Origin of the sequence: Xanthomonas cannabis (genome assembly GCF_040616535.1) — a bacterium.
GTDB lineage: Bacteria > Pseudomonadota > Gammaproteobacteria > Xanthomonadales > Xanthomonadaceae > Xanthomonas > Xanthomonas cannabis.
The window spans coordinates 3,624,414-3,855,099 of sequence record NZ_CP136580.1; the positions used below are offsets into that span (position 1 = coordinate 3,624,414).

Consider the following 230,686-nt stretch of genomic DNA (forward strand, 5'->3'; position numbering starts at 1 on the left):
CCAGCGCGTCGGTGGCCCCCTTGGGCAGCTTGAGCGCGCCGCCGTACAGCGGGTCGCCGACGATCGGCGATTTCAGGTGGGCCATGTGCACACGGATCTGATGGGTGCGCCCGGTTTCCAGACGGCATTCCAGCGCGGTATGCGCCCGGAAGCGCTCCCGCAGGCGGTAATGGGTGACCGCATCGCGGCCGTCGTCGCGCACGGCCATCTTCAGGCGATCACGCGGATGGCGGTCGATCGGCGCATTGGCGGTGCCGCCGGACACCAGCGCACCGACCACCACCGCCAGATACTGGCGATGCACATCGCGCGCAGACAGCTGCTCCACCAGCGCGGTCTGCGCCTGCACGGTGCGCGCCACCACCATCACGCCGCTGGTATCCTTGTCCAGGCGGTGCACCACACCGGCGCGCGGCACCGCCGACAGCGCCGGGTCGCGGAACAGCAGCGCATTGACCAGGGTGCCGTCCGGGTTGCCCGCGCCCGGATGCACCACCAGGCCGGCCGGCTTGTCGATCACCAGCACCTGGTCGTCCTCGTACAACACGTTCAGCGGGATGTCCTGCGGCACGGCGTGGGTCTGGGTTTCCAGCACCACCTGCAGCTGCACGCTCTCGCCGCCGCGCAGGCTGTCGCGCGGACGCGCGATTTCGCCATCCAGCAACGCGTCGCCGGACTTGATCCACTCCGCCAGCCGCGAGCGCGAGAATTCGGGAAACAGCTCGGCCAGCACCGCATCGAAACGGCGCCCTGCGGCGCTGTCGGGCACGGTGGCCTGACGGATGGACGGGTCGGTGAAGTCGGCAGAGGGGTCGGACATGGACACGGGCACTCAGGCAAAAACGGGAATTTGGGGGTCCGGACGGCAGGAGTCAGTCGCCGGACAGGCCACTAGGCTATCATCGCGCTTTCGTTTTCCTGATGCGTCCTGCCCAGACCCATGATCCGACGGTCCACGTTTTCCGCGCCTGCGCGCCTGATTGCCCTCATGCTGGTCATGGCGTTCGTCGTCACCGGCTGCCACCGCGGCGCCAAGGACAAGAATCCCGACGAGGGCATGCCGGTCGAGCAGCTCTATGGCAAGGGCCATGGTCTGATGGAGAAAGGCAACTGGGCCGGCGCCGAAGCCAGCTACAAGCGGCTGATCGCCCAGTACCCGTATGGGCCCTACACCGAGCAGGCGATGATCGAAACCGCCTACGCGCAGTACAAGGCCGGCAAGCACGACGACACCGTTTCCAGCGTCGACCGCTTCATCCGGACCTACCCGACCCATCGCAACATCTCGTATCTGTACTACCTGCGCGGGCTGGCCAACAGCAACCGCGACACGGTGTTCCTGCGCCGGGTGTGGTCGCTGGACCCGAGCCGCCGCGACCTGTCCTCGCCGCAGCAGGCCTACAACGATTTCAACACCGTCACCGACCGCTACCCGAACAGCCGTTACGCCGCCGATGCGCGCAAGCGCATGATCGAGCTGCGCGACATCTTCGCCCAGCATGAGCTGGACAACGCGCTGTATTACCTGCGCCGCAACGCGTGGGTGTCGGCGGCCGGCCGTGCCAACTACCTGCTGGAAACCTACCCGCAGAGCGCCTATCAATACGATGCGGTCGCCGTGCTGGCCGAGGCCTACACGCACCTGGGCAACAAGACCCTGGCCGCCGACGCACGCCGCGTGCTCGAGCTCAACAGCCCGCAGCACCCGTGGCTGACCGGCAACTGGCCGAAGTACCCCTGGGCCATCCGCAAGCTCAACCCGTTCGCCGGCGAGAAGTCCGCCGCCACCGGGCAGCGCAACGCACAGATGAATCGCGACTGAGATCTTCGACCGTCGCGTGAAGGACAACAAGGGGCCGCAAGGCCCCTTTGTTTATTGGGCAGGTCCTGCCGGCGTGAGGGAAGCCGCCCGCCACGCGCGCGCCGGCAACCAGTTCTACGACATTGCCGCAACGGGGCCTTGGGAGCGTTACTGCCCGCTATAGCCGTTGGTGATCGGGTAGCGCCGCTCGCGCCCGAACGCACGCCGCGATACCTTCGGCCCCGGCGCAGCCTGGTGACGCTTCCACTCGTTCAGCCGCACCAGGCGTAGCACGTGCTCCACCGTGTCGGCCGCGTATCCGGCGGCGACGATGTCATCGCGCGACTGTTCCTGATCGACATAGCGATACAGGATGCCGTCCAGCACGTCGTACGGCGGCAATGAATCCTGGTCGGTCTGATTGTCGCGCAGCTCGGCCGAGGGCGGGCGCGCGATCACCGCCGGCGGAATCACCGGCGCGCCGCCCACGGTATTGCGCCATTTGGCCAGGCCAAACACTTCGGTCTTGTACAGGTCCTTGAGCGGGGCATAGCCACCGCACATGTCGCCGTAGATGGTGGCGTAGCCCACCGCGTATTCGCTCTTGTTGCCGGTGGTCAGCAACAGCCCGCCGAACTTGTTGGACAACGCCATCAGGATCACGCCGCGGCTGCGCGACTGCAGGTTTTCTTCGGTGATGTCCGGCTGGGTGCCTTCGAACATCGGCCCCAGCGCGGCGAGCAGCCCCTCGAACGCCGGCGCGATCGCGATGGTTTCCAGCTTGACGCCCAGCGCGCGACATTGCTCGTCGGCAAGATCGTTGGACAGGTTGGCGGTATACCGCGACGGCAGCCGCACCGCGGTCACGTTCTCCCCGCCCAGCGCATCCACCGCCATCGCCAGCACCAGCGCCGAATCGATGCCGCCGGACAGGCCCAGCCACACCTTGCTGAAGCCGTTCTTGCGGCAATAGTCCTGCAGCCCGCGCACCACCGCACGCCACGCCAGCGCGTCCATGCTTTCGTCGCCGTCGTCCACCCACACCACCGGGGTGAAGCTGCGCTCGCCGGCCGCGTAGTCCACCACCAGCCATTGATCCACAAACGCGGCAGCGGCCGGGTGCACGGTACCGTTGCCATCGGCCACCACCGACGCGCCGTCGAACACCAGCGCATCCTGTCCGCCGACCACGTTGAGGTAGGCAATCGCCGCCCCGCTCTCGCGGGTGCGCTCGGCCAGCAGCGCATCGCGCTGGGCATGCTTGCCGCGCTCGTACGGCGAGGCGTTGGGCACCAGCACCAGCTCGGCACCGGCCTGCACCGTCTTGGCCAGCGGCTCGGCGAACCACAGGTCCTCGCAGATCACCACGCCCACCTGCACGCCCTTGACCGTGACCACGCAGCTGTCGCCATCCGGATCCACGTCGAAGTAGCGACGCTCGTCGAAGACCGCATAGTTGGGCAATTCGCGCTTGCGGTAGGTCGCCTCGATGCGCCCGTCGCGCAACACGCTGGCGGCGTTGTAGACCACGCTGCCGGCACTCTGCGGCCAGCCGACCACCGCCACAACCCCGCGCGTGCTGGCGGCGATGCGCGCCAGCGCTTCCTCGCAATGGGCCAGAAAACCGGGCCGCAGCAGCAGATCTTCCGGCGGGTAACCGCTGATCGCCAGCTCGGGAAACAGCACGATGTCCGCATCGAACTCGTCGCGTGCGGCTGCGATGAAGTCGATGATGCGATCGGTGTTCTGGGCCACCGCGCCGACCGGGAAGTCGAACTGGGCCATGGCGATGCGGAGCGTCTGGGACATGTCAACGGCCTTGTGCGTGTGTTTTCCGAAGCACGGAAGCGGGAAGGAAGGAGCGAGCCGCAAGCAGACCCCGCGCGATCATCTCGCAGACGTCGTCGCCGCTGGCCAGAACTGCATTATTCCAGAAGCGCAGCACCTGGAAGCCCTCGCAGCGCAGGAAGGCATCGCGCGCGGCGTCCGCGCCGGGCAGCAGGTGCTGGCTACCGTCTATTTCGACGATCAATGCCCGGGCGAGGCAGACGAAATCGACGATATAGGGCCCTACCGGAAACTGACGCCGGAACTTGAAGCCGAGCAGGCGTCGATCTCGCAACCGATACCAAAGCGCGCGCTCGGCGGCGGTCATTTCACGACGCAGGTGCTTGGCGAATCCGGTCTTGGCGGCGTGGCGCATGGACATTTCCGGCAGGAGGATGGCCAAGGTGGCTTGCACCGCCCGGGTGGCGCTATCGGTGTTGATGGCGCTTTGGCGTGGGAGATCGCCGCGTGGGAGGCGCCCTCACCCCTACCCCTCTCCCGCAAGCGGGAGAGGGGATGTCGCAGCCGGCGGGGGGTTGAGCTGCGAAAGTTGCGTGGCCGTGACGTGCTCTGTCTATCAAGCAGGCAACGATCGGCCCGGCATTTCTTGGACCATGATCCCAGCAGCATCTCCTAATTCTTGCTCTTGCTCTTGCTCTTGCTCTTGCTGTTGCTCTTGCTGTTGCTCTTGCTGTTGCTCTTGCTGTTGCTCTTGCTCTTGCTGTTGCTCTTGCTGTTGCTCTTGCTGTTGCTCTTGCTGTTGCTCTTGCTGTTGCTCTTGCTGTTGCTCTTGCTGTTGCTCTTGCTCTTGCTGTTGCTCTTGCTGTTGCTCTTGCTGTTGCTCTTGCTGTTGCTCTTGCTGTTGCTCTTGCTGTTGCTGTTGCTGTTGCTGTTGCTCTTGCTCTTGCTGTTGCTCTTGCTCTTGCTCTTGCTCTTGCTCTTGCTCTTGCTGTTGCTCTTGCTGTTGCTCTTGCTGTTGCTCTTGCTCTTGCTGTTGCTGTTGCTGTTGCTCTTGCTCTTGCTCCCTTCTCCCGCATGCGGGAGAAGGTGCCCGAAGGGCGGATGAGGGAACGCTTCCAAACACCCACAAAAAAGGCCGCCCGAAGGCGGCCTCTCTAACGCTCACACGCGTACGCGCGCGGGACGTGCTTACTTCACCAGCGCAGCGATCGCCGCACCCAGATCGCCCGGCGAACGGACGGTCTTGACGCCGGCGGCTTCCATCGCCGCGAACTTGCCTTCGGCAGTGCCCTTGCCGCCCGATGCGATCGCACCGGCGTGGCCCATGCGCTTGCCGGCCGGCGCCGAGGCACCGGCGATGAAGCCGACGACCGGCTTCTTGACGTGGTTCTTGATGTACTCGGCACCGGCTTCCTCGGCGTCGCCACCGATTTCGCCGACCATGATGATGCCTTCGGTCTGCGGGTCTTCGTTGAACAGCTTGAGGCAGTCGACGAAGTTCAGGCCGTTGATCGGATCGCCACCGATGCCGATGCAGGTGCTCTGGCCCAGGCCCACTTCGGTGGTCTGCTTGACCGCTTCATAGGTCAGCGTGCCCGAACGCGACACGATGCCGATCTTGCCCGGCTTGTGGATGTGGCCCGGCATGATGCCGATCTTGCATTCGCCCGGGGTGATCACGCCGGGGCAGTTCGGCCCGATCAGCACGGTGTCCGGATGCGAGCGGGTCAACACGTTCTTGACGCGCAGCATGTCCAGCACCGGGATGCCTTCGGTGATGCACACGATGACCTTGATACCGGCCGCCGCCGCTTCCAGGATCGCATCGGCCGCATACGGCGGTGGCACGTAGATCACCGATGCATCGGCGCCGGTGGCCTCGACCGCATCGGCAACGGTGTTGAACACCGGCAGATTGATATGGGTGGTGCCGCCCTTGCCGGGCGTCACGCCGCCGACGACCTGGGTGCCGTACTCGACCATCTGAGTGGCGTGGAAGGTACCCTGCTGGCCGGTGAAGCCCTGCACGATCACCTTGGTGTTCTTGTTAATCAAAACGGACATGGATAGTTCCTTCGGTGTCGTGAATCAGGCGGCGTTCTTGACAGCTTCGACGACCTTCTTGGCACCGTCGTTGATGTTGTCGGCCGGGATGATGGCCATGCCGCTGTCGCGCAGCAGCTGCTTGCCTTCTTCCACGTTGGTGCCTTCCAGGCGCACCACGACCGGAACCTTGACGCCCACTTCCTTGACCGCGGCGATGATGCCTTCGGCAATCATGTCGCAGCGGACGATGCCGCCGAAGATGTTGACGAAGATGCCTTCGACCTTGTCCGAGGACAGGATCAGCTTGAACGCTTCGATGACGCGCTGCTTGTTCGCACCGCCGCCCACGTCCAGGAAGTTCGCCGGCTCTCCGCCATTGAGCTTGATGACGTCCATGGTGGCCATGGCCAGGCCTGCGCCGTTGACCATGCAACCGATGTTGCCGTCCATGGTGACGTAGTTGATGTCCAGCTCCGAAGCGGTCACTTCGGTCTCGTCTTCCTGCGTCTTGTCGCGCATGGCGACCAGCTGCTTCTGACGGAACGCGGCGTTGTCGTCGCTGTCGAACTTGCCGTCCAGCGCGTACAGGTTGCCGTCGTCCAGGATCGCCAGCGGGTTGATTTCAACCAGCGCCAGGTCCTTTTCGTTGAACAGGCGGTACAGGTTCACCATGATGCTGGCGAACTGGCCGGCCTGCTTGGCGTTCAAGCCGAGCTTGAAGCCAAAATCGCGGCCGTGGTAGCCCTGCACGCCTTCGACGAAATCGACGTTGAGCGAGTGGATCAGCTCCGGCGTTTCGGCCGCGACCTGCTCGATCTCCACACCACCCTCGGACGAGGCGATATAGGTGATGGTCTTGGTGCCGCGGTCGACCAGGATCGACAGGTACAGCTCCTTGACGATCTCGCCGGCGGTGGTCACCAGCACCAGGTTGATCGGCAGCTCGACGCCGGCGGTCTGATAGGTCGACATCTTGGTGCCGAGCATCTTGGCCGCTGCGGCCTTCACATCGTCGGTGGTCTTGCAGAACTTGACGCCGCCAGCCTTACCGCGGCCGCCCGCGTGGATCTGCGCTTTCACCATCCAGGGGCCCTGGCCCAGGGAATTGGCGACTTCAACCGCTTCGTCCGGGGTCGCCGCGACCTTGCCGGCCGGAACGGGGATGCCGTACTCGGCAAGCAGCTGTTTTGACTGGTATTCGTGGAAATTCATGCGTCACCGTGGGAAAAGGAAACGACCGCTGCGTGCAACGCAGTCCGCCTAGGCGGCACGTCATGGGACGCGAACGGGCCGCCTATTGTGGCCGACCACGCCGTGCGGCGCAAAATTCGCCGGAATTGGCCGTGCAATCGCACAGCTTGCGCGCCGCCCGGCAATGTGCGCACACGCTATGCAGACCGCCGCACCTGCCTATACTCGCGGCTTGTTACGGCGGGGAATCGGCTTGGCATCCAGCGCATCGCTCATCGACCGGATCCAGTCCGCGCCGCAGCGCGAGCTGTACTTCTTCTCGCTATACCGGGTGCTGGTGGCCGGCCTGATCGCCGCGCTGGTGTTCAGCCCCCTGTCCGACGCCATCCCGGAGCCGCGCTACCCCCGGCTGGGCGCGGCGGTGGCGATCGGCTACCTGTGCCTGGCCATCCCGCTCCTGTTCTGGGGCCGCAACGAACGCCGGCTGACCGCCACCGTCCTGTGTGCGGTGATCGCCGATATCCTGGCCGCGACCCTGGCCACGCATGCCCTGCCTGGTGCCAGTGCGGGCATCGCGATGATGCTGCTGTTCAACGTGGCGGCCGCCTCGATCCTGCTGCGGCTGCGTTACGGCATGGGCATCGCGGTGCTCGCCAGCAGCGGCATGGTGCTCGAATACCTGTGGACGTTGCTCGAAGGCGGCGGCGCCACCCGGCCGCTGGCCGAGCTGGCCATGTTCGCCACCAGCTATGTGGCGGTGGCCTTCATCTGCGAGCAGATCGCCTCGCGCGCGCGCAGCAACCAGGTGCTGGCCGAAGAACGCGGCGCGCAGGTCGCCAACCTGTACGAGATCAACGAACTGATCATCCGGCGCATGCGTACCGGAGTGCTGGTGGTGGATGCGCACAATCACATCAGCCTGGCCAACGAAGCGGCGCTGGCGCTGCTGGGCGATGGCGACCAGCGCAAGGCACCGACCGACCTGTCGCTGGCCGCGCTCACCCCGGAACTGGCGCGCCGGCTGCAACGCTGGCGCAGCGGCTGGCGGCAGGAGGAAGCGCCACTGCAGCTCGGCGCCGATCGCCCCGAGGTGCAGCCACGTTTCGTCCGCCTGCTGGCCGACAGCGACCTGGTGCTGGTGTTCCTGGACGATGCCACGGTGGTCTCGCGCCGCGCCGAATCACTGACCCTGTCGGCGATGGGCCGCTTCTCTGCCAGCCTGGCGCACGAAATCCGCAACCCGCTGGCGGCAATCAGCTACGCCTCCCAGCTGCTGGAAGAATCGCCGGACATCGGCGACGCCGACCGCCGGCTGCTGCAGATCATCCACCAGCAGTGCCAACGCACCAACGGCATCGTCGAAAGCGTGCTCGGCCTGGCCCGGCGCGAACGCGCCAGCCCGGAGAATCTGGACCTGGCCGCGTTCGTGCGTCGCTTCGTGGTCGAGTACCGGCAGACGCTATCGATGGAAACCGACATCCTGGAAGCCAGCATCCAGGGCAGCTCGGTGCATGCCCTGGTGGACCCCAAGCATCTGCACCAGATCCTCACCGCCCTGGTCCACAACGCCCTCAAATACGGGCGGGTGCTGGACGAACCGGCGCGGGTCAAGCTGCGCGTCGAACGCCTGGAGCGCACCGCAGTGATCGACGTGATCGACCGCGGCCCGGGCATTCCGGAAACCGTTGCCGCACAACTGTTCCGCCCGTTCTATACCACCTCCGAACATGGCACGGGGCTAGGCCTGTACATCGCCCAGGAGCTGTGCCGCGCCAACCAGGCACAACTGGACTATGTCTCGGTGCCGGGTGGCGGCGCCTGTTTCCGGATCGTCCTGCAGGCACCCAACGGCTTGCTCGGGAAATAAGCAGGACGGTAAGGAGCGACATGCGAACGTTCGGCTGGCGGGATTGGCTGGTTCGCAGTGCCGGGCATCGTCAGTGCCGCAGGCGTCGATGGCCGCAAACGATGACTACACCTTGCCGCGTTGGGCACTTGAGCTGCAGCGATGGCCGCACCTCTCGCTGCGCCAGACTATGGCCGAAGGGCTGCCGCCCGAGCGCAGTTCGCGACAGTTGCAGCGCGTGTTGCGCACCCGGTTCCGGCGCATCCGCAAAGCGGTGATCGAGCCAGCGAGCAGAATCAGCCGCTCACCGCGGCATCGCGCGACACAGGTCCGGCCCGAATGGTGAAGCCTGAAATGACTCGCGCCCGCACGTCCCTTGCGGAGGTGGACTGACCCAGCGTTGGAAAGCACCGGCTCTTCCGCAGCGTGGGCTCTGCACACACTGCCCACGCCGCCGCCGAGTCTCACAGCGATGAAGCGCAGTCGAGCCGCGTGCACCAAGTGAATCGTTGACCCCAAGTGCGCGGCAATTGTCGATTGTTATCGCGCTGGGCTATCGTGCGCAGGATGAACGAACCCAAAAGCGCCCTGGTTGTCGATGACGAGCGAGATATCCGCGAGTTGCTTGTTCTCACCCTGGGCCGCATGGGCCTGCGCATCAGCACCGCCGCCAACCTGGCCGAAGCGCGCGAGTTACTGGCCAACAACCCGTACGACCTGTGCCTGACCGACATGCGGTTGCCCGACGGCAACGGCATCGAACTGGTCACCGAAATCGCAAGGCACTACCCGCAGACCCCGGTGGCGATGATCACCGCCTTCGGCAGCATGGACCTGGCCGTGGAAGCGCTGAAGGCCGGCGCCTTCGACTTCGTGAGCAAGCCGGTGGACATCGGCGTGTTGCGTGGCCTGGTCAAGCACGCGCTGGAATTGAACAACCGCGACCGCCCCACCCCGCCACCGCCGCCACCGGAACAGGCCAGCCGCTTGCTGGGCGATTCGACCGCGATGGAAAGCCTGCGCGCCACCATCGGCAAGGTGGCGCGCAGCCAGGCGCCGGTCTATATCGTCGGCGAATCGGGCGTGGGCAAGGAGCTGGTGGCGCGCACCATCCACGAGCAGGGCGCGCGCGCGGCCGGCCCCTTCGTGCCGGTCAACTGCGGCGCCATCCCGGCCGAATTGATGGAAAGCGAGTTCTTCGGCCACAAGAAAGGCAGCTTCACCGGCGCGCATGCCGACAAGCCGGGCCTGTTCCAGGCCGCACACGGCGGCACGCTGTTCCTGGACGAAGTGGCCGAGCTGCCGCTGCAGATGCAGGTCAAGCTGTTGCGCGCGATCCAGGAAAAGTCGGTGCGCCCGGTCGGCGCCTCGGGCGAAACCCTGGTGGACGTCCGCATCCTGTCGGCTACCCACAAGGACCTGGGCGACCTGGTCTCCGACGGCCGCTTCCGTCACGACCTGTACTACCGCATCAACGTGATCGAACTGCGCGTCCCACCACTGCGCGAACGCGGTGGCGACCTGCCGCAACTGGCCGCCGCCATCATCGCCCGGCTGGCGCATAGCCATGGCCGCCCTATCCCGCTGCTGACGCCCTCGGCGCTCGACGCGCTGGACCAGTACGGCTTCCCCGGCAACGTGCGCGAGCTGGAAAACATCCTCGAACGCGCCCTAGCCCTGGCCGAGGACGACCAGATCAGCGCCAGCGACCTGCGCCTGCCCGCCCACGGCGGCCACCGCCTCGCCGCCGCCCCCGGCAGCGCCGCCGTGGAACCGCGCGAAGCCGTCCACGACATCGACCCGGCGTCCGCCGCACTGCCTTCCTACATCGAGCAACTGGAGCGCGCCGCGATCCAGAAAGCGCTGGAAGAAAACCGCTGGAACAAGACCAAGACCGCCGCGCAGCTGGGTATCACGTTTCGGGCGTTGCGGTACAAGTTGAAGAAGCTTGGGATGGAGTAGGCGAGGCGGGAGTGGGGAGTGGGGAGTGGGGAATCGGGAATCGGGAGTGGGGAATCGGGAATCGTAAAAGCGCAGGCGCAGGCCGCAGTGGTTCCCGCGGGAGACTCCGCCATGGATCGGCTCATGCATGCATCACATCGCCGATAGCCCGCTGCAATGGTTGACGCTTATTTCAAGCAAAAAAACCTAGGACGTAAAAATCCCAGGCTTTTCCCGTTCCCCATTCCCTTCCCCGTGCCCCATTCCCATTCCCGTTACCTTCCGATTCCAATTCCCGGCCTTTAGCACTTGATCACGCGATCGATCTTGGCCACGCGGGTTACCCCGTGCGCAACCTTCATCAAAACCGACTGCCGCAGATCGCAGATCGCGGATACCGATCTTCTGCACCGCCTCGACGATTGCATAGCATTACACCCCCTCCTTCTCCCGCCTGCGGGAGAAGGTGCCCGAAGGGCGGATGAGGGCACTCAGTCCTTGGTCACCCGATTGATCTCAGCCAAGCTGGTCACCCCGTGCGCAGCCTTCATCAACGCCGACTGCCGCAGATCGCAGATACCGATCTCCCGCGACGCCTAAACACTCTGCATCGCATGCCGCCCGCTCCCTTCTCCCGCCTGCGGGAGAAGGTGCCCGAAGGGCGGATGAGGGCGCTCAGTCCTTGGTCACCCGATTGATCTCAGCCAGGCTGGTCACCCCGTGCGCAGCCTTCATCAACGCCGACTGCCGCAGATCGCGGATACCAATCTTCTGCGCGGCCTCGGCGATCTGCATCGCATTGCCGCCTTCCAGCACAATGGCGCCAATCTCATCGGTCATCGGCATCACCTGGTAGATACCGGTGCGCCCCTTGTAGCCTTCGGTGCATTCGTCGCAGCCCACCGCCTCATACAGTTCGATCCCCGCAGCGATCTGCTCCGGCGTAAAACCCTCGGCCAGCAACGCATTTTCAGGCAGCGACGACTTGCGCTTGCAGTGGTTGCACAACCGCCGCGCCAGGCGCTGCGCAATGACCAGCGTCACCGACGAGGTGATGTTGTACGGCGCAATCCCCATGTTCATCAAACGCGCGATGGTCTGCGGCGCATCGTTGGTGTGCAACGTCGACAGCACCATGTGACCAGTCTGCGCCGCCTTGATCGCAATTTCGGCCGTTTCCAGGTCGCGGATTTCGCCGACCATGATGATGTCCGGATCCTGACGCAGGAACGAGCGCAGCGCCGCAGCAAACGTCATCCCACGTTTGACGTTCTGCTGCACCTGGTTGACGCCAGGCAGGCGAATTTCGACCGGATCCTCAGCCGTGGAAATATTACGGGTCTCATCGTTGAGGATGCCCAGCGCCGTATACAGCGACACCGTCTTGCCCGAACCGGTCGGCCCGGTCACCAGCACCATGCCGTAAGGCTTGTGGATCGCTTCCAGGAACAGCTTTTGCTGATCCGCCTCGTAGCCCAGCTTCTCGATACCCAACTTGGCCGCACTGGCATCCAGGATACGAAGCACCACCTTCTCACCAAACAAGGTCGGCAAGGTACTCACACGGAAGTCGATCTGCTTGGTCTTGGACAGATTGAGCTTGATGCGCCCGTCCTGCGGCACCCGCTTCTCCGCGATATCCAGCTGCGACATCACCTTCAGACGTGCCGCGATGCGCTGATTCAGCTTCACCGGCGCTTTCGCCACGTTCTTCAGCAGTCCGTCGATGCGCAAGCGCACCCGATAGTCGTCTTCATAAGGTTCGAAATGGATGTCGGACGCTCCCCGCCTGATCGCATCCACCAGCACCTTGTTGACGAACTTCACCACCGGCGTGTCGTCGCCCTTGGCATCGACCCCGGCATCCCCGCCGGCGCCCATGTCCTCGTCCCCAGCCGATACGTCCAGGTCGCCCATGCCATCGTCATCGTCCCCGAGCGACGCGCCTAGCGAGGCGTTACTGGCCTGCCATTGCTCCAGGGTGCGACGGATCTGGTCCTCATCGACCAGGATCGGCTCGACCACCAGGTTCGTATGGAACTTGATATCGTCCAGCGCCCGAGTCTGGGTCGGGTTGCTCACCCCCACAAACAACCGGTTGCCGCGCTTGAACAACGGCAGTACCTGGTGCTTCTGGAGCAACTCCTCGCTGACCAGCTTGACGGCGTTTTGGCTGGCGTCAAATACTGACACGTCCATCAAGGGCATTCCGAACTCGATAGCGTTCGCCGCCGCGAGCTGAGAAGCGGACACAAGTTTTTTATCGGCAAACCACTGCGGCAAGGGAACTTTGGCTAAGGATGCCTGCTCCATCGCAGCTCTCGCTGCAGGTTCATCCAGAGCACCGTCCTGAACTAGTCGGCGGGCGATCCCGGTAATGCCTACAAGATTGACACCCAGTGCTGCACTCATGACATCGTCCCATCCAAATACTGACAAGGCGCAGGTTCATCTCAACCGCGCGGACACGCTTTCGGCGCCAAATGAGCTGGGGCGTTCGTAACGCAGCTCCAAGCACCAGTGGCAGGAGTATAGGTAACGGTCACTCGGGTCCCGGCAATCTGCGCGCTCACGCCATCAGACGGAATTCGAGCAACCAACACACATGGCGTAGCTGGAGTGGCTGTAACGCTCTCAACGTATTTACCGACTGTCACAGAGCTTGCAGGAATTGAACAAGAAGATGCGGAGTTGTCATTTGCAAACTGCTCGGCAATCGGCGTTTTCAACCCACCGATCAACACAATAGCTTCCGACAATTGCGAACGCGCTGTGTAATTACTGTACTGCGGAATAGCGATAGCAGCCAATATAGCAACAATGGAGATCGCCATCATGAGCTCAATGAGCGTGAAGCCCATCATTCTCTTCATGCCCCACCTCCTACCAGAAAGGGCCCCGTCAGGGCCCTTTCTGGATAGCAATTTATCAGAGGCAAGCCTTCGGCTTGACTTCCGTAGGAGCGTCAGTGCTGCAAGTAAAAGCACCGGTGGACTTGTTGTAGGCGAGGGCAACCTTTTTTCCGCTAACCTTATTATTCACACCTGCCGTATTCAAAGTTGCAGTGATGGTGCAGCCAGTGCCACTCGCAGCAACTTCAAGGCTTGCGACGTACTTCCCTGTACTGATAGCACCGGTCGGCTTGACGCAAGAATTAGCATCGGTATTGTCCTGAGAATACGCCTCTGCAATTGGCGTCTTCAAACCGCTGGCCAGCGTGAACCCCTCAGCCAGCTGAGCACGTGCCGTGTAGTCGTTGTACTGCGGGATGGCGATAGCTGCCAGAATCGCGATAATCGCGATGACAATCATCAATTCGATGAGGGTAAAGCCCTGCTGCTTCTTCATGGTAAATCCCCTAGAGACATGAGAAAAATGGATCACGTTGAGACTCTCAACGCTTGCGCGGCGGTTGCCGCGTAGTGGGTGTACAAGCAGGATGCGTGCCAAGTCTTCTGGCGCGCATCCACACTCCCCGCCAACATCATGTCGCATCGCAGGCAGAAAGAAAGCGCGAACATGCAAATTTGCGATGAAATGTCAGTCCCGCCAAACCGGGTCAGAAAGTGACAAGGACTGTCACCAGCGCACTGCCCGAGTACTGCCGCCTCACCTGGCCCCATTGCCCCCCCCACCAGTTGGCGCGACCCCATAGATGTCCGGCGCCCGCTAAAGGGCTACAATACGTCGAGTCCACCTGGGGATGGCTGGACGGGGAGCGATCAAGATGTCCACAAGTCGAAGTGCGATTCGAAAGGGCCCGGCGGCCCGCAATATCGGTCAACCTGTTGCGTTTGTCTGGGAGGGGACGGACAAGCGCGGCGTCAAAATGAAGGGCGAGCAGCCCGCCAAGAATGCGAACCTGCTTCGAGCTGAATTGCGACGCCAGGGTATCACCCCATCCATGGTGAAAGTGAAGCCCAAGCCGCTTTTCGGAGCGGCAGGTAGCAAGATCACACCAAAGGACATCGCGTTCTTTAGTCGCCAGATGGCAACTATGATGAAGTCCGGCGTACCCATTGTTGGGGCACTGGAAATCATTGGCAGCGGACACAAGAACCCACGTATGCGGAAGATGGTCGAACAAATCCGCAACGATATCGAGGGCGGTTCTTCGCTGTACGAGTCGATCAGTAAGCATCCAGTGCAGTTCGACGAGCTCTACCGCAACTTGGTCAAGGCAGGCGAAGGTGCCGGTGTTCTTGAGACGGTTCTCGAAACAGTGGCGACCTACAAAGAAAACATAGAAGCCTTGAAAGGCAAGATCAAAAAGGCACTTTTCTATCCGGCAATGGTAATGGCTGTAGCCATTCTTGTCAGCGGGATTCTGCTGGTCTGGGTTGTTCCACAATTTGAAGATGTGTTTAAGAGTTTTGGTGCCGAATTACCCGCATTCACTCAATTGATAGTTAATGCGTCGCGCTTCATGGTGGCGTGGTGGTGGTTGATGTTGCTGGCCGGGATTGGCACTGTCGTGGGATTCGTTTTCAGTTACAAGCGATCTCCTTCGATGCAACATGCCATGGACCGGCTGATTTTGAAGGTCCCAGTCATTGGCCAAATCATGCATAACAGCTCGATCGCGCGCTTTTCGCGCACGTTGGCGGTGACTTTCCGTGCTGGCGTGCCGCTCGTCGAAGCACTTGACATCGTGGCAGGCGCAACAGGCAATACGGTCTACGAGAAATCAGTGATTCGGATGCGCGATGACGTATCAGTCGGCTACCCCGTCAACATAGCGATGAAGCAGACTAGTTTATTTCCGCATATGGTCATCCAGATGACCGCAATAGGCGAGGAGGCAGGCGCTTTGGATGCCATGCTGTTCAAGGTTGCCGAGTATTTCGAGCAAGAAGTCAACAATGCCGTAGACGCGCTCAGCAGCTTGCTGGAGCCAATGATCATGGTCTTCATTGGTACCATTGTCGGCGGCATGGTCATCGGCATGTATCTTCCGATCTTCAAACTTGGCTCAGTGGTTGGATAAGACGTAATGGCATTTCTCGACCAGCATCCCGGTCTCGGCTTTCCTGCCGCGGCCGGACTGGGACTGCTGATCGGCAGCTTCCTGAACGTGGTGATCCTGCGCTTGCCCAAGCGCATGGAGTGGCAGTGGCGGCGCGATGCGCGCGAGATCCTGGAGCTGCCGGACATCTACGAGCCGCCGCCGCCAGGGATCGTGGTAGAGCCCTCGCACGACCCGGTCACCGGCGACAAGCTCAAATGGTGGGAGAACATCCCGCTCTTCAGCTGGCTGATGCTGCGCGGCAAGTCGCGCTACAGCGGCAAGCCGATCTCCATCCAGTACCCACTGGTGGAGTTGCTGACCTCGATCCTGTGCGTGGCCAGCGTTTGGCGATTCGGCTTCGGCTGGCAGGGCTTCGGCGCGATCGTGCTGAGCTGCTTCCTGGTGGCGATGTCGGGCATCGACCTGCGCCACAAGCTGCTACCAGACCAGCTGACCTTGCCACTGATGTGGCTGGGCCTGGTCGGCTCGATGGACAACCTCTATATGCCTGCCAAGCCCGCCCTGTTGGGCGCGGCGGTTGGCTATGTCTCGCTATGGACGGTGTGGTGGCTGTTCAAGCAGCTCACCGGCAAGGAAGGCATGGGCCACGGCGACTTCAAGCTGCTGGCCGCGCTTGGTGCGTGGTGCGGGTTGAAAGGCATCTTGCCGATCATCCTGATCTCCTCGCTGGTCGGCGCCATCCTGGGCTCGGCCTGGCTGGTGGCCAAGGGCCGCGACCGCGCCACCCCGATCCCGTTCGGCCCGTACCTCGCCATCGCCGGCTGGGTGGTGTTCTTCTGGGGCAACGATCTAGTGGACGGCTACCTGCACTTCGCAGGCCTGCGTTGACCAGGGCACGACGATGAGCGACTTCATCGTCGGCCTCACTGGCGGCATTGCCTCCGGCAAGAGCGCCCTCGCCTCCGAGTTCGAGAAGCTGGGCGCGCCAGTGATCGACGCCGATACTGTTGCACGGCAGGTTGTCGCGCCGGGCCTCATCCTTGATGCAATCACGGCCCGTTTTGGTCGCGGCATCTTGTTGCCGGATGGCACGCTGGACAGGCAGACCTTACGCGAAATCGTCTTCGGCGATGCAGCCCAACGCAGAGAACTAGAGGCGATCACTCATCCTGCCATCCGCTCAGAGCTGCAACGGGCCGCACAGGAAGCTGTGGGCCCTTACGCCATCGTCGCTATCCCCTTGCTGACCGAAGCGGGTGGCCGAGCAACTTACTCCTGGCTGGACCGCATTCTTGTCGTCGACGTGCCGGTGGAACTTCAACACGCTCGCCTGATGCAGCGCGATGGTGGTACATCGGCACTGGCCGATCAGATGATTGCCTCCCAAGCCTCTCGCGAACAGCGGTTGGCCATCGCCGATGACATCGTCAGCAACGAGGGCGATGCGGAACTGTTAGCGCAAAGCGCTCAACGATTGGATGCTGTTTACAGGACCGCGCTTCAAGCACGTCGAAGCCAGCTCTGAGCGCCTGAAAACTCTGTATTCGAAATTCCGCTGCGGTGAATCTGCAGTCATTGCCGCATCGCACAGCGTGCACGCCTACGCGGTGCACGGCAGGTAGGGGTTCTACGAAGTAAACCCCGGCCGGTCGCACAGCCAGCGGATTCCCAGCGTGCGCCTGCGCGGGCTGTGGCTGGAGCAGCTGGGGTTTGCGGTTGGCTGCAAGCTGCAGATCACTGCACGTGAGGGCGAACTGGTGGTGACGGTGATCGAGCGCTGAGGAGTGTTTTGGGTGCGGTTGTTGGCTGAAGCCGCTGCCTTGGGCGCTATGGGTAAGGCTTTCGCGCCCGGGTGCGCTCCTACGGGAGTGCGGGTGGTTGGTCAGCGATGGAAGGCCAGTGTGGCGATGACGCCGCGCTCCTGGCCTGGGCGCACGCTGACGCGCCAGCCGTACAGGTCGCACAGGCGGCTGACGATCGACAGGCCGATGCCGCCGCCTTGCGAATGACCGGCGTGGGTGCCGCGGTAGCCGCGCTGGAACAGCTTGGCGGCGTCTTCTTCGCTCAGGCCGGGGCCGGAGTCGATCACCTCGACGGCATCGGCCAATACGCGCACGCGCACCTGGCCATCCTGGGTGTACTTGACCGCGTTGCCGATCAGGTTGCCCAGCGCCACCGACAGGGCAGATTCGGGGGCGTCGATGACCAGGTCGCGTTCGCCTTCCAGCAGCAACTCCAATGGTTTGCCGCCGAGCTGGGCGCGGTGCGCGTCGATCAGTTGTTCGGCTACCTTGGCCACGTTGCTGCTGCCCTGCCCGCGTTCGTTGCGCGAGAGCAACAGGAGCGAGCCGATCAGGTCACTACATTGCTGTTCGGCGCGCTGGATGCGCTGCAACCGCTGCAGCACCTTTTCGTCGAGATTGGGCTTGGTGAGCAGCAGTTCTGTGGCGCCGCGGATCACTGCCAGCGGGGTACGCAGTTCATGGCTGACATCGGCATTGAACTCGCGATCGCGTTGTACCACCTCGGTGAGGCGCGCGGAGTAATCGTCCAGCGCTTCGGCGAGCTGGCCCACTTCGTCATCGGGGAAATGCGCGGCCAGCGGCTTGGGCTCGCTGGTGCCGCCGCGGTAGGCGCGCAGGCGTGCGGCCAGGTCCGACACCGGGCGCATCACCTTGGACGCCGACCACCAGCCGATCAATAGCGAAAACCCGCTGAACACCAGCACCGAGAGCATCAAGGTGCGCTTGAGCTGGATTTCGCCCTTGAGCGTCTGGGTCATGTCATAGGCAAGGAAGAACCACTCGCTGGGCGTCTTGCGCACCGCCAGTTTGTACGAGTACGCATTGCCGTTTTCGTCCACGCCGGAAATGGTGTGGATGCCATCGGGAAACTGGTACCACTCCGGCTGCTCGAGGCGCAGCGCTTCGAACTTGTCGCTCTTGACCACGCGCCCGCGCATCTGCTGCACCGGCAGATCCGGATTGTGCAGCGGGTCGGAATAGAACCGCTGCGCGAATGCGTCGATGTTGCGGTTCATCACGTCTTCGACCAACTGATTTTCCACGCGCGCGCGTGCCCAGTTGGTGGCGAAGGCGAACAGTGTGGTCAGGCAGAAGCCCAACAACACGAACGACAGGATGATGCGGCTACGCAGGCGCCGCCGGTAGCGGCCACGCCTGCGCGCCGGGCGCGCGCTTGTGCGTTCAGGCATCAGGCGACGCGATGCGGTAGCCGATGCCGTGACGGGTCTGGATCATCGGCACGTCGAAAGGCTTGTCGACCACCGCACGCAGGCCATGGATATGCACGCGCAACGAATCCGAATCCGGCAGCTCTTCACCCCAGACGCGGGTTTCCAGCTCCTGGCGGGTGACCACGGCCGGCGAAGCTTCCATCAACGCCTGCAGGATCTTCAGCGCGGTCGGGTTGAGCTGCAGCAGCTTGCCGCGGCGGCGCACTTCCAGCGTGTCCAGGTTGTATTCCAGGTCGCCGGTTTCCAGCACGCGGGTGTGCACGCCCTTGCCACGACGCGACAGTGCGTTGAGGCGCACTTCCACTTCCTGCAGCGCGAACGGCTTGATCAGGTAGTCGTCCGCACCGGAGTCGAAGCCGGCCAGCTTGTTGTCCAGCGAGTCGCGCGCGGTAAGCATCAGCACGGGGGTCTGCTTGCGTGCTTCGTTGCGCAGCTTGCGGCAGACTTCGATGCCGTCCATGCCGGGCAGGTTGAGATCCAGCACAATGGCGTCGAACTCGTGCACCACGGCCAGGTGCAGGCCGGTCACGCCATCGGCGGCGAAGTCCACGGTGTGCCCACGGTCTTCGAGATAATCGCCCAGGTTGGCGGCGATATCGCTGTTGTCTTCAATCACTAGAATTCGCACTGGAACCTCATTCGTTAAGCTGTTTTAGCGCTGGCGCCGAGAAATATCGTGTCATTCACAGTGGTCAGACTGCACGCCAGGCGAGCGTCATGCACTGCTTCGTACTCATCTGCACACCAGGTGCTCGCTCGCGCCAGCGTTCTGCCGGCCATCTTCGCTTGCCCTGGACAAAATTCGGGTGACGAGCTTCGGAGGGTTGCAGGTGGCTATTGGCTGGTTTGGCTGCAGCTCCTGTCGCTCCGGCTGCGCCACCAATACCGCTCCAACTCCGACCGGGCACCCCGCTACCTTAGCGCGCTGTTCCTGACTGACATCGGAGCCATTACTTGCTCGCCCCCTGTCGCTATGCCTGTGCCTTACCCGCAGCCGGCAGCGTGCCTGCGCGGTCGGCAACACCGACGTGATGCGCGCTGATCGCGCGCACGGCAGTAACACGTTCAATTGCCTCGCCATACGACCCTTCCCTGCGTCTGACCGGATTTAACAATTGGGGAATGTAGACGCGAACCTCCGGAGCAGCAAGCCATCCACAAAAAGGCCCAAGTGCGACACCGCACTTGGGCCAAAAGTTCATCCCGATCACCGTCACTGCCGAGAGCGGAGCTACGGTTGGCAGAGGCTAGCGAGCGAAGGATTAGATTTTAGTTAAATTTTCGGTAAGGCCATCGAGGCGCAGGTCAATGGACCGACTGCTCCAAGTGCTGAATGATCGCCGCCGCCACATCGACGCCACAGACCCCTTCCACCCCCTCCAGCCCGGGGGTGGAATTGACCTCGAGCACCAGCGGACCGCGTTTGGAGCGAATGAGGTCGACCCCGGCCACCGCCAGGCCCAGCGCGCGCGCCGAGCGTACCGCGACCTCCTGCTCCTGCTCGGTGGCCTGCGCCACCGCGGCGGTCCCGCCCAGGTGCAGGTTGGAGCGGAAGTCGCCCTCGGCCGCCTGCCGGCGCATGGCCGCAACGACCCGGTCGCCGACCACGAAGCAGCGCAGGTCCGCACCGTCGGCTTCGCCGATGAACTCCTGCACGATGAAGTTGGCATAGAGCCCACGCAGTGCCTCGACCACGCCGCGCGATGCGCTGGCCTTTTCGGTAAGGATCACTCCGGCACCCTGGGCGCCTTCGTTCAACTTCACCACATGCGGCGGCGGGCCGAGCATGGACAACAGGTCCTGGGTATCGTCGGGGTTGTCGCCGAACACAGTGACCGGCATGTCGATGCCCTGCGCGGCCAGCAGCTGGTGTGCACGCAACTTGTCGCGCGAACGCAGGATGGCGTCGGAGGGATTGGGCGTGTAGGTGCCCATGAATTCGAGTTGGCGCAGCACCGCGGTGGCGTAGCGCGTCACCGAAGCACCGATGCGTGGGATCACCGCATCGAACCCGGTGATCGGCTTGCCCTTGTAGTGCAGGCTGAAACCGTCGGCAGCGATGCGCATGTAGCAGCGCAGCGGGTCGAGGATGCGCACGGTGTGGCCACGCTTGCGTGCGGCTTCGATGAGCCGCCGGGTCGAGTACAACTTGCTGTTGCGCGAAAGAATGGCGATTTTCATCGCAGCAGGGACACGGCGCGGCCTGGACATGGTCGGAGTCTGATGACGAGGTGACCCAAGTCCACGCATATGCCGGTCGCGCGCGCGCAGGACGCCTATGCCCTGCTCGCGCCGCGTGACCCGGTATGCGACGGCCCCGAGGATGGAAACGCGCAAGCGTTTCGGCGATGTTGCAGCAACGCAAACGCTGCGCAGCCTCAACCGGATCGATGCTAGCAGGGCGCGCGCGCAGCGCTCAAGCAGCACGCACCCTTCGACTCGGTCGACGGCCCGCAGCCGGCGCATTGCCGGTCGCAGCGCGTCGTGCGTCACTGCTCGCTTGCGGCTGCCATTGGTAACGCACAAGCGAGCGCCACCGCCCCACGGCGCAACAATGTCTTTTGACGACGCACGGGCTCAACGCCCGCCCTCACGCCGCACCCGTATTGCCGTAACGCGTTTTGCACAGTTGAAACCGCAATGCTTGAGCCTCCTCAATGCCGGCATGCCGGCGCACCCGAGACTCTCCATGCGACGTCCAGCAAGCGCGGCTTATGCCAACCCCTCCCGCATCCGTCAGGGGCGCCCGTTCCCCCGCGGTGCCGTCTTCGATGGCAAGGGCACCAACTTTGCGCTTTTCTCCGCGCATGCCACACGTGTGGAACTTTGCCTGTTCGACGAACACGGCAACGAAACCCGCGTCGACCTTCCCGAATACACCAACGAAATCTGGCATGGCTACCTGCCCGATGCCAAACCCGGTCAGCGCTACGGCTACCGCGTGCATGGCCCCTACGAGCCGACCGAAGGCCATCGCTTCAACCACAACAAGCTGCTGCTCGACCCGTATGCGCGTGAACTGGAAGGTGACCTGATCTGGGCCGACGAGCTCTATGGCTACACCGTCGGCCACCCGGACGGCGACCTGAGCTTCGATGAGCGTGACAGCGCTCCGTTCATGCCCAAATGCGTGGTGGTCGAAGACACCTACGATTGGGGCGACGATGCACGCCTGCTCAAGCCGTGGAACGAGACGGTCATCTACGAAACCCACGTGCGCGGCTACACCATGCGCAACACGCAGGTGCCCGAAGCGGTGCGTGGCACGTTCGCCGGCCTGGCGCAGCCGCAGGTGTTGCAGTACATCAAGGACCTGGGTATCACCGCGGTCGAGCTGCTGCCGGTGCATGCCTACCTGGACGACCAGCATCTGCTGGACAAGGGCCTGCGTAACTACTGGGGCTACAACACCATCGGCTTCTTCGCACTGAAGTCGCGCTACCTCTCCAGCGGCCATCGCGATGAATTCCGCGACATGGTCAAGGCCATGCATAAGCAAGGCCTGGAAGTGATCCTGGACGTGGTCTACAACCACACCGCGGAAGGCAGCGAGCTGGGCCCGACACTCTCGTTCAAGGGTATCGACAACGCCAGCTACTACCGCCTTGCCGAAGACAAGCGCTACTACATCAACGACACCGGCACCGGCAATACGCTGAATCTGAGCAATTCGCGGGTGATCCAGTTCGTCAACGATTCGCTGCGCTACTGGGCCGGCGAGATGCATGTGGACGGCTTTCGTTTCGACCTGGCCACCATCCTCGGGCGCGAGCCGAGCGGCTTCGACCAGCGCGGCGGCTTCCTGGATGCCTGCAACCAGGACCCGCTGCTGTCGGAGGTCAAGCTGATTGCCGAGCCGTGGGACTGTGGCCCGGGCGGGTACCAGGTAGGCCACTTCCCGCCGGGCTGGTCGGAATGGAACGACAAGTTCCGCGACAACGCACGCGAATTCTGGAAAGGCGAAGACGGCAAGCTGGCCGAATTTGCCACCCGCTTTACCGGCTCGGCCGACCTGTTCGACCGCCGGGGTCGCCGCCCGTGGGCGTCGGTGAACTTCATCACCGCGCATGACGGCTTCACCTTGCGCGACTTGGTCAGCTACAACGAGAAGCACAACATCGACAACGGCGAAGACAATCGCGACGGCTCGTCCAACGATGGCTCGTGCAACTACGGCGAAGAAGGCGAGACCGACAACGCCGACATCCTGCAGATCCGCGAGCGGCAGATGAAGAATCTGCTGGCCACGCTGCTGTTGTCGCAGGGCACGCCGATGATGCTGGCCGGCGACGAGCGTGCGCAGTCGCAAGGCGGCAACAACAACACGTATTGCCAGGACAATGAAATCACCTGGCTGGACTGGGAAAACGACCCGAGCGACGGCCGTCTTACCGACTTCGTCAAGGCATTGACCCGGCTGCGCAAGCGCTACCCGATCCTGTCGCGTGGCCGTTTCCTCAACGGGCAATACAACGAAGAAGCCGGCCTGCGCGACCTCACCTGGCTCAATCCGGGCGGCACCGAGATGGAGGATGCGCACTGGACCGACGCAGGCGCGCGTTCGGTCGGTTTGCTCCTGGAAGGCAAGGCGCAGACCTCCGGCGTCAAGGAGTTGGCCAACGACGACACTTTGTTGATCGTGATCAATGCCTACCACGAGGGCGTGACCTTCACCCTGCCCTCCACCGACGAGCCGGTGCACTGGAAGCTGGTGCTGTCGACCGACGAAGCGCTGGAGGTGGACATGATGCCCGCAGGCGCCAGCGAATTCCTGGCGCCGCCGCGCAGCGTGTCGGTGTTCGAGTGCAAGAGCGACCAGTAAAGCGCGCTTGCTGATGCGGCTCGCTGTCTGCCGGGAGGTGGGCAGCGAGCTTTTTATGCGCAGGGAACGGTCATACGGCTTTGAAGTTGGTCGGGTAACTGCTCACGCACGATCCAACGTTGGTCATCCGGCTTTCGAACCTGGCCAAAGCAGCATTGCCAGGCCGCGCATCATCGATGCGCGCATGGTGTGCGCCCCAATCCATGCGCTGATGCAATCGCCAAGCCACTTCCCCAGCGCCGATGGGGCACCCAGGCGTATTGCGTAACGAGATCCGCCGGGCCTGCATACGCAACGGTGAAGGCCACAGCAAGTCAGAACGTGTTCGACGAATCCGCTATCCGGTTGACTGAAGACTCAACCCGGGTACAGCGGAAAACGCTTGTCCGGATGCTTGGACTTCCATTCCTTGTAGGAACTGGTGCCTTCCCACGCCTTGAACGCCCGCGGGGTGCGGCCACGCCCGGACCAGGTCTCGCCCGAGTGCGGAAGCCAGTATTTGGCGGCCACTTCACCGGTGGAGGTCAGCGGCCCCTTGGACTTGCCGGTCATGGCCAGCGAGGCGATCTGGGATTTCTGCTTTGCATTGAACCGGCTGCCGAACTGGGTCAGCACCTCGACCACCTGGTCGAAGGCTTCCAGGGTCTGGGCATACTTGAGCTGAGCTTCTTCCTGCTCAAGCTTGCGCAACTCTTCCAGCAATTGGGCTTTGGCGGCAGCTGAGGATGAAGCGGGCGGAACCTGGCGCATTGACAAAACTGAGGTTGGGCGGGTCAACGAGTATTGCCGCTATGCCGTCCAGCGTAAAGCGCCCGGCCCTTTCCGGGTCGACTTGCGCTCAGCCATGCCGCAGCAAGGCGTGTTCGCGGGCCATGGTCAGCACCGGCCCGATGCGTCCGGCGCGAATCAGCTCGCTGCAATGCTTGCCGACAAACTCCACCCGAGGGGCGGTGAACCATTGCACCACCCGGTCCAGCTGACCGGCGTTGATCGACCACGCATGGCAGACCGTTTCGCCCAATTCTTCCACCCCGATCAGTCCCATGTGGCGAATCTGTTCGGGGTCGAGCTTGAACATTTCGAGCACCTTGCCGGCAGTGTCAGGCGTGCCCGGGATGCTGGCCTTCGCCGGCAGCCCCGGGCGATGGGCGATCGAGGCCGCCTGCGCGGATTCGGCGCGACGCATGCCCTTGATCAGCGCACCAACCAGCTGTGAATGAGTCGTTGTCATGGTGACCGCCAAATGATGGGGACACTATGGCTGCCAGCCCGCGCTTGCTCAATCAGGAGCTTCCTGACTGCCAGGAAGGAAATGACGAAGCTGCAGTGCCATTTTTACCGGGAAAACCGCCTGCAATCGTCGTCATTGCAACTCGTTCGACGAGACGTGTGATGCACGCATCATGCCCGGATGGCACAACGCCGGGCCACAACGCAGCGACCCGCTCGCAAGGGAAAACGCACCAGCACGATCCGCGCGCAGGGACAGGCCACGGGCGCCCGAACCTCGAAGGACCAAAGGTGCCGCCAATCTGCCCCCGACGTGACCGCAGCGCACAGCGTCGCTGCGCCCGACCTCAGCCCTGCAGGACCTTTTCGATCTCCTTCAAGGTGCGCTCGTAGGAGGCGCGCTCGGCTGCGCTCAGAAAACCCTGCTGACGGACAAGCTTGGGAACCTCCACCGCCATCTTCGATAGTCGCGCGTTCATGGTTTTTGCCTGACGCCCGGTAATCGCGTTGCTCTTGCGCGCATCTGTAATCGCGCTCTGCAAGGTCTCGACACGCTCGGCAAAATACAGCTGTTGCGCGCGATTGACGCGCCAGTGATCGCTGGCATGGTCCGCCTCCAGACCGCTCCCGCGAACCGATTGGATGAATGCCTGATCGGCGGTGAAGGTTCCACTCAAAGCCTGTACGCGCTTGTCCTGCAGCAGCGACGGATCCACCTCCACCGCGCATCCCGTCTGGTGGGCCAGATCCTGCAATCGTTCGTCCAGCCGCTGCGCCAACAGCGCAAGCGTGAACGGCCCAGGCTGACAGGCAGCCATGACCGGCCCGGCACACATAACAGCACCCACTGCAATGACGATTGAGGACAAGCGACGGCGAACAGCAGACATGACAGCACCCGAAACACACGAACATCCGTGCGAGGCCAACGCTAGACGCTCGACTCCTAACGGAACCGGAATCAACCGCGCCCCACCGCCATGGTGCGGAGATCGCCGATGACCTGGTTGGCCTGCGCCGACGCGCTGCTCAGGCCGGGAAGCCCGACCACCCAGCGTCCGGACGCACACTGGCTCAAGCCACTCGCCAGATGCCCCGATCCATGCCGGACGAAATCCTGTGCTCCTGGAACTCTGCGATTACACCAGGCGGCAAGGGCGGCCTGGCCCGCGAGAACGCCGGACGACAGCGCCGATACGTTTCGACGACTCCCTTGCAAGAGTCTTGGTGACGTCAGCCACAGCTCGACCATGCAGCGTGCAGCACACACCTGCGTCGGTGGCAACCAAAGATCTTCAAGGGAATGTCGATGACCCGACCATACGCCATTGCGGCAGTGGAGCGGGCGATGGGAATCGAACCCACGTCAGTAGCTTGGGAAGCTACAGCTCTACCATTGAGCTACGCCCGCACGGCGTTGGGAGAGTTTAGGCGGGTGTAGGCACCGGGCGCAATGCGCAGACGTGACGAGGGCCGGTTGCCCGGCCCTCGTGTCTTGCAAGGTGCTGCCTGCAGCGGTTCGGCGTGGCTCAGAAATTGCCGCTGAAGTTCACGAACAGCGTTGCATCGCGGGCACTGCGCTGGGCGGTGGTGGTGCTCAGGCCGATGTTGCTCTGCAGGCCCCACAGGCCGGTGCGGGCGCCCAGCACCACGGTGGCGTAGTTGCGGTCGAAGTTCTGGCCCGGGACGGTGTACATGCCCACTTCCGGCATCGACTGCAGCCAGGCGCTGGCTTCGCCACCGTCCTTGAACTCGTGGTCGTAGGTCGCCTGCAGGTACGGCTTGATCGCGGCGCCGTCCAGGCGCACCTGGAAGCCGACGCGGCCGACCAGAGAGTCGATATCCTGGTCGGCATAGCCCAGCGCGGTGGCACTGGCGTCGCTTTCGGTATAGCCGTCGAGCTTGATCTTCTGCCAGGTCAGGCCGGCCACCGGGCCGTACTTGACGTTGCCTTCGCCCAGCGAATAGCCGGCGTTGAGCGCGGCGGTGAGATTGCTGCCGTCCGGCGAGCCGCTGTGCACGCGGGTCGCTGGCCCCAGCTGCACTTCACGGTCCACGTCGTAGCTCAGCCAGCTGTAGCTGACCTGGGCGTTGACCCACACCGGGCCGGTGTACCAGCCGAAGAAGCCACCCAGGGTGGTGTCGTCCTGCTTGAAGCTGCCGTTGCGGTTGCCGAAGTCCGCGTCCATGCGGCCGAAGCCGGCAAAGCCGCCGAACACCAGGTCGCCGGCCGTCCAATCCACGCCGAACAGGCCGGCCGGGGCCATGCCGTCGTACAGGTCGGCGTGGTCGTAGCGCTGCATGTCGCCGCGCACGCTGCCCCACCAGCGCAGCCCGTCGGCGTCCGGCTTGCCGTCCAGATGCCAGGCCACCTGATCGGCACGGGCGCGGCCACCGGCCTGCGCCGAGTGCGTCAGCACCTGCTGCAGGCGCGGCGCTTCCAGCAGCGAAATCGCGTACTCGCCCAGGATCTGGTGCACCGCCGTGGTCGGGTGGATGCCGTCGGCGAAGACGTAGGTGGTCGGTGCGTTGGCGGCGACCAGGCTGGTCGGGTTGCAGGCCGGCAGTGGCAGTGCCGGGTTGCAGGCGGTGTTGGTGACGTTGGTGAAGCCGAAGGTGCCCGGCGCGGCGACGATTTCCTGCAGCATGTGGAAGGTGTCGAGCGGGATCACGCGCAGGCCGGCCGATTGCAGGCCGTTGAACAGCGCGGTGTTGTAGGTGGTGGCCGCTGCGGTGCCCTGGGCCATGGCGGCTGCGCCGCCGGCGCGGAAGCGCGGGGTGATGCCGATATCGGGAATGGTCGGCACCATCACGTAGCGCGCGCCGGCAGTCTGCAGCGTGGCCACGGCGCCCACCTGGGCGGTAACCGCGCTGCCAATGATGGCCTGTGCCTGCGCCGGCACGGTGGCCGCGGCCAACAGGTCGTTGGCGCCACCCCACACGCTGTACAGCGCGTTCGGGTTGGCGCGGCCGCCATTGGCGGTGAGATAGGTGTTGATCTGGCTGGTCACCGACGGCGCGGCGCCGAGTGCGCTGACCGAGCTGGCCTGGATGCGCGCGCCGCCGGCAGCGTAGTTGTCGCCGGTCTGGCCATTGCCGTTGGGCGCAGCGTTGGTGCCGAAGTGGTCGCCGACATATTCGGCCCACACCCAACCCGGGTTGGTGGTGAACTTGCCGGTGACCGGGCGCGAAGCAGCCGGCAGCAACGGAGTGTAGTAGCCGCTGTCGGTGAGGCTGTCACCGAAGAACACGGTCTGGTCGAAGGCCTGCTCGGCCATGGCCGGGGTGGCCGCGATAGCGATGGCGACCGCCATCAGGGAGCGGATCGGGCGAAGTGTTGAAGCCATGGGAGTGCCTGCTTGAAAGTGGATGGGACCGGACCGGCCTGCATACGTACGCCGGCGAATGGCAATGGTTTCACCCTCGCCGCCCGCGCTCACGCTGCATCGCCGCATAACGCAAAAACGCGCGCCCTGACGGCGCGCGATGCAACAATGATGACATGAACATTCAACTCAACGGCGCCCCGCGCTCGCTCCCCGACCACCTGCCGCTGGCCGCCCTGCTGGAACAGGAAGGCCTGACCCAGCGACGCGTGGCAGTGGAGGTCAATGGCGAAATCGTGTCGCGCGGGCGGCACGCCGAGCATGTGTTGCGCGAGGGCGATGTGGTGGAGATCGTGCACGCGTTGGGCGGCGGTTGATGCCCCGCGCGGCCGGCGCATCCGCGCCCGATCGGTGATAATTGCCGCATGACGAATCCCGCCCCCTCTGATGCGCTGGTCATCGCCGGCAAACGCTATCGCTCGCGCCTGCTGACCGGCACCGGCAAGTTCAAGGATCTGGACGAGACCCGCCTGGCCACCGAGGCCGCCGCGGCCGAGATCGTGACGGTGGCCATCCGCCGGGTGAACATCGGCCAGGACCCCAACGCGCCCAGCCTGCTCGACGTGCTGCCGCCGGAGCGCTACACCCTGCTGCCCAACACCGCCGGCTGCTACACCGCCGACGACGCGGCGCGCACCTGCCGGCTTGCGCGCGAGCTGCTGGACGGCCATAACCTCACCAAGCTGGAGGTGCTGGGCGACGAGCGCACGCTGTATCCAGATGTGGTGCAGACGCTCAAGGCCGCTGAGCAGCTGGTGGCCGATGGCTTCGAGGTGATGGTCTATACCTCCGACGACCCGATCCTGGCCAAGCGCTTGGAAGAAATCGGCTGCGTAGCGGTAATGCCGCTGGCCGCGCCGATCGGCTCCGGCCTGGGTATTCAGAACAAGTACAACCTGCTGGAAATCATCGAGAACGCCAAGGTGCCGATCATTGTCGACGCAGGCGTAGGCACCGCCTCGGACGCGGCGATCGCGATGGAGCTGGGCTGCGACGGCGTGTTGATGAACACCGCCATTGCCGGCGCGCGCGACCCGATCCTGATGGCCAGCGCGATGCGCAAGGCGATCGAGGCCGGGCGCGAAGCATTTCTGGCCGGGCGGATTCCGCGCAAGCGCTATGCATCGGCATCGAGCCCGGTGGATGGTGTGATTGGATGAGTCGGTGGTCTGCGTTGACATTGCGGCCGAGGCGCAATGATTGGCAGTGCGGAGTGCCGGATATGACCGCTGCCAGATCGCGCGTTGCTGAGAGCGCCCCCCTCACGCCGTACCCTCACACCAACCCCCGCGCCCCGGCCCGCGCCTGCGTCGCGGGCACTCCCAGGCACGCGCGTCCATGGCGCGCAAACTGTGCCTCCTCGCCCCGGTGGGAGAGGGGCTCTCGTTTCGCCGATGACTTAATTCATGACTGACCCTTTCACCAGCGACGGCGCCAAGATGCCGCCCAAACCTTTCACCATCGAAGAAGGCCGCCGACAGGTGCGCAGCTTCGTGCTGCGCCAGGGCCGCTTCACGCCTGCGCAGCAGCGTGCGTTCGATGAGTTGTGGCCGCGTTTCGGGCTGGACTACACCGGTGCCCCGCGCGATCTGGCTGCCACGTTCGGACGCGACGCGCCCAAGGTGCTGGAGATCGGCTTCGGCAATGGTGCGGCGTTACGCTTCGCCGCGCAGCAGGACCCCAGCCGCGATTACATCGGCATCGAGGTGCATGCGCCCGGCGTGGGCCGTCTGCTCAACGCGCTTGACGAGGATGGCAGCACGCATGTGCGCCTGTATCACCACGATGCGGTGGAAGTGCTCGAACACGAGATCGCCGATGGCGCGCTGGACGAGGTGCGCATCTATTTCCCCGACCCGTGGCACAAGAAGCGCCACAACAAGCGTCGCCTGATCCAGCCGGCGTTCGTGCAGCTGGTGGTGCGCAAGCTGCGCGAGGGTGGCCGCCTGCACGCGGCCACCGACTGGGCCGATTACGCCGAGCAGATGTGGGACGTGCTCGACGCCACACCGGGCCTGGTCAACCGCGCCGGCCCGCGCGGCCACGTCGAACGCCCCGCCTGGCGCCCGCAGACCCACTTCGAAACCCGCGGCCAGAAGCTTGGGCACGGCGTGTGGGATCTGGTTTATGACAGGGATTCGGGAATCGGGATTGGGGATTCGTAACGGCGCCTTCCCGCACACTCGACGCCGCAGTAGCTCAACGAATCCCCAGTCCCGAATCACGAATCCCGGCCCCCAATGGACACCGCGCTGACGCTGACCAACGATATGAAGCTCGTCCTCGGGCTGGTCGGTTTCACGATGGCGATGTTCCTGTTCGAGCGCATCCGCGCCGACGTGGTGGCCTTGATCGTGCTGGTGGTGCTCGGGGTCACCGGGTTGGTGGCGCCGGAAGAACTGTTCGGTGGTTTTTCCGGTAATGCGGTGATGAGCATCATCGCCACCACCATTCTCGGCGCGGGGCTGGAGCGCACCGGTGCATTGAACCGGTTGGCCACCTGGCTGCTGCGGCGTTCGCACGGCAGCGAGCAGCGCCTGATGATGATGACGCTGGCCATCTCCGGCTTGAATTCGTCGTTCATGCAGAACCCGTCGGTGATGGCCCTGTATCTGCCGGTCGCCTCGCGGCTGGCCGCGCGTACCGGGCTCACCCTGCAGCGCATGTTGTTGCCGATCGCCGCGGCGATCGTGATGGGCGGCGCGCTCACCATGGTGGGTAATTCGCCGCTGATCCTGCTCAACGACCTGCTGGTCTCGGCCAACAACAACCTGCCCTCGGGCATGGCCAGCATCGAACCGTTGACCATGTTTGCGCCATTGCCGATCGGTGTGGCGCTGCTGATCGCCGCACTGCTGTACTTCCGCTTCTACGGCGACCGCAAGCTGATCGAAGAAGAACGCCTGATCAACGAAGGCGTCACGCCCTCGCGCACCGAAAGCTATTTCGCCAAGACCTACGGCATCGACGGCGACGTGTTCGAACTCACCGTGACCGCCGAAAGCCCCTTGGTCGGCATGACTCTTGGCGAGGCCGAGGCCATCCATGACGCGCCGTTGCTACTGGCCCTGAAGACCGGCAACGACACTCGCCTGGCCCCACCGGCGGACATGCGCATCTGGGTGGGCAGCGTGCTCGGCGCCATGGGGCCGCGCCAGGAGGTGAACGACTTTGCGCAGAACCACTTCCTGCGCATGTCCTCGCGGCTGCGCAACCTGGGCGACCTGTTCAACCCCAGTCTTGCAGGCATTTCCGAGGCGCTGATCCCGCCCAACTCGCGGTTGATCGGCAAGAGTGCTGGCGAGCTTCGGCTGCGCAAGCAGGCCGGCATCAGCCTGCTGGCGATCAACCGCGACAAGCAGGTCATCCGCGAGGACGTACGCAACGTGCCGCTGCGCGCCGGCGACATGCTGGTGTTCCACAGCATCTGGCAGGACCTGGCGCAGGCGGCGGAAAGCCGCGATTTCGTGCCGGTCACCGACTTCCCGAAAGGCGAGCAGCGCCCGCACAAGTTCAAGATCGCGATGGCGATCTTTGCCTTCACCATCTTGATCGCACTGACCTCGCGCCTGCCGGTGGCGCTGACGCTGATGACCGGCGTGGCCTGCATGCTGGTCAGCGGCGTGCTGCGCATGGACGAGGCCTACGCCTCGATCAACTGGAAGACCATCTTCATGATGGCCGGGCTGATCCCGCTCGGTTGGGCCATGGACAGCAGCGGCACTGCGGCCTGGGTGGCCGGCCACACCATCGACCGGCTGCCGGAAGGCATTCCGGTCTGGGCGCTGGAAATCAGCCTGGCCTTGCTGACCACCGCGTTCTCCCTGGTGATCAGCCATGTGGGTGCGACCATCGTGATGGTGCCGATTGCGGTGAATCTGGCGCTGGCCGCCAATGGCAACCCGACGGCGTTTGCGCTGATCGTGGCGTTGTCGGCATCTAACAATCTGATGACCGCCTCCAACCCGGTGATCTCGATGGTGGCCGGCCCGGCCAACTATCAACCGCGCGAACTGTGGCGCGTGGGCGCACCGTTGTCGCTGATCTACATCGTGGTGATGGTGTCGATGATCAACCTGATGTTCTGGTGGGCGGCGCGTTAGAGCCGGGCCCAAGGCCATGATGCTGGCGCTCGGCTTCGATCGCACCGGGCGTATCGCAGGCAAGCCCGCAGTAGCGCCCACTGCGCGGCACCGTCGCGTTGAACAGCATTGCAATGCAGCGGTGCATCCCTGCGTGCGCCAGTTGTCGGCGCTCACGCACCTGGTGCAGCGCTACCCCAGTACCACCTGCTCGCCCTCGACACGCACCGGCACCGCTACCAGCGACTGCCCGCGACAGGGCCCGCTGATGCATTCGCCGGCATCAAGCTCGAACGCGGCGCCATGGGCTGCGCAGACCAGGTGGCCATCCTTGGTCGTGAGGAACTGTCCCGGCGCCCAGTCCAGCCGGCGGCCGGCGTGCGGGCAGATGTTCAACCACGCGCGCACCTGCAGGCCCTGGCGATACACCACCAGCGACTCGGTGCCCTCGCCCAACGCTGCTTCGACTTCCAGCAATCCGGCATCGGGAATCTGCGTCAACGCGATGCGTGTGGTCGAGGAAGACGAGGACATAGACCTTGAAAGAGTGAAGAGTGGCCGCCGATTGTGGCATGCGACTGCGCGCGCGTCGGCGCGCTGCGTGCCGGGCGTGAGTGACCGCAGGACTGGGCGATAACCCGTACACCTTGGCTACGGCAGACCTCGGTCGGCGCGCCGCATGTGATGCGTTTAACAAAACTGGCGTTGGATTAACGAAGTTTTCACTCAATGACATGAAACCGCAACGATACTTCGCGCTTGTTTCCTGCCCGGCAGCCCACCGCCATGCCTGCACGCTTGTTCCAATACGGCAACCTTCATTCCCTGTTTGCGCCCCGCAAGCCGCGTCACCCGTTGGTGCGCGTTGCTGCCGGCCTGGCAGGCCTGGCGATTCTTGCGGTGCTGATCTTCTTCAGCGTGTTTGTCGGCGCGGCCATGATACTGGGCGGTATTGCCTGGAAGGTCCTGAGCAAGTCGCACCGTAGCCCCCCGCAGCAGGCGCGCGTGGTCGATGCCGAGTACCGCGTGGTACGCAAGCCCGCGTTGCCGATGTCGCACTGAGCGTCCACACGCCTGCGCTCTACATCCCGCAGCGTCTCGCCGCGGGAATGAAACCCCGCTACCTGCATCGGCATGTGCTCGCACATGCCGATTTGCATTGCGGGCCTGAACATGTTGGTCCTCGCCGTGCCGGCGGTCGTCCACGCGCGTTTCAGCAGTGAAGGTTCCGTCGTACACAGCCAAGCGGCTAGACTCACGCGTCCCCCGTTCGAGGATGCGCGCATGACCCACGATGTGATTCCCGCCGCCGATGTTCCGCGCATTCCGGTGGTGGGTGGCGGCAGTTTTCCGGTGCACCGCATCTATTGTGTGGGGCGTAACTTCGCCGACCACGCGCGCGAGATGGGCGCCAGTGCGCCGGCGTCCAAGGCCGAGCGCGGTCAGCCGACCTTTTTCATGAAGCCTGCCGATGCCATCGTGGTCGGTCACGGCGACCAGATCCCCTACCCGCCCGGCACCAGGGAGCTGCATCACGAGGTGGAGCTGGTGGTGGCGCTGGGCAGCGATGCACCTGAGGGCGAATTGCCGGTGGAGCAGGCCGAGCGCCTGATCTACGGTTATGGCGTGGGCCTGGATCTGACCCGCCGCGATCTGCAGGCCGCTGCCAAGGCCAAGGGCCTGCCGTGGGATATCGCCAAAGGCTTCGACCATTCCGCACCGGTCAGCGAGTTGGTGCATGCCGGCGAAGTCGGCGCGCTGGAGGCGCTGAATCTGTCGCTGGAGGTCAACGGACAGGTGCGCCAGCAATCGTTGCTGGACCAGATGATCTGGAACGTGCCGGAGATTTTGCACGAGCTGTCCAAGCTGTATGCACTGCGCGCGGGCGATCTGATCTTCATGGGCACGCCGGCCGGCGTCGGCCCGCTGCTGCCGGGCGACCAGTTCAGTGCTCGCCTGGAAAACGTCGCCGAACGCCACGGCATCATCGCGGGCTGACATCGGCCGGGCTACGATCGGGCCGCGGCAGTTGGTCCGCGACCGCATCAGGAGTGCGATATGGGAATGGTCAGCGAATTCAAGCAATTCGCGATGCGCGGCAATGTCATCGACCTGGCTGTCGGTGTGGTCATCGGTGCGGCGTTCGGCAAGATCGTCACCGCGCTGGTGGAAAAGATCATCATGCCGCCGATCGGTTGGGCCATCGGCAATGTGGATTTCTCGCGCCTGGCGTGGGTGCTCAAGCCTGCGGAAGTGGATGCCACCGGCAAGGAGATTCCGGCGGTGGTGGTCGGCTACGGTGATTTCATCAACACCGTGGTGCAGTTCGTGATCATCGCGTTTGCGATCTTCCTGGTGGTCAAGCTGATCAACCGCCTGAGCCATCGCAAGCCCGACGCGCCCAAGGGCCCGAGCGAAGAAGTGCTGCTGCTGCGCGAGATTCGCGACTCGCTCAAGACCGACACGCTCAAGACGCCGGGCGCGCTGTAAGCGGGCGCAACCAACGCGTGCTTCGCGCGCAGGGATGACTTTTCGCACGCCGACCGGGGACCTTGCGCTGATAAGCTCAGGGTCCCCTCGTCGTTGGAGCGTCCTGCATGCGTCGCCTCGCTGTTGCCATCTCTGCCCTACTTGCCTGCTCCTGCGCGCTCGCCGCACAGACCAGCATTCCCGACAGCGCATTGCGCACTGCGGCGCAGTTGCGCGAGCAGGCCCTGGCCGATGACACCGGCTTTGCGGTGGTGCAATCACTCACCACCGAAGTAGGCCCGCGCATTGCCGGCGGCGAAGCAGATCCGCGTGCGGTGGCCTGGGCCAAGGCCAAGTTCCAGTCGCTGGGCTTCGACAAGGTGTGGACCGAGCCGGTGAGCTTTCCCAAGTGGGAACGCCGCAGCGAACATGCGGCGGTCGTCGGCGCGCACGCGCAGCCACTGACCGTCACCGCGCTGGGCGGCAGCCCCGGCGGCACGGTCGAAGGCGAGGTGGTGCGGTTTGAAAACCTGGCCGCACTGCAGGCCGCGCCGGCCGGATCGCTGGCCGGCAAGATCGCATTCGTCGACTACCAGATGGTCAAGGCGCGCGACGGCAAGGATTACGGCAATGGCGGTGCCGTGCGCAGCAAAGGGCCGTCGGAAGCGATTCGCAAGGGCGCAATTGGATTTGTGATGCGCTCGGCCGGCACCGACTCGCACCGGGTGCCGCATACCGGCATCACCCGTTTCGATGACGGCCTGACGCCGGTGCCGGCCGCGGCGCTGTCGGTACCCGATGCCAACCAACTGGCTCGCCTCGCTGCGCTGGGCACGACGCGCCTGCGGCTGGCGCTGGACTGCGGCTGGGACGGCACGGCCACCTCGTACAACGTCATCGGCGAGATCACCGGGCGCAGCAAGCCCAAGGAAGTGGTGGTGATCGGCGGGCATCTGGATTCGTGGGATCTGGGCACCGGTGCGATCGACGACGGTGCCGGCGTGGCGATCACCATGGCTGCCGGCCACCTGATCGGCCAGCTCAAGCAGGCACCCAAGCGTACGATTCGTGTCGTGGCCTTTGCCAACGAAGAGCAAGGCCTGTACGGCGGCAAGGCGTATGCCGCCGCGCACGGCAGGGATGCCAAGGACCTGGCGCTGCATCAGATTGGCGCAGAGAGCGACTTCGGCGCCGGGCGCATCTATGCGTTCAACACCGGCTCTGCCGCCCCGGACGACTCGCGTGCCGCGACCAAGCAGATTGCCGAGGTGCTGGCACCACTGGGCATCGCGTATACGCCGGACAAGGGCGGCCCCGGTCCGGATGTGGGGCCGATTTCCGCCAAGGGCGGCGCCTGGGCGTGGCTGGCGCAGGACGGTACCGATTACTTCGACCTGCACCACACCGCCGACGACACGCTGGACAAGATCGACCCAAAGGCGCTCGCGCAGAACGTGGCCGCCTACACCGTGTTCGCCTATCTGGCAGCCGAGGCAGATGGCGATTTCGGCAGCCGCGCAAAGTCTGTGCAACCGCCGAACGAGTAATCTGGGAACGCAGCACGGCGTTGGCGTTTCTACTCCAGGACGAGCACACACGATGGTGGCCAAGCGGCAACGCAGTGCAAACAACGCGGCGACGTTGCTGGACGTCGCCAAACATGCAGGCGTGTCACCGATGACCGCATCGCGCGTGATCAACCGGCATCCGCATGTCGGCCAGGACATGCGCACGCGTGTGGAAGCGTCGGTGCAGGCGCTGGGCTACCGCCCCAATCTTGCAGGCCGCTCGCTGCGTACCAGCGGCCTGTTGCGCATCGGCGTGCTGTACAGCAATCCCAGTGCGGCCTACCTCAATCAATTCATGCTCGGGCTGCTGGAGCAGAGCAGCCTCAACGGCAGCCAAGTGCTGGTGGAAAAATGCGGCGCCATCCGCAGCCAGCGCGCAGCGACCGAACGCCTGCTCGCCGCCGGCGTGGATGGGGTGATCCTGCCGCCGCCACTGTGCGATTCGCGCCAGACCATTGCCGAACTGGATGCGCGCGGCATCCCGGTGGTGGCCGTGGCCAGCGGCGCGCCGATGGCGCAAATCAGCTCGGTGCGCATCGACGACTATCAGGCCGCACGCGCCATCGTCGCGCACCTGATCGAGCTCGGGCATCGCCGTATCGCGCTGATCAAGGGCGACCCGAAACACACCCCAAGCGCGCTGCGCGCCAACGGATACCTGGACAGCCTGCAGGCCGCCGGCCTGCCGATCACCGACGCGTTGATCGCCGAGGGGCTGTTTACCTACCACTCCGGTCTGCTCGCAGCGCGTAGCCTGCTGGCGCAGCCGCACCCACCCACTGCGATCTTTTGCAGCAACGACGACATGGCTGCCGCAGCGGTGGCGGTGGCGCATGGTCTGGGCCTGCGCGTGCCCGAAGACGTGTCGGTGGCCGGCTTCGACGACACACCGGTCGCCACCACCATCTGGCCGGAACTCACCACCGTGCATCAACCGGTCACCGCGATGGGCCGTGCAGCGGTGTCGTTGCTTGCCGACGCCATTCGGCAACGGCGCAAGGGCGATGCCGCCCACGGGGTGCATCAGGTGATGAAATACACCCTGGTCAAACGCGGTTCGACGGCTGCCCCGCCAAAGGGGTAGCCACCGCACCGGCAGTGCCGCGCGCGCCGCAGCGACGCAATGTCATCAAAGAAGATACTGCTGCCCGGAATCATCGCACTGGCCCTCGTGGCGACACATGCCAATGAATTTACGAGCAAGGCGTCATTGGTGCGATACGGGTGGTTCATAGAGACAGAATCGGTATGGTGTTGGATCCGTATCGCCTCTTGCTCGGTCTATGCGCAGACAGACCAACGATCGAGCGAAGTAACGGGCCAACCGCACCTGCGGTATCCCCGGCAGCCGAGTGGCTGCCGGGGACATTTACACAACATCAGCGACACAGCGGTAGCACCCTTGCAGTGGACGCCATCGCAGACCTCAGGATCGGCGATGCGGGCACGCTGGGTGCGCCTGCCGCGTCACCTGTTCGGCTTGGCTCGCACGACAGCTGACGGGGCGCTCGCTCCTGCCGCGCTGTTTGCAGTCACCACATAGTCGTAGTCGGCGCCATTGCTGACCGACTGATCGACATACGATGCCGCTGCGACATTGGCACCCACCGTAGTGAATGCACCGGCTCCACCGGCACGCCGCTGCACCGTGTAGCTGGTCGCGCCGGCCACTGGCGACCAGCTCAGCCTGACCCGGCTGTCGCCGACGGCGGCGGTGAGGCCGCGCGTTGCGCTCGGCGCGGCGACCGGTGCCGCGGTGGCCACCGCGGTGCTGGCAGTTGCGATGACCGGGTACGCGTTGTTCACCAGTTCGATGAACTGGTTATGGAACCACGCACCGGAGATCGGCGCACCGGCAAGTGCGCCGGTCAACACGCCATCGGCCGTGGTGTACGTGGGGTCGCACATGCGGTCGAAGCCCTTGCCCTCGTTGTTCGGAATCAGGGTGCTGGACCCGTCGGACTCGCCCGGCGGCTTGACCCAGGCATACGCGTCCAGATGCGGGCCCGGCGCGGCGGTCGGAAGCGCGCCGATGCCCGCGCCACTTTGATTGCACCAGTTGCCGCGATGCAGGCGGCGATCGATGCGGCCGGTATTGACGTACGAATTGATGTCGCTACCGAAGGCGCTGGTGGGGCGATTCGGACCACCCCAGCCGTTACGGCCGGTATCGATGATGAAGCCGATCGTGCCGGGCCAACCCGCGCTGACAAATCCGTTGTACAGGGCCTGGGTGAAATCGGTCTCGTCGAAATACGGATTCCATTCGTAGAATTTCGCCGACTTGATCGGCTGACCATTCACGCTCAACTCGGGATTGGGCAGATTCGGCTCATTCAGCGGTGTGGTGTTGGCGGTATTGGTGACAAAGCCATCCACGCTTGCCAGACCCGCACTCGTCCCCTGCACCACCCGGGTATACAGCGAGATGGACGGACCGCGGTTGCTGTCCCAGCCCAGCCAGCCGGAGTGGCCGATATCCAGATAATTGTAGGTATTGGGTATCGCGTGCAGTTTATTGAGCGCGTATTTGATGCCTTCTTCGTAGATCCCGGTCGAATTGGCAAGCGCGCAGCGCATGTCATTCAAATTGGTGACCAGATTGGGCAGGCTGTCGGGCTCGATGACATTGACGATGCGGATATCTTTGTATTTTGGATCGGCGAAGATGGCCGCAATCACATCGATATATTCTTTCTTGTAACGCTCCAGCGCAGCGGGCGTGAGCGGCAATTCACCATTGGACGCCAGCGCATGGCAATCGCGCCCGGGTAGATCGTAAATGACGAAGCTGGCAGTAATCGGCGTATTGGCCTTTTTCTGCGCCAGCGCCGCATCCAGATGCCCCCTCAGACCGAGCCGCCCGGCATTTTGCGAACCACCGGCGATTGCCGCGATACGATCGAGCCACACTGCGGTCGGCAGGGTTTTGACCACGCCCATCTTGGCCTTCAACGGAACGCCCTTTATCTTCGCGATCGATGCATCGACTTTCTTGGCGTAATCCGGATTGACGTAACCGGTGGCACCAACGAATGGATTATCGACGTGGGCCTGCGCGCAGACCGTCGCCACGACCATCGGGTTCAATGCCAACAGCGATAACGCCATGGCGCGCTTGACGTGACGATGGATGCCCTTGCTGGAATTCATGATATTCACCTGGTTTTATTGGATGGTGTTTATGCCGATTCACTGCAGCACTGCCTGTCTTTGGCTTGCGTTCTTCCTTTGTCGGGGCACCCATCGGAGATAGCTGGAGCCACTCAAACACGCTCCGTCGGCGTCCCGCCGAAGAGCATTTGCATGGCATTACGTTGATGATGCCCAGGCAGAAACGCAGGCCAATGGCCTGTTTGTCTCTGAGGACAGCACCCAAGACCTCGGATTTGGCGGCTAGCGCGCTCGCAACGCGATCATCCTTGCGATGCTGGCCACCGTGATGTGCGGAGTATCTCCAGGGAGCGAATGAGCGATCAGCATGGAACGCTGTGCCTGCGAACCGGGAGGGGTCGGGTTCGCCATGCGGAAACTACGCTGCATAACAAGCATAAGCAATCGTCAAACATTGCGGTTGCACACAGATCCAGCCACTGCCCGCGACCGAGTTTCAACAGCAGGCAGTACTACACAAATGGATGTGCCATTACGCACAAAAAAACGGCCACATCGCTTCCCGACGATGCGGCCGAATGGGAGGGTACCCAACGTTGCCGTCGGGCGTACTGCAACACCGGTAAACCGGTGACGGGAAGAAAGCGCAATGACCGCTTGGAGAGGGAGAAACAGAAAACCATGTGCGACACGGCGCAGGGGTGCGCCGTGTCGCACATTGGTACATCGCATCAAACCGTCACATCAGAAGCGCAGACGCAGGCCGGCGTAGTAACGACGCTCGAAGATGTTCTGGTCGTAATAGTGGTTGGTCCACTGCGCGTAACGCCGCTCACTTTCGCCAGTGAGGTTGGTGGCTTGCGCGTAGAGCGTCAGGTGATCGTTGACGTCGTAACTGAAGGAGGCGTCCAGGTAGCCGACGTCGTCGTTCCAGATGGCCAGCTCATCGCCCCACGCACCGCTGTTGACCTGACTGAAGCGCTTGCTGCGCCAGTTATAGGCCACACGCGCCTGCAACTTGTCCTTCTGGTACCACAACACCGCGTTGGCCTGATGCTTGGAGTTGTCGCCGATGGGCAACGTATTGCCTTCGATATCGGTGTTGTCGGTGTCGGCGTCGGAGAAGGTGTAGTTGATGTTGGTGCCGAACCCGCTCAACCAGCCCGGCAGGAAGTCGAACGCCTGTTGGTAGCCGATTTCGAAACCCTTGATCTTGCCGCCACCGCCGTTGACGATGCGCTCCACCGGGCCGCCCAGCCGCACCACGCCATCGGCGTCGGGCTGGGGCTCGATGTTGGTCACCGTGGTCGGGAACGACTTCACATCGATCAGGAAGGCTCCCACGCTGATCAACGACGCGTCGGAGAAATACCATTCCCACGAGGCGTTGTAGTTGGTGGCGCGGTACGGATCCAGATCCGGGTTACCCGAGCGTCCGTTGAGGAACAGCACCGCATCGGAGGGCAGCGCCGGGTTGCGCGGCGGGGTGCCGTTGACGGCATAGAAGCTGACCAGGCCGCGACCCAGATCGGGCAGGTCCTGACGCGCGACAGCCTTGTTGTAGGCAAAGCGCAGCTTCTGCGCGTCGGTGATGTCCAGCGACAGGTTGGCGGTGGGCAGCACGTCGGTGTACTGACGGTTCAAACGATTGGTCCCGATCGCCGGGCTGACGCCATTCCATTCCACGTTGCCGATAAACACATTGCCGCTGCTCAGGTACTGATCGATCGCCAGCTTGGTCTGCACGATGCGCGCACCGATATTGGCCGTCCACGGCACTGCAGTGCCGGTGCCACCTTCCAGGTTCGCAAGAAAGTACGCTGCAGTGCTCTTCTCGGTGACCTTGTACGAGTCGGCAGCCTGCTGGTACGCCACGTTGCCCGGATACAGGCTGTTGAGATACGCCACCGGGTCCTTCATGACCTGCGGGTTGATTGCCGGCAAGCCCTGGCTGCCCAGGCCGGTGACCTTGAGTGGATCGAAATCGTTGAAGTACGCCCAGTAGCCGGGAATCGAATTGAACGGCAGCAGGCGCGCTTCCGAGACACCGCTGCAGGTGTCCACGATCAGCGGGTCCTTGAAGTAATACAGCGAACGGTTGGGATCGGCGCAGCTGGTGGACACCGGCGACAGGTACCGATAGGTGTCCAGCTTGACCTCGCGCTCGCCATAGCGAATGCCGAACTGGAAGCCGCGCACCACGCCTTCATCGAACTCGAAGGTGCCGTCGGCGCGGAAGGCGTCCATCGTCGCTTCGATCTTGTTGCCCTGCGCCCAGGTGGACATCAGCTGCCAGTTGTCCGGGTTGGACACGTCGGTGCCGAGGTTGACCGCCGGGTAGGTGCCACGGAAATCCACCGACGCATCCACCGTGGGCAGGCCGTTGGCATTGGCCCATTGGGTGACACCACCGGCACGCGTGATCTGGTCGCCACGCGTCACCACTGCATCGGCACGCGCTTCGTCGTAGGTGCGCTGCGCATCGCCGTGCACCCAGCGGAACGATGCACGGAACGGGCCGCCATCGTCGAAACGCAGTTCCAGGTTGGTATTGAGCGAATCCGAATCGGCAACGCCGGCCATCGAGTGCGCCTGGAACCGGTTGTAGCGGAACTGGCCGTATTCGAGCACACCGTTGGAATCGACCACCGACCCCGGTTGCAACTGGTTGGTCGCCCAGCCGGTGTGCAGCTGCGCGGCCACCGAGGTGTCCTGGTCTTCGAGCTTGGTGTAGGCCGCATCGGCCAGCACCGTCCACGAGTCGTTGATGTTGAACTGGAACGAGCCGTTGACGCCGGTACGCTGGCGATCGGTGCTGCGGTTGTCCAGTTCCGTCGCCACCCAGTTGTAGAAGTAATCGCGCGGCAGGTTGGACGGATCGGTATTGCTGCCGATACGGCCATCGCCATTGAAGTCGAAGCCCACGTTCTGCTCGGTGGATTTCTGCGCGCCGTTGGAATACACGCTGGGGTGCTTGTTCTCCAGCGTGGCATCGGAATACGACACCGCCAGCAAGGCGCCCCAGCGCTCGGTGCGGAAGCTGGCCAGGCCCGAGTACAGTTCGTTGAGTTCCTGCACGCGATCGCCGTAGGAGCCCTCGGCCTGGCCGCTGAAGGTCCAGCCTTCGGGCAGATCGAACGGGCGCCGCGTCTTCAGCGAGACGGTGCCGCTGATGCCGCCATCCAGGTCGGCGGCGGTGGGCGACTTGATCACATCCACGCCACTGAACAACGTCGGCGGAATATCGACGAAGTCCGGCTGCGCGCGACCGATGTTGGGCTGGCCGAACTGGTCGCCGCCACCGGCGCTCAGATATAGCTCACCGTTCATGGTGGTCTGCACCTGCGGCATACCGCGGATATTGAGCTGCGAGCCCTCGCCGGCCGAGCGCCGGATCTGGACGCCGGGCACGCGCTGCAGCGAGTCGGTGATGGTGACGTCGGGCAGCTTGCCGATGTCTTCGGCCGAGATCGAATCGATGATCTGCGCAGCGGTGCGCTTGTTCTCGATGGCCTCGGCCTGCGCGCCACGCACGCCCTTGACCATGACCTTGTCCAACTCGGTGACGCCAGGGGTACTACCGGCGTCCTGCGCGGCGGCCTGTGCAGCCGCCAGGGTGAGTGCAACCGCGAGCGCGGCGGCCAGCGGGGTGTGGCGGGTACTGCGATGCAGCTTGTTCATGGTCCCCTCCCAGGGATGACGACAATCCACGACCGTTTCGAATGGCAATGCCGGGGGGCACTGCGGTGTTGGCTGGCACGCCGGGTGGCGCGCCAGTGCAAACGCCGTGCACGGCGCACGGCGTGGCAAGGTATCGGCGCGGCTACGGAAGCCCGCTCGCAGCGCCGGTTGAGGGTTCGACATTCCAGCCGCGCACCTGCAGCGTGGCGTTACGCAAGGCGGCGGCCGATGGCCCGCGGATCTCCACCTCGCGCTGCTCGCCCGGTACCAGGCTCAGGTAGTTGTCGCTGTAGTACGCCGGCAGGATGCGTTGGCCTTGCGCATCCACCAGGGTCAACTTGGTGTTGAGCGCCACCTGCTGCGAGGGGTTGCGCACGGTGGCACGCAACACCGGCTCTGCGCCGTCTTCCAGCCGCGTGGTGAGCTGCACCGGTACCGCGGCCAGCGCATCCAGGCCGCGCATGGCAGCCGCATCGCGCGCTACCCAATAGAAGTTGCGCGAACGCACCACCGCATCATGATCAAGCAACTGCAAGCGCACAAAGCCCAGCCCGTGGGTGTCCTTGAGCAACGGCGCCAGCTGCATCACCGGTGCCGAGACCGCAACAGCGGCGGCATCGACCGCTTGTTCGCGTTGCTGCAGCAGCGCACCGTTGGTGCCATAGATCTCCGCCCGTACCCGCAAGCCGCGCACCGGGTCGGTGGCGTTGTTGACCACCACCACCTCGTGACCCGGCAGGTTCATCTGCACATGCAGCATCTCAGCCGCGTTGCGCACACCGTAGTAGGCGGCATGGGTGTCGTAATCGTGGCTGTAGATCTGCCACATGTTGCTGGGCCAGGCGGGATGGCTCATCCACAGCAGGCGCCCGCTGTTCTTGGTCCACAGCTGCGCGTTGAAGCCTTCGAAGATGGCACGATGGGTGTCGTAGTTGAGCAGCTGCGCCTTGCGCTCGAAGTCCTCCAGGCTGGTGGGCGCACCAAGCTTTTCGGTGAGCGAGCGCATGAAGCTGGCGGTGTCGCCATTCCCGGACTGGTGCCAGTCGTGGTACGCCCAGGCATCGCTGATCGGCCACTGATCGCCCACTGCCGGGACCGAGGCCTTGAACGACTCCAGGGTGGAAAACGACGGCGTGCCCACCTCTACCGAAAAGCCCTGCGCCAAGGCGTTGAAGTAGCCCACCGGCTCGCGGTAGTTGTACGGACCGCTGCCCTGCAGATTGACCTGATTGGAACTGCCGGTATACCAGCGCGTGCCGTCAAGTTCGGCCACGAGCTTGTCCAGGCCTTCGTTGAGGATGGGGGCAGGCACGCCTTCGTTGCGGCCGAACCACAGCACGATGGAAGGGTGATTGCGGAAGCGCTTGATCACCTCGGCCGCGTTGTCCAGGAACAGCGCCGCGTCGGCCGGCTCCATGTTGTAGTTCTGGGTGGACTGCCAGAAGTCATTGAGCACCAGCATGCCGTACTCGTCGGCCAGATCGAAGAAGCTGCTCTGGGTGTTCTGCCCCACCCAGTTGCGCACCACATTGAAATGCGCATCGCGCTGCAGCCGGAAGTACGGCTCCAGCCGCTCGCGCGATACGCGCTTGCGCCAATCGTCCATGCCCCAGTTGCCGCCCTTGACGGCGATGCGCACGCCATTGATGCGCAGGGCCAGGTACGGCGCCAGCGCATCGTCCTTCAGTGGTGTGACCGCCGGCGACACGGCGGCACCGGGATAGAACGATTGCGCATCGCCACCGGGCACGGGACGGATTGCACTGTGGCGCGCATCCACAATGCGCTCGCCACGCAGGCGCGCCTTGTTGAAATCCACCAGCACCCGCCGCAGCGCGCCATCCTCATCGAACAGCGACAACTCGTAGGTGACCTCGCGAATGCCGAAGCGCAACTGCTGCGTGTCCGAACGCGCACCGGCAACCTCCACCCCCACCTGCAGGGTGTACAGCGCCGGCTCGCCATAGCCGTTGGGCCACCACAGGCGTGGGTTGGCGATGATCAATTGCGGGGTGTCGGCGGCGTTGAGCTTGAGCGTGGTGCCGCCTGCCGGCACGTTGACCTCGCGCTGGATGCGCACATCGCCAATGGCCAGCTGCACGGTGCCCTGCACGGGCGCAGCACTGTCGTTGCGCAGCGGCACGCTGACTTCGAGCTCGGCGCGGCGATGATCCGCTGCCAGGCGCGCGGTGACCACCTGGGTATCGCCGATGGTGACCGGCCCGGTGGCATGCAGCTGCACGTCCTGCCACAGACCGGCGTTACGGTCGCGCACGGACGGAATCCAGTCCCAGCCCTCGCTTGCGATGAAGGTGGGCCCGTCCAGCACCTGCACGCCGCCGTTTTCGCCGACGCCTGCGGTCATGGACTGCTCATGCGCAATGCCCGGATGCGGCGGTGGCGATACGCGCACTGCGACGACATTGCGGCCGGGCCTGAGCTGCTTGCTGACATCGAAGCGACCGCGTGCAAATGCACCGCGCGTGCGCCCGACCTGCGTGCCGTTGACCCAGATTTCGCCGGCATAGTTGATGCCGTTGAACAGCAGCTCCAGCCGCTTGCCTTGCGCGTCGGCGGGCAGGTCGAAACTGCTGCGGTACCACCAGTCCTGCCGGCTCAGCGATTCGGGAATGACCATGTTGTTGAGGCCGATATCCGGATCCGGATACACGCCGCGATCGACCAGCGTGGTGAGCACCGTGCCCGGTACCGTGGCGACACGCCAGGCGCCGCCAACGGCCGTGTCGCCACGCGACAACGTGGCGCCGGTGGCGGGCCCGAGATCGGGCGCGGCAGCCAGTTGCCACGCGCCTACCCGCCAGACAGCGGCATCCAGCGGCTGCAATGCCGGCGTGTTCGGCACCGGCTTGGCCACCGGCGCAGAAAACGCCGCTGCACTGCGCGGCAACGTTGCGGGCGCCTGTGGCGCCACCTGCCCGGCCATCTGCTTGACCTGTACCTGCCACGCTGGCGATGCATCCTCGAAGCGCTGCAGCGCCGGGTCCGGCGTCTGTGCGGCCAGCTGCGCGACGGCGGCCGCTTCCAGTGCCTGCGCCTGCGCGGTGAAGCCGGCGATCTCGCCACCGAAATGCTGCGTGTAAGCGGCCGGTTGCTCGCGCGGGCCGAACATCAGCACCGGCGCCACTGCACGTTGCCGGGCGGCACCGCTGGCAACCTGGCGGCCGTTGGCGTACAGCGTCAGACGCCCGCTACGGGCGACGGCGGCCACCTGCGTCCACTCGCCTGCGCGTAGCGCCTGCTTGCTGCGCAGCACGCTATCGGCACCCTGCACGAAGCCGAGCTTGCCGGCATCGATCGCGAAGTAGCGGCCTGCATCCTTGGGATCGCCGACACCGGCAATCAGGGCCGGCCCGGTGCTCGCACGCGACGGGCGCACCCACGCCGACAGGCTCCAGTCCGCGTTGGCGGCCAGCAGCGGTGCGTCGGCGGCGAGCTTCTTTGCCAGCCCCATCCCGCCCGCGAGCACGCGGACATCGTAAGGCCCCGGCGGATTCGCATCGGCGGGCGCAGCCTCCACTGCAGTCCAGCTCATGCAACCACACAACAACCACAGCGCTCCACGGCGGAACGCCTTGCGAACCATCAGCATTAGAGGCCTCTCCCAAGCTCTACTGCCACGCAACGGTGCACACCACGTCCGTGCAAGCGACCAGCGTCCATCCGGACAGTGCGTCGCTCGCGCTTGGTGATGCAGCCCGTGGCTGCCGCCCCTGTTTCAGCGGCCATGGTGCGAGGTAACGTTACCCCAAGGTGATATCGACGACAACCTTTCTGCGTTAGGGTTGGCGCTCCCAGGAGGAGGGACTCATGCGAAACCTGATCCAGTCCGCACTACCGGCGGCATGCGCATTGCTGTGGTTGATCGCAACGCCCGCAACCGTGCAGCGCCTGCGCGTGCAATCGCCCGACGCACGCACCGAAGTGGAATTCACCCTGCGCGAGGGCGGCGTGCCCAGCTATCGCGTGCTGTACCGCAACACGTTGGTACTCGACGACGCACCGCTCGGGCTGGATCTGGGCAACGCCGGCAAACTCGGCAGCGACATGCGCGTGCAAGACAGCACCACCGAAACGCATGACAGCCGGTTTGCCTTGCAGGTCGGCAAGACGCAGCAGGTCCGCGATCACTACCGCGCGCTGCGCGTGCACTTGTCCGATCGACAGCAACGCCGGCTCACCATCGAACTACGCGCATACGACGACGGTGTGGCACTGCGTTACGTATTGCCGGAAGCTGGCGAGGTGCGCATTCGCGACGAACTCACCAGCTTTGCGTTTCCACGCGACTACCCCTGCTGGAGCTTGAATCTGGGCCGGTTCGGAACCAGCCACGAGGGCGAGTACGACGCCATCGCTGCGTCCAGATTGCGCCCGCACAACCTGCTCGAGTTGCCGCTGGTCTGCCAGACCGATGCCAAAGGCACCACGCTGGCGATTGCCGAAGCGAACCTGCGCGATTACGCCGGGCTCTACCTCACTGGACGCGCCGATGGCAGCCTGGGCGTCTCGGCCAGGTTGTCGCCACAGTTGGACAACCCCAGGCTGGCGGTCAGCATCGACGCCAAGGGGCGCGATTTCGCAACGCCGTGGCGGGTGATCATGCTGGGCGACACGCCTGCCAGCCTGATCGAATCCAACCTGATTTCCGCATTGAATCCACCGCCGGCGTTCGATGCGCGCTGGGTGCGCGCGGGCAAGTCGGCATGGGACTGGTGGTCGGGCAATCTGGCCAGCGGGGTGGCCAACCCGGGCATGAATACCGCCACGATCCAGCGCTATATCGACCACGCACAGCAGTTGAAGCTGCAATACATGCTGATCGATGACGGCTGGTATTACGGCAGCACCGGCGATGGCCAATACAACGCAGACGCCGATATCCGCCGGCCGGTGGAGCAACTGGATCTGCCGGGTCTGGTCGGCTATGCGCGCAAGCGCGATGTCGGCCTGTGGCTGTGGGCACACTGGCGTGCGCTCGATGCACACATGGACGACGCACTGGCGTGGTACCAGCAACTCGGCATCAAGGGCATCAAGGTCGACTTCATGGACCGCGACGATCAGCAGATGGTGGACTTCTACCATCGCCTGCTGAGCAAGGCTGCCGAGCACAAGCTGCTGGTGGATCTGCACGGTGCGTATCACCCGACCGGCCTGACCCGCACCTATCCCAACTATCTGACCCAGGAAGGCGTGCTGGGTGCGGAATACAACAAGTGGACCACCCGCATCACCGCCACGCATAACCTCACGCTTCCGTTTACGCGCATGTTGCTCGGGCCGATGGACTACACCCCGGGCGGCTTCCGCAATGTGCGCCCGGCCGAATTCAAGATGCAGCACATCGCACCGCAGGTCATGACCACGCGTGCGCAGCAGCTGGCGATGTATGTGGTGTACGAAAGCCCGTTCGCGGTGGTGGCCGACAGCCCGGAGCAATACGAAAACGTGCCGGCCGCGCAATTCCTGCGCGATGTCCCGGCAAGCTGGGACGAAACCCGCGCCCTGGACGGTGCGATCGGCGAGCACATCGCATTGGCGCGACGCAGCGGCAAGGACTGGTACCTGGGCGCGATGACCAACGAGCAGGCACGCACGCTGACCCTGCCGCTGTCGTTCCTGGGCAAAGGCAGCTGGACGGCGACGATCTATGCCGACGGCCAGGCCCCGACCGACGTGCGGATCGACACCCGCACACTCACCCGCGACGACACCCTGGAATTGGCGCTGGCCGCCAGCGGCGGCGCAGCGGTACGGCTGCACAAGCAGTAGCCGGCGCGTTGCGCTCAACGCGCAGTGGTCCGCGCTGCGTCCCCTGCCCGCAGATCAAGACACGTGATCACCTGGAACATGCACACAACCAACCCCTCTCCCGCCGCGAGAGGGGTTGGCGCGCCGCTCGTGGCAGGCAGCGTTGCACTGCCTCCGGCGATCTGCATCCGCTTAGCGCATTACGCTTGGCGCGTGCCTGGTGTCACGCAATGGAGACGCCCGGAGACTTTTGAAAAATAGATAACCTAGTATGCGCGGGCCTTCACCGCAGGCCTGCGCCAACGACCGTCTTGCGGTCTGTCCCTGCGATGGTGATGGCACGGTGGGCATGGTTCGCCGCATGCACGCTGTCTCGCTCCGGCCCCAGGAAAGACACTGATGACCTTCCGTTCCAAGCGACCGATGTCGATCGGCCGCGCCGTTGCTGCGCTTGTCATTTGCACGAGCGCTCAGGCCAGCCCCGCAGGCACGCTCCTGGCGCCCTCCACCTCAGTGGCCGATGACCAACGCATCGACGCGGTGATGCCGCCACTCCTGAACACCCCTGCCACCGCACGCACTGCCGCCGCGCCGCATCTCGCTGCACAACGCGCCGCTGCCGCGGCATCGCGTGCGTTTCCGCTGGTGACACCGGAGTTCAAGCAATTTCTGGATGCGCAGGCGCAGCTCAGCTACGCCAACCGCGCGCCTGCGGCAAAGGTCAAGGACCCTGTCGCCTTCGCACAGATGCAACGCTATCTGTTCAATCGCTACAACGGGCTGACCGTCTTGCGCAGTGTGCGTCAGGGCAAGGCGGTGTTCGATTGCATCCCGCGTGCGCAGCAACCTGCCTTGCGCGATGGCAGCACGCCCGCCTTGCCGCCGACCATCGCTGCCGGTGTCAGCAGCGGCGCTGCGCTGGATGCGGCGCCGCGCTGCGATGCCGGCAGTGTGCCGCTGGCACGCATCGGCCTGGCCGACATCAGCAAGCATGCGACGCTGCAGGACTTCCTGCGCGGCACCACACCGCGCATCACCGAGCCTACCCGCGCACTCGTCGCACCAGCCGAGCAGCAGGCCGCGTCGGTGGTGCATTACTACTCCACCATCTATCTGGATACCGCCGGCTCGCCGGTCACCGGTGCCGGCGCCGATCTCAACACCTGGGTCCCGGCCGTGCGTGCCAACGATGCGCAGTCGATCAGTCAGATCTGGTTGGGGGGTTATACCCGGCAGGGGCAGATCCAGACATTGGAGGCCGGCTGGCAGACCCAGCCAGGCGCAGGCTGGGGCAACACGCCGATCCTGTTCATCTATTCCACCCAGGATGGCTACCTCACCACCGGTTGCCACAACCTGGACTGCGCGGACTTCGTGCAGGTCAGCAGCGCAAACGTGCTCGGTGCGGCACCGGCCGGCGGCTTCAGCAGCGCAGGCGGCAAACAGGCCATGTTGCACGTGGAATTCCAGCGCAATGCCGATGGGTACTGGTGGTTCGGCTTGAATGGCGAATGGATCGGTTACTACAAGGCCGACCTCTACGCGGGCGACATTGCCGAAGGCAGCGCCAACATCTTCATTTCCGCGGGTGGCGAGATTTCGACCTGGGACGGCCGCCCGAGCGCACCGATGGGCAGTGGCCGGTTCGCGTCTGCCGGTTACCGCCAGGCAGCCTTTCAGGCCAACCACTTCTACCGCGATGCCGGCATGGCCACCCGGCCGGCACAGCGCCTGTCATCGCTCAACGTCGAGCAGCCTGCCTGCTACACGCTGGCACTGGCCGGGTACAGCTATCCGTACGCATTGGGCAGCGGTGTGTCGCGCACCAGCCTGTCGCCGGAGATGCAGAACGGCGGCTTCTATTTCGGTGGCCCGGGCTGCGCACGCTGAGGTGAAGCGGTCGCGCGCACTGCAGCAGTGCGCGCGATCGGCTACGGCAAATCCACCCCTGCACACACGGCCGGGCGCGCATCCTTGATGGGCTGCACGCCACGTGCATCGAACTGCAATGCCGCATGCTTGGGTGCAAACGCCGGCCAGGCAGGCAGGCCCTTGGCATTCGGGTTACCGCGCTGCACGAACGCAGCCCAGTAGCGCTGCAGCGACACCGGCGGCTGGCCGACCGGCAGATTCTTGAACAGGAACGGCAACTCGGCGCTGTGCGTGACCTGCGCGCCGGGTGCAGCCGTGTCGAACACGTAATGCCACACCGGTACCCCGAGAGCGGCCTGGTGCTGGGCCACCGTTACTGCCGGGCAACGGAAGGTGAGATCGGTGGACAGCTGCATCGCCGCATTGCCCTGCCGCGCAGCACGCTGCGCCGCGTGCGCGCGCTGCGCCTGCAGCACCGCATCGGCACGATCGGGATAGTCGCGGCGCAGACGCGCCTGCGCGCCCTGCTCGCCACCGTAGGTGAGCTCCTGCACCACATAGCCGATCAGCAGCGGCACCTTGGCCTGTGCGCCACTTGCCAGCAGCTCGGCCGGTGCACGCGGCAGCACGCGGCCATCGACAACCGCCTGCAGCCAGATGTAGCCGTCGTCGTCCAGCGCCGGCACGTCCACGCCCTGCCCGGCCTTGAGCAATTGCTCCACCGGCAGCGCGCGCAGTTGATCCAGGCGCGTTGCCGGATCCTCGATGCCTGCGCGTTTGGCGATGGCAACGCCCACCGCGCGATTGTCCTCCAGGCTGCGTGCCGGCAAGCCGAACCCGGCGGTGCCGCTCTGTTCGATCGAACCAGAAAACAGGCCGCGTGCCAGCGGGCTGAGCATCAGCAGGCCCACGTCCTGGCCACCGGCCGATTGCCCGGCGATGGTCACCCGCTCCGGGTCGCCGCCAAACTGCGCGATGTTGTCGCGCACCCAGCGCAGCGCGGCGATCTGATCGAGCAGGGCGTAATTGCCGGCGGCGTCGTTGTCGCCATCGCGCAATTCCGGCAGCGACAGGAAGCCCAGCGCGCCCAGCCGGTATTGCAGCGTCACCACCAGCATGTCTTGCGCGACGAGGTTGGTGGGCAAATGCCCATCGGCGCCGCCAGCCACGTTGGCGCCGCCGTGGATCCACACGAACACCGGCAAGGGCTTGGCCGGATGCAACGCAGGGGTCTGCACTTCCACGTACAGGCAGTCTTCGCTGCCGCGCCTGGCCATCGCGTCGTTCCAGCCGAGCGCCGGCTGCATGCACGGCGTGGCCGCCTGGGTGGCGTCGCGTACCTGTGTCCAGGCGGCCGCCGGTTGCGGCGGCCGCCAGCGCAATGCGCCCAGCGGCGGTGCGGCGAACGGGATCTTGCGGAACACCGCGCTGCCGTCGTCCTGCCACTGGCCGCGCACCACACCGTGATCGGTGCGCACGTCCGGTGGTGCGGCAGGCGTAGGCGCCGTGGCAGCAGCAGCGCTGCCGGTGATAACGCAGGTAGCAGCCAGTAGCCAGGCAGACACACGCATCAGAGATCTCCGGTGATCACACGGGCACGCCAGGCGGCCTGGAAGACGGCGGTGGCAGAGGCCACGTTGAGACTTTCGACCTTGCCGCTGCCGCCGATGGACAGCTGCAGATCGCAGTCGCGCGCGAACTGGCGGTCCATGCCCTCGCTTTCCGCTCCCATCACGTACACCAGGCGCTGCGGCAGGCTGGCAGCGAACACGTCCTGGCCGCCATCAACAAGTGTGGCGGCCACCGCAAACCCGGCGTGCCGCAACTGGGTCAGCGCCTGCGCGGTGTCGGGCAACTGCACCAGCGGCACCGCTTCGGCACCGCCTTCGGCCACGCGTGCCGCAGCGCCGGACAGCCCCAGCGTGGAACCGGCCGGCAGCAGCAAGCCGCCGACACCGAAATGCGCGGACGAGCGCAGGATCGCGCCGAAGTTGTGCGGGTTGCCCACGCCATCCAGCCACAGCGCCAGCACCGGGCCCTGCGGCAACGCGGCCAGCCACTCCTGCAGCGGTTGCGGCGCCACGCGCAGCACCTCGGCCACCACGCCTTCATGGTGCGCACTGGCGGCCAGCTTGCTGAGGTCGGCGTCTTCCACCACGCGATAGCCGATACGCTCGGCCACGCACCAGGCCAGCAAGGCCTTGAACTGCGGAATCCGCGCCTCGCTCAGATAGAGCTTGCGGATGGCTTGCGGGCGCGCCTTGAACACGGCCTGCACGGCGTTGATGCCGTATAGCCGCACCTCGCGCGCGTTGCCGCTTGCCGCAGCGGCAGGTAGCGCGGTGGCGGGCGTGTGCTGGGCCGGCGCGCGGGGTGCGGGACTGCGCGGTGCAGGCGTGCGCGGCGCGGCGCGGCCCCACGGGTTGTGCGAGGCGCCGGAGCCGCCATCGCGTGGCGGCCGTGGGCCGCGTCCATCGTGCTGTGTCATCGTCGTATCCAGAAGTTGGTGTTGCTTGCAGCGCGAAAAAGGTTTTTCGGCCCCTTCCGCAGTGTGGTGTTGGTCGTGCTGCAGCACCGGCAGGGCCGCAACCGCAGGAAGAGTGACGACGATGGTAAGCCACCGACGCGATGGGGCGTATACGGTGGCCGGGCTGAGCCACTGCGAACGTCTTGCCGTCCTGTAGAGGAACGCTGCCGAGGAGACGAAACGCACGCAGCTTCTGCGTGCCCCTGGTGGAGCGGCTAATACACCTGGCGAGCAGTCGTCAGGTGGTGTGGACGGCGCGCAGCAACCGCAATCTACGCAGTGCGACATGCCGCACCAGCACCAGCCGCGCCCGCCTGGTGGCGAGCGCGGTCGCTTTTGGCAGCTGTACCGTATATGCCTGCTGCAGACCGCAATCACGCGCGTGCAACGATGCCCGGCAAGACAACACGAACAGGTATTCAGGCAAAAGCGGGCGGATTCACCCGTGCGAACACACGTAAGTCGTGTAGCCCGTCCGGCTTCATCAGCGCACAGCGGCTGACACCCTCTTCGACGAAGCCGTTACGCAACAACACCGTAGCCGATGCGGGATTGGTGTCGAGAACGGTGGCCTGCACGCGGTAGAGCGGCAGGGTCTGCATCGCCCAGGCGACATAGGTGCCCACGATGCGTGTCATCCAGCCGCGGCCCCAGTGCGTGCGACCGATCCAATAGCCCAACTCGGCCGAGAAGCGGCGCTCGCCCTGCCCTGGACGTACCCCAATCGTGCCGCAGGCCTGACCGTCGATCTCGATGGCCAGCACCGGATGTTGCAGGTTGACTACCCGCCCAGCTAGAAAGGCTTCCCCATCGGCACGCGTATACGGGTGAGGGAATCGTTCGCTCAATCCGCGCGGTACCAGCGGGTCGTTGGCATGCCGCAGCAAGGCAGCCAGGTCGTCCTGACGCCAGCGGCGGAGCACGAAGCCTTCTCCCTGCAGCGTCAGCAATTCATGCATCGGGTGGGTCCTGGCGGGCGCAGTATCGACACCGCCGATACTGCGCACACCAGACCCGCGCCGCAACTCAGCGCTTGGCGGCCTGCGCCTGCTGGAGCGCGGCGCAGAGGCGGATGGTTTCGCCGGTCTGGGCCAGGCCGCGGTCGGCGCCGCTGAGGGTGGCCAGCCGCGGCTTGAAGAAGGCCTCCAGGCGGCCGGCTTCCTCGCTGCTGCAGCCGCCGCTGGCAGCCAGTGCCGGCAAGCCGCCGCCGTCGAACGAACCGCTGCGCTGCACGATACGGTCGAAGTTGGCGGTGAACCAGGGCCACATCGACGCATGCGAGGCCTGCTCGGCGTGGCCACGCCGCAGCAGGCTCTTCATCTCGCCTACCTTGATCGCATCGGTGAGCGCGAAATCCCGTACCTGCTTGAGCAGCGCCGGGTCCTGCACCGCGCCCAGCCCATCGATCATCGCGTTGCGCTGCGCCGGGTCGGCATGCGTGCGCAACGCGGCGATCAAGGCATTCACCGCGGCCGCGCCACGTTCCTGCACAGTCACCGACAGTGCGCTGCCGAGCAGGTCGGGATTGGCCGCGGAGAACTCCAGCGCCCCGTTGCCGCCGGCCAGCACGGCGTCGCCCTGGGCGAGCAAGGCCTTGCGCACCTCCGGCGTCTGCAGGCGCAACCCGAACAGGCTGGTCAACGCGCTCCGCAACGCGACGTCGTCGACCGACTCGCCACTGCGCCGCGTGTAACCCAATTGACGCAGGCGCGGCAGGTAGGCCTGCTCGGCCACCTTGCGCAAGGCGCTGCGCTGCGCCTCGGTGCTGGCCTGGTACTGCCAGATCCACACCAAGCGGTCCACCAGCGCGGTGGACACATCGGCCGATGCGGACGGCGCCAGCTGCTTGATCGCTGCCAGCACTGCATCGCTGTCGGCATCGCCATGGCGGTACGCCGCGTCGATCGCATCGGCATAGGCAAGCTGCTCGCTGTCGTCGAGCTGGCCGATCTGCTTGCCCAGTGCGGCCAGCTGCTTCTTCGGCAGACTGAAACGGTAATAGCCGGCGCCACGCGCGTTCGGGAAGACCCAGGTGTTCTTGCTGGCGCCTTCCAGCACGATGCTGCCGCTGGCGCTGTCCAGCAGCTGGCAGGCAGTGCCGACCTGGTTCTTCTCCTTGCCGTACTTCACGCACACCGGCACGCCCCACTGCTGCGCGGTGGAGCCGGCCGAGCCAAGCGGCAGGTAGCGCTGCTGCTGCAGCTTCACCACGGTCTTGCCGCCTTCGCGGGTCACCTGGGTCTGCAGGTACGGCACGCCCGGCTGATTGAGGAAGCTGCGGAAGGCGGCCTTGAAATCGGCGCCCTTGCCGGCTGCTTCGGCGATCGCATCGACCAGGTCGTCGGCGGTGGCATTGGCAAACTTGTGCTTGGCGATATAGGCGCGCATGCCCTCGCGGAACACATCCTCGCCGACGAAGGCTTCGAACATGGCCAACACTGCCGCACCCTTCTGGTAGGTGATGCCGTCGAAGGCGGTTTCGATATCGCCATTGCCGGTGATCGGCTGGCGGATCTTGCGCGCGCTGACCAGGCTGTCGTTGTTCATCGCATATTGCGCACCGCCGATCCGGTCCAGGTTGGCGTGGTATTCCGGATGCAGCTGCATGGTGATCTTCTGCTGCATCCAGGTGGCGAAGGCCTCGTTGAGCCACAGGTCGTCCCACCATGCCATGGTCACGGCATCGCCGGTCCATTGATGCGCCAGCTCATGTGCGTTGGTGTTGAAGGAACGCTGCACGTTCACCGCCGGCGAGTCCTTGTCCAACAGCAACAGCCAATCGCGGAAGGTGACAAACCCCGGGTTCTCCATCGCGCCGGCACTGAAATCCGGGGCGGCGACCAGATCGAGCTTGTCGAACGGATACCCAAACGCGTAATAGTCCTCCAGCGCAGCGATGATGGCCGGGGTCTGGTCCAGTGCGGGCGTGATGCGCGGGCCCTGCCCCTTGGCGGCGATACCGCGCAACGGCGTGGCCGTGGGGCGCTGCGGGGTGGCCGGCATGGCCGGCACATCCACCACATCCCAGGGACCGGCCGCGTAGGCCACCAGATAGGTGGGCAGCGGCACGGTGGGCGCAAAGGTCACCGTCTTCCAGCCCTTGCCGGCCGGCTTGGTCGAGGTGGCGATGGTGTTGGCCAGCGCCTGGTCGTCGCTGGGCACGGTCAGGCTCAGGTCGAACGGCGTCTTGAACGCCGGCTCGTCGAAGCCGGGGAACGCGTAGCGCGCACTGATCGGCTCCATCTGCGTCATCGCATAGGCGTTGCCCTGGTACTTCACCTGATACAGGCCCTGCAGCTGCTGATTGAGCGGCGCGCTGTAGACGATGTCGACGGTGAGCGTTTGCGGCTGCAGCGTGCGGCCGAAGTCCAGGCGCACTACGCCGGTTTGTGCATCGGCCTGCACGTAGCGCGCGGTCAGCGGCTTGCCCTTGGCGGGCTTGACCGTGGCCTTGCTGACCACCAATTCCTTGCCATGCAGCCACAGGTGATCGGACGCCTGCTTGAGCTGCACGCGAATGGTGGTGCGGCCACTGAACTGCGTCTGCTCCGGATCGATCTTGAACGACAGGCTGTAGCGCTCGGGTACCGCCCAGGTCGGCAGGCGCCCATTGGGCACTGCCTCGCCGGACGTTTGCGCCAGCGCACTACCGCAGCACAGCGCAAGAAGGGAAGGAGCGAGCAGACAGGCAAGACGACGCATGGGCAATTCCGGTCAGGGTAACCGCCGAAGTCGATCACAGCCGGGCATGCGTGTCATGTGACCTTAGTCATTGGATGGGCGGGACGGCTGCTGCGGGCGGGCAGGCGCCGGCTGCCTGCCCGCAGTGGCAACAATGGCGGTCGCATCGTGCCGTGGCGGCCGGCGGCATGTGCACCTGAAGATGCCGCTGCAACCGATGTTGGACGGCACGCAACCAACGTACCGCTGCAAGAACGGCTCGTCTGCGCGGCCTTGGCATCGTTGCGTGTCACAGCGTGATGCTGGCGCTGCGCACCAGCGCGCAGACCGGCATTCGCATGCAGGTGGCGTGACCGCCCTGCACAGCCGCACCCAACGTGCGGCCGTGCAGCGTGACCAGGCACGCTACGCGTGCCCGCCCACCGATGGGGTGTCCGCTTCCAGGCTTTCCAGCTGGCGAGCCAGTGCTTCCGGCGACTTGGTGTACGGGGCGATCAGGCTGTAGAACGCCGGCACCACATACAGCGACAGCAGCGTGGACAGCGACACCCCGAAGATCACCACCACACCGATGGTGGCGCGGCTGGCCGAGCCGGGCCCGCCGGCCACCACCAGCGGGATGGCACCCACCACGGTGGCGATGGAGGTCATCAGGATCGGGCGCAGCCGCACCGAGGCGGATTCGACAATGGCCTGGTGCACGCTGCGGCCTTCGTCGCGCAACTGGTTGGCGAATTCCACGATCAGGATGCCGTTCTTCGCGGCCAGGCCGACCAGCATCACGATGCCGATCTGACTGAACAGATTGAGCGTGCCGCCGGTGACCCACAAGCCGACCAACGCACCCAGCACCGCCAGCGGCACGGTGAGCATGATCACCAGCGGATGCGCAAAACTTTCGAACTGCGCAGCCAGCACCAGGTACACCACCAGCAAGGCCATGCCAAAGGTCAGCAACACCGCACTGCCGGATTGCTGGTACTCGCGCGATTCGCCCTTCCAGTCCAGCTGCGCGTATTCCGGCAGTTCTTCCTGTGCGGCCTGTTGCGCCCAGGCGATGGCGTCGCCCAACGGGTAACCCGGCGCCAGACCGGCGGTGATGGTGATTGCACGCAGCCGGTTGAAGCGGTTCAAGGTGCCGGCCTCGGCCACTTCGCTGAGCGTGACCAGGTTGGACAACGGAATCAGTTCGCCACGGCTGGAGCGTACGCGGATGGCGGTGAGGTCTTCCGGTGACATGCGGCCTTCGCGCCCGGCCTGCAGCATCACATCATATTCCTCGCCGTTGTCGACGAAGGTGGTGACGCGCCGCGAGCCCATCAACGCTTCCAGCGCGCCACCGATGGCCGTCACCGGCACGCCCAGATCGGCCGCACGCAGGCGGTCGATATTCACGCGCATCTGCGGGCGGGTTTCCTTGTAATCCGAATCCGGCCCGACCAGGCCGGGATTGGCCTCCATGCGCTGCAGGATGCGATCGCGCCATTGCGCGATTTCCGCGTAATCCGGGCCACCGAGCACCATCTGGAACGGTTGGCCGCGGCTGCGCACCAGCCCACCGCTGACCTGCGTGCGTGCGCGCACGCCGCTGAGCACGTTGAGCTTCTGCTGCAGCTCATCGGCCACCTCGGTGGTCGGGCGGGTGCGTTGCTCCCAGTCCTGCAGGAACACGCTGACGCGGCCGGTGTGCATTTCCTCGCTGCTGCCGAAGCCGCCGGGCACGCGCGGGTTGGCACGCACGATGGGTTTGTCCGGTCCCACATACGGCCGCAGGATGTCTTCAACCTGATGCATCTGCCCCACGGTGTAATCGAAACCGGCACCCTCGGGGCCGTCGATCATGATCTGGAAGTTGCCGCGGTCTTCGGCCGGCGCCAGTTCGGAGGGAATGCGCCCCATCAACCATGCGCTGGCGCCCAACGCCAGCAGCATCAGCAGCGCAAAGATCCAGGTGCGCTGCACGTGCCGCTCCAGCGAACGCCCGTACGCGCCGGACACCGCCTGCATGCGCCCGTCGAACCACTGATGGAAGCGATTGGGCTTGGCCACGCGATGCGAGCGCAGCAGCTTGGACGACATCATCGGCGTCAGCGTCAGCGCCACGAAGGCCGAGATCGCCACCGCCGCCGCCAGTGCCACCGCCAATTCACGGAACAGGCGCCCGGTGTTGCCTTCCAGAAAGCCGACCGGCAGGAACACCGCCACCAGCACCGCCGTGGTCGCAATCACCGCGAATGCCACCTGCCCGGTGCCGCGCTTGGCCGCCACCAGCGGCGGCTCGCCCAGGTCGATGCGGCGCTGGATGTTTTCCACCACCACGATGGCGTCGTCCACCACCAGCCCGATGCACAGCACCAGCGCCAGCAGGGTGAGCAGGTTGATCGAAAAATCGAAGGCGTACAGCGCGATGAACGCGGCGATCAGACACACCGGCACCGTCACCGCCGGAATCAATGCCGCGCGTGCGCTGCCCAGAAAGACCCAGATCACCACCAGCACCAGCACCACCGCTTCGACCAGCGTGTGATACACGCGCTCCACGGCCGCATCGATGAAGGTGGTGGTGTCGAAGGCGACAAAGATGTTGGTGCCCTGCGGCAGCGATTTCTGCACTTCCTCCGCTTGCGCGCGCGCCTCGCGGGCGACGTCCAGCGCGTTGGCGGTGGAGTTGCGCACGATGCCCAGGCCCACGTTGGGCACACCATTGCTCTGGAAATACGCGCGGCGTTCGGCCGAGGTCAGCTCGACCTTGGCCACGTCGCCCAGCCGCACCACATAGCCGCCCTCGCCCTTGCTGAGCGGCAGCTTGGCAAAGTCTTCCGGCTTGAGATAACTGCGCTCCACCCGCAGGGTGAAATCGCGCTGCGCCGATTCGATGCTGCCGGCCGGCAGCTCGACGTTTTCGTTTTCCAGCGCGGCCTCGACATCGGCCACGGTGAGCGCGCGTGCAGCCAGTTGATCGCGGTCCAGCCAGATGCGCATCGCATAGCGCTGGCGCCCGCCGATCCGCACCTGCGCCACGCCATCCAGGCTGGAGAAGCGGTCCACCACGTAGCGTTCGGCGTAGTCGGACAGCTGCAGCGTGTCCATCGTGCTGGAGCTCATGTTGAGCCACAGGATGGGGTCGGCGTCGGCTTCGACCTTGGAGATTTCCGGCGGGCGCGCCTGGTCGGGCATGCGGTCGGACACGCGGCTCACCGCATCGCGCACGTCGTTGGCAGCGGCTTCCACATCGCGCGACTGCACGAACTCGATGCTGATGTCGGAGGAGCCATTGCGGCTGCGCGCCTCGATGGTCTCGATGCCCTCGATGCCGGCCAACGCGTCTTCCAGCACCTGGGTGATGCGGCTTTCCACCACCGCCGCCGAGGCACCGGTGTATTCCACATCCACCGAGACGATGGGAGGGTCGATCGCCGGCAGCTCGCGCAAGGTGAGGCGGGTGAACGACATCACCCCCAGCACGATCAGCAGCAGGCTCATCACCACCGCCATCACCGGGCGGGTAATGGACAGGTCGGAGAGTTTCATTGTGCGGCGGCCTGCGGGCGCACCGAGGCGGGCGCGGCCTGGTCGACCACCTTCAGCCCGGGACGCAGCTTGCCGGTGCCATCCACCACGATGCGCTCGCCGGCCTTGACGCCCTCCAGGATCTCCACCTTGCCATCGCGGCGCTCGCCCAGGCGCACATCGGCGCGCTCCACGCTGCTGTCGGGCTTGACCCGGAACACATACGACTCGCGCCCCACCTGCACCACCGCAATTTCCGGAATCACCACCGCCTGCCGCGCCGGCTGGAACAGCCGCACATCCAGCAGCATGCCCGGGCGCAGGCGCCGGTCGTCATTGGGAAAATCCGCACGCACCGTCACCGAGCGGGTGGTTTCGTCGATACGCGAATCGATCGCCGCCACCTCACCGTCGAAGCGCGCGCCCGGGTACGCGGCCGCCGTGCCGTTCACCACGTTGCCGAGCTGCACCAGACCGAACTGCGATTCCGGCACCTGGAAGTCCACGTACATGCGCGCCACATCGTCCAGCGTGGCGATCACCGTGCTGGAGGTGATCAACGACCCCGGACTGATCTGGCGGATGCCAAGCACGCCCGCGAACGGCGCGCGGACCTCGCGGTCGGTGATCTCCGCACGCATCTGCTGCACGCGCGCCTGCGCCGCATCGCGCAGCGCGCGTTGCGTATCGACGGTGGACTTGGCGACCAGCTGCTGGCCAACCAGGCTCAACTGACGCCTGTACAGCTGGTCGGTTTCTTCGAAGGTGGCCTGCGCGGCGGTCAACGCCGCCTGCTGCGAATTGCCACGCAGCCGCAGCAGCAACTGCCCGGCCTTGACCTCATCGCCGCTGTCGAAATACACCTGCTCCACCACATCGCTCACTGCAGCAGTGAGCGCCACCGATTCGCGTGCACGCACGGTGGCGATCGATTGCACGGTGGAATTCCACGGCTGCACCGCCACCGGCTGCACCACCACCGGAATCGGCTTGGCCACCGCCGGCGTACTCGCCTGACGGGCGCAACCGGACAGCCACACGGCCAACAAGAGCGCGACGCAGTGGCGCACGCTGGGCAGAACAAGCATCAGAACATCCTGGCGGGGTACCTCGAAAGTTTACCGACCTGGCCGCCATGCGTTGACAGAAAGGGCGCGCTTTGCACCATGACCAACGACCCTTGCCGTCGCCGCCACGATGCGCTGGCCAGCGCCGTCATCGATGCCCCGTGCGACCCCATTGCGAGCCAGGCTGGCGCAGAACCGGGCGGCAATGTACTGCCGGTTCCTGCAAATCCCATGACGCGCCGGAGGCCGCTTGCAGCGCCCTGATGCCCGCGCTCAGCGCTCCAGCCCCAGAAACTCGAGCACGTGGCGCGCCAGCGCCTCTACATTCTCACCATCGGCGTGAAGATGGATCTCCGGCGTTTCGGGCGCCTCGTATGGCGAGTCGATCCCGGTGAAATTGGGAATCTGCCCGGCACGGGCCTTGCGGTACAGCCCCTTCACGTCGCGCGCCTCGGCAACGGCCAGCGGCACGTCCACGAACACCTCGACGAACTCACCCGCATCGAAGCGCTCGCGCGCCAGTTGCCGCTCGGCGCGGAACGGCGAGATGAAACTCACCAGCACGATCAGCCCCGCGTCGGCCATCAGCCGCGCCACCTCGGCCACCCGGCGGATGTTTTCCACGCGGTCTTCGTCGGTGAAGCCCAGATCGCGGTTGAGCCCGTGGCGCACGTTGTCGCCGTCCAGGATGAAGGTGTGATAGCCCAGGGCGTGCAGGCGCTTGTCGACCAGATTGGCAACGGTGGATTTGCCCGCACCCGACAGGCCGGTGAACCACAGCACGCGCGGCGCCTGCCCCTTGATGCGCGCACGTGCGCTGCGGTCTACATCCAGATGCTGCCAATGCACGTTGCCGGCGCGGCGCAACGCAAATTCCAGCGTGCCGGCCGCCACCGTGGCATTGCTTTGGCGGTCGATCAGGATGAAGCCACCGAGCACCCGGTTACGGGCATACGGCGAGAACGCAATGGGTTCGTCAAGCGCCAGATTGCAGTAGCCCACTTCGTTGAGCTCCAGCCGCTTGGCGGCTAGCCGCTCCTGCGTATTCACATCGACCTTGTGCTTGATCTCGCTGATGCTCACGGTGACGGTGCGGGTGCCGATCTTGAGCCAGTACGGGCGCCCGGGCAGCAGCGCAGCATCGTCCATCCACAGCAGATGCGCGGCGAACTGGTCGGCCACTTCAGGCGGGTCGTCGATGGCGGCGATGATGTCCCCACGGCTGATGTCGATCTCATCGCGCAAGGTCAACGTCACCGCCTGCCCGGCGCGTGCGCTGTCCACTTCCCCGTTGGCATCGAGCACGCTCGCCACCTGCGTGCGGCGCCCGGACGGCACCACCACCACCGCATCGCCCACACGCACCTGACCGGCAGCAATCGTGCCCGCATAGCCGCGGAACTGCGAATTGGCGCGGTTGACCCACTGCACCGGCAGCCGCAGGCCGCTGCCGGCTTCCGGCGGCTCCAGCTGCACGGTTTCAAGATGCTGCAACAGAGGCGGGCCCTGGTACCACGGCATCCGCGTCGAGGCGCTGGACAGATTTTCGCCAGCCAGCGCCGAAAGCGGAATGCACTGCACATCGGCGATGCCCAGCTGCGCGGCCAGCGCGCGATAGCCTTCGGCAATGCCGGCGAACACCTGCGCGTCGTAATCCACCAGATCCATCTTGTTGACCGCCAGCACCACGTGCCGGATGCCCAGCAACGACACGATATAGCTGTGGCGGCGCGTCTGCGCCAGCAGGCCCTTGCGCGCATCCACCAGCACCACTGCCACATCGGCGGTCGATGCGCCGGTGGCCATATTGCGCGTGTACTGCTCGTGCCCGGGGCAATCGGCCACGATGAACTTGCGCTGGTCGGTATCGAAATAGCGGTACGCCACATCGATGGTGATGCCCTGTTCGCGCTCGGCCGCCAACCCGTCCATCAGCAGCGCGTAATCGATACCCTCGCCCTGCGTGCCATGCCGCCGGCTGTCGCTTTCCAGCGCCGCCAGCTGATCGTCGAACAAACGCTTGCTGTCGTACAGCAACCGCCCGATCAGCGTGCTCTTGCCGTCGTCCACGCTGCCGCAGGTGATGAAGCGCAGCAGCGGCTTGGATTCGTGCTGCTGGAGGTAGGCACCGATGGTGCCGGGATTGGGGATTGGGGATTCGGGATTCGCAAAAGCGCCCCCTTCCACCGTCCCGCTCGCCGCAAACAGCTCTTGCGAATCCCCAATCCCGACTCCCGAATCCCGGCTCATCAAAAATACCCCTCAAGCTTTTTCTGTTCCATCGATGCGCCCGGTGCGTGGTCGATCATGCGGCCCTGGCGCTCGGAGCTGGTGCTGACCAGCATTTCGGCGATCACCGCCTCCAAGGTGTCGGCGCTGGAGTCGATCGCACCGGTGAGCGGGTAGCAGCCCAGCGTGCGAAAGCGCACCGAACGCAGCCGCGGGGTTTCGCCCGGGTGCAGCGGCAGGCGCGCGTCGTCGACCAGGATCAGCGCGCCGTCGCGCTCCACCACCGGGCGCGGCGCGGCGAAATACAGCGGCACCACCGGGATCTTTTCGCGGTAGATGTAGAGCCAGATATCCAGCTCGGTCCAGTTGGACAGCGGAAACACGCGCACACTCTCACCGGGCCTGGTGCGCGCGTTGTACAGATTCCATAGCTCGGGGCGCTGGTTCTTCGGGTCCCAGCGATGGCGCGCATTGCGGAACGAGAACACCCGCTCCTTGGCCCGCGATTTCTCCTCATCGCGCCGCGCCCCGCCGATCGCCGCATCGAAGCCGCCCTGCTCCAGCGCCTGCTTCAGGCCCTGGGTCTTCATGATGTCGGTGTGTACAGCCGCGCCATGGCTGATCGGGCCGATGTCCTGGGCGATGCCCTCGGGATTGATGTGCACGCGCAGGTCCACACCGGTTTCGGCGGCGCGACGGTCGCGGAAGGCGATCATCTCGCGGAACTTCCAGCGCGTGTCCACGTGCAGCAGCGGGATCGGCGGCGGCGACGGCGCGAACGCCTTCAGCAGCAGATGCAGCAGCACCGAGCTGTCCTTGCCGACCGAATACAGCATCACCGGGGTCCGGAACTCGGCGGCGACTTCGCGCAGGATGTGGATGCTTTCGGCTTCGAGCCGGTCGAGATGGGACAGCGGCAGCAAGGTCATCGAGATGTCGTCGGGATCGGCAGGCTCGCCAATCGATGGTAGGCCAGGGCGCCGCAGTGTGTCCCGGCCTTATGCCAGCCCGAAATAAGCGGCTGGCATAACACGATAACGGCTGCTCCTTTCTGGTCCCCGCAACGCTTCTCTAACATCGTCGGTCTCATCAAAGCCCCCGGACCCGAATGACTGCCGCCAGCTCCGCGCTACCGCCCAGCCCCTTGCCCGACGAGCGCAAGGCGCTGCTGGACCGGTTGATCGACGGCCTGGATGCTGCGGCGCTGTGGTGGTTGTCCGGCTATGCCGCCGGGCTGGCGCAGGGCCACCCGCCGCGTTCGCTGGCGGTGCTGCCGGGCGGGCCGCCACAGGCGCTGGCCCAGGACGGCCAACGCCTGACCGTGATCTACGGCAGCCAGACCGGCAACGCCCGCCGCCAGGCCGAGCAACTGGCCGCCGACGCCGAGGCCGCCGGGCTGAGCGTGCGCCTGCTGCGCGCCGACGCCTACCCCACCCGCGAGCTGGCCAACGAGCGCCTGCTGTACGTGGTGATCAGCACCCAGGGCGAAGGCGACCCGCCGGACGATGCGATCGGCCTGGTGGAGTTCGTGACCGGCCGCCGCGCGCCGAAGCTGCCCGAGCTCAAGTACGCCGTACTGGGCCTGGGTGATTCCAGCTATGCAGACTTCTGCGGCATTGCGCGGCGCATCGATGAGCGCCTGGCCGAGCTCGGCGCCAGCCGCGTGCAACCGCGTGGCGAAGCCGACCTGGACATCGACAGCATCGCCGCCCCCTGGCGCGTGCAGGCGCTCAAGCATGCACGCGAGCAGCTCAAGAGCGCCCCGCACACGGCCACGATCACCCCGCTGCGCAGCAGCCCCGCTGCCCCGGCGTGGTCGCACCAGCATCCGTTTGCCGCCGAGGTACTGGCCAACCAGATCATCAGCGGGCGCGACTTCAAGGGCCCGGGCTTTCGTGTCTATGCGCAGCCGGGCAAGCGCGTGCGGCATCTGGAGTTCTCGCTGGACGGCAGCGGCCTGAGTTACGAGCCCGGCGATGCCGTGGGCATCGTCCACCGCAATCCGCCGGCGCTGGTGGATGCGCTACTGCACAGCCTGCAGCTGGACGGTGGTGCCGCCGTCACCGTCGGCGACGAGACGCTGTCCTTGCACGAGTGGCTGACCACCCGACGCGAACTGACCAAGCTGTCGCGGCCATTCCTCACTGCCCACGCCGAGCGCGCCGCTGCAGCCGATCTGCAGGCGCTGCTGGCCCCCACCCAGACTGCCGGCCTGGCGTCGTTGCTCTCCGATCATCAAGTGATCGACGTGCTGCGGCGCTGGCCGGCGGATTGGGACCACGCCGGCCTGCTGGCCGCGTTGCGTCCACTCGCCCCGCGCCTGTATTCCATCGCATCCAGCCGCAAGCGCGTGGGCGATGAAGTGCATCTGGCCGTGGACGAACTCAACTACCAGGCCCATGGGCATGCGCATCTGGGATCGGCCAGCGGCTTTCTCGCCGCGCTCGCCGAGGGTGAGACCGCGCCGGTCTACATCGAACCCAACGAACGCTTCCGCGTGCCGGCCGACACCGATCGCGACATCCTGATGATCGGCCCGGGCACCGGCGTGGCGCCCTTCCGCGCCTTTGTGCAGGAACGCGCCGAAACCGGCGCCCGGGGCCGTAACTGGTTGTTCTTCGGCGCCCAGCATTTCAATACCGATTTCCTGTATCAGGCCGAGTGGCAGCAGGCGCTGCAACGCGGTGAGCTGCACGCCCTGGACCTGGCGTTCTCGCGCGACCAAGCCGAAAAGGTCTATGTGCAGCACCGCCTGCGCGCGCGCGGCGCCGAGGTCTATGCCTGGCTGCAGGGCGGCGCACATCTGTATGTCTGCGGCGCCATCGGCATGGGCAAGGACGTCCACGCCACGCTGCTGGACATCGTCACCACCCACGGCGCACGCAGCGCCGAGGACGCCGCCGCGTACCTCACGCAACTACAGGTGGAGGGGCGCTATGCGCGCGATGTCTATTAATGCCGCGAATCGGGATTGCGGAATCGGGATTCGGTACTGCCCGCAACTGAGCTCTCCTGGCAGACCGACCCGCTTTCTACGATTCCCCATTCCCGACTCCCGATTCCCATGACTCACTCCGTCGAAGACATCAAATCCGAAAGCCGTCGCCTGCGTGGGTCGCTGGAGCAGAGCCTGGCCGATGCGGTGACCGGGGCGTTGCGTGAGGACGATCAGACCCTGATCAAGTATCACGGCAGCTACCAGCAGGACGACCGCGATATCCGTGACGAGCGGCGGCGGCAAAAGCTCGAGCCGGCGTATCAGTTCATGATCCGCACGCGCACGCCGGGCGGGGTGATTTCGCCCACGCAGTGGCTGGCACTGGACGGCATCGCCACCCGGTATGCCAATCATTCGCTGCGCATCACCACGCGCCAGGCATTCCAGTTCCATGGCGTGATCAAGCGCGAGCTCAAGGCCACCATGCAGGCCATCAATGCCACCTTGATCGATACGCTGGCGGCTTGCGGCGATGTCAATCGCAATGTGCAGGTGGCGGCCAACCCGCTGCTCTCGAAGGCGCACGCCACGCTGTACGCCGATGCCGCGCGCGTATCCGAGCATCTGTTGCCCAATACACGGGCGTATTACGAAATCTGGCTGGACGAAGAGCGCGTGTCCGGGTCGGGCAGTGAGGACGAGCCGATCTATGGCGACCGTTACCTGCCGCGCAAATTCAAGATCGGCTTCGCCGCGCCGCCGCTCAACGATGTGGACGTGTTCGCCAACGATCTGGGCTTCATCGCCATCCTGCGCGATGGGCAGTTGCTGGGCTATAACGTGAGCATCGGCGGCGGCATGGGCGCCTCGCACGGCGACACCGAGACCTGGCCGCGCGTAGCCAACGTGATTGGCTTTGTGACCCGCGATCAATTGCTCGATATCGCCACCGCAGTGGTCACCACACAACGGGACCTCGGCAACCGCGCAGTGCGCAAGCGCGCACGCTTCAAGTACACCATCGACGATCATGGCCTGGACACCATCGTGGCCGAGATCGAACGCCGCGCCGGCTTTGCACTGCAGCCGGCGCAGCCGTTCGCGTTCGACCACAACGGCGACCGCTATGGCTGGGTCGAGGGCGAAGACGGGCTGTGGCACCTGACCCTGTCGCTGCCGGCCGGCCGCATTGCCGATACCGACACGGCAGCGCATCTGAGCGGGCTGCGTGCGATTGCGCAATTGAACGTTGGCGAGTTCCGCATGACGCCCAACCAGAACCTGGTGATCGCCGGCGTGCTGGCGAGCGAGCGCGCACGCGTCGATGCGCTGGTGGCGCAGTACGCGCTGGATGCCGGCAACCAGGCCGCCAGCGCCCTGGCGCGCGGCGCGATGGCCTGCGTGGCGCTGCCCACCTGTGGCCTGGCGATGGCCGAGGCCGAGCGCTATCTGCCCGATTTCAGCGCTGCATTGCTGCCGCTGCTGCAACAACACGGACTGACCCAGACACCGATCGTGTTGCGTCTCTCCGGTTGCCCCAACGGCTGCTCGCGCCCGTATCTGGCCGAGATCGCGCTGGTGGGCAAGGCACCCGGCCGCTACAACCTGATGCTGGGTGGCGACCGCCGTGGCCAGCGCCTCAACACCTTGTACCGCGAAAACATCACCGAAGCAGACATCCTGGCCGCCTTGGACCCGTTGCTGGCGCGCTACGCCGCCGAACGCGACCAACCCAACGATGAAGGCTTCGGCGATTTCCTGCACCGCAGCGGCCTGATCGCGCTGCCGCCCTACCCCACGCACCGTCACCTCGACCTGGAATTGCTCGCATGACTGCGCTGCCTGCCGCATCGAACACGTCTTCCGCGTTGGACGACCTGGACACGCTCAACGTGCAACTGGAAGGCCTGCATGCCGACGAGCGCGTGGCCTGGGCGCTGCAGCACGGCCCGCAGGAGGCGGCGCTGTCGTCGAGCTTTGGCGCGCAGTCGGCGGTCACGCTGCATCTGCTGACCCAGCAGCGCCCGGACATCCCGGTCATCCTGATCGATACCGGTTACCTGTTCCCGGAGACCTACCGTTTTGCCGATGCCCTGACCGAGCGGCTCAAGCTCAACCTCAAGGTGTACCGCCCGCTGGTCAGCCGCGCCTGGATGGAAGCCCGTCATGGCCGGCTGTGGGAACAGGGCATGGTCGGCATCGACCAGTACAACAATCTGCGCAAGGTCGAACCGATGCGCCGTGCCTTGGACGAACTCAACGTGGGCACCTGGTTCACCGGCCTGCGTCGCAGCCAGTCTGGCGGCCGCGCGCAGACGCCGATCGTGCAGAAGCGCGGCGAGCGCTACAAGGTCAGCCCGATCGCCGACTGGACCGACCGCGACGTGTGGCAATACCTGCAGGCGCACGACCTGCCGTATCACCCTTTGTGGGAACAGGGTTACGTGTCGATCGGCGACTTCCACACCACGCGTCGCTGGGAACCGGGCATGCGCGAGGAAGACACCCGCTTCTTCGGACTCAAGCGCGAGTGCGGCATCCACGAGGATATCTGAGCTCCGCGCAATCACGCCTCGTTCTGCAGGGTGCAGGCGCTACGCCGCCTGCACTCTTTCGGTGGACACGTCATGGAGTGCGTTTGCGCGTGAGCCAATACGCAGCACCATGACAGTGGCGCGGGACTCCTCATGGCGCCGTAAACCGTGTGTGATCGCGCTGCATCCAGTAACGGTCGAACAGCCACATCAACAGCAACGACAGCCCGACCAACGGGAAGATCAGCCCGCACACCACCAGCAGCACCATCAAGCCGCGCAGTGTTCGGGGATCGGCCGGCAACGGTGGCACGCCCAACCCGCCGCTCGGGCGACGCTTCCACCACATCACCGCCGCGCTGACGCATAACAACACGATCGCGATGCAGGCAGCCAACAGGATCAGCTGGTTGGCGGTACCGTACTGTTGCCCCAGGTGCACATTGATGCCCCATTCAAGCAGCTTGGCCAACGGCCCGTAGTCGCGATAGCGCATGTCCAGCAGTACCGCACCGCTGTACTGATCCAGGTGAATCACCCGCTGCCGCTGCAGATCGGCCGGATACACCGAGGCGGTGTACACGCCGGTGGCACCCCGCGGAGGCGCCACGCTGTAACCCGGCGCGATGCCGCGCGCGTCGAAGCGCGCCATTGCCGCGTCCAACCCGATCGCCCTGTGCCCGGGCGCAGCCACACTACCCGCGCCGCCGTGAGCTGCGTGCTCGCTGTCAGTCGAGTGCGCGTGTTGCACTCCCTTGTCCAGTCCGGCGGATCCTTGCTCGGGCAACTCCGATTCCGGCACACGCGCCTGCCGCAGCGACCACGCGGCGTCGCCACTGTCGGTGAGCCGCTGCTGCGACATCGGCTGCTGCACGCGCAGCCCGGCCGGATAGCCGAAATCATGCCCATTGGCCCAGCGATTGACCTGCGCGCCCCATAGCCACGACCACGGCATGCCGGTCAGCGCCAGAAACAACAGCACTGCGCCAACGCCCGCACCGGTCACCGCATGCAGGTCGCGCCAGAACAGCCGTTGCCTGGGCTTGCCCCGCACACTGATCACCCCACCGCGGCGCCCACGCGGCCACCACAGATACACACCGGTGAGCACCAGCACGATCGCCCAACCGGCGGCAATCTCGATCAACCCACGCGCAAACGGCCCGACCAACGCAAGGCTGTGCAACCGGCGGATCGTCCAACTCAGCGTGCCGTGCTCCGGCAAGGCGCCCAGCACGCGTGCACGATATGGATCGACATACACCACCTGCCGCACGCCGCGCGCATCCACCAAGCCGACCTCGGCACTGCCATCTGCCCGCCTGGGCGTGGTGTACACGAACAACCTGCCGCCGTAGCGGTCCTGTGCAGCAGCAACCAACTGCTGTGCAGGCATGCGCGCAGCGCCCACTGCAACCACCTTCAGATCATGGTGCACGCTGCGATCGATCGCGTCCTGATACAAAAACGCAGCGCCAGTCAGCGCCAGCCAGATGATGAAAGGCAGCACCAGCAATCCGGCATAGAAATGCCAGCGCCACACCGCGCGATAGAAGCGCCAGCGACGGTCCTTGTGCGCCTCGATCACGTCGCCACCAGCCGTGGGTGCATGCATCAGAAGCTCCAGTCCCATGACAACGACAGCACACGACCATCGCCCGGCGAATAGCCGGAGCTGCCGCTGTCGTACCACGCATACACATACGCGCGATCGGTGGCATTGCGCAGCTGCAGGCTGAGCGCATTGCGGGCATCCACGGTCCAGCGCGCGCCCAGATTGAGCAAGGCGTAGCCACCGGTGCGTCCCAGGGTGTTGCTGCGCTCCAGGTAGTAGTCGCCCTGCGCGTTGCCCCAGGCGCTCAACTGCACAGCCGCACTGACCTGCCACTCCAGCCCGGCGGTGGCCAACCAGTGCGGCACGTTCTCGATCTCCTTGCCGCGCGTGGCAGGCGCGCTCGGATCGGGCGTGGCGATGCTGGCCTTCTGCCGCGAATACGACACCCACGCGCGCCAGTGTTCGACCGGCTGCAGGTTGAGCTGGGCATCCCAACCGCGCCGCAGCGTGCGACCGACATTGGCCACATCGCCGGCACCCGCCACGCCATTCACACCCAGGATGGTCGCAACCTCACCGGAGGCGCGCTGCTCCCAATAGGCCAGGCGCCCGTCCAGGATCGCCGACGGTGCGAACTTGAAGCCGGCCTCCCAGCCGTCGTTGATCGACGGTCCCAGATTGCCGGGCTGGCGACGGTAAGCGCCATCGCCGCTGCCGATCTGGAAGGTGCGCCCCCAGTTCGCATACACACTGCTCTGCTCGCCCACGCGGTAGCTGGCACTGAACTTGGGTTGCTTGATGGTGCCGTAGTCGTAGGTGGGCGCGACGACTCCGGCAAGCACGTCGTGCAACTGGCCATCGACGCGATCGATGCGATACCCCGGCACCAGCTGCAAGCGCGCCACCGGCGTCAGCACCGCCTGCACATACGCACCATGTGTGCGCAGGTCGTAATCCCAGTTGCGCAACTGCGCGCCGCGTACGCGGGCCACGGTGCGATACCGCTGCGACTGATTGTCCTGCCACTGCGCGTCCGCCCCGGCTTCCAGTGCCGCGTTCCACACGCCTCCCTCAGGCTGCCAGTTGCCCCGCAGCAGCAGGCCGCGATGGGTTTCATCGGTATCGCGCTCCTGTTGCAGACCGGCAGCAGAAAACCGCACCCAGCGCTGGTTGCGGTAGTCGTTCTGGTAGGCCTTGGCGCTCCACTGCGCCTGCGCGCCGAGCTCACCGTCGGCGTGCAACGCGGTCTGACGAACGCGACGCTCGCTACGGTCGTCCTGCGCATAGCCCGGCGAACTGCGCGGCGCCGCACGTGCGGTGGCGGCGTCCAGGTAGCCGGCTTCCAGCGCCTGGTTGTCGTAGTAGCGCGTGGTGAGCCCGGCACGGAATGCGCCGTCCGGGTCGGTGTAGAACCACTTGCCGGCCACGCTGCGTTTGCGCGCATCGGCATGATCGCGATACCCGTCGGAGTCGCGCCAGGCCAGCACGTAGTTCTGGCTCCAGGCACCACGCTCGATGCCTTTGCCCAGCTGGACCTCGCGCGCACCGAAGCCGCCGCCGGTGATGCTCAGACGGCCATCGTTGCCACCGGTGCGGGTCAGCACGTCCACGCTGCCGGCAATCGCGTTCAACCCGTAGCGCGCGTCGTTGGTGCCGCGCACGATCTCGATGGCGCTGATGTCCTGCGGAAACACCGCATCCAGATACGGCATGCCACCGGCGTTGTCGTTGCTGGGAATGCCGTCGATCAGCAGCTTGACCGCATTGATCCGCCCTTCGCCATTGAAGCCCCGGAACGAAAACCGCCCCGCATCGGTGCCCATGCGGAACTGGGTGACCTGCACACCGGGCGCGCGCATCAGCAGCTCCCAGCTGTAATCCACGTGCTGATCGTGCAGCAGCTCACCGCCAATCACATCCACCGAACTCAGCACGCGCGCCGTACCCGGGGTGCGCTGGGCGTGTTCGCGCACCTGCACCTGGCCCAGCGTCAATGCCGCATCCTGCGCTTGCGCATCGCAGGCAGGCGCCCACACCAGCGCCAATGACGGCACATACCAGAACGTCTTCAACAATCGCAATTGCATGACCAACCCTTCGCCGTGACACCACGGCACTGCAGCCGCGCGCTGCCGCAAGGCGGCGGGAACCGGCTTCATTCAATGAGGACGCGTGCTCCGTTGGGTGCGCGTGGGCGCACAACGCTGCCTGCAAGACGCAGCACAACGAAGACCCGCAATGGGTGGGGAGCAACCCGACGACACGCCTGCGTTTGATGCTGGCTGGCGCGCGAACCGGACACGCCTCGAGCGGGCAACCCAGCATCGTTGACGCACTCGACGCGTAGACCTGACGGCGATCCGTTAGGCCGCGTCAGTTGCTCCCGGGCTCATGCGGACAGCGGCGGCCCGCGTGCCCCGAGCGCTGTCCAGCGCAATGCCGACCATGCCCACAGGCGGGTGTGCCCCGGCGTGGGCGATGGCAGAACCCGCAGCAGGCAGAGCACCAGCAGCGCCAGCCAGGGCAGCAGGCGTGCCGCCAGCACGCAGTAATCGCAGGCTTCGCCATGCAGGCCGGCATCCTGGTCTCCCACCCGATGGCTGGCTGCAGAGCCGTGCTGTGAGTGGCCGGCGTGCTGGGCCGGCAGATGGCCGGCATGCTGCGCGGCGACAGTATCGAGCGCCGGTCCGCTGCTGCACATCGGCTCGGAGGTGCGCACCTGGTTCCAGCGGCTGACCAGCGGGGCCACCAGCATCAGTGCCACCGCCAGGCAGGCAAGCAGGTGCAACAGGCGATGGCGACGGACGGTATGCAGCATGGCCGCAGTGTAAGCCGCCCTCTCTCCGGGAGCGATGGTGGCGGCCGGTGCGCGACCGGATGTCGCACCCCTTGTTGTGGCGGTGCCGCCAGGACATGCATCGCGCGATCCTGGGCCCCAGCCGCTGCACGGACCCGCAGGGGTTGGCACGTCGGCAACCAGCACGCGAATGCCGGCCCAGCCGGCGCGGCCCTCACCCAATGCTCACACGCGCCGCCTTGTCCAGGCCGGCAGTCACAGTTTTGCTGGTGCAACGCGCCGGCGATGCGTGCTGCGCACGGCCATGCCCTATGCTTGCGTGTCATCCCATTCATCCTGCGCGCGCATGAGTACCGTCCTGTCCGAACCAGCGGCTGAGCCACTCCCCTGCGCGCCCAAGCCGCCGAGCGAAGCGCTTCGGCTCCAGGCGCTACGCAGCTACGGCATTCTCGATACGCCACGCGAAGCGGCTTTCGAGGACATCACCCGGCTGGCGTCGATCATCTGCCAGACCCCGATCGCGCTGATCAGCCTGGTCGACGCCGACCGCCAGTGGTTCAAGAGCGAGCTCGGCATGGGCGAGCGCGAGACCCCCTTGTTCAAGTCGATGTGCGCGCATGCGCTGCTCGACAACGACGTGCTGGTGGTGCCCGACACGCGCCAGGACACGCGCTTTGCGCGCAACCCGCTGGTTACCGGCGACGCCCCGCTGTACTTCTATGCGGGCGCCTTGTTGAAGACGCCCGATGGCCTGCCGCTGGGCACGGTCTGCGTGCTCGACCGGCAACCGCGCGAGCTCACCGACGAACAGGTCGAAGCGCTGCGTGCGCTCGCGCGTCAGACCATGGCGCAGCTGGAACTGCGCCGTGCGCTGCTGATCGCCGAAGAATCCGACCGCTACCGCAGCCGGCTGATGGCCATTGCCGGGCACGATCTGAAAACCCCGCTGCGCACCGCCGCCTACGCCATCGACAAGATGCGCCGGCACGCCAACGTCGATTCCATCCCCACCCTGGTGACCGCGCGCGATGCGATCAGCCTGGTCGGGCGCAGCCTGGACGAACTGGCCACGCTGGCCGCCGCCAGCAAGGCGGCGATGCCGGACCTGCAAGCGTTGCAGCTGGAAGACGTGCTGCACTCGGTGCTGGGCGTGTGGCGCCAGCAGGCCAGCGACAAGTGCCTGGCGCTGCGTCACGTGCCGACCTCGCTGCGCGTGCGCAGCCACCCGACCCTGTTGACCACCCTGATCGGCAATCTGGTCGGCAATGCCATCAAGTACACCGAACGCGGACGCGTGCTGGTCGGCACCCGTCGCCGCCCCGGTTACGCGGTGGTGGAAATCATCGACAGCGGCATCGGCCTGAATCTGGCGCAGCCAGAGCAGGTGTTTCAGGCGTTCCGCCAGGCCGACCCGCGTAGCGACGGTCTGGGCATCGGGCTGTGGATCGTGCATCGCACCGCCGAGACGCTGGGCTGCGAGGTGACGGTGCGCCCGCGCTCGGAAGGCGGCACCTGTTTCTCGGTGCGCATTCCGCTGGCCTGACGCATTACGCGCCGAGTGATGCGCGTTCCGCTGGCCTGGCAAAAAAAAAAGGCGGACCCGAGCTCCCGACCCGGATCCGCCGCCAAACACGCCAGGTCTCTCCCCAGGGACCCGGGTGCGCCAGCCGCTGTGTGCGCAGCCTCGCGCAACAGTGATGCGACAGCGCTAGCAACCCATCGACGACACCGCTGAGTCGGACCGGTGAGGCGATGTCTGCATCGCCGGTCCTGCGCCGTCCACCCCTAGACGTTCGGAGGTGTCGTGACATGGTTGCTATCACTGTTTACGACAGCGCCACGCCCAACTTGATGGAGGCCGGCGACGCCGGCCAGACGGCCCTGACACGTGTAGGGAGAATCACCGACAGCGCGCGTGGCATCGCGTTGAGTTCCTCGCGTATCGCACTGATTCGATTGAATAAATTGGTCCGGGCCCACGCTGCGATGCAGCAGGCGTTCGTGTGTGGCGAGCACAACAACAACGGTGCACAACGCGTCCGCAAACGAGCGGATGCGGCACGGGCTCCATCGGTCCGGACTGCCTGGCTGCGCCTTCACACCCCGAACGGATCCACATCGTCCTGATCGGCAAACCACTGCGCCGAGTGCACTTCGTCTGCCGCCACTTCCAGCACCTGACGCAGCACCGTCAGCGGGATCTGCACGAGCCTGCCGTCAACCTGCAGCGCCACCCACAGCGATTCGTCCTGCGGGTCGGCCAGCACCGTCAACGCCGCATGCTCGCGTCCGTCGATGTTGGCCGAGACCTGCAGCGACATGCCGCCGTCCGGGTCGGGCGACCACAGTCTGCTGAGCGGGGGACGCACGGGCTCGCTCATCGCGCGCGGCTCAACTGGTGATGGTCTGGGTCAGCGATTCCCAGGTTGGCGGCAGCGGCCAGTTGGGGGCCTGGTTGCCGTCCAGCACGCGGCGCAAATCGCGCTTGTCGATCTGCGGCGCCAACACGTGCACCAGGTCCAGCGCGTAGTCGCGCAGCACCCGGTCGCGCGGCAAGACCGCCCAGGCGATGCATTCGGCGATCGGCGCAGGCGCCGGCCAGGCGCGCAGATCCTCGTCGAAGGCGTTGACTGCCATTTCCGCCACCAGGCCCACACCCAGCCCGGCGCGCACATAGGTCTTGATCAGGTCGGCATCCAGCGCAGTCAGCGCGATGCTCGGTTCCAGCCCCACCTGCGCAAACGCCCGCTGCAGCGACGAGCCCGGCCGGGTGGAAGACTCGTAACTGATCAACGGATGTTCGGACAGCGCCTGCATGTCCGGCGCAGTACGCGGGTTGTCCAGTGCATGCCCGCGCGGCACCACCACCAGCCGCCGCCAGCGGTACAGCGGCACCGCAATGCCGGCACTGGGCTCGCCGCCGGCGGTGCTGACCACCGCGATATCCGCATCGCCCTGGCTGAGCAAGTCCAGCGCCGCGCTCTCGGCGGCCTGCTGCAGATGCACGCTCACCTGCGGGTAGGCGTGCTTGATCTGCGCCACCGCCGGCGGCAGCACGAAGCGCGCCTGGGTGTGGGTGGTGGTCAAGGTCAGCTGGCCCTGGCTCTCCCGGCGCTGGTTGGCGGCATAGGTGCGGATGTTGTTGGCCTCCGACAGCACCGCGCGCGCGCGCTCGATCACTTCCACCCCGGCCGGCGTGACCGCGTCCAGGCTGCGCCCCTTGCGCACGAACAACAAAAAACCGAGCTCGTCTTCCAGCTGCTTGAGTTGCTTGGACAGACCGGGCTGGGTCGCGTGCACGCGCGCGGCGGCCAGCGTGATGTTCAGCTCGGCATCGGCAATGGCGACCAGATAGCGAAGTTGGGTCAGCGTCATGGGCTTATATCCAAAAAAGCGCGAGGCGCTACAAGGACTTCGACTGTAGAGGAGTTCCGGGGGCCAGCTTATAACCGAACGCTATTTTCAGGGTGTATGAAGTCATTTCCGACGGCTATATGCCGGCGTTACGGTCTGGCCCTCCCCTTCGATACCCCGGCCGTGACCTCTGCGTTTCCGTTCCTTGCCGACCTGCATGGCCGTGCCGTCCTGGTGGTTGGCGGCGGCGTCGATGCCGAACGTGCCACCGCCCAGCTGTTGCAGGCCGGCGCCTTGCCGTTGGTGGGCGCGCCGCAACTGACCCCGCAGTTGCAGCAGTGGACGCGCGCCGGCCGGATCCGCTGGCTGCCCGGCCCGTTCGACCCGGCGTGGCTGCTGCAGCCCGACACCGCCCCGCTGTGGCTCACCATTGCCGCCAGCGACCTGCCGGAGCTCAACGCGGCGTTGCGCGCAGCGGCCAGCAGCCACCGCCTGCTGACCCATCGCGTGGTGCCCGCCGCGTCGGCGTCCCCCCCGGCACCGTCCCCGGTGCAGCCCACCCGCCCCGCCACGCCTTCCCCCGGCAGCGTGACGCTGGTAGGTGCCGGCCCTGGCGACCCCGGCCTGCTCACCCGCAATGCCCTGCGCGCGCTCCGGCAGGCCGAGGTGGTGCTGTACGACCGTCTGGTCAGCCCGCAGATCCTGCGCCTGGCCCGTCGGGATGCGCTGCGCGTGGAGGTCGGCAAGGCCGCGCAAGGCCATAGCACCCGGCAGGAGCAGATCCATGCGCTGATGCTGGAGCACGCCCGTGCGGGGCGGCGGGTGGTCCGCCTGAAGGGCGGCGACCCTTTCGTGTTCGGCCGCGGCGGCGAAGAGCTGGAATTCCTGCGCGACCACGGCATCGGCTTCCAGGTGGTGCCCGGCATCACCGCCGCGCTCGCCTGCGCCGCCTACGCGGGCATTCCGCTCACCCACCGCGACCATGCGCAGTCGCTGCGCCTGATCACCGCCCACTGCAAGGATTCGCTGGACACCCTGGACTGGCAGGCGCTGGGCCAGGAGCGCCAGACCCTGGCTTTCTACATGGGCGTGGCCGGCCTGGAAGGCATCCAGCAGCGCCTGCTGCAGGCCGGCCGCGCACCGGGCACGCCATTTGCCCTGGTCGAGAACGGCTCGCGCCCGCAGCAGCGGGTGATCACCGGGTCGCTCGCCACCCTGGCCGCCACCGCACGGCAGTACACCGTGCAGGCTCCGGCCCTGCTGATCCTGGGCGAGGTCACCGCGCTGGCGCAGTCCCTGCACTGGTACGGCGCCGCCCCGCTGCACGCCGCGCCGCCGCACTCACCCATCGCAACGCCCGACACGCCCACACTGGCCCACGCAGCCTGATTCCGACGGAGACCCCATGGCCCTGTACGACAACATCCTCGACACCATCGGCCGCACCCCGGTGGTCAAACTCAACCGCCTCGCTCCGGACAACGTCACCCTCTACGTCAAGGTGGAATCGTTCAATCCGGGCGGCTCGGTCAAGGACCGCCTGGCACTGGCCATCATCCTGGACGCCGAGCAGCGCGGCCTGCTCAAGCCCGGCGACACGATCGTTGAAGCTACCTCCGGCAACACCGGCGTGGCGTTGGCCATGGTCGCCGCCGCACGCGGCTACAAGTTCGTCGCCACCATGGTGGAAACCTTCTCGATCGAGCGCCGCAAACTGATGCGCGCCTATGGCGCCAAGGTGATCCTGACCCCCGCCGCCGAGCGCGGCAGCGGCATGGTGCGTAAAGCGAAGGAACTGGCCGAACAGCACGGCTGGTTCCTGGCCAGCCAGTTCGCCAATCCGGCCAACCCGGCCTACCACCGCAACACCACCGCCGCCGAAATCCTGCGCGACTTCGCCGGCCACCGGCTCGACCATTTCGTCACCGGCTGGGGCACCGGCGGAACGCTGACCGGCGTGGGCGAAGTGCTGCGCGTGGCCCGCCCGGAAGTGCGCATCACCGCCACCGAGCCGGCCGGCGCGGCGCTGCTGCAGGGCCAGGACTGGAAGCCGCACAAGATCCAGGGCTGGACGCCCGACTTCGTGCCCGAGGTGCTCAACCGCGAGGTCGCCCATGAGGTGCTCAGCGTGGAAGACACCGACGCCATCACCGTGGCGCGCCGCCTGGCCGCCGAAGAAGGCATCTTCACCGGCATCTCCGGCGGCGCCACCGTCGCCACTGCACTGCGCGTGGCAGAAGGCGCGGTGCCCGGCGCGGTGATCCTGGCCATGCTGCCCGACACCGGCGAGCGCTATTTCTCCACGCCGCTGTTCGCCGACATCAACGAAGGCTCCGACGACGACTGGCTGGCTGGCCTGCCCTGATCGGTCACGAGAGGGCCGCGATGTGGAGGCCGCGGATGCGCGGCCTTCTCTTTTCGGGACCCGGGAACCGGGAACCGGGAACCGGAACCGGGGAACCGGGGGACCGGGAGACTGGGAGACTGGGAACCGGGAAAGCGTGAAGGCGTCGTGGTGTGCGATCTGTCCGTTGGATCGACTGCCTGGCTTGCGTTGGGGCAAGGTTGCCGCGCCGATGCTGAGGGTCGTATCGATTGCAGCGCGCACACTGGTGGCGGACGGGGTGCTCTGGAGCGCTACACACGGTGCGCTCGCATTTTGCAGTTCACGGCAGGCACGCGCTGCTCGCCATCTGCGTGCCGACTTTCCGGGTCACAGCCTGGCTTTCTGGGTCACAGCTTCGACTTCCCGCACTCCCGCCCATGTCAAGGAAACGTTAGGATGACGGCCGTGATGTAGGGAGAGATGCGTGAGCAACCAGCCGTATGGACACAGCGACACCCGCGTCTCGCGGGCGCCATGGCTGGTGAAGATGACCTCGCCGGTGCACTTCGCGCTCGCCCTGGGTCTGGGCGCGTGGCTGCAGGACGCGCTGGCGCTCCCCCTGCCCGCTCCCACGCCACTGGCATGGATCGAACTGGCCGGCGGCGTCATCGCCTGCCTCGGCCTGGCGCTGGCGGTGAGCTGCTTCATCCTGTTCGCACGTCGGCGCACCACCATCATGCCGAGCGGCCATCCATCGCGCCTGGTGCTGGACGGCCCATATCGATTCACCCGCAACCCGATGTACATGGCGCTGGTGCTGAGCTATGTCGGCCTGTGCCTGCAGCTTGGGCTGCTGTGGGCGGTCGCGCTAGTGCCACTGCCGTGGCTCGCGCTGCGGCTGTACGTCATTCCCTTCGAAGAGGCGCGTCTGCGCGCAGAATTCGGCCGCCATTACACCGACTATTGCGCGCGCGTCCGCCGCTGGCTCTGAACAGCGGCACGCAGGCTGGCGTGGAGCCGCGCCATCCCCTCGCCGGGCAACCGTGCAGATCCCTGACCGTCGCGCATCGGCGATAAATTGTTCCAATCGGCGGCAGCGCAAAGCCGCCTCGATCGCCCGATTTCGCGTGCGCCTGCCGTGGGGTTTGCGAGGTCCGGCGTGGTCGCAGTCGATGAGATGAATGGCCGCTAGCGTGGGGCTCCGCAACGCCTGATCCCCATCACGCGTTCATCATTCAAATCCCATAACTATCTCGCCATGAAAATCGAAGTCTGGCAAGGCGACATCACCGAACTCGACGTTGACGTCATCGTCAACGCCGCCAACGAATCACTGCTGGGCGGTGGTGGCGTGGATGGCGCCATCCATCGCGCTGCCGGCCCGGGTTTGCTGCAGGCCTGCGAAGCCCTGCCGCAGGTACGCCCGGGCGTGCGCTGCCCCACCGGCGAAATCCGCGTCACCGACGGTTTCAACCTGAAGGCGCGTCACGTGTTTCATACCGTGGGCCCGGTGTGGCGCGACGGCAAGCACAACGAACCGGAACAGCTGGCCAACTGCTACTGGCAGTCGCTCAAGCTTGCCGAGCAGATGCTGCTGCACTCGATCGCATTCCCGGCGATCAGCTGCGGCATCTACGGCTATCCGCTGCATCAGGCCGCACGCATCGCGGTCACCGAGACACGCGACTGGCAGCGCTCGCACAAGGTGCCCAAGCACATCGTTCTGGTGGCCTATAACGACGCCACCTACAAGGCCTATCAGCAGGCATTGGCAACGCAGGAGACCGCAGCGGCCTGACGCCACGAGACGCGCATTGCACTGACGGGCGCCGCAAGGCGCCCGTTGCGTTTGAGCCCATGCATCAGACTGCAAGCCCGGCCGGCGGCGGATGCTCGGCACGCCAATGCTTCGCGCCGGTCACGCCGCCGCATTTGAAGCACCGCCGCTGCGCGGCCTGCTCACCCGACCAGCCGATGCATTGCCATCGGCTCATGCATTGCCATCGACGCCCAATAAAAAACGCCGGCATCGCTGCCGGCGTCTTCATGCCTGGTTTGACCCGGCTTTGCAGCCGCGATCAGCCGATCAGCCCTTCCACTTGCCCAGTGCAGCCAGGCCGTTTTCCTTGGCGCGCTCATAAATGATCTGCTGCGCCTTGGCGAAGTTGCCGGTCATGTCCTTGGCCCACAGCTTCAGTGCCGCCTGCTGCATGGCGCGACCGTAGGAGAAGCTCAGCGGCCACGGCAGGTTGCCGAGCTGGTGCATCTCGTTGAGGTGCGCGGTGGACTGCTCGTCGGTCTGGCCGCCAGACAGGAACACGATGCCCGGCAGGATCGCCGGCACGGTCGACTTCAGGCACATCACGGTGGACTCGGCCACTTCCTCGACACTGGCCTGCTCTTCGCAGCCCTTGCCGGAGATGACCATCGAGGCCTTCAGGATGGTGCCTTCGAGCACGACGTTCTGCTCGTACAGCGCGCCAAACAGCGAGCGCAGCGTGGCTTCGGTCACTTCGTAGCAGGTCTCGATGTCGTGGTCGCCGTCCATGATCACTTCCGGCTCGACCATCGGCACCAGGCCCTGTTCCTGACACAGCGCCGCATAACGCGCCAACGCATGCGAGTTGGCCTCGATGCAGGTGCCGGAGGGGATGTCTTCGCCGATGTTGATGACCGCACGCCACTTGGCGAACCGTGCACCCAGCGTGTAGTACTCCTCAAGACGTGCGCGCAGGCCATCCAGACCTTCAGTGACCAGCTCGCCCGGCATGCCGGCCAGCGGCTGCGCGCCCTTGTCGACCTTGATGCCCGGGATGATGCCGTGCTCGGCCATGTACTTGGCGAACGGCACGCCGTCCTTGGTCTTCTGACGGATGGTCTCGTCGAACAGGATGGCGCCGGAGATGTAATCGCTCAGCTTGGGCGTGGTCAGCAGCAGTTCGCGATAGGCGCGACGGTTTTCTTCGATGTTCTCGATGCCGACGCTGGCAAAACGCTTTGCGATCGTGCTGGTCGACTCGTCGATGGCGATGATGCCCTTGCCCGGGGCGACCATGGCCTGGGCGGTTTCGGCAAGCTGTTCGATGCTCATGTAGTTCCTGTGGCAGCTGCGGGGGAGAACGAAAGTATAGCGACGAAAGTCGTACACATTCCTTCACGGAATGCCTGCAACCGATTACACCGTGCGCGCATGACGGGATGTGTGGCGCCGCTCGCATGCGGGAATCGGGAATCGGGAATCGGGAATCGGGAATCGTTGAAGCTGAGCATGTCGTGCAGCTTGTTGCTTGCTTGCTGTGATGCGTGGCACCAACAACGTGCGGCGGCGCGGCCGAATCTGCACCACGCATGCGTTGATTGCGTTATGGGTGTTGGCCTGTTGCATGGAGCTGCCTGCGGCATGGGCTACTCACGTCACGACGAAGCTCACCCTCTTCGTCACCTATCCGGTCACCCCGCGCGTCGTTCACCTTCGCTCCATTGCGTCGACGAGCGGGAAAGCGGAATCGCCTTCGTGGGCATGCATCGTCTTGTGAAACTTATGGCGCGTCATATCAACACCGTGACGCAACGCGGCGGCGATCGTGCGCTGGCCGGGCAGTCGCCGGATCCGGCCGTTGAGCAACCCGCCGACCCAGGCCAAGCACTTACCCGCGCCCGGCATCTCCACACAGCACAACGGCGGCCCTGGGGCCGCCGTTGTGTGTCGCGTCTTCCGGCTCAGGTAATGCGCCGTATACCGTCAACGGGGATTACAGCTCGCCCAGGCCAGTGGCGCGACCGTCTTCGCCCACTTCCAGCAGGCGCAGCGTGTTGGTGGCGCCGTGCATTTCCATGTGCTCGCCGCTGGTGAACACCACGCGGTCGCCAGGACCCATGCGCTCGTTCTCCACCAGCAGGCGGATCGCCGCCCGCGCGGCTTCGCGCGGGGTCAGGCCGCGGCTGTCGAAGCTGATCGGGAACACGCCGCGCATCATCGCCATCTGGCGACGCGCGCCGTCGTGACGGGTGAAGGCATAGATCGGCATGTTGGAACGGAAGCGCGACAGGAAGCGCGGCGTGCCGCCGGATTCGGTCAACGCCACCACGCCGCCCAGGCCGATGTGCTCGGACAGGAACATGGTCGCCATGGCGATGGCCTGGTCGGCGCGCTGCAGGTTGCGTTGCGCCGCTTCGAAGTCGGTATCGAACTCGAACTGATGCTCTGCACCCAGACAGATGCGCGCCATCGCTTCCACCGCGCGCACCGGATAGGCACCGGCGGCGGTTTCGGCCGAGAGCATTACCGCATCGGTGCCGTCGATGACCGCGTTGGCCACGTCCAGCACTTCGGCGCGGGTCGGGATCGGGCTTTCGACCATCGACTGCAGCATCTGGGTGGCAGTGATCACCACCTTGTTCTGCGCCAGCGACTCGCGAATGATCTTCTTCTGCAGACCCGGCAATTCGGCATCGCCGATTTCCACGCCCAGATCGCCACGCGCCACCATCACCACGTCGGAGGCTTCGACGATTTCGACCAGGTTTTCGATCGCTTCGGTGCGCTCGATCTTGGAGACCAGCTGCGCATCGCAGCCGTGCTGCTGGGCGATCTGCCGCGCGTCGTGCATGTCCTGCGCATTACGGCAGAACGACACCGCGATGAAGTCCACGCCGATCTTGGCGACGATGCCGATCAGCTCCTTGTCGCGCTCGGTCAACGCGCCCAGCGACAAGCCGCCGCCCTGCTTGTTCAGGCCCTTGCGATCGGACAGCACGCCGTCGTTGAGCACGGTGGTGACGATGCGCGTGCCCTGCACGTCGGTGACCTGCAACTGCACCAAGCCATCGTCCAGCAGCAGCACGTCGCCTGCGGTCACGTCCTGCGGCAGGCCCAGGTAGCTGACGCCCACCTGCTGCTGATCACCGGCCGGTGCATTGGCGTCGGCCACCAGGTCGAAGCGATCGCCCATGGCCAGCTTGATCTTGCCTTCGGCAAAGCGCTCGATGCGGATCTTCGGGCCCGGCAGGTCAGCCAGGATGCCGACCTCGGCACCGACGCGTGCCGCGGCGGCACGCACTTCGGCAGCACGCTTGGCCTGGCCGGACGGATCGCCATGACTGAAGTTGAGGCGCACCACGTTGACGCCCGCCTTGAACAGCTTATCCAGCACCCCGGGCGCATCCGTTGCCGGTCCGAGGGTGGCGAGGATCTTGGTGCGGCGTTGACGTTCTTTCATGATGGCCTCCCTGTAAAAGCCGCGAAACTTAACACACACGTCACGCACCAAGGATGGCATTGCGGCATAGCCACCCTCCTATTCCGGCATGTCTTACAGACAGTGCGGGACAGTACGTACGTCTACGCACACGTTGCGCCTGGCAACGTGTGCGGTCGCCACCCTAACCCGATGGCGGTGAAGAGCTGCGTGCCGGGTCGCGCCGTGCAAGGCGCCGGCAACGACCAAGCGAACGCGACGGCCGATGCACACGGATCACGCGTTAATCAACTGCCGCAGTTGCGCCGGCGTCTGCGCGATCGCGCCGGCACCTGCAGTACGCAGTTCGGCCTCGTCGCCGAAGCCCCACAACACGCCGATGCTGTGAATGCCGTGGTGGTTGGCGCCCTCGATATCCATCCGGCGGTCGCCGATCATCACGCAGCCGGTCTTGTCGATCTGCAGGCGGCGCAGCGCTTCGGCGATGAGGTCGGGCTTGAAGCGGCGCTCGCCATCCTCGCTGGCGCCGATCACGTTGTCGAAGCACGCACCGAACGGCAGATGCTCGACGATGCGCCGCGCGTAGCGTTCGTTCTTGGAGGTCACCACGGCCAGCCGATGACCGCCGCGATGCAGGCCGGTGACCACATCGCCGATGTCGTCGAACACGCTCAGTTCGGTCCAGCCCACCGCGTCGTAGCGCGCGCGGTAGAGGCCCAGCGCGCGCTGCACCAGCGCCGGGTCATCCGGAAAGCATTCGGTGAAACTGTCGCGCAGCGGTGGGCCGATCCAGGCGCGCAAGGTCTGCGCAGAGGGACGCGGCTGCCCGATCTCATCGAAGGCATGCACGATGCTGGCGACGATGCCCGGCTCCGAATCGACCAGGGTCCCGTCCAGATCGAAGAACAGCGTGGCTGCGCTCACTTGCCGCGGGCCTCGAGCGCGGCCACGGCCGGCAGGGTCTTGCCTTCGAGGAACTCCAGGAACGCGCCGCCACCGGTGGAGATGTAGGTGACGTCCCGGGCGATGTCGTATTTGTCTACAGCCGCCAGGGTGTCGCCGCCGCCGGCGATCGAGAACGCCTTGGAGCCGGCGATCGCACGTGCCAGCGTTTCGGTGCCGTGGCTGAAGGGCTCGAATTCGAACACGCCGACCGGCCCGTTCCACACCACGGTGCCGGCATTGGCGATCAGCTCGGCGTAGCGCTGCGCGGTCTGCGGGCCGATGTCCAGGATCAGATCGTCCGCATCCACCGCATCGAGCGACTTCACGCTGGCCTCGGCATCGGGCAGGAACTGCTTGGCAACGACTACATCGGTGGGCAGCGGAATCTCTGCGCCACGCGTTTTGGCATCGGCCACGATCTGGTTGGCGGTCGGGATCAGGTCCGGTTCGTTCAACGACTTGCCCACGTCATGCCCGGCGGCGGCGATGAAGGTGTTGGCGATGCCGCCGCCGACGATCAACTGGTCGACCTTGTTGACCAGGTTGGACAACAACTCCAGCTTGGTGGAGACCTTGCTGCCGGCCACGATCGCCAGCAACGGCTTGGCCGGGTTGTCCAGCGCCTTGGCCAGCGCGTCCAGTTCGGCCATCAGCAACGGGCCACCGGCGGCGACCGGCGCGAAGCGGATCACGCCATGCGTGGAGGCCTGCGCGCGATGCGCGGTGCCGAAGGCATCCATCACGAACACATCGCATAGCGCGGCGTACTTGCGCGCCAGCGTCTCGTCGTCCTTGCCCTCGCCGATGTTCATGCGGCAGTTTTCCAGCAACACCACCTGGCCCGGCGCCACCTCCACCCCATCGACCCAGTCGCGCACCAGCGGCACGTCCACGCCGAGCAGCGCGGTCAGGCGCGCGGCCACCGGCGCCAGCGAATCGTCTTCGGTCCAGCTGCCTTCCTTGGGCCGGCCCAGATGCGAGGTGACCATGACCGCGGCGCCCTTTTCCAGCGCCAGCTTGATGGTGGGCACCGAGGCGGTGATGCGCTGTTCGGAGGTGATCTGGCCGTTGTCGATCGGCACGTTGAGATCCTGGCGGATCAGCACGCGCTTGCCGGAGAGATCGAGGTCGGTCATACGGACGATGGACATGGGCTTGGCTCGCTAAGTCTGGGGGATTAGGGGATCGAGATTGCGGATTGGTACACGGCGCCGCGCGTGGGTACATGCCTTGCGCGCGGAGGAATGGCGCTACTGCGCCAGCTTGGCGTGGCGCCGTCGTTCACAACGCTGCCGCCATTGCACCTGCGGCAGACGCCGACGGCAGTGGCTCGAAGACCACGGTCAAGGCGACTGCCTTGGCGGCGGGGATCGGGCAATCAGGGCTCGGAATCGGCCCGCCGCACCGCAACCCGGCGGTGCGCTGGGCGGGCGCCACCGCAACTGAGGAGGGCGCAAACTCTGGTCGGTCGAACACGACGGGCAATGCGGCTGCCTTGGCGACGGGGGATGCCCATTGTCCGGCCTTCGCCCCGATGCGGCAAACCCGCACCCCGGACGCAGCCGGCAACCGCATCCGGCCAAAGGATCAGGCAGGCCGATCGGTGCCGGATGTGCGCAGCAGGCTCAACGCCAGACCGCCCACCAGCAATGCGCCGCCGATCAACAGCGCCCACAGCAGCCAGCGCTTCCAGTCGCGCGGGGTGGTGGCGGGCTGCAGCGCTGCGTCGCCGGCCAATGGCTGCGCCTCTGCAGCCAGGCGCACCGTGGCCGGCTGCCACTGTGCGCCGCGTTCACGTCGTAGCGCCTGCAGCATGGACGCCAGCGGTGCGTCGCCGCGTCGCACGCGTGCGCTACCGGCCACCAGCGCATACGGCGGCTGGCCCTGGGCGAGAAACATCAGCCGCTCCGGCTGGTAGCCCACCCGCAAGCTCGGAACCGCCGGGCTGCGCCCCTGTGCCGCCACCAGGCGCCATTGACGATCGCGCACCGGCGCGGACAACCGCTGCGGCGGCGAAGCACCGGTGCCAAGCCGATACGCCAGCCACGGCCCTGCCCGCCGCAGCCAGGCGGCGGCGTCGGCATCGCGGCTGTCCGCCGTCCATTCCACGGCCTCGGCCTGACCCGCGCCGACATCCAGCTGCGTGACGGGAAAGCGGCCGGGCAGGCGGTAGGTCACGCCCGTGTCCTGTGCGGTGCCCGGCAGCTCCAGCCACGACAGCGGGGTGGGTGCGGTACGCCCGTCCAGTTCTGCCTCGACATTGCGAAGTGTCGGCAATGCGCCGGACACGGGCACCAGACGCAGGTAGCGTGCGCCCTGCTCCAGCGCGATGCGGCGTTGCTGCAGCCGCTGCGCCTGGTTGTCCAGCGCCATGACGGTGGCATCGGAAGCCAGCACGCGCCAAGTGCGCAGATCGTCGCTGCCCTCCACGCGCAGATGGGCCTGCACCGGTGTCTCGCCCGCCCAGTCCAGCCAGAGCGCGCGCGGCCGGTCGCGCAGTGCGCTGGCATCGAGCAACCAACTGCCGCCACTGCCGGACGCCGCGGGCGCACCGGTGGCGAAGCGGCCCTCCAGCCGCCGCACCGCACCGCTGGCATCGCGCTCGGCGATGAGCTGCAGGTCGCCGTTGGCCGCCGCTGCACTTTCGGGCAACGCGAACAACGGCAACCCTTGCCGACGTGGCGCTGCGGCCGGCTCAGCGTCGGCGGCCAGCGGCGCAGTGGGCATTTCTTCGCCACGTGCATCGATCACTGCGACATCGCGCAGCCCGGCGTCGACGGCACTGCGATACACCGCCTCGTTCAACCTCACCTGGTACAGCCCGGCGTCAGAGCCGGCCACCTGCAACGGCCATTGCTGCCGATAGTCCTGCCGCACATCGGCCGCCTGCGCCACCAGCGGCACCAGCAACACCCATCCCCACCGTTTGGTACTCATGCCTGATCCCTTGCCGCGTCAGCGTTGTCGACGGCGCGTTCCTCGACCACCGGACGTGGTGGCGCCGGCGCCAGATACCCCACCACCGTGCACAACAGGCCATAGGCCATGAACGAGCCGATGCCGAGCAGATTGCCCAGATGCTGGCGATCGATCAGCACCAGCTTGGCCAGCACCAGCCCCATCAACAACGCACCGCCCAGCCACAACCCGCGCTGCCCGCGACGCGAGCCGATCACCCAGCCCAGCACACCCAGTACGCTCCATACGATGGTGAGGCTGGTCTGCGACACCATCGCACCCAGCAGCGCGGCATCCCACGGCACCGCGCCCCAGTGATGCACGCTGTGCAGCGTACTGCCGGTGATCAACACCCAGCCCAATACACCGAGCGCAGTGACGCGCCGTGCCTGCAGCATCGACGGCGCAGCGGCCGACCATGCCCAGCGCGCAACCAGCGCGAGCACCGCCAGCTGTGCAAGTTCGGCCGGGTTGAGCAACGGCACCCATGGCAGCGGCGCAGCGCTCACCGGATCGACCAATGCGAGCAACCAGCCGACCCCCAGCACCGCAAGGACGCAGCCCAGCAAGGCAGTGCGGGCCGCATCAAAGTGCACACCTTGTGGCCATGCCAGCCAGCGCCAGCGCAGCAGAGCGGTCGCCGCCACCGCCAGCCATGGTGCTGCCAGCAACGCGCACCGCCAGCCATTGGCGAGCGCGAAGGCATCGGCTAGCCAGGCAATCCCCAACGACGCCACCATCGGCCACAGCAACCACCAGATGAACTGCGCGAGCATCGCGCCGGCGCCCGGCTGTACGCGCAGGCACCACAACGCGCGCGTGCCGGCCAGGGCAAATCCCAACCAGGCCAGTGCACCCCAGTGCGCAAACGGCTGCGTGTGTGCATGGTCCTGCCACAGCGCCAACGGCGCGGCCAGCGCCAGGCCGGCCATGACCGTCCACACCAGCGCCGCTGCCGGACGACGGCGGTGCACCTCGGCCGCCAGCCACACGCTGAGCGCGACAAAGCCGAGCAGCAGGTCCGGCTCGCTGCGCAGGTCGCCGGCAAAGCGCAGGATCTCGTGCACGCCGCACAGCACCCACCATCCCAGGCCCCACAGATACGCCACCAGCGCACGCCGCGGATGTCCTGCATCGCGCAGGAACCAGGCACTGGCCCAGCCGGCAACCGCCAGCAGCATGGTGCTCATGCAGGTGGCGTTGGCCACCGCCATGGCGTCGTTACGCCACGCGTCCACGCCGAAGGCCACGCCAACGGCGGCCAGCAGTTGCAACGCCACGCCACTGACCTGCGAGATACGCCGCCGCTGACGCAGGCCCAGCCACAACAGCCCGGCGCCTTCCAGCGCAAACACGCTGGCGGTGACGCGCGCAGACAACGCCAACGGCACGGCCAATGTCGCAAAACCGACCGCCAGCATCGCGTGCGCCTCGCCAAGCAGGCGCGTGGATGCACGACGCAGCAGCCACGTTGCCAGACCGGCGTACATGCCGGCCACCGCCACCGCGCACAACGCCAGTGTCAGGCGCTCGCCGTCCAGCAGGCGTGCCTGCAACGCAAAGGCGACCAACGGCGTTCCGAACAACAGGCTGCCATCGATGAGCCTGCCCGCACTGCCATCGCCACGCCGCGCATGCAGCACCGGAATGGCCACGTAGATGGCAAAAAACAGCAGCAGGAACGGCTCGGTGCTGGCGAACTTTGCCGGGCTGTACTGCAGCGCGCCCCACAACGTCGCGATGCCGAAGGTGAAGGCGAATCCGAGCAGGTTGAGCACCCGCCACGGCCGCGCCCATGCAATCGCCACGATGCCGGCGTTGAGCACGGCGTAATACGAAAACAGCGCGACATGGTTGCCACTGCCGGTGGACAACCAGATCGGCGCAAGGAAGCCGGCCAGCACACCCAACACGGCCAGCGTGCGCGACTCCTGCAGCACCGCCAGCACGCACATGCCGGCAATCAGCACCACGCTGATGCCCATCGCCAGGCCTGCGCCGAGCAATCCATACAACTTGAACGCGGCGAACACGGTCAACAACAAACCGCCGATCGACCCGCCCTGCAATGCCAGTGCAAAACCCGGCCGCTGCCCGCGCTGCCTCCAGCCGAAGACCAGGCCGGCCAGGGCAAGCACGCTGATGCCGGCCAAGCGCAGTTCGATCGGCATGCGCATCCAGCCCTGATCGCTGGCGTACTTCAGCAGCGACGCCACGCCGGCCAGCAACACCAGCATGCCGACCTTGACCGGCACATTGCCCTCGGTGAACCAGCGCTTCAACGCACTGGCCGCGCGCGCGACTGCACCCGGCTCGGCCGGGATGGGGGGTGACTGCGGCGATTGCGGTTGCGCAGGTTGAGACCGGGTTGCCTGAGCGTGCTGGTCTGGCAATGCCGACGCCGCGTGCGCACCGCGTGCCGTCGCATCTGCAGGGGCCTGCGCAGGCAACGGGGGCGGCACCGCCTTGGAAGCCGCATCAATCACGCCCAGATCCGCAGGCGGATGTGCAACGGCAGGCGCGCTCCCGCCGTCGCCCTGTCGAACAGCGCCAGACCTACCGAACCCAGGTGCATCCGTGTAGGCACCAGCACTCAGAGTGGAATCGAGATCGGGCGCTGCACCAGGCTGCTCCCACGCCCTGCCCTGCGCGTCCACGGACGCATCCGTTCGCGCATCCGCGCCCTCGCCAGTTCCGGCTTGCCACTGCGCCAGCCGCTGCTCCAGCGTCGCCACCCGGCGCCGCAGCCCGGCAATCCACACTAGCGCGACCACCACACCCACCGGCACGGCAAGCAGCACCAGGGCCACCAACACGATCATCGTTTCCAACGCAGCAATCCCCGAGCCGGCATCCAGCCGAATGCGCGAACCATACAGCCTCGGGCCGCGGCTGGGCAGCAATCTGCAGATCATGCCGCTGGTTGGAGAGTGGACAAGCAGCGGCGTTACGCGTGGCTGCAGTGGCGCCTTGCATAAGAAAACGCCCGGAGAACCGGGCGCTTTGAACACTTATTCGCGGTAGCCGCTGTCGTTCTTGTTATGGATGATCCAGATCAGGTTGCCGCCGGTATCCATCGACTTGCCAGCGAAGACCAGACGCCCCTGACCCTTGTAGGCCATCTCATGGCGATAGCGGTCGCCACCATAGAAAAACGGGATAAAGGCCTTGCCGGTGACATACGAACCCTGGTCGGTTGGCTGCCCGATCAGATCGGTCACCTGCTTCATCGGCATCCCGATCTTCAACTGGGTGAACTTGCTGTCCGGTGCCGGCTTGCCGGTGATCTCGCCTTCGTAATCGTTGACGCCCTTGACCGTCTCGCCGTAGCCGGCTTCGACATCGGACGATTTGATCACCTCACCATCGGCATTCATCCAGGCCGGCGTACCGGTCTGCTTCTTGGCCGCCCAGCTGTCCAGCGGAGCTGAAACCGCAATGACCACACCGAACGCCAGTGCGCCCGCAAGAAATTTATTCATCGTCATTCTCTCGATCCATGGAGTTCCCCGATCCTTCGTACACGACACGGGAACGGCCGCCGTGCGGGTGAATTAGCGCACGTGAGTCGGTCAAAGTCCACTTCCGAGCAGCCAGGCAAGGGGCAACAATGCAGGACACACGAAAATTCGTGGCCAAAAAAAAGCCCCGGCATGCCGGGGCCCTTTTATTTCAAGCCAAAAACTTACTTGGCAACCACCCGCACCATTTCCAGGCACTTGTTGGAATAGCCCCACTCGTTGTCGTACCAGGACACCAGCTTGACGAAGGTGGAGTCCAGCGCGATGCCGGCGTCGGCGTCGAACACCGAGGTGCAGGTTTCGCCGCGGAAATCGGTCGCCACGACCTTGTCTTCGGTATACCCCAGCACGCCCTTCAGCGCGCCTTCGCTCTGCGCCTTCACTTCGGCGCAGATCTCGGCGTAGGTGGCCGGCTTTTCCAGTTCGACGGTGAGGTCGACCACCGAAACGTCGGAGGTCGGCACGCGGAAGCTCATGCCGGTGAGCTTCTTGTTGAGCTCGGGAATCACCACGCCCACGGCCTTGGCCGCGCCGGTGGAGGACGGAATGATGTTCTCCAGGATGCCGCGGCCGCCGCGCCAATCCTTGTTGGACGGGCCGTCCACGGTCTTCTGGGTTGCGGTCGCCGCATGCACGGTGGTCATCAGGCCGCGCTTGATGCCCCACTTGTCGTTGATGACCTTGGCCAACGGCGCCAGACAGTTGGTGGTGCACGAGGCGTTGGAGACGATGGCTTCGCCGTTGTAGGTCTTGTCGTTGACGCCGTAGACGAACATCGGGGTGTCGTCCTTGGACGGCGCCGACAGGATCACCTTCTTGGCGCCGGCATCGATGTGCTTCTGCGCGGTGTCCTTGGTCAGGAACAGGCCGGTGGATTCGATCACCACGTCGGCGCCGACAGCGTCCCACTTCAGGTTGGCCGGGTCGCGTTCCTGGGTCAGGCGGATCTTCTTGCCGTTGACGATGAGCGTGTTGCCATCGACCGAGACCTCGGCCTTGAAGCGGCCGTGCACCGAGTCGTACTGCAGCATGTAGGCCAGGTAGTCGGGCTCGAGCAGGTCATTGATGGCCACGATCTCGATGTCATTGGCGAAGTTCTGCACCGCAGAGCGCAGCACGTTGCGTCCGATGCGACCGAATCCGTTGATGCCAACCTTGATTGCCATGTTCACAAGCTCCTGCGGCCGCGACAGCGCGGCGGATGGAAAGGGGCTGCCATTCTAGCAGCGTCCTTCTGGTACGGCCGTGCAGCCGCGTCAGCGCTGGCAGTGCGAAGGGGGAAACGGAAGGAGAGCCGCAGAAGAGGTGGCAACGCCTGCTCTGGTTCGGTAGAGATCGGCACGGTCCGGCGCGGGATGCGGTTGGTGACGGGCCACCTGCCTGCCAAGCAGGCCTGACGATGCCCGCTTGCATGACCAACGCAAACGCAGGCGCATCACACTACGCCACGCGCCGGTCTACTTTGTTTTCCAATAACTTACCTTTCAACCAACTATGCCGAGAAGCGTATTCAGGCATATGCCGACCAGCAGCATTTCGGCACTCCGTGGATTTCGATACTGGCCCTGCCTGCTGAGGCACCCACTCACTCACACGGAGATTCCCCATGCGTCGCACCCTGTTCTCTGTCGCTTTGGCATTGGCCGCCACCCCGGCGCTGGCCGCTGGCGTGATGCATTACACCGAAAAGGCTTCGCTGCCTGCCGACGGTGAAGCGCGCGAAGTCGCTGCGCTGTTCGACACCTGGAACGCGGCCCTGGCCTCGGGCAACCCGCACAAGGTGGCCGACCTGTATGCACCCGATGGCGTATTGCTGCCGACGGTCTCCAACGAAGTCCGCGCGTCACGCTCGCAGATCGAAAAGTACTTCGAGATGTTCCTGGCCAAAAAGCCCAAGGGCGTGGTCAATTACCGCACCGTGCGCGTGCTCGATGACGACAGCGCCGTGGACGCCGGTGTCTACACCTTCACGCTCACCGACAAGGACGGCAAGAAGAGCGACGTGCAGGCGCGCTACACCTTCGTGTACGAAAAGCGCGACGGCAAGTGGCTGATCATCAACCACCACAGCTCGGCGATGCCGGAAGTGGATACACCGAAGGTCGCCAGGGCCAAGTGAATGCGGTCGCATCGCGACACGCCACCCGCTGACTGCGCCCTGGCGCGCGTCACCGTCAGCACACATCCCATGCCGACGGTGGCGCGACCGGCGGCGCACGCCGCACCCGATGCGCCGCGCGCGCTTGATCTCCTCCAGGGCGAGCGCTGCTGTCACACCTGCGACGCAGCGCAGCAGCCGGTGCCTGACCGCCGGCAACGCGCGCATCCATCGCACGCAAGCGGCCCTGGTTTGATCAGGATCAAGGCGTCGCCGGGCCAAACCCACAAGACTTCGTCCATCCCCTGCACACAACGAGAGTTTCCATGCGCATGCGCTCTACCCTCCTGCTCGCCGGTCTGGCCGCCACGTTCGCCAGCGTCCCCGCACTGGCTCAATCCAAGGGCGACTGGACCGTTGCCGTCGGCGCCCACCAGGTCGCTCCCAAATCCGATAATGGCCGCCTGGTTGGCGGCACGCTGGAAGCAGACGTAGGCAAGGACATCAAGCCGACCTTCACCGCCGAATACTTCATCGCCGACAACCTCGGCATCGAGGTCCTGGCCGCGCTGCCGTTCGAGCACGACATCGCGCTGCGTGGACTGGGCCGCGTCGGCAGCACCAAGCACCTGCCGCCGGTGGTGTCGCTGCAGTACCACTTCAACAGCCAGGGCAAGGTGTCGCCCTTCCTCGGCGCGGGCATCAACTACACCCGTTTCTTCAGCACCGACACCCGCGGCGCGCTGGCCGGCAGCGAGTTGGAGCTGGACGATTCATGGGGCCTGGCCCTGCACGCGGGCCTGGACGTCAAACTCAGCGAACGCGGGTCCCTGCGCGTGAATGTGCGCTGGATCGACATCGACAGCGAGGCCCGCCTCAATGGCACCCGGATCGGCACGGTCAACATCGATCCGCTGGTCTATGGCGCGGCGTACGTGCACCGCTTCTGAGTCACAGCGGCAAGCGCGGTGCATCTCTGGCACACTGGCGATCCAGGGACGTGCATCCACCGCCGGAGTTGCGGACAGGTCGGTCACGTCGAACGCCTGTCCGACCTACCGGGGATTCCATGAGCACGTTCATCCGCACCGCCCTCGCCATCGCACTGGCCGCTTCGGCCGCTCCCGCTCTTGCACAGTCGGCCGGCCATTGGACGACCGGCTACGGCGCCGGCTATGTCTCGCCGAAGTCAGACAGCGGCACCTTCGGCGGTGCACGCGGGGAGATCAAGGGCGCGCCTGCGCTGTCGTTCACCTACGAATACTTCCTGCGCAACAATCTGGGACTCGAAGTGCATGCGGCGGTGGCAGGCAAGCACGACATCGAGCTGGAAGGTGCCGGCAAGGTGGGCAGTTACTGGTCGGTGCCGCCCAGCGTGCTGTTGCAGTACCACATCAACGGCTATGGCACGGTGTCCCCGTTCGTGGGCATCGGCATCAACTACACCGCCTTCGTGGGCGAAGACACCGCGCAAGGCATCGGCAACGGCGAGTTGCGCTTCGGTGATTCGGTGGGCGCGACCGCGCACGTCGGTGTGGACTTCATCTTCGATGATCGCAGCGGCCTGCGCATCGACGCACGCTGGACCGACTCGCGCAGCAATGTCGATTTCAACGGCGCACGGCTGGGCAAGGCCCGGGTCGATCCACTGACATACGGCATCTCCTACCTGCTCTATTACTGATCGTGCAGGTGGTCGCCATTGCGCGGCGGCGACATGACTGCAACCGCCATCAAACCGTCCCGGGTGGTTGCGTACAATCGGGGGATGAAGACCTTCTCCCCCGCTTTCGTTGTTCTTGCCGTGGCGCTGACCACGGCGATCCAGCCCATCACCGCGTTCGCCTGGGGCCCGCAGGGGCACCGCCTGGTGGCACGCGTGGCCGAGACCGAACTGAGCCCGCAGGCACGCGCGCAGGTGGCGCAGTTGCTTGCCGGCGAGCCCGATGCGACCTTGCATGGCGTCGCGACCTGGGCCGATGAATTGCGCGAGCACGACCCGGACCTGGGCAAGCGTTCCGGGCCGTGGCATTACGTCAACCTGGGCGAACAGGACTGCAGCTATGCGCCGCCGCGCGACTGCCCGGATGGCAACTGCGTGATCGCCGCACTCGATCGGCAGACCGCCCTGCTGGCCGACCGCAGCCAGCCGCTGGAGGTGCGTCGTCAGGCATTGAAGTTCGTGGTGCATTTTGTCGGCGACATCCATCAGCCCATGCACGCCGGCTACGCGCACGACAAGGGCGGCAACGACTTCCAGCTGCAGGTCGATGGCAAGGGCAGCAACCTGCACGCGCTGTGGGACAGCGGCATGCTCAACGACCGTCACCTCAGTGACGCGGACTACCTGCAACGGCTGCTGGCCCTGCCGGCGGCCTCCGCCGTGTCGCCGGTCCTGCCGCCGCCCGCCGCCGCGTGGGCGCAGGCCTCGTGCAGGATCGCCGTGACCCCTGGCGTCTATCCGGCCACGCACGTCCTGCCGGCCAGCTACATCGCCACCTATCGACCGATGGCCGAGACACAGCTGCGCCTGGCCGGCGACCGATTGGCCGCCGTGCTCAACGCCGCACTGGCCACCCCCTGACCTGGAGACACCGATGCAGCCCGAGGTGCTTGCGTTCTTCCATGCCGAGAGCAACACCTTCACCTACGTGGTCGCCGATCCGGCGTCCGGCGCGGCCGCGGTGATCGATCCGGCACTGGACTATGCAGCCGACAGCGGCCTCATCGAAACCCGTGCCGCGCAGGCCATCGCCGATGCCATCCGGCAGCGCGGCTGGCACCTGCACTGGCTGCTGGAAACCCATGCGCACGCCGATCACCTGTCGGCAGCGCAGTGGCTGAAGCAGCACTGGCCGCAGGCGCGCATCGCGATCGGCGAAGGCATCCGCCAGGTGCAGCAGACGCTTGCACTACGCTATGCGCTGCCGCAGCACTTCCGTGCCGATGGCTCGCAGTTCGATCATCTGTTTGCCGATGACGAGCGTTTCATGCTCGGCGGCATCGCCGCACGCGTCATTGCCGTGCCCGGGCACACCAGCGACAGCATCGCGTACCTGATCGGCGATGCGTTGTTTCCTGGCGACTCGCTGTTCATGCCCGACGCGGGAACCGCACGCTGCGACTTCCCCGGCGGCGATGCACGGCAACTGTATGCATCGATCCAGCGGCTGTACGCGCTGGCGGACGACACGCGGGTGTTCGTCTGCCACGACTATGGCCCCGGTGGTCGGGCCGTGGCGCATGAAACCAGCATCGGCGTGCAGCGGCGCAGCAACATCCATGTGCGCGAGGGCGTGGACATCGAGAGTTTCGTGGCCCAGCGCCAGGCCCGCGATGCCACCCTGCCGGAGCCCAGGCTGATCCGTCCGGCCTTGCAGGCCAACCTGCAGGCCGGCCGCTGCGACGACCTGGCTCGGTAGCCTTCGCTGGCGTTCGCCACGCCGGTCACGGCGCAGCCGCTATGATCGGTGTCTGCCCCTGCTGGAGTTGCCCATGCGCACGATCGGTTTCTGGCAGCGCGCGTTGTGCGTGCTGATGCTTGCCCTGCCCGTATTGGCCGTTGCGCAAGCTGCGCCGGTGACGGTGTTTGCGGCGGCCAGTCTGAAGGAATCGATGGACGAGGCCGCGGCCGCGTTCGAGAAGGCCAACGGCACGCCGGTGCGCGTGTCGTACGCGGCGAGCTCGGCGTTGGCGCGCCAGATCGAACAGGGCGCGCCGGCGGATGTGTTTTTTTCGGCCGATCTGGAATGGATGGACTATCTGCAACAGCGCGGCCTGGTCGCGCCGGCGCAACGCCACGATCTGCTCGGCAACACGCTGGTACTGATCGCGCCGGCCGCCAGCAAGCTGCAGCTGGATCTGCGTACGCCGGGCAGCATTGCCAAGGCGTTGGGCAAGGACGGGCGCATGGCGGTCGGCCAGACCACCAGCGTGCCGGCCGGTAAATACGCGGCCGCCGCGCTGCGCACGCTCGGCCAGTGGGACGCGCTGCGCGCGCACCTGGCCGAGTCGGAGAGTGTGCGGGCAGCACTGATGCTGGTCTCGCGCGGCGAGGCGCCGCTGGGCATCGTCTATGGCTCGGACGCGCGCGCCGACCCCAAGGTGCGCGTGGTGGCCACCTTTCCCGCTGCCAGCCATGCGCCGATCGTGTATCCGGTGGCCGCGCTGAAGAACAGCCGCAACCCGCAGACGGCAGCGTTCGTGCAGTGGCTGCGCAGCGCACCTGCCCGGGCGATCTTCACCCGTCGCGGCTTCTTGCCGAAGGATTGAGGCGCACCGTTTGTCGATGTTCACCCCGGAAGAGCTGACCGCCATCGCCCTGAGTCTGAAGGTGGCCGGCGTGGCCGCGCTGGCCAGCCTGCCCGCAGGGATTGCCTGTGGCTGGCTGCTGGCACGGCGGCGTTTCCCGGGCAAGGCAGTGCTGGACGCGGTGTTGCATCTGCCGTTGGTGATGCCACCGGTGGTGACCGGGTATGCGCTGCTGGTCCTGCTGGGCACGCAGGGTCCGGTCGGCAGCTGGTTGCTGGAACACTTCGGCGTGCAGTTCGCGTTCCGCTGGACCGGTGCGGCGCTGGCCTGCGCGGTGATGGGATTTCCGTTGATGGTGCGCGCGATCCGGCTGTCGATCGAAGCCACCGATCGCCGCCTGGAAGCGGCCGCCGCCACGCTGGGTGCCGGCCCGTGGCGGGTGTTCTTCAGCATCACCTTGCCGCTGGCCTGGCCCGGCCTGGTGGCCGGCATGGTGCTGGCCTTTGCCAAGGCGCTGGGTGAGTTCGGTGCCACCATCACCTTCGTTTCCAATATTCCGGGCCAGACGCAGACGCTGTCGTCGGCCATCTACGGCTTGATGCAGGTGCCGGGCATGGAATCGGGCGTGTGGCGTCTTGCCGGCGTGGCGCTGGCGATTTCGCTGGCGGCCTTGCTGCTGTCCGAATGGCTGGTGCGGCGGCCGCACCCGCGTGAGGAGGACTGATGCTGGAGATCGATCTGCAGCTGCAGCGTGGCCAGTTCCGGCGGCACATCCTCATCCAGGATGCGGCGCGGGTGGTGGCGCTGGTGGGGCCGTCCGGCGCCGGCAAGACCACCGTGCTCAATGCGATCGCAGGCTTGGTGCGCCCGCATGCCGGGCATATCCGCATTGATGGGCGCTGCCTGTTCGACGACCGGCACGGCGTGGACCTGCCCACGCACAAGCGCCGGATCGGCTACGTGTTCCAGGATGCGCGGCTATTCCCGCACCTGGATGTGCGGCGCAACCTGCGCTATGGCCGGCATGCACGGGGGGCGGCGCCATTCGGGTTCGACGATGTGGTGGCCCTGCTCGGCATCGCGCCGCTGCTGCAGCGCCGGCCGCGCAACCTGTCCGGCGGCGAGGCGCAACGGGTGGCGATCGGGCGTGCGTTGCTGTCGCAACCGGCCATCCTGTTGTTCGACGAACCGTTGTCGGCGCTGGACCAGGCACGTCGCGAAGAGCTGATCCCTTACCTGCAGCGCGTGCGCGATGAAATCCGCCTGCCGATGCTCTACGTCAGCCACAACCCGGACGAAGTGCAGCGCATCGCCGACAGCGTGCACGTGCTGGCGTGAGCGCCCCCGGCTGGAGACCCACCCGTTGCAGGGCGGCGTAATCCATCCGCACGCCGAAGACCGACGCAACACCGGCTGACGCAGGCCTGCGAGAAGTTGCCGTCACCGCGCAACCTTGCCGGTACGCACGCTCACCTTGCCCTGCCGCACCTCGAAGGTGAACGCAAACGACAGCGTGACCGGCACCGGTTCCTGCCGCGTCGCCCCGGTGCAGTCATCCAGGGCGGACGGTTGCGCCGCGCCGGGCGCGTACATACACAGGGCCGCCGGGACGAACTGCCAGTGCTGCACCGTGCTGCGTACGGCCTGCATCAGATCCGCATTGCTCGGCAACAGCCCGGCGGCGCACTCGTCGCGATCGGACATCGGGTCCACGCGTTGCACGGCGCCGTCGGCGGACAGGATCACATGCGCACACACGGTGGTTGGCGGCAGGTTCTGGCGTGGCGAGTCCGGCGGCAGCGCCGGCGTTTCGCTGCGCAGCGCGCGTGGCATGCGAAAGCGCTGCGTTTGCGACAGCGTGTAGGAGGCGGTGGAAGCGCTCCCCGCACCCGACTGCGACGGCAACATGCGCTGATCCACCGAATCCTCGCGCTGGTGGCGCTGCGGCTCGGCCACGCGCTGGCTGGCGCATCCGCTGATCAACAGCACAACCACAATCCACCACCCACGCCGGTCGTTCATTGCAGCATCCCCTGCGGTACGCATCCGGTTGTCGCGCAGGCGGCAAGGCGCCCGGACGCTGGAGCATGCCGACCATCACCGCCGGCACCGGTGCCAGTGGCCGGCGGTTCCGGCGGGTCCGGATCGAACCGCACCGGCACGCGTATCTGCGCGGCCACTGGCTGCCCATCCAACAGCGCGGGCTGGAAGCGCCAGTGACGCGCGGCCTCCAGCACCACCTGATCGAATACGCCGGCGGGCCGGCTGTGCACGATGGCGATGTGGTCGGGCGCGCCACGCGGGCTCACCGCAATCTGCAGTTCGACAACGCCACCGAGATTGGCGGCGACCGCGTTCGCCGGGTACCGCGGCGCCTGCATCGTCCTGTAGTCGAAGGCAGCCGCCGAGTCGCGCGTGGCCTGCACAGGCGCAGGCTGGAGCAACCAGCCGCCGACGCTGACCAGAAGCGTCAGCGCCACCACGCTACGCAGGTTCCGGCGTGCACGCCGCGCATCCGGCGCCGGCGCATGCACGGCCGCCAGCCGCTGCAACAACGCAGGCCTCGCCGCCCAGTGGCAGGCCAGCGGCGAGGTGCTGCCGGCGAGCTGACATTTGAGCATCGCACCGGCATAGCGGCGGCGCTGGCCCGGATGGCCTGCCAGAACCGCTGCATCGCAGGCCAGCTCCTGATCCAGGCGAAACGCGCGCCATGCCAGATGCAATAACGGGTGGAACCAGCCAAGGCAGAGCAGCACGCTGGCCAGCAGATTGGCATGCAAATCGCCGCGGCGCAGATGCAGGCGCTCGTGCGCCAGGATCAACGCACGCTCCCCGGCGCTGTAACGCGTGGTGAAATCCCCCGGCAGCACGATCCGCGGGCGCCAGATGCCCAGCGACGCCGGAAGGCCGCCGTCGTGCGTGGCCACCCACACGGTGCTGTCCAGCGCACGCAATGGCCCGAGGCTGCGCACGAAACGCCGCTGTCCACGCCAGAGGGAAAGGCCCGTCAGCAGCGCACCGGCCAGCCACACGTTGAGCAACATGCGCTGCCAGCCGGCCCCCTGCCCGTCCGGATGCGCCGCAACCGGCACGGGCACCAGCGCCGGCATCTTCAACAGCGCGATCTCCATCGAGGGACCTGGCAGCAACGCCGCCACCAGGGCCAGCGGCACCGTGCCCCAGAGTGCATAGGCGGCCCCTGCCCCGAGCCGGCCACGCAGCGGCCGGCGCAGCAGCAGGCAGGCCAGCAGCGCTGCGGTGGTGTAGAGCGCGGCGCGCAGCCACAGCACGGGATCAAGACTCATCGTCCAACTCCTTGAGCAGCCGCCTCAATTCGGCAATGTCGGACGCGCTGAGCTTTCCACGCTCGCTGAAGTGCGCCACGAGCGGCGCTACCCGTCCACCGAACAACCGCTGCAGCAATCCTTCGCTTTGCTGCTGCACCCAGTGCTCGCGCTGCAACACCGGGGTGTAACGGTATCTGCGTCCGTCCTTCTGCGCCGCGATGGCGCCCTTGGTGAGCAGGCGGTTAAGCAGGGTCTTGATGGTCGGCTCGGCCCAGTCGGTGCTTGCCAGTGCCGCTACCACCTCCTCTGCGGTCCGAGGTGCCCGGTCCCACAGCACCTGCATCACCACTGCCTCTGCGTCGCTGATCGCCATGCAATGACACCCGTCATTTTTTTCGATTACGCGCGTAAACGAAACTCATGTCAAGCGCTGACCCAGGCCCATCGCGTGCGGTTGCCGCGCCGGTTCTGCAACACGCGCTCTCCCATCGGCTCGGCTACCCTGCACCGATGACCGAACACCTCACCAGCCTGTCCGCCGCCGTGGAGCGGATCCTGCAACGCATCGATGGCCCGCTCCGGGTGGGCGCGCCACTGGGCATCGGCAAACCGCACCGGTTGTTGAACGCGCTGTACGCGCAACTCAAGGACACCCCGTCACGGCCGCTGGCGCTATACACCGCGCTCTCGCTCAACCCGCCCAGGCCGGGCGCGGGGCTGGAAGGGCGTTTTGCCGCACCGTTCATTGCGCGTCACTTCGGCGAGGAGTTCCCGCGTCTGGCGTACGTGGACGCCATGCTGCGCGACGCCTTGCCCGCGCATGTGCAGGTGGAAGAGTTCTACATGCAGTCCGGCGGGTTGCTGCATTCCATCCAGGCCCAGGCCGACTACACCAGCCTCAATTACACCCACGCCGCCGCGGCAGTGGCACAGCGTGCGCCGAACCTGATCGTGCAGAAGGTCGCACGCGAACCCGGCGGCGCGCGGCTGTCGTTGTCGTGCAACAACGACATCACCCAGGACACCCTGGACGCGGTGCAGGCGCTGGGCCTGCCGCGTCCATTGCTGGTGGCCGAAGTGGACCCGCAGCTGCCGTGGATCGGCGGCACGGCGGCGGTGGATGTGGCGTTCTTCGACCTGGTCATCGACTTGCCCGGCCCGTCGCCGCGGCTGTTCGGACTGCCGCGGCAGCCGGTCACCAGCGTCGATTACGCCATCGGCCTGTATGCGAGCACGCTGGTACGCGATGGCGGCACGCTGCAGATCGGCATCGGCACCCTGGCCGACGCGCTGAGCCATGCGCTGGTCCTGCGGCATACCGACAACGCCACCTATCGGCGTGTGCTGCAGGCGTTGGATCCGGATCTGGAACAGCACCCTGCCGTACGCGCCAGCGGCGGCCTGGCGCCGTTTGAGGTCGGCCTGTACGGCTGCAGCGAAATGCTCAACGAAGGCTTCAAACAACTGGTGGACAGTGGCGTGATCCGCCGCAAGGTGCACGACGATCTACCGCTGATGCAGCGCATGGCCGACGGCCGCGCCGACGCTGCCGACCACGCGCGGCTGGCGCAGGAGGGTGAGTTCCTGCATGGCGCGTTCTATCTTGGCTCGCCGGACTTCTATCAATGGCTGCGCGACCTTCCGCCCGCCACGCGCGCTGCCATCGGCATGCGCCGCATCAGCCAGATCAACCAGCTCTACGGCGGCAATGAAGCGCTGGAGCGCTTGCAGCGCCACGATGCGCGCTTCTTCAATTCCTGCATGATGGCCACCGCGCTGGGCGCGGCGGTGTCCGACGGCCTGGACGATGGCCGCGTGGTCTCCGGCGTGGGCGGGCAGTACAACTTCGTGGCGATGGCGCATGCCTTGCCACAGGCACGCAGCACGTTGATGCTGCGTGCCACCCGCGAGACCGGCACACATGCGGCCAGCAATGTGCGCTGGAATTACGGCCACACCACCATCCCGCGCCACCTGCGCGACCTCTATATCACTGAGTACGGCATCGCCGATCTGCGCCACAAGACCGACCAGGACTGCGTGGTGGAAATGGCCGCCATCTGCGATGCGCGCTTCCAGGACGAGCTGCTTGCCCAGGCGAAACAGTCGCGCAAGCTGCGCACCGACCCGGTGCTGCCCGCGCGTGCGCAACGCAACACGCCACAGGCACTGGAACAGGCGCTGGCGCCATTTCGACGCGACGGCAGCCTGCCCGATTACCCGCTCGGCAGCGACTTCACCGAGATCGAGCAACGTCTGCTGCGTGCATTGAGCTGGCTCAAATGCGCAACAGCTGGCACCGGCGGAAAAGTCGCCACGGTGTGCCGCGCACTGCTCGCACGCAAAGCGTCGGATGCGAATGATGTTGCCTGCCTGCAACGCATGGCGCTGCGTGCGCCACGCAGCCTGCGCGACCACGTGCAGGCGCGGTTGCTGACCTATGCGCTGCAACAGACCGCCCCGTCATGAAAAATAGTGTCACGATGTTGCAAACGACACGAACCGATTGCAGCAAGACCTGACGCATCACGGACACACTGCGGAAAGATATGCGTCAAGCTGGGCCGCGATGATGGCGACCTCGTCGCTTTCCGGCTGTGCTGCATGCATCTTTTTGGCGCTTTTACTGCTGTCACGTCAGGCATCACCCGCAAACCGAAGCTGGTGCGCGCGAAGCGAAGAACCACCACGCGTATCGTCTTCTTCACCGCGCTGGTGCTGAGCAATATTGCCGCGCAAGCTGCGCCGCGTCTCACCGATCTGCAGTACATCGGCAGCCACAACAGCTACCACGCCGGCTTTGCACCCAGCGAAGCGGCTGTGTTGAAGCAACTTGACCCGGCACTGTTTGCTGCACTGGATTACCGCCATCCCGCATTGACGCAACAACTCGACGCTGGCGTGCGCCAACTCGAGCTGGACGTCTTCGCCGATGCACAGGGCGGGCGCTATGCGCACCCGTCCATCGTCGCGCAGATCGCCAAAGCCGGACTACCGGCCGCACCGGCAAGCGCGCCGGCCGGGGTGATGGAGACGCCGGGCTTCAAGGTCATGCATGTGCAGGATCTTGACCAGCGCAGCAATTGCCAACCGTTGATTGCCTGCCTGCAGGACATCCGCACCTGGTCGAAGCAGCACCCGGGTCATGTGCCGATCTTCATCCTGCTGGAAACCAAGCAGGCGCCGATAGCGCTGGCATTCCCCACTACGCAACCCGAACCGTTCGACACAAAAGCGATGGATGCGCTGGACGCCGAACTACGCTCGGTGTTCCAGCCCGGTGAGTACATCAGCCCCGATCAGGTGCGGGGCAGCGCGCGCACCCTCAATGCAGGCGTGCTCACGCATGGCTGGCCGTCGTTGGATCAAGCGCGCGGCAAAGTGGTGTTTCTGCTCGACCAACGCGCTGCAGGCGCCAGCTACCTGCCCGGCCATCCATCGCTGCGCGGCCGCGTGTGTTTCACCAACGCGGTACCGGGCGAGGACGATGCGGCATTTGTCGAGCGCAACGACGGCCCCGTCGATGACATCGCGCAGTTGGTCAAGGCCGGTTATCTGGTGCGTACGCGTACCGATGCCGACCTGAAAGAAGCGCAGCGCAACGACACCTCCCGGCGCGATGCCATGCTGGCCAGCGGCGCGCAATTGCTCAGTACCGATTTCCCGATCAATGAGCCGGCCGATAACGGCTACGTGGTGCGCTTCGATCATGCTGCGGTGGCGCGCTGTAATCCGCAGCGACCGCGCGTGCACTGCAGCGGCCTCGACCTGCGCCACTGAGCGCCGCGCCGCGCATACACGCGCCAGCTGCCCCACGCATCAGACCTGTCGCAATGGAAGGCGTCGGCGATCTAAGCCCGCGCCCGTTCACCGGATGCGGGCACTCCTTCCCACTTCCGCGAGCCCTCAACATGCAGTCTTTCCGTCCCTTCCATCGCCTGAGCTGTGCCATTGCCGTGGTGCTTTCCGCACCAGCGTTTGCACACGCTGCAGAGCTGACCACCACCACGTTGGATTCGGTCAACGTGCAAGCCACCCACGCCGCAGCGCCTGGATCGCTGAATGAGCAGCGCGTGGCCAACAGCGTCAACAGCGTAATGAGCAAACAGCAGATCGACGCGATTCCTTCCGGTGGCATCGCCGACGTGGTCTCGCACATGCCGGGCTTGTCGGCCTACAGCGACATGCATCTGGGCCAGGCCACCACCGGCGAAAATGCCTACGTCAGCATCCGCGGCATGGACGCCAGCTATAACGCGTACACGCTCAATGGCTTCGCCATGCCGGAAACCGACTCGTCCACGCGCGCGATCTCGTTGAACATGCTCGCGCCGTTCGGCATCCAGTCGGTGCAGGTGTCCAAATCGCCCACGCCCGATATGCCGGGCGATTCCATCGGCGGCGCCATCGACATGCGCACGCCGAATGCCTTCGATTTTCCGCAGGATGTCTATGCCAGGACCACCGCGCGCGGCCAGCTCAATGCATTGGCCTCGCATCTGGGCGGTTCCGATGGCGGCGGCACCGTGCAGCAGGAGCTGGCCTGGATGTTCGGCGACGGGCACGCGTTCGGGTTGTATGCCTCGGCGTATTACGGCAGGAACAACAACATGGCGCAGGCCCCGGCGCCCAACAGCAAATACGTTCCGGCCGACCCGGCGCTTGCCGACGCCAGCGACCTGCGCAACGTCGGCCCGTTGATCAGCACCCGCTACAAATACAGCCTCTATACCAGCCAGATCGAGCGTTACGGCGGCAGCCTCTCGCTGGACTGGCAAGGCGACACCAGCGCCCTGTATGCGCGTGCCATCTATGGCAGCTACGGCGTCACCGGCCAGCAGGATCAGTCCAGCGCGCGCCTGGAGACCATTCGCACCCAGCCCACCGCCGTGCGCGGCGGCTACTTCAACACCCACGACATCGACGAAACCCTGGCGACGCTGCAGCTGGGCGGGCAGACCACCCTGGATCGTCTGCGCTTCGATTACGGCAGCTCGTTCGGTCGCGGCACCCGCAATCGACCGGACTATGTGTCGGCCAGCCTGTATGGCTTTACTCCCGGCAGCTTCGCCTTCGACCTCAGCGACCCCACCTACCCGAGCATCGGCCCGAGCACGTCGGCCTTGAAGGACTTCTTCTACGACCTGGATTCGTCATTGCTGTGGAAGGTGCAGGGCCACGATGCCGGCAGCCACGATAACCGCGCCAATGCGCACACCGACATCACCTATCGCACCGACGGTGCGGTGCTGGACAGCGTCAAGCTGGGCCTGTCGGCCGATCGTTCGGCACGGGAGGCGTACGATCATCCGTTCTTCCACAAGGACGGCAACTTCGTCACCAACGGCCCCTATTTCGGCGGTCCCAATTACGCATTTCCCACCGCCGGCGGCCCGCCGCTGAGCGCGATCCCCGGGCGGCTGACCTACAACGCATTCGACGGCCACTATGCCGGCCCGTTCAAGCTGCTGGATCGCCGCTGGATGCGCGCCCAGGCCGTGCCGTACAAATACATCGACGATCCGAACGGCGCCGGCCGCTACACCGCCAACGACTACAACGCCAACACCACCTCCAGCACCGAGGCGATCTACGCCGGTTATGCGATGACCGCCTTGCACCTTGGTTCGGTGAGCATCCTGCCCGGCGTGCGTTACGAACTGACCCGCTACTCGGCCGATGCGTGGCAGTCCAGCGGCGATGGCGTCACCGGCCGCTTTGTCGGGACCGGCAGCACCTATGGGCAATGGCTGCCGGGTGTGAGCATCAACTATCGCCCAGACGATCTCACCGTGTATCGCGCCTCGTTCCGGCGCAGTTTCAGCCGCCCGGCATTCGGCCTGATTTCCGGGCAAACCGTGTATTCCATCGACGACACGCAACAGGTGGTCGGCATCTCCAAGCCCAATCCGGATCTGCAGCCAAGCAAGGCCGACAACGCCGATCTGTCTGCCGAGTTCTACGACCACAGCGGCGGTGTGCTCAGCGCCTCCACCTACTACAAGCGCATCTCCGGCTTCATCTATACCTCGCAATCGGCCACCAGCAACGACAACACGCTGGGCGGCCTGGTGCCGACCGGTACCACCTTCGAAAACGGCGTGCCGGTGACCATGCCGCAGAACGGCGGCACCGCAACGCTCTACGGCCTGGAGTTGGCAGCGAGCAAACGGCTGCAGCAATTGCCGGGAATCTTGAGCAACCTGGGCGTCACCGCCAACCTCACACTGCAACATAGCCAGGCAGACAGCAGACGCAGCGATCAGCCGGAAAAGACCTGGCTCCCACGTGCACCCGAACGCCTTTACAACCTGGACCTGTTCTACGACGACACGCACCTGCGCACCGACCTGAGCTACAACTACACCGGCCTGCAATTGCTGGGGCTGACCACCGACCGGCTCAACTACTACCTGCAGCCGGTGAAGTCGCTGGACTTCAATGCCACCTATCACCTGCCGCACCATGTGGATGTGGGCGTGTCGGCCAAGAACCTGCTCAACGCCGCCACCTTCTACGAGACCCAGGGCAAATCCAGGCGCTACATGGCCTACGATCCCGGCGCCGACGGTGCCTATGTGCAGACCGGGCGCGTCTACATGCTCACGCTGGGCTACACCTACTGATGCCCGCCTGCGTGCCTGATTCCCGGCAATGCATCCGCCGGCGCAATCCCCGCCTCTCCCCATTCCCCATTCCCCATTCCCCATTCCCGATTCCCGATTCCCGATTCCCGATTCCCGCCAGCCATACCCTGTCGAAGCCAAACCGCCTGCCCACCGCTCAGTTCCGGTGCAGCCATTTCACGCAGAAAACGCAGCCGGCTGCGGCAAGGTGCGCGCATGTCTCCCTTGGATCTGCACATGCCATCACGCTCCTATGCTCGTGTCTGCTTGCTTGCCCTGGCGCTGAGCGCGTCGCTGCCTGCGCTGGCGCAGGCACCGCAACCTGCGGCGGCCGCTGCGCCGGCACCGGCAGCGGCGCCTCCTGCCAAGCAGGTGGACACCGGGCCGCGATCGGATCTGCATGCGCAGGTGCTGCTGGACCGCGCGCATTTTTCCCCGGGCGAGATCGATGGCGAACGTGGCTCCAACCAGAAGCGGGCGGTGTCCGGCTTTCAGGCTGCACACAAGATCAAGGTGACCGGCGAGCTGGATGACGCCACCTGGCAGGCGCTGCAGGCCGACAGCACGCCGGCGCTGGTGCAGTACACGCTGACCGACGCCGACGTTGCCGGCCCCTTCCAGCCGATTCCCAAAGGCCCGGCCGAGCAGGCCACGTTGTCTGCGCTGGGCTACGCATCGGTGGACGAGGCGCTGGGCGAACGTTTCCATGCCGCGCCGGAACTGCTGCGCCAGCTCAACCCCGGCGTGGAGCTGGGCAAGGCCGGCAGCGTCATCCAGGTGCCGAACATCGACGGCGTCGCGCCCCTGGCCAAGCCGGCCAAGCTGGTAGTGGACAAGTCCGAATCGACGCTGCGCCTGTTCGATGCCGACGGCAAGGTGTATGCACAATTCCCGGTGTCTTCCGGCAGCAAGCACGATCCGCTGCCGATCGGCCGCTGGAAGGTGCTGGGCGTCGCGCGCGACCCGGTGTTCAAGTACAACCCCAAGTTGTTCTGGGACGCGAAGAAAGACGACAAAAAAGCCACGTTGCCGGCAGGCCCGAACAACCCGGTCGGGCGCGTGTGGATCGATCTGTCCAAGCCGCACTACGGCCTGCACGGCACGCCGGAACCGGGCCACGTGGGCAAGACCGAATCGCATGGCTGCGTGCGCCTGACCAACTGGGATGTTGTCAATCTGGCCAGCGTGGTCGGTCCGTCCATGCCGGTGGTGATGCAGGAGTAAGCATGAAACTGCTGATGATCTTGATCGCAGGCGTGGCGATCGGCGCAGGCGGCTATTGGTGGCTGGAGCGCAGCGCGCCCGAGGCGCAGGTGCCGTCGCCAGCGACCGCTGCACCGAGCGTTGCAGCGCCGTCCACGGCGACCGCGGCCGTGTCGGCAGCTGCGCCTGCACCCGCACCCACCGTCCCGGCCGCGGCAGAGCCCGTGAGCGCTGCCCCGGCACCTGCCGCCTCAGCCCCGGCGGCCGATGCGTCGGCGGCCGGCTCCGGCCTGCTGATTCCGGTGCAAGGCATCGGCCGTGAGCAGTTGCAGGACACCTTCACCGATGCGCGCAGCGAAGGCCGGGTGCATGACGCCATCGATATCCTGGCACCGACCGGCACACCTGTACTTGCGGTCGCCGACGGGACGGTGGAAAAGCTGTTCAACAGCGAACGCGGCGGTCTCACCGTGTATCAGTTCGCGCCGGGTGGCACGTACTGCTATTACTACGCCCATCTGGAACGCTATGCCGATGGGCTTGCAGAGACGCAATCCGTCAAGCGAGGCCAGGTCATCGGCTATGTAGGCAGCACCGGCAACGCAAATCCGGCCGCGCCGCATCTGCATTTCGAAATCCACCGCCTGGGGCCGGAAAAGCAGTGGTGGAAAGGCGATGTGCTCAATCCCTATCCCATCCTGCATGGCGACCAGCCACTGCAGTGATTCCCCTGACGCTGCGCGCTCATACCGGAGTGCAGCGTCATCGCGGCTGGAACTGCCGCACGCGGCGATGGCGTTCTGACCGACGACATCGCCGCACTGCGGAGACGCCTCAGATCAGCATCCCGCCGGAGACTTCGATGCGCTGTGCGTTGATCCAGCCCGTGCCCGGCGCCAGCAAGGCCGCCACCACCGGCCCGATATCGTCCGGCAGGCCCGTCCGGCCCAACGCGGTGACCGAAGCCACCATCGCATTGACCTGCGCGTTGTCGCGCACCGTGCCGCCGTTGAAATCGGTCTCGATCGCTCCCGGCGCCAACGTGTTGGCACGGATGCCGCGTGCACCCAGCTCCTTGGCGAGATAGCGGGTAAACACTTCCACCCCGCCTTTCATCATCGCGTAGGCGGAGGCACCCGGCAGCGCGAAGCGCGCCAGCCCGCTGGAGACGTTGAGGATGCGTCCACCGTCGGCGATCAGTGGCAACAACGCCTGGGTCAGGAAGTACGGCCCCTTGAGATGGGTGTCGACCAGCGCGTCGAACTGCGCCGGCGTGGTGTCGGCGATGGCGGCATGCAGGCCGGTGCCCGCGTTGTTGACCAGCGCATCGAACTGGATACGCCCCCACCCGGCCAGCACCGCCTTCAGCTGACTGGCGAATCCTGCAAAGTCATCGGCCTTGGCGACATCCAGCTGCAACGCGTGCGCGCGCCGGCCCAACGATTGAATCTGCGCCACCACCGCTGCGGCTTCGTCGGCCTGGCTGCGGTAGGTCAGCACGATGTCGTTGCCATCGGCAGCGAGCGCAAGCGCGGCATTGCGCCCCAGCCCGCGGCTGCCGCCGGTGATCACGGTGATGGGTGTGGAGGTGGTCGACATGGGCAAACTCCTGGGGTGATGACGGCGATAGGTGGCGTGGCGACGATCAGACGAGGCGATCGCGCAATGCGTTACGAACGCGCTCAGGCTAGTGCGCTTGCCGTGCCGCATAAATCAGCTCAATCTGACTTCACCGTTCAAGATCGCCGACCAATCGATGGACACCATGGAGTCGTTGCGCGCCTTCCTGCGCGTTGCCGAGCTGGGCAGTTTCACCCGTGCCGCCGACACCCTGGGCCTGCCCAAGGCCAGTGTCTCGACCGCCGTGCAACGGCTGGAAGCTTCGCTCGGGACCCAGCTCCTGCATCGCACCACGCGACGCGTGCAGCTCACCGGCGATGGCACCGCGTTCTCCCAACGCGCCCGCGACATCCTCGACGACATGGAGGAGTTGCACGGCATGTTTCAGCGCGAACGCGGCCAGCTGCGCGGTCGCCTGCGGGTGGATATGTCGTCCGGCATCGCACGCAACTTCGTGATCCCTGCGCTGCCGTCGTTTCTGGCCCGGCATCCGCAGCTGGACGTGGAGATCAGCAGCACCGACCGTCGCGTCGATGTGGTGCGCGAAGGCTTCGATTGCGTGCTGCGCGTGGGCACGCTTGAAGACACCAGCTTGGTCGCCCGCCCGCTGGGTGCGGTCCGCATCGTCAGCTGCGCCAGCGCCGACTATCTTGCCCGCCGCGGCACGCCAAGCTGCCTGGACGATCTCGCCCAGCACGACCTGGTGCATTACGTGCCAACACTGGGGCAGCGCTCGCCCGGCTTCGAATATCACGACGGGCAGCGCTATCGGCTGCTGCCGATGCAGGGCCCGGTGACGGTGAACAACGGCGATGCCTATCTTGCCGCCGCGCTCGCAGGGCTGGGCATCATCCAGGCGCCGGCCAGCCCGCTGCGCCCGTATCTGGACAGCGGCGCGCTGCGTGTCGTGCTTGCCGACCACCCCGCCGAACCAATGCCGGTGACGTTGTTGTATGCGCAGCGCCGCCATCTGCCGCAACGCGTCAGCGCCTTCATGGAATGGGTGGCGCAGGTGCTGGCACCGCAACTGGAACCGGTGGTGCGTTGAGCGATGGTCACCGCAGCGATGCGGCGCAGTGTCGTTGGAGTGCTGCAGGCATGGCGCGCTGCAGACGCCGCACTGCGGTCATGCCAACCGGGTCGTGCGCGTTCCCGTCCGCACCACGCCGTTCCAGCGCGACAGCCAAGGGCTGCCACTGACAAAGCGCTCCGCTCCACGGCAGACCCGCCATCCCCGTCACTGCGTGGACGGATATAAAAAAACACAGGCACCGTTCCGGCTGCCTGTGTTTTTGCTCGACAAGACCGGGCAGCAGGGCGCCCGGCGTGGCCGTGGATCAGAACGTGTAGTTGAAGGTCAGCATGCCGTTGCGCGATGCACCCCATGCGCCATAGCCGCCGTTGAACTGCGCGTAGTAACGCTTGTCGAGCAGGTTGTCGACGTTGAGTTGCACGGAGAACTGCGGCGACAGACGGTAGCGTGCGAATGCGCTCACCAAGGCATAGGCGCTCTGCTGGAAGGTGCCGTAGACCGGGTCCACGTAGTACGCACGGTTCTGCCAGTTGACGCCACCACCGACGGTGAGATCGCTCCACGCACCCTGCGGGGTGTAGCTGCTGAACAGCTTGATGGTGGTGCGTGGCAGGTGGGTGTTGATCGAGGTGCCGCTGTCGTCGCGTGCGGTGTAGTGCGAGGCGCCGAAGGTGGCGTTCCAGCCCTGGGTCAGGCGGCCGGAGAGCTCGAAGTCGAAGCCTTCGCTGACCACGCCGCTGGCAGCCACGAATGCGGACTCGCTGCTGCCAGGCACGAAACCGCCGGTGGCCACGCCCAGGTTGTCCTGCTCGATGCGGAACACGGCCAACGAAGCATTGAGCTGATCGTCGAACCATGCGGCCTTGACGCCGGCTTCGTAGCCCTTGCCGCTCAACGGATCCAGGTAGCCGCCATTGGCATCGCGCAGCGTCTGCGGGTTGAAGATTTCGGTGTAGCTGACGTAGGTCGACCACACATCGTCGATGTCGTATACCAGCCCGGCGTACGGGGTGACTTCGGTCTGCGTGTCGGAGAACGGTACAAGCCCCTGCACCGCATCGAAGTTGCGGCCATCGATCTGCCAGTCGGTGTAGCGCGCGCCCACCAGCAGCGTCAGCGGGTCGGCCAGCGAGAAACGTGCGGCCACGTAGGCGGCCTTCTGCGTGATGGTGCCGTCGCTCTGCACCGAGCGCGGGCTCCAGTTGGGCTCCGGATAGGCTCCGGTCCAACCGAAGTAGCTGTCCAGCGGCGCCGGGAAATCGAAGGTGCCGTTGTTGACGTACTCGCGGCGGTTGTAGCTGGCGCCGGCCACCAGGTGATGCTCACGGCCAAACAGCTGGAACGGACCTTCCGCGTACACATCGGCGCCATCGGCCTTGCGCTCGGTCTGGTAGTTGCCCGAATACGGCACCACGCCGCCGCCGGTGGCGCGGTCGAAGCCGAAGATCGTGTAGAACGGATAGAACAGGTGATTGGCCGCTTCGGTCTTCTCGTGGCTCACGTTGGCCTTCAGCAACCAGCCGCTGTCGAAGCTCTGCTGCAGGCTGGCGAAGGTGCGCTGCAGGCGCGTGTCCCAGAAGGTCCAATCGGCGGCCGGGTTGAACGAGCGGTCGTAGTTGGTGCGCGTGCCATCGCTGTAGAACAGCGGGAAGCCGCCCCAGGTGACATCGTCTGATTCCTTCTTCTGGTACTCATAACCCACGCTCAGCAGCGTGCTGTCGGTGAGGTCGGCATCGATGATGACCGAACCGATCTTCTTGCGCAGGTTGTAGCGGTCCATGTCGGACTCGCCGTCCTGATACACGCCCACCACGCGCGCACGCACGGTGCCCTCGGGGCTCAGCGGCACGGTGACATCGGCCACGCTGCGGGTCTTGTTGAAGTCGCCGCCGCCCACCGACACGGTGCCGGTGAAGTCGCGGCTCACCGCATGCTTGCGCACCAGGTTGATCGATGCCGACGGGTTGCCCGAACCGGTGAGCAGGCCGGTGGCGCCACGCACTACTTCGACGCGGTCGTACAGCGCGACGTCCAGCGCCGAGTCACCGTAGCTCCAGGCCTGCTCCATGTAGGCCGGGATGCCGTCGAACTGGTAGTTGTCGATGTAGAAGCCGCGTGCGTAGAACTCCAGCCGCTCGCTGTCGCTCTGCGCCACCGAGATGCCGGTAACGTTGTTGAGCACGTCGGTGATGCTCTGCAGGTTCTGGTCGTCCATGCGGTCGCGCGTGATCACGGTGACCGACTGCGGAATCTCGCGCAGCGCCAGGTTCATGCGCGTACCGGCAGTGGTCTTTTCCACCGTGTAGCCCTTGGCCTGCTCGCCCTGCACGTTGAGCCGGTCCAGGGTGGTGACCTCGGCTTCGCCGGCCGGCGTTTCGGCAAGTGCCTGGCCGGCGGCCAGTGTGCACAGCGCGGCAAACACCGCATGCGACAGCGCGCGCGGGCGCCCCGCGATGGGAAGAAGACGCATTACGGTAGGACGGTTCATCACAGCTCCGGCGCAGACAATCGAGGGCGGCCACCGCAGGATGTGCGGCGGCAGACAAAGGGGGAAGGACACCACGGACCCGTGGCAGCGCCGCATTTTAATGGGAATGATTCACATTTTAAACAGGCAATGCACACATCGCCTTGTGCGGCTGCGCGTCGAAGCGAACGCTTCAGCAGGATTCGGGCCGCGCAGGCCTTGCCGGGCCGTGTTTACCCCCCGGTGAGAACGCCGTCTGGCGCCGCGACCGGACTCATCAGGTTCACCCGTGCCGACGTCTCCGGCGCAGAGGCGACCGCGACAGCAAGCCCCTGCATCCCAGTTTGCCGGGGGGAGATTTCACCCAGGTCGCGACTGGCGGCACCAGCCGGTCGATGCCCGGATCTTCGATCTATGTTGCTGGCGGCTAGTGCGCCGGCAGCTCGGGCATGCGCGGCCAATGACCGGGTGTACTCCATGCACGCTGTAACACGCTGGGTGAAGGATCACCTCCACCTGCCTGACTGCCTGAGTGCGACGTAGCAGTGGTTGTCGCTTCAGCGTCCCTGCAAGCCCACGTTGCGCCCGCACCGACACCCCCGCGCGCGCGCGCGCACGCAGCGTGCATTCAAGCGCCCCGGCATGCACACGCTCGGCGTCATCGGCCCATGGCAATGCCCGCACAGGACACGCGACGCGCTGAGGTAATCAACAAAAAACGCCGGCAAACGCCGGCGTTTTTTGTTGCGACACTGCGCGGATTTACAGCGCCTTCGCTGCCTGTACCACGTGCTCGGCAGTGATCTTGAAGTACGCATACAACTGATCGGCCGGCGCCGAGGCGCCGAAGGTATCGATGCCGATCACATCGCCGTCCAGGCCCACGTACTTGCGCCAGAAGCCGGTCACACCGGCTTCCACCGCCACGCGCTTGCGCACTGCCTTCGGCAGCACGGATTCGCGGTACGCCGCATCCTGGCGGTCGAACACATCGGTGGACGGCATCGACACCACACGCGTCTTCAGACCCGCGGCGTCCAGGGTCTTCTTGGCTTCCACCGCAAGACCCACTTCCGACCCGGTACCGATCAGGATCACGTCCGGCGTGCCGCCTTCGGCATCGGCCAGCACGTAGCCACCGCGTTCGATCAGCTTGATCTGCTCGGCGCTGCGCGGCTGGTGCTGCAGGTTCTGGCGGCTGAAGATCAGGCAGCTCGGGCCGTCCTTGCGGGTGATGGCGGCCTTCCAGCTCACCGCCGACTCCACCGCATCGCCCGGGCGCCATACATCGTTGTTGGGGATGTAGCGCAGCGAGGCCAGGTGTTCCACCGGCTGATGGGTCGGGCCGTCTTCGCCCAGGCCGATCGAGTCGTGCGTGTATACGTGGATGGCATGCGCCGGGTTCAACGCGCTCATGCGCACGCCGTTGCGCGCGTAATCGCTGAACACCAGGAAGGTGGCATCGAACGGGATGAAGCCACCATGCAGCGCCAGGCCGTTGGCAATGGCGGTCATGCCGAACTCGCGCACGCCGTAATACACGTAGTTGGCGTCCGGGTCGTCGGTGGCGACCGACTTGCTGGCCTTCCACAAGGTCAGATTGGAATGCGCCAGATCGGCCGAGCCGCCGATCAACTCGGGGAGCAACGGCGCAAACGCTTCGATCGCCAGCTGCGAGGCCTTGCGCGAGGCGATGGTCTGGCCGTCTTCCTGCGCCTTGGCGATGTAGGCATCGGCCTTGGCGATGAAGTCGGCCGGCAGTTCGCCGTGCGAGCGACGGGTGAGCTCGTCGGCTTCGCTGCCGTACTGCTTGCTGTACTTGTCGAACAGCTGCTCCCACTCGGCCTGACGCAGGGTGCCGGTGCCGCCGGCGCGCCAGCCGGCGTAGATCTCTTCGGGAATTTCGAACGGGCCGTATGGCCAGTCGAGCGCCTTGCGGGCGCCTTCCAGTTCTTCCTTGCCCAGCGGCGCGCCGTGCGAGGATTCCTTGCCGGCCTTGCTGGGCGCACCGAAACCGATCTTGGTGCGGCAGCAGATCAGCGTGGGTTTGTCGCTGTTTTCCAGCGCGGCCTCGATGGCGGCCTTGATCTTGTCGGCGTCATGCCCGTCCACGTCGCGGATGACGTGCCAGCCGTAAGCCTCGAAGCGTGCCGGGGTGTTGTCGCTGAACCAGCCGGCGGTGTTGCCGTCGATGGAGATCTGGTTGTTGTCCCAGAACGCGACCAGCTTGCCCAGGCCCCAGGTACCGGCCAGCGAGGCGGCTTCGTGCGAAATGCCTTCCATCAGGCAGCCATCGCCCATGAACACCCAGGTACGGTGATCGACGATCTCCAGTTCCGGGCGGTTGTAGCGCTGCGCCAGCAACTTTTCGGCCAGCGCAAACCCGACCGCATTGGCAAAGCCCTGCCCAAGCGGACCGGTGGTGGTCTCCACGCCGGGGGTTTCGCTGCGCTCGGGGTGGCCGGCGGTCTTGCTGTGCAACTGACGGAACTGCTTGAGCTGCTCGATCGGCAGGTCGTAACCGGACAGGTGCAGCAAGGCGTACTGCAGCATCGAGCCATGCCCGTTGGACAGCACGAAACGGTCACGGTTGAACCACTGCGGGTTGTTCGGGTTGTGCCGGAAATAATCGTTCCACAGCACTTCGGCGATATCGGCCATGCCCATCGGCATGCCGGGATGACCGGACTTGGCGGCTTCGACCGCATCTGCGGCAAGAAAACGGATGGCGTTGGCCAGCTGGCGGCGGGTGGGCTGGGTCATGGGCGTCTATGGAAGCGGAGGGGAACACCGCTGGAAGCGGAGACACCTATTCTCCCATACACGGCGTTATGGGAATCGGGAGTCGGGAATGGGGAATCGGATGCAGCGTTGCGGGTTGGTCGATGGACTCCCCTCCGCACCGGGCCGGGCCGCTTCGGCGACGCGGCAAGACCACGCATCACTCCTTACCCTCGCAACAGCCCGCTTTAACGATTCCCGATTCCCGATTCCCTATTCCTCGCCCTTGGCCACCAACGTCGTCAGCGCCAGATCCCCGGTCACGTTCAATGCCGTGCGGCACATGTCCAGGAAGTGATTGACGCCCAGGATCATGCCGATGCCGACCGGGTTGACCCCGACCATGGCGCAGATCAGCGCCACCACCGGCAGCGAGCCCGACGGCACGCCTGCAGTGCCGATGCCGCCCAGGATGCAGACCAGCATCACCATGAACTGCTGGCCCAGGCTCAGGTCCACGTTGAAGAACTGCGCCAGGAAGATCACCGTCACGCCTTCGAACAGCGCGGTGCCGTTCTGGTTGGCGGTGGCACCCACGGTCAACACGAAGCGCGATACGCGCGGCGGCAGGCCCATCTCGTCGGCCACGCGCAGCGCAGTCGGCAGGGTGGCGTTACTCGACGCGGTGGAGAACGCCATCATCGTGGCCGCCTGGGTCTGCTTGAAGAAGCCCAGCGGCGAGCGCCCGGCAAACTTCACCGCCAGCCCGTAGCTCACCACCATGTGCAGGCCCAGCGCCAGCACCACCACGCCCACATAGGCGCCCAGGCGGATCAACAGATCGAAGCCGAACAACGCCGCCAGGTTGAACATGAAGCAGGCCACCGCATACGGCGCCAGGCGGATCACCAGCCCGATCAAGGTCATGGAAATTTCGAAGATGCCCTCGATGCCGCGCTTGAGCGTGGCGACCTTTTCATCGGCGGTCAGCACCATGCCCACGCCGAACATCACCGCGAAGAACATCAGCGACAGGATCGCGCCATTGCTCGACGCGGCGGCAATCACGTTGTTGGGCACGATCGACAGCAGCATGTCCATGCCCTGCGGCTGGGTGCCGGAGCTGGAGATGATTTCGCGGGTGCGGTCGGCGTTTTCCTGGATCAGCTGGTTGGCCAGCTGCGGGTCCACGCCGGCGCCGGGCTTGAGCACGTTGACCAGCACCAGGCCCAGCAACACCGCCACGCCGGACAACACCACGGTATAGCCCAGGGTGCGCCAGCCCACCCTTCCAAGAGCACGGATGTCGCCCATCTCGGAAATGCCCATGACCAGCGCCGAAAACAGCAGCGGCACGATCAGCATGAAGATCAGATTGAGGAACACCTGCGAGAACGGCGTGGTGACGTACTTGGTCACCAAACGCACCCACTCGGCGTCGCTGCCGGCCAGGTAATAGACCGCAAGACCCAACAACAGGCCGACGGCGAAGCCGATCCCCATCTTCCAATGCAGGGGCAGGCCCGGGCGGCGCGCGGCTGGGGATGCAGTCATCTGGTCGGCCTTGTTCTGGACACAAAGGCCGGAGCTTAACAAACGCCAAGGATGCGGCCACCTACCCGGGTGCTCCTGCGCGCCTGCTGCGGGTAGGTGCGCCTCTCAATCTTGGAGGATGCAAACATTGGAACTAGCGATGCACCTGACTGTTCGCCACCTCCTCGACAACGGACATCTCAAGTCGTGGCGGCGCCTCCTATGTCGTCAGATGCCTCAGGTCGAAAGCCTGGTGTATCGAGTGCGCGGTGCCCTCACCGCTCGCGGGACACGCCGTTAACCCGTCCATGGGGGCTCGGTGGCGGCATCCATGCCGCCAACGGTCCCGCAATCGGCGAGGACACCGCACCAGACAGTTGGCTGGTGGTTTATTGAAGAACAGAGGCGCCGCGCCAGACCACTACTCGCTGCGTGTTGAAAACTTTGCACGCCGACCATCTCCACTGGTCCTGCCCGCTCACCGTCGCGGGACCTTGAGCGGCATGGATGCCGCCCCAGAGCTACAAGGACGTACTTGCAGCGTGTCCTGCGATGGTGGGCGGGCAAGGGCCCTGCAGCAAACTCGCAGCGTCGAGGGCGCGGTGCCCTCACCGCACCAGATAGTTGGCTGGCGGCTTTATTGAAAAAGAACTCACCGCACCAGAAATTTTGCTGGCTGTTTGATCGAAAGCCATGCGCACCGACCAACTTCACTGGTCCTTGCCCGCCCACCGTCGCGGGACCTTGAGCGGCATGGATGCCGCGCCAGAGCCTCGAGGGACGGATTCACGGCGTGTCCTGCGATGGTGGGCGGGCAAGGGCCCTGCAGCAGACTCGCAGCAGTAACGTTTTTCTCGGCGACACGGTTTTCAAACCAGCCGCATGGAGCTCAGAGAACTACGGCGACGTAAAAGTGATAACCATCGTCGCCATCAACCGCCACCGATTCATCGCAGCCGATCAAGACACCGGCGGATACAACGGCGCCAGCACCTCGGGCTCTGCCGCGCTCGCATGCCGCCAGCGGGGACCCTTGGCAAATGCGTAGCGCAGCGCGGCGCGTGCCCCTGCCACATCCCCGTCGCCACCCCAGCGCGCACGTTGCATTCGCGCCACGGCGTCGCGCTGGGCGGGATCGGCCAAGGCGGCCAATACGCTGTCGATATCGGCCACACCGGCCATGCCACAGAGCACGTTTGCCACATCGTCCATGCCCCCGCTGTCCAGCGCGCGGCGCAGCTCGGCCACGCCATGGGTTGCACGCTTGCCGGGCATGGGCGCGTCGCCGACGGCGGCCTCGGTAGCACTGCGTGCCGTGCCGCGCCGGCGCCGCAACGCCCATACCAACGTCACCACCCACAACACCGCAAAGCCTGCGGCGGCGGCCATCCATCCCCACGGCCGTTGCGTAGCTGGCGACGGCTGCTGCTGCAACGTCAGCGCACTGGCTGCTGGCGCAGGCGCCGCGTCGTTGCTTGCCGGGCTGCCTGTGGGCGCAGGTGCCGGCGCCGGGGCCGCAAAGGCCCCGCTACCCGCTGCAACATCCAATGTCAGATCCGGCACCGCTGCAGTCTTGGCCGCGCCTGCGCCGACATCCCACCAGGCCACCTGCAGCCCCGGCACGACCAGCGGGCCGGCGCGGTTGGGCACGATCGAATAGCGGCGCGTCAGGCGCAGCTGCGGCGAGCCGTCCACAAAGCGTTCTTCGTATTGCGGCGGCTCGGCGAACACCTGCGCATCGGGCACGCTTGGCGTGGGCAGCTCGGGGAACTGCGCCTGGGTGGCGCCGCGCGCGCTGGCTTCCACCACGAACTGCGTCGCCTCCCCGGCAGTGGCGCGTTGCGGCGTGGCCGTGTAGCGCAATTGCAGGCTGCGCAGCGGCAGCCAGGGCTGCGGCGCGTTGGCCGGCTGGGCACGCACCTGCAGGGGAATGCTGGCGCTGCGCGCGCTCAGCTCACCGTTGCCGCGACCGAAATAATCGTCGAAGAATCCGCCCACCGATCGCCCGTTGAATCGCGCCGGGGGCAGCACTAGCCGGCCGCTGCGCTCGGGCACCAGCAGATAGCGCCGCTCCACCACGTTGTACTGGCGGCCGTTGACCAGCTTGACCGAACTGACGTCATCGCCGATGCGTTGCAGCGACGCGCCATCGGGCGCTTCCAGATCCAGCTCGCCCGATGCCAATTGATTGGCAAAGTACAAGCGCACCACCACCCCCACGCTCTGATGCACATAGGGCTGCGGGTCGTCCACCCGGGTCTCGACAAAAGCTTCTTCATTGCCCTGCGCCGCACTGGGCCCACCGGCAGCGCCGCTGGAACTACTGGCGGCATCGTTCGCCGCTCCAACCACCTGCAGGCGCAGCGGTTCGGTGCGCTCATTGCCCACCCGTATCGCCGGCACGATCAGTTCACCACTCTTGCGCGGCGTCAGCACCACACCGAACAAGGCACGCACCGTCACCGAACCGTTGGTCACCTGCATCTGCTGATTGGCGCTCTTGGCGCCCAGCGAAAAATCGGTGCGCAGCGGCGTGTAATCCGGATCGACGCCGCGTTGGTCGGTTTCGATGTTCAACATCACCACGTCGCCAGCATTGGCGCTGTCGCGATCAAGCCACGCGCGCGTGACCGCACCCGCTGGTGCGCCAACCAGCAGCATCATGCAGGCCAGCATGCCGATCGCCGCGCGGCGCAAGTGGTGTCTGCCGATCATCGTCCGTCCCGTTGCCTGCGTTCGTATTCCAGCCTGAATTTGGTCCGCAGCAAGCTGCCCGGATCGTCCGGTACCCGCCGCAACCACGCATCCACCGCCTGGCGTTGCTCGCGTTGCCGCGGCGTCTCGCTTGCGGCGGCGGCGGCCTGCTTGCCGCCTGCGTCCGCCTGTTTGTCGCCCGCCTGCGCCATGGCTTGTTGCATCTTGCGACGCTGCGCCTCATCGGCCTGCTGCTGCGCCTTGGCATCGGCAGACTGCGGTGGCGTGTCCTGACTGCTCTGCTCGCCTTGCCCGTTTTTGGACTGCGCATCCTGCGACTTGCCGTCCTGCGGGGTCTGCGCGTCGGAGGGCTGCTGCTTGCCGTCCCGCGGCTTCTGCCCATCCTGGCCGGACTGCGCGTCCTGCTGATTCTGGCCCGTCTGCTGTTGCCCGTTTCCATCCTGGCCGGATTGTTTCTGATCCTTGGACTGGCTCTTGCCGTCCGGACCTCTGCCGTCCTTGTTGTCCTGCTGCTGCCGCTTGCGCGCCGCGTCGACTGCCGCGCGATTGGCGATCGCATCCTGCTGGTTGGGATGTTGCTTGAGCGCGCGATCGTAGGCTGCAATTGCCTCGTCGTAGCGGCCCTGGCGCGCCAGCGCATTGCCCAGGTTGTACAAGCCCTCGTCGGTCGGCACCGCTTCGAACGCCTTCTGCGCAGCGGCAAAGTCCCCTTTGCGATACGCCTGCACCCCAGCATCCAGACGCTGTTGCTGCACCTGATCGGCACGCTGCCACAAGGTGCCGTCCGCCGCCCGTGCAGGTTGCGCCAGCGGCAACATGCACACCAGCGCCAGCACCGCCACAACCGCGCGTCGACGAAACGCCAGCAGCGCCAACAGCATCACCGGCATCACCAGCCAGTAACCCTCATCGAGCCAGGTCTTGCCGCCGCCGGCTTCGGCCGCCTCATCGGCAAGCGGCTGCTGGGCGGGATCGAGCACGCCCAGCGCCTGCAGATCCGAGTCGTCCGGGGCAATGCGCGCATAACGCCCACCCCCCTGACCGGCGAGATCGCGCAGGCTTCCCTCGTCGAGTTTCGCCTGGGCGATCTCGCCGCTACCGGTACGGTAAGCGGCACCACGCACACTGCCGACGCCCAGGGCGGAGACATGGAACCCGCGTGCGCGTGCGGTGCGGGCAGCGCTTTCTGCCGACCCATCGGCACTGTCGCTGACCACCAGGATGTCGCCCTGTTTGAAGCCGGCCTGCTGCAGCAACTGGCTTGCCGCCGTGATCGCCCGATCGGCGCGTTTGCCATCGACCGGCATCACCGACGGCGACAGCGCATCCAGAAACACGGCCACGTTGGCGGCGTCCTGCGTCAGGGGCGCGACGGTGAAACTTTCGCCGGCATAGACAAGCAACGCCACATCGCCACCGGCACGCTTGCGCAGCAACGTGGCCAGTTTCGCGCGCGCCTGGAGCAGGCGCGAGGGCGGCAGGTCGGTGGCGAGGCTGCTGGAGGACAGATCCAGCACCACCACCAACGGCATGCTGGATTGAAACACCGGGCGCTCGGTCTGCCGCCAGCTCGGTCCGCTCATCGCCACCACCGCCAGCGCATAGGTCAGCGCGGCCAGCACGAAACCCAGCCATCCGCGCCGCCCGCCGGCCACCAGCAAGGCCGGCAACAGGTGCGCGTCCACGCTGTGACGCCACACATCGGCACTGCGCCGGCGTACGTGCCACAGCAGCGCCGCCGGCACGATCGCCAGCAACGCCCACAGCCAGTCGGGGCGCAACAGATGCAACGCTGCCAACAGTTCGGTGGGCGCGCTCATCGCCATCTCCGCGGCAACACGTACGCCAGCAACGCGATCACCATGGCTGCGCCCAGCGGCCAGTAGTAGCGTTCGACCCGCGGCTGCACCGAAGGACCCAGGGCCTTCACCGGCTCCAGGCGATCGAGTTCGGCGTAGATGCCCGCGAGCTCTTCCGTATCGCGGGCACGGAAAAAACGTCCGCCAGTTTGCTCGGCGATCTTGCGCAGCCCATCCTCGTCGATGTCGTCGTTGCGGCCAGCCGGAATCGGCACGCCGAACAGCGAGTACCCGCCGCTGCCACCGAAAGCGATGGTGTGCACACGCACGCCCTCGGCCTTGGCCAGTTCGGCCGCCTTCAACGGGTTGAGCACCCCGGCGGTGTTGACGCCATCGGTGAGCAGGACCACCACCCGCTGGCCCTGCTTCTGCTCGCGCAGCCGCTTCACCGACAACGCGATCGCATCGCCGATCGCAGTCTCGCGCCCGGCCAGCCCCACCACGCTGTCGGCCAACTGGTCGCGTACGGAGGTCAGATCCGCGGTCAGCGGCGTCAGTGCATACGCGCGCTGGCCGAACACCAGCAAGCCGACGCGATCGCCGTCGCGCCGATCCAGAAAGTCCGACAGCACCGCCTTGGCGGCGGTGAGGCGATCGACCACGTTGCCACCGAGCACCATGTCCGGCTCGCTCATGCTGCCGGACAGATCCACCGCCAGCATCATCTGCCGTGCTTCGCGCGGCGGCTGGATCACCTCGCCCAGCTGCTGCGGACGCGCCAGCGCGGCGCACAACAAGAACCAGCCCAGCCACGCCAGCCAGCGCGGCATGCGCAACGACGGCGCGCGTTGCGCCTGGGCCACCGCATGCAGCTGATCGGCATACGGCACGCGCAGTGCCGCAGACTCCTGGCCGCGCTGCGGCCAGAACCACATCAGCAGCGGCAGCGGCATCAACCACCACGCCCAGGGCCAGGCGCAATGCGCCAGCGCGTCCTGCCACTGCGACCACTGCAGCCAGTTCATCGCTGGCCCCGCATCAGACCCAGAAACCGGGCACGCGCCAGTGCCTGCACCACGTCCAGGTCGGCCACCGCCGGGGCGCGCTGAAAGCCGCCGTCGAGCAGCGCGCGACCCGGCCCTTGCGAAAATGCGCGCGTCTTGCTGTTGCGGCCATCCAGAAACTGCAGCCAGGCATCGCCCTGCAACCGATCGGCCCGCGCATCGACGCTCCGCGCAGCGCGGCGCAGCAGCGCGGACAGTGCTGCCAGACGCTGCGCAGGCGTTGCGGCACGCTGCAGCTCTGCATCGAAGGCCGCCAGCCAGCGACGTTGCCGTTGGCGGCGACGCCACCACCAGAACCACACACCGGCCAGCACCAGCACGAATGCCGCGATCAGCAGCCACCAGCCCGGCGCCAGCGGCCACCACGGCGGCGACGGCGGCAGATGAACATCGCGCAGCGGCAGTGCCTGCGGGCTCATCGTCATGCGCCCCGCACGAGGGTGCTGCCGCCCAGCCACGCGTCGCTGGCATCGTCGGTGGACAGGCGATGCACGCGTACGCCACGCGATTGCAGCAGTGTGGCCAGCTGCTCCAGCGGCGCGACGAACTCGGCCTGCCAGCGCGCGCGCGCAGCCTGGCTGGCAAGATCCACCGCGATGCGCTCACCGCGCACATCGAAACTCAGGGCGCGGGCTGGCGGCGACAGCTCCAGCGGGTCGACCAGCACGATCACCACCACCTCGTGATGCAACGCCAGGCCGGACCAGCGCGTTGCGGAAATCCGGCTTGCACTGCGCGCATCGGCCAGCACGGTCAGGCGCGCGCCTGGCCGCAGGAGCCGCGCCGCATGATCCAGGGCGACCTCCAACCCGGCGTCGCCAGCAGGCGGCTGCGCATACCAGCGCGCCAGGGCATCGAGCACCGGCAGCACACCGCGCTGCCCCGACCGCGGCGCGATCGGCGCCTCGCTGGCGGTGCCGCGCAAGGCCGCGACACGGTCGCCCTGGCGCTGCGCCAGCCATGCCGCCACGGCGCCGGCACGGGCGGCCTGCACCGACTTGTAACGCACGCGGGTACCGAAGAAGAGCGCAGGCGCGGTATCGGCCACGATCAGGCTCAAGCGCTCGCGCTCGGCCTGAAACAGCTTGGTATGCGCCCGCCCGGTGCGTGCGGTGACGCGCCAATCGATATGCCGCGCATCGTCACCGGCCACGTACTCGCGCGACTCGGCATATTCCATCCCACGCCCGCGCGTGGCGGCCGGCACCGGCCCCACCAGCCCATGCCGGCCACGCCCCGGTTGTCCGCGATGCTGCGCGGTGCCGCGCAACGCGATCAACTCGGCAAGACTGGGCCGCAGGCCGTCACCGGCCACGGATGCCGGTGGGTTCGCTGGGAGGAAGGACGGAATCGAAGACATCGGGCTCGGGCGGGAGGGCGGCATACCTCGGTAGCACGCTGCCCGATCAGGGCAGCGGAATCTTGTCCAGCAACGCGGTGACCAGGCGCTCGCCATCCCACCCTTCGGCGGTGGCTTCGTAGCTGGGCAATACGCGGTGGCGCAACACGTCCGGCGCAATGGCCCGGATGTCGTCGGGGGTGACGTAGTCGCGCCCGGCCAGCCACGCGCGCGCACGCGCGCAGCGCTCCAGGGCGATCGAACCGCGCGGGCTCGCGCCCCAGGCGATGCGCCGCGCCAATGCCGGGTCGTAGCGCTGCGGATCGCGCGAGGCCAGCACGATCTCGATCAGGTACCGCTCAAGCTGCGGCGCCAGGTGCACATCCAGCACCACGCGGCGTGCGGCGAAAACGTCGTCCAACGGAATCCTGTCGGGGACGGTCTCGTGCTTTTCCAGGGTGTCGCGGGCCGCCTCGCGCGCCAGACGCAGGATTTCCGCCTCGGCATCGGCCTGCGGATAGCCAATGCGCACATGCATCAGGAAGCGGTCCAGCTGCGCTTCGGGCAGCGGGAACGTGCCCTCCTGCTCGATCGGATTCTGCGTTGCCATCACCAGAAACAGCTGCGGCAGCGCATACGTGTGCCGGCCGACCGTGACCTGCCGCTCGCCCATCGCCTCCAGCAACGCGGACTGCACCTTGGCCGGCGCGCGGTTGATCTCGTCGGCCAGCAGGATGGGATGGAAGATCGGCCCGGGCATGAACTCGAACCGGCTGTCCTGCGGCCGCCAGATCTCAGTACCGGTCAGATCGGCGGGCAACAGATCCGGGGTGAACTGCACCCGCGCAAAATCCGCTTCCAGCCGCGAGGCCAGCGCGCGGATCGCGGTGGTCTTGGCCAGGCCCGGCGCGCCCTCCACCAGCAGATGGCCATCGGCCAGCAGGGCGATCAACAGCCGTTCCACAAGCGCGGACTGGCCAACGATGCGCTGCGCCAGCGACTCGCGCAGCGAGGTGAATTGACGATACAGCCGGTCCTCGGCGGGCGCGGCGGCGGCTTCTGGCGGGAGGAGCGGCGGTGCGTTCATAGGCCCAGTGTGACCGATTCGAACGCGATTGGTTCACCGCAGGGCTTTAAGAGGTTCAGGGAGTGACGGGGGTCAAGCTCACCTCGGGCCAGCCAAGCTACTTTTGATCGGCGGGGACCATATCGCAGCCGTCTTCGATCACGCATGACGGATAGCCCATCAATCCGGCATGCATTGCGAGCTTCTGCGTTTGCGTCGGACTTTGCGCGCAAGGAGTGAAAAAGAAGGCCGCTTGCGCGGCCCTCCTGTCGGTGTCCAGCGCCGTTACCGCGCTGCGCTTGCGACCCGCAGCACTTTCGGGGTAACAAAGACCAGCAGCTCGGCCTTTTCCTTGCTGCGGCCGCGCTTCTTGAACAAGTTGCCCAGGAACGGAATATCGCCCAGGAACGGCACTTTCGAAACGCTTTCTCGATCGGTGAATTCGTAGACACCACCGATCACCACGGTCTCGCCGTCCGCTACCAGCACTGCTGTGTTGACTTCGCGCCGATTGATTTCAGGCACGGTGCCGTACTGCGGCAAGGTGATAAAGCGAGCGACTTCATCCTTCTTGACGTTCATATTGAGGAAGACGCGGTTATCGTTGGTAATCGTCGGCGTCACCTTTAGCTCAAGCAGCACTTCCTTGAACTGCACGTTTGCCTGTGAGCCGCCGCCGGCGACACCGGCACCGCTGATGGTTACATAGCCGATTTCCCGGCCCTGCTTGATTACGCCTTCACGCTGGTTGGCCGTCACGATGCGCGGATTGGAAACAACCTCACCGCGACCTTCTTCCTGCATCGCGGACAATTCGATATCCAAATTGAAGTTGGAGCCTAACAAGGTATAGGCGAGCCCAGCCGCACCGCTATTTGTGAAGCCACCGGCACCAAGATCAATATTCAAACCGGACGGAAACAGAAATTGCGGAATGGTATTACTGGTTCCGGGCGAGGTTGCAGTCGCGGTACTCGCTAGTTCGTTGGCACGCTGTGCCGACGTGTTTTGGTAATTCACATTACTTTCCAGCGAACCGCTCAGTATCCCGCGCCCGGTCGCACCCGAGACACCGAACCGTGCCCCCAAATCGCGCGCAAACGTATCGGTCGCAATCACGATGCGGCTTTCAATCAGTACCTGATCCACCGGGCGATCGATATGCGAGATCAGCTCGCGCATCTGCGCGACCTTTTTCGGAATATCGCTGATCATCAAGGTGTTGGTGCGTTCATCAGCAACCAAACGTCCTCGTGGCGACAAAAAGCCATTATCTTGCTGACCGGCACCACCTTGCCCGCCTTGCCCACCACCACCGCCACCGCCAATCCCCTTCGCCTCGGTCAGCGCCTTAAAGATCACTGCCGCATTGTGGTAATTGATCTGCACATAATCGGTGATCAGATCCTCGCGGTTCTCGATCGCGATACGGGCGTCTTCCTTGTCCTGCTCGAACTTGGCCAGCTCCGGCTGCGGGGCGACCCAGACCACGCCGCCATCGCGGCGCTTGTCCAGGCCCTTGGCGCGCAGCACGATGTCCAGCGCCTGGTCCCACGGCACGTTCATCAGGCGCAGGGTGACGTTGCCCTGCACGGTGTCGGAGGCGACGATGTTGAGGTTGGACTCTTCGGCGATCAGCTGCAGCACGGTGCGCACCGGCACGTCCTGGAAGTTGAACGTCACCGGGCGACCACTGTAGCCGCGCGCGGCAATCTGCGCGGCGGCCTGGGTGACCGACGCGGCGCTCACGCCGCCAACCGCCGGCTGACCCTTGCGCGGAGTGATTTCCACCACGTATTCGTTGCCGGTCTGGTAGGCCAGCGAATCGAATGCGCCCTTGGTCGACAGCACCAGCTGCGAGCCGGAACCGGACGGCTTGACCTCAACCCGCTGCACCGGCGTGGCGAAGTCGGTGACGTTGAGCGGGCGCTGCAGCTCGGCCGGCAGCCTGGCGTTGCTGATGTCCACCAGCACGCTGTCGCCCTGGGTGCGCAGATCGGGGCTGGCGCCCTGCCCGTCGAACTTCAGGATCAGGCGGCCCGCGCCATCGTCACCGCGTTTGAAATCGATCTTGGACACCGCCAGGCTCGCCGGAGCGGTCTTGGCAGGGTCCTGCGCGGGCTGTGTCAGCGCGGCGGCGGCAAACGCGCTGCCGCCGGCCAGCGCCAGCGCGCATCCCAACGCGCAGGCCTGGAGCATCGCGTGGCGTCGAACCGGACGCAGCCGCTGGGCATTGGAAAACGTCATCGTGCTATCCCCTATCACTTTATTGATCATCCAATGCGAGCGCGGCCGGCCGTTCAAGCCATCCACCCGCACCGTCCGGCACAAGTTCAATCAGCTCGATGCGGTCTTCGTAGACCCCGGTCACCCGGCCATCGCTCTGTCCCAGATACACACCCGGCCGCACGCGGTAGGTCACCTTGTCCGGTGCCATCACCAGCGCGATCAGACCCGAGCCGCCCCCAATGGTCCCCACCATGTCGAGAGCGTCGAGCGGAAAGGCCTCCAACGGCTCCTTGCGCCGGTTCGGATCCGGACGCGTGCCGTTGCCGCCTTCCGCACTGACCCAGGCATCGCTGAACGGGTCGCGCATCACCTGTGCGGCATATTCGAACGTCTCGAACTGCTGCATCACCGGCAACGGCTCCAGCGGCGGCGCAGGGCGCGCGCGCACTTCGGCCACCCAGGCTTCCAGATTCGGCGCATCGCCCGGGGTGCTGGTCACACCGCGCGTGCACGCCGGCAATACAGCAATTAGCGCCACGCAGGACAGGATCTTGAGCAGTTTCATGGTCATTGGCCGCCCTTCTTCGCCGCGTCGGCCGCCGCCTTCTCCTGCTCGGCCATTTCCTCATCGTCCAGATAACGATAGGTCTTGACAGTGCCGGACAGCTCCAGCGCGCCGCGCGGTGTGATGCCAGCCTTGGCATCCTTGGGCTTGAGGTTGATGTCGTGCATGGTCAGGATCACCACGCGCGGCAGCGATGCCACGCCGCTGACGAAGGCGCCAAACTGGTGGTAGCTGCCCACCATGCGCAGGGCGATCGGCTTCTCGGCGTAGAACTCCTTCGGCGATTCCGGTCCCGGCTGGAACAGCTCGTTGGACAGGCCGCTGGACAACGCGGTCTGCGAGATATCGATGATCAGATCCGGCATTTCGGTCTTGCTGGGTAGCTGACGCAGCATCTGCTGCAGCACCTGTTCCATCTGCGCGAGCTGCTGCTTGAGCGGCTCCAGATTCACCGCGCGCCCCTGCTGGGTCTCGAACTCGGCGCGCAGCTGGGATTCGGTGCCTTCCAGCCCTTCCAGCTCATCGCGCTTGCCGCTGATCAACAGGAACCAGGCCAGCACCAGGATGAACAGGCCAACCACCACGCAGAACACGATACGTGCCTGCTGTGGCCAACCACCGATGTTGTTGAAATCCAGATCGCTGAGCTTGAATGATTTCTTACTCATGACGCCGCCCCCTCCTGCGGCCGGTTGGCGGGCGCCGGTGCCGCCTGCGTTGGTGCAGGCGCCGCGGCCGGCGACGTTGCGGGCGCAGGCGCCGCTGCCGGGGCAGCAGGCGCGGCACCGGCAGGTGCCGCACCCGGTGCAGTGCTACCCGGCGCGGCCGGATCCACCACGCCCGGCGTCGTGCCGTTCTTGTCAGCTTCGTTCGGGTTGGCCAGCTTGACCTTGAGCGTGAACACGTACGGCAGCGTCTTGGTGTCCATCGACGAGGTGGCAGGCTGCCCGGCCTTGTCCTGGCTCTTGGCCTCGATGATCGACAGGTCCGGATTGGTCATCCAGCCCGAACCTTCCAGGTTGCGCATGTAGGCACTGACCCGGGCATTGGATTGCGAGCGGCCTTCCAGCGTCAGGATGTCGCCGTCCTGCTTGATGTTGGTCAGCGCCACGCCATCGGGAATGGTGCGCACCAGCGAATCGAACAGGTGCACCATCTGCGAGCGGTTGGCCTGCAGCTCCTCGATCACCTTCTTGCGCGCAAGCAGGCGGTCCTTCTTCTTGTCGAGTTCCTTGATCTCTTCGTTCTGCGCCTTGACCTTGTCGATCTCGGTGGTCAGGAACGCATTGCGCTCGGTCTGGCCGGTGATCTGCGCGTCGTAGTAGAACCAGATCAACGCCGACAACAGCACGCCGCCCAATGCGGCGAAGCCCAGCATCGAATAGAACTCGCGCTCGCGCGCCTTCCGGCGCTCGGCGCGCCAGGGCAATAGATTGATTCTTGCCATCAGTCAAAGCTCCTCAGGGCCAGGCCGGTGGCGATCATCAAGGCGGGCGCATCCAGCGCCAGCGCATGGGCCTGAACCTTCGGGCCCAGCGTCATCTGTGCGAGCGGGTTGGCGACCACGGTGGTCACGCCCAGCTGCTCTTCCACCATCTCCGGCAGGCGTGACAGCGCGGCGCACCCGCCGGCCAGCACGATGCAGTCGACGCGATTGAATTCGCTGCCCGCATAGAAGAACTGCAGCAAACGGCTGATCTGCTGCACCGTCGCTTCCTTGAACGGCTCCAGCACTTCGACCTCATAACTTTCCGGCAAACCGCCCTGGCGCTTGGCCAGGCCGGCTTCTTCGTAGGTCAGGCCATAGCGGCGCATCACTTCGTCGGTGAGCTGCTTGCCACCGAACACCTGTTCGCGGCTGTACAGGCTGCGCCCGGAGCGCAGCACGCTGAGCGTGGTCATGGTGGCGCCGATGTCGACCAGCGCCACCACCGCATCGGCGGCGACCGGCAGTTCGCTGGCGACCAGGGCGAACGCGTTTTCGACCGCGAAGGCCTCCACGTCCATCACCTTGGCGGTCAGGCCACCCAGTTCCAGCGCCGACTGGCGCAGTTCCACGTTTTCCGAGCGCGAGGCGGCCAGCAGCACCTGGACCATGTCCGGGCTGTTGGGCATCGGGCCCAGCACCTCGAAATCGAGATTCACTTCCTCGATCGGGTACGGAATGTAATTGGTGGCTTCCAGTTCGACCTGGGCCTCCATGTCGCTGTCGTCCAGATCGGCGGGCATCGGGATCAACTTGGTGATCACCGCCGAGCCAGCCACGGCAGCTGCCGCGTTCTTGGCCTTGCTGCCGGAACGGTTGATGGCGCGGCGAATGGCTTCGCCGACCGCCTCCACTTCGACGATGTTCTTTTCCACCACCGCATTGGGCGGCAACGGTTCAACCGCATAGTGCTCCACGCGGAAACGATTCCCGCTGCGCGACAGCTGCAACAGCTTGACCGCAGTGGAACTGATATCGACACCAATCAGTGGCGACTGACTCTTGGGTAGAAGCCCCACGGTAACTCCCCTGCCGACGGGCACTTGGACGCATGTCTGCGCCCTCGTATTAATAATCAAATTTTAACAGTTGACAAGCCCTTCACGCGCAAGGCAATGACCCCGCGACCGTGACCCCTTTGCTGTCTTCTGCGATCCCCAGAGTTCGGCCCCAGCCAAACCCGGCGTCATCTATACTCTGTGACCAAGAAATCTGCAATCGGAATCTCTCTTACATGCCCCGTATTCGCCGTTGGCTGGGCTGGATCCTGGCCGCGCTCGTCGTGCTCGCACTGCTTGGCGCTATTGCTGCCGGCGGCCTGTATTACGCCATTTCCTCGAAGTTGCCCGATGTGCAGTCGCTCAAGCAGGTCGAGCTGCAGGAGCCGATGTACGTGTATGCCAGCGACGGCCGCCTGATGGCCGTGTATGGCGAGACCCGGCGCTATCCGATCCAGATGAAGGAGGTGCCGTTGCGGCTGAAGCAGGCCTTCCTGGCGACCGAAGACGCGCGCTTCTACGAGCACGGGGGCGTGGACTACAAGGGCATCGGCCGTGCGGTGTGGCTGCTGGCCACCACCGACGCCAAGCGCGTGCCGGGCGGCTCGACCATCACCCAGCAGGTGGCGCGGCAGTTCTTCCTCAGTTCCGAGTACAGCTACACCCGCAAGCTCGCCGAGATCCTGCTGGCACGCAAGATCGAGAGTGAGCTGAGCAAGGACGAGATCTTCGAGCTCTATCTCAACAAGAGCTTTTTCGGCAATCGCGCCTACGGCGTGGGTGCGGCCGCCGAGTACTACTTCGGCAAGAAGATGAGTGAGCTGAGCCTGGACGAGATGGCCTCGCTGGCCGGCATTCCCAAGTTCCCGTCCAGCGGCAACCCGATCAGCAACCCGGAACGCGCCCGCGAACGGCGCGACTACTACGTGCTGCAGCGCATGGCCGACCTGGGTTTCGTCAGCCAGGCCGAAGCCGATGCCGCCAAGGCGGTGCCGATGCATGCCAAGCCGCACGAGCCACCGGTCGAGGTCTACGCGCCGTACGTGGCCGAACTGGTCCGCCAGGAGATGATCGCCAAGTACGGTGGCGATGTGCTCAACAAGGGCTACCACGTCACCACCACCATCGACGCCACGCTGCAGACGGGCGCGGACGCCGCGATCAACGACGGCCTGCGCCTGTACGACCATCGTCATGGCTGGCATGGCGTGGAGCAGCACGTCGACGTCGCCGCAGATGCCGACGCGCCGGCACTGGCCAAGCATCTGTCCGGGGTGTTCACCCAGGGCGGGCTGCGCCCGGTGATCGTGGCGCGCAGCAACCCCGATGGCGGCGTCACCGTCGTGCAGCACGACAAGACCGAGCTCACCCTGCCTGCCTCGGCCAGCCGCTGGACCGGCAGGACGCCCGCCAAACTGCTGACGCGCGGCGACCTGACCCGCATCCGGGCAGGCGAAAAGGACGGCGAGTGGATCATCGACCAGCTGCCGCGTGGCCAGGCGGCCCTGGTCTCGCTGGACGCCAACAGCGGCGCACTGCGCGCACTGGTCGGTGGGTTCAGCTTTGCCGGCAACAAGTTCAATCGCGCCACCCAGGCACGCCGCCAGCCAGGCTCGAGTTTCAAGCCCTTCGTGTATGCAGCGGCCTTCGAAAAGGGCTTCAACCCGGCCTCGATCGTGCTGGATGCGCCGGTGGTGTTCCGCGACCGTCGCGGCAAGACCTGGTCGCCCCAGAACGATGGCGGCGGATTCCGCGGCCCGATGCGCCTGCGCGAGGCGCTGGTGCAGTCACGCAACCTGGTGTCGGTGCGGCTGCTGGATGCGATCGGCGTCGATTTTGCACGCAAATACATCAGCCAGTTCGGTTTCCAGGAAGCAGAGCTGCCGCCCAACCTGTCGATGTCGCTGGGTACCGCATCGCTGACCCCGCTCTCGGTGGCACGCGGCTATGCGGTGTTCGCCAACGGCGGCTCACGCGTGGACACCTGGATCGTGGACGAGATCAAGGACCGCGATGGCAACGTCATCTTCAAAGAAGTGCCTGCCGTGGCCTGCCGCACCTGCGCACTGCAGGGCGGCAATGTCGCACCGGTCAGCCAGGTGGTGGACGGTTTCAACTTCGGCGCGCAGGCACCGGCAACACCGCCTGCACCGGTAGCCGATGCCGCACCCACGCCGGCAGGCGCCGCGCCGGCACCGATTGCCGAAACCAAGATCGCCCCGCGCGCCATCGACGAGCGCACCGCCTACCAGCTGGTGTCGATGATGCGCGACGTGGTCCAGCGCGGTACCGGCACCGCGGCCAAGGTGCTCGGCCGCGAGGACGTCGGCGGCAAGACCGGTTCCACCAACGACCACCGCGATGCCTGGTTCTCCGGGTTCGGCGGCCCCTACGCCACCACCGTGTGGGTGGGCCGCGACGACTTCCGCTCGCTGGGCTATCGCGAATACGGCGGCAAGGCTGCCCTGCCGATCTGGATCGACTACATGCGCGTGGCGCTCAAGGACAAGCCGATCGCCGCCAACGACCCGCCCGATGGCATGACCCAGGCCACCATCAATGGCGCGGTCGAATGGGTCAAGAACGAGGACCTGGATCGCCTGCAGGATTACGACTACGGCCTGCAGGAGCAGCAGGACGAGAAGGCCTTCGATATTTTCTGACGGCCGGGAATCGGGAGTCGGGATTGAGGAATGGGGAATCGGAACAGCGGGGCTGCTCCGGTTCCCCTTTTTCTTAGGCGGGTGAGGCAGGTGCAGTGACGCGAACAGGCAGCTGCCGTTGTGGCTGATTGCCTGATTGAGCGAAATCGGCAGTACGACGCGGCTCGTGCTCGACATGGCGCGACGCATTCGCCATGTCTTCATGCAGCTGTTGTAGAGTCGAACCCGGGTTCATCAGGGGAGCCGGGTCATGCAACACGCACGCGAGCACGCCGATACACGCACCCGGGAGCGTCGCCATCGTCTGGCGCATGAGGCCGCCCGCCTGATGGCCGAGGGCGGTATCCGCGATTTTCATCAGGCCAAGCTCAAGGCCGCCAGCCGGCTCGGCATTCATGACGATGCCTCGTTGCCGCGCAACCGCGAGATCGAAGATGCATTGCGCGAATACCAACGCTTGTTCGCCGGACCCGGGCATGGCGTGCGTCTACGCCAACGCCGCGAAGCCGCCGTGCGTGCACTGGAATTTCTCAGCCCGTTTCAGCCGCGACTGACCGGCCCGGTGCTGGACGGCACCGCCGATGCGAACGCGCCGGTGCAATTGCAGCTGCATAGCGACGATACGGATGCGGTGCAGCGGTTTCTGGAAGACCACCGCATTCCGGCCGAGGCGCGCACCCGCCGTCTGCGCCTGGATCGCGACCGCACTGGCGACTTCCCGGTGTGGCTGTTCAGTGCCGAGGAGCTCACCTTCGACCTGACCGTGCTGCCCTACGACGCATTGCGGCAGGCACCGCTGTCGCAGCTGGACGAAAAACCGATGCCGCGCGCCTCGGCGGCGCAGGTGCGGCAGCTGCTGGCCGATGACGAGCGCCAGGGTTACGTACAGCAACTGCCCTGAGCCGTACCGAACACGCGGCGCCACCGGGCCCAGGCGTGCAGACCCAGTCACTCATCCGGCAGACCGCAAGCCACGACGCAAAACGCCCCGCGGTGCGGGGCGTTTGCTTACGCAGACAACTTGAAACCGCTTAGCGCTTGGCGCTGTCGGTGTAGTCGCGCTTGTCGTAGCCGGTGTAGATCTGGCGCGGACGGCCGATCTTCATTTCCGGGTCGACCTGCTGCTCCAGCCAATGCGACACCCAGCCGGCGGTACGCGCAATGGCGAACATCACGGTGAACATTTCCACCGGGATATTGAGCGCCTTGTAGATCAGGCCCGAGTAGAAGTCGACGTTGGGGTACAGCTTGCGCTGCACGAAGTAGTCGTCCTTCAGAGCGGCTTCTTCCAGCTTCAATGCCACTTCCAGCAACGGGTCGTTGACGCCCAGCTCGCCCAGCACCTTGTGGGTCATCTCGCGGATGATCTTGGCGCGTGGGTCGAAGTTCTTGTAGACGCGGTGACCGAAGCCCATCAGACGGAACGAGGAGTTCTTGTCCTTGGCCTTGGCAACGGCGGACTCGACGTTATCGGCGGTGCCGATCTCTTCGAGCATCTTCAGCACCGCTTCGTTGGCGCCGCCGTGTGCCGGGCCCCACAGTGCGGTGATGCCGGCAGCCACCGACGCGTACGGGTTGGCACCGGTCGAACCGACCAGGCGCACCGTCGAAGTGGAGGCGTTCTGTTCGTGGTCGGCGTGCAGGATGAACAGCAGATCCAGCGCCTTGGCCACGACCGGGTTGATCTCCAGCGGCTCGCTCGGCACTTCGAACATCATGTGCAGGAAGCGGTCGACGTAGTTCAGGTTGTTGCGCGGGTAGCGGATCGGCCAGCCGATCGAATAGCGGTACGCGGCAGCCGCCAGGGTCGGCACCTTGGCGATCAGACGGATGGCGGCCTGACGGCGCTGCTCCGGATCGTTGAGGTCCAGGGTGTCGTGGTAGAACGCCGACAGCGAAGCGACCGAGCCGGCCAGCATGGCCATCGGGTGCGCGTCGTGACGGAAACCGCCGAGGAAGTTCTTCAGCGACTCATGCATCATCGTGTGATGCGTCACTTCGTGGTCGAACTTCTTGAATTCGTCCGCCGTCGGCAGTTCGCCGTTCATCAGCAGGTACGAAACTTCCAGGAAGCTGGACTTCTCGGCCAACTGTTCGATCGGATAGCCGCGGTACAACAGCACGCCATTGTCGCCATCGATATAGGTGATGGCCGACTTGCAGCTGGCGGTGGCGGTGAAGCCCGAGTCGTAGGTGAACAGACCGGTTTCTTTGGTCAGCTTGGAAATATCGACGCAGTCATTGCCCAGCGTGGGCTTGAGAACCGGCAGAACGACCGACTTGTCGCCGGCGTTGAGCGTGACCTGATCAAGATCGGACACTGTGTACGCTCCTTCAGTGGAAGGCGCCTGATCCCACATGGGCAGGCACGTGATGGAAGTCCAAGGCGTCGCCTCGGATCACGTTATTATCGCACAGCAGCATTTTGGCCGTCGCTTGGACAGAAGTCGTAGACGCACTGGCCGGGGGCACGCAAACGAAGCGCGGGCGATCCAAAAAACAACGGCCGCGCAATGCGCGGCCGCTGCCGGTACAGCCCGTCCTGCAAGTTCAGCGCGCGTAGCGCTTCTGGAACTTGTCGATACGGCCGCCGGTGTCGATCACCTTGTGCTTGCCGGTATAGAACGGGTGCGACGCCGAGGAAATTTCCACCTTGACCAGCGGATATTCCTGGCCGTCTTCCCACTTCACGGTCTCTTTCGAGCTCATGGTGGAACGGGTCAGAATCTTGAAATCGGACGTCACGTCGTGAAAGACGACGTCTTTGTAGTTGGGATGCACGTTATCTTTCATGGACTTGGCGCCGGGCTGCCTGGATAAGCCGGGCATTATAGCGGCCCCCACTTGCCCGGCGCAAGGCGGGCCTAACTGGCGGCCAGGGCGGCTCCGACCAGGCCGTAGAACTGCTGAAGGTCATAGGCCAGCAGCAGGTTGGCGTTGTCGGGCGCCCCACCCTGGCGGTTCCAGTCCACCAGGGTCATGCCGCGGGTATGCGTGCCGGACAGCTCGATGTGCACCGGGCGCTGCTCCAGCTTCTGCGCGCCTTCCGGATGCAGGGCGAACGCCATGGCCAGCGCATCGGCCGCATACCAGTACTCGCCGCGACTGTCTTCGGACCACAGCCGGGTCTTGCGCGAGATTTCCTCGTAGAAGCGGGCGCGGGGGGTATCGGCGGCCAGCCACTGCTCCACGTCCCGGTGAAGCAGGCCGTGCGCGATGGTGGCCTCCCAGTCGGCGACGTCGAACTGCGGGAAGCCGCGGAACACGATGTGCGCCGCCTCGGGGTCGAAGCCGATGTTGAACTCGGCCGCCGCGGTGATGTTGCCGTGCCCGGTCAGCGCTCCCCCCATCACCACCAGCCGTGCCACGCGCTGCGGCAGGGTCGGGTCCAGGGTGAGCGCCAGCGCAAGGTTGGTCAGCGGGCCAAGCGCGACCAGCAGCAGCTCGCCGGCGTGTTCGTGCGACAGGCGCAGGATGGCGAGCGCCGCATGCTCGGCCTCGGCAGTGCGCTTGGCCGGTGCCAGACCCACGTCGCCGAAGCCATCGATGCCGTGCACGTGCGCCGCATCCACCGAGGGGTGCAGCAGCGGCTGCGGGCAGCCGGCGTAGACCGGCACATCGGTGCGCCCGGCGATCTCGCAGACCTTCAAGGCGTTGCGCACGGTGTGATCCAGGCCGACGTTACCGGCGGCGATGGTCAGCCCGACCACCTCGTGGCGGGTGTCGTTGAAGGCCATCAGCAGCGCCAGCGCGTCATCCACGCCCGGGTCGGTGTCGATCAGCAGCGGTATCTTGTCAGTCATGGGATTCGGGATTGGGCATTCGGGATTCGTTACCGCATCTTCGCAAGGATCGGCCGGCCACGCGAATCAACGACGCCCAGGTCGCAGCAATCCGCTTTGACGATTCCCTAATCCCGATTCCCGATTCCCCGCCGCTCACGCGGCCGCATACCGTACCGCGCCACCGATCCAGCGCGCGACGACGCGGTCGGCGATTTCCGGCGCGTCGGCGAGCAGCCGTTCGGCCAGCACCTGCACGCGCGGTAGCAAGCCGGCGTCACGTGCGAGGTCGGCGATGCGGAAACTGGCTAGGCCGGTCTGCCGTGTGCCCAGCAGTTCGCCGGGGCCGCGCAACTCTAGGTCCTTTTCCGCGATCACGAAGCCGTCGTTGGTCTGGCGCATGGTTTCCAGACGCTGGCGCGCCATCATCGACAACGGGCCCTGGTACAGCAGCACGCAACTGGAAGCGGCCGCGCCGCGCCCGACCCGGCCGCGCAGCTGGTGCAACTGCGCCAGACCCAGGCGCTCGGCATTTTCGATGATCATCAGCGAGGCATTGGGCACGTCCACGCCGACTTCGATCACGGTGGTGGCAACCAGCAGATCGCTGCGGCCCTGCTTGAAATCGAGCATGGCCTTTTGCTTTTCGGCCGGCTTCATGCGGCCATGCACGAGTGCGACGCGCACGCCGGGCAGTTGCGCCGACAAGGCCTCGAAGGTGACCTCTGCGGCCTGCGCTTCGATGCGTGGCGGCCCGTTTGGCGCACCCTTGCCGGGGTCTTCGCTTTCTTCGATCAGTGTGCACACCCAGTACGCCTGCCGTCCTTCGGCGCAGGCGGCGCGGATGCGTTCGACCAACTCGGGGCGGCGTTCTGCGCTCAGCACGATGGTCTGCACCGGCGTGCGGCCGGGCGGTAGTTCGTCGATGGACGAGACGTCCAGATCGGCGTAGGTCGACATCGCCAGCGTGCGCGGGATCGGCGTGGCGGTCATCACTAGCTGATGCGGCACGCTGCCGGCGCCTGCACCCTTGTCGCGCAATGCCAGGCGCTGGTGCACGCCGAAGCGGTGCTGCTCATCGATGATGGCCAACGCCAGGTCATGGAAGACCACCGCCTCCTGCATCAGTGCGTGCGTGCCCACCACCACCTGCGCCTGGCCGGAGGCGACCTCGGCCATCGCCGCAGCGCGCGCCTTGCCGGTGACCTTGCCGGCCAGCCAGACGATGCGCACGCCCAACGGCTCCAGCCAGCCGCGCAGATTGGTGAGATGCTGCTCGGCCAGCAGTTCGGTGGGCGCGGCGAGTGCGACCTGTTTGCCCTGCTCCACCGCCAGCATCGCCGCCAGTGCAGCAACCACGGTCTTGCCGCTGCCGACATCGCCCTGCACCAGTCGCAGCATCGGCGATGGCTGCGCAAGGTCGTGCGCGATCTGTGCGAACACGCGTTGTTGCGCGCCGGTGAGCTGGAACGGCAACACGCTGCGCAATTGCTGCACCAACGTGCCATTGCCGGGCAACACCGGCGCATGAAACCGCTGCAGCGCGATGCGCTGGCGACGCAGGCTGAGCTGGTGTGCCAGCAGTTCTTCGATGGCCAGGCGTTGCTGGGCGGGGTGACCGCCGGCAAGCAACTGCTGCGGGTCGGTATTCACCGGCGGGCGATGCATGGTCAGCAATGCCTCGCGCAGCGATGGCAGTTGCTCGTCCTGCAGCCAGTGCGGCGGCAGCAATTCCAGCGCCGCTTCCGGCGGCAGACGCTCCAGCGCCTGGCCGATGAGCTTGCGCAACGTGGCCGGGCCGACACCTTCGAGCACCGGATAGACCGGGTCCAGGCTGTCGCCCAGGCCGGCATCCTCGCCCGGGGCGAGCACGCGATAACCGGGGTGCACGATTTCCCAGCCCTGCTGGCCGGGCTTGGGGGTGCCGAACACGCGCACGCGCGTGCCAACGGCAAACTGCGCCACCTGTGCGGCGCGGAAATGGAAGAAGCGCAGGACCACGCTGCCGTGCGAGTCGTCCGAGACCGCCACGCGCAGCACCGGGCGGAAGCGGAAGCCGCGTTCCACCGCATCGACCCGCCCTTCGATCTGCGCCGGCACGCCGCTCTGCAGCTGCGCGATCGTGGTCAGGCGGGTGCGGTCTTCATAGCGTAGCGGCAGATGCAGCCACAGGTCCTGCACGCTCAGGATGCCGCGCGCGGCAAATTTCTCGGCCACTTTCGGGCCGACCCCGGGCAGGCTGGCGAGCGAGGCCTGGCCGGCGACGGCCAGGGCCGGAGTAGCGGGACGCGCGCGCGGCACGACGGATCGAATCGGCTCAGTTGCGCACGATCACTCGAGCACCATCACCGCATCGACTTCGAAGCCGGCGCCCTTGGGCAGGCCGGACACTTCGATTGTGGAACGCGCGGGGAACGGGGCCTGGAAATAGTCCTGCATCACCGCATTGACGGCGGCGAACTGGCCGAGGTCGGTGAGGTACAGGCCCAGGCGCACGATCTTGTCGAGCGAGCCGCCGGCCGCTTCGGCCACCGCCTTGAGGTTGTCGAACGCGCGACGTGCCTGCGCACCGATATCGCCCGGCACGATCTCGCCGGTGGCCGGGTCCAGCGGAATCTGGCCGGAGAAATACACGGTGTTGCCGGCACGTACGGCCTGCGAATACGGGCCGATGGCGGCGGGCGCCTGGTCGGTATGGATGATCTGGGACATGGCGACTCCGTCAACGCTGAAAACGAACGCGCATTGTATCGGCGCATGCGGTTGACGGGCGAATGGGGGAATGAGGGATGGCTGCGCGCGGGCGGTAGCTGGCGGACTAGCGGCGCGTTGCTCGGTGGACTGGGCGTCTTGCCGTGGTATTGGTTGCGGCTGGCTTTCGCTCGCGCGCGCCACGGCTTCAGTGAGGCTGTGGGTGTGCGCTGCTGGACGCCTGTGACGTAGTGCGTGAGGCTGCGCCCGTACCCTCATCCGCCCCTTCGGGGCACCTTTTCCCCCATGAAGGGGGACAATGTCCCGATGGGAGAAGGGAGGCGCGCCTTCTCCCGTGAGAGGGCCAGGACTAGGTAATCGGCGCCGGATTGAACAGCGCCAGGTCGTTGTGCAGGCGGTGGTGCTCGGTCCAGGTGCGCTGGCCGCTGGCCACATCCAGATAGCGCTGGAACAACTCCCAGCCCAGCTGTTCCAGCGTCTTGGTGCCGGTGGCGACGCCGCCGGCATCGATGTCCATCAGGTCGGACCAGCGTTGCGCCAGTTCGCTGCGAGTGGCGACCTTGATCACCGGGACCATGCCCAGGCCGTAAGGCGTGCCGCGCCCGGTGGTGAATACATGCAGGTTCATGCCGGCCGCCACCTGCAGCGTGCCGCAGACAAAGTCGCTGGCCGGGGTGGCGCAGTACTGCAGGCCGCGCCCTTTGACGCGCTCGCCCGGCGGCACCACGCCATTGATCGGGGAGGAGCCGGACTTGGCGATCGAGCCCATCGCCTTTTCCACGATGTTGGCCAGCCCGCCTTTCTTGTTGCCCGGTGTCGTGTTGGCGCTACGGTCGGCCTGGCCGCGCGCCAGATAGCCGTCGTACCAGGCCATTTCGCGCACCAGCGCCTTGGCCACATCGGCATTGGCCGCGCGCGGCACCAGCAGGTGGATGCCGTCGCGCACTTCGGTGTTTTCGGAGAACATCACCGTGGCGCCGGCCCGCACCAGCAGGTCGGCGGCCACGCCCAGACCCGGGTTGGCGGTGACGCCGGAAAACGCATCGCTGCCGCCGCACTGCATGCCTACCACCAGCTCGCTGGCCGGCACGGTTTCGCGGCGGCGGGTATCCAGATGGCGCAGCCGTTCTTCGGCCATGGTCATGATCGAGCTAACCATGTCGGCAAAGCCCAGGCTGGCTTCCTGCAGCCGGTAGACGCCGCTGTCGTCGGCGCTGGCATCGTCCGGGAGCAGGCGTTCGGGGGCGAGCTTTTCGCAGCCAAGCCCAACGATCAGCGCCTGCCCACCGAAGTTGGGGCTGCGCGCGATATTGCGCAGCGTGCGGATGGGAATGATCGCCTCCGGTGCGGTGATCGCCACGCCGCAGCCGTAGACGTGATTGATCGCCACCACATCATCGACATTGGGATACCTGGGCAGCAGCTCGGTACGAATGCGCTCCACCGCGTGACCGAGCACGCCGACCACGCATTGCACGCTGGTCATGATGCCCAGGATGTTGCGCGTGCCCACGCTGCCGTCGCGGTTGCGGTAGCCCTGGAAGGTGTAGCCGTGAAGCGGCTCAGGCTCCGGCGCGGGGTGCAGCGCCAGATCCAGTGCGGCCAGCTCTGGGGCCTCGGGCATCGCCAGCAGCTGCTCGCTGACCCACGCGCCGCGCGCGATGTCGGCGTTGGCGGTACCGATCACCGCGCCCAGGCGGATCACCGCCGCACCTGCGGGCAGGTCCACCAGCGCGATCTTGTGGCCTTGCGGAATGTGCTCGATGGCGGTCAAGCCATCGGCGAAGGTGGCACCGGCCGGCGCGCCGTCATCGTTGACGACGATGGCGACATTGTCGCGCGCATGGGCGCGGATGCTGAGCCAACGGGTGGGTTGCGGGGTTGCGGACATCGTGGGGCTACCTTGCAAACGTGGGGTGGACTGCATTACCGGTCGGGGCTGTCGAACTGGCGCTGGTACTGCAGGATCAGGCGGTTTTCATCGACATTGCGCTGGTAATTGGAGCGGAAGGTGCCGTTGAACCAGATGACGCTCACATGCTTGAAACGCTCGCCCTGGAATTGATACGTGGTCAACACATCGCGCGCCCATTCGCGGCCTTCGCCCGCATAGGTTGCCGGGCGTGCACTGTCGCCGCTGATATAGCGCGCCATGATGCTGAGCCCGGGGATGCCGATGCTCTTGCCATCGATGCTGTAGCGCAGCTGCCAGCTGCGTTCGCCGCGTTCGAGAAAGTCGTTGATGAAGGTCCAGTTGAAGACATTGCCGTCAGTGCCGCCCGGCCACGGCATGGCGCTGGGGCCGCTCAGTTTTTGATAGCCGGCACCGATTTCGTGCCCACCCGTGCGCCAGGACAGCATGCTGCTAAACATGCGGTTGTCGATCAGGCCGGCACGTGACTGGCCGATGTCGTCGGTGCGGAAGTAGCGCAGGTCGAGACGTAGTTGGTCCTTGCCGAACGTGTGCGTCTGGATCAGGTTGTAGAGCTGCTGGCGGTAGATGTCTTCCATCACCGCGCCCTGATAGCGCAGCTGCGTTCCGGGCACCAGCGTGTAGGTCGCCGATACCAGGTTGAGCGCATCCGAATCCGGCGTGCCCAGAAAGCGCCGGTTCTTGTTGGTCAAGGTGATCGGCACGCGCGAGTCCCCATCGCGGTACCAGGCGCTGGTGAAGCGGGCAAGCAGCAGGTCGAGCTTGGGGATGTCCTTGGATTCCAGCGTCACGCCCTGAAACGTCTCCGGCATGATGCGGGTGATGCTGGCGCGTACCAGCGGCTCGTTGGGAATGAAGCTGCCCCATTTCAACTCGGTCTGCGAGGCGCGCAGCTTGAGCGTGGGTGCCACGCGCACCAACGCATGTTGCGCGGTCCCGTCGTCGTTGTTGGGCAGCAGCCCGGTGCCGCCTTCGGCACGCACGCCATCGAGCTTGAAGTCGCCGATGCCGAGCAGATCCAGCCCGGCACCGATCGGGCCGCGCGTGTAACCGCTCTTGGCATCCACCACGAAGCCCTGTGCCCATTCGGCGCGCTTGCCCTGCCCCTCGCCGCTGCGGAAATCGCGGTTGTAGTAGAAGTTGAGCGCGGTGACCTCGGCCGTTGCGCCGTTCCAGAATCCCGCGTCCGGTTCCTGCGCCCGCGCACGGCCGCCCGCACCGACCGCCAGCAGCGCCGCGCCGCTGAGTGCCATCATGCTTTTCATTGCTCGGTTCTCCACCTGCGGTGACCACGCGGTCAGGCGCTGCTGCCCAGGCGCGGGCAGCAGGCGTCGGCACGCTTCAGCGCACCAGGCACGGCCGCTTGTTGTCGAAGGTCCAGTTGGGAATCAGCGCCTGCATGGCGGCCGCGTCATCGCGCGCGCCCAGGCCCAGGCTTTGATAGGTGCGATGCGCCGCGTCCAGTGCATCCAGGTCCAGTTCCACACCCAGGCCGGGCTTGGCCGGCACCTGGATCTGGCCGCCTGCAATCTGCAACGGGTTGCGCGTCAACCGTTGGCCGTCCTGCCAGATCCAGTGCGTATCGATCGCCGTCACCTGCCCCGGCGCTGCGGCCGCCACGTGGGTGAACATCGCCAGCGAAATATCGAAATGGTTGTTGGAATGCGAGCCCCAGGTCAGGCCCCAGTCGCGGCACAGTTGCGCCACCCGCACCGAGCCCTGCAGCGTCCAGAAATGCGGATCTGCCAGCGGGATGTCCACCGACTGCAGCTGGATGGCGTGCCCCATCTGCCGCCAGTCGGTGGCGATCATGTTGGTGGCGGTGGGCAGGCCGGTGGCGCGGCGGAATTCGGCCATGACTTCGCGCCCGGAATAGCCCTGCTCGGCCCCGCACGGGTCCTCCGCATACGCCATGACCCCGTGCATGTCGCGGCACAGCGCGATGGCCTGCTGCAACGACCATGCGCCGTTGGGATCGAGCGTGATGCGCGCCTGCGGAAAGCGCGTATGCAGGGCGTGGATGGCCTCGATTTCGTCTTCCCCGCGCAGCACGCCGCCCTTGAGCTTGAAATCGCGGAAGCCGTATTTTTCATATGCGGCTTCCGCCAGCCGCACCACCGCTGCCGGGGTCAAGGCTTCCTGGTCGCGCACCGCTTCCCAGGCATCGCTTGCATCGCTGCCGTCGCGGTAATCGAGCCCGGTCTTGCGGCGGTCGCCGATGAAAAACAGGTAGCCCAATACGTCCACCGCATCACGCTGCTGGCCTTCGCCGAGCAGCGCAGCGACCGGTTGATCCAGGAATTGCCCCAGCAGATCCAGCAAGGCCGCTTCGATTGCGGTCACTGCGTGGATGGTGATGCGCAGGTCGAAGGTCTGCAGCCCACGCCCGGCACTGTCGCGGTCGGCGAAGGCGGTGCGTACCTGATTGAGGATGCGCTGATACTCGGCGATGGAGCGGCCACGCACGAGTGCGGCCGCTTCGTTCAACAACCCGGCAATGGCAGCGCCGCCAGGCACCTCGCCCACGCCGGTGCGCCCGGACGAATCGCGCAGCACCAGCACGTTGCGGGTGAAGTACGGCGCATGCGCGCCACTGAGATTGAGCAGCATGCTGTCCTGCCCGGCGACCGGCACCACGCGCACGTCGGTGATGCGCGGCGTGGTGCCGATGGCTGCAGGTGATGTGTGGATGGTCATGAGGATTCTCCGAGGATGGTCACAGCGGTGCGGGCACGGGCATGGACGGGCCGCCGGGAGGCGCCTTCAGTTCCACGCGCTTGATGTCGCCCACGATCACCAGATAGGACACCACCGCCAGCAATGCGTTGAGCCCGACGAACACCAGGGCCCACTCGAAGCTGCCGGTGGTGGAGACGATGTAGCCAATGACGATTGGCGTGGTGATGCCGGCGATGTTGCCGAAGGTGTTGAACAGGCCACCGGACAAGCCGGCGATCTCCTTGGGCGAGGTGTCGGCCACCACCGCCCAGCCCAGCGCGCCAATCCCCTTGCCGAAGAACGCCAGCGCCATCAGCCCGACCACCATCCATTCGGCCTGCACGTAGTTGCAGCCGATCATCGTCACCGACATCAGCATGCCGATCACGATCGGCGTCTTGCGCGAGACGGTGAGCGAATAGCCGCGCCGCACCATGCGGTCGGACACATAGCCGCCCAGCACGCCACCGATGAAGCCGCACACCGCCGGCAGCGAGGCCACGAAGCCCGCTTCCAGGATCGACATGCCGCGCTCCTTGACCAGGTACACCGGGAACCAGGTCAGGAAGAAATACGTCAGCGTGGTGATGCAGTACTGGCCGATATACACGCCCAGCAACATGCGGTTGCACAGCAGTTGCTTGGCGTAATGCCACTGGGTGCCTTTGGGCTGAGTGCCGGGCTTGTTGCCCTGCTCCATGTCCACCAGTGCGCCGTTGCGCTGGATGTAGTGCAGCTCCTGTGCGCTCAGGCGCGGATGTTCGCGCGGTGCGTAGATGGTCTTGCGCCATAGCGCTGCCAGCAACACACCCACGCCGCCCATCACCAGGAACACGTGCTCCCAACCCCAGGCATGCACCAGCCAGCCCATCAGCGGCGCAAATGCCACCGTGGCGAAGTACTGCGCGGAATTGAAGATGGACGCGGCCAGGCCGCGCTCGGCAGTGGGAAACCAGGCCGCCACGATGCGGCTATTGCCCGGGAACGACGGCGCTTCGGCAATGCCGACCAAAAATCGCAGCACGAACAACGTGGTGACCGCCCAGGCCACCGGCACCCAGCCGATGAAGCCCTGCAACGCCGTGAATACCGACCAGATCAGCAGCGACAGGCCATACACGCGGCGCGAGCCGAAGCGGTCGAGCAGCCAGCCACCGGGAATCTGCCCGGCCACATACGCCCAACCGAACGCAGAGAAGATGAAGCCCATCTGCAGCGCGTCGATGCCCAGCGCATCCTGGACCGCGGAACCGGCGATGGACAAGGTGGCGCGATCGGCATAGTTGATCGTGGTCACCACGAACAACATCAGCAGGATCAAATAGCGCCTGCGCGGAACTGTCGTCGAACCGACGGTCGTTGAATCGGTAGCCATCATCGTTCCTCACCTATGACGATGGAAGCGCAGTGCGCTTCGGTACTCCAAATGGCGCCTGCAGCTGGCATGCCGGACCCTCCTCCGGCACGCCTCAGGCATGGTTGCCGCCGGTGCTGTCAGTCGTGCCCCAGTGCGCCGTCGACGCGTCGCCACACGCCGAGCGGATTGCCGTGCGCCACGGCAGCAGGCAGCAATGCGGCGGGCAGGTCCTGGTAGCAGACCGGCCGCAGGAAGCGATTGATCGCCAGCGTGCCCACCGAGGTGCTACGGCTGTCGGAGGTGGCCGGGGACGGGCCACCGTGCACCATGGCGTGACAGACCTCCACGCCGGTCGGCCAATCGTTGACCAGGATGCGGCCGGCCTTGCGCTCCAGCACCGGCAGCAGCGTGGCAGCCAGCGCGGTGTCGTCGGCATCCATGTGCAAGGTGGCGGTGAGCTGGCCTTCCAGGTGCTCGCTCAGCGCGCGCAGCTGATCGATATCCCTGCAGCGGACCAGCAACGACGAGGCACCGAACACTTCGGCTTGCAGTGCCTCGTCGGCCAGAAATGCATCGGCATCGGTGCCGAACAACGCAGCCGGGCAGCGCCCGGATTCCGCCGCAGCGCCGCGCGCCAGCGTGGCGACCTGTGGATGTGCCGCCAGGCGTTGGACGCCTTGCGCAAAGGCATCGCCGATGCCTGCGGTCAGCATCGCCGCCGGCGAGACGTCCTGCAGCGCCTGTGTCGCAGACGCGATAAAGGCATCCACCGCCGGAGAATCGACGGCCAGCAGCAAGCCGGGATTGGTGCAGAACTGCCCGGCCCCCAGGGTCAGCGAACCGACGAAGGCCTTGCCCAGGGTCTGCGCGCGCGCCTGTAATGCCTGCGGCAACAGGTACACCGGGTTGATCGCACTCATTTCCGCGTACACCGGAATCGGCTCGCGGCGGGCGGCAGCGATCTTGACCAGCGCCAGGCCGCCAGCGCGCGAGCCGGTGAAGCCCACCGCCTTGATGCGTGCATCGGCCACCAGCTGCGTACCGATCTCGATGCCTGCGTCGAACAGCAGCGAGAACACACCCTCGGGCAGGTCGCATTGCGCCACGGCCGCCTGGATCGCGCGGCCCATCAGTTCGGAGGTGCCCGGATGCGCGCCATGCGCCTTGACCACCACCGGACATCCGGCCGCCAGCGCCGACACCGTATCGCCGCCAGCCACCGAAAACGCCAGCGGGAAATTGCTAGCACCGAACACTGCTACCGGCCCCAGCGCGATATGCCGCTGGCGCAGATCCGCACGCGGCAACGGCGTGCGCTGCGGCAATGCCGGGTCGATGCGCGCCTGCAACCAGCTGCCTTCGCGCACCACGGTGGCGAACAGGCGCAGCTGCCCGACCGTGCGACCGCGCTCGCCTTCGAGCCGGGCGCGCGGCAGCCCGCTTTCGCGCATGGCGCGGTCGATCAAGGCATCGCCCAGCGCCAGGATCTGCTCGGCAATAGTTTCCAGAAAGACCGCGCGTGCTTCCAGCGTGGTTTCGCGGTAAGTGTCGAAGGCCGACTGCGCCAACGCGCAAGCCTGCTCCAGCTCCTGCGCGCTCACCGAGCCAAAAGCCGGCTGCAGCGATTCGCCGCTGGCCGCATCCACGCCATGAAAGTGTGCGCCGGTGCCTTGCACGCAGCGCCGCCCGATCAGCGATTGACCTGTGATGGCATGCATCAGCGGCGCCCTCCGATCAGTTGCTTGAGCTGCGCGGATTCTTCATCGGTCAGGTCCGCCAGCGGCGTGCGCACCGGCCCGGCCGGGCGGCCGACCGCGCGCATGCCGGCCTTGACAATGGACACCGCATAGCCGGCGCGGCGATTGCGCAGCACCGTGTACGGCAACACGAAGTCGTTGAGCTCGCGGTAGATGGTGGCGTGGTCGCGCGCGCGCACGGCAGCGTAGAAGTCCAACGCCCATTCGGGGAGGAAATTGAAGATGGCCGACGAATACGTGGTGACGCCCATTTCCAGATACGGCAGCGCGAAGGTTTCGGCGGTGGGCAGGCCGCCCACGTACAGCAAGCGGTCGCCCAGGCGCGCGTAGATGCGGGTCATGCGGTCCACATCGCCGATGCCGTCCTTGTAGCCCACCAGGTTGGGGCAACGCTCGGCCACGCGCGCCAGCGTCACATCGTCGAGCCGGGCGTTGGCGCGGCCGTAGACGATCACGCCCAGCGAGGTCGCCTTGCACACGCGCTCGACATGCTCGGCCACGCCGTCGGCATCGCACTCGGTCAGGTACGGCGGAAACAGCAGGATGCCGTCGGCGTCGTTGCGTTCGGCGGCCTGCGCCATCTCGATCGCGATCGAAGTGCCGTAGCCGGCCGGCGCAATCACCGGCATGCGCCCGGCGGTCTGGGTCACGGCGGCACGCACCGCGCGGTTCACTTCGTCCAGCGTCAGCGAAAACAGCTCGCCAGTGCCGCCGGCGGCGAACAGGCCGGCAGCCGGATGCGAGGACAGCCAGTCCAGGTTGCTGCGGTAGGCCGGCTCGTCGAAGGCCAACTCGGCATCGAAATGGGTGACCGGAAACGACAGCAACCCGGCGCCAAGCGCCTGGGCCATTTCGGTCGGTGTGTATCTGCTGCTCATTGGGCAAACGCTCCTGGGCGGGGGATGCGATTGATCCTGGGACGGCAGATCGTTGCCGGTCCAAACCAAAGGACGTATTGTTTGATACATCAATTGAATCAATCGCATCACCAGCCGCTGCAATGAACCGCAAATGACTGCTTTGCAACGGTTTTCTTGAGCCTTTGTAATTACCAATGGTTGCGCCCGTCAGCCACTCCACGCCTGCCCATGCGCCCATTCATCGGCACTGGCGATGCGCAGATGTTGCGGGTGCAGCATCCAATTCCAGCACTTCGCCAGCCAAGACCTTCGCCATGTTCGATCTGCAGCAACTGCGTTGCTTTGTGGCCGTCGCCGACGAGCTGCACTTTCGGCGCGCGGCCGAGCGCCTGAACATGACCCAGCCGCCGCTGAGCCGGCAGATCCAGCTGCTGGAGCACAGCGTTGGCACCGCGCTGCTGGAGCGCAATAGCCGGCATGTGCGACTGACCCAGGCCGGGCGCAGCCTGCTGGCCGAAGCGCGCGCGATCCTGCGCATGGCCGAAAACGCCGGCCTGCGTGCACGGCGGATCGGCACCGGCGATGCCGGCAGCGTATCGGTGGGCTTTACCGCCGGCGCCAGCTACCGCTTCCTGCCCGAGGCGATTGCACGCTGGCGCAGCGAAGCGCCGGATGTGGACCTGCAGCTCAAGGAAATGGTCAGCCTGCCGCAGCTGGATGCGCTGGACGCCGGCCGGCTGGATATCGGCCTGCTGCGTCCGCCGATCCAGCGCCAGGGCCTGCACAGCCGCTGCGTGGCCCGCGAACCGCTGATCGCCGCGCTGCCGGAAGACTCGCCGCTGGCGCAACACGACAGCCTGCGCCTGCAGGATTTCGACGGCCAGCCACTGGTCAATTACGCGCCAGACGAAGCGCGCTATTTCTACGACCTGCTGGCGCAGCTGTTCGGCGCACGCGGCATCGCACCGTGCTCGGTGCAGTACGTCAGCCAGATCCATTCGGTGTTGGCGCTGGTGCGCGGCGGCATGGGCATGGCCTTGGTACCGGAAGGCGCCAGCGGCCTGCGCTACGCCGGCATCGTCTACCTGCCGCTGCGCGATGAAACGCCGGCCACGCCGGTGGAATTGCATCTGGTGTGGAAGCAGGACAACGACAACCCGGCGCTGCACCGGTTGATTGCCTGAGCACAACGAATAAAGCGCATGTTCACCGGCAGCAACGTCGAGCGGCAAACAAAACGACGGCGCTCACCGGCAGGCGAGCGCGGGCGATACCCTCCGCCACATCTGCCACGCATGCACGGCAGTTGCTGACTACCGTCCGCGATTAACTGACGACGGCCAGCTCTTACTGCCGCCCCACGCTCTGCACCACATGCAGGCGGCGCAGCCGGCGCATCACTTCGGCCAGATGGCGGCGGTCGCGCACCTGAATATTGAAACGCAGCACGGCCGCATTGAAGTCGCGGTCCAGGTAATCCACGCGTTCGATATTGGACTGGCTCTGCGCAATGGCCGCGGCCAATTGCGCCAGCACGCCGGTGCGGTTTTCCACTTCCACCACCAGCGCGGTGTCGTAGTCCCCGGTCACGCTGGAATCCCAGTCGATCGGCACCCAGCGCTCGGGCGACTTGCGCAGCTCGGCCAGGTTCGGGCAATCCAGCCGGTGCACCACGATGCCCTTGCCGGCGGTGTGGTAGCCCATGATCTCGTCGCCAGGAATCGGCTGGCAACAGTTGGCGAAGCTGATCACGCCGCGTTCGCTGCCGTCGATCAGGATCTTTTCGTGCGAATGCTTGGAGTGGCCGCCACCACGCAACTCCGCGTAAGCCATCAACGCCTGCGCGGCCTGGGTCGGCATCCAGTTGCCCAGCGCCACATCGGCCAGCAAGGCTTCCAGGCGTGGGTAGCGATGCTCGTTGAGGAAGGCGTCCAGGCGGCCCTTGGGCAGCCGCTCCAGCGAAGAGTCCATCGCCTCCAGCGCACGATCGAGCATGCGGTGGCCCAGCTGCACGGCATCTTCGTGCTCGAGCTGCTTGAGCTGGTGGCGGATGGCGGTGCGCGCCTTGCTGCTGACCACAAATTCCAGCCACTGCGGCTTGGGCGTGGCTGAGCGCGCGGTGATGATTTCCACTGCCTGCCCGCTGACCAGCTTGGTGCGCAGCGGTACCAGCTTCTTGTCCACGCGCGAAGCCACCGCGCGGTTGCCCACGTCGGTATGCACCGCGTAGGCGAAATCCAGTGCAGTGGAATTGCGCGGCAACGCCAGGATCTTGCCCTTGGGCGTGAACAGATAGACCTCGTCCGGGAACAGGTCCACCTTGACGTTGTCCAGGAACTCCAGCGACGAGCCGGCGGCGCGCTGCGAATCGATCAGCTCCACGATCCAGTCGTGCGCGCGGCTCTGCGCGCTATTGGGCGAAGCCGAGCCGACCTTGTAGGTCCAATGCGCGGCCACGCCGCGTTCGGCGATCAGGTCCATCTCTTCGGTGCGGATCTGCACTTCGATCGGCGAGCCGTAGGGGCCGAACAGCACCGTGTGCAGCGACTGGTAGCCGTTGGCCTTGGGGATCGCGATGAAATCGCGGAAGCGCCCGTCCAGCGGCTTGAAGGTGGCATGCACCGCGCCGAGGGCGTGGTAACAGTCGGCCACCGAGCGCACCACCAGACGGAAGCCGAACACGTCCATCACCTGGTCGAAGGACTTGTTCTCTTCGTGCATCTTGGAATAGATGCTCCAGGGCGTCTTGATGCGGCTGACCAGCCGATGTTCCAGCCCTTCCTTGGCCAGGCGCTGCGACAGCTGCACTTCCACCTGCGCCATCGATTCGCGCCGCACCACCGGCTGGCTGCGGATGTGCTTTTCGATGATGGCGTGGCGCCATGGGTACAACGCGCGGAAGCCCAGGTTCTGCAGCTCGGACTTGATCAGGCTCATGCCCAGGCGCTGGGCGATGGGTGCGTAGATCTCCAGCGTCTCGCGTGCGATACGGCCACGCGCTTCGGTGCTCTGCGCGCCGAGCGTGCGCATGTTGTGCAGGCGGTCGGCCAGCTTGATCATGATCACGCGCAGGTCGCGCGACATCGCCAGCAGCATCTTGCGGAAACTTTCCGCCGCCGCTTCCTGGCGGTCGCGAAACTTGAGCTTGTCCAGCTTGGTGACGCCATCGACCAGCTCGGCCACCGCTTCGCCGAATTCGGACGCCAGCTCCTCGCGGGTCAGCGGCGTGTCTTCGATGGTGTCGTGCAGGATCGCGGCGATCAGCGATTCCATGTCCAGGCCCAGCTCGGCCAGCACGCCGGCCACGGCCACCGGATGGGTGATGTAGGGCTCGCCCGATTTACGGGTCTGGCCGGCATGCGCGGTGGCGCCAACCTCCCAGGCACGGCGCAGGATCGGCAGCTGCTCCCTGGGCAGGTAGCTGGCGGCGCGTTCGAAGTGCAGGACGTAGTCGGGAATGGCCTGGTCGGAAGACGGAGACGTCACGACGGTCGCCTGGGCAGTGGGGCCTGGGTTCATGGCGGAAGACTATGCCAGCGGCGCAGTGACGGCAAACGTTTGCACACGCCGGCGTACTGCCGGAGCCCCAAACGAAAACAGCCCGCGTGGATGCGGGCTGTTCGAATCGATCACCGTGACGCGGGCAATCAATCGTCGTTCTTGGACATGTCTTCGTCGGCGACCACTTCGGCGGCGGCCCATTCCAGTGCTTCGCGCTCGGCACGCTCGCGCTCGGCTTTCTCGACTTCGTCGATCAGCGCGTTGTCGATCCGGCGTGCGGCGATCTCGCGCAGTGCCATCACGGTGGGCTTGTCGCTGGCGTCGGCGTTTTCGATCAGCGGCTGTACGCCGTTGGCGAGCTGACGGGCGCGCTTGGAGGCCATCATGACCAGCTCGAAACGGTTGTTCACGACTTCCAGGCAATCTTCTACGGTAATGCGGGCCATGCGGGCTCCCGGCGACCAGCAACGGCCGCGCATCGAATGAGGGAAAGGGGGCGGAGTGTACGCCTGTGCGGTCGAGCGGGCAACCGATGGCCGTTCAGTTTCCTTTGGAATCAGCGACTTGGACCCGTGCACCAGGCCAAGAAATCCTTGCCGGTGCGCAGACCCGGCCCCCTGCCCACCCGCTGAGTGCGTCCACTGCGCCCGAATGAGCCGCCGGCGCCTTGCCGGATGGCCGGATCAGTGCCCGCCACGCCACCCACGCTGCGGGCGACGTTCACGCATGCGCTCAGTCCAGCAAGGCCTGGATCAGCCCGGCATGCCGCTGCTGCTGCGCCTGCCGGCGCAAGCGGCTGGCGGTGAAGATGGCGCACATCTCCGACACGGCGGTGTCGAAGGTCTCGTTGATGATCACGTAGTCGAACTCTTCGAAATGCAGCATCTCCTCGCGCGCGGCAGCCAGACGCTGTGCCATCACGTCCTCACTGTCCTGCCCGCGCTTGCGCATGCGCTCGTCCAGCGCCTGGCGCGACGGCGGCAGGATGAACACGCTCACCGCATCGGGCACCTTCTGGCGCACCTGGCGCGCGCCCTGCCAGTCGATCTCCAGCAACACGTCGTGCCCGGCGGCCAGCTGCGGCTCCACCGACTGCCGCGCAGTGCCCTTCCAGTCGCCATGCACCAGCGCGTACTCGAAAAAGTCGCCCGCCTCGATCATGCCCTGGAACTCGTCGGCGGAGACGAAATGGTAGTGCTCGGCATGCCGCTCGCCCGGCCGCGGCGAGCGCGAGGTGAACGAGATCGACAGGGCGATCTTGGGATCACGCGCCAAGGTGGCGTTGACGATGCTGCTCTTGCCGGCGCCCGAGGGGGCCGCAACGATATAGAGGGTGCCGCGCATAGGATCAGGGATTCGGGATTGGGGAGTCGGGATTCGCGAACGGACTGCGGACCGGTACCACCGGGGTCGACATGCTACCGGGATTGGCCGCAGCCCGCAGACATAGGGAACCGGCAACTGCCCCATCCCGAATCCCGCATCCCGGCTACTCGATGTTCTGCACCTGCTCGCGGATCTGGTCGATCAACACCTTCAGATCCACGGCGGCGTTGGAGGTGCGGCTGTCTACCGACTTGGAGCCCAGCGTGTTGGCTTCGCGGTTGAACTCCTGCAGCAGGAAGTCCAGGCGGCGGCCAACCGGCTCGCGCTGCTTGAGCACGCGACGGATCTCGGCGATGTGGCTGGACAGGCGGTCGAGCTCCTCGTCCACGTCCAGCTTCTGCAGCCACAGCACCAGCTCCTGCTCGGTGCGGCCCGGGTCCACCGGATGCGGCAGATCGGCCAGGCGTGCGGCCAGCTTGACGCGCTGCCCTTCGCGAATTGCCGGAATCAGCGTGCGCACCTCGGCGGCGATACGTTCGATCGCATCCACCCGCTCGCTGATCGCCGCGGCCAGCTTGCTGCCCTCACGCTCGCGCGCAGCAACAAAGCTGTCGACCACCTCGTCCAGCAAGGCCAGCGCCTGCGCCTGCAGCGCGGGCGCATCCACGTCCTGCACCTGCAGCACGCCGGGCAACTGCAGCAGGTCGGTAAAGCCCACCTGCAGCTTGGGGAAGACGCCATCCAGCCGCGCGGCAAGCGCGCCCAGTTCCTGCAGCAGTGCTTCGTTGACGGCCAGAGTCTGTGCGTTTTCCGGCGCGCGCAGGCGCAGCGTCAGGTCCAGCTTGCCGCGGCTGTTCTTGGCAGCCACGCGCTCGCGCAGCAGCGGCTCCAGCGCACGCAATTCTTCCGGCAGGCGCGTGCCCACTTCCAGAAAGCGGTGGTTGACCGAGCGCAGCTCGCAACCGAGCGTGCCCCAGGGCGTGATGCGTTCGCCGCCAGCAAACGCGGTCATGCTTCGGATCATCGTGAATTCCGTACCGTCAAAGCGCGAATGGTACCCTAGCCGCCCTTGCCGGCTGCCTGCACGCCGCGCACTGACGCCAGACCCACCTCCCGACTTCCGGACTCATCGCATGACCTTTTCCCGTCCCAGCGGCCGCACGGCCGACCAGCTGCGCCCGGTGCGCATCGAACGCGCCTTCACCCGCCATGCCGAAGGCTCGGTGCTGGTGAGCTTCGGCGACACCCGCGTGCTGTGCACCGCCAGCGTGGAAAACCGCGTGCCGGGCTTCCTGCGCGGCAAGGGCGAAGGCTGGGTCACCGCCGAATACGGCATGTTGCCGCGCTCCACCCACACCCGTTCCGACCGCGAAGCCGCCCGTGGCAAGCAGGGCGGGCGCACGCTGGAAATCCAGCGACTGATCGGCCGCGCACTGCGCGCCTGCGTGGACCGCAACGCGCTGGGCGAGCGCACCATCACCCTGGACTGCGACGTGCTGCAGGCCGATGGCGGCACCCGCACCGCGGCCATCACCGGCGCCTACGTGGCGCTGGCCGATGCGGTGAACCTGCTGCTCAAGCGCGGCGACATCAAGAAGCACCCGTTGATCGGCGCGGTGGCGGCGGTGTCGGTCGGCATCTATCGTGGTGAACCGGTACTGGACCTGGATTACCCCGAAGACAGCGACTGCGACACCGACATGAATGTGGTGATGAACGATGGCGGCGGCTTCATCGAGCTGCAGGGCACGGCCGAAGGCCATGCCTTCCGTCGCGACGAACTCAACGCGCTGCTTGCCCTGGCAGAAAAGGGCATGGGCGAGCTGTTCGCGCTGCAACGCGCCGCACTGGCCGGATGAGCCGTCGCATCGCCCTGACCACCTTGTTGGTTGCCGACTACGATGCGGCGATTGCCTGGTACACCGGCGCGCTGGGCTTCCAGGTGCTGGAAGATCGCGCACTGGGAGATGGCAAGCGATGGGTGGTGATCGGCCCGGGCAGCGCGCAAGACGCCGGCCTGCTGCTGGCGCAACCGGCCGACGCTGCGCAACGTGCGCGCATCGGCGATCAGACCGGTGGGCGCGTGGATCATTTTCTCTACACCGACGACTTCTGGCGCGACCATGCAGCCATGCAGGCCTTCGGCGTGGAATTCCTGGAAACCCCGCGCGAGGAGCCATACGGCACGGTCGTGGTGTTCCGCGATCTGTACGGCACCAAGTGGGATCTGCTGGAGCCCAAGCAATGAAGCAACTGGTATTGGCCAGCGGCAACGCCGGCAAGCTGGAAGAACTGCGCGCCATGCTGGCGGCACTGCCGCTGCGCATCGTCGCGCAGGGCGAGCTGGGCGTGGAAGACGTGCCGGAAACCGGCCTGACCTTCGTGGAGAACGCGCTGATCAAGGCACGCCATGCCAGCGCGGTCACCGGCCTGCCGGCACTGGCCGACGACTCCGGCCTGATCGTCGATGCGCTGGGCGGTGCGCCCGGTTTGTACAGCGCGCGCTACGCCGGCAGCCCCACCGATGCGCAGGCCAACAACGCCAAGTTGCTCGATGCCATGCGCGACGTGCCCGCCGAACGCCGCAGTGCGCGCTTTTACGCGGTGATCGTCCTGTTGCGTCACCCGGAAGATCCGCAGCCGCTGATCGCCGAAGGCAGCTGGGAGGGCGTGATCACCACGCAACCGCGTGGCGATGGCGGCTTCGGCTACAACCCGGTGTTTCTGGATCCGGTGCATGGCCTGACCGCGGCGGAAATGGACAGCGACATGAAAAACCGCCTGAGCCACCGCGCAGTGGCACTGGCAACGCTGCAGCACAAGCTGCACGCGCTCACGCTGTAACCGACGACCGCACGCAGTGCCCACCCTGATCCCTCCCCCGCTCTCGCTCTACGTGCACCTGCCCTGGTGCGTGCGCAAATGCCCGTACTGCGATTTCAACTCGCATGCGGCCAAGGGCGTGCTGCCGTTCGAGGAATACGTAGATGCACTGATCCGCGACCTGGATGCAGACCTGCCGCTGGTGTGGGGCCGTGTGGTGCATTCGGTGTTCTTCGGCGGTGGCACGCCCAGCCTGTTTCCGCCGCAGGCGATCGACCGATTCCTGCAGGCGGCTGCAGCACGGCTGCGCTTTGCACCGAATCTTGAAATCACCCTGGAAACCAATCCGGGCACCGCCGAGCATGGCCGCTTCGAACACTACCGCGCCGCCGGCGTGAACCGCCTGAGCTTCGGCGTGCAGAGCTTCGACGATGTGGCATTGCAGCGGCTCGGGCGCATCCACGATAGCGCCGAGGCCGAGCGTGCGATCAAGCTGGCGCAGGATGCCGGCTACGAGAATGTCAATATCGACCTGATGTACGCGCTGCCCGAGCAGACCCTGGCGCAGGCCGAGCGCGACCTTGAACGCGCCTTCGCGTTGCAGCCCACCCACATGTCGCATTACCAGCTCACGCTGGAGCCGAACACGGTGTTCTTCGCGCGGCCGCCCAAGGGCATCCCCGACGACGATGCGGCCTGGGATATCCAGGAACATTGCCAAGCGCTGCTTGCCGAGGCCGGCTATGCGCAGTACGAAGTCAGCGCCTATGCCAAACCGGGCCGGCAGTGCGCGCACAACCTCAATTACTGGCGGTTTGGCGACTACCTGGGTATCGGCGCAGGTGCGCACGGCAAGATCAGTTCCGGCGCCGAACAACACGTGCTGCGGCGCTGGAAGCACAAGCATCCGCAGAGCTACCTGGCCAGCGCCGGCACGCCCGCATCGGTCGGTGGCGACGAGGTCGTACCGCGCGAGCGGCTACCGTTCGAATACATGCTCAATCTGCTGCGGCTGCACGAAGGGTTTCGCCTGGGCGATTTCGAAGCGTGCACCGGCCTGGCCGCGTCGGCCATCGCCGCACCGGTCGCGCGTGCGGTGGCGCAGGGTTGGCTGGTCGAACAGGACGGGCGCGTGGTGCCCACCGAGCTGGGCCGCCGCTTCACCAACGACGTGGTCGAGCTGTTTTTGACCTGAGCACGCGCCCCCTGCAGCGCCGGCAACATTGCGGTGCGGCGACATGCGCCAGCGTGGGCTCGTGCCCCATCGAGGCGGCGCGGTCGGCACCGGGCTCCTGGCACCTCGCATCGCGATGATCGCTGCGCAGCCGGAAAACATGCTACATAGCTCACGCTTCGCACCGAGCCCATCTCCCCGGATGTCCACGCCCCTGTCCTCCCTGCAGCCCACGCTCAGCGGCCCGATCGCCGACGCGCCCGTTTCCGCGCGCGGCCGGCGCCTGCTTGGCATGTTGCATGCGCAGTGCGTGCAGGCGCTCGGCGGCCCGCTACGGCTGACCATCGTCGAGCTGGAACGCGCGCTGCTGCATCAGGCCGAGCACGCACGCAACAGCCAGATTCAGGCCGATATCTACGCGCAGATGCGCGGCCTGCGCGATCACATCGACCGCTTTCCGCAGCTGTTCCTGCAGCATCTGGCGCAGGACCTGGCGGCATTGCAGGAGCGCCCTGCGCTGATGCCGCCCGCCGATGCGTCCACGCCACCGCAGACGCTGACCTTGGTGGAAGACACCGACATCGATCGCGACATCGTGCTCAGCGACATCGCCCGCCGCGAGACCTCGCGGCGTGCCGATGCGCTGCAACTGCTGGCGCAACGTCTGGCGGTGATCGGCGCAGTGCCGGAATTCGAGCTCGACGCCCTGCCGCTCGGGCCCTATGCCCTGTGCAGGATCGTGCGTGAGTGCGGCCAGTGCCTGGGTCTCGGCCTGGATGGGCAGCTCGCGCTGTACAAGGTCTTCGAGCATCAGGTGATGGATCGCCTGGGCGATGTCTACGAGAGCGCCAATGCCACGCTCGCGCAGGAAGGCATCCTGCCCGGGCTGATCTATCACCCCTACCTGGTCAAGCCCACCCATGTGCAGACGCGCCGCACCGCGCCAGCGGGTGCGGCGACACCTGCAGGCAACGCCGCGGCAGGCACACACGGCAGCGCGCAGCGCCCCCCGCGGCCGGCCAACGGCTGGCACGGGCACGCCGCTCCGAACGCCTGGCAGAGTGCCCTGCTCGATCCGCAAGGCCTGCCCCCTGCAGCGTCGGGTGCTAGCAGCAGCATGCACGCGGCCTTGCCCGGGTTGAACGAGGCCGCACACGCACTTGGCGGCCTGATGTCCTCGGCACGCCACTGGCAGGCAGCCGGCACCGCTGGCGCGCACGGCACCACCGCCCCGGGCAGCTTGCTGCAGGCCGCCGCCCAGCCGGCTGCAGCGCCGGCAGCCAGCGCTGCGCCCTGCGTGCCCAAGGCCGCGCTGGGCAAGGCACTGGCCAGCCTGCAGGGTGCGCCGGGCGCACGCCCGGGTGCACTGTCGCCGGCACCCGGTATCGATGCGGTGCAACGCCAGGTGCTGGAGCTGCTGCGCGCCGAGCACGGCGCAGACGCCACGCTGTCGCCGCAGGACAACGACACCTTCGACCTGCTTGGCCTGCTTTACGCACAGATGCAGCGCGAAGTGCGCGATCACACACCTGCGCAGGCCCTGCTCGCCAGGCTGCAGGTGCCGGTGGTACGCGCAGCCCTGGCCGACACGCATTTCTTCGTGCGCGACCAGCACCCGGTGCGCGAGCTGCTCAACACCGTGGCCGAGTCCGGCGCGGTGTGGCTGGGCGAGGACGATGTGGACCCGCAGCTACTGCACAAGCTGGGCGCCGCGGTCGACACCATCGTCAACGATTACCAGGGCGACGAGGCGACCTTCGCCGCCGCCAACGACGACATCCAGGCGCATCTGCGCACCCTGGCGCGCAAGGCCGACGTGGCCGAACGCCGGCATGTGGATGCCGCGCGCGGCAAGGAACGGCTGGAAACTGCCAAACAGCAGGCGCAGGCGCGGATCGAGCAGGTGTGCGACGACAGCGCACCGCCACGGTTCGTGCAATCGCTGCTGCGCCAGGCCTGGTCCGACGTGCTCACGCTCACCCTGCTGCGGCAAGGCGAGCAGTCGCCGGAGTGGGACGAGCGCCTGGCGCTGACCACGCGCATCGCCGAGGTCACCTGCCGCAACAAGGGCGAGCCCACCGACATTGCGCTCGGCACCGATGTCGAAACCGCGCTGCTGCAGGTGGGCTATCACCACGACGAAGCGGCCGCGATTGCGCGCCGCCTGTCCACGCCCGGCGGCGACGATGCGCTTAGCTCGCGCACCGAACTGGCCGCCAAGCTCAAGGCGCGCGCGCGCCTGGGCGAGCAGGCCGACACTGCAGGGCACAAGCCCGCCGCCATACCGCGCACGCCGCCTGAAGATGCCTGCTACACGCAGCTGCGCAGCCTGCCGTTCGGGACCTGGTTCGAATTCGTGATCAACCAGCAAGGCGACCTGCGCCGGCAACGCCTGTCCTGGTACAGCCCGATGACCGGCCATGCATTGTTCGTCAATCAGCGCGGGCAAAAGATCGGCGAGCACTCGCTGGACGGGCTGGCGCGGCTGATGGCCGGCGGCCAGGCGCGCCTGCTGGTCGAAGAGAAATCCCGCCTGATCGACCGTGCCTGGCATGCCACCGTGCGTACGCTGCGCAGCCTGGCCGGCCACGCTCCCGCAGAGGCCTTGCCATGATCCAGGACACCCGCCGTGCGCCGCGCCGCCAACCAAACGACATGGTGCCGGTGATCGACATGCTCAGCGAAGCGCAGATCGGCCGGGTCGGCAATGTCTCGGAAACCGGCATGCTGCTGCTGGCCTCGGTTGCCCTGCACGACGACGCGCTGTACCAGCTGCGTTTCAGCCTGCCCGAACGCGTTGGCCGCGCCACCGAGATCGACGTCGGCGTGCACCTGCTGTGGTCGGAGCCGGCGCATGCGCCCGGGCAGGCCTGGGCCGGCTTCCGGTTCCTGAGCATGTCCGAGCCGCATCGCCAGCGCCTGCGCGCCTGGATCGCCGAAGAACACATGGTCGGCTGACGCAGCGCAGTGCGATTGCGGCAAACTTGCGCATTGCTTCGCATTGCCGATCGAGTCCCGCATGACCCAGCCCTCCCCGAGCCACCTGTATTCCGACCACCTGCGCACGCTGACCGCGCGTGCCGATCAGGCGCTGCAACGAGGCGGCTTCGATCATCTGGTGGTCCCCAGCGGCAGCACGCACTACCAGGTGTTCGACGACCGCGATTACCCGTATGCAGTCAACCCGCAGTTCAAGACCTGGGTGCCGCTGACGCGGGTGCCCGACAGCTGGCTGGTCTATACCCCGGGCCAGCGGCCGACGGTGATCTTCCACCAACCATTCGACTACTGGCACGTGGTGCCCGACGCGCCCAGCGGCTGGTGGGTGGAGCACTGCGACATCCATATCATCCGCACCCCGGAACAGGCGCTGGCGCTGCTGCCCAGGCAGGTCGAGCGCTGCGCCATCCTCGGCGAGGCGCGCAGCGCACTCGGCGCCTACGTGCCGAACAACCCGCAGCCGGTGCTCGACTACCTGGACTATCAGCGCGCCTTCAAGACCCCGTACGAGCTGGCGTTGATGCGCATCGCCCAGCAGCTGGCAATGCGCGGCCATCGTGCCGCCGAAGCGGCGTTTCGCGCCGGCCAGAGCGAATTCGGCATCCATATGGCCTACTGCGCGGCCGTGGGCCAGGATGCCAACACGCTGCCATACGGCAACATCATCGCGCTCAACGAGCATGGCGCAGTGCTGCATTACACCGAGCTCGGCCAGCAGCCACCGCAACCGCTGCGCAGTTTCCTGATCGATGCCGGCGCGTCGGCACATGGCTATGCCAGCGACATCACCCGCACCTACGCCGCCGATACCGGCAGCGAATTCCAGGCCCTGATCGATGCAGTCGACGCCGCGCAGCTCCGCATGGGCCAGGCCGTGCGCGCCGGCGTGGACTACAAGCAGCTGCACATCGATGCGCATCTGGCGTTGATGGGCATCCTCCAGCAGTTCGGCATCATCACCGTGTCGCCGGAGGCCGCGCTGGCCACCGGCGTCAGTGCCGCGTTCTTCCCGCATGGCCTGGGCCACCTGATCGGCCTGCAGGTACACGATGTGGCCGGCTTTGCCGCCAGCGACCGCGGCGGCCGCATCGAACGCCCGGCAGGCCATCCCTACCTGCGCCTGACCCGCGTGCTGGAACCAGGCATGGTGGTGACCATCGAGCCGGGTGTGTACTTCATCGACATGCTGCTGGACGAAGTGAAGAAGAACGGCCACGCCGCCAGCATCGACTGGCAGCGCGTGGAGCAGTTCAAACCGTATGGCGGCATTCGCATCGAAGATGAAGTGGTGTGCACCGACGACGCGCCGGAAAACCTGACCCGCGCGGTCTTCGCCGCCGCTTGAGCAGCAGGCGCGGCCGACCACACCACGGTGTGCAATACCGGGCCAGAATGGCGAAAGACCTGAGATGGGCGCCCAACCGCGCCATCCACCACCCGATCACGCCCCGCTACGTTGCAGCACCACCACACGGAACACTGCCATGAACGACCCACGCCAGAGTGCGCACCCGGACCACGCGATGTACCAGCAGATCGAACGCGGCGTGCATGCGATCGATGCGGCGCACGGTCGCACGCCCGATCAGACCAGCGCACGCCTCACCGCCGCCTTGTTGCCGCTGGCCAAGGAAGGCGGGCTGTCGCGCGTGGACCACGTGCTGATGAGCGAAGCAAACCATCGCGGCGTGCACGGCGGCGAGAACGTGTTCGTGGTGCAAGGCGACCCGTCCAATCCGGCGCACCTGCGTGCGCACATGAAAACCGAACAGGCGCTGGGCACACCGGAAGAACAATCGTTCGAGCGCGCGCGTCAACTCGCCGGGCCGAGCGAGCCGGTGCAGCACCCCGAACGCACCCAGACGCCGCAGCTGGGCCAATGAACCCAGCCGACAAAACGCCTGTGCAGTCGCCAGGCGGGCGCAGCTGGTGCCTGGGATTCGGCGTAAGCACGCGTCCACTGCGGCGACTGCGTTTTGCCTGCGCCTTCATGACGCTCGCTGCGGTGTGTTGGCCGCTGCGACCCTCCCGCGCGCCGGCGGTTACGCGCTGCCGGCCATCACCGCTTCGATCTCGTCGGCGCTGCGTGCCAGTGCATCGGTCAGCACGCGGTGGCCATCACCGGTGATCAGCACGTTGTCTTCGGTGCGGATGCCGATGCCGCGCCACCTGGGCTCCACCGTGGTGTCGTCGGCAGAGACATAGAGCCCCGGCTCGATGGTGAACACCATGCCGGGTTCCAGCAGGCGCGAGTCGCCGGCCAGCCGGTAATCGCCGACATCGTGCACGTCCAGGCCCAGCCAGTGGCCGGTCTTGTGTCGATAGAAGCGCTTGTAATGCCCCTCGGCGATGTTGCGTTCCAGCTTGCCCTTGAGCAGGCCCAGGCGTAGCAGGCCCTCGGTCAAGGTCTCCACCGCAGCCAGATGCCCCGCCTCATAGGCCACGCCGGGGCGCGCCTGCGCGAGCGCTGCCGCCTGCGCCGCACCGACCAGATCGTGCAGGGCGCGCTGTGCCGGCGTGAAGCGGCCGTTGACCGGGAACGTGCGGGTGATGTCGGCCGCATACCCACGGTATTCGGCACCGGCATCGATCAGCACCAGATCGCCGTCGCGGCTGCGCGCGTTGTTGGCGCGATAATGCAGCACGCAGGCGTTGCTGCCGGTGCCGACGATGCTGCCATAGGCCGGCCACCCATCGGCGGCGCGAAATTCGCGCTCCACTTCGGCCTGCAGTTCGTACTCGTGCACGCCCGGGCGTGCCAGTCTCATGGCGGCCAGGTGCGCACGCACGCTGATGTCGGCGGCCTGCTGCATCAAGGCGAGTTCATCGCGCGACTTGAACAGGCGCTGCTCGTGCAGCAGATGCCCCAGCTCCAGGAATTCATGCGGTGGCTGCGCGCCATGACGCACCTGCTCGCGCACCCGCTTGAGCCAGCCGATCAGCTTCAGATCGAAATCGACATCGCGGCCGAAGTGGTAATAGACCCGGCTGCGCCCTTCCAGCAGACCCGGCAGTATCTCGTCCACATCGTCGATGGGGTACGCGTCGTCCATGCCGTAGCGTTCCACCGCCCCTTCCTGCCCCTCGCGCGGGCCGTCCCAGGCTTCGCGCTCGGCATCGCGCTCGCGGCAGAACAGGATGGCTTCGCCGTGCCGGCGACCGGGCACCAGCACCAGCACCGCCTCGGGCTCGGGAAAGCCGCTCAGATACCAGAAGTCCGAATCCTGCCGGTACGGGTAATGGGTGTCGTGGCTGCGCACGCGCTCGGGAGCGGCGGGCAGGATCAGGATGGCGTGCTCGCCGGCCATCTGCATCAGTTGCTTGCGCCGGCGCGCATACTCGGCCGCGCCGATCCCGGTGAGCTTCTTCATGACGGGACGACGATCAGTTCAGACGTTGGCGAAAACGCGGCCCCATGACGCAGTCGCCGTGCAGCAACAGCACCGCCACGCGGACGAATTCCTCGATCTCGGCCAGGGCGGTGTCGTCTTCTTCGCCGGCATCGAAATCGTCGCTGGATGCCTGCGCCAGGCGGGCCAGATCCTGCAGCGCTTCTTCGCCTTCTTCGGTGAGCGCCGGGCGCTGCTGCGCGGCCAACCCGAAGCCGCCCAGAAACGCGCGGCACCAATCGAACAGCGCATCGGTACGCGCCGGCAACGGGGCGCCTTCTTCGACCAGCAGCAGATCGAACGCAAAGTCGCGGTCTTCCAGCTGTGCCACGGTGGCCTGGCGCAGCCGATCCAGCGCGCCGCCCTGCCTGGGCGCCGCCTGGGCGTTGTCGGCCAGGATGCGGGCCAGCCAGTCGCCACTGTCGGCCCCACCACCGGACAACCACCCGCATAGCCCGCCGTGCAACTCCGCCGCAGAGGACGCCAGCCCGAGCTGACGGCTTTCAGTTTGCACAGCGGTTACATCAGGCAGATCCATCGGGTCATCCAGGCTAGGAACAGAAGGCACCCGCGCGAGGCGGGCGACGAGACTTTCCAGTGTATCAAGGCCGCCCGTCCCAACCGCGTTCCGGTCGCTCCATGCAGCGTTCCAGGGGCCACGCGCTGCAGCGGGTCAGGCCGGCGGCAGCCCTTGGCAGGCTTGGCTTCATGGTGCGTGACCGGCCCGTGAGCGGCGCTTGACCGTGACGCGCGCGCGCCCCTATCGTGAGCGCATGGACAACGCTGCCGCCCTCGCTCAGATCCGCGCACTCGCCGCCCGCGTGGAGGCGCTTGTGGAGCGGACGCAACGGTTGACCGACGAGAACCGCAGCCTGCGCCATCAGCAGGAACAATTGATCGGCGAGCGTTCGCAACTGCTGACCAAGAACGAGCAGGCACGTTCGCGGGTGGAAGCCATGATCGTGCGGTTGAAGTCACTGGAGCAGCACACGTGAGCAGCAACGAACCGGTCAGCGTGCGTATTCTGGATCGTGAATACACGGTTGGCGTGACTGCCGACGAACGCGAGAGCCTCACCGCTGCAGCACGCCTGCTGGATTTGCGCATGCGCGAGATCCGTGGCAGCAACCGCATGGCAGCGGTCGATCGTGTGGCGGTGCTGGCTGCGCTCAATCTTGCCCATGAGTTGCAGCAGTTGCGCGACCAACAAGCGCTCTACGATCGTGAATTGGCGAATACGCTGGACAGCTTGAACCGTCGCCTGGACGGCCTGGCCGATACACCGCGTTGAGCACGACGTCGCACTGCCGTCGCAAAGATGAATTTTTGCGACCGCGTGCCGACGAATGGGCTAGCCATCGCGCAGCAGAGGTCTATACTTCACCTGCGTTCTCTGCTGTAAACGACAGCGTGCAAAACATTCGCCTTGTCCCTTAATTACGACCACGGGGGCGCGCCGAAGCCGGGTGTGCAAGTCCGCCTTGTAGCGGGAAGCCCGATGGCCTCACAACGTCCCCACTTGAACCCCGGGTTCAAGGTCGTTTCGCCCGCATCGTCACCGCGGAGAATGCAAATCTGAAACGGCGCCTTCGGGCGTCGTTTCTTTTTGTGTGTCTGGCATGCGTTTGGGCACGACGCCTGCCGCGCGCAGCGAGGCAGCCCTTCGTGCCCCAGGGCGCTGCTGCGGGATTGGCCTGTCGATGATGCGACAGCCTGGGGGGCAGCCTCAGGAGCGCACGTGCGCAGCATGTCACCGAGCGGAACGTACGAAGACATGTTCTCTACGCCAAGCGCGTGAGCGCCGCGCTTCGCCAACCGCCCAACGAGGCGATTGCCCGGCGGCGCGTACAGACCCGGTGCCCGACGTTCCGACCGGACGCCGGACGTTCAAACGGGATGTTGAACATTGCGGACATGGCGCTAGGCAGCTGGACGTGGGCCATCGACAATGTGCGCATTCGACCGCTGCGAGACACCGATGACCCAGGACCGAGACGCGCTGCGTCAGCAGTTGCGTGCCCAACGCCGCAGCCTGCCGCCCACGCAGCGACTGGCCGCCGCCGATGTATTGGCCGAACGCTTGCTGGCGCTGCCGTTCGCGCCGCAGGCCGGTGCGGTGGCCGGGTATTGGGCGATGGATGGCGAGATCGCACTGCATCGCTGGCAGCTGAGCTTGCCGGCCGGCGTGCGCTACTGCCTGCCGGTGCTGGACGGACGCGTGCTGCGCTTTGCGCCATGGCGGCCGGGCCAGGGACTGGTCAGCAATCGCTACGGGATTCCCGAGCCGGACGTGGATCTGGCCGACACGCTGGCGCCACAGGACATGGCCTTGGTGGTGACCCCGCTGACCGGTTTCGACGCGGCGTGCCGGCGGCTGGGCATGGGGGGCGGCTGGTATGATCGCAGCTTCGCGTTCCGGCATCGCCAGGCGCCGCCGCCCTGGCTGGTGGGCGTCGGCTTTGCCGCACAGCAGGTGCCTGCCTTGCCGACCGAATCCTGGGACGTGGGCGTGGACGCCATCTGCACCGAACACGCCACTTTCCTGAAAGACGACAGCCTCTCTGCATGACTGCCCGCAAGCGCTACTGGTTGATGAAGTCCGAGCCGGACACGTTCTCCATCGATGATCTGGAACGCGTCGGCACCGAGCCGTGGAACGGCGTGCGCAACTACCAGGCGCGCAATTTCATGCGCGACGGCATGCAGGTGGGCGACGGTGTGTTCTTCTATCACTCCAACTGCAAGGTGCCCGGCATCGTCGGCATCGCTAAGGTCGCCAGCACTGCGTATCCGGACGACACCCAGTTCGACCCAAAATCCGACTACCACGACCCCAAGTCCACGCGCGAAGACCCACGCTGGATGCTGGTGGACGTGGCGTTCGAGCGCAAACTCAAGCGCACGATTGCGCTGGACGAAATCAAGCAACACGCCGATGCACTGGGCGAGGGCTTCCCGCTGATCGCGCGCGGCAATCGCCTGTCGATCCTGCCGGTGACCGCCGCGCAGTGGAAGTTGCTTTTAGGGCTCGAATAACCGGGATTGGGGCTTGGGGATTCGCTCAATGCCCGCCCGCGTTGCACCGCCTAGACGAATCCCAAATCTCCAATCACTAATCCCGAGCTCCCAAATGTCCGACGCAAAACGCCTGGCCGCCGAGAAGGCACTCGATTACGTGGAAGACGGCATGATCGTCGGTGTCGGTACCGGCTCGACGGTGGCCTACTTCATCGATGCGCTGGGCCGTATCGGCCACCGCATCAAGGGCGCGGTCTCCAGCTCCGAACAGAGCACCGCACGCCTGCGCCAGCACGGCATCGAGGTGCTGGATCTCAACCACACCGGCAATCTGTCGGTGTATGTGGACGGCGCCGACGAGTGCGCCCCGAACCGCTGCCTGATCAAGGGCGGCGGTGCGGCACTGACCCGCGAGAAGATCATTGCCGAGGCCAGCGAACGCTTCATCTGCATCGTCGACCCGAGCAAGCAAGTGCCGGTGCTGGGCAAGTTTCCGCTGCCGGTGGAGGTGATTCCGATGGCACGCAGCCTGGTCGCCCGCCAGATCCTGGCGTTGACCGGCGGCCAGCCGGTGTGGCGCGACGGCGTGGTGACCGACAACGGCAACGTGGTGCTGGACGTACACAACCTGCAGATCACCGATCCGGTGGCGTTGGAGCGCAGCTTGAACCAGATTCCGGGCGTGGTCTGCGTGGGCCTGTTTGCGCGCCGCCCGGCCGATGTGGTGATCGTCGGCGGCACACCGCCGCGCGTGCTCTGACGCACGACGCGGACGATGTTCGTGCGCCCGACGGCGCGCAGACATTCCGACACCAGGGCCGCGCCGGCAACGCGGCGTTGCAGGTGCTCTCTTCACAGCGGTGGCCGGTGCGGCGACTCTCGAACGCTGCACCCCCGGCGCAACTTGCTCGCCGTCTGCATACAGAAGTCCGCACGCAGCGCATCTGTAAGCGGAACGTGTCGCCCCGCTCGCAGGCGGATGCAGCGCGCTGCCATGCAGAGCGACCTTCCCGCATCCCGCGCGCTGGGCGAGGCGGCACCGTGGCCGCGCGATGCGCAGCGGGCAATCGGCCCGTCCCGATACCTTGCCTGGCACCGCACTGCATCGCCTGCCTCCGCGACTTGACGCACGCCGGTGCATGGCAGAAGGTGCGCCATCCCCGCCTCATCGGTTTGCCGCATGCGCCCTGCCCACTTCCTTGGTCTTGCCTGTCTGCTCCTGCTTGGCGGCTGCGCCAGCGGCGGCTCCTGGGTGGAACTGGCCGGTACGCGCTATCAGGTAGAACTGGCACAGAACGATGCCGACCGCACAAAGGGGCTGATGTTCCGCGACGCCATGGACGAAGACCGCGGCATGCTGTTCATCCACGACCGCCAGGAACCGATGGCCTACTGGATGAAGAACACCAAGATCGCGCTGGATATCCTGTACTTCGACAACCAGCGCCGGCTGGTGTCGCAGCAGCGCGATGTGCCGCCGTGCTCGGCCGGCGACGCCTGCCCGCCCTACCCCAGCAAGGCGCCGGCCCGCTATGTGCTGGAGCTCAATGCCGGCCAGGCCGCCAGGCTCAACCTGCAGGACGGCGCCGAACTCACTTTCAGCCCGGATATTCCCAAGCTGAAGTGATTCACAGCGATGCGGTGTCTCCTGTCAGGAAGTACCGGACTTGAACCCCGCGCCGCTTGCCGACACTCTTGTCAGCATGGTCGACATGCTCCCACTTCCCCATTGGACCGCGCTCGCCAGCCTGGACGACGATGCGGTGCCACTGATGTCCACCGCGTTGCTGATCGCACGCGACGAGTATCCACAGCTGGATGCCGAGCTGTATGACACGCTGGTGCAGAGCCACGTCGAGCACCTGCGCCGCGAGGTGGAGGCGATCGATCTGTGGCCGCTGAAGATGGCGGCAGTCAACCGCTACCTGTTCGATGAACTGGGTTATTCGGGCAATCACGACGAATACTACGACCCCCGCAACAGCTATCTGAACCAGGTGTTCGAGCGCCGGCTGGGCAATCCGATCTCGCTGGCGATGGTGCAGATCGAGGTGGCCCGTCGCCTGGGCATCCCGCTGGCGGGGGTGTCGTTTCCGGGACATTTCCTCGTGCGCCTGCCGGTCGACGACGGGGTCCTGGTGATGGACCCGTTCAACGGTGGTCGCCCGCTGGGCGTGGACGAGCTGCGCGAGCGCGCCCGCCCGCACCTGGGCGGCGAAATCCCCGACGACCGTGCGCTGGCGCAGATTCTCGACCCCGCACCGCACCGCGCGATCCTGATCCGCATTCTGCGCAACCTGCACGGCGTGTACGCCGATGCCGAGCACTGGGACCGCGCCGCACGCAGCGCCGACCGCATCCTGAAGCTGGTGCCCGACCAACCAGAGGCGCTGCGCGACCGCGGCATGGCCTATCTGCATCTGGGCCATCGCAATGGCGCCCGCCACGATCTCTCGCGCTACCTGCTACTCAACCCGAGCGCGCAGGACGCGGTCCATCTGCACGAGCATCTGGTGGAACTGAACAGCCAGCGCGCGCGGGCGCACTGAGCCCCCGCGTACTTCTACTCGCTCAGCCGCCACGGCATGGCGCGGCAGGTGGTCGATGCCCGGTCGGGGCAGGCAAGCGGTCAGTCGACCTCCACCATTTCGAAGTCGTCCTTGGTGACACCGCAATCGGGGCAGGTCCAGCTCTCGGGCACGTCCTGCCAAGCGGTGCCGGGCGCAATGCCTTCTTCGGGAATGCCGTCGGCCTCGTGGTAGAGGAACCCGCAGACCACGCACATCCAGGTGCGGTAGGTGGTGGTGGATGTGTCGCTCATCGGATAATCGCGGTCACGCAACGGTGGGGCCAGCATTGTCCCATCCCATCCACCGCTTTCGGAAGCGCTGCCATGCCCCACCGCCTTGACGCCCGCGGCGTGTACCTGATCACCCCGGACGAGCCCAATACCCAGCGCCTGCTCCTGCGCACCGTGCCGTTATTGCCAGCAATCACCTGGCTGCAATATCGCAACAAGCAGGCTGATGGGGCGCTGCGGTTGCGCCAGGCCAGCGCCCTGCGCGAGGCCTGTGCGGCGCACGGTGTGCCCTTGATCATCAACGACGATGCGCAACTGGCCGCGCAGGTCGGTGCACAGGGCGTGCATCTGGGCGAAGACGATGGCGAGGTGGCAGCCGCACGCGCGCGGCTGGGGCCGCAGGCGATCATCGGGGTGTCGTGCTACGACGAGATCGAGCGCGCGCGCGCCGCCGCCGCCGCGGGTGCCAGCTATGTCGCGTTCGGTGCGTTTTTCCCGACCACCACCAAGCAGACCACCCGGCGCGCGACGCCGGCGCTACTGCAGCAAGCGGCCGAGCTTGGTCTACCCAGGGTAGCGATCGGCGGCATCGCCGCTGCGCAGGTGCCCGCGCTGGTGACTGCAGGTGCCGACCTGATTGCCGTGGTCAGCGGCGTGTATGCGGCGCCAGATCCGGTCGCAGCAGTGCAGGCATACCGCGCCGGATTTGCGTGATAGTGCGGCAAGCGTTGAAGACGATCGATGCTGGCTGCGTCGTACGCCGTCGCGCAGGATTGATGCCCTGCTTGCACCAAGTACACCGACCATCGTGACGGGGCCTTGCACGCCCACCGTCGCGGGCCCCTTGGCGGCCCCGCAATCGGTGAGGACACCGCATCACACACCTGGCTGGTCGTTTTGTTGAAAAACGAAGATGCCGCGTCGCCAGCTTGCCGGCTGCTTGTTGAAACCTGTGCGCACCGACCATCTCCATTGGTCCTTGCCCGCCCACCGTCGCGGGACCCTTGGCGGCATGGATGCCGCCACGGAGCTACATGGCGTACTTGCAGCGTGTCCCGCGATGGTGGGCGGGCAAGGGCCCTGCAGCAAAGGCGAAGATGATCCGCTCTCCGCCTGATCTGTCCGTAGCGAGCAACCAGGTTGAGACACCTGCACCGTGCGTATCGCGATCGCTTGGCTGTCTTCACGTCTGGTCGAATGCGCGGTGCCCTCACCGCTTGCGGGACACGCCGTGAATCCGTCCCTGGAGGCTCGGTGGCGGCATCCATGCCGCCACACGGTCCCGCAATCGGCGAGGACACCACGCCAGACAGTTGGTTGGTGGTTTTGTTGAAGAGCAAAGGCACCGCGTCGCCAGTTTGCCAAGCGCTGGTTGAGAGCCATGCGCACCGACTAACTCCACTGGTCCTTGCCCGCCCACCGTCGCGGGACCCGTGGCGGCATGGATGCCGCCACGGAGCTACATGGACGTACTTGCAGGGTGTCCTGCGATGGTGGGCGGGCAAGCGCCCTGCAGCAATTCGCAGATCATCCGCTCTGCGAATTTGCTGCAACCTGCGCGTCGGGGCTGTTCGACTACATCGGACAATCTGCTTAGCAAAGCCATCACCCAGGCTGCCTGCCTTCACTCATCACGGTGACGTCAATTCGGCCGCCATCACCCAAAACAAAAACAGCGACGCGTGCTTTCACGCGTCGCTGCCGGGACTGCCCTTGTCGCGTGATCCGATCAGAAATCGTAGCTCAACGTCACCCGGCCAGAGCGCGGTGCCTGGTAGGCCACCACCTGATTCCATAGCGGGTTGGTGGTGTTGTCGGGCAGCTGCGAGAACGGATAGATGTTCGTCGCGGTCTGCTCGTTGGTGATGTTGAACACGTCGAAGCGCAAGGCCAGCTTGCCGTCGGCAAAGGCCGGCTTGTAGGTCACGCCCATGTCGAGCTGGGCGATCCAGCCCAGGCGCCCCTGCGAGCCCGGAGGCGATGCCACGCCGGTGCCGGTTTCCGGGTTGTAGCAGTAATGGTAAGGACCGCCGGTGATGGCGCTGCCACCGTAGCCGGCCGGATCGCGGCCGCTGTATTCGGTGCCGTAGTAGTTGCCCAGGCAATTATGTGGCGCCCCGGAGATCAGGCTGAAGTTGGCCGAGGCGCCCCATTGCGGGTTGAACTGGTAGAAGCCGAACAGCTTGAGCTGATGGCGGTGATCGTTGGATTGATCGCCGTTGAAATGTTCCATCAGTGCTGCGTGGTCCCAGCTCTGCGTTGTAGAAACCGACGCCTGGCCCTGATAGCTGCCGAGTGCGCCGCCGGTGCGCCACAGGTCCGAACGCACCTGGCCTTCGGTGGTGCCGTAGCTATGCGACCACACGTAGTTGACCTTGGCGTACCACTGGCCGTCGAACGGACGCTCCAGGTTGAACTCCACGGCCGAGTAGTTGCGCTTGAACTTCGGGAAGCCCGCCGCTTCGCGGCTGACCGACACCTCATGGAACTGGCCGTCGGTGCCGATCACGCCCCAGGTGTTGGTCTGGCCGGGATTGATCAGCGAGGCGCCTGCGACTTGCGAGAAATCGATGGTCACGCCCTGCGCGGCGGCCGCGTTGATCAGCGCAGTGTTGGAGACGTCGTAGTTCTGGTCGTCGATACCGGCATTGAGACGCCGGTGGGTACCGCGCACGCCGAGCACCCAGCCGCTTTCGAGCTGCTTGGTGAAACCCAGGATGACTTCGTCCTGGTTCTCGCCTTCGATGTCCTTGGCCACTGCGGTGCGCACATCGGCGATGCGGCCGAAGCGCGAATTGGCCGACACGGCCGAGCCGAGCTGCTGCGCCAACACCGGCGTGCCGTCGGCATTGATGCCGCTGTAGGTGAAATAGGTATCGGTGGTGGTGGCCGGTGTGAACAAGCTGACGGCCGACAGCGGCAGACCGAGGTAATAGCGGCCAACGTTACCGAACACCTTCAGGCTGGAATCGCCATTGACGTCCCAGCTGAAGCCCAAGCGCGGCGCCCACGCGTTATCCACTTCAATGTAGGGGTCGCCGAACGGGGTGTAGTTGGTGAACTCGTCCTTGCGCAGGCCGATGCTCAACAACAGGTTGTCAGTGACCTGCCACTTGTCTTCGATGTAATAGGCGCGCTGCTTGGCCTCGTAGGAATACAGGCTGGTGTTGATGTTGCGCACCACGTAGTAGCCGCTGGACCCGTTGACCGGATCGACCAGGCCCGGGCTTGGCGCGCCGATGCCGCCGGCTTCGTTGGCAGACTGGCTGACCAGTCCGCCGGTGGCCAACCCGTTGGGGTCGTTGGTCTGGCCGTAGGTCCAGGCGAAGCCGGGGCCGGACAGCACCGAGCCGACGTCGATACCTTCGGACTTCTGGTTGTCGATACCGAAATTGAGCGTGTGGTGGCCGAGGCGCCATTCCAGATTCAGGCGCTGATTGTCTTTCTTGTATTCGCGATCCGGCGAACTGACCGAGGTGACCAGCTGGTTGCCGATGCGTGGCGTGCCGCCGGTGTAGGCCGGATTCTGCAACGCCGCGCTATTGATCACCGGTCCCCCGGCCGCGTTGTAGTTGAACGGGGTCAGCTCGTCGGGGGTGCGCATCTTGCCGTACAGCGCGGTCACGGTGAGGTTGTCACCCAGATAGCCGGTGTACTTGCCGGTAAACAGCGTTGGGCCGGTCTTCCAGGTGGATTCATCGGTGAAATAGCTGCCACGCGTGCGGTTGACATAGTCGTAGCGATAAATCGAACCGTTGGTCTCCGCCTCGTCGCTGGCACCGGTCACCTCGATCAGGTGGTTGTCGGTGATGTTCCAGTCCACCTTGGCGTACCAGCGCTTCTGCTTGTAGTCGTAGTCGGTCAGGCCGCCGGTGCGGCCGTTGTCGGTGTCGCGATTGGTGCCCACGCGTACGCCATCCGAATCCACCTGCTCTGCGGCCAGGAAGAAGAACAACTTGTCCTGGATGATCGGGCCACCGACGTAGGCGCTGTAAGTGGTCTGGTTGGCCTCGGCTTCGCTGGCCGGCTGGTACAGGCCATTGGCCGCACGCGCGTAGCGGTAGGCAGCGTTGTTGACGGTGCTGGCTTGGCTGTCCGGGCGCCAGTAGATGTCGCGCTGGTTGGCACGCAGGCCGTTCGGCTCCCAGATCACCGCCGCGCCGAACTTCCACTCGTTGGTGCCGCGCTTGCCGATCTGGTTGATCACACCGCCGTTGGCGCGCCCGTACTGCGCGCCGTAGCCGCCGGTGAAGATTTCCTGCTGGTCGATGGCGCCGTACGGCAGGGTCAGGCCGCCGAGATTGTTGCTGATGGTGGTGGTGTTGAAACCGTTGAGGTAATACGCGTTTTCGCTGGCGGCCGAGCCACCGAAGCTGGGCAGCGAGCCGCCGAGCGGGCCGTTGTCGAAACCGCCGCTGTTGACCACCACGCCCGGCGCCAGCAGCGCGATCGCTTCGGCGGTACGGCCCAACGGCAGCTGCGCCAGCTGCTCGGCGGTGACCACGGTGCGGGTATCCACGCTGCTGACGTCGATGGTGGCCAGGCTGGCCGCGTTGACGGTGACGCTGTCCAGGGTCTGCACGCCGCTCCCTGCGGCGCTGGCGGCGAACGACACGTCGGTGTTGGCGCCCACGGTAATGGCCACGTTCTCGCGGGTTTCCACTACCTCGCCGTCGCGCTTGACCGTCACCTTGTAGGTGCCCAACGGCAGATTGCCGGCGGTGTACCGGCCACGCGCGTCCACCGGCACTTCGCGGCTGAGGCCACTGTTGTTTTCCACCACCACGCTGGTGCCGCTGCCCTGCCCCACGCTGCCGACGATGCTGCCGGTGGTCGACTGCGCGTGTGCACCGCCGATGGCCACCACCAGGGCCAACGCCAGCGCACGCTTCTGGATACTACGGTTCATGCTTTCTCCCCAAGTCTGGAACGGTCGGCAAGGCGACTGGATGAACGGGGCCAACGGCCACCGGAATCACACTTTCTGAACATCTGCAGCGGGGCGCCAATGACCGCATGCCATCAGCTCATGCCCAAACGCCCGGTCCCCTCGTGTCCGATCATAGGCAGCCGGGTTGCCCTACCCGCCGGCTCCGACGGGTAGGCGGGCCTCTGCCGGGTAGGCGCGCGAGGCCGCAGGCCTGACAATGGCGAACGCGATGCCCGCTGCCGGGCATCGATGTCCCCACTGGTATTCCTCAAGGATCTGCGCGCATGAACCACACCCGCTCCCACGCACTGTTCGCCCAGGCGCAGACGCTGCTGCCCGGCGGCGTCAACTCACCCGTGCGGGCGTTCAAGTCGGTGGGCGGCGAGCCGTTCTTCGTGGCCCGTGCCGACGGCCCGTACCTGTACGACGTCGACGACAACCGCTATATCGACTACGTGGGCTCATGGGGTCCGATGATTGCCGGGCACAACCACCCGACGGTGCGCGAGGCGGTGGAACGCGCGATCCGCGACGGGCTGTCGTTTGGCGCGCCGTGCGCGGCGGAAGTGACGATGGCGCAGACCATCACCCGGCTGGTGCCCTCGTGCGAGATGGTGCGCATGGTCAACTCGGGCACCGAGGCCACGCTGTCGGCGGTGCGCCTGGCGCGCGGCGCCACCGGGCGTAACCGCATCATCAAGTTCGAAGGCTGCTACCACGGCCACGGCGACTCGTTCCTGGTCAAGGCCGGCAGCGGCATGCTGACCCTGGGCGTGCCCACCTCGCCGGGCGTGCCGGCCGGCTTGAGCGAGCTGACCGCCACGCTCAGCTTCAACGACTTCGAAGGCGCCACTGCATTGTTCGACGAGATCGGCGCCGACGTGGCGGCAGTGATCATCGAGCCGGTGGTGGGCAATGCCAACTGCATTCCGCCACTGGCGGGCTATCTGCAGCACCTGCGGACATTGTGCACGCGGCATGGCGCGCTGCTGATCTTCGACGAAGTGATGACCGGCTTCCGCGTGGCGCTGGGTGGCGCGCAGGCGCTCTATGGCGTCACGCCGGATCTGACCACCTTCGGCAAGATCATCGGCGGCGGCATGCCGGTGGGCGCGTACGGCGGCCGGCGCGAGCTGATGGAGCAGATCGCCCCGGCCGGGCCGATCTACCAGGCGGGCACCTTGTCGGGCAATCCGGTGGCCATGGCCGCCGGCCTGGCGATGCTGGAACTGGTGCAGGAACCGGGCTTCCACGCCCGCCTGGGCGAGGCGACCGGCGTGCTGTGCGAAGGCCTGGAAGATGCCGCGCGCGCGGCCGGCATTGCCGTCACCACCAACCAGGTGGGCGGCATGTTCGGGCTGTTCTTCAGCGACGAGATCGTGGAGAGCTATGCGCAGGCCACCGCCTGCGACACCACCACCTTCAACCGCTTCTTCCACGCGATGCTGCAGCGGGGCGTGTACCTGGCGCCGTCGGCGTACGAGGCCGGCTTCATGTCCAGCGCGCACGACGAGGCCGTGATCGAGGCCACGCTCGCCGCGGCACGCGAAGCTTTTACAGACGTCGCACGCTGACGCGTCATGGGGTAAGACGGCGTCCGCGCCGCGCTTCGCCTTCAGCACGTGCCGAGGGCGCAGGTGCGGCGCTGAGGCAGCCAGCCGAACCAGACGCCGGCAGCCGATAACGGCCGCCCTGATGGCGCCGGACGTGGATGCCGGCGCGGGCCCAGCGGGGCCGGGCATGCACCGCAGGGCCAAGTGAATGCGCAGGCCGCGGGCTGGGCGCGCCGGTCGGTGACGCCGGATCACACACACCTGTTCTGCGCACGCCGCTGGCGCGAGCAGACGCAACCACAACCCGATCCACCCGATGGCCCGCCTCGACCCTGGCGGCGATGGCGTGAAAACCGCTACACACTTTGCTTTTGTCGTGAGGCTGTCATACCTTTCTGAAAGGTGCTCAGGGACGGGCATGGGTGGGGACCCGCGAAGCAGCCGATCCGTCGTTGTCGCCGTCTCGGTGACCTGCGTGCCGTCGCCGCTGTTTCATCACGTTGTGCAGCGTGTCGAGCCGGCGCGCTGTTGACGCTTGCCACGGCCGCCCTCGCCTCATGCTCAAGCCTGTTGCGTTGCTCACTCCGCGCCCGTCACCGCCGCGCGACCCCGCTCTTCCCGATTGGCTGCTTGCCAGCAAGCTGGAGCCGCCTTCGCCGCACCCGGGCGCGGTGATGCGCGAGGCATTGCTGAGGGCACTGGATCAGGGCCAGATGCGTCCGTTGACCCTGCTGCTGGCCCCGCCCGGGTTCGGCAAGACCACGGTGCTGGCGCAATGGCATGCGCAGCTGCGCGCGCGTGATGCGGCGTCGGTGGCCTGGCTGTCGCTGGACGAAGCCGATGCCGATGCCGCGCGCTTTGTGGGTCATCTCGCCCTGGCGCTGCAGGGTGCAGGCGCCGACGCCGCGCTGTGCACCAGCGTGATGCACCATTGCGAGCAGGACCCGCGCGATGCGGTCGCGGTGCTGATTCGCGCCCTGCGCGCGGCACCGCGGCGCATCAGCGTGATCGTCGACGACTACGACCGGCTCGGCAGTAGCCTGGTCGATGAGCTGGTGCTGCGCCTGGTGGAACACAGCGGTGGGCGCCTGCATCTGTTGCTTGCCACCCGTCGCGTGCCGGCGCTGCCGCTGGCGCGGCTGGAATTGCACGCACAGCTCGGTCGCATCTGCAGCGCGCAACTGGCACTGGACACCGACGAAGCACGCACGCTGCTGGGGCCGCAGGTCCCGGCGCCGGTGGTGGAGACCCTGCTGCACTACACCGAAGGTTGGCCGGTGGCGCTGCATCTGGCGCGGCTGTGGCTGGAGGGCGATGCACAACGTCAGCAGGAAGTGACCGCACGCTTCTCCGGGCGCAGCACGCAGATTGCCGCGTATCTGGCCGAGCAGGTGGTCAACGACCTGGATGCACCAACGCGCGACCTGCTGTTGCGTACCAGCCTGCTGGAACGCCTCAACGCCTCGCTGGCCGATGCGCTGCGCCAGCGCGACGACAGTGGACGGCTGCTCGCCCGGCTGGAGCATTTCCACGGCCTGCTGGTGCCGCTGGATGGCGAACGCGAATGGTTCCGCTATCACCCCTTGTTTGCCGACTTCCTGCAGCAATTGCTCGATCGCGAGCACCCTGGCCAGGCCGTCCAGCTGCATCAGCGTGCAGCCCGCTGGTTTGGCGACCATCAGCACCTGGCCGACGCGGTACGACACGCCGCGCATGGCCAGTGCGGCGATCTGGCGGCCAGCTACATCGCGCGCGCCGGCACCTGGCAGTTGCTGCTGACGCACGGCCTGCACGAGGTGCGTGCATTGCTGCGCCACTTCGACCACCGCACCATCCGCGAGACGCCGGCGCTCAACCTCACCCAGGCGCATCTGCACATCAAGCTGGGCGAGTTCAGCCACGCGCGCCTGTTGCTGGAACGCTTCCGCGATTTCCCTGCGGCCCTGCGCGAACCGCTGCAGCGCGACTACACCGTGGTGGTGGCCGTGCTGCGCGACCGCCTGGACGAAATCTGCGGCAACCCCCATGGCCTGACCCAGATCGCGGCACAGGCGCGCGCACTGGACGAGGACGACCAGCTTGGCCGCGGCATGCTGCTCTGCATCTGCGCCACCACCGCCATCGCACAGGGGGCGTTTGCAGTGGCAGAACGCTACGCACTGGCGGCACGCGAGGCAATGCAGCGCGGCGGCAGCGATGCGGGCGCCGGCCAGGCGCTGCTGGCGCTGGGCCAGAGTTTTTTCTACCGCGGGCAGCTCGGCGACGCCGAGGCATGCTACCGGCAAGCGCTGCACGGGTGCGCGCACACGCCACAGCCAGACCGCGTGCTGGAGGCGGCCAGCCAGTGCCTGCTCGCGCAGCTGCAGTACGAGCGTGGCCACCACAACGACGCGGCGGACCTGCTGCACCCGGCACTGGAAACGCTCGAGCAACACGATGCCGGCGTGGATGTGCTGGCAGCCGCGTACGACACCGCATTGGGACTGGAGCGCGTGCGCGACCATAGCGGACGCAGCGCCCTGGCGGTGCTCGACCATATCGAGCAGATCGCCCACGGGCGCAAGCTGATGCGGCTGTCCGAGCTGGCGTCTGCGTGGCGCTTGATGCTGCTGCTGGAACATCCCGGCAACGCGGCCATCGATGTGCTGATCGCGCGCACCGGCGGCGAATCCTCGCTGGCACACACATTGCGCGCGGCGCACCGGTGGCGCGATCGCGCGGCGATGGGGTTCGCACTGGCACGCTGGCACCGCCTGGCCGGACGCAGCAGCGCAGCCCTGGTCATCCTCGGCCAGATCGAGCAGGCCTGCCTGAGCAACGACAACCTGTGCCATCTCGCGCGCACCCGTGCCCGCATCGCGTTGGTGCTGCAGCAACGCGGCGAACTGCTCGCCGCCCTGCCCTACCTGTACAGCGCCCTGGACCACGTGGCGCTGACACAGAGTTGGCAGGCGATCGTCGAACTCGGCCTGCCCGCCAAGGCGATGCTGCGCTCGCTCCGGCAGCACGACCCGCACACCGTGGGCGGCACCACGCGTGCCTTGACCATCCAGGCCCTGCTCGAACGCCTTAGCGGCGACGACGATCCTTCCAGCGACGTGTTCAGCGAGCGCGAGCTGGAAGTGCTGGCGCAGCTGGCGCGTGGCTATTCCAACAAGCAGATCGCCCGCCACCTGCACCTGTCGGAAAACACGGTCAAATTCCATCTCAAGAATCTGTACCGCAAGCTCGATGCACGCAGCCGCGAAGGCGCATTGGCGCAGGCGCTGCAGCGCGGTGTGTTACGCAGCGGGGACGTCCGGCACACAACGGACGCACCGCCACCGTGAGGGGCGTGCACGTCATGGTGCCTGCCAGGCGCGCCTGACATGGCGGGAACGGCGCGCGACCATGTAGCGATGCAGCAGCGTCGTTCACACGATGCCGGAGGCAGCCAACCGATGCACCGCGCCACAGGGACCGGCCCCGTGGCGCGCCGCGGTCATCCGAAGCTCAGCGTGCCCTTCATCATCGCCCAGTGCCCGGGAAACGAGCAGAAGAACGTGTACGCGCCACCCTTGGTCAATGCGCTGGTGGGAAAGCTGACGGTGGTGCTGTCGCCGCCGCCGATGACCTTGGTATGCGCGATCACGCGCGCATCGGCCTTGGGCAGGTAGCTGTCGGCAATGGTCGAGCGCACGCCGGCGTTGGCAACCGCCTGGAAATCGGCGGACTTGGTCAGCACCCAGTTGTGGCCCATCACCGTGGCGGCCATCTTGCCGGAGTGCTTGAGCGTCAGGTCCACCTGCGTGCAGTCGGGCGCCAGCTTGATGGCGCTCTGGTCGAACTTCATCTGGTCGTTGCCGGAGATGGTCACCGCACATGTCCGGGCCCAGGCCGAAGGTGCCATCAGCACCAGGCCGAGCACGGCAATCGTCGAAAACAGCTTCAAGGCACACTCCTGCGATAAGAAATACGCGATGCATCCAACCCCACCGACGCTCGCGCTGCGCCGGCCTTGCCAGGGTACCGCCTGGCCGCGATCTACAGAACCTCGGCTGCAGCTCGCGTGCGCGTAGCGAGCACGGGCAGCGAGCAGATGCCACCGGGGCATCGCGTGTTGCAGATCGCGCCTGCCACCGCGCACACCATGCCAGCGCGCAATCCCTGCCTCAGGCGTAATGGAAACACCCATCCAGTGACGCATGCGCCGCGACCTGCGGCACCGGCAAGGGGCCGCGCTTGCCGGCCATCACCTGCACGAAGGCCTGCTTGAAGCGTGCCATCTCCGCCTCGGTACCCACCGTGATCCGCGACCACGTGGGCCACACCGGCCAGCTGCGGCCGATGAAGACCCCATGCGTTGCCATGTCGTCCTTGAAGCCTGCGGCCGGCCGCTTCACATCGACCATGAAGCAATTACTCTCCGAGGCCGTGCAGGCATAGCCCTGCCGGACCAGGAAATCGATGACATCCTGCCGGGTGGCCGCGGTGCGTGCACGCCGCTGCGGCACCAGCGCCGGATCGCGCAGGCTGGCCAGGCCTGCGGCCGCTGCGGTCACCGGCAGGCTGTTGACGCTGTAGAACATCAGTTTGGCCAGCAGCTCCGGGCGTGCGGCCGCGTACCCCAAGCGGATGCCGGCCATGCCGTAGAGCTTGGAGAAGGTGCGCAGCACCACCACGTCCTCGCCGGCAGCGACCATGTCGACCACGCTGCGCGTGCTCTTTGCGAAGTGGATGTAGGCCTCGTCCACCACCAGCACGCTGCCCTTGGGCTTGTGCGCGAGCGCATAGTCCAGGTCCTTGCGCGCAGTCACCGAGCCGGTGGGATTGTTGGGGTTGCAGATGTAGATCACGCCTGCGTTGGGGTCGGCCGCGCACATGGCCTGCACGTCGTGCGAAAAATCCTTGCGCAACGGCACCTTGATCAGCCGCGCACCATTGCGGGTTGCCGCGCGCCAGCCCGATTCATAGGTCGGGTCGGCGGTGACCAACGCCGCACTCGGCGAAGTGAAGGCCAGCATCGTGTAGTCCAGCGGTTCGGTGGAGCCGGCGTAGGCCATCAAGTGGTCGACCGGCAGCGTGAGTTCCGCGGCCAGGGTGTTCATCAGTTCCATCTGCACATCGCGCAAATAACGCCCGCCCTGCGGTGCGATCTGCGCGATGGCCTTCACTGCGGCCGCCGACGGTCCGTCGGGGAATTCGTTGGAGCCGATCATCACCGGTGCCAGCGTGTTGGCCGCGGTCGGTGCAACGGCGACGGAACGTTCGGCGGCACTGGCCAGTAGCGGCACCGTGCCGGCACCCGCAGCACCGGCGAACAGGGCCGAGTCCCGCAGGAACATGCGGCGCGACATATCAGGTTTCATCACAACCTCCAGCAAGGCGCCGATAACGGCTCAGGGACGTACGGCGACCACTTCGATCTCCACGCGGTACAGCGGGTTGCCCAACGCCGCGATCTGGAACGCCGAACGCGCCGGCAGGTTGGGCTGTTCCTTGGTCCCGAAGAACTGGCGATACCCTTCCATGAAACCGTTGAAGTCCATCTTGCCGCCCAGCGCGGGGTCGCCGACCAGAAAGACCTGCATCTTCACCACATCACCCATGTCCAACCCGATCGCGGTCAGCTGTTGCTTGATCTGGTTCAACACGCTCACCGTCTGCGCCTTGGTGTCGCCATATGCGGCAGCGGAGTCCTTGGGCGCGCTGGCATCCACCACGGCCGGCACCTTGCCGCTGACGTACACCGTGGCCTTGCCGGCGGGGATTTCCACCGCCGCGGCAATGGGGAAATCGCTGTTGGGAATCTTGTGGCGAATCACCTCGGCCGCGTCGGCGGCGGCAACGCCCGCAGAACAGATGAGGGTGGCGATGAGGGCGCGTGCGATGGGACGGTACATGGCAACTCCTTGGCAGGGAAAGATCAATGGCGTAGCAGCTTCACGTCGTCGGCGGTGACACGTTCGCTGTGATCGTTGCCGAAATGCGTGCGCACATAGCTCACCACTTCGGCCACCTGGCGATCGTCGAGCATGTCACCGAAGCCGGGCATGCCGGCGTGGCCGTCGAGCACCATCATGGTCACATAGGGGCCGGCCGCCAGCTTGGGGTTGGCGGCAAGTGCGGGATACTCGCCCGCACCTTGCGCACCATGCCCGGCAGGCATGTGGCAGCCCTGGCAGATGGCCTGGTACACCTCCTGTCCCGATGCCTTGGCAAAGCCCTGCTGCGGAAACAGCTGGGTGGCATCGGAACTTTGCGCCTGCGCATCGCGCAGACCGGGCGGCAACAGCAACGCGCCAATGACCAGCGCAACGGCGGCGACCAGCGTGCGTGGCAACAGGCTCATGCGCGCCCTCCTGCGGCAAGCACCCTGCGATGCAGACGGCCGACGACATCGTGCGCAGACAGGATCGCGCCCTCCTGCCAGGCCGGGATGTACGACACGTGCTCGCCGGCCAGCGCCAGGCGCCCGTCGATCTGGCACAGCGGTTCGTAATGCTCGGCGCGCGCCTGCTCGGTCCACATGCCGAAGCAGCCATGCGTGAACGGCACACGGTGCCAACCGACGGCGACACCGTTTTCGAATTCGCGCGGATACTGCGGATGCAGCTGCGTACCGTATTCCACCGCCTTGCGCACGCGCTGCTCCGGCGTCATCGAGGTGAACTGGTAGGCATCCAGCCCCCAGACATAGGCACCGAGCAATACGCCTTTGCCGGGGCTGTGATAGCCGGTGCTTGGGTAACTGATCAGGGTGATCGGCAGATCGGTGTAGCTGATGCCGCCGTAGATCGCTTCGTCCTCTTCCCAGAAACGGCGTTTGAATTGCAGCCCCACCTTGACCGATGCCGCGTACGGCACCTTGCCGATCGCGGTGGTCATCGCGTCGCTGGCGGTCACCGGAATGCGGCTGAGTACCGACAACGGAATCGTGCAGATGCACCACTCCGCGCTGGCAATACGTTCTTCGCCGCCATGCGCCGCGTCCTGCCAGGACACGCGCACGCCGCTGCCGTCCTGGTCTATCCTGGTGACCTTGGCGTTGTAGGTGATGGCATCGCCAAGCTGACGCGCAAACGCCTTGCCGATCTGGTCCATGCCGCCCACCGGCTGGAACATGGTGGTCTGCATTTCATAGTTGTTGCCGGCCGCCAGCGTGGTCCACAGGCGCGAGCGCAGCACGTCCTGCACGCTGAAGGGGTCGGAGAACTCCGGCTTGCCCGACAGACCGCCACCGGGATACCGCGCAAAGCCGCGCCGCTCGCTGCTGTCCTTGCCTTTGACGTAGCCAAACTTCTGATCAAGCGCGCCCCAGGTGCGCAAGGATTCCAGCAACACTTCCTGGTCTTCGCGGCTCACGTCCTTGTCCAGGGCGTGTTGCTGCGTGCACTTGGCCAGCAACTCCGAGACATGGCCCTTGTAATCGGCATCGATGGCGCGAAAGCGCTGCGGCTTGCCACCGAAACCCTTCTGGCTGTGCAGCAATGCGTTGTAGTTGACCTGATTGAACGCCTCCAGCGCCACCCCGAACTGCTTGCAGTAACTCAACACCGCCTTGTGGTGATGCGGAATGCGCCACGGCCCCGGGTTGAGATACAGCCCGTCGTCGAACTGGCAGTGCTGGACGGCACCGCCCAGCTCGGTGTAGCGATCACCGCCACGCAGGGTCCAGTTACGCCCGCCGGGGCGGCCGTTGTATTCCAGCACCTGCACGCGGTAGCCGGCCTTGCGCAACTCGAAGGCGGCGCTCATGCCTGCAAGACCGGCGCCCAGGATCAACACCGATGCGCCCTTGGGGTCGCCATCCAGCTGCAATGGCCCCTTGAAATTGGATTCGGCCGCCATGCCCAGGCTGCTCATCGCCTGGTACATCATGGCGCCGCCGGCGGTCATGCCGATGCGCGCCAGCAATTGCCGCCGCGTCATCGCCCCAGAGTAATTGCCTTGCGTCACTGCATAGTCCCCTGCATGTCATGGACAAACGCACGCGACCGGCCACACGGGCGGTCGCGGCTGTGTTTCAAAACCGGTAGGACAGGCTGGCGAACAACTGGCGTGGCGCGATCAGCTGATACGAGCCGGAGCTTTCGTTGGGAAACACCGCACCGATCGCATCGTCCTTGTCGAACAGGTTGTAGACCGACAACTGCAACCTGCCGCCTGCCAGGAATCCCGCGTCGCCGCCTTGGTAGCCCACGCTGCCATTGACGATGAAGGTGGCATCCACCTGATCGGTGTTGAGCGTGTCGCCGTAGCGCTTGCCGGTGTATTTGGTATCGAGGTTGGCGAAGAAGTGCTCGCCTTCCCAGCCACCGTTGACGCTGAACATCACCTTCGGTGCGTCGGGCATGTCGTTGCCTTTGACCTGTACCAGATTGCCGCTGACCGGACCGAAATAGTCGTCCTGGAATTCGGACCTGTTCCAGGTCAACGATGCACCCAACCGCCAGCCCGGCGCCGGCTTCCACATGCCCGACAGTTCCGCGCCATAGGTCTGCACGTCGCCGACATTGGCGTACACCGTGGGAGCCACCACCAGCGGGTCCGGGTCGGTCAGCGCGATGATGCGGTTTTCGTAGTCGATCTTGTAGGCGGCCAGATAGCCGCTCCATTGCGTGGATTCGGCGCGGATGCCGATATCGATATTGGTCGACTCCTCAGGGGCGATGTCCGGATTGAACGCGCCGGACGTCAGCGCCAGGCGCGGCGCCGAGCTGAAGTTTTCGGCGTAGTTGGCAAACACCTGCACACCATCGGCCAGCTGGAAACTTGCACCCACCTGCGGCTGGAACCAGTCGCTGTTCTTGATGGTCACATTGCGCCGCACACCGATGTTGAAATCGTCCAGGTTGGCGATGCCGTTGTAGTCGCGTTTGACATCCAGGCCCTTGGCGCCGAACTCCATGGTGAGCCTGTCATCCAGCAGGCGCAGCGTGTCCTTGATGTAGAGCTGCTTCACTTCGGTGGAGAAGTGGTTGTCGTAGTAGATGACGATCGGTCGCGAGCCCTTGAGCAAGGCACCGGTCGCCGGGTCGAGGTTGTAGAGCGGGCGCACCTGATCGAAATCGTAGTTTTCGTACCACGCACCGACTTCGAGCTTGTTGTGCTCGGTCTCCCACGCCACCGCACCGGTGATGCCGTAACGGTCGCCGCCCATGATCTCTTCGCGCCGCGTCATGGCGCCGACGCGGGTGACATTGCCGTTGGCATCGACGATCTGCGGGTCGTTGATGGCGATATCGGTGCGCCCGGGCGTGCCGGCAATCGCATCGTTGTACAGGCCGGTGGCGGTGCTGGGCGGCGTACCGCCGACGCCGTAGCCATGCTTGTTTTCGTAGTAGCCGGTGAACGTGGCGCCGATGGCGTCGTTGAACATGAAGTCGCCGTGCAGGCTGAGCAGCGAATCGCGCCGGCCGTTCTGCCATTCGCTGTAATGCTCGGCGTCCACTTCCGGGTTGCCGGTGATGCGTTCGTGCAGGTCCCACGCCACCGACCCGTCGGAGTTGTACGACTGCACGTCGTAGTCCTTGCGGTTGTTGTAGATCCAGCCGAGCGTCAGGCTGCCCGCATCCCAGGCCTGGCGAATCTTGGCTTCGAAGTGATCGCTTTTCTGCGTGGCCGGCTCCATGTCCCACACCCCGCCCTGGGTGCGCGAGGCAGAGACATACGCAGTCGGGCCGCCATCCCACCACTGCGGCGTGTCCAGGCGCACGAAGCTGCGCACCAGATCGTCCGAACCAATGGTCTGGGTGAGATTGCCGCTCCAGCTGTCGCCGCCCTTCGGCGGAAGGCTGGTGTAGCGGATCGCACCACCGAGTGCGTGATACGACGGCTGGGTGACATCGCCCGAGCCGGCCGACACCGTGACGTCGAGCAGGTTCTCGCTGGAGACATAGCGGGTGATCGGCCCGCCTTCGCGGGTGTCGAAGGTCTCGATCGGAATGCCGTCGAGCGTCACGCCGATCTGGTTGGCGGAGAACCCGCGGATGGTCATCGAGTCGCCAAACTCGTATAGCCCGAATGGGTCGGTGGTCTGCACATTCACGCCGGGCAAGCTGGCCAGCAGTTGCTGCGGTGCCACGCCCGGCACCTGTGCCTGGATCTCGGCAACCGAAATCGATGCGGTGGTCCGCGTGGAGCCGGTGCCCACCACGCTGACCGCATCCAGCGTGCGCGCATCCTGGGCGGCGGCTGGCAGGCTGTGTGCGCCGGCCAGCAACAAGGTCATCGACGCCAGCGTGTGGCGCGAGCGGGTGGTACTGAGGATGGCGGCGACCGAGGCCGCCAGGTGATCGGTATTCAGGCACTTTCGCATGCAATCAAACCCCTGGAGACGTGTAGCGTGCTGAGTGACCGGGCGCTCCCCCGAGACCGGCTGACACCGCAAATGCGGCATGCATCGACCATAACCAGCACAGTTCCGCCGCAACCGCGGTGCGGAGGGTAGGGTTGGCGCAGGCGGGTAGGTTCCTGCCGGATTCAAGACTCTGAATACGTCTCGCGGCGACCTACCTGCGCGGTTTCGGGCATAACAGGTCTTGCGCGCTTGCCATGCCGCGACAGATCGACAACGCTGCGTAGCCACCGCATGAGCACACCTATGCCGCCCGCACCACCGTCGCTGCTGTTGCTCGATTTCGATGGCGTGCTCGCGCACTACGCGCGGCCACGGCGCATGGCCGCGCTGGCGGCGGCGGCGGGCTGCACACCGCAGCGGGTGCACGAGGTGCTGTTCGTGCAGGGCCTGGAGCGCGCCTACGATGCCGGCACGATCGACACGCAGGCGTATCTGGCGCAGTTGAGCCAGGGGCTCGGGCACACGATCGATCGCGCCACCTGGCTCGCGGCCCGCGTCGCCGCCTGCCGCGCCGACCCATCGGTCGTGGCACAGGTGCTGGCGGTGGCGGCGACCACGGCAGTGGCAGTGCTCACCAACAACGGCCCGCTGATGATGGACGCGATCGAGCGGATCGTGCCGCCGCTGTTCCCGCTGTTGCAGGGCCGCGTGCTATGCAGCGGCGCACTCGGCGGCCGCAAACCAGATGTACAGGTGTATCAGCGCGCGCTTGCGCAGCTCGGCGAACGCGCCGAGCGCACGCTGTTTGTCGACGACCTGTTCGTCAACGTGCGCGGCGCACGCGCGGCCGGCCTGCACGCCGACACCGTACGCGACGCCCGCGCCTTACGGCGGGTGTTGAAGCGGCACGGCGCGGAATAAGTGTCGGGAATCGGGAATCGGGAATCGGGAATCGGGAATCGGGAATCGGGAGCGTCGCAGACCGCAGCCAAGAGCGGTACTGCTGCAGCTCCGACAACGCAGCGCACGCCACCAGACAACACCGCGATGCCTTCAGCCCCTCTCGCCTCGGGAAAGGGATTGGGGTGAGGGTACGACGGACGACACCCAACTCGCAGCGGCGAGCTGAGCCCCGCATTACGCCAGAACCTCAACATCAAACGAGCGACAGACCACGCAATCACGCCCGCCAGACTGCGCACGCTCACCCCAAGCCAAGCCCCATCATCCCGCACTTCGCAGGACGCAGGCATCCATCACGACTGCGCGACATACTCGGCAATCGCCAGCCGCAAACGCGCCAACCCCTCAGCCAGCTCGGCATCGGTCAGATTGAGTGCCGGCACAAAGCGCAGCACATCCGGTCCAGCCTGCAGCACCAGCAAGCCGTGCTTGGCGGCCAGATCCAGGATTGCCCCCGCCTGACCGGCATGCGCCGGTGCCAGCACCGCGCCCAGCATCAGGCCGCGTCCGCGGATCTGCGCAAACACATCGAAATCGGCATTCAATGCCTCCAGCCCTGCGCGCAACGCCGCCGATTGGCGCTCCACGTTGGCTGCAATCTCCGGCGAGGCCAGCTTACGCAATGCCACCCGCGCTACCGCCGCGGCCAGCGGATTGCCGCCGAAGGTGGTGCCGTGCGCGCCGAACTGCATGGTCTGCGCCACCTTGGGACCGGCCAGCATCGCACCGATCGGAAAACCGCCGCCCAGCGCCTTGGCCAGCGTCACGATGTCCGGCGTCACCTGCTCCTGCCAATGCGCAAACAGGGTGCCGGTGCGGCCCATGCCGCATTGAATCTCGTCCAGCACCAGCAAGGCGTCGTGCTGGTCGCACAGCGCGCGCGCACGGGCCAGGAAGCCCGGCGCGGCCGGCATCACCCCGCCCTCGCCCTGGATTGGCTCCACCATCACCGCTGCCACGTCGCCGGAGGCCATCGCCGTTTCCAGCGCCGCCACGTCGTTGAAATCCACATAACGGAATCCACCCGGCAACGGCTCATAGCCTTCCTGGTACTTGGGCTGCGCGGTGGCTGTCACCGAGGCCAGCGTGCGGCCATGGAAGCTGCCGCGGAAGGTCACGATGACGCGCCTGTTGGCCGGGCGCCCCTGGCTGCTGGCCCACTTGCGCACCAGCTTGATCGCCGCCTCGTTGGCCTCGGTGCCGGAATTGCACAGGAACACGTTTTCCGCAAAGCGCGAGGCGGTGACCAGTTCTTCGGCCAGACGTAGCGGCGGCGCGCTATAGAAGATGTTGCTGGTGTGCCACAGCTTGCCGGCCTGCTCGGTGAGCGCCGCTACCAGGTCCGGATCGTTATGGCCCAGCCCGCTGACCGCAATGCCCGAGGACAGGTCCAGGTACTCGCGCCCCGCATCGTCCCACACGCGACTGCCCTGACCGCGCTCCAGCACCACCTGACGCGGGCGATACACCGGCAGGTAGTAATGCGCGAGGGACAGGGGCGAATCGGCAGCGGTGCTCATGATGGTGGGTCACAGACGCGGAAGGGAGACCGGCATTCTCGCGCATTCGCGCGGCTGCGGCACAATGCGCGCATGCGCCCCTTCTCCGATCCTCAGCTCACCCCCGCCACCGACGACGGCTGGCGCCGGCAGTGGTTCGACATCATCTACCGGCACGACACCCGCCCTTCGCGCAATTTCGACCTGTTGCTGGTCGCGGCCATCCTGGCCAGCGTGGTGGTGATCATGATCGACAGCGTGCCGCGCATCCATGCGCACTCGGCGCACTGGCTGGTCCCGCTGGAATGGGCGTTCACGGTGCTGTTCACCGTTGAATACGCGCTGCGTCTGTCGGTGGTGCGGCGCCCGCTGCATTACGCGCTCAGCATCTGGGGCGTGATCGACCTGCTCTCGATCCTGCCCAGCTATCTGTCGTTCTTCGTGCCCGGCGCACAGACGCTGCTGGTGGTGCGCGTGCTGCGCATCCTGCGGCTGTTCCGCATTCTCAAGCTCACCCGCTACATCCAGGAAAGCGGGCAATTGGTGGACGCGCTGTGGCGCAGCCGCCGCAAGGTGCTGGTCTTCCTGTTCAGCGTGCTCACCATCACCGTGATCGCCGGCGCCACGATGTATGTCATCGAAGGCCCGCAGCACGGCTTCACCAGCATCCCCACCAGCATGTACTGGGCCATCGTCACCATGGCCACTGTGGGCTTTGGCGACCTGGTGCCGCAGACCACGCTGGGCCGTTTCGTCACCTCGGCGCTGATCCTGATCGGCTACAGCATCATCGCCGTGCCCACTGGCATCTACACCGCCGAACTGGCCAGCACGCTGCGCGACGGTGGCCACACCGGCAAGCGCGATACGCGCAACTGCGCCCGTTGCGGGCTGGAAGGCCACACGGCGGACGCACGCTATTGCCGGCAATGCGCCGAGCCGCTGCCGGAGATCTCCAACGGCTAACGCGGTGCTGCGGACCTGGTGCGGCGAACGCAACTATTTCGCGGCCTTCCACAGCCCAAGGCCCCACCGAGTAGCGATGGATAGTTCGGATAGATCAGTCGTAGAGCGATGATCTGTCGCTTGGCTGCAGGGCCCTCGCCCGCTCACCATCGCAGGACACGCCGTGAATCCGTCCCTGGAGGCTCTGGCGCGGCATCCGTGCCGCTCAAGGTCCCGCGACGGTGAGCGGGCGAGGACCATCGACGATGGTCGGTGTGCCGGTGCAAGCAGAGCATGACCTGCGTGTTCGTATAAAGCGCCACCACTTAGACGCACCACTCAGTTGTTCAAGACAATCCAAGAATGAGCAGGCTTCCAATGAAGCCACCTTGAATCTTACTGGTGCGGTGCCCTCGCCGCTTGCGGGACCCTTGGCGGCATGGATGCCGCCAAGGAGCCTCCATGGACGGATTCACGGCGTGTCCCGCAAGCGGTGAGGGCACCGCGCACTCGACCGACTAGGTTTTTAACTCCATCTAAATCAGGCTACTCGAAATAGCCGTGCCTTTGAAACTTGCTACTCACCTGATCGATCCGATCCACAACGCGGCAGCGAAAGCGCACAGCCTCAGTGCGACATGCGATTACTCATGTCGATCAGATCGTTGTAACTGGCCAGCACTGCCTGGCGCGTGCCGCCCGGTGGGAGCGAGCCGCTTTCCAGCAGCATCTGCTCGCTCTTGTTCAATGGCGTCTTGGTCCGGATACGCTCGACCAACCGCCCCGACTCGCGCGCCAGCTTGTCGGCAGAGCGTTCCATGTGGCCCCACATCGCGTCGCCCTGGCCGACCTTGGCCTTCTGCGCCTCTTCCAGAATGCTTTGATAGCGCGCGAGCTGAGACTGCGCTGCGGCAAGATCCGGCGTGTCGTTGTCCAGCACCTGCACCAGCTGCTTGCCCTCGCCGATAATCTTCAAGTGATACCAGGACGCGCTGCGGCCTTCCTCTTTTTCGATCGTATCGATCTGGGCCTGACGACGCGTGTCTTCGTTATGTTCAAGCGCGGCGTTCATGGCCTCGCCGGCTTCGAAGAATGCGTGATAGGCCTGCATCAGCGGCGCGTGCAGCGCCTTCATGCCCTTGCCGTCATCGCGCAGATAATCCTCGCGGTCGTAGTAGCGCACCGCTTCCCCGATACGGTCGTTGAGCGTGGTGAAGCGTTCTTGATAGGTCTTGGCCACCGGGTCGAGCTCGGGGTTGGCCGGCGTTTGCGCCAACGCCGCGCTCATCGGCGCGCCGCATTCGTCCACGTGATGCGACAGCACCGTGCCCGGGGCCCGGATACCGCGTTCCGTGCCGGTCGGACCCGCCTCGGGGTCCTGCATCCAGCCGATATATTGCTGGTAGCTCTCATGGATCGGCTGCTCGACGCCGTTGAAACACGCGATGTAGGCATTGATCTTGTCGGCGCCCTCCACCGCAGCGGCAGGTGCGTTTTTCTGGCAGCCGGCAAACAGCGCGGCAAAAGCGATCGCTGCGGTGAGTGGCACATAACGAAGTTGGTGGATCATCTTGTGTTCCATTGATGGTTGAAGAAGAAGGCCGCCGCGGCGTGCGGCCGAAAGGTATCTGGCGCAGCCGATCGCCCGGCACATGTGTGATGGCTGAGGCAGCACTGACTATTGACGATTGCTTTCGGACACCAGCGCGTTGTAGGTGTCGAGCAACTTGCGCGACGAGCCTTCGGGCGCCATCAGGGGGTTATCCAGCCAGCCCTGCTCCATCTTGCTATACGGCGTTTTTTCGACCACGCGTTTCACCCGCGCCTTGGCTTGCCTGCGGAAGTTTTCCGCGGCGGTTTCGAAGCTGTTCCAGCTCAGTTTGCCCGGCTCCTGGTTGGCCACCTGGGCGTGCGCCTCATCGCAGAGACGGTTGAAGCCGTCCAGCAGCGCGTTGGCACGTGGCACGTCGAACGACTCTTCTTCCAGCGCATCGGCGATCTCCTTGGCGTCGAGCATCATCGCCAGACGGTAGTACGCGCGCGTACGGCCCCCGCCCTGCTCCAGTGTTCTGAGTTTTTCGCGCTGCACCGCGTCGTTTTGCAGGTCCAGTTCGGCACTGAAGGCGGTACTGGCATCGGCGTAGGCGGACAGCGCCTCCATCAGCTGCGGGTGCAGCTGTTTGCCCTTGGCGAACTGGTCGTCTTCGTAGTCCTGGCGCGTGTAGTAATCGGCCAGCGCGTGACTGATCGGCTGCAGTGCCTTCAGGGCCGCACGATAGTCGCCTGCTGCCTTGTCCAATGCCGGTAGCGCCGGTGTCGCCCCAGCGGCCGCGCGGACCGGTGCGTCGCACTGCTTCATGTCGTGATCGTCGATATCGTACGGACCGGTCATGCCGGACTCTCCACCGGTCGGACCGGCGAACGGGTCCTGCATCCAGCCGGTGTAATACCTGGCGCCGGCGTGGACCTTTGCGTCGACGCGGTTGAAGCAGTCGATGTAAGCGGCAAGCTTGGCGGTCACGCCCTGCACGGAATCCGCCTGTCTTTCAGACGTTTTGGCACCGGCAAGTTCGGCACCAGTTGCAGGCTGCTGCGGCTTGCCGCCACACGCGGCCGCCAGGACAGATGCCGTCAGGACGAGCACACGGAACTTCGGAGACACGCGCGACACATCCTTGTTGGAAACGTTTTCAGCCGGGCACCATAGCAAACCCTGCCGTGAACCTCGTGTGCTCGCTTCAGGTGGTATGCGAGGCTGCCGGATCTGCACGGCGCGACCGCTGGTCGAACGCACCCACACGCTGAAATCGCGGTACCTGCGTGCGCCGCTTCCCGTTCGCGCTCCGCAGCCCGCCAACGACGCGGGCAGTGATGTTCGCTGCACTCAATCCAGAAACAGATCCGGCAACAACGCATGCGACGGGTCGACCGCATAACTGCTCAGGTCGGTGATGCCGGCCTTGGTCAGGACGTCGTCGTCGATCAGGAACTGGCCATGGAATCCGGCCGCCTTGCGCGTCAGCACCGCATGCGCCGCATCGGCCACGATCTCCGGGCGACGGCAGGCCGCGGCATCCACGCCGGGCAGCATGTTGATCGCATCGGTGGCGATCACCGTGCGCGGCCACAACGCATTGATCGCCACGCCTTGCGGGCCGAACTCGGCGGCCAGCCCCAGCGTGACCAGGCTCATGCCCATCTTCGCCAACGTGTAGCCGGTATGTGCACCCCACCACACCGGATTCAATGAAGGTGGCGGCGCGAGGGTGAGGATGTGCGGATTGGATGACCGCAACAGATGCGGCAGGCAGGCTTGCGCGCACACAAAACTGCCCCGCGCATTGACCTGCTGCATCAGGTCGAAGCGCTTCATCGGCGTCTCCAGGACGCCGCGCAACCAGATCGCGCTGGCGTTGTTGACCAGGATGTCGATCCCGCCAAACGTCTCCACGGTTGCAGCAACGGCGGCCTGCACCTGCGCGTCGTCGCGGATATCGCATTTGAGCGCAAGCGCCTGCCCACCTGCCGCAGTCACCGCCGCGGCCGCGCTATGGATGGTGCCGGGCAATTTGGGATTGGCCACCGCCGATTTGGCCGCGATCGCCACATTAGCCCCATCGCGCGCCGCGCGTAGCGCAATCGCCAAGCCAATCCCGCGCGAGGCGCCGGTGATGAAGAGGGTTTTGCCTTTTAAGGTCATGGGATTGGGGAATCGGGATTAGGGATTCGTCAGAGCTTACAGCCGGTGACCGGCGCCGAATCGGAACGCGTCATGTGCAGCTGCTGGATTCAACCGACCAGCCACCAGCCCTGCACCATGCGCCTTTACGAATCCCCAATCCCGAACAACCAATCCCCGCCCCTCAGGGCTTCGGCCCCTGTCCCTCGTTGTCTTCCCAGTGCAACACGCGACGGGTCACGAAGCGGTAGACCGGTTTGCCGGTGGCGAACCACAGCTCGCGCACCCAGGAGGTACGCTTGAGCACGCGACGTTCCACCGGCGTGATCGAGGCCGGGCAGTACATGCGCTTGTGCTTGAGCAGATGGCGCAGATCCTCGCGTGCAAGCAGGCGCATCCAGCGCGCGCGTGGGTTGCCGCGCACGGCCAGCTGGAAATCGATCACCGCCGGGCTGCCGTCGTCCTGTACCAGCCAGTTGGCTTCCTTGGCCAGATCGTTGTGGGCAACGCCACGCCGATGCAATTGCTGCAGCAACCGGCGCGCACTGCGAAAATAAGCCAGGTCACCACGCGGCGGACGCTGGTACATGGCATCGCCCGACAGATAGCTGCGGTCCAGATGGCGCCCGTCCCAGTGCAGCAACCGTGGCGTGCGCGGCAGCCCGTCCAGCTGGCGCAAGGCCAGCGCTTCACGACGCGCCAGCCACCAGGCCACGCCGCGCAACAGCCACGGCGCCACGCTCAGGTCGCGCCGCACGAACACCCGGCCGGCGTCGCGGATCAACAGGATGCGTCCGAACGTATCGGACTTCAGTGGCAGATTGCCGGTGTGGTCGTCACTCATCCCCCATTGTAGGCGGGCACGTGCACCGCCATACCGCCCCGGGCGTGCCTGCAGGTGGCACCGGCAGGCGCCGGCGCCTGGACGCAACCTCAGGTGAAGCGGACAGCCGGATGTGAGCACCGCGCAAGTCAGTCGTCGCCGTGCCCACCTATAATTCGGGGATGAACTCATGGATCGACGCCACGCTGGAGTGGATCGGACACCACCCCACCTTGGCTGGCGTGGTGATCTTTGCCATCGCATTCTGTGATGCGGTGATCGTGCTCGGCGCCATCGTGCCCGCGCTGCCCCTGCTGTTCGCCATCGGCGTGCTGATCGGGCTTGGCCAGATCAACGGACCGTATGCCGTGGTCTGCGCCACGCTGGGCGCGTTCGTCGGCGATGCGTTGAGCTTCTGGGTAGGCCACCGCTGGGGCCACCAGCTGCATACCTATTGGCCGTTTCGCCGCTATCCGCAATTGCTGGAACGTGGCGAGTTGCTGTTCCGGCGCAACGCCTTCAAGAGCATCCTGATCGCCCGCTATGTCGGTGCGGTGCGGCCGTTCGTGCCGGCCATTGCGGGCATGTCGCACATGCCGTTCAAGCGCTACCTGGTTGCCAGCGGCCTTGCCTGCGTGTCGTGGGCCTTGCTGTTTCTGGTCCCGGGCTGGGTGCTGGGAACCGCCTACGACGCGGTGGCGGCCGTGGCCGGGCGCCTGTTCGTGGTCGTCACATTGCTGGCCGCGGTCATCGGCCTGGCCTGGGCGGTGGTGTTGTATTCGTATCGCTGGTCGGCAGGCCATCTGGATGCCTTGCTGGCACGCTTGCTGGAGTGGTCGCACCGGCACCCGGTGCTGGGCAACTGGTCGGTCAGCGTGTTCGACCCGCGCCGTCGCGAGTCGGTGCCGCTGGCGATGATGGCGCTGATGCTGTTGCTGCTGGGCTGGGGCTGGTTCGTGTTGCTGATGGTGGTGCTGGCGCATGGCGAACCGCTGCGCGTGGACCTGGCCGTGCACGACCTGATGCTGGCGCTACGCAACCCGCTGGCCGACTACCCGATGGTGGCGCTGGCCTCGCTGGGCGACTGGCAGGTGCTGCTGCCGGCGATTGTCGCGGCCATGGGCTATCTGGCCTGGCGCCAGCGCTGGATGGCCGTGACGCACTGGGTGATCGCGCTGGCCTTCGGTCTGGCGCTGACCCAGCTGCTGGGCGCCACCGTGCAGGTGGTGCGCCCGCCGGCAGCCAGCAGCGGCTTCGGGTTTCCGTCGGTAGCGGTGACCATGGCCACCATTGGTTTCGGCTTCTTCGCGCTGCTGATCGCGCGCGAGCTGCCCGGGCGTCGTCGGGTATGGCCGTACCTGGTCAGCGGCGCCATCGTTTCGCTGATCGGCTTTGCGCGCCTGTACCTGGGCGCGCACTGGCTCAGCGACGTGGTCGGCGGCATGTTGTTCGGTATCTTCTGGCTGCTGGTGCTCGGTATCGCCTACCGCCGCCGCGCCACGCGTGCGTTCTGGGTCAAGCCGGTGTCGTGGATCTTCTACGGCATGTTCGTGAGCTGCGCGATCTTCTTTGCGCCGCGCAATCTCGAGACCAAGCTGGCCAAGTTCGAACCGCCGCCGCCGTTGCTGATGGATCTGCCCGCCAGCGATTGGTGGAACGGCCAATGGCGCTTGCTGCCGGCGCGGCGCAACGAGTTCGACGACGACCAGCGTTGGCCGCTGGACGTGCAAGTCGCCGGGCCGCTCGCACCGCTGCAGCGCCAGCTGGAATCGCGCGGTTGGCGGGCCCAACCGCAGGCGGGTTGGGAACAGGCGCTGCATCTGCTCGATGCCAGCGGTCGCCCGGACGAAGTGCCGATCCTGCCGGCCACGCTGGATACCCAGGTCGAAGCCTTGCTGATGGTGCGCCACGCGGCGCCCGGGCACGTGCATGTGCTGCGCCTGTGGCCCGCGGCCGCGCGCCTGCAGCCCGGTGCACAACCGCTATGGGTCGGCAGCACGCAGACCTTGCGCTACAGCCGCCACTTCAGCCTGATCGGCCTGTGGTATCCGCTGCGTGGCGTGGACCCGGCCCTGAGCGCGTTGCGCGATGCACTGAGCCCGCTTCCGCATCGCGTCGAACAGCGGCGACGCTCCAAGTTCCCGGTGATCCTGATAGACAGCACCTCGGGCAATGCGGTACGTGGCGAGGACAGGAACAACCCTGCAGCGCAGGCAGAAATCACTGCGTCCAGGCCGGCGGCATCAGGACCGCCACAGCGCGGTGATCGATCGGGCAGCAATCGCTAGCGGGCTGCATTCGCGCAGCCCGCTTGAAAAGAGCTGGCAGCACTACCTCTTGAAGGCTGTCTCGGTGGCGGTCATGTCCTGGCGTCGCCCAGATGCAGCTGAACTTTCAGGGTGAAAGGCGCTGGTCGCTGGTTGAGATCCATGCACACCGACCATCTCGACTGGTCCTTGGCCTGCAGCCAAGTCGCAGCATCGAGGGCGCGGCGCCCTCACCGCTCGCGGGACACGCCGTGAATCCGTCCATGGAGGCTCGATGGCGGCATCCATGCCGCCAACGGTCCCGCAATCGGTGAGGACACCACGCCAGACAGTTGGCTGGTGGTTTTGTTGAAAAGCAAACACACCGCGTCGCCAGCTTGCCAGTCGCTGTTGAGATCCATGCAGACCGACCAACTCTACTGGTCCTTGCCCGCCCACCGTCGCAGGACCCTTGGCGGCATGGATGCCGCCAAGGAGCTACATGGATGTACTTGCGGCGTGTCCTGCGATGGTGGGCGGGCAAGGGCCCTGCAGCAAAGGCGCAGATGATCCGCTCTCTGCCTGATCCACCAGTATTGAGCAATCAGGCAGCGACGACTGCATCGTGCGTGTCGCGAGCGCTTGGCGATCTTCACGTCTAGTCGAGGGCGCGGTGCCCCCACCGCACCAGACAGTTGGCCGGCGGTCTTGTCGAAGAGCAAAGACACCGCATCGCCAGCTTGCTAATCGTTGGTTGAGATCCATCCAGAGCCACCATTTCGACTGGCCCTGCAGCCAAGCAACAGATCCGGCGCGCTACAACCGTCCGCACCACCTGTTGAGGCAACAGGCCAATGCGCCTCAGCGCCGTTCGGACGATCCCGTTGGGCAAGCGCGAACACTCACCACAACACGCCATCCACCGGCTGCATCGGCTCCGGCGCCTGCTCGCCGATGGCCTGCAGCGCATCGATTTCAACCGTGCGGCACATGGTGTCCAACGGCAGATCGTGGATGGTGTTGGCAAATGGGTCGACCAGCTCGTCGCCGATCTTGAGTACGGCCAGGAACATCAGCCCGGCCACTGTCGATCCCACCGGCGTGGCGTACTGCAACGTCTCCACCAGACCGATCGGCAGCAGCACGCAGAAAAGCCGCGTAAACAGGTTGGGATAGAAGCGATATTGATACGGCAGCGGCGTATTTTTCAGGCGTTCCATCCCGCCCTGCGCATTGGCGATGTCCACCAGGATGCGCTCCACGCTGGCCTGCTGGATGCTGTCGATCCAGCCATCACGCCGCGCCTGCTCCACACTGCGCCCGGTGGTATCGAGCAGACCGTTGGCCACGTTGGTACGCGTGACTACCGCGGCCACTTCATCGGCGTCCAGGCGCGGCTCCAGGGCCATCGCAACCGGCAGGCGACGCAGCTGGCAGCGCAATGCGTTGACATAAGCGATCTGTCGCAGCGCAATCGTGCGCCCCAGCGCTGCAGCTTCCGGCGCGGACAGGATGCTCACACTCAGACGCACCAGGTTGCGCGATGCGTTGATCATCTGGCCCCACAGCACCCGCCCTTCCCACCAGCGTTGATAGGTGGAATTGGCGCGGAAGCCCAGAAACAGCGCCAACGCCGAACCGAAGATGGTCAACGGCAGGGCGGGCGCCCGGAATGGCAGCACGTAATAGATGATCGTGATCAATACGTCCCAGACGAACAAGACGGCCAGGGTCCGCCAGACCTGGTTGAACACATCCGCCACACGCGGTTTGACATCGATGATCAAGGCTCACTCCGTGGATCGATAGCGCGTGCCGCGATGACGCGCATCCGGTGCGTGGATGCCATCGCTAGCGCACTCAAGCGCGGCGAGTGTGCCGTTGCGGCGGTGCAAGCGCGGTGAGGGAAGCACGCGCGCAGGCGCATGGCTCGCTTACGGCATCCAGTCCAGCAACTGGTCCAGGCGCCGATGCGGATCGTCCTGCTGCAACAGCGACAGACGTTGTTGCTCGGTCAGCGGCAACAGCTCGGCCAGCCGCCACCCCACCCACGCAGACTGATCCAGCAGGCCCGGGCCCACCGATGCGAATTCGCCACCAACCTGCTCGAGCATGCGCTCCAGCACGGTTGCCAACAGGCCATGCTCGGGGCGCAATTCGTCGTCGGGATCGGGCTCGCACCAGCTCACCTCGCCCACCACCAGACCGTTGTCGCGGATACGCGAGCGCTGTACATGAAAGCGCCGCGTGCCACGCAGCCGCAGCACCAGCACCCCATCGGCGCCGACATCGAAATCCTCGATGCGCACCTCGGTGCCAAATGCGGCCGGCGTTGCCGGTGCCCCGACTTCGTTGCCGTCCAGAATCAGGCACACACCGAAACTGGTGCCGTTGCGCCCGCATTCGCGCACCAGATCCAGGTAGCGGCGTTCGAACACGCGCAGCCCCATCGCAGCGCCGGGCAACAACACGTTGTGCAGCGGAAACAGCGGCAGGGCGCTGGTTTCGGCACTGGCGGTGACCGGTGCCATCAGGACAACTGCGCCAGAAAACGACGCGGCGCACCATCGAACCCGCCGTTGGACATGAACACCACGTGGTCCCCCGGCTGCGCAATGTGGCCGAGCGTCTGCAGCAATGCGTCCACATCGTGCGCCACGCGTGCATCGCCACGCACCTGCGCGATGATCGGCGCCGCATCCCAGGGCAACTCGGGCCGATGCAGGAACACCACCGCATCGGCGTCGTGCAACGACGGCGCCAACGCCTGCGCGTGCGCGCCCAGCCGCATCGAGTTGCTGCGCGGCTCCATCGCCACCAGCACGCGCGCCGCACCCACTTTCGCGCGCAGTCCCTGCAAGGTGGTCGCAATGGCGGTGGGATGATGTGCAAAGTCATCGTAGACGGTGATGTCGCGCGCCCGGCCCAGCACTTCCAGCCGCCGCTTGACGCTCTGAAAACGTGCCAGCGCCGGCATCACCGTCGCCGGATCCACGCCCACCGCATGCACGGCCGCCAGGGCAGCCAGGCCGTTGAGTACGTTGTGCCGGCCCACCAGCGGCCAGCGCACCTGACCGATCTCCACGCCACGATGCAGTACCGCAAACACGCTGCCATCGGCTTCGATCAGGCGTGCACTCCACTCCAGCGTTGCGTCGAACCCGAAGCGTTCCACCGGCGTCCAGCAGCCCATCGCCAACACCTCGGCCAGGCGCGCGTCCTCGCCGTTGACGATCAGACGGCCACGCGCCGGTACCGTGCGCACCAGATGATGGAACTGGCGCTGGATGGCCGCCACGTCCGGGAAGATATCCGCGTGGTCGTATTCCAGATTGTTGAGGATCGCCACCAGCGGCCGGTAGTGCACGAACTTGCTGCGCTTGTCGAAGAACGCGGTGTCGTACTCGTCGGCTTCCACCACGAATTCGCGCCCCTGGCCCAGCCGTGCCGACACGCCGAAATCTTCGGCCACCCCACCGATCAGAAAGCCCGGCGCACGCCCGGCCGCCTCCAGCAGGTAGCTCAGGATGGTGGTGGTGGTGGTCTTGCCATGGGTGCCGGCGACCGCAAGCGTGTCGCGGCCCGGCAATACCTGCTCGGCCAACCATTGGGCGCCGGAGCTGTAACGCCGGCCGGCATCGAGCACTGCCTCCACCGCCGGGTTGCCGCGCGACAAGGCATTGCCGATCACCACCTCGGTGGCATCGGAGGAAATATTGGCTGGCGTGTAGCCCTGGGCCAGCGCGATGCCCAGCGTTTCCAGCTGGGTGGACATCGGCGGATAGATGGCCTGGTCGCTGCCTTCCACCTGCCAGCCCAGCTCACGTGCCAGGGCGGCCACACCGCCCATGAAAGTCCCGGCGATGCCGAGGATGTGGAGTTTGGTCATGCTGCACATTGTCGCCGATCGCCGGAGTTGCGGGACATTCCAGTCCGCGCCACCTCCAGCCGTCAGGAAACCCCTACCGTACTGTCGGGAATTTCCCGATATGCGATCTGCGTCACATCCATCACTATGCTGAACGCCAGTCGCAGCACCCTTTGGTCCTACTCCCCAAGAGGCCAAATCCCCAGGGAGCTCATGCTGTCGGGGCTCTGAGCAAGCCCATTACTGGCGTTATTCTGCCCCGGTCGTCTTGTACGCCCGGGGTTTTTCTTTTGGGCGAACCGATTGCGGGCGCAGATGGCAGCGCGGCGACTGCAAAGGACCGGGCCTTGCGCCCGGTCCGTGTCGACTCAGCGGCCAAGCGCCTTGCTGATGCGCTCCAGCACTTCATCCAGCGAGCCCACGCCATCCACGCGTGCCAGCTTGCCGCGCTGCTCATAGAAGCCGATCACCGGTGCGGTGGAGTCGGTATAGACCTGCAGGCGCTTGCGCACCGATTCCGGGTTGTCGTCTTCGCGGCCTTCGGCCTTGGCACGGCCGGCGATACGCTCGACCAGCAGTTCGCTGGCCACGTCCAGCTGTACCACGGCATCCAGCGGCTGACCGATCTTGCTGAGCAATGCATCCAGCGCATTGGCCTGGGCCACGTTGCGCGGGTAGCCGTCCAGGATGAAACCCTTGGCCACATCGGCCTGGCCCAGGCGCGCCTCCAGCATGCCGAGCAGGATGTCGTCGGAGACCAGATCGCCGCGCGCCATCACTTCCTTGGCTTTCAGACCCAGCGGCGAGCCGGCGGCCACTTCGGCGCGCAACAGGTCGCCGGTGGAAATGTGCGGGATGTCAAACGTGTCTTTGAGACGTGTCGCCTGGGTGCCCTTGCCCGAACCGGGCGGTCCCAACAGAACCAATCGCATCAGTGGACTCCACTTTCGAATAAAAACGCGTTGCGGTTGGCGGCGTTAGACTCAAGCCTTCGCCAGCGCTGACCGTATGGTCGTGCAGCTTACCGCATCCGGGGAATGTCCCGGCACTGTCCCCTGCGCCATGTTTCCATGTGAGGAGCCTGTCCCCCTATGACCACTGGCAACTTGTTGTATGCCCAATCCGGCGGCGTCACCGCCGTCATCAACGCCACCGCCGCCGGCGTGATCACCGAGGCGCGTGCGCGCAAGGTCAAGGTGCTGGCCGCCCGCAACGGCATCCTGGGCGCGCTGCGCGAGGAGCTGATCGACACCTCCAAGGAATCCGCCGCAGCCATTGCCGCCCTGGCGCAGACACCGGGTGGCGCCTTCGGCTCCTGCCGTTACAAGCTCAAGTCGCTGGAAGAAGACAGCGCCAAGTACGAGCGCCTGCTCGAGGTGCTACGCGCGCACGACGTGCGCTGGTTCCTCTACAACGGCGGCAACGATTCGGCCGACACCGCCTGGAAGGTTTCGCAACTCGCCAAGGCCTACGGCTACCCGCTGCACTGCATCGGCGTGCCCAAGACCATCGACAACGACCTCGCTGTGACCGACACCTGCCCCGGCTTCGGCTCGGCGGCCAAGTACACCGCGGTGTCGGTGCGCGAGGCCGCACTGGATGTCGCCGCCATGGCCGACACCTCCACCAAGGTCTTCATCTATGAAGCGATGGGCCGCCACGCCGGCTGGCTTGCCGCAGCGGCAGGCCTGGCCGGGCAAGGCCCCGACGACGCACCGCAGATCATCCTGCTGCCCGAACGGGCCTACGACCAGGCCGCATTCCTGGCCAAGGTGAAGCAGGTGGTGGAGAAGGTCGGCTGGTGCGTGGTGGTGGCCAGCGAAGGCATCCAGGACGCGCACGGCAAGTTCGTCGCCGACGCAGGCGGCGCGGCCGACTCGTTCGGCCACGCACAACTCGGCGGCGTCGCCTCGTTCCTGGCCGCGCAGGTCAAACAGGCACTCGGCTACAAGGTGCACTGGACGCTGCCCGACTACCTGCAACGCTCTGCACGCCACCTCGCATCCAAGACCGATTGGGAACAGGCACAAGCCGTCGGCAAGGCCGCCGTGCAGTACGCGCTCAAGGGCATGAATGCCGTCATCCCGGTGATCGAACGCGTCAGCGATGCCCCGTACCGCTGGAAGATCGTGCCCGCGCCCCTGCACAAGGTGGCCAACCATGAAAAGAAGATGCCGCCCAGTTTTCTACGCAAGGACGGATTCGGCATCACTGAGAAGGCGCGCCGCTACTTCGCTCCGTTGATCAAGGGCGAAGCCCCGCTGGCCTACGGTAGCGATGGGTTGCCCAAATACGTCAGCCTGAAGAATGTGGCGGTGACGAAGAAGTTGCCGGCGTGGGAGGGCTGAGCTCAGGCAGGCGGCTGTGCTCCCGGGGCGGATGCGTCGGCACCATGACCGGCAGACGCTGGCATACGCTGGCGTCGGCAACGCAGTTTGATGGTCCGTCGATATCGGCCTTTCTCTTTCAGGGACGCCTTCAGGCTAGACCAGTAGCAGGCAGCCGAGTGCCGCGCCGATGTTTTCGCATTGCAGCTCGACGCCAGGACGCCGGCAGCGACAGACGCCCACCCAGCTGTGCCTCGCGCCTCGATCCGGCGAGCGGCGTTATGGCGCCATCGCCACGTTGATGCCCAGCGTGATCCATCCGCGTGGTGCGTTGAGACGGTCACGGCCGGCGACCAGATCGATGCTGGATGCCTTGCCTACCAGCCTGCGCAGTCCGACTTGCCCCCCCTGCCCGCGATGATCGTCGACGAACGCCTCGCCCAGCACGATCCATGACGCGGTGACGGTGCGCTCGACTCCGATACCGGCATTGGTAGTGTCTGGCCCGGCAGGGGTTGCAACGAGGCCGGCGTTGAGGTGGAGTCGCGTGGCCACGGCCTCGCCGAATGACCAGGTCAACGGCACCGTGATGTAGCTGGCACGTTGGTGTGGATCCTGCCACGACCGTTGCATGCCCACTGACAACGCCAGGCCCAGGACGTGGTGATCGGGATCGCGCAGGACCCGCTTTGCGCCGATATCCACGGACGTCGCACCGTGCCGCATAGTGCTGAGGCCCATGGCGATCTCCGTGCCAGCGACATTGCAAGCCGGCACAAGCGTGCTTGACGCACTGGCCGGCATTGCCCGCCACCACGCCTCCAACTGACACTGGCCACGCGGCGTAACGCCCGCATCGTCGACGACCATGCTGGCCGCTGCACGCGCCGACAACGGATGCCACAGCGCGAGGGCCACCAGCAGCACGGGGAAATGACGCAATTGCTTCATGCGGGTTATTCGATAAAGACGCACTGGATCTCCGTCGACGTGACACAGACCGCCGGGTCGGCATCGCAACAGGCAGGTCCAGACACGTCGCCGGGCCTGGCCCTGCCTGGCAGCAGGCATCAGCCGGGCATTTGGTTGGCGTTACTGCCAGGGAATGGGCCGTCTGATGAAGGGGCTTCCCTGCTCCACGGGCGCGCCAGAGGCGGCATCACTGCAGTCACCCAGCTTTACCTCACTGGCAGGCTTTGCCTTCCATGACTTGCTGCGCGGCGAACATCGGCACCTGCGGCATCTTGCCTGCGGCTGCCTGCTGCTTGGCGTCTTCCAGATAGATGCGCGATTGGCCCTGGCCATCGAGTTGCGGCTTGGCGTCCACCGGCTTGCGCCAGATGCGCACCACTGCCTGCTGGCTTGGGCAGGCGGCGCTGGGGACGCGGATCACGTCATTGTAGATCCAGCCCGACGCGACGCTGGGAGCGGCCTTGGCGTAGTCCACGAAGCGTGCGCGGGGCTGGCAGTTGGGGCTGCTCCGCACGACAGACAAGGTGTACGGCTGCGCGGCGTTGCCGGTGAACACGCCTTCCAGGCGTGCACAGGCTTCCGGGATCTGTCGCAAGGTATGCACGGCACCGACAGCTTGCGCAGTACCAGGCGCACGCGCCTTCAACTCTGGCGCCGGTTCTGCGGCGAATGCGCTGCCGGTCAGCAGCAAGGTGGCAAGCAACGCTGCATGCCTGGACGCGGTAGGGTTCGACATGGAGACTCCTGGATCGGCTCGATCACGTTGGCCGCAGGCTGTCACGTGACAACTGAACCACGCGCCAAAGCCCTGAGGGTGGCGGGTCTGCAAGGCGCGGCGCATACTCGATCGCGATCCGGCCACCTGAACATCGCGACGCGCATTGTGGCCCTTGCGGCCGTCGAGTCCGTATTGGCTGTCACTCGTCGCGTGCATCGCCCCTGGTTCGTCCCGACCGGATGACATCCATTCTCTGGGAGGGGTCATGCTGGAACACTACGGGTTGTTGCTCGCGCTGGGTTGTGCGGTCTTGGCAATCGTCTATGGAATCGTGTCGGCGCGCTGGGTGGTCGCCCAGCCGAGCGGCAACACGCGAATGCAGGAGATCGCCGCGGCGATCCAGGAAGGTGCGCGCGCGTATCTCAACCGGCAGTACCTCACCATCTCGATTGCCGGTGGTGTGCTGTTCGTGTTGGTCGGACTTTTTCTGAGCTGGTACACCGCAATCGGGTTCGCACTGGGTGCCGTGTTGTCGGGGCTGGCCGGCTATATCGGAATGAATGTCTCGGTGCGTGCCAATGTGCGCACCGCCGAGGCCGCGCGGCAGGGGATCGGCAAGGCGATGGATGTGGCTTTCCGCGGCGGCGCGATCACCGGGATGCTGGTGGTGGGGCTGGGCCTGCTCGGCGTGGCCGGCTACTACGCGGTGCTGCAGGCCATGGGACTGCCGTTGGAGCAGAACCTGCATGCATTGGTCGGGCTGGCCTTCGGGTCGTCGTTGATTTCGATCTTCGCGCGCCTGGGCGGCGGCATCTTCACCAAGGGCGCGGACGTGGGCGCGGATCTGGTCGGCAAGGTCGAAGCCGGCATTCCCGAGGACGACCCGCGCAACCCGGCGGTGATTGCGGACAATGTCGGCGACAACGTGGGCGACTGCGCCGGCATGGCCGCGGATCTGTTTGAGACCTATGCAGTCACCGTGATCGCCACCATGCTGCTCGGCAGCCTGACGCTCGCCGAGGCCGGCCCGCACGCCGTGCTGTATCCGCTGGTGCTCGGTGGCGTGTCGATCATCGCGTCGATCGTGGGCGCAACGTTCGTCAAGGTCAAAGCCGGTGGCTCGATCATGGGAGCGCTTTACAAGGGCGTGATCGTGTCCGGCGTGCTGGCTGCGCTGGCCTACTGGCCGATCACCCAGTCGCTGATGCGCGACAACCTCCATGGCGCTGCCGCATTGTATGCCTGCGCGCTGATCGGCCTGGTACTTACCGGGCTGATCGTGTGGATCACCGAGTACTACACGGGCACGCAATACACACCGGTGCAGCACGTTGCAGCGGCGAGTACCACCGGCCACGGCACCAACATCATCGCCGGACTCGGCATCTCCATGAAGTCCACTGCGCTGCCGGTCATTGCGGTGTGCGCGGCCATCTGGGGTGCGTTCCACTTTGGAGGCCTGTACGGCATTGCGATTGCTGCCACGGCAATGCTGTCGATGGCCGGCATGATCGTGGCGCTTGACGCCTATGGCCCGATCACCGACAACGCCGGCGGCATCGCGGAGATGGCCGAGCTGCCGCCGGAAGTACGCGATATCACCGACCCGCTGGATGCGGTGGGCAACACCACCAAGGCGGTCACCAAGGGCTATGCGATCGGCTCGGCCGCACTTGCAGCGCTGGTGTTGTTTGCCGACTACACCCACAACCTGCAGGCAGCCAATCCCGGCCAGGTCTTCGCCTTCGACCTGTCCGACCACACGGTGATCATCGGATTGCTGATCGGTGGATTGATTCCGTATCTGTTCGGTGCGATGGCGATGGAAGCAGTCGGCCGCGCTGCAGGTGCAGTGGTGGAAGAGGTACGCCGCCAGTTCCGCGAAATCCCCGGCATCATGGCCGGCACCGCCAAACCGCAATACGACCGTGCGGTGGACATGCTGACCCGCTCGGCCATCCGCGAAATGATCGTGCCTTCGCTGTTGCCGGTCGTGGTTCCGGTCGTGGTCGGATTACTGCTCGGACCACGCGCGCTGGGCGGTTTGCTGATCGGCACGATTGTCACCGGCCTGTTCCTGGCCATTTCGATGACGACCGGCGGCGGCGCCTGGGACAATGCCAAGAAGTACATCGAGGATGGTCACTTCGGCGGCAAGGGCAGCGAGGCGCACAAGGCGGCAATCACCGGCGACACCGTGGGTGACCCTTACAAGGACACCGCAGGGCCGGCCATCAACCCGTTGATCAAGATCATCAATATCGTGGCCTTGCTGCTGGTGCCGCTGCTGTAGGCAGGTGGTCACCGGGGTTGCGGGACCTGGCGCCACCTTACCGGCTGCACAGGGCGCAGGCACGGAGCCTGCGGCCTGTGCGAACCCTATGGCGATCAACGGCAACGCTTGGAGCGCCAGGACGGAGGCAGGGTCCCTGCCCGCGCCTGCGTCCAGGCAGGCCCACCCCGTACGACGACGGTGGCCCCGTCGTGTCACCCCTCACCTGCCGCCGGACACGCGGCTCTGGCTGGAGAGCCCTGACTCGCCCGAAAAGCGCGCGTCGCGACCATCGGTCACAGGCAGCCGATCAAGCCGTCGTAAATCGGCGGTGCGCCGCCCGGCAACGGTTCGAACAGCGGATTGGTCACCGCCAACGTGCGATACAGCTCGTCCAGGTGGGTACCGGCCTTCAAGGGCGCCGTGCAACGCCAGACTCGGCTATTCGAACGCAGGTAGCCACTGCCAGGGTCGACGCTGACCTCGCTGGCACCGAAGGTCCAGATGCAGCTACGCACCACGCCGGTGACGCGGTGGACCGAACAGCGAAAGCGTAGCGGTTGGTAGTCGCTGAATTCGCCACCGCAGAAGGTGTCGCCGCAGATGTCGTCGAAATCCCGGTCGAGCCGCTGCTCCAGGTCGATGAACCGCTCCCAGCCCTCGCCGTTGGCCGGCCAGTCCACCGCATCGACATACGTTGGCGACGGTGTTGCCGCGGCGGCAACCTGTGCAGCGAGAGACAGCAGCAAGACGACGAGCAAACGCGTGAGCCTGGTCATGACGATTTCCCGAGCGGTGGATGAGCCTGCAGCCTGCGCCGCCGGCCCGTTCGCAACGATCGGGAAGCCACTCGCGATGAATGCGGGCTATGCCGCATCGCCCCCTCAGAAGACTGCCCATTCAGTGTCGCTGCAGCGCAACAGCCGAACGCGTAGAATCGCGCTCCACACACTGCTGACGTCTCGGAGCTACCCGCATGGGCCTTGAACTGGTCACCTCTGGCAAGAATCTGCCGGAAGAAATCAATGTAGTCATCGAAATCCCCAAGGATTCGGAGCCGGTCAAGTACGAAGTGGACAAGGCCAGCGGCGCGATCTTCGTGGACCGCATCCTGTCGACCCCGATGCGTTACCCCTGCAACTACGGCTACGTGCCCAACACCCTGTGCGGCGATGGCGACCCGGCCGATGTGCTGGTGGTGCTGCCGCTGCCGCTGGTCCCGGGCTCGGTGGTGCGTTGCCGCCCCGTCGGCGTGCTGCGCATGAGTGACGAAGCGGGCAGCGACGAGAAGATCCTGGCAGTGCCGATCGAGAAGATCTTCTCCGGCTACGCGCACATCGAAGACATCAACCAGGTCTCCAGCCACTGGATGGAGCGCATCGGCCACTTCTTCGAGCATTACAAGGACTTGGAGAAGGGCAAGTGGGTCAAGCTCGACGGTTGGGGCGGCGCGGCCGAGGCCAAGCGCATCCTGGTCGAGTCGGTCGAACGTTATAATTCCGACGCACCCTGAGCCGTTGGCTGTGACACTGCTCCGCACTGCGGAGCGACCGGGATCACGCTTTTGCCGTGATCCCGGTGACCGCCTTCGGCAGATTGGGTACATTTGCCGACTGCGTTTGGCCGGCGTCCGCCGCCGGTGACTTCTGGGGAAGTGTCTTGCGTATTCTGTTTGTTGGGGACGAAGCCAGTCTTCCGTCCGACCTGATCGACTATGTCGCCGATCTCGGCGATCAGTGGCAGGCGCAGCAGGTGGCCGATGGAAATTCGGCGATCGAAGCTGCCGCGTTGTCGCCGTTCGATGCGGTCATCGTTGCACCGGTGTTGCCGGACCTGACTGCCGCCACCTTGCTGGGGCAGATCCGCACCTTGCGCCCGGACACCATCCGGATCGCGCTGATCGATGCGCAGGATGGCCAGCGCACGCCGCCAGCCCGCATCATTGGCGTGGCCCATCGTTTCCTGCCGATGCCGCTGGCCCCGGAAGTGCTGCTCGAGGCGGTGACCAGCCTGGAAGAATTGCGCGATCTGCTCAGCAACCCGCGCTTGCGCGCTGCCATCGGGCGCATCGAAAAACTACCCTCGCCGCCGCACCTGTATCTGAGTCTGATGCACGCGCTGGAAGAAGACGATGGCGCCGATGCGGCCGACATCGCCAAGTTGATCGCCGGCGACCCGGCGATTGCGGCCAAGGTGCTGCAATTGTGCAATTCGGCGTTCTTTTCCGGCGGCCGCAGCATCACCGACCTGCGGACTGCGGTGACCCGTCTGGGCGTGGCGACCTTGCGCGACCTGGTGCTGGCCAGCGAAGTCTTCTCGGTACAGACATTGACCCCGGCCGAGCGTAGCGCGATGCAGCGTCGCGCCCTGCTCTCATCGCGACTGGCAGCAAAAGTGTTGCCACCGACCAGTGCAGAGTTGGGGTCCACGGCGGCCCTGCTGGCCGATATCGGCCTGCTGCTGCCAGGCGTGCGCGACGAGCGCGAGCCGCTGCTGGAAGGCGGCGACGAGCGTCTGGGCCACACCGAAGCCGGCGCGTATCTGCTGGGCCTGTGGGGCCTGCCGATGCCGATCATCGAGGCAGTGGCGTTCCATCGGCATCCGCAGCGCTCCAGCCTGCGCAGCTTCTGGGTCACCGGCGCGGTGCACGTGGCCACCGCGCTGGCCAGCGGCGAGGCGGTGGACGAAGAGTATCTGTCCAAGGTGGGCGTGATCACCCGCCTGCCGGCCTGGCGCGAGCAGGCCGATACCTTGCTGGGGCTTGCCGAAGCGTAAGCGGCGACGGTAAAGGCAGCGATTGAAGGACGAAAGGCGCGATGACATCGCGCCTTTTTCTTTGGTGTTTCGCCACAGCATGACGCGGGCAGGATGCACGACGCGCATCTGCGGGGCGCCGGCCTGCAGGGTCAGCAACTCCGCGATTGGCGGGACCTCACGGACATGCAGATCCTGCAATGATGCAGCCGAATCCATCCCAACGCGGTAGCGATTGGCCTTTGGACCAAGCATGGCACCAGCCATGGCTTCAGGCACCTGCGGTGGTGACGCTGGTAACCGGCATCAGTCCATATCGGACTGCTCGTACGCAGTCGGACAATCGTAAATCCCCCACGCACCGCTGTGGTGTCGCAGCGAGCCCTCCACAGGCGCTGGAGCCGCGCGTACGCATCGCACCGGAGATGCAGCAGCTTGGCGCTCACCAGCGCGGCTCATCCGCACGCCGCACGGAAGGCCCGCTCAGTGGCGGGCACAAAAAAAGCGGGCCTTTCGGCCCGCTTTTTTCGACACACTTACATCGCTTCGATGATCAGAAGCGCTGGTTGTACTGCACGAACAGGAAGCGGTCGTAGTCGAGCATCGGATCGATCGCCGCGGTGCTGCTGTTGGTGATCGAGTAGGTGATCGGCGGCTGCTTGTTCCAGATGTTGCGGGCGCCGACGGTCACGCTGCCGTCCCACGGAGCCTGCCAAGTGACCGAGACGTCCTGATAGGAGATCGAGCCCTTCTTGTTGGAACCGGTGCCGCCGCCCCAGCCCGGATTCGGCGTCTGGTAGTTCGGGTTGTTGCACTCGATGCCTGCCGCTGCATCCCAGCAGTAATCACGGAAACCGCCGTAGTAACGCAGGTTCCAGTTGGCCGACAGCGAACCCAGCGACCAGTCCAGACCCAAGGTGGCACGCACGCGCGGGAAGTTCCAGTAACCGGCCGCGTTTGCCCACTCTGCGCCGGCTTCCGCCTGCGACTTGTAGGTTGCCAGGTAGTTAGTGTCCAGGTTGACGGCGAACTTGCCGTAGGCGGTTTCCGGCATGCGGTAACGCACGCCGAAGTTGTAGCCTTCGGTTTCCAGACGACCCAGGTTGACGTTGCCGCGGCTCAGCGTGGTGACCTGACCGCTGATCGGGTCGCGACCGTAGTCGGCACAGTAGCTGGCCAGGTTGTTGAGGTAGCAGTTGTTCAACACATCATTGGCAGTGAGCGAAGTGATGATGTTGGAGATCGAGATGCGGTACCAGTCCAGCGAGAAATCCAGGCCCTGCACCCAATGCGGGCTGTACACCATGCCCACGGTACGGGTGATGCTGTATTCCGGCTCCAGCTCGGCGTTGCCCACGCCCGAATTGAACGGCGCGTTGCCCTGCACGTCGCGACGGGTCACCGGGTTGCCCGCGGTGTCGGTCTGACGGTAACCGGCCGGCAGGCCTTCGCCGGCGCAGCGTGCTGCCACGCCTGCATTGCCCAGCGAGCCGAAGGTGGCGTCGCACGGATCGGTGAAGGTATCGAACGTCTGCGAGCCGCCACCGAAGGTGTCCGACAGGGTCGGCGCACGGAAACCGGTGCCGTAGGTACCACGCACCAGCAGGTCGTCGATCGGCTTCCAGGTGAAGCTGAACTTGCTGTTGGTGGTGTCGCCGAAACGGCTGTAGTTGCTGTAACGCGCAGCCACGTCGAACGACAGTTCCTTGGCGCCCGGCAGATCCTTCAACACCGGGATCAACAGCTCCAGGTAGGCTTCGTTGGTCTGGTAGCGACCTTCGGTGGCCTGTGCAGCCAGGTCGGTGGTGTAACCGGCGCTGGACAGCTGATCGGGGTAGTCGTAACCGCTGATTTCGCGGTGCTCGACGCCTGCGGCGAAGCCCAGCTCACCGGCCGGCAGATCGAACAGGCCACCGGTGACGTTGGCGGTCCACTGCTTGCTCAGGCTCTGCTGCGTTGCCTGACCCAGTGCATTGATGTACTGCAGCGCGTTCGGCGTGGAGGCCGACGGGCCACCCAGGATGTTGAACGGGGTGCACTGACCCAGCGCATTGCTGGTGCCCAGCGCGATCGGAGCCGCTGCGGTACCGCACTGCACCTGACCCTGCGCATTGAGGAACGAAGGACCCAGTGCCTTCTGCAGCGCCAGCAAGTTGATGTTGCCGCGCGACACCTGCGTCACATCGTACTTGTTGTAGTTGAAGCCCACGTCCCAGTTCCAGCCGTGGCTACCAACGTCGAATACGCCTTCCAGCGCCGCATCGAAATGCAGGGTCTTGACGTTGCTTTCGGTGGTGCGCGGCAGTTCGATGGTGCGGCGGAACCAGCTGGTGATGTCCTGGCCCATCGGGTTGTAGTAGCTGCTGCCACTGATCGCCACCGGGAACTGCGGCTGCGACGTTGCCTGCAACGGATACCCGGCAATCTGACGGTTGGACGTACGTTCCGAATACATCGCCGTTGACTTGAAGGTGATGTTGTCGGTGAGGTTGTAGCTGCCGGTGGTGAAAACCGACTTATTCTTGCTGGACTGCTGCAACATCATCTGGTCGACGGAGTTGTAGTAGTCGTCTACACCTGCGCCAACGTGATAGTTCGACAGGCTGCGTGAATCAGCGCCGACGCCCTTGCCGTCAAACGAACCGGTGTGGTTGAGCACCCACTGGTTGGGCGACCACGTGCCTTGGCCGGCACCGACGACATTGCCGTCAGTGTCGAGATAGTTGCCCGCGCCCGGCGTACCCACCGCGCGTGGATCGTTGAAACGGCCCCACGGACCGGTCGCGCTCAGGCTGTCTTCGATGTGGTTCGGGCCGGCCGAATAACGGGTCAGCGCGCGATCCTTGGCCCACACCGGATCTTCATTGGTGTAGTTGGCACCGAACACCAGCGAGGCACGGTCGGTGGTGGTGCCGGCGGTGAAGGAGTACTGCTCCTTGGAACCGTCGCCACGACCGTTCTGGCCGAAATACGCCGACGCTTCCGCGCCGTCATAGTTCTGGCGCAGGATGATGTTGACCACACCGGCCACGGCATCGGAGCCGTAGATCGCCGAGGCGCCGTCCTTCAGGACTTCGATGCGCTCGATCAGCGAGCTGGGAATGGTGGACATGTCGGTCAGGCCGTTCAGGCTGCTGGTCCAACGCTTGCCGTTCACCAACACCAGGGTGCGGTTTTCGTTCAGGTTGTAGAGATTGACGTACTGGCCGCCCTGTTCCGGATCGGAGGTCAGCACGGCAGCCTTGCTGTAAGTCTGCGTACCGGCGATCGAAAGGTTCTGGAGGATGTCGCCAACGCTGACCAGACCGGACTTCTGAATGTCCTGCTGGGAGACGGTGAATACCGGCTGTGCGGTTTCGACGTCGACCGAGCGAATGCGCGAGCCGGTGATTTCGATGCGGTCCAGCGTCGTGGTCGACGGGGCGGCGGACTGCTCTTGTGCATTGGCGGCAAAAGCCGGCGTCAACGCGATCGCAATACCGGCGGGCAAAAGGCCCAGCCGCACTGCGGAAGTGCGAAGGTTCATCAATCTCTCCAGGGTTCGTTAGTGGCGCGTTAAGCGCCCCTGTGCAAATTACGATTGCGTGAACGCCGTCGCTTTGCGCGTCACGTTACGTGGCTTTGCCGAATCTGGCGGATTGGTCGCCTGGTCGCGGTAGTGCGATGCGGAGACACCAAAGCGCGCACGAAATGCACGCGCAAAACTGCAGCAATTGTCGAAGCCGCTGGCGGCTGCCACTTCGCCGATCATCATCGAGGTATCGCGCAACAAGTCGGAGGCGCGCTCCAGGCGCAAGCGGGCCGATAAGGCCTGCGGGCTCTCTTCGTACAGGCTCTGGAAGGTCTTGGAGACATACCAGCTGGAGAAGTTGGTCAGCTGCGCCAGTTCGCTGATGCGTACTACCCGGTCGCTGTTGCCTTCCAGATACAGCCGCGCACGCTGCATGCGCCCGAACACCTGACGGCGGCGGCTACGCGAGCGACCCGGGCAACGCTGCTCTTGTTCGATGAAGTCGCGCTGCATCGCCGCCAGGTGCAGCAACAACGGGCGCGCGGACGCGCCACCGTTCTGCAGGGCCGCATTGCGCCAGAGCCGTAACGCGATGCGCAGATCACTGCGCGACAAGTGGCTGCGCCCCGGGTAGAGCGTGGCATCGGTCAACTCGGCCAGCGACTGCAGGCTGTCGCCATCCAGGCTGACGCCCACGCACAGGGCACTGCGATCGGCCTGCACGGTTGGGTGCGAATCCTTGTCGAAGGCGATCCAGTCGCCGGCACGCAGACGAAAGCGGCCCTCTTTGGATTCCACCCAGGCACGGCCGCGCAGCTGCACCCACAGCGTGAAGGTGGCGGACGTCGTGCGGATGCTGCCCAGACGCGACACTGCCAGACACGTGGTCGAGGTCGACTCGCCGGCGCCGTCCAATGACAGCGCGAGCCCGCGATCGGCAGTGATGACCTGTTGCATGTTGGCAGCCCCGTTTACAAAAGAGGGCGTAGTGTTTTGCCGAATCTGGCGTGAGTCAGGAAGTTCCGACGAAGGTGTGCCGAAATCGATCCGAAGCCTTTCCGAATAAATTACGAGGCGACTTTTCTCAATATCGTCAATAAGTTGGATATGAAGCCGACGGAGACAGACGAACGTTCGGGCAGTGCCATATAGGCGATCGAACTGCCATCCTCTTCCGCCAGCGCGACATACATCGCGCCGCTGCGCTGGTCGAGGCTGAAGCCGTTGATGGTGGTGAACTTCGCCACGTCCAGGCACTGCGCATGCTGGCTGCGCAGCTCGCTGTCATGCGTCGCGCAACTGTCGCTGGACGACAGGTAGTGCACCTGGCCATTGGTTCCGGGCGCCCAGCTGCGATACCGCCAACGCGTCGGCTGCTGCGGGTCCACCGGCTGCAGCGTATCGGCCGCCAGCGTCGGCGCGATCTGCCACAGCCCGCCACCACTCAGATGCGTGAACAGCACCTGCCCGCTGACCCGGTCCAGCCGTAGCTGCGACACGTCCGCCAGCGTGGCCAGCGCGCGCCACGGCGTACTGCGGCGGTCGTACAGCGTGGCGAAGGTGTGGCCATCGTCGGCCGCAGCCACGACCAGCAAGCGATCAGGATCGGGAAGATGGATCGCCTGCAACGGCCGCGCCTGGGGCACCGCAAGGCGCACGGCCTTGCCAGTCCCCGGGGTCACTTCGAACAGCGCCGCATGCCCGTCGACATCGCTGCCGCTGACCAGCACCTTGCGCGAGTCGGCGGACCAATCCGCCGCCTGCCGCGCATCCGGCCGCAGGCCTTCGATCAGCCGCACCGAGCCGGGCTGGGTGACGTCACCCCACCACAGCCCATACGCGCCGGAGCGGTTGGAGGCGAAGATGAGTTGGCGACCGTCCGGCGCGATCATCGGTTGGTCATCACGCCCGCTGGAGGGAAACAGGCGGCGCCGGATGTAGCCACCATTCATGGGGTCATGAATGACCTGATACACACCAAACTGCGGCTTGCGCTGCACGAAGACCAGGTGGTCGTGCGCCACGTCCGGCGCCTGCGCATCGTCCACGCCCAGGTCATGCAGGCTGCGATCGACCAGATCCAGCCGATACAAACGCGCCTCGCTATCCACGCGGCGCCCGAATACCAGCCCGCTCCCGTCGCGCAACCAGCTCCAACCGCGAATATCGGCATTGTCATGCGTCAACCGCTCGGCGGTGCCGCCCTGCGCAGGCATCCGCCACAGGTCGCCGAGCTGCGGGTTGCGCAGGAACACGATCCACTGCCCGTCCGGGGAATAGCGCGGCGCGTAGTCGAAGTCGCCCGGCTCCGCGCTGTAGCGCAGCGCCTGCCACTGCCCGGTGTCCAGATCCAGGCGCCGAATCCGCGCGCCCTCCTGTGCGCCGGTCATGCTGCCGAACAACAACGCACGCCCGTCGGGCGACCAGCTGAAACTGAGCATGTCCGCGCCATCGCAGCGGACCACCTCGCGCGCTGCGGCCGGGCCGCTTGCCGCCGCAATCATGACCCTGCAGCTTCCATCCGGAGCCTGCCTGGAGAACGCAATCTCACGGCCGTCCGGCGACCACGCAGGCAGGCGATCGGAGATGCCGGGCGCCGGTGTTTCCAGCACGCGCGGGTAGGCGTTGTCGGTCGTCTTGACCAGGATCGACGTCCCCGGACGATCGCTGGTCAACGATGTATACGCGACCATGCGGCCGTCCGGCGACAGGCTGGGAGTGAGATCGAATCCGCCGCCTGCGGTAATCACCTGATACGGTCGTTTGGGGCTGCCCGGCACCGCGCTCGATGTCGCCACCGGGTCGGCCGGCACATGCAGCCAGAGCGCGCGCAGCGCCAGCCCGAGCACCGCCAGCAAGGCCACGCCCGCGATCGCCAAGGCCATCCAGCGCCGCCACCGCGGCGTCATCGCAGCAGCGCGCAAAGATGGGCCTGCCGCCGGTGCGGGAACAGGGATGGTCGGCGCTGTTGCACTCACGCGCGCTGCAGGCGCGGGCAGCGCTGCATCCAGAACTGAGGGCGCCTGCGCATGCGACGGCGATTGCGCGCCAGGCACCTGCGCCACCAGCGAGTCACTCTCCGTCTCCCACGCCACCGGCGCCATCAGCCGATAGCCGGTCTTGGCAATCGTTTCGATGTGCTCCGAGCGCTGGCTCCCATGAGTGGCCAGCGCCTTGCGCAGCTGCGTCACCGCCTGGGTGACCACATCGTTGGTGGGCAAGGTATCGGGCCACACGTCGGCGAGCAGCTGCTCACGCGTGACCACCTGCCCCGGCTGCCGCGCCAGGCTCAGCAGGACCGCCAGGGATTTGGGCGCCAGCCGCGCCACACGTCTGGCTCCGGGCGCATGCACTTCGCGCGAGGCAACGTCGACCACGCACGGGCCGACACGCAGCCGGCCAGAGGGCATTGCAGTAACGGGAGGAACACTCATCGGCAAAGAACACGCATCGGCATGCAAGGACAACAAAGGACGCATCACGCAATCCGCGCGAAACGCCAAATTCAGCAAAGGACCACGACCAACTGTGTCATGCATCCATTTGGTGCAAATTTTACCCTATGCCCCGTTGCTTCCTATGACAGGCGGCGACGTCAGGCTCTCTCTCTCTCGCCGACGAATTCAAATAACGACGATGTTCCCTTCGCGCCTTCTGGCGCGATTTTTTTATCTGCGATTCAGGTAAAACCGTCGAGAGCCTTGTGTTGTGTAATCGCTTGCAGCGCGATCGCACCATGGCACTTGCGCACCACGATGCGATCTGCGCGCGAAAACCTGAATTCCTGCTAAGCGACCTCGTCGCGCGAGCCAGGCGGCGGGAGCCTGGCGGCATCAGGACGCGCGATACACCTGTGCGCCCTGCACCAGGAACTGCGACGCCTTTTCTTCCATGCCGGCCGACAACGCGTGCTCGGCGCCCATGCCGTGCTCGGCCGCGTAGTCGCGTACGTCCTGGGTGATCTTCATGGAACAGAAGTGCGGCCCGCACATCGAGCAGAAGTGCGCCAGCTTGTGCGCGTCCTTGGGCAGGGTTTCGTCGTGAAACTCCCTGGCCTTTTCCGGATCCAGCCCGAGATGGAACTGGTCGTCCCAACGGAATTCGAAACGCGCCTTGCTCAAGGCGTTGTCGCGCACCTGCGCCCCGGGATGCCCCTTGGCGAGGTCGGCCGCATGTGCGGCGATCTTGTAGGCCATGATGCCGTCGCGCACGTCCTGCCGATTGGGTAGACCCAGGTGCTCCTTCGGCGTGACGTAGCAGAGCATCGCCGTGCCGAACCAGCCGATCATCGCCGCGCCGATCGCACTGGTGATGTGGTCGTAACCGGGCGCGATATCAGTGGTCAACGGCCCCAGGGTGTAGAACGGCGCTTCGCCGCATTCGCGCAGCTGCTTGTCCATGTTTTCCTTGATCAACTGCATCGGCACATGGCCCGGGCCTTCGATCATGGTCTGCACGTCGTGCTGCCAGGCGAGCCTGGTCAACTCGCCCAACGTCTCCAGCTCGCCGAATTGCGCCGCATCGTTGGCATCGGCAATACAACCCGGGCGCAGGCCATCGCCCAGCGAAAATGCCACGTCGTAGGCCTTCATGATCTGGCAGATGTCCTCGAAGTGCGTGTAGAGAAAATTCTCCTTGTGATGCGCCAGACACCACTTGGCCATGATCGAGCCACCACGCGAGACAATACCGGTGACGCGTTTTGCGGTAAGCGGCACGTAGCGCAACAGCACACCGGCATGGATGGTGAAGTAATCCACGCCTTGCTCGGCCTGCTCGATCAAGGTGTCGCGGAAAATCTCCCAGGTGAGCGCTTCGGCACGCCCGTCCACTTTTTCCAGCGCCTGGTAGATCGGCACCGTGCCGATCGGCACCGGCGAATTGCGGATGATCCACTCGCGCGTTTCGTGGATGTGCTTGCCGGTGGACAGGTCCATCACCGTGTCGCCGCCCCAGCGGATCGACCACACCAGTTTTTCCACTTCTTCGGCGATGCCCGAAGACACCGCGCTGTTGCCGATGTTGGCGTTGATCTTGGTCAGGAAATTGCGACCGATGATCATCGGTTCGCTTTCCGGGTGATTGATGTTGTTGGGCAGAATCGCGCGGCCGCGTGCAATCTCGTCACGCACGAATTCCGGCGTGATGCGCTGCTGGATCGCCGCACCGAACGACTCGCCGGGATGCTGCTTGCGCAAGACCGCATCGGTCACTGCCTCCAACCGCTGGTTTTCACGAATCGCCACGAACTCCATCTCCGGCGTGATGATGCCGCGCCGTGCGTAATGCATCTGGGTGACGTTGGCGCCTTCCCGAGCCACACGCGGCAGACGACGCGCCGGGAAACGCACCGCATCCAGCCGCGCATCGTGCTCGCGTCCGCGCCCGAAGCTGGAACTCAATCCATCCAGCGCCACGGTATCGCCGCGCTCGGCAATCCACTGCGTGCGCAGCGGTGCCAGACCGGCAGCCAGATCGATGGCCGCCTGTGGGTCGGTATAAGGCCCGGAGGTGTCGTAGACGCTGAGCGGCGCATTGTCTTCGCCACCGAACAAGGTGGGCGTTTGCGTCAATGCAATCTCGCGCATCGGCACCTGCAGATCCGCGCGCGAGCCTTGCACGAAGATCTTGCGTGAGCCGGGAATCGGCTGGGTCACAGCCTGGGACAGCGACTGGGCTTGTTGCTGCAAAACGGTGGGCGCGGCATTCATGGCATTCGTCCTGTGTGCTGGCCCTGCGAAGGAGTCGCAGTGCGGACGAAGCGGCGGCGCTCAACACTCAGGTGCCCGTGCAAGCACGGACCCTCGCATCTAACGAAGCTTCCCTACGCCGGTATGAGCCGGATCAGGTTCGAAGGGACTATCTCAACCGCAGCGCGCTGCGGTACCCCCACTTCGGCGGCGATTAAACCACATCGCCTGCGCTCACGGCGCGCGCGCAGCTTTGCGGGAGGGACTGACGAGAAAGCGCATCCGCAGGGAGGCAGCGTTCACCCCGTTAACCGGATGAGGCGTATCCAGCTGGACGCGCTTGTTGTTGCCGAACGATCCCGGACGGCCGGCGACCATGATTTGCGATCGGCAGCAGTCTGAATACGAAGCGACCTTGCAGATCACCAAGAGCTGAACAGGACGCTTGGTGCCTGCTCGCTGACATGCGCAGACATTTCTGCGGCACACCGTGCAACTAGCCTGCCGGCACTACAACAAGAAACCTGCTCTCTCTCCCTGCCGCCGATTCCGGCGGCTTTTTTTAGGTTGCCGCGTTCACGCACGGCAGCCAGGGTCCGGCCGGATGCCGCCGGTCACTCCAGCGTGTAACCCACCCGCAGGCCGCCCCAGTGCTTGCGATCGACGAAGATCGGGGCCGACAGGTCGAACATGATCTGACCGGTGTCGCGGCGGTAGACCTGCAGGCGGTACGGGTCGGTGTGTGCGCCGACGCTGCGGCCGACGCGGTCGGTGAACTTGCGCTTGGTGCGGTTGCCGACCAGGTCGCGCTTGGCATCGCCGGTCAGCGCTTGGGTGAAGCGCAGGTTGTGGGTGGGCACGTAGCCGTCGGGATTGGCGCAGATGGCAAACACGATCCACGGGTGCGCATCCAGCAGCGGCTCCTGCAACGGCGGCAACACCTGATCGCAGAGCGCGTCGAAGTCGGTAGTGAACTTGGGCGGTTCGACACCGGCGATCGGCGTGTAGGTACGGGCAAACAATGCGGCTTCATCGATCTGGCCGCGCGCAATGGCCTGCGCCAATGCCGCCCCGATCTTGCCCGCGGTGGCTACGGCCAGCTCCTTGACGCGCGCGTGCCGGGGCACCTGCAGCGGGTCGGCCGGCAACCGGAACAACCCCACGCAGTCGCGCAGGGTTTCGGTACCGCGCTCCAGCGCTTCGCTGCGTTCGGCCACATGCGCGGCGTGCTGCAGGTTGCTGCGGCCCAGGGCCACCACGCCATCCACGGCGCGCTCGATGCCGCGGATCTCGCCGTCCTGCGCCTGGATGCGCCCGGCCACCGTGGTCATCGCGCTGCTGGCCTGCCCAAGCACGCGAGTGATGCCGTCGAGCACCGCTTCGGTGCCGCGCGCAGAGGCCGCGCCCTCGCCTACTGCGGCGCTGGTTTCGGCGAGGATGGCGCGCACGTCGCGTGCCGCCGCTGCGGCGCGCTCTGCCAGGCGGCGGATTTCGGTGGCGACCACCGCAAAGCCGCGCCCGGCATCGCCGGCATGCGCCGCTTCGATGCTGGCATTGATCGACAGGATGTTGGTCTGGAACGCCACCGAATCGATGACTTCGATGACCTCGCCGGCGCGCGCGGCCCGGCGCTCCACTTCGTGCATGGCCTGGCCCAGCGCGTGCGCCGCCGCCACGCCCTGCCGCGCACTGTCATCGGCACTGGCCGCCAGCGCGATCACCTGCCCCAGCTCGGCATTGACGTCGTGCAGGCTGGACGAAAGCCGTTCCACCGCCATGCGCGCGCCGTCCAGCGCTTCGGTCTGTGCTTGCGATTGGCGCACCATGTCGTCGTTTTCGGCTACCAGCGGCGGCACTTCAGCGGCGATCTGCACCGACAGCGCCACAGCCTGCCGGATCGCTTCGGCCAGATTGCCGAAGCCGGCCTGCAGCCGGCGTCCCATCTCGGTCTCCGCCAGGCCGGGCGGCAACAGCAACTCCAGTTCGCAGCCGGCCAGCGCCTGCGCGGTGCGCTCCAGCACCGTACGATCTTCATGCTCGGCCTGCAGGCGCGCCACCAACGGCTGCAATAGCGGCGAAATCGGCACCGGGCGGCTGTCATCGGCCAGGCGGGTGGCTTCGCGCAGCAGGATTGCGGTTTCCACGTGCGGCAGCGACAGCATCCAGCCGCCGTGCGCGCGCTCGCGCACGTAGCGCACGCGCCGCGCCGGATCGTCGCCCGGTGCCGCCCAAACACCTTCTTCGCCGACCAGATCCGCTGCGCTCAATCCCCACAGCACCGATGCCGGCGCGCCCTGCAACTCGCCGGCGGTCTTGCCCAGCACGTCCAGGCCGGCGCGGTTGCACGCGACCAGACAGGCCTCGGCCGAAAGCCGCAGCAGGGCCACCGGCGCGTCGGGAAGCTGGGCCGCCTGTATCTGCGACGGCGGGTCGGGCGATTGCATCGAGCTCATGGGGACTCCTAATCCATCGATAGCATTAGCGGCGCGCCGAGCCTGGAGTTGAGTCGAGAGCGACACCGCGCCAGCCCGCTCAATATCCGGCGGCCTGCCCATCCTTGCGGCTTTCCGAAGCGCCGTAATACACCCCGCTGGCAGGATCGCGGGCGATCGCCTGATAGCCGCCATATGGGCCGTCGGCAAAGATCACCCGATGGCCCTTGCGCATCAAGGCACGGATGGTGTCGTAGGAGAAGCCGGTCTCCAGATTGACCTCGCCACCATCGCTCATCGCCGTGGCCTGGCCGGTCGGCTCGGTGGAGCCTTCATGCTGGATGCGTGGCGCGTCGCCGGCTTCCTGCAGATTCATGTGGAAGTCCACCAGGTTCATCACGATCTGCACATGGCCCTGCGGCTGCATCGCACCGCCCATCACGCCGAAGCTCAGCCACGGCTTGCCGTCCTTGGTGACGAAGGCCGGGATGATGGTCTGGAACGGCCGCTTGCCCGGCGCGTAGCCGTTGGGGTGATCCTTCTTCAGCACGAACATCTCGCCGCGGTCCTGCAGGATGAAGCCCAGCCCCGGCGGCGCCATGCCGCTGCCCATGCCGCGGTAGTTGGACTGGATCAGCGACACCATCATGCCGTCGGCATCGGCCACGGTCATGTAGATGGTGTCGCCCTCTTCCAGTTGCTTGGGTGTGCCCGGCTGTACTTCCTTGAGCGCCTTGTCCATCGAGATCAGCGCGCGGCGCTGGGCGGCGTAATCCTTGGACACCAGCCTGGCCAGCGGTGCGGGCTGGAAGGCCGGGTCGGCGTAGAAGCGCGCACGGTCGGCAAACGCCAGCTTCTTGGCCTCGGTGAACAGGTGCACATGCTCGGCCGAGCCGAACGGGATCTTGGAAAAATCGTAGCCTTCCAGGATGTTGAGCATCTGCAGTGCGGCGATGCCCTGGCTGTTGGGCGGCAGTTCCCAGACGTCGTAGCCGCGATAGTTGGTGCTGACCGGCTCCACCCACTCGCCTTGATGGCTGGCCATGTCTTCGTAGCTCAGGTAGCCGCCATTGGCCTTGAAGTAGGCACCGATGGTGCGCGCGATCTCGCCCTTGTAGAACGCATCGCGGCCGCCGTCGGCGATCTGCTGCAGGGTGTTGGCCAGGTTCGGGTTCTTCCACAGCTCGCCCTTGCGCGGGGCGTGGCCGTCGATGGTGAACTGCTCCTTGAAGCCGGGGTATTGCGACAGGCGCGGTACCGAACGGTCCCAGTAATAGGCAATGGTTTCAGCCACCGGATGGCCTTCGCGCGCGTAGCGGATGGCCGGCGCCAGGTTCTGCGCCATCGGCTTGCGCCCGAAGCGCTCATGCAGGGCGAACCAGCCGTCCACCGCGCCCGGCACCGAGACCGGCAGCGGGCCGGTGGGCGGAATGTCCTTCAGGCCGCGACGCTGGAACTCGGCCAGGGTCAGCGACTTGGGCGAGCGGCCCGAACCGTTGTAACCGTAAAGTTTGCTGGTCTTGGGGTCCCACACGATCGCGAACAGATCCCCGCCCACCCCGTTGCCGGTGGGCTCCATCAGGCCCAGCGCCGCATTGGCCGCGATCGCCGCGTCGACCGCCGAGCCGCCGTTCTTCATCACGTCCAGGGCGATCTGGGTCGCCAGCGGTTGCGAGGTCGCGGCCATGGCATGCGGCGCAATGACTTCCGAGCGGGTGGCGAAGGGCTGCCCGGTGATCCGGTCGGCGGCGCCGAGAGGCGGCGCGAGTAGGGCCAGGGCAGACACCAGCAAGACAGGTACGCGACGCATGATCAACAGCTCCCCATGACACGACGGATGAAGCACTCACCATACCAGCGGCCTCTGTCGCGGCGCTCGTTCGATGCCATCGCGCACGGGAAAACCGCGCAGTTGGTGATGTCTGTTGGCGATTCCGGCGCGCGGGCGATCCGGTTTCAGCCGCAACCATGCTGCTGTCATGCGGCCTGGCGCGCCGCCGGCCGCATGAATGCGGATGTTTCAGCCGCAAGGGTTGACACCCCACCGGCGGCGGTGGTTATCTCAGGCCCATGCCGCACCGCCACACTACCTCGAACGCTCCGATGTCCGCGCCCTTCGGCGTGCCGGCAGCGTCGCTTCTCGTGCTCGTACTTATTACCTCGCCAACCGGTGCGGGACGAGACTTCGTGTAGGCAACAGACACACAAGGCTTCGATCAGACCCCGCACCGGCAACGGCGCGGGGTTTCGCGTTTCAGGGATCACCAAAAGTTTCGAATGACATGAACGACATCACCACCATCGCCAGAACGTCTTCCAGCAATGCCCGCACCGGCGCTGCTGTCTGCGCCTGCATGTGCGGCGGCGTTGCTCTTCCCCGCTTTGCTCAGCCGGCCAGTGTCTGCACTGCCGGCTGATCTCTTTCCACTGCCCATCTCCACTGCCAATCCCGCAAGGACACCTTCATGAGCAACGACATCCAACCGAAAATCGCGATCATCGGCTACGGCAGCCAGGGCCGCGCGCATGCGCTGAACCTGCGCGATTCCGGCTTCGACGTCACCGTCGGCCTGCGTGCCGGTGGCCCGACAGAATCCAAGGCGCAGGCCGACGGCTTCACCGTCGTGGCCCCGGCCCAGGCGGTCAAGAGCGCGGACCTGGTCGCCATCCTGACCCCGGACATGGTGCAGAAGAAGCTCTACGAGGAGGTCATCGCCCCCAACATGAAACAGGGCGCCTGCCTGTTGTTCGCGCATGGCCTGAACGTGCATTTCGACATGATCAAACCGCGCGCCGATCTGGACGTGGTGCTGGTCGCGCCCAAGGGCCCGGGCGCGCTAGTGCGTCGCGAATATGAAATCGGCCGCGGCGTGCCGTGCATCTATGCGGTGTACCAGGACACCAGCGGCAAGGCCGAGCAGTTCGCGCTGACCTATGCCGGCGGCCTGGGCGGCGCGCGCGCCAACATCATCAAGACTACCTTCAAGGAAGAGACCGAAACCGATCTGTTCGGCGAGCAGGCGGTGCTGTGCGGCGGCGCCTCGTCGCTGGTGCAGGCCGGTTTCGAAGTATTGGTGGAAGCCGGCTACCAGCCGGAAATCGCGTACTACGAAGTGCTGCACGAATTGAAGTTGATCGTGGACCTGTTCTATGAAGGCGGCATCACCCGCATGCTGGAATTCGTGTCCGAGACCGCACAATACGGCGACTATGTCAGCGGCCCGCGCGTGATCGACGCCAGCACCAAGGCGCGCATGAAGGACGTGCTGACCGACATCCAGAACGGCACCTTCACCAAGAACTGGGTGGCCGAGTACGAAGCCGGCCTGCCGAACTACAGCAAGTTCAAGCAGGCCGATCTGGAGCACCCGATCGAAGAAGTGGGCAAGAAGCTGCGCGCCAAGATGGTGTGGCTCAACGGCGAACAGCAGGCCGCCGCCGCACCTGCGAATCAACAGGCGGCGTAACGCCGCCGCCTCCCCCACCGCTTAACACCGAAGGTCCGCAACGCATGAACACCTCCGCACACAGCACGCCCCGCAACGGCGCGCGCTGGCTGACGCAGGCCCTGGAAGCCGAAGGCGTGGAAACGCTGTTCGGCTATCCGGGCGGCACCATCATGCCGTTCTACGACGCCCTGGTGGATTCCAGGCTCAAGCACATCCTGGTCCGCCACGAGCAGGGCGCCGCACTCGCCGCCAACGGCTATGCACGTGCCAGTGGCCGGGTCGGCGTGTGCGTGGCCACCTCCGGCCCGGGCGCGTCCAACCTGGTCACCGGCATTGCCGACGCCATGCTCGATTCGGTGCCGATGGTGTGCCTGACCGGCCAGGTCGCCACGCCGTTACTGGGCACCGACGCGTTCCAGGAACTGGACGTGTTCGGCATGACCATGCCGATCGTCAAGCACAGCTTCCTGGTGCGGCGTGTGGAGGATCTTCCGGAGATGGTGCGCGAGGCATTTCGCATTGCGCGCGAGGGTCGCCCGGGCCCGGTGTTGATCGATCTGCCCAAGGACGTGCAGATTGCCGATGCGTCGCACCTGCCTGAGCACGTGCCAGCGGCCGTGTTGCCGCCGCCGGCACCGGCGGACGCGAAACTGGCCGACGCGCTGGCGGCGATCGCCGGTGCCGAGCGCCCGGTGGTGTATGGCGGTGGCGGGATCGCATTGGCCGGCGCAGTGGACGCATTCCGGCGCTTTGTCGAAGCCACCGGCATCCCGACCGCGCTCACCTTGCGCGGCCTGGGCGCGTTGCCGCATGCGCATCCGGATTACCTGGGCATGCTGGGCATGCACGGCACCCGTGCGGCCAATATGGCCATCCAGGAATGCGACCTGCTGGTGGTGGTGGGCGCACGGTTCGACGACCGTGCCACCGGCAAGCTGAGCGAGTTCGCCCCGTTTGCGCGTGTCATCCATCTGGATGCCGACGCGTATGAAATCTCCAAGCTGCGCACCGCCGATATCGCAGTGCCCGGCGATGTGGCAACGAGTCTGAAAGCATTGAGTGCGGCGCGTGGCAACTGCCAGGCCTGGCGCACGCGCTGTTTTGCCAACCGCGAAAAATTCGGCGCGCGCTACGACGCGCCCGGCACCGATATCTATGCGCCGGCGCTGCTGAAGCGCCTGAGCGAAGTGGCGCCGGCCGACACCATCATCGCCTGCGATGTCGGCCAGCATCAGATGTGGGTGGCCCAGCATTGCCGCTTCAACGATCCGCGTAATCACCTCACCAGCGGCGCGCTGGGCACCATGGGCTTCGGCCTGCCGGCAGCGATGGGCGCGCAGTTTGCCTGCCCCGACCGCACCGTGGTGCTGGTCTCCGGCGATGGCAGTTTCATGATGAACGTGCAGGAACTGGTGACCATCGCGCGCTGCAAGCTGCCGGTGAAGATCGTGCTGCTGGATAACAGTTCGCTGGGCATGGTGCGGCAGTGGCAGGAACTGTTCTTCGCCGAGCGCTACAGCGAGATCGATCTGTCCGACAACCCGGATTTCGCGGCCCTGGCGCAGGTGTTCGGCATCCCGGCCAAGCGCATCATCGCGCGTGGCGACGTGGATGCCGCGCTGGCCGACCTGCTGGCGCAACCGGGCCCAGGCCTGCTGCATGTGGCCATCGATGCGCGTGCCAACGTGTGGCCGCTGGTGCCGCCCAACAACGCCAACAGCACCATGCTGGACAGCAACCCCGCACACGCGGCCAAGGAGACGACGCATGCGTTACCGGCTTGATCTGGTGCTGAAGTCGGCCGAAGGCGCACTGGTGCGGGTGATCGGCATGACCGAGCGCCGCGGGTTCCGCCCGTATGCCATCCAGGGTGCTGCGGCGCCGGACGATGCCGGCCGCTGGCATCTGCAACTGGACGTGGACAGCAGCCGTCCACCGGAGACGCTGCGCCTGCAACTGGAAAAGGTCTACGACTGCGAATCGGTCAGCATCACCACGTTGGAATCGGTCGAGGCCGCTGCATGAGCACCCAGGCTCCGCGCATGCAGACCTCGCGTGACCACCAGACCGCTGTCCGGAGGTGTCTTCTTCCGGATCGGCCGCGCGTGTGCCGCAATGCCTGATTCCGGCCGCCCCACCACGCAGGAGCCCGACGTAGGCGACGTGGCCGTCAGCGTGGCCGACGTGCTGGCTGCACAGGCGCGCCTGCGCAAGTACCTCTCGCCCACGCCACTGCATTACGCCGAACGCTTCGGCGTGTGGTTGAAGCTGGAAAACCTGCAGCGCACCGGTTCCTACAAGGTGCGCGGCGCATTGAATGCCTTGCTGGCCGGACTGGAGCGCGGCGACGAACGTCCGGTGATCTGCGCCTCGGCCGGCAATCACGCGCAGGGTGTCGCATGGTCGGCCTATCGGCTGGGTGTGCAGGCCATCACGGTGATGCCGCACGGCGCGCCGCAGACCAAGATCGCCGGCGTGGCGCACTGGGGCGCCACCGTGCGCCAGCATGGCAACAGTTACGACGAGGCCTTCGCCTTTGCCCGCGAGCTGGCCGACCAGAATGGCTATCGCTTCCTGTCCGCCTTCGACGACCCGGACGTGATCGCCGGCCAGGGCACGGTCGGGATCGAGCTGGCGGCGCATGCGCCGGACGTGGTGATCGTGCCGATCGGCGGTGGTGGGCTGGCCTCCGGTATTGCGTTGGCGCTCAAGTCGCAGGGCGTGCGCGTGGTCGGCGCACAGGTCGAAGGCGTGGACTCCATGGCGCGCGCCGTGCGCGGCGACCTGCGCGAAATCGCCCCCGTGCCCACGCTGGCCGATGGCGTCAAGGTCAAGATTCCCGGCTTTCTCACCCGCCGCCTGTGCTCGAGCCTGCTCGACGACGTGGTGATCGTGCGCGAGGCCGAATTACGCGAAACCTTGGTGCGCCTGGCACTGGAAGAACACGTAATTGCCGAAGGCGCCGGTGCCCTGGCCCTGGCCGCCGGTCGCCGTGTGGCAGGCAAACGCAAATGTGCGGTGGTCTCTGGCGGTAATATCGACGCAACCGTGTTGGCCACACTCTTGTCCGAGGTGCGGCCGCGTCCGCCACGCAAACCGCGTCGTCGCAACACCGAGCGGCTTCGCAACGAACGCAGCGTCAAGCCACCCAACCAACCACCCGCTCTTTCCCGCCCATCCGCAGTCGCTTCAACGCCTGTCACCGCCATCGCCGTAGAGGAGTCTTCCTGGTGAACACGAACGTATCCAACCAGACCCCGCGTATCCGAATTTTCGACACCACCCTGCGCGACGGCGAGCAATCCCCCGGCTGCAGCATGACGCCACAGCAGAAGCTGGTCATGGCGCGCGCGCTGGACGAACTCGGCGTGGACATCATCGAAACCGGTTTCCCGGCCAGCTCGCAGTCGGACCGCGAAGCGGTGGCGATGATCGGCCGCGAGCTGCGTCGCCCGACGCTGGCCGTGTTGTCGCGCTGCCTGCAAACCGACATCGAAACCTCGGCCAAGGCGCTGGAAGCGGCTGCCAATCCGCGGCTGCATGTCTTCCTGTCGACCAGCCCGTTGCACCGTGAGCACAAGCTGCGGATGAGCCGCGAGCAGGTGCTGGAATCGGTACACAAGCACGTGACATTGGCGCGCAGCTATATCAACGATGTGGAGTTTTCTGCCGAAGACGCCACACGCACCGAGGAAGATTTCCTGATCGAGGTCACCCGCGTGGCGATCGCGGCCGGCGCCACCACGATCAACCTGCCCGATACGGTGGGCTTCACCACGCCGGAAGAAATCCGCGGCATGTTCTCGCGCCTGATCGCCAGCGTCGACGCTGCCGACAACGTGATCTTCAGCGCGCACTGCCACAACGACCTGGGTCTGGCCGTGGCCAATTCGCTGGCCGCCATCGAAGGCGGCGCACGCCAGGTCGAATGCACCATCAACGGTATCGGCGAGCGTGCAGGCAACTGCGCGCTGGAAGAAATCACCATGGCACTGAAGGTGCGCGGTGCGTTCTACAACATCGATACCGACATCAATACCCCGCGCATCGTCTCCACCTCGCAGCTGCTGCAGCGCCTGGTCGGCATGCCGGTACAGCGCAACAAGGCGGTGGTGGGCGGCAACGCGTTCGCGCACGAATCGGGCATCCACCAGCACGGCATGCTGCGCCATCGCGGCACCTACGAAATCATGCGTCCGGAAGACGTGGGCTGGGAGTCGTCGCAGATGGTGCTGGGCCGCCACAGCGGCCGCGCCGCGGTGGAACAGCGCCTGCGTGCACTGGGTTACTTGCTGGAAGAAGAAGAAGTCAAGCTGGTGTTCGAGCAGTTCAAGGCGCTGTGCGAGAAGCAGCGCGTGGTCACCGACGCCGACCTGCAGGCGATGATGCAGGACGCCACCGTGCAGGAAGGCTACCGCCTGGCGTCGATGACCATCAGCGATGTGGGCAGCCGTGCGAACGCCTTGGTGGAATTGTCCGACCCGGAAGGCAACCGCGTGGCCGAGACGGCGCAGGGCAACGGGCCGGTGGATGCACTCTTCGGGGCCTTGGCCTCGGCGACCGGCGTGAAGCTGGAGCTGGACAGCTACCAGGTGCACAGCGTGGGCATCGGCGCGGATGCGCGTGGCGAAGCCAGCCTGAGCGTGCGCCACGACGGCGTGGAATACGAAGGCACCGGCACCAGCAAGGACATCATCGAAGCCAGCGCCCTGGCGTGGCTGGATGTGGCCAACCGCCTGCTGCGCCAGCGCGAGCGCGGCGTGATCGCCGGCAAGACCGCGGCGGTGGCATAACACTGCTCATTCGCTAAACGATGCAAACCTGACGGCCGGCAGAGTGATCTGCTGGCCATTTTGGTTTTGGTGCTCCAACTTTCTTGCAATTGC

At 65.8% G+C, this 230,686-nt stretch carries 179 protein-coding genes, 1 tRNA gene, 1 other RNA gene, 1 pseudogene and 1 riboswitch (1 of these 183 running past the window's edge); of the genes and pseudogenes, 77 read left to right on the top strand and 105 right to left on the bottom strand.

Going from position 1 to position 230,686, the window contains the following annotated elements:
• A protein-coding gene (gene rluD, locus RZV17_RS15350; RefSeq protein ID WP_355604723.1) for a 23S rRNA pseudouridine(1911/1915/1917) synthase RluD crosses the window boundary here: on the bottom strand, nucleotides 1–820 show its 5' portion. Its footprint begins 176 nt before the window's first position; 820 of the gene's 996 nt are visible here — the first part of the coding sequence; it begins with the start codon at nucleotides 818–820; the stop codon falls past the left edge of the window.
• A gap of 120 nt (nucleotides 821–940) precedes the next feature.
• On the opposite strand from rluD, the gene RZV17_RS15355 reads away from it, so the two are divergent.
• Nucleotides 941–1,822 (top strand): outer membrane protein assembly factor BamD, encoded by an 882-nt coding sequence (locus RZV17_RS15355; protein ID WP_104579921.1) that lies wholly within the window; start codon nucleotides 941–943, stop codon nucleotides 1,820–1,822.
• 147 nt (nucleotides 1,823–1,969) lie between these two features.
• On the opposite strand, the gene RZV17_RS15360 is transcribed toward RZV17_RS15355, so the two are convergent.
• The 5 genes from RZV17_RS15360 to sucC form a co-directional block, all read right to left on the bottom strand.
• Nucleotides 1,970–3,610: an NAD+ synthase gene (locus tag RZV17_RS15360; RefSeq protein WP_355604726.1), complete on the bottom strand. Its 1,641-nt coding sequence runs from the start codon at nucleotides 3,608–3,610 to the stop codon at nucleotides 1,970–1,972.
• Nucleotide 3,611: 1 nt separating this feature from the next.
• On the bottom strand, nucleotides 3,612–4,004 hold the full coding sequence (locus RZV17_RS15365) for an endonuclease domain-containing protein (RefSeq protein ID WP_355609421.1): 393 nt from the start codon (nucleotides 4,002–4,004) through the stop codon (nucleotides 3,612–3,614).
• A gap of 257 nt (nucleotides 4,005–4,261) precedes the next feature.
• Nucleotides 4,262–4,708: a hypothetical protein gene (locus RZV17_RS15370; RefSeq protein ID WP_355604729.1), complete on the bottom strand. Its 447-nt coding sequence runs from the start codon at nucleotides 4,706–4,708 to the stop codon at nucleotides 4,262–4,264.
• 69 nt (nucleotides 4,709–4,777) lie between these two features.
• Complete coding sequence (gene sucD, locus RZV17_RS15375; protein WP_005921370.1) at nucleotides 4,778–5,653, bottom strand: succinate--CoA ligase subunit alpha; 876 nt, start codon at nucleotides 5,651–5,653, stop codon at nucleotides 4,778–4,780.
• 24 nt (nucleotides 5,654–5,677) lie between these two features.
• On the bottom strand, nucleotides 5,678–6,847 hold the full coding sequence (gene sucC / locus RZV17_RS15380) for an ADP-forming succinate--CoA ligase subunit beta (RefSeq protein WP_039405518.1): 1,170 nt from the start codon (nucleotides 6,845–6,847) through the stop codon (nucleotides 5,678–5,680).
• A 232-nt stretch (nucleotides 6,848–7,079) separates the two neighbouring features.
• On the opposite strand from sucC, the gene RZV17_RS15385 reads away from it, so the two are divergent.
• The 3 genes from RZV17_RS15385 to RZV17_RS15395 all read left to right on the top strand — a co-directional run bounded on the left by RZV17_RS15385 (nucleotide 7,080) and on the right by RZV17_RS15395 (nucleotide 10,634).
• Entirely contained in the window at nucleotides 7,080–8,693 is a 1,614-nt protein-coding gene (locus tag RZV17_RS15385) for a PAS domain-containing sensor histidine kinase (RefSeq protein WP_047695066.1), read from the top strand.
• A gap of 88 nt (nucleotides 8,694–8,781) precedes the next feature.
• The gene (locus RZV17_RS15390; protein WP_355604732.1) at nucleotides 8,782–9,018 is read left to right on the top strand and encodes a hypothetical protein; all 237 of its coding nucleotides are present in this window, start codon (nucleotides 8,782–8,784) and stop codon (nucleotides 9,016–9,018) included.
• A gap of 221 nt (nucleotides 9,019–9,239) precedes the next feature.
• Nucleotides 9,240–10,634 (top strand): sigma-54 dependent transcriptional regulator, encoded by a 1,395-nt coding sequence (locus RZV17_RS15395; protein WP_355604735.1) that lies wholly within the window; start codon nucleotides 9,240–9,242, stop codon nucleotides 10,632–10,634.
• A 654-nt stretch (nucleotides 10,635–11,288) separates the two neighbouring features.
• On the opposite strand, the gene pilB is transcribed toward RZV17_RS15395, so the two are convergent.
• The 3 genes from pilB to RZV17_RS15410 are packed head-to-tail and all read right to left on the bottom strand — an operon-like array spanning nucleotide 11,289 to nucleotide 13,961.
• Nucleotides 11,289–13,025 (bottom strand): type IV-A pilus assembly ATPase PilB, encoded by a 1,737-nt coding sequence (pilB, locus tag RZV17_RS15400; protein ID WP_355604738.1) that lies wholly within the window; start codon nucleotides 13,023–13,025, stop codon nucleotides 11,289–11,291.
• A gap of 41 nt (nucleotides 13,026–13,066) precedes the next feature.
• The gene (locus RZV17_RS15405) at nucleotides 13,067–13,486 is read right to left on the bottom strand and encodes a pilin (RefSeq protein ID WP_317718955.1); all 420 of its coding nucleotides are present in this window, start codon (nucleotides 13,484–13,486) and stop codon (nucleotides 13,067–13,069) included.
• A 55-nt stretch (nucleotides 13,487–13,541) separates the two neighbouring features.
• A complete protein-coding gene (locus tag RZV17_RS15410) occupies nucleotides 13,542–13,961 on the bottom strand; it encodes a pilin (protein WP_317718956.1) in 420 nt (139 codons plus the stop codon).
• A gap of 379 nt (nucleotides 13,962–14,340) precedes the next feature.
• Between RZV17_RS15410 and RZV17_RS15415 the strand changes: the two genes are divergently transcribed.
• The 4 genes and pseudogenes from RZV17_RS15415 to RZV17_RS15430 form a co-directional block, all read left to right on the top strand.
• Nucleotides 14,341–15,600 carry a type II secretion system F family protein gene (locus RZV17_RS15415; RefSeq protein WP_355604742.1) on the top strand — a complete coding sequence of 420 codons (1,260 nt, stop codon included), beginning with the start codon at nucleotides 14,341–14,343 and terminating at the stop codon, nucleotides 15,598–15,600.
• Between the two features lie 6 nt (nucleotides 15,601–15,606).
• Entirely contained in the window at nucleotides 15,607–16,470 is an 864-nt protein-coding gene (locus RZV17_RS15420) for an A24 family peptidase (RefSeq protein ID WP_046343941.1), read from the top strand.
• 13 nt (nucleotides 16,471–16,483) lie between these two features.
• Nucleotides 16,484–17,107 carry a dephospho-CoA kinase gene (coaE, locus tag RZV17_RS15425; RefSeq protein WP_355604745.1) on the top strand — a complete coding sequence of 208 codons (624 nt, stop codon included), beginning with the start codon at nucleotides 16,484–16,486 and terminating at the stop codon, nucleotides 17,105–17,107.
• 53 nt (nucleotides 17,108–17,160) lie between these two features.
• A pseudogene (locus tag RZV17_RS15430) lies at nucleotides 17,161–17,363 on the top strand (SymE family type I addiction module toxin); the annotation flags it as partial.
• A 101-nt stretch (nucleotides 17,364–17,464) separates the two neighbouring features.
• Here RZV17_RS15430 and RZV17_RS15435 read toward each other — a convergent pair.
• The 3 genes from RZV17_RS15435 to rimK all read right to left on the bottom strand — a co-directional run bounded on the left by RZV17_RS15435 (nucleotide 17,465) and on the right by rimK (nucleotide 21,049).
• A complete protein-coding gene (locus tag RZV17_RS15435; RefSeq protein ID WP_166744818.1) occupies nucleotides 17,465–18,796 on the bottom strand; it encodes a HAMP domain-containing sensor histidine kinase in 1,332 nt (443 codons plus the stop codon).
• A complete protein-coding gene (locus RZV17_RS15440) occupies nucleotides 18,789–19,466 on the bottom strand; it encodes a response regulator transcription factor (RefSeq protein WP_003490678.1) in 678 nt (225 codons plus the stop codon). The genes RZV17_RS15435 and RZV17_RS15440 overlap by 8 nt, the downstream gene beginning before the upstream one ends.
• Before the next feature lie 677 nt (nucleotides 19,467–20,143).
• Nucleotides 20,144–21,049 carry a 30S ribosomal protein S6--L-glutamate ligase gene (gene rimK / locus RZV17_RS15445; protein WP_179455667.1) on the bottom strand — a complete coding sequence of 302 codons (906 nt, stop codon included), beginning with the start codon at nucleotides 21,047–21,049 and terminating at the stop codon, nucleotides 20,144–20,146.
• A gap of 478 nt (nucleotides 21,050–21,527) precedes the next feature.
• On the opposite strand from rimK, the gene glgX reads away from it, so the two are divergent.
• Nucleotides 21,528–23,660: a glycogen debranching protein GlgX gene (gene glgX, locus RZV17_RS15450; protein WP_355604747.1), complete on the top strand. Its 2,133-nt coding sequence runs from the start codon at nucleotides 21,528–21,530 to the stop codon at nucleotides 23,658–23,660.
• A 357-nt stretch (nucleotides 23,661–24,017) separates the two neighbouring features.
• Here glgX and RZV17_RS15455 read toward each other — a convergent pair whose 3' ends face one another.
• The 5 genes from RZV17_RS15455 to RZV17_RS15475 all read right to left on the bottom strand — a co-directional run bounded on the left by RZV17_RS15455 (nucleotide 24,018) and on the right by RZV17_RS15475 (nucleotide 28,204).
• Nucleotides 24,018–24,410: an H-NS family nucleoid-associated regulatory protein gene (locus RZV17_RS15455; protein WP_047693010.1), complete on the bottom strand. Its 393-nt coding sequence runs from the start codon at nucleotides 24,408–24,410 to the stop codon at nucleotides 24,018–24,020.
• Between the two features lie 88 nt (nucleotides 24,411–24,498).
• Nucleotides 24,499–24,891, bottom strand: a complete 393-nt coding sequence (locus RZV17_RS15460; RefSeq protein ID WP_047693099.1) for a hypothetical protein — start codon at nucleotides 24,889–24,891, stop codon at nucleotides 24,499–24,501.
• Between the two features lie 346 nt (nucleotides 24,892–25,237).
• Nucleotides 25,238–25,780: an STN domain-containing protein gene (locus RZV17_RS15465; RefSeq protein WP_355604750.1), complete on the bottom strand. Its 543-nt coding sequence runs from the start codon at nucleotides 25,778–25,780 to the stop codon at nucleotides 25,238–25,240.
• A 447-nt stretch (nucleotides 25,781–26,227) separates the two neighbouring features.
• Nucleotides 26,228–26,301: transfer RNA gene (locus RZV17_RS15470), tRNA-Gly, on the bottom strand.
• 118 nt (nucleotides 26,302–26,419) lie between these two features.
• Nucleotides 26,420–28,204, bottom strand: coding sequence for an autotransporter outer membrane beta-barrel domain-containing protein (locus RZV17_RS15475; protein WP_166752170.1), 1,785 nt, complete (start codon nucleotides 28,202–28,204; stop codon nucleotides 26,420–26,422).
• A 188-nt stretch (nucleotides 28,205–28,392) separates the two neighbouring features.
• Here RZV17_RS15475 and thiS point away from each other — a divergent pair, with 188 nt between their 5' ends.
• The 4 genes from thiS (at nucleotide 28,393) to RZV17_RS15495 (ending at nucleotide 32,379) form a co-directional block, all read left to right on the top strand.
• Nucleotides 28,393–28,593 (top strand): sulfur carrier protein ThiS, encoded by a 201-nt coding sequence (gene thiS, locus RZV17_RS15480; protein WP_047693070.1) that lies wholly within the window; start codon nucleotides 28,393–28,395, stop codon nucleotides 28,591–28,593.
• 48 nt (nucleotides 28,594–28,641) lie between these two features.
• Nucleotides 28,642–29,436: a thiazole synthase gene (locus RZV17_RS15485; protein WP_355604754.1), complete on the top strand. Its 795-nt coding sequence runs from the start codon at nucleotides 28,642–28,644 to the stop codon at nucleotides 29,434–29,436.
• Between the two features lie 246 nt (nucleotides 29,437–29,682).
• Nucleotides 29,683–30,441: a tRNA (guanosine(46)-N7)-methyltransferase TrmB gene (trmB, locus tag RZV17_RS15490; RefSeq protein WP_039563886.1), complete on the top strand. Its 759-nt coding sequence runs from the start codon at nucleotides 29,683–29,685 to the stop codon at nucleotides 30,439–30,441.
• A 75-nt stretch (nucleotides 30,442–30,516) separates the two neighbouring features.
• Nucleotides 30,517–32,379 carry an SLC13 family permease gene (locus tag RZV17_RS15495; RefSeq protein ID WP_047693072.1) on the top strand — a complete coding sequence of 621 codons (1,863 nt, stop codon included), beginning with the start codon at nucleotides 30,517–30,519 and terminating at the stop codon, nucleotides 32,377–32,379.
• Nucleotides 32,380–32,550: 171 nt separating this feature from the next.
• Here RZV17_RS15495 and RZV17_RS15500 read toward each other — a convergent pair whose 3' ends face one another.
• On the bottom strand, nucleotides 32,551–32,892 hold the full coding sequence (locus RZV17_RS15500; protein WP_104580776.1) for a Rieske (2Fe-2S) protein: 342 nt from the start codon (nucleotides 32,890–32,892) through the stop codon (nucleotides 32,551–32,553).
• A gap of 252 nt (nucleotides 32,893–33,144) precedes the next feature.
• Here RZV17_RS15500 and RZV17_RS15505 point away from each other — a divergent pair, with 252 nt between their 5' ends.
• From RZV17_RS15505 to RZV17_RS15525, 5 genes are all read left to right on the top strand, one after another.
• Nucleotides 33,145–33,420 (top strand): membrane protein, encoded by a 276-nt coding sequence (locus RZV17_RS15505; protein WP_047693074.1) that lies wholly within the window; start codon nucleotides 33,145–33,147, stop codon nucleotides 33,418–33,420.
• Nucleotides 33,421–33,642: 222 nt separating this feature from the next.
• Nucleotides 33,643–34,356 (top strand): fumarylacetoacetate hydrolase family protein, encoded by a 714-nt coding sequence (locus RZV17_RS15510; RefSeq protein ID WP_047693075.1) that lies wholly within the window; start codon nucleotides 33,643–33,645, stop codon nucleotides 34,354–34,356.
• Between the two features lie 60 nt (nucleotides 34,357–34,416).
• Nucleotides 34,417–34,848 carry a large-conductance mechanosensitive channel protein MscL gene (mscL, locus tag RZV17_RS15515; protein WP_039415313.1) on the top strand — a complete coding sequence of 144 codons (432 nt, stop codon included), beginning with the start codon at nucleotides 34,417–34,419 and terminating at the stop codon, nucleotides 34,846–34,848.
• A gap of 107 nt (nucleotides 34,849–34,955) precedes the next feature.
• Nucleotides 34,956–36,374 carry a M28 family peptidase gene (locus tag RZV17_RS15520; RefSeq protein WP_355604757.1) on the top strand — a complete coding sequence of 473 codons (1,419 nt, stop codon included), beginning with the start codon at nucleotides 34,956–34,958 and terminating at the stop codon, nucleotides 36,372–36,374.
• A gap of 52 nt (nucleotides 36,375–36,426) precedes the next feature.
• Nucleotides 36,427–37,479, top strand: a complete 1,053-nt coding sequence (locus RZV17_RS15525) for a LacI family DNA-binding transcriptional regulator (protein ID WP_104580774.1) — start codon at nucleotides 36,427–36,429, stop codon at nucleotides 37,477–37,479.
• A 383-nt stretch (nucleotides 37,480–37,862) separates the two neighbouring features.
• Here RZV17_RS15525 and RZV17_RS15530 read toward each other — a convergent pair whose 3' ends face one another.
• From RZV17_RS15530 to RZV17_RS15540, 3 genes are all read right to left on the bottom strand, one after another.
• Nucleotides 37,863–39,476 carry a glycoside hydrolase family 6 protein gene (locus tag RZV17_RS15530; RefSeq protein ID WP_355609425.1) on the bottom strand — a complete coding sequence of 538 codons (1,614 nt, stop codon included), beginning with the start codon at nucleotides 39,474–39,476 and terminating at the stop codon, nucleotides 37,863–37,865.
• Nucleotides 39,477–40,253: 777 nt separating this feature from the next.
• Nucleotides 40,254–43,190: a TonB-dependent receptor gene (locus RZV17_RS15535; protein WP_184385451.1), complete on the bottom strand. Its 2,937-nt coding sequence runs from the start codon at nucleotides 43,188–43,190 to the stop codon at nucleotides 40,254–40,256.
• A 142-nt stretch (nucleotides 43,191–43,332) separates the two neighbouring features.
• Complete coding sequence (locus RZV17_RS15540) at nucleotides 43,333–46,800, bottom strand: LamG-like jellyroll fold domain-containing protein (RefSeq protein ID WP_355604760.1); 3,468 nt, start codon at nucleotides 46,798–46,800, stop codon at nucleotides 43,333–43,335.
• A 218-nt stretch (nucleotides 46,801–47,018) separates the two neighbouring features.
• Between RZV17_RS15540 and RZV17_RS15545 the strand changes: the two genes are divergently transcribed.
• Both RZV17_RS15545 and RZV17_RS15550 read left to right on the top strand, forming a co-directional pair.
• Nucleotides 47,019–48,983 (top strand): glycoside hydrolase family 97 protein, encoded by a 1,965-nt coding sequence (locus tag RZV17_RS15545; protein WP_355604763.1) that lies wholly within the window; start codon nucleotides 47,019–47,021, stop codon nucleotides 48,981–48,983.
• A 522-nt stretch (nucleotides 48,984–49,505) separates the two neighbouring features.
• On the top strand, nucleotides 49,506–50,852 hold the full coding sequence (locus tag RZV17_RS15550) for a neprosin family prolyl endopeptidase (RefSeq protein WP_260215072.1): 1,347 nt from the start codon (nucleotides 49,506–49,508) through the stop codon (nucleotides 50,850–50,852).
• Nucleotides 50,853–50,893: 41 nt separating this feature from the next.
• Here the strand turns inward: RZV17_RS15550 and RZV17_RS15555 are convergent, their stop codons facing one another.
• The 8 genes from RZV17_RS15555 to cysD all read right to left on the bottom strand — a co-directional run bounded on the left by RZV17_RS15555 (nucleotide 50,894) and on the right by cysD (nucleotide 64,777).
• The gene (locus RZV17_RS15555; protein ID WP_355609428.1) at nucleotides 50,894–52,408 is read right to left on the bottom strand and encodes a carboxylesterase family protein; all 1,515 of its coding nucleotides are present in this window, start codon (nucleotides 52,406–52,408) and stop codon (nucleotides 50,894–50,896) included.
• Nucleotides 52,405–53,322 (bottom strand): TrmH family RNA methyltransferase, encoded by a 918-nt coding sequence (locus RZV17_RS15560; protein WP_184374806.1) that lies wholly within the window; start codon nucleotides 53,320–53,322, stop codon nucleotides 52,405–52,407. Before RZV17_RS15560 ends, RZV17_RS15555 begins: the two co-directional genes overlap by 4 nt.
• 458 nt (nucleotides 53,323–53,780) lie before the next feature.
• Nucleotides 53,781–54,320, bottom strand: a complete 540-nt coding sequence (locus RZV17_RS15565) for a GNAT family N-acetyltransferase (RefSeq protein ID WP_184374805.1) — start codon at nucleotides 54,318–54,320, stop codon at nucleotides 53,781–53,783.
• A gap of 67 nt (nucleotides 54,321–54,387) precedes the next feature.
• Nucleotides 54,388–57,063: a M1 family metallopeptidase gene (locus RZV17_RS15570; RefSeq protein WP_355604768.1), complete on the bottom strand. Its 2,676-nt coding sequence runs from the start codon at nucleotides 57,061–57,063 to the stop codon at nucleotides 54,388–54,390.
• A 384-nt stretch (nucleotides 57,064–57,447) separates the two neighbouring features.
• Nucleotides 57,448–60,573 (bottom strand): efflux RND transporter permease subunit, encoded by a 3,126-nt coding sequence (locus RZV17_RS15575; RefSeq protein ID WP_355604771.1) that lies wholly within the window; start codon nucleotides 60,571–60,573, stop codon nucleotides 57,448–57,450.
• Nucleotides 60,570–61,640, bottom strand: a complete 1,071-nt coding sequence (locus RZV17_RS15580) for an efflux RND transporter periplasmic adaptor subunit (RefSeq protein ID WP_355604774.1) — start codon at nucleotides 61,638–61,640, stop codon at nucleotides 60,570–60,572. The genes RZV17_RS15575 and RZV17_RS15580 overlap by 4 nt, the downstream gene beginning before the upstream one ends.
• 252 nt (nucleotides 61,641–61,892) lie before the next feature.
• Nucleotides 61,893–63,806, bottom strand: coding sequence for a sulfate adenylyltransferase subunit CysN (gene cysN / locus RZV17_RS15585; RefSeq protein WP_355609431.1), 1,914 nt, complete (start codon nucleotides 63,804–63,806; stop codon nucleotides 61,893–61,895).
• 62 nt (nucleotides 63,807–63,868) lie between these two features.
• The gene (cysD, locus tag RZV17_RS15590) at nucleotides 63,869–64,777 is read right to left on the bottom strand and encodes a sulfate adenylyltransferase subunit CysD (RefSeq protein WP_184556902.1); all 909 of its coding nucleotides are present in this window, start codon (nucleotides 64,775–64,777) and stop codon (nucleotides 63,869–63,871) included.
• A 179-nt stretch (nucleotides 64,778–64,956) separates the two neighbouring features.
• Between cysD and RZV17_RS15595 the strand changes: the two genes are divergently transcribed.
• From RZV17_RS15595 to RZV17_RS15605, 3 genes are all read left to right on the top strand, one after another.
• A complete protein-coding gene (locus RZV17_RS15595; protein ID WP_355604778.1) occupies nucleotides 64,957–66,804 on the top strand; it encodes an assimilatory sulfite reductase (NADPH) flavoprotein subunit in 1,848 nt (615 codons plus the stop codon).
• A gap of 108 nt (nucleotides 66,805–66,912) precedes the next feature.
• On the top strand, nucleotides 66,913–68,619 hold the full coding sequence (cysI, locus tag RZV17_RS15600; protein WP_166744833.1) for an assimilatory sulfite reductase (NADPH) hemoprotein subunit: 1,707 nt from the start codon (nucleotides 66,913–66,915) through the stop codon (nucleotides 68,617–68,619).
• A complete protein-coding gene (locus tag RZV17_RS15605; RefSeq protein WP_166752098.1) occupies nucleotides 68,616–69,341 on the top strand; it encodes a phosphoadenylyl-sulfate reductase in 726 nt (241 codons plus the stop codon). Before cysI ends, RZV17_RS15605 begins: the two co-directional genes overlap by 4 nt.
• A 130-nt stretch (nucleotides 69,342–69,471) precedes the next feature.
• On the opposite strand, the gene RZV17_RS15610 is transcribed toward RZV17_RS15605, so the two are convergent.
• The 3 genes from RZV17_RS15610 to RZV17_RS15620 all read right to left on the bottom strand — a co-directional run bounded on the left by RZV17_RS15610 (nucleotide 69,472) and on the right by RZV17_RS15620 (nucleotide 73,693).
• The gene (locus tag RZV17_RS15610; protein ID WP_355604783.1) at nucleotides 69,472–70,935 is read right to left on the bottom strand and encodes a PepSY domain-containing protein; all 1,464 of its coding nucleotides are present in this window, start codon (nucleotides 70,933–70,935) and stop codon (nucleotides 69,472–69,474) included.
• Nucleotides 70,935–72,962, bottom strand: a complete 2,028-nt coding sequence (locus RZV17_RS15615) for a TonB-dependent receptor (RefSeq protein WP_355604787.1) — start codon at nucleotides 72,960–72,962, stop codon at nucleotides 70,935–70,937. Before RZV17_RS15615 ends, RZV17_RS15610 begins: the two co-directional genes overlap by 1 nt.
• 302 nt (nucleotides 72,963–73,264) lie before the next feature.
• Entirely contained in the window at nucleotides 73,265–73,693 is a 429-nt protein-coding gene (locus tag RZV17_RS15620) for a DUF2946 family protein (RefSeq protein WP_355604789.1), read from the bottom strand.
• Nucleotides 73,694–74,018: 325 nt separating this feature from the next.
• Here RZV17_RS15620 and RZV17_RS15625 point away from each other — a divergent pair, with 325 nt between their 5' ends.
• Complete coding sequence (locus RZV17_RS15625; RefSeq protein WP_355604791.1) at nucleotides 74,019–75,215, top strand: GAF domain-containing sensor histidine kinase; 1,197 nt, start codon at nucleotides 74,019–74,021, stop codon at nucleotides 75,213–75,215.
• Between the two features lie 553 nt (nucleotides 75,216–75,768).
• Here RZV17_RS15625 and RZV17_RS15630 read toward each other — a convergent pair.
• Nucleotides 75,769–76,053 (bottom strand): hypothetical protein, encoded by a 285-nt coding sequence (locus RZV17_RS15630; RefSeq protein WP_104580753.1) that lies wholly within the window; start codon nucleotides 76,051–76,053, stop codon nucleotides 75,769–75,771.
• 10 nt (nucleotides 76,054–76,063) lie between these two features.
• Nucleotides 76,064–77,047 (bottom strand): LysR family transcriptional regulator, encoded by a 984-nt coding sequence (locus tag RZV17_RS15635; protein WP_047693097.1) that lies wholly within the window; start codon nucleotides 77,045–77,047, stop codon nucleotides 76,064–76,066.
• Nucleotides 77,048–77,209: 162 nt separating this feature from the next.
• On the opposite strand from RZV17_RS15635, the gene cobA reads away from it, so the two are divergent.
• From cobA to RZV17_RS15655, 4 genes are all read left to right on the top strand, one after another.
• The gene (gene cobA, locus RZV17_RS15640) at nucleotides 77,210–78,415 is read left to right on the top strand and encodes a uroporphyrinogen-III C-methyltransferase (RefSeq protein WP_355604794.1); all 1,206 of its coding nucleotides are present in this window, start codon (nucleotides 77,210–77,212) and stop codon (nucleotides 78,413–78,415) included.
• A gap of 16 nt (nucleotides 78,416–78,431) precedes the next feature.
• Nucleotides 78,432–79,391: a cysteine synthase A gene (gene cysK / locus RZV17_RS15645; protein ID WP_039415648.1), complete on the top strand. Its 960-nt coding sequence runs from the start codon at nucleotides 78,432–78,434 to the stop codon at nucleotides 79,389–79,391.
• Nucleotides 79,392–79,836: 445 nt separating this feature from the next.
• Nucleotides 79,837–80,343, top strand: coding sequence for an isoprenylcysteine carboxylmethyltransferase family protein (locus tag RZV17_RS15650; RefSeq protein ID WP_355604797.1), 507 nt, complete (start codon nucleotides 79,837–79,839; stop codon nucleotides 80,341–80,343).
• Between the two features lie 267 nt (nucleotides 80,344–80,610).
• Nucleotides 80,611–81,150, top strand: coding sequence for an O-acetyl-ADP-ribose deacetylase (locus tag RZV17_RS15655; protein WP_039411044.1), 540 nt, complete (start codon nucleotides 80,611–80,613; stop codon nucleotides 81,148–81,150).
• A 64-nt stretch (nucleotides 81,151–81,214) separates the two neighbouring features.
• Here the strand turns inward: RZV17_RS15655 and RZV17_RS15660 are convergent, their stop codons facing one another.
• From RZV17_RS15660 to gap, 10 genes are all read right to left on the bottom strand, one after another.
• Complete coding sequence (locus RZV17_RS15660; protein WP_139015230.1) at nucleotides 81,215–81,400, bottom strand: hypothetical protein; 186 nt, start codon at nucleotides 81,398–81,400, stop codon at nucleotides 81,215–81,217.
• A 38-nt stretch (nucleotides 81,401–81,438) separates the two neighbouring features.
• Complete coding sequence (locus tag RZV17_RS15665) at nucleotides 81,439–82,443, bottom strand: class I fructose-bisphosphate aldolase (RefSeq protein ID WP_039411046.1); 1,005 nt, start codon at nucleotides 82,441–82,443, stop codon at nucleotides 81,439–81,441.
• Between the two features lie 375 nt (nucleotides 82,444–82,818).
• Complete coding sequence (locus RZV17_RS15670; RefSeq protein ID WP_355604800.1) at nucleotides 82,819–82,995, bottom strand: hypothetical protein; 177 nt, start codon at nucleotides 82,993–82,995, stop codon at nucleotides 82,819–82,821.
• Between the two features lie 109 nt (nucleotides 82,996–83,104).
• Nucleotides 83,105–84,571, bottom strand: a complete 1,467-nt coding sequence (gene pyk / locus RZV17_RS15675) for a pyruvate kinase (protein ID WP_184438510.1) — start codon at nucleotides 84,569–84,571, stop codon at nucleotides 83,105–83,107.
• A gap of 255 nt (nucleotides 84,572–84,826) precedes the next feature.
• Entirely contained in the window at nucleotides 84,827–85,474 is a 648-nt protein-coding gene (locus RZV17_RS15680) for an HAD family hydrolase (protein ID WP_355604803.1), read from the bottom strand.
• Nucleotides 85,471–86,646 carry a phosphoglycerate kinase gene (locus tag RZV17_RS15685; RefSeq protein ID WP_355604806.1) on the bottom strand — a complete coding sequence of 392 codons (1,176 nt, stop codon included), beginning with the start codon at nucleotides 86,644–86,646 and terminating at the stop codon, nucleotides 85,471–85,473. The genes RZV17_RS15680 and RZV17_RS15685 overlap by 4 nt, the downstream gene beginning before the upstream one ends.
• A 436-nt stretch (nucleotides 86,647–87,082) precedes the next feature.
• Nucleotides 87,083–88,432: a DUF3999 domain-containing protein gene (locus tag RZV17_RS15690; RefSeq protein WP_355604809.1), complete on the bottom strand. Its 1,350-nt coding sequence runs from the start codon at nucleotides 88,430–88,432 to the stop codon at nucleotides 87,083–87,085.
• Nucleotides 88,429–91,284 carry a DUF2339 domain-containing protein gene (locus RZV17_RS15695; protein ID WP_355604812.1) on the bottom strand — a complete coding sequence of 952 codons (2,856 nt, stop codon included), beginning with the start codon at nucleotides 91,282–91,284 and terminating at the stop codon, nucleotides 88,429–88,431. Before RZV17_RS15695 ends, RZV17_RS15690 begins: the two co-directional genes overlap by 4 nt.
• A gap of 180 nt (nucleotides 91,285–91,464) precedes the next feature.
• Nucleotides 91,465–91,935 (bottom strand): hypothetical protein, encoded by a 471-nt coding sequence (locus tag RZV17_RS15700; RefSeq protein ID WP_052077063.1) that lies wholly within the window; start codon nucleotides 91,933–91,935, stop codon nucleotides 91,465–91,467.
• Between the two features lie 203 nt (nucleotides 91,936–92,138).
• On the bottom strand, nucleotides 92,139–93,140 hold the full coding sequence (gap, locus tag RZV17_RS15705; RefSeq protein WP_039411059.1) for a type I glyceraldehyde-3-phosphate dehydrogenase: 1,002 nt from the start codon (nucleotides 93,138–93,140) through the stop codon (nucleotides 92,139–92,141).
• Between the two features lie 440 nt (nucleotides 93,141–93,580).
• On the opposite strand from gap, the gene RZV17_RS15710 reads away from it, so the two are divergent.
• The 8 genes from RZV17_RS15710 (at nucleotide 93,581) to modC (ending at nucleotide 99,661) form a co-directional block, all read left to right on the top strand.
• Nucleotides 93,581–94,093: an SgcJ/EcaC family oxidoreductase gene (locus tag RZV17_RS15710; protein ID WP_104580748.1), complete on the top strand. Its 513-nt coding sequence runs from the start codon at nucleotides 93,581–93,583 to the stop codon at nucleotides 94,091–94,093.
• 305 nt (nucleotides 94,094–94,398) lie between these two features.
• Nucleotides 94,399–95,022 (top strand): OmpW family protein, encoded by a 624-nt coding sequence (locus RZV17_RS15715; protein WP_039411063.1) that lies wholly within the window; start codon nucleotides 94,399–94,401, stop codon nucleotides 95,020–95,022.
• 119 nt (nucleotides 95,023–95,141) lie between these two features.
• Nucleotides 95,142–95,756 carry an OmpW family outer membrane protein gene (locus RZV17_RS15720; protein WP_355604816.1) on the top strand — a complete coding sequence of 205 codons (615 nt, stop codon included), beginning with the start codon at nucleotides 95,142–95,144 and terminating at the stop codon, nucleotides 95,754–95,756.
• A gap of 84 nt (nucleotides 95,757–95,840) precedes the next feature.
• Nucleotides 95,841–96,656, top strand: coding sequence for a S1/P1 nuclease (locus RZV17_RS15725; RefSeq protein WP_104580745.1), 816 nt, complete (start codon nucleotides 95,841–95,843; stop codon nucleotides 96,654–96,656).
• 13 nt (nucleotides 96,657–96,669) lie between these two features.
• On the top strand, nucleotides 96,670–97,494 hold the full coding sequence (locus RZV17_RS15730) for an MBL fold metallo-hydrolase (protein WP_166744843.1): 825 nt from the start codon (nucleotides 96,670–96,672) through the stop codon (nucleotides 97,492–97,494).
• A 73-nt stretch (nucleotides 97,495–97,567) separates the two neighbouring features.
• Nucleotides 97,568–98,344, top strand: coding sequence for a molybdate ABC transporter substrate-binding protein (modA, locus tag RZV17_RS15735; protein ID WP_355604821.1), 777 nt, complete (start codon nucleotides 97,568–97,570; stop codon nucleotides 98,342–98,344).
• A 16-nt stretch (nucleotides 98,345–98,360) separates the two neighbouring features.
• Nucleotides 98,361–99,047, top strand: a complete 687-nt coding sequence (gene modB, locus RZV17_RS15740; RefSeq protein WP_184368191.1) for a molybdate ABC transporter permease subunit — start codon at nucleotides 98,361–98,363, stop codon at nucleotides 99,045–99,047.
• Nucleotides 99,047–99,661: a molybdenum ABC transporter ATP-binding protein gene (modC, locus tag RZV17_RS15745; RefSeq protein ID WP_039564329.1), complete on the top strand. Its 615-nt coding sequence runs from the start codon at nucleotides 99,047–99,049 to the stop codon at nucleotides 99,659–99,661. Before modB ends, modC begins: the two co-directional genes overlap by 1 nt.
• 102 nt (nucleotides 99,662–99,763) lie before the next feature.
• On the opposite strand, the gene RZV17_RS15750 is transcribed toward modC, so the two are convergent.
• Genes RZV17_RS15750 through RZV17_RS15760 form a run of 3 tightly spaced genes read right to left on the bottom strand, consistent with a single transcriptional unit; the run spans nucleotide 99,764 to nucleotide 101,983 of the window.
• Nucleotides 99,764–100,345, bottom strand: coding sequence for a hypothetical protein (locus RZV17_RS15750; RefSeq protein WP_355604824.1), 582 nt, complete (start codon nucleotides 100,343–100,345; stop codon nucleotides 99,764–99,766).
• Nucleotides 100,342–101,628, bottom strand: coding sequence for a TonB family protein (locus tag RZV17_RS15755; RefSeq protein WP_355604827.1), 1,287 nt, complete (start codon nucleotides 101,626–101,628; stop codon nucleotides 100,342–100,344). The genes RZV17_RS15750 and RZV17_RS15755 overlap by 4 nt, the downstream gene beginning before the upstream one ends.
• On the bottom strand, nucleotides 101,618–101,983 hold the full coding sequence (locus tag RZV17_RS15760) for a BlaI/MecI/CopY family transcriptional regulator (RefSeq protein WP_104580740.1): 366 nt from the start codon (nucleotides 101,981–101,983) through the stop codon (nucleotides 101,618–101,620). Before RZV17_RS15760 ends, RZV17_RS15755 begins: the two co-directional genes overlap by 11 nt.
• Before the next feature lie 137 nt (nucleotides 101,984–102,120).
• On the opposite strand from RZV17_RS15760, the gene RZV17_RS15765 reads away from it, so the two are divergent.
• The 5 genes from RZV17_RS15765 (at nucleotide 102,121) to RZV17_RS15785 (ending at nucleotide 110,164) form a co-directional block, all read left to right on the top strand.
• Complete coding sequence (locus RZV17_RS15765; RefSeq protein ID WP_355604831.1) at nucleotides 102,121–104,079, top strand: acetyl-CoA hydrolase/transferase C-terminal domain-containing protein; 1,959 nt, start codon at nucleotides 102,121–102,123, stop codon at nucleotides 104,077–104,079.
• A 135-nt stretch (nucleotides 104,080–104,214) separates the two neighbouring features.
• Nucleotides 104,215–105,390, top strand: a complete 1,176-nt coding sequence (locus RZV17_RS15770; RefSeq protein WP_355604834.1) for a phosphatidylinositol-specific phospholipase C1-like protein — start codon at nucleotides 104,215–104,217, stop codon at nucleotides 105,388–105,390.
• A 131-nt stretch (nucleotides 105,391–105,521) separates the two neighbouring features.
• The gene (locus tag RZV17_RS15775; protein ID WP_355604836.1) at nucleotides 105,522–108,236 is read left to right on the top strand and encodes a TonB-dependent receptor; all 2,715 of its coding nucleotides are present in this window, start codon (nucleotides 105,522–105,524) and stop codon (nucleotides 108,234–108,236) included.
• Between the two features lie 237 nt (nucleotides 108,237–108,473).
• Nucleotides 108,474–109,460, top strand: a complete 987-nt coding sequence (locus tag RZV17_RS15780; protein WP_104580852.1) for a L,D-transpeptidase — start codon at nucleotides 108,474–108,476, stop codon at nucleotides 109,458–109,460.
• 2 nt (nucleotides 109,461–109,462) lie between these two features.
• A complete protein-coding gene (locus RZV17_RS15785; RefSeq protein WP_355604840.1) occupies nucleotides 109,463–110,164 on the top strand; it encodes a M23 family metallopeptidase in 702 nt (233 codons plus the stop codon).
• 109 nt (nucleotides 110,165–110,273) lie between these two features.
• Here RZV17_RS15785 and RZV17_RS15790 read toward each other — a convergent pair whose 3' ends face one another.
• Nucleotides 110,274–111,038, bottom strand: coding sequence for an SDR family oxidoreductase (locus RZV17_RS15790; protein WP_355604843.1), 765 nt, complete (start codon nucleotides 111,036–111,038; stop codon nucleotides 110,274–110,276).
• 91 nt (nucleotides 111,039–111,129) lie between these two features.
• Between RZV17_RS15790 and RZV17_RS15795 the strand changes: the two genes are divergently transcribed.
• Complete coding sequence (locus RZV17_RS15795) at nucleotides 111,130–112,107, top strand: LysR family transcriptional regulator (protein ID WP_166749203.1); 978 nt, start codon at nucleotides 111,130–111,132, stop codon at nucleotides 112,105–112,107.
• A gap of 289 nt (nucleotides 112,108–112,396) precedes the next feature.
• Here the strand turns inward: RZV17_RS15795 and fhuE are convergent, their stop codons facing one another.
• The 14 genes from fhuE to RZV17_RS15865 all read right to left on the bottom strand — a co-directional run bounded on the left by fhuE (nucleotide 112,397) and on the right by RZV17_RS15865 (nucleotide 132,095).
• The gene (gene fhuE / locus RZV17_RS15800; RefSeq protein ID WP_355604847.1) at nucleotides 112,397–114,580 is read right to left on the bottom strand and encodes a ferric-rhodotorulic acid/ferric-coprogen receptor FhuE; all 2,184 of its coding nucleotides are present in this window, start codon (nucleotides 114,578–114,580) and stop codon (nucleotides 112,397–112,399) included.
• Between the two features lie 741 nt (nucleotides 114,581–115,321).
• Nucleotides 115,322–117,322 (bottom strand): transketolase, encoded by a 2,001-nt coding sequence (gene tkt, locus RZV17_RS15805; protein WP_047695627.1) that lies wholly within the window; start codon nucleotides 117,320–117,322, stop codon nucleotides 115,322–115,324.
• A gap of 231 nt (nucleotides 117,323–117,553) precedes the next feature.
• Nucleotides 117,554–118,834: a dicarboxylate/amino acid:cation symporter gene (locus tag RZV17_RS15810; RefSeq protein ID WP_081419363.1), complete on the bottom strand. Its 1,281-nt coding sequence runs from the start codon at nucleotides 118,832–118,834 to the stop codon at nucleotides 117,554–117,556.
• A 939-nt stretch (nucleotides 118,835–119,773) separates the two neighbouring features.
• Nucleotides 119,774–121,528 carry a BatD family protein gene (locus RZV17_RS15815; RefSeq protein WP_355604850.1) on the bottom strand — a complete coding sequence of 585 codons (1,755 nt, stop codon included), beginning with the start codon at nucleotides 121,526–121,528 and terminating at the stop codon, nucleotides 119,774–119,776.
• Entirely contained in the window at nucleotides 121,525–123,348 is a 1,824-nt protein-coding gene (locus RZV17_RS15820; protein WP_355604853.1) for a tetratricopeptide repeat protein, read from the bottom strand. The genes RZV17_RS15815 and RZV17_RS15820 overlap by 4 nt, the downstream gene beginning before the upstream one ends.
• Nucleotides 123,345–124,352, bottom strand: coding sequence for a VWA domain-containing protein (locus RZV17_RS15825; protein WP_355604856.1), 1,008 nt, complete (start codon nucleotides 124,350–124,352; stop codon nucleotides 123,345–123,347). The genes RZV17_RS15820 and RZV17_RS15825 overlap by 4 nt, the downstream gene beginning before the upstream one ends.
• Nucleotides 124,349–124,810, bottom strand: coding sequence for a DUF4381 domain-containing protein (locus RZV17_RS15830; RefSeq protein ID WP_355609434.1), 462 nt, complete (start codon nucleotides 124,808–124,810; stop codon nucleotides 124,349–124,351). The genes RZV17_RS15825 and RZV17_RS15830 overlap by 4 nt, the downstream gene beginning before the upstream one ends.
• Before the next feature lie 2 nt (nucleotides 124,811–124,812).
• Nucleotides 124,813–125,775, bottom strand: a complete 963-nt coding sequence (locus RZV17_RS15835) for a DUF58 domain-containing protein (protein WP_166752122.1) — start codon at nucleotides 125,773–125,775, stop codon at nucleotides 124,813–124,815.
• Between the two features lie 22 nt (nucleotides 125,776–125,797).
• On the bottom strand, nucleotides 125,798–126,817 hold the full coding sequence (locus tag RZV17_RS15840) for a MoxR family ATPase (RefSeq protein ID WP_166749207.1): 1,020 nt from the start codon (nucleotides 126,815–126,817) through the stop codon (nucleotides 125,798–125,800).
• A 264-nt stretch (nucleotides 126,818–127,081) separates the two neighbouring features.
• Nucleotides 127,082–129,043, bottom strand: a complete 1,962-nt coding sequence (locus RZV17_RS15845; protein ID WP_355604860.1) for a type IV pilus secretin PilQ family protein — start codon at nucleotides 129,041–129,043, stop codon at nucleotides 127,082–127,084.
• Nucleotides 129,044–129,062: 19 nt separating this feature from the next.
• Nucleotides 129,063–129,596, bottom strand: coding sequence for a pilus assembly protein PilP (locus RZV17_RS15850; RefSeq protein WP_011038332.1), 534 nt, complete (start codon nucleotides 129,594–129,596; stop codon nucleotides 129,063–129,065).
• Nucleotides 129,593–130,258 carry a type 4a pilus biogenesis protein PilO gene (locus RZV17_RS15855; protein ID WP_047695637.1) on the bottom strand — a complete coding sequence of 222 codons (666 nt, stop codon included), beginning with the start codon at nucleotides 130,256–130,258 and terminating at the stop codon, nucleotides 129,593–129,595. Before RZV17_RS15855 ends, RZV17_RS15850 begins: the two co-directional genes overlap by 4 nt.
• Nucleotides 130,255–131,037 carry a PilN domain-containing protein gene (locus RZV17_RS15860; RefSeq protein ID WP_355604863.1) on the bottom strand — a complete coding sequence of 261 codons (783 nt, stop codon included), beginning with the start codon at nucleotides 131,035–131,037 and terminating at the stop codon, nucleotides 130,255–130,257. The genes RZV17_RS15855 and RZV17_RS15860 overlap by 4 nt, the downstream gene beginning before the upstream one ends.
• Complete coding sequence (locus RZV17_RS15865; protein WP_039409920.1) at nucleotides 131,037–132,095, bottom strand: pilus assembly protein PilM; 1,059 nt, start codon at nucleotides 132,093–132,095, stop codon at nucleotides 131,037–131,039. Before RZV17_RS15865 ends, RZV17_RS15860 begins: the two co-directional genes overlap by 1 nt.
• A gap of 119 nt (nucleotides 132,096–132,214) precedes the next feature.
• On the opposite strand from RZV17_RS15865, the gene RZV17_RS15870 reads away from it, so the two are divergent.
• Nucleotides 132,215–134,737, top strand: a complete 2,523-nt coding sequence (locus RZV17_RS15870; RefSeq protein WP_184368200.1) for a penicillin-binding protein 1A — start codon at nucleotides 132,215–132,217, stop codon at nucleotides 134,735–134,737.
• A 250-nt stretch (nucleotides 134,738–134,987) separates the two neighbouring features.
• A complete protein-coding gene (locus RZV17_RS15875; RefSeq protein ID WP_047695640.1) occupies nucleotides 134,988–135,638 on the top strand; it encodes a hypothetical protein in 651 nt (216 codons plus the stop codon).
• 130 nt (nucleotides 135,639–135,768) lie between these two features.
• Here RZV17_RS15875 and RZV17_RS15880 read toward each other — a convergent pair whose 3' ends face one another.
• From RZV17_RS15880 to kdgD, 11 genes are all read right to left on the bottom strand, one after another.
• On the bottom strand, nucleotides 135,769–137,058 hold the full coding sequence (locus tag RZV17_RS15880) for a citrate synthase (protein ID WP_039409911.1): 1,290 nt from the start codon (nucleotides 137,056–137,058) through the stop codon (nucleotides 135,769–135,771).
• A gap of 229 nt (nucleotides 137,059–137,287) precedes the next feature.
• Nucleotides 137,288–137,530: a type B 50S ribosomal protein L31 gene (locus RZV17_RS15885; RefSeq protein ID WP_039409907.1), complete on the bottom strand. Its 243-nt coding sequence runs from the start codon at nucleotides 137,528–137,530 to the stop codon at nucleotides 137,288–137,290.
• 71 nt (nucleotides 137,531–137,601) lie between these two features.
• Entirely contained in the window at nucleotides 137,602–138,540 is a 939-nt protein-coding gene (locus tag RZV17_RS15890; RefSeq protein WP_228314874.1) for a nucleoside hydrolase, read from the bottom strand.
• A gap of 135 nt (nucleotides 138,541–138,675) precedes the next feature.
• The gene (gene recG, locus RZV17_RS15895; RefSeq protein ID WP_355604867.1) at nucleotides 138,676–140,820 is read right to left on the bottom strand and encodes an ATP-dependent DNA helicase RecG; all 2,145 of its coding nucleotides are present in this window, start codon (nucleotides 140,818–140,820) and stop codon (nucleotides 138,676–138,678) included.
• A gap of 30 nt (nucleotides 140,821–140,850) precedes the next feature.
• A complete protein-coding gene (locus RZV17_RS15900; RefSeq protein ID WP_022972872.1) occupies nucleotides 140,851–141,231 on the bottom strand; it encodes a RidA family protein in 381 nt (126 codons plus the stop codon).
• Between the two features lie 349 nt (nucleotides 141,232–141,580).
• On the bottom strand, nucleotides 141,581–143,122 hold the full coding sequence (gene garD, locus RZV17_RS15905; RefSeq protein ID WP_355604871.1) for a galactarate dehydratase: 1,542 nt from the start codon (nucleotides 143,120–143,122) through the stop codon (nucleotides 141,581–141,583).
• A 35-nt stretch (nucleotides 143,123–143,157) separates the two neighbouring features.
• The gene (locus RZV17_RS15910; RefSeq protein WP_355604874.1) at nucleotides 143,158–144,429 is read right to left on the bottom strand and encodes an OprD family porin; all 1,272 of its coding nucleotides are present in this window, start codon (nucleotides 144,427–144,429) and stop codon (nucleotides 143,158–143,160) included.
• Between the two features lie 76 nt (nucleotides 144,430–144,505).
• Entirely contained in the window at nucleotides 144,506–145,861 is a 1,356-nt protein-coding gene (gene gudD, locus RZV17_RS15915; protein ID WP_355604876.1) for a glucarate dehydratase, read from the bottom strand.
• A gap of 19 nt (nucleotides 145,862–145,880) precedes the next feature.
• Nucleotides 145,881–147,260, bottom strand: a complete 1,380-nt coding sequence (locus RZV17_RS15920) for an MFS transporter (protein ID WP_039409887.1) — start codon at nucleotides 147,258–147,260, stop codon at nucleotides 145,881–145,883.
• Nucleotides 147,261–147,376: 116 nt separating this feature from the next.
• A complete protein-coding gene (locus RZV17_RS15925) occupies nucleotides 147,377–148,957 on the bottom strand; it encodes an aldehyde dehydrogenase (NADP(+)) (RefSeq protein WP_355604880.1) in 1,581 nt (526 codons plus the stop codon).
• Nucleotides 148,957–149,874, bottom strand: a complete 918-nt coding sequence (gene kdgD / locus RZV17_RS15930; RefSeq protein ID WP_104580720.1) for a 5-dehydro-4-deoxyglucarate dehydratase — start codon at nucleotides 149,872–149,874, stop codon at nucleotides 148,957–148,959. The genes RZV17_RS15925 and kdgD overlap by 1 nt, the downstream gene beginning before the upstream one ends.
• Before the next feature lie 296 nt (nucleotides 149,875–150,170).
• Here kdgD and RZV17_RS15935 point away from each other — a divergent pair, with 296 nt between their 5' ends.
• Nucleotides 150,171–151,040 carry a LysR family transcriptional regulator gene (locus RZV17_RS15935; RefSeq protein WP_355604883.1) on the top strand — a complete coding sequence of 290 codons (870 nt, stop codon included), beginning with the start codon at nucleotides 150,171–150,173 and terminating at the stop codon, nucleotides 151,038–151,040.
• A 163-nt stretch (nucleotides 151,041–151,203) separates the two neighbouring features.
• Here RZV17_RS15935 and RZV17_RS15940 read toward each other — a convergent pair whose 3' ends face one another.
• From RZV17_RS15940 to RZV17_RS15955, 4 genes are all read right to left on the bottom strand, one after another.
• Complete coding sequence (locus tag RZV17_RS15940) at nucleotides 151,204–153,375, bottom strand: bifunctional (p)ppGpp synthetase/guanosine-3',5'-bis(diphosphate) 3'-pyrophosphohydrolase (protein WP_104580719.1); 2,172 nt, start codon at nucleotides 153,373–153,375, stop codon at nucleotides 151,204–151,206.
• Nucleotides 153,376–153,503: 128 nt separating this feature from the next.
• The gene (gene rpoZ, locus RZV17_RS15945; protein WP_002812428.1) at nucleotides 153,504–153,803 is read right to left on the bottom strand and encodes a DNA-directed RNA polymerase subunit omega; all 300 of its coding nucleotides are present in this window, start codon (nucleotides 153,801–153,803) and stop codon (nucleotides 153,504–153,506) included.
• Between the two features lie 286 nt (nucleotides 153,804–154,089).
• Nucleotides 154,090–154,701 (bottom strand): guanylate kinase, encoded by a 612-nt coding sequence (gene gmk, locus RZV17_RS15950; RefSeq protein ID WP_355604886.1) that lies wholly within the window; start codon nucleotides 154,699–154,701, stop codon nucleotides 154,090–154,092.
• Nucleotides 154,702–154,846: 145 nt separating this feature from the next.
• On the bottom strand, nucleotides 154,847–155,707 hold the full coding sequence (locus RZV17_RS15955) for a YicC/YloC family endoribonuclease (protein ID WP_104580718.1): 861 nt from the start codon (nucleotides 155,705–155,707) through the stop codon (nucleotides 154,847–154,849).
• 109 nt (nucleotides 155,708–155,816) lie between these two features.
• On the opposite strand from RZV17_RS15955, the gene rph reads away from it, so the two are divergent.
• From rph to RZV17_RS15995, 8 genes are all read left to right on the top strand, one after another.
• The gene (rph, locus tag RZV17_RS15960; protein WP_005996762.1) at nucleotides 155,817–156,542 is read left to right on the top strand and encodes a ribonuclease PH; all 726 of its coding nucleotides are present in this window, start codon (nucleotides 155,817–155,819) and stop codon (nucleotides 156,540–156,542) included.
• Entirely contained in the window at nucleotides 156,539–156,931 is a 393-nt protein-coding gene (locus RZV17_RS15965) for a VOC family protein (RefSeq protein WP_016903569.1), read from the top strand. The genes rph and RZV17_RS15965 overlap by 4 nt, the downstream gene beginning before the upstream one ends.
• Nucleotides 156,928–157,527 carry an RdgB/HAM1 family non-canonical purine NTP pyrophosphatase gene (gene rdgB / locus RZV17_RS15970; protein WP_039410409.1) on the top strand — a complete coding sequence of 200 codons (600 nt, stop codon included), beginning with the start codon at nucleotides 156,928–156,930 and terminating at the stop codon, nucleotides 157,525–157,527. Before RZV17_RS15965 ends, rdgB begins: the two co-directional genes overlap by 4 nt.
• 16 nt (nucleotides 157,528–157,543) lie before the next feature.
• On the top strand, nucleotides 157,544–158,701 hold the full coding sequence (gene hemW, locus RZV17_RS15975) for a radical SAM family heme chaperone HemW (protein ID WP_355604892.1): 1,158 nt from the start codon (nucleotides 157,544–157,546) through the stop codon (nucleotides 158,699–158,701).
• Nucleotides 158,702–158,882: 181 nt separating this feature from the next.
• Complete coding sequence (locus RZV17_RS15980) at nucleotides 158,883–161,294, top strand: DUF1631 domain-containing protein (protein ID WP_355604894.1); 2,412 nt, start codon at nucleotides 158,883–158,885, stop codon at nucleotides 161,292–161,294.
• The gene (locus tag RZV17_RS15985) at nucleotides 161,291–161,638 is read left to right on the top strand and encodes a PilZ domain-containing protein (protein ID WP_047696865.1); all 348 of its coding nucleotides are present in this window, start codon (nucleotides 161,291–161,293) and stop codon (nucleotides 161,636–161,638) included. Before RZV17_RS15980 ends, RZV17_RS15985 begins: the two co-directional genes overlap by 4 nt.
• A 61-nt stretch (nucleotides 161,639–161,699) precedes the next feature.
• Nucleotides 161,700–163,025 (top strand): Xaa-Pro dipeptidase, encoded by a 1,326-nt coding sequence (pepQ, locus tag RZV17_RS15990; protein WP_355604897.1) that lies wholly within the window; start codon nucleotides 161,700–161,702, stop codon nucleotides 163,023–163,025.
• A gap of 139 nt (nucleotides 163,026–163,164) precedes the next feature.
• Entirely contained in the window at nucleotides 163,165–163,563 is a 399-nt protein-coding gene (locus tag RZV17_RS15995) for an XVIPCD domain-containing protein (protein WP_039410424.1), read from the top strand.
• A 159-nt stretch (nucleotides 163,564–163,722) separates the two neighbouring features.
• Here the strand turns inward: RZV17_RS15995 and RZV17_RS16000 are convergent, their stop codons facing one another.
• Together RZV17_RS16000 and RZV17_RS16005 are read right to left on the bottom strand one after the other, a co-directional pair.
• Nucleotides 163,723–165,051 carry an aminopeptidase P N-terminal domain-containing protein gene (locus RZV17_RS16000; protein ID WP_228314861.1) on the bottom strand — a complete coding sequence of 443 codons (1,329 nt, stop codon included), beginning with the start codon at nucleotides 165,049–165,051 and terminating at the stop codon, nucleotides 163,723–163,725.
• Nucleotides 165,052–165,064: 13 nt separating this feature from the next.
• On the bottom strand, nucleotides 165,065–165,607 hold the full coding sequence (locus tag RZV17_RS16005) for a YecA family protein (protein ID WP_104580710.1): 543 nt from the start codon (nucleotides 165,605–165,607) through the stop codon (nucleotides 165,065–165,067).
• Nucleotides 165,608–165,842: 235 nt separating this feature from the next.
• Here RZV17_RS16005 and RZV17_RS16010 point away from each other — a divergent pair, with 235 nt between their 5' ends.
• The 8 genes from RZV17_RS16010 to RZV17_RS16045 all read left to right on the top strand — a co-directional run bounded on the left by RZV17_RS16010 (nucleotide 165,843) and on the right by RZV17_RS16045 (nucleotide 170,636).
• Complete coding sequence (locus tag RZV17_RS16010; protein ID WP_039410450.1) at nucleotides 165,843–166,064, top strand: TIGR02449 family protein; 222 nt, start codon at nucleotides 165,843–165,845, stop codon at nucleotides 166,062–166,064.
• On the top strand, nucleotides 166,061–166,360 hold the full coding sequence (locus RZV17_RS16015) for a cell division protein ZapA (protein WP_039410433.1): 300 nt from the start codon (nucleotides 166,061–166,063) through the stop codon (nucleotides 166,358–166,360). The genes RZV17_RS16010 and RZV17_RS16015 overlap by 4 nt, the downstream gene beginning before the upstream one ends.
• 96 nt (nucleotides 166,361–166,456) lie before the next feature.
• A non-coding RNA gene (gene ssrS / locus RZV17_RS16020) (6S RNA) lies at nucleotides 166,457–166,640 on the top strand.
• A gap of 407 nt (nucleotides 166,641–167,047) precedes the next feature.
• Nucleotides 167,048–167,638: a 5-formyltetrahydrofolate cyclo-ligase gene (locus RZV17_RS16025; RefSeq protein WP_355604900.1), complete on the top strand. Its 591-nt coding sequence runs from the start codon at nucleotides 167,048–167,050 to the stop codon at nucleotides 167,636–167,638.
• Nucleotides 167,635–168,105: an EVE domain-containing protein gene (locus tag RZV17_RS16030; RefSeq protein ID WP_184438428.1), complete on the top strand. Its 471-nt coding sequence runs from the start codon at nucleotides 167,635–167,637 to the stop codon at nucleotides 168,103–168,105. The genes RZV17_RS16025 and RZV17_RS16030 overlap by 4 nt, the downstream gene beginning before the upstream one ends.
• A gap of 94 nt (nucleotides 168,106–168,199) precedes the next feature.
• Nucleotides 168,200–168,847 carry a ribose-5-phosphate isomerase RpiA gene (gene rpiA, locus RZV17_RS16035; RefSeq protein WP_355604904.1) on the top strand — a complete coding sequence of 216 codons (648 nt, stop codon included), beginning with the start codon at nucleotides 168,200–168,202 and terminating at the stop codon, nucleotides 168,845–168,847.
• 420 nt (nucleotides 168,848–169,267) lie between these two features.
• Nucleotides 169,268–169,714, top strand: a complete 447-nt coding sequence (locus tag RZV17_RS16040; RefSeq protein ID WP_355604907.1) for a DUF192 domain-containing protein — start codon at nucleotides 169,268–169,270, stop codon at nucleotides 169,712–169,714.
• A gap of 40 nt (nucleotides 169,715–169,754) precedes the next feature.
• Nucleotides 169,755–170,636 carry a SirB1 family protein gene (locus RZV17_RS16045; RefSeq protein ID WP_184367532.1) on the top strand — a complete coding sequence of 294 codons (882 nt, stop codon included), beginning with the start codon at nucleotides 169,755–169,757 and terminating at the stop codon, nucleotides 170,634–170,636.
• 80 nt (nucleotides 170,637–170,716) lie between these two features.
• On the opposite strand, the gene RZV17_RS16050 is transcribed toward RZV17_RS16045, so the two are convergent.
• Nucleotides 170,717–170,944: a rubredoxin gene (locus RZV17_RS16050; RefSeq protein ID WP_146093234.1), complete on the bottom strand. Its 228-nt coding sequence runs from the start codon at nucleotides 170,942–170,944 to the stop codon at nucleotides 170,717–170,719.
• A gap of 36 nt (nucleotides 170,945–170,980) precedes the next feature.
• Between RZV17_RS16050 and thiE the strand changes: the two genes are divergently transcribed.
• Entirely contained in the window at nucleotides 170,981–171,601 is a 621-nt protein-coding gene (gene thiE / locus RZV17_RS16055) for a thiamine phosphate synthase (RefSeq protein ID WP_355604911.1), read from the top strand.
• A gap of 1,015 nt (nucleotides 171,602–172,616) precedes the next feature.
• Here thiE and RZV17_RS16060 read toward each other — a convergent pair.
• Nucleotides 172,617–175,796, bottom strand: a complete 3,180-nt coding sequence (locus tag RZV17_RS16060; protein ID WP_355604914.1) for a TonB-dependent receptor plug domain-containing protein — start codon at nucleotides 175,794–175,796, stop codon at nucleotides 172,617–172,619.
• Nucleotides 175,797–176,101: 305 nt separating this feature from the next.
• On the opposite strand from RZV17_RS16060, the gene hemL reads away from it, so the two are divergent.
• On the top strand, nucleotides 176,102–177,391 hold the full coding sequence (gene hemL, locus RZV17_RS16065; protein ID WP_184374765.1) for a glutamate-1-semialdehyde 2,1-aminomutase: 1,290 nt from the start codon (nucleotides 176,102–176,104) through the stop codon (nucleotides 177,389–177,391).
• 536 nt (nucleotides 177,392–177,927) lie between these two features.
• The gene (locus tag RZV17_RS16070; protein WP_355604918.1) at nucleotides 177,928–180,699 is read left to right on the top strand and encodes a LuxR C-terminal-related transcriptional regulator; all 2,772 of its coding nucleotides are present in this window, start codon (nucleotides 177,928–177,930) and stop codon (nucleotides 180,697–180,699) included.
• A gap of 152 nt (nucleotides 180,700–180,851) precedes the next feature.
• On the opposite strand, the gene azu is transcribed toward RZV17_RS16070, so the two are convergent.
• The 6 genes from azu to RZV17_RS16100 all read right to left on the bottom strand — a co-directional run bounded on the left by azu (nucleotide 180,852) and on the right by RZV17_RS16100 (nucleotide 187,658).
• On the bottom strand, nucleotides 180,852–181,301 hold the full coding sequence (gene azu / locus RZV17_RS16075; protein WP_355604921.1) for an azurin: 450 nt from the start codon (nucleotides 181,299–181,301) through the stop codon (nucleotides 180,852–180,854).
• Between the two features lie 220 nt (nucleotides 181,302–181,521).
• Entirely contained in the window at nucleotides 181,522–182,718 is a 1,197-nt protein-coding gene (locus RZV17_RS16080; protein WP_355604924.1) for a pyridoxal phosphate-dependent aminotransferase, read from the bottom strand.
• A 30-nt stretch (nucleotides 182,719–182,748) separates the two neighbouring features.
• Nucleotides 182,749–183,252 carry a RidA family protein gene (locus RZV17_RS16085; protein ID WP_355604927.1) on the bottom strand — a complete coding sequence of 168 codons (504 nt, stop codon included), beginning with the start codon at nucleotides 183,250–183,252 and terminating at the stop codon, nucleotides 182,749–182,751.
• Between the two features lie 23 nt (nucleotides 183,253–183,275).
• A complete protein-coding gene (locus tag RZV17_RS16090; protein WP_184389118.1) occupies nucleotides 183,276–183,701 on the bottom strand; it encodes a cytochrome c in 426 nt (141 codons plus the stop codon).
• The gene (locus RZV17_RS16095) at nucleotides 183,698–185,281 is read right to left on the bottom strand and encodes a flavin monoamine oxidase family protein (RefSeq protein ID WP_166745273.1); all 1,584 of its coding nucleotides are present in this window, start codon (nucleotides 185,279–185,281) and stop codon (nucleotides 183,698–183,700) included. Before RZV17_RS16095 ends, RZV17_RS16090 begins: the two co-directional genes overlap by 4 nt.
• A gap of 94 nt (nucleotides 185,282–185,375) precedes the next feature.
• Complete coding sequence (locus RZV17_RS16100; RefSeq protein ID WP_208412524.1) at nucleotides 185,376–187,658, bottom strand: TonB-dependent receptor; 2,283 nt, start codon at nucleotides 187,656–187,658, stop codon at nucleotides 185,376–185,378.
• 297 nt (nucleotides 187,659–187,955) lie between these two features.
• Between RZV17_RS16100 and RZV17_RS16105 the strand changes: the two genes are divergently transcribed.
• On the top strand, nucleotides 187,956–188,573 hold the full coding sequence (locus RZV17_RS16105) for an HAD-IA family hydrolase (RefSeq protein ID WP_355609439.1): 618 nt from the start codon (nucleotides 187,956–187,958) through the stop codon (nucleotides 188,571–188,573).
• Nucleotides 188,574–188,908: 335 nt separating this feature from the next.
• On the opposite strand, the gene RZV17_RS16110 is transcribed toward RZV17_RS16105, so the two are convergent.
• Nucleotides 188,909–190,135: an acetylornithine transaminase gene (locus RZV17_RS16110; RefSeq protein WP_355604931.1), complete on the bottom strand. Its 1,227-nt coding sequence runs from the start codon at nucleotides 190,133–190,135 to the stop codon at nucleotides 188,909–188,911.
• A gap of 72 nt (nucleotides 190,136–190,207) precedes the next feature.
• Here RZV17_RS16110 and RZV17_RS16115 point away from each other — a divergent pair, with 72 nt between their 5' ends.
• Nucleotides 190,208–191,080 carry an ion transporter gene (locus RZV17_RS16115; protein WP_104581659.1) on the top strand — a complete coding sequence of 291 codons (873 nt, stop codon included), beginning with the start codon at nucleotides 190,208–190,210 and terminating at the stop codon, nucleotides 191,078–191,080.
• A 607-nt stretch (nucleotides 191,081–191,687) separates the two neighbouring features.
• On the opposite strand, the gene RZV17_RS16120 is transcribed toward RZV17_RS16115, so the two are convergent.
• The 4 genes from RZV17_RS16120 to RZV17_RS16135 form a co-directional block, all read right to left on the bottom strand.
• Nucleotides 191,688–192,641, bottom strand: a complete 954-nt coding sequence (locus RZV17_RS16120) for a YiiG family protein (protein ID WP_355604934.1) — start codon at nucleotides 192,639–192,641, stop codon at nucleotides 191,688–191,690.
• Between the two features lie 96 nt (nucleotides 192,642–192,737).
• The gene (locus tag RZV17_RS16125; protein WP_166745274.1) at nucleotides 192,738–193,721 is read right to left on the bottom strand and encodes a YiiG family protein; all 984 of its coding nucleotides are present in this window, start codon (nucleotides 193,719–193,721) and stop codon (nucleotides 192,738–192,740) included.
• Between the two features lie 222 nt (nucleotides 193,722–193,943).
• Complete coding sequence (locus tag RZV17_RS16130) at nucleotides 193,944–194,759, bottom strand: NAD(P)-dependent oxidoreductase (RefSeq protein ID WP_047696909.1); 816 nt, start codon at nucleotides 194,757–194,759, stop codon at nucleotides 193,944–193,946.
• A 163-nt stretch (nucleotides 194,760–194,922) separates the two neighbouring features.
• Nucleotides 194,923–195,582: a serine/threonine-protein kinase gene (locus RZV17_RS16135; protein WP_166749234.1), complete on the bottom strand. Its 660-nt coding sequence runs from the start codon at nucleotides 195,580–195,582 to the stop codon at nucleotides 194,923–194,925.
• Nucleotides 195,583–195,743: 161 nt separating this feature from the next.
• On the opposite strand from RZV17_RS16135, the gene RZV17_RS16140 reads away from it, so the two are divergent.
• The gene (locus RZV17_RS16140; protein ID WP_355604940.1) at nucleotides 195,744–197,849 is read left to right on the top strand and encodes a VTT domain-containing protein; all 2,106 of its coding nucleotides are present in this window, start codon (nucleotides 195,744–195,746) and stop codon (nucleotides 197,847–197,849) included.
• A gap of 860 nt (nucleotides 197,850–198,709) precedes the next feature.
• Here the strand turns inward: RZV17_RS16140 and RZV17_RS16145 are convergent.
• The 4 genes from RZV17_RS16145 to RZV17_RS16160 form a co-directional block, all read right to left on the bottom strand.
• Nucleotides 198,710–199,594 (bottom strand): bestrophin family protein, encoded by an 885-nt coding sequence (locus RZV17_RS16145; RefSeq protein WP_047696914.1) that lies wholly within the window; start codon nucleotides 199,592–199,594, stop codon nucleotides 198,710–198,712.
• A gap of 147 nt (nucleotides 199,595–199,741) precedes the next feature.
• The gene (locus RZV17_RS16150; protein WP_166752144.1) at nucleotides 199,742–200,338 is read right to left on the bottom strand and encodes an LON peptidase substrate-binding domain-containing protein; all 597 of its coding nucleotides are present in this window, start codon (nucleotides 200,336–200,338) and stop codon (nucleotides 199,742–199,744) included.
• On the bottom strand, nucleotides 200,338–201,705 hold the full coding sequence (mpl, locus tag RZV17_RS16155) for a UDP-N-acetylmuramate:L-alanyl-gamma-D-glutamyl-meso-diaminopimelate ligase (protein WP_355604944.1): 1,368 nt from the start codon (nucleotides 201,703–201,705) through the stop codon (nucleotides 200,338–200,340). The genes RZV17_RS16150 and mpl overlap by 1 nt, the downstream gene beginning before the upstream one ends.
• Nucleotides 201,706–202,043: 338 nt before the next feature.
• Complete coding sequence (locus RZV17_RS16160; protein WP_039407312.1) at nucleotides 202,044–202,607, bottom strand: adenylate kinase; 564 nt, start codon at nucleotides 202,605–202,607, stop codon at nucleotides 202,044–202,046.
• 159 nt (nucleotides 202,608–202,766) lie between these two features.
• Here RZV17_RS16160 and RZV17_RS16165 point away from each other — a divergent pair, with 159 nt between their 5' ends.
• The gene (locus RZV17_RS16165) at nucleotides 202,767–204,023 is read left to right on the top strand and encodes a 6-phosphofructokinase (protein WP_355604948.1); all 1,257 of its coding nucleotides are present in this window, start codon (nucleotides 202,767–202,769) and stop codon (nucleotides 204,021–204,023) included.
• A gap of 258 nt (nucleotides 204,024–204,281) precedes the next feature.
• Here the strand turns inward: RZV17_RS16165 and RZV17_RS16170 are convergent, their stop codons facing one another.
• Together RZV17_RS16170 and RZV17_RS16175 are read right to left on the bottom strand one after the other, a co-directional pair.
• The gene (locus RZV17_RS16170; protein WP_355604951.1) at nucleotides 204,282–204,953 is read right to left on the bottom strand and encodes a hypothetical protein; all 672 of its coding nucleotides are present in this window, start codon (nucleotides 204,951–204,953) and stop codon (nucleotides 204,282–204,284) included.
• Nucleotides 204,954–205,185: 232 nt separating this feature from the next.
• A complete protein-coding gene (locus RZV17_RS16175) occupies nucleotides 205,186–205,710 on the bottom strand; it encodes a hypothetical protein (protein ID WP_355604954.1) in 525 nt (174 codons plus the stop codon).
• Between the two features lie 247 nt (nucleotides 205,711–205,957).
• Here RZV17_RS16175 and RZV17_RS16180 point away from each other — a divergent pair, with 247 nt between their 5' ends.
• Entirely contained in the window at nucleotides 205,958–207,985 is a 2,028-nt protein-coding gene (locus RZV17_RS16180) for a sodium-translocating pyrophosphatase (RefSeq protein WP_166745263.1), read from the top strand.
• 275 nt (nucleotides 207,986–208,260) lie between these two features.
• Here RZV17_RS16180 and RZV17_RS16185 read toward each other — a convergent pair whose 3' ends face one another.
• Nucleotides 208,261–208,743 carry a hypothetical protein gene (locus RZV17_RS16185; RefSeq protein ID WP_355604957.1) on the bottom strand — a complete coding sequence of 161 codons (483 nt, stop codon included), beginning with the start codon at nucleotides 208,741–208,743 and terminating at the stop codon, nucleotides 208,261–208,263.
• A gap of 197 nt (nucleotides 208,744–208,940) precedes the next feature.
• Between RZV17_RS16185 and ppa the strand changes: the two genes are divergently transcribed.
• Together ppa and RZV17_RS16195 are read left to right on the top strand one after the other, a co-directional pair.
• Complete coding sequence (ppa, locus tag RZV17_RS16190) at nucleotides 208,941–209,477, top strand: inorganic diphosphatase (RefSeq protein WP_005990841.1); 537 nt, start codon at nucleotides 208,941–208,943, stop codon at nucleotides 209,475–209,477.
• A 146-nt stretch (nucleotides 209,478–209,623) separates the two neighbouring features.
• Nucleotides 209,624–210,739 carry an HDOD domain-containing protein gene (locus RZV17_RS16195; RefSeq protein ID WP_039407294.1) on the top strand — a complete coding sequence of 372 codons (1,116 nt, stop codon included), beginning with the start codon at nucleotides 209,624–209,626 and terminating at the stop codon, nucleotides 210,737–210,739.
• A gap of 532 nt (nucleotides 210,740–211,271) precedes the next feature.
• Here RZV17_RS16195 and RZV17_RS16200 read toward each other — a convergent pair.
• From RZV17_RS16200 to ggt, 6 genes are all read right to left on the bottom strand, one after another.
• Complete coding sequence (locus RZV17_RS16200) at nucleotides 211,272–214,244, bottom strand: TonB-dependent siderophore receptor (protein ID WP_184438392.1); 2,973 nt, start codon at nucleotides 214,242–214,244, stop codon at nucleotides 211,272–211,274.
• 48 nt (nucleotides 214,245–214,292) lie between these two features.
• Nucleotides 214,293–215,186, bottom strand: a complete 894-nt coding sequence (locus tag RZV17_RS16205) for an AraC family transcriptional regulator (protein WP_184367575.1) — start codon at nucleotides 215,184–215,186, stop codon at nucleotides 214,293–214,295.
• A gap of 110 nt (nucleotides 215,187–215,296) precedes the next feature.
• Nucleotides 215,297–217,639 (bottom strand): winged helix-turn-helix domain-containing protein, encoded by a 2,343-nt coding sequence (locus tag RZV17_RS16210; RefSeq protein WP_355604963.1) that lies wholly within the window; start codon nucleotides 217,637–217,639, stop codon nucleotides 215,297–215,299.
• Nucleotides 217,640–218,062: 423 nt separating this feature from the next.
• The gene (gene thiC, locus RZV17_RS16215) at nucleotides 218,063–219,940 is read right to left on the bottom strand and encodes a phosphomethylpyrimidine synthase ThiC (protein WP_355604966.1); all 1,878 of its coding nucleotides are present in this window, start codon (nucleotides 219,938–219,940) and stop codon (nucleotides 218,063–218,065) included.
• 92 nt (nucleotides 219,941–220,032) lie between these two features.
• Nucleotides 220,033–220,130, bottom strand: a riboswitch (TPP riboswitch).
• Nucleotides 220,131–220,533: 403 nt separating this feature from the next.
• Complete coding sequence (locus tag RZV17_RS16220) at nucleotides 220,534–222,372, bottom strand: methyl-accepting chemotaxis protein (protein ID WP_166749239.1); 1,839 nt, start codon at nucleotides 222,370–222,372, stop codon at nucleotides 220,534–220,536.
• Between the two features lie 79 nt (nucleotides 222,373–222,451).
• Entirely contained in the window at nucleotides 222,452–224,161 is a 1,710-nt protein-coding gene (gene ggt / locus RZV17_RS16225; RefSeq protein ID WP_047696992.1) for a gamma-glutamyltransferase, read from the bottom strand.
• Nucleotides 224,162–224,633: 472 nt separating this feature from the next.
• Here ggt and RZV17_RS16230 point away from each other — a divergent pair, with 472 nt between their 5' ends.
• From RZV17_RS16230 to RZV17_RS16255, 6 genes are all read left to right on the top strand, one after another.
• Nucleotides 224,634–224,768 carry a hypothetical protein gene (locus RZV17_RS16230; RefSeq protein ID WP_260177353.1) on the top strand — a complete coding sequence of 45 codons (135 nt, stop codon included), beginning with the start codon at nucleotides 224,634–224,636 and terminating at the stop codon, nucleotides 224,766–224,768.
• A gap of 48 nt (nucleotides 224,769–224,816) precedes the next feature.
• A complete protein-coding gene (ilvC, locus tag RZV17_RS16235; protein ID WP_355604972.1) occupies nucleotides 224,817–225,818 on the top strand; it encodes a ketol-acid reductoisomerase in 1,002 nt (333 codons plus the stop codon).
• A gap of 44 nt (nucleotides 225,819–225,862) precedes the next feature.
• Nucleotides 225,863–227,584, top strand: a complete 1,722-nt coding sequence (gene ilvG, locus RZV17_RS16240) for an acetolactate synthase 2 catalytic subunit (RefSeq protein ID WP_166745271.1) — start codon at nucleotides 225,863–225,865, stop codon at nucleotides 227,582–227,584.
• Nucleotides 227,568–227,825 carry an ACT domain-containing protein gene (locus RZV17_RS16245; RefSeq protein ID WP_047696941.1) on the top strand — a complete coding sequence of 86 codons (258 nt, stop codon included), beginning with the start codon at nucleotides 227,568–227,570 and terminating at the stop codon, nucleotides 227,823–227,825. Before ilvG ends, RZV17_RS16245 begins: the two co-directional genes overlap by 17 nt.
• Before the next feature lie 90 nt (nucleotides 227,826–227,915).
• Nucleotides 227,916–229,034 (top strand): threonine dehydratase, encoded by a 1,119-nt coding sequence (locus tag RZV17_RS16250; protein WP_039407264.1) that lies wholly within the window; start codon nucleotides 227,916–227,918, stop codon nucleotides 229,032–229,034.
• Complete coding sequence (locus RZV17_RS16255) at nucleotides 229,031–230,593, top strand: 2-isopropylmalate synthase (RefSeq protein ID WP_047696942.1); 1,563 nt, start codon at nucleotides 229,031–229,033, stop codon at nucleotides 230,591–230,593. The genes RZV17_RS16250 and RZV17_RS16255 overlap by 4 nt, the downstream gene beginning before the upstream one ends.
• Nucleotides 230,594–230,686: the final 93 nt, after the last annotated feature.

Coding starts and splice junctions, on each gene's coding strand:
- RZV17_RS15355 (WP_104579921.1), top strand. CDS start 941: ATGATCCGACGGTCCACGTTTTCCGCGCCTGCGCGCCTGATTGCCCTC.
- RZV17_RS15360 (WP_355604726.1), bottom strand. CDS start 3,610: ATGTCCCAGACGCTCCGCATCGCCATGGCCCAGTTCGACTTCCCGGTC.
- RZV17_RS15365 (WP_355609421.1), bottom strand. CDS start 4,004: ATGCGCCACGCCGCCAAGACCGGATTCGCCAAGCACCTGCGTCGTGAA.
- sucD (WP_005921370.1), bottom strand. CDS start 5,653: ATGTCCGTTTTGATTAACAAGAACACCAAGGTGATCGTGCAGGGCTTC.
- sucC (WP_039405518.1), bottom strand. CDS start 6,847: ATGAATTTCCACGAATACCAGTCAAAACAGCTGCTTGCCGAGTACGGC.
- RZV17_RS15390 (WP_355604732.1), top strand. CDS start 8,782: ATGGCCGCAAACGATGACTACACCTTGCCGCGTTGGGCACTTGAGCTG.
- RZV17_RS15395 (WP_355604735.1), top strand. CDS start 9,240: ATGAACGAACCCAAAAGCGCCCTGGTTGTCGATGACGAGCGAGATATC.
- pilB (WP_355604738.1), bottom strand. CDS start 13,025: ATGAGTGCAGCACTGGGTGTCAATCTTGTAGGCATTACCGGGATCGCC.
- RZV17_RS15405 (WP_317718955.1), bottom strand. CDS start 13,486: ATGAAGAGAATGATGGGCTTCACGCTCATTGAGCTCATGATGGCGATC.
- RZV17_RS15410 (WP_317718956.1), bottom strand. CDS start 13,961: ATGAAGAAGCAGCAGGGCTTTACCCTCATCGAATTGATGATTGTCATC.
- RZV17_RS15415 (WP_355604742.1), top strand. CDS start 14,341: ATGTCCACAAGTCGAAGTGCGATTCGAAAGGGCCCGGCGGCCCGCAAT.
- RZV17_RS15420 (WP_046343941.1), top strand. CDS start 15,607: ATGGCATTTCTCGACCAGCATCCCGGTCTCGGCTTTCCTGCCGCGGCC.
- coaE (WP_355604745.1), top strand. CDS start 16,484: ATGAGCGACTTCATCGTCGGCCTCACTGGCGGCATTGCCTCCGGCAAG.
- RZV17_RS15435 (WP_166744818.1), bottom strand. CDS start 18,796: ATGCCTGAACGCACAAGCGCGCGCCCGGCGCGCAGGCGTGGCCGCTAC.
- rimK (WP_179455667.1), bottom strand. CDS start 21,049: ATGTCCAGGCCGCGCCGTGTCCCTGCTGCGATGAAAATCGCCATTCTT.
- glgX (WP_355604747.1), top strand. CDS start 21,528: ATGCGACGTCCAGCAAGCGCGGCTTATGCCAACCCCTCCCGCATCCGT.
- RZV17_RS15455 (WP_047693010.1), bottom strand. CDS start 24,410: ATGCGCCAGGTTCCGCCCGCTTCATCCTCAGCTGCCGCCAAAGCCCAA.
- RZV17_RS15460 (WP_047693099.1), bottom strand. CDS start 24,891: ATGACAACGACTCATTCACAGCTGGTTGGTGCGCTGATCAAGGGCATG.
- RZV17_RS15465 (WP_355604750.1), bottom strand. CDS start 25,780: ATGTCTGCTGTTCGCCGTCGCTTGTCCTCAATCGTCATTGCAGTGGGT.
- RZV17_RS15475 (WP_166752170.1), bottom strand. CDS start 28,204: ATGGCGGTCGCCATCGCTATCGCGGCCACCCCGGCCATGGCCGAGCAG.
- thiS (WP_047693070.1), top strand. CDS start 28,393: ATGAACATTCAACTCAACGGCGCCCCGCGCTCGCTCCCCGACCACCTG.
- RZV17_RS15485 (WP_355604754.1), top strand. CDS start 28,642: ATGACGAATCCCGCCCCCTCTGATGCGCTGGTCATCGCCGGCAAACGC.
- trmB (WP_039563886.1), top strand. CDS start 29,683: ATGACTGACCCTTTCACCAGCGACGGCGCCAAGATGCCGCCCAAACCT.
- RZV17_RS15495 (WP_047693072.1), top strand. CDS start 30,517: ATGGACACCGCGCTGACGCTGACCAACGATATGAAGCTCGTCCTCGGG.
- RZV17_RS15500 (WP_104580776.1), bottom strand. CDS start 32,892: ATGTCCTCGTCTTCCTCGACCACACGCATCGCGTTGACGCAGATTCCC.
- RZV17_RS15505 (WP_047693074.1), top strand. CDS start 33,145: ATGCCTGCACGCTTGTTCCAATACGGCAACCTTCATTCCCTGTTTGCG.
- RZV17_RS15510 (WP_047693075.1), top strand. CDS start 33,643: ATGACCCACGATGTGATTCCCGCCGCCGATGTTCCGCGCATTCCGGTG.
- mscL (WP_039415313.1), top strand. CDS start 34,417: ATGGGAATGGTCAGCGAATTCAAGCAATTCGCGATGCGCGGCAATGTC.
- RZV17_RS15520 (WP_355604757.1), top strand. CDS start 34,956: ATGCGTCGCCTCGCTGTTGCCATCTCTGCCCTACTTGCCTGCTCCTGC.
- RZV17_RS15525 (WP_104580774.1), top strand. CDS start 36,427: ATGGTGGCCAAGCGGCAACGCAGTGCAAACAACGCGGCGACGTTGCTG.
- RZV17_RS15530 (WP_355609425.1), bottom strand. CDS start 39,476: ATGGTCGTGGCGACGGTCTGCGCGCAGGCCCACGTCGATAATCCATTC.
- RZV17_RS15535 (WP_184385451.1), bottom strand. CDS start 43,190: ATGAACAAGCTGCATCGCAGTACCCGCCACACCCCGCTGGCCGCCGCG.
- RZV17_RS15540 (WP_355604760.1), bottom strand. CDS start 46,800: ATGCTGATGGTTCGCAAGGCGTTCCGCCGTGGAGCGCTGTGGTTGTTG.
- RZV17_RS15545 (WP_355604763.1), top strand. CDS start 47,019: ATGCGAAACCTGATCCAGTCCGCACTACCGGCGGCATGCGCATTGCTG.
- RZV17_RS15550 (WP_260215072.1), top strand. CDS start 49,506: ATGCCGCCACTCCTGAACACCCCTGCCACCGCACGCACTGCCGCCGCG.
- RZV17_RS15560 (WP_184374806.1), bottom strand. CDS start 53,322: ATGACACAGCACGATGGACGCGGCCCACGGCCGCCACGCGATGGCGGC.
- RZV17_RS15565 (WP_184374805.1), bottom strand. CDS start 54,320: ATGCATGAATTGCTGACGCTGCAGGGAGAAGGCTTCGTGCTCCGCCGC.
- RZV17_RS15570 (WP_355604768.1), bottom strand. CDS start 57,063: ATGCGTCGTCTTGCCTGTCTGCTCGCTCCTTCCCTTCTTGCGCTGTGC.
- RZV17_RS15575 (WP_355604771.1), bottom strand. CDS start 60,573: ATGAAACTCTCCGACCTGTCCATTACCCGCCCGGTGATGGCGGTGGTG.
- RZV17_RS15580 (WP_355604774.1), bottom strand. CDS start 61,640: ATGCTTGTTCTGCCCAGCGTGCGCCACTGCGTCGCGCTCTTGTTGGCC.
- cysD (WP_184556902.1), bottom strand. CDS start 64,777: ATGACCTTGCTGCCGCTGTCCCATCTCGACCGGCTCGAAGCCGAAAGC.
- RZV17_RS15595 (WP_355604778.1), top strand. CDS start 64,957: ATGACTGCCGCCAGCTCCGCGCTACCGCCCAGCCCCTTGCCCGACGAG.
- cysI (WP_166744833.1), top strand. CDS start 66,913: ATGACTCACTCCGTCGAAGACATCAAATCCGAAAGCCGTCGCCTGCGT.
- RZV17_RS15605 (WP_166752098.1), top strand. CDS start 68,616: ATGACTGCGCTGCCTGCCGCATCGAACACGTCTTCCGCGTTGGACGAC.
- RZV17_RS15610 (WP_355604783.1), bottom strand. CDS start 70,935: ATGCATGCACCCACGGCTGGTGGCGACGTGATCGAGGCGCACAAGGAC.
- RZV17_RS15615 (WP_355604787.1), bottom strand. CDS start 72,962: ATGCAATTGCGATTGTTGAAGACGTTCTGGTATGTGCCGTCATTGGCG.
- RZV17_RS15620 (WP_355604789.1), bottom strand. CDS start 73,693: ATGCTGCATACCGTCCGTCGCCATCGCCTGTTGCACCTGCTTGCCTGC.
- RZV17_RS15625 (WP_355604791.1), top strand. CDS start 74,019: ATGAGTACCGTCCTGTCCGAACCAGCGGCTGAGCCACTCCCCTGCGCG.
- RZV17_RS15630 (WP_104580753.1), bottom strand. CDS start 76,053: ATGAGCGAGCCCGTGCGTCCCCCGCTCAGCAGACTGTGGTCGCCCGAC.
- RZV17_RS15635 (WP_047693097.1), bottom strand. CDS start 77,047: ATGACGCTGACCCAACTTCGCTATCTGGTCGCCATTGCCGATGCCGAG.
- cysK (WP_039415648.1), top strand. CDS start 78,432: ATGGCCCTGTACGACAACATCCTCGACACCATCGGCCGCACCCCGGTG.
- RZV17_RS15655 (WP_039411044.1), top strand. CDS start 80,611: ATGAAAATCGAAGTCTGGCAAGGCGACATCACCGAACTCGACGTTGAC.
- RZV17_RS15660 (WP_139015230.1), bottom strand. CDS start 81,400: ATGAAGACGCCGGCAGCGATGCCGGCGTTTTTTATTGGGCGTCGATGG.
- RZV17_RS15665 (WP_039411046.1), bottom strand. CDS start 82,443: ATGAGCATCGAACAGCTTGCCGAAACCGCCCAGGCCATGGTCGCCCCG.
- pyk (WP_184438510.1), bottom strand. CDS start 84,571: ATGAAAGAACGTCAACGCCGCACCAAGATCCTCGCCACCCTCGGACCG.
- RZV17_RS15685 (WP_355604806.1), bottom strand. CDS start 86,646: ATGTCCATCGTCCGTATGACCGACCTCGATCTCTCCGGCAAGCGCGTG.
- RZV17_RS15690 (WP_355604809.1), bottom strand. CDS start 88,432: ATGAGTACCAAACGGTGGGGATGGGTGTTGCTGGTGCCGCTGGTGGCG.
- RZV17_RS15700 (WP_052077063.1), bottom strand. CDS start 91,935: ATGAATAAATTTCTTGCGGGCGCACTGGCGTTCGGTGTGGTCATTGCG.
- gap (WP_039411059.1), bottom strand. CDS start 93,140: ATGGCAATCAAGGTTGGCATCAACGGATTCGGTCGCATCGGACGCAAC.
- RZV17_RS15710 (WP_104580748.1), top strand. CDS start 93,581: ATGCGTCGCACCCTGTTCTCTGTCGCTTTGGCATTGGCCGCCACCCCG.
- RZV17_RS15715 (WP_039411063.1), top strand. CDS start 94,399: ATGCGCATGCGCTCTACCCTCCTGCTCGCCGGTCTGGCCGCCACGTTC.
- RZV17_RS15720 (WP_355604816.1), top strand. CDS start 95,142: ATGAGCACGTTCATCCGCACCGCCCTCGCCATCGCACTGGCCGCTTCG.
- RZV17_RS15725 (WP_104580745.1), top strand. CDS start 95,841: ATGAAGACCTTCTCCCCCGCTTTCGTTGTTCTTGCCGTGGCGCTGACC.
- RZV17_RS15730 (WP_166744843.1), top strand. CDS start 96,670: ATGCAGCCCGAGGTGCTTGCGTTCTTCCATGCCGAGAGCAACACCTTC.
- modA (WP_355604821.1), top strand. CDS start 97,568: ATGCGCACGATCGGTTTCTGGCAGCGCGCGTTGTGCGTGCTGATGCTT.
- modB (WP_184368191.1), top strand. CDS start 98,361: ATGTTCACCCCGGAAGAGCTGACCGCCATCGCCCTGAGTCTGAAGGTG.
- modC (WP_039564329.1), top strand. CDS start 99,047: ATGCTGGAGATCGATCTGCAGCTGCAGCGTGGCCAGTTCCGGCGGCAC.
- RZV17_RS15750 (WP_355604824.1), bottom strand. CDS start 100,345: ATGAACGACCGGCGTGGGTGGTGGATTGTGGTTGTGCTGTTGATCAGC.
- RZV17_RS15755 (WP_355604827.1), bottom strand. CDS start 101,628: ATGAGTCTTGATCCCGTGCTGTGGCTGCGCGCCGCGCTCTACACCACC.
- RZV17_RS15760 (WP_104580740.1), bottom strand. CDS start 101,983: ATGGCGATCAGCGACGCAGAGGCAGTGGTGATGCAGGTGCTGTGGGAC.
- RZV17_RS15765 (WP_355604831.1), top strand. CDS start 102,121: ATGACCGAACACCTCACCAGCCTGTCCGCCGCCGTGGAGCGGATCCTG.
- RZV17_RS15770 (WP_355604834.1), top strand. CDS start 104,215: ATGCATCTTTTTGGCGCTTTTACTGCTGTCACGTCAGGCATCACCCGC.
- RZV17_RS15775 (WP_355604836.1), top strand. CDS start 105,522: ATGCAGTCTTTCCGTCCCTTCCATCGCCTGAGCTGTGCCATTGCCGTG.
- RZV17_RS15780 (WP_104580852.1), top strand. CDS start 108,474: ATGCCATCACGCTCCTATGCTCGTGTCTGCTTGCTTGCCCTGGCGCTG.
- RZV17_RS15785 (WP_355604840.1), top strand. CDS start 109,463: ATGAAACTGCTGATGATCTTGATCGCAGGCGTGGCGATCGGCGCAGGC.
- RZV17_RS15790 (WP_355604843.1), bottom strand. CDS start 111,038: ATGTCGACCACCTCCACACCCATCACCGTGATCACCGGCGGCAGCCGC.
- fhuE (WP_355604847.1), bottom strand. CDS start 114,580: ATGAACCGTCCTACCGTAATGCGTCTTCTTCCCATCGCGGGGCGCCCG.
- tkt (WP_047695627.1), bottom strand. CDS start 117,322: ATGACCCAGCCCACCCGCCGCCAGCTGGCCAACGCCATCCGTTTTCTT.
- RZV17_RS15810 (WP_081419363.1), bottom strand. CDS start 118,834: ATGACTGCATCCCCAGCCGCGCGCCGCCCGGGCCTGCCCCTGCATTGG.
- RZV17_RS15815 (WP_355604850.1), bottom strand. CDS start 121,528: ATGATCGGCAGACACCACTTGCGCCGCGCGGCGATCGGCATGCTGGCC.
- RZV17_RS15820 (WP_355604853.1), bottom strand. CDS start 123,348: ATGAGCGCGCCCACCGAACTGTTGGCAGCGTTGCATCTGTTGCGCCCC.
- RZV17_RS15825 (WP_355604856.1), bottom strand. CDS start 124,352: ATGAACTGGCTGCAGTGGTCGCAGTGGCAGGACGCGCTGGCGCATTGC.
- RZV17_RS15830 (WP_355609434.1), bottom strand. CDS start 124,810: ATGAGCCCGCAGGCACTGCCGCTGCGCGATGTTCATCTGCCGCCGTCG.
- RZV17_RS15835 (WP_166752122.1), bottom strand. CDS start 125,775: ATGCCGCCCTCCCGCCCGAGCCCGATGTCTTCGATTCCGTCCTTCCTC.
- RZV17_RS15840 (WP_166749207.1), bottom strand. CDS start 126,817: ATGAACGCACCGCCGCTCCTCCCGCCAGAAGCCGCCGCCGCGCCCGCC.
- RZV17_RS15845 (WP_355604860.1), bottom strand. CDS start 129,043: ATGACGTTTTCCAATGCCCAGCGGCTGCGTCCGGTTCGACGCCACGCG.
- RZV17_RS15850 (WP_011038332.1), bottom strand. CDS start 129,596: ATGACCATGAAACTGCTCAAGATCCTGTCCTGCGTGGCGCTAATTGCT.
- RZV17_RS15855 (WP_047695637.1), bottom strand. CDS start 130,258: ATGAGTAAGAAATCATTCAAGCTCAGCGATCTGGATTTCAACAACATC.
- RZV17_RS15860 (WP_355604863.1), bottom strand. CDS start 131,037: ATGGCAAGAATCAATCTATTGCCCTGGCGCGCCGAGCGCCGGAAGGCG.
- RZV17_RS15875 (WP_047695640.1), top strand. CDS start 134,988: ATGCAACACGCACGCGAGCACGCCGATACACGCACCCGGGAGCGTCGC.
- RZV17_RS15885 (WP_039409907.1), bottom strand. CDS start 137,530: ATGAAAGATAACGTGCATCCCAACTACAAAGACGTCGTCTTTCACGAC.
- RZV17_RS15890 (WP_228314874.1), bottom strand. CDS start 138,540: ATGACTGACAAGATACCGCTGCTGATCGACACCGACCCGGGCGTGGAT.
- RZV17_RS15900 (WP_022972872.1), bottom strand. CDS start 141,231: ATGTCCCAGATCATCCATACCGACCAGGCGCCCGCCGCCATCGGCCCG.
- garD (WP_355604871.1), bottom strand. CDS start 143,122: ATGTCCGCAACCCCGCAACCCACCCGTTGGCTCAGCATCCGCGCCCAT.
- RZV17_RS15910 (WP_355604874.1), bottom strand. CDS start 144,429: ATGAAAAGCATGATGGCACTCAGCGGCGCGGCGCTGCTGGCGGTCGGT.
- gudD (WP_355604876.1), bottom strand. CDS start 145,861: ATGACCATCCACACATCACCTGCAGCCATCGGCACCACGCCGCGCATC.
- RZV17_RS15920 (WP_039409887.1), bottom strand. CDS start 147,260: ATGATGGCTACCGATTCAACGACCGTCGGTTCGACGACAGTTCCGCGC.
- RZV17_RS15925 (WP_355604880.1), bottom strand. CDS start 148,957: ATGCATGCCATCACAGGTCAATCGCTGATCGGGCGGCGCTGCGTGCAA.
- kdgD (WP_104580720.1), bottom strand. CDS start 149,874: ATGAGCAGCAGATACACACCGACCGAAATGGCCCAGGCGCTTGGCGCC.
- RZV17_RS15935 (WP_355604883.1), top strand. CDS start 150,171: ATGTTCGATCTGCAGCAACTGCGTTGCTTTGTGGCCGTCGCCGACGAG.
- RZV17_RS15940 (WP_104580719.1), bottom strand. CDS start 153,375: ATGAACCCAGGCCCCACTGCCCAGGCGACCGTCGTGACGTCTCCGTCT.
- rpoZ (WP_002812428.1), bottom strand. CDS start 153,803: ATGGCCCGCATTACCGTAGAAGATTGCCTGGAAGTCGTGAACAACCGT.
- gmk (WP_355604886.1), bottom strand. CDS start 154,701: ATGCGCGGCACCCTCTATATCGTTGCGGCCCCCTCGGGCGCCGGCAAG.
- RZV17_RS15955 (WP_104580718.1), bottom strand. CDS start 155,707: ATGATCCGAAGCATGACCGCGTTTGCTGGCGGCGAACGCATCACGCCC.
- rph (WP_005996762.1), top strand. CDS start 155,817: ATGACCTTTTCCCGTCCCAGCGGCCGCACGGCCGACCAGCTGCGCCCG.
- RZV17_RS15965 (WP_016903569.1), top strand. CDS start 156,539: ATGAGCCGTCGCATCGCCCTGACCACCTTGTTGGTTGCCGACTACGAT.
- rdgB (WP_039410409.1), top strand. CDS start 156,928: ATGAAGCAACTGGTATTGGCCAGCGGCAACGCCGGCAAGCTGGAAGAA.
- RZV17_RS15980 (WP_355604894.1), top strand. CDS start 158,883: ATGTCCACGCCCCTGTCCTCCCTGCAGCCCACGCTCAGCGGCCCGATC.
- RZV17_RS15985 (WP_047696865.1), top strand. CDS start 161,291: ATGATCCAGGACACCCGCCGTGCGCCGCGCCGCCAACCAAACGACATG.
- pepQ (WP_355604897.1), top strand. CDS start 161,700: ATGACCCAGCCCTCCCCGAGCCACCTGTATTCCGACCACCTGCGCACG.
- RZV17_RS15995 (WP_039410424.1), top strand. CDS start 163,165: ATGAACGACCCACGCCAGAGTGCGCACCCGGACCACGCGATGTACCAG.
- RZV17_RS16000 (WP_228314861.1), bottom strand. CDS start 165,051: ATGAAGAAGCTCACCGGGATCGGCGCGGCCGAGTATGCGCGCCGGCGC.
- RZV17_RS16005 (WP_104580710.1), bottom strand. CDS start 165,607: ATGGATCTGCCTGATGTAACCGCTGTGCAAACTGAAAGCCGTCAGCTC.
- RZV17_RS16010 (WP_039410450.1), top strand. CDS start 165,843: ATGGACAACGCTGCCGCCCTCGCTCAGATCCGCGCACTCGCCGCCCGC.
- RZV17_RS16025 (WP_355604900.1), top strand. CDS start 167,048: ATGACCCAGGACCGAGACGCGCTGCGTCAGCAGTTGCGTGCCCAACGC.
- RZV17_RS16030 (WP_184438428.1), top strand. CDS start 167,635: ATGACTGCCCGCAAGCGCTACTGGTTGATGAAGTCCGAGCCGGACACG.
- rpiA (WP_355604904.1), top strand. CDS start 168,200: ATGTCCGACGCAAAACGCCTGGCCGCCGAGAAGGCACTCGATTACGTG.
- RZV17_RS16040 (WP_355604907.1), top strand. CDS start 169,268: ATGCGCCCTGCCCACTTCCTTGGTCTTGCCTGTCTGCTCCTGCTTGGC.
- RZV17_RS16050 (WP_146093234.1), bottom strand. CDS start 170,944: ATGCTGGCCCCACCGTTGCGTGACCGCGATTATCCGATGAGCGACACA.
- thiE (WP_355604911.1), top strand. CDS start 170,981: ATGCCCCACCGCCTTGACGCCCGCGGCGTGTACCTGATCACCCCGGAC.
- RZV17_RS16060 (WP_355604914.1), bottom strand. CDS start 175,796: ATGAACCGTAGTATCCAGAAGCGTGCGCTGGCGTTGGCCCTGGTGGTG.
- hemL (WP_184374765.1), top strand. CDS start 176,102: ATGAACCACACCCGCTCCCACGCACTGTTCGCCCAGGCGCAGACGCTG.
- RZV17_RS16070 (WP_355604918.1), top strand. CDS start 177,928: ATGCTCAAGCCTGTTGCGTTGCTCACTCCGCGCCCGTCACCGCCGCGC.
- RZV17_RS16080 (WP_355604924.1), bottom strand. CDS start 182,718: ATGAAACCTGATATGTCGCGCCGCATGTTCCTGCGGGACTCGGCCCTG.
- RZV17_RS16085 (WP_355604927.1), bottom strand. CDS start 183,252: ATGTACCGTCCCATCGCACGCGCCCTCATCGCCACCCTCATCTGTTCT.
- RZV17_RS16090 (WP_184389118.1), bottom strand. CDS start 183,701: ATGAGCCTGTTGCCACGCACGCTGGTCGCCGCCGTTGCGCTGGTCATT.
- RZV17_RS16095 (WP_166745273.1), bottom strand. CDS start 185,281: ATGACGCGGCGGCAATTGCTGGCGCGCATCGGCATGACCGCCGGCGGC.
- RZV17_RS16105 (WP_355609439.1), top strand. CDS start 187,956: ATGCCGCCCGCACCACCGTCGCTGCTGTTGCTCGATTTCGATGGCGTG.
- RZV17_RS16110 (WP_355604931.1), bottom strand. CDS start 190,135: ATGAGCACCGCTGCCGATTCGCCCCTGTCCCTCGCGCATTACTACCTG.
- RZV17_RS16115 (WP_104581659.1), top strand. CDS start 190,208: ATGCGCCCCTTCTCCGATCCTCAGCTCACCCCCGCCACCGACGACGGC.
- RZV17_RS16120 (WP_355604934.1), bottom strand. CDS start 192,641: ATGGAACACAAGATGATCCACCAACTTCGTTATGTGCCACTCACCGCA.
- RZV17_RS16130 (WP_047696909.1), bottom strand. CDS start 194,759: ATGACCTTAAAAGGCAAAACCCTCTTCATCACCGGCGCCTCGCGCGGG.
- RZV17_RS16135 (WP_166749234.1), bottom strand. CDS start 195,582: ATGAGTGACGACCACACCGGCAATCTGCCACTGAAGTCCGATACGTTC.
- RZV17_RS16140 (WP_355604940.1), top strand. CDS start 195,744: ATGAACTCATGGATCGACGCCACGCTGGAGTGGATCGGACACCACCCC.
- RZV17_RS16150 (WP_166752144.1), bottom strand. CDS start 200,338: ATGGCACCGGTCACCGCCAGTGCCGAAACCAGCGCCCTGCCGCTGTTT.
- mpl (WP_355604944.1), bottom strand. CDS start 201,705: ATGTGCAGCATGACCAAACTCCACATCCTCGGCATCGCCGGGACTTTC.
- RZV17_RS16160 (WP_039407312.1), bottom strand. CDS start 202,607: ATGCGATTGGTTCTGTTGGGACCGCCCGGTTCGGGCAAGGGCACCCAG.
- RZV17_RS16165 (WP_355604948.1), top strand. CDS start 202,767: ATGACCACTGGCAACTTGTTGTATGCCCAATCCGGCGGCGTCACCGCC.
- RZV17_RS16170 (WP_355604951.1), bottom strand. CDS start 204,953: ATGAAGCAATTGCGTCATTTCCCCGTGCTGCTGGTGGCCCTCGCGCTG.
- RZV17_RS16175 (WP_355604954.1), bottom strand. CDS start 205,710: ATGTCGAACCCTACCGCGTCCAGGCATGCAGCGTTGCTTGCCACCTTG.
- RZV17_RS16180 (WP_166745263.1), top strand. CDS start 205,958: ATGCTGGAACACTACGGGTTGTTGCTCGCGCTGGGTTGTGCGGTCTTG.
- RZV17_RS16185 (WP_355604957.1), bottom strand. CDS start 208,743: ATGACCAGGCTCACGCGTTTGCTCGTCGTCTTGCTGCTGTCTCTCGCT.
- ppa (WP_005990841.1), top strand. CDS start 208,941: ATGGGCCTTGAACTGGTCACCTCTGGCAAGAATCTGCCGGAAGAAATC.
- RZV17_RS16200 (WP_184438392.1), bottom strand. CDS start 214,244: ATGAACCTTCGCACTTCCGCAGTGCGGCTGGGCCTTTTGCCCGCCGGT.
- RZV17_RS16205 (WP_184367575.1), bottom strand. CDS start 215,186: ATGCAACAGGTCATCACTGCCGATCGCGGGCTCGCGCTGTCATTGGAC.
- RZV17_RS16210 (WP_355604963.1), bottom strand. CDS start 217,639: ATGCCCTCTGGCCGGCTGCGTGTCGGCCCGTGCGTGGTCGACGTTGCC.
- thiC (WP_355604966.1), bottom strand. CDS start 219,940: ATGAATGCCGCGCCCACCGTTTTGCAGCAACAAGCCCAGTCGCTGTCC.
- RZV17_RS16220 (WP_166749239.1), bottom strand. CDS start 222,372: ATGAGCTCGATGCAATCGCCCGACCCGCCGTCGCAGATACAGGCGGCC.
- ggt (WP_047696992.1), bottom strand. CDS start 224,161: ATGCGTCGCGTACCTGTCTTGCTGGTGTCTGCCCTGGCCCTACTCGCG.
- RZV17_RS16230 (WP_260177353.1), top strand. CDS start 224,634: ATGAACGACATCACCACCATCGCCAGAACGTCTTCCAGCAATGCCCGC.
- ilvC (WP_355604972.1), top strand. CDS start 224,817: ATGAGCAACGACATCCAACCGAAAATCGCGATCATCGGCTACGGCAGC.
- ilvG (WP_166745271.1), top strand. CDS start 225,863: ATGAACACCTCCGCACACAGCACGCCCCGCAACGGCGCGCGCTGGCTG.
- RZV17_RS16245 (WP_047696941.1), top strand. CDS start 227,568: ATGCGTTACCGGCTTGATCTGGTGCTGAAGTCGGCCGAAGGCGCACTG.
- RZV17_RS16250 (WP_039407264.1), top strand. CDS start 227,916: ATGCCTGATTCCGGCCGCCCCACCACGCAGGAGCCCGACGTAGGCGAC.